Below are 169,723 nucleotides of genomic sequence, written 5' to 3' on the forward strand. Positions count from 1 at the left end.
TTAATCAGGTGCAATACCAGCGAGTGCTTAGCCATATCGCGGCGGCTATCAGTGACGGTGCGCAGCTGGTATGCGGCGGCGAAAGGCCTGCGAAATTGCCTCGCGGATATTTTTTGCGGCCGACGCTGTTCACGGGTGTGCCCTTGGACAGTGCATTGTGGCGCGAAGAGATTTTTGGCCCGGTGCTGTGCGTGCGTAGCTTCACTACCGAAACCGAGGCTATTGCGTTGGCCAACGACAGCGAATTTGGCTTGGTGGCCAGTGTCGTCAGCCGCAATATCGAGACTGCCAATCGAGTCGCAAACGCCCTGCAGGCGGGGCTGGTGTGGATAAACGCGCCCCAGGTAATCTTCCCCCAAACGGCGTGGGGCGGTTACAAACACAGCAGTATCGGACGTGAGCTGGGGCCATGGGGGTTGCACGCTTTCCAGGAAATAAAACACATCATCAGAAGCGTCTAGAAGCTCGATAACAGCAAACGCATGCCTTCTTTCGAGGCATGCGTTTGACACATGGCTTCGATGACAAACTTTCGATTGTTGCCTCTTTCTCGTCGCCTCAGGATGACCCCGTCAACTCAGCTAAACCCTCGATTTACGGGTGCTGTAGCTGATCGGGCGCGCGCACTCAGCCTGGGGCGAAGACGCGATCACCTCACTTAAGAAAGCAACGGAGTCCGTCATGGGCGAGCATGATCTGAACAGAAGGCAATTCATCAAGACGGTGGGTGTTGCATCGGTTGCCGCCGCAGCGATGTCCATGCCGTTTATCCGGGCGAGCGCCAGCGAAAACCAGTTTCAAGGCAAAACCTTGCGCTTACTGACGTGGTCCGATGACACCGGGTTGGCAGCGTTGCGCAACATAGCAGCGACCTTCGAAGCTAAAACCGGCGCCAAGGTCATCGCTGACCGAACCGGCAGCACCTCAGAGATGGTTGCCAAACTCAAAGCCGGTGGGGATCGCCCGCAATACGACATCATCACCTTGGCGGGCGTGGGCGCAGAAGGCTTGGCCGCCGCCGGTCTGCTGGAAAAACCAGACCTTAACCGTATTCCCAACATCGTCGACGTCCCGGAGAAATACCGCACCGGCGCCAATGGTCATGGCATCGGCTACTTGCTCTGGTGCAACAGCCTGATTTACAGCACCCGCACCGTGAAAGAAGCCCCCGATAGCTACGCTGCGCTGTGGGACAAGGATCTGGCACCAAGTATTTTTCTGCCGCCGCCCAACTGGACCGAGGCCATGGACCTGATCATCATCGCCGCCAAATTGGCCGGTGGTGACGAGCACAACGTTGAGCCGGGTTTCAAAAAGCTCGCCGAACTTAAAGACCGTGTAGTGACCCTTGGCGAGAACCCTAACCAGATCGCCGAATTGTTCCGCACCGGTTCGCTGGACATGGGTGGCTTGTATGCCCCTGCTTTTTTTCCGAAACAACTTCGCGATCCTGCCTACGGCTTGGGCGCTACGTTCGGCATGAAAGAAGGCTTTTACACTGACTTGATGCAGACCGTTATGCCGAAAAACCGTCCAGGCGATACTGACTTGGCATACGCCTTTATCAACCATTCTCTGGACCCAGTGGTGCAGGGCAAGATGACTGAAGACATCTACAATGGCCCGGTCAACGCCAAGGCCGTCATCTCGGCTGAAGCGCGCAAGAGCCCATACATCCTCACCCCGGAACAAATCGCCGACAAAGCGATCATGCACGACAACGCCTTTCTGGCGACGGTGCATGACCAGTGGATTCGTCGTTACACCGAGATTTTCTCTTCCTGATGTGCTCATCGCGAACAGGCGCAGGCTTGCTCGCGATGGCGGTATCGCTGCTGTAATCCATCTCACACGAGATTATTGCTATGCAAAACCACCCTTCGATCCGCGCGGTTACTACGCCTTCGCGGCACGGTGCCAAACCGATTTCTACCACGCTACGCGCTTGGCTTTTTCTCACGCCGTCGATGCTGTTCCTCGCCGTACTGATCGCAGCGAGCTTGTTAGTGTTGCGCATGAGCGTGGGAACCAAAGGCGCGGAATGGACCGGTTTCAGCCTTGCCAGCTACGCGCAATTGGCTGAGCCCTATTACTTGAAATCACTGCTGCTGACCTTGCGACTGGCGTTGTTCAGTGCCGCCATCGCGGTGGTGCTGGCGATTCCGGTGGGCTACACCATGTCGCGCCTGCAATCGCCGTTCTTGCGCCGAGTATTTCTGGCGGCTGTCCTGCTGCCGTTACTGGTCAACCTACTGCTGCAAAGTTATGGCTGGTTGGTGATTCTCGGGCCGGGCGGAATGCTCAACAAATCCTTGATCGGCCTCGGCGTCATTACCCGTCCGGTAATGCTGCTGTATAACCAAAACGGTGTGCTGATGGGCTTGGTGCAAACGGCTTTTCCACTCGCTGTACTGCCAATCGCCAGCGCCATGCGTGGCGTTTCTCGCAGCTATGAAGAGGCTGCCGCAACCCTAGGCGCCAGCCGCTTTCAAGTGTTTCGCCAAGTGATATTGCCGATGAGTTTGCCGGGAATTATCACTGGCGCCACTTTGGTTTTCGCCTACAACGCCAGTAGCTTTGTCGTACCGTTGTTGCTTGGCGGCAGGCGAGTACCGATGTTGGCGGTGATGGTCCACGACCAAATCGCACCGCTGATGAACTGGCCCGCCGCCTCGGCAGCAGGTGTGGTTTTGATCGTCACCACGCTGGCGATCATGACCCTTTCCGAATATTTTGCGGGTCGTCGCCGTCGTCTGTTGGAGGCCTCGCAATGAGCCGTTCTTCAAAAGCTCGTTTTCGCTTCCAGCCGGTATTGCCCGGTGATACCGGGCGCTTTGCGGGCTTGCTCTCTGGCTTGATTCTTTTGCTGGCGGTACTGCCGATCCTGACCATGATTGTCATGTCGTTCAGTGGCGCATCCAACCTCGATTTCCCGCCCAGCAGCTACAGCCTGCAATGGTACAAAGCGGCTTGGCAGACGTTCGTATCTCCCGATGCCAGTGATGTCCTGAGCCTCGGCAAAGCCATGGCCACGAGCCTATGGGTCGCTTGCTTGACCATGATTCTGGCTACCGCCGTGGCGGTGCCGGCTTCCTATGCACTGACCCGCTGCGAATTTCGTGGCAAAGGCATAGCGCTACAACTGATGTCGTTGCCATTGGTGTTCCCGATGGTGGTGCTGGGCTTGGCACTGCTGCTGATTTTCGACAGCTTGCCGTTCCAGATAAACACTTCGCGCCTGGTGATTGCTCACGTGATCCTGGCGCTGCCATTCGTGGTGAAAAACTGCACCGCGGCGATGATGTCGATTGGCAGCGAGGTGGAAGAGGCAGCGCAAATGCTCGGTGCTTCACCGTTGCGAGCTATCTTCGATGTAGTGGTTCCATTGATGAAATCCGGGATTCTTGCCGGAATGTTGCTGGCGTTTATCGTCTCCTTCAACGAATTCACTGTGACCTACTTTCTCTACAACATCGACGTCATGACCGTACCGATCTGGATGTACAGCCGTACGGTCTCATCGCTGGACCCCACCGTATTCTCGTTTGCCGTACTGATCGTGCTGATCGACTTCGTCCTGATTTGGGCGCTGGAGAAGCTGGTTGGTGAAGGTGGCGTTTCGTTTTAGTTTTTTTGAGGCTTACATAAATGACCGGATTGATTCTGGAAAACGTCGAGAAATATTACGGCTCGGCTTGCGCGGTGACCGACGTCAATCTGCACTTGCCAGAGGGCAAGTTGGTATGTTTTCTCGGCCCGTCTGGCTGTGGCAAAACCACTTTGCTGCGGATGATCGCCGGTCTGGAAACCTTAACCAGCGGCGAGATTCGTCTCGACGGCGAAGACGTCAGCCACACCCCAGCGCACCAACGCAATTTCGGCATGGTCTTCCAATCACTGGCGCTGTTTCCGCACATGACGGTCGGTGAAAACATCGCCTATCCGCTGAAACTGCGCGGTGTGAACAAAGCGGACCAACAGGGCCGGGTAAAGGAACTGCTGGAGCTGATTCAATTGCAGGCGATGATCGACCGCCCAGTCGCGAAGCTCTCCGGCGGACAGCGCCAGCGGGTAGCCATTGCTCGGGCGATTGCGTCGCACCCAAAGCTGCTGTTGCTCGATGAGCCTCTGTCGGCGCTCGACGCCAAGCTGCGCGAGTCGATGCAAGTAGAAATTCGGCAACTGCAACAACGGCTCAATATCACCACGATTCTGGTAACCCACGACCAACGCGAAGCCATGACCATGGCCGATATCGTGGTCGTGTTGGGGCAAAACCGGGTGCAGCAGGTAGGTACGCCGATTGAGATCTATCGCAACCCGGCCAATGAATTTGTCGCCGACTTTATAGGTTCTGGAAATATTTTTCCGGCCACTGTGTTGGGTGAAGGTCGGGTCGGCCTTCCTACTGGTGAGGCGCTGGACGTACCGATCAGCAGCAGCATCGCCGTCGGCGCCCAGATCAAAATGTTGGTGCGTCCTGAAGACCTGCAATTGTCACCGCCATTGCCAACAGCGGGTAACCGATTACTAGGCACTGTGACTTTTGTGCGCGACATCGGCGCGACTATCGAAACCACTGTCGAGTGCGCGGGTGTTTCGCTGACGGCCTTGAGCACCCCAAGCCAATGCTTCGGGCTCGCCATCGGTCACCCAGTCTCAGTCACCATTCCCGCTGAAGCGTGTCGCGTTCTGGCGGCTTGAAGGCAAGTGCGATCAAACGCTTTGGCGCTACCGCGCCAGGTCGCGGGAGGTCGGTGCACGGAATTGGCGGCTGTATTCTCGACTGAATTGCGATGGCCGCTTGGTTCGCAACTGCGGCGCTGAACGTTTTTGCCGAAGTGGTTCAGCAATTAATTGTCGGCATCCTGGACTTTCAGACCTTCAAGCACGTCTCTTCTAGTCAAAAAAAACTGAATATCAGGCACCCCTGCGGCAGTTGGCCAGTTGATTAGCGTTTCATTCATTGTTCGCAAAATTGTTTAGAATCGCCGCATTCGATAAATTGGGCAGGGTGATTTGCATGGCACGTAAAGAATTTAAAGACGTCGAGGCGGTGTCTGCCGTTATGCCGGGCGACGGTGGTTACAGCGCAGCGATTGCGGTGAAAGCTCGCCATGCCGGGGGTGCGCCACGTTTTCATCGTGTACTTGGTGATCAGAAGTTCAAAACCGCGCATGACGCCGACCATGCCGCTGCTGAAGAGTTGGCGCGATTGGTCGATGTCGATGCGGACGGCGAGCTGGTGTTTTAAATCGAATCAGCTTTTGGGGCGGTACATCTTGAACAGCGATGCGGGATCAATCTTGAAGTAATCCGCCGGTCCGCCTCCGCGCAAAATATGTTCTGCAGACGCCGTATCGTAAATGCCGTCTTTTAGCATCGACTTAGCAATGTGAACCGCGACTACTTCACCAAGCACCAGCCACGTGGGTATCAATTCCTTGTCGGCGCGTTGCAGCTGGATGATCTGCGTGACCTTGCACTCGAACGAAACCGGTGTCTCCAGCACACGCGGCGCTTTGACGATGCGCGATGCGACCGGAGTGAGGTTCGCCAACTTAAACTCATCAACCTCCGGCGGTACGGAGGCGCAGCTTTGGTTCATCGCCTCAGCCAACGACCACGTCGCCAAATTCCAGACGAACTCACCGGTCTGCTCAATATTATTCAGGCTGTCTTTACGACCGATGCTGCTGAAGCCAATGATCGGAGGTGTGTAATTGAAACCGTTAAAAAAACTATAAGGGGCGAGATTCAAGCGGCCTTGGGCATCCTGCGAAGAAATCCAGCCAATGGGTCTGGGTCCGATGATCGCATTGAACGGATCATGGGGTAGACCATGGCCGTTGGCAGGTTCGTAGAAGTGAATATCGTCTGACATAAAGGGCTCCCTAGTGACAGCAGTTGCTAAGATTAAGTCGCTCATATTGCAAGGCAATAGCCCTGTTTTCCAGACTTTCATACCGCCCAAAATTAAGCCCGGCAGAAGCCGGGCTGGGAGAAGTAATTGAGTCGATTAGCTTGTGCGGTTTGCGCCAACATGGTCAGCGCCGTCTGAAGCAAGACGGTTCGCACCAACGTGGTCAGCGCCGTCAGAACTTACACGGTTTGCGCCAACATGATCAGCGCCGTCTGAAGCAAGACGGTTTGCACCAACGTGGTCGGCACCATCAGAACTTACACGGTTCGCACCTACATGGTCAGCGCCGTCAGAAGCGAGGCGACTGGCGCCAACGTGGTCTGCACCGTCAGAAGTAACGCGGGCCGCGCTTGCATTGGTATGAGCCGAGCCGCCTTCTGCTAACGCCGGCAGAGCGAAGGTGGTGCTTGCCAGTACCGAGAAAGCGATGCCGAAAATCAGTTTTGAAGTTTTCATTATGGGTACTCCGAATCAGTGGGTGGTCTGCGTTGCGATGGAGTGAATGTTACGCCGCTGGGTTTGGTTAAGAAGCTAATAAGCATGCTATCGATTATCGTTAGAATTAATAGTAGGTAATTATTCTTATAAATCAGCTGGTTAACGGCCATTTAAGGGCCTGAAGAAACGTTTCAGCCGTTATCGTGAGTTTTGTAGTGAACTTTTCAGCAGGCAAAATAAAGCCCGATTGATCGTCGGGCCAGGTAGGGAGCGCAGAATAGATACGACGCTACAGTTACGCGGGCTAAGTCGTAATTTATCGTCGGTGCTAAGCCTTCAATGCCCACGTAAGCAGCGCAGTCAGCAACAGTCCGGTCAGCAGAAAAGTGGTAAGAACCATCAAAAGCAATGTGGTTTGCACTGATGTAATTAATGCCATTAGCAGCAACATGATATGCACCTATCGAGTCAGAGCCCTCAACAGGAATCTAGTCAGCACCCATCGAATTGGGTGTTCCAGGCTGCTGTTAACGGGTGAATGGGTAGGTGTGGATGCTACGCCGCCGGTTACTTTTAAAAACTCATTCCGGGTGTTACCAATTATTGCCAATATTAATAGTCATGGACTCGCCTTACACCAAAGGCGTCTGGGGAGGCAAAACGTAAAAGAGACGACCCCTTAACGGTAGTCGCCGCTTCTTAGCTCGATACCGACCAAGCGTTAGTCGGTTTCAATTCGCGAATGTGTGCGGGTGTCTTTCATGAAAACATACACCAGCAACGAAACGGCGATGCAGGCCGTGACGTACCAGTAGTAACCGGTCTCCATGCCAATGCTTTTGAACCACAGGGCGATGTATTCAGCGGTGCCGCCGAAGATCGAAACGGTCAGCGCATACGGCAGGCCTACACCCAGTGCGCGGATTTCAGTCGGGAACAGCTCGGCTTTCACTACGGCGTTGATCGAGGTGTAACCGCTGACGATGATCAGCGCGGCCATGATCAGGAAGAACGCACCCCACCAACTTTGTACGGTGTGCAACGTGGTCAGGATTGGCACGGTAAACAGCGTACCCAGCAGACCAAATGCGATCAGGATCGGACGTCGGCCGATTTTATCCGACAGCGCTCCAACCAGTGGCTGCAGGCACATGAACAAAAAGAGCGTGGCTGCCGAGATGGTGGTGGAGTCGGTGATGCTCATGCCAACCGTGTTTACCAGATACTTCTGCATATAGGTGGTGTAGGTATAAAACGCCAAGGTGCCACCCATGGTCAGGCCGACCACCGTCATCAATTCCTTCGGATGACGCATCAAGGTCCGCATCGCGCTTTCTTTTGGCTTTTTCTTCTTGGTGAATGATTCGGTTTCTTCCATGCCACGACGCAGGTACAGCGCAACCACGGCACACAGCGCGCCGATGACGAACGGAATACGCCAGCCCCATGCGTACAACTGCTCGGTAGTAAGGGTTTGCTGCAAGACGATCAACACGGCGAGTGCAATGAGCTGGCCGGAAATCAAAGTGACGTATTGAAAACTGGAGAAAAAGCCGCGCCGTTCTTTTGTGGCCATCTCGCTCAGGTAAGTAGCAGAGGTGCCGTACTCGCCACCCACCGACAAACCTTGCAACAGGCGGGCAAACACCAATAGCACCGGGGCGCCGACACCGATAACGGCATAGCTGGGGGTCAACGCGATGATCAATGAACCAAAGCACATCAACAACACTGATGCCATTAACGCAGCTTTACGGCCCTTGCGGTCGGCATACATGCCCATCAGCCAGCCGCCGATCGGACGCATCAGAAAGCCTACGGCGAAAATCGCAGCGGTGTTGAGCAACTGCGCGGTGGTATCGCCTTGCGGGAAGAATGATTTGGCGAAGTACAGCGAGAACGCGGCGTAAACGTACCAGTCGTACCACTCGACCATGTTGCCAACCGAGCCACTGAAAATTGATTTCAGACGACTGCCAGTGGTTCGTTCTTTGACCGGCGCAGCAGCCGACCCTTCAGACAGAGTGTTGGAGGTGTCCATTAAGAATCCTTGTAAGTCATTGTTTTTAGTGGGGCGCATGCGAGTGCAGCCTGACAGTCTCTTAGCAGGAGCTGTGCCAGGCCGTTGAGGGCCGGTCTAGAGGGGTTATTAATTATTTTTCGGCAAGAATCCGCTTGCTGGAAGGATGTTGGTAAGCGGAAAGTTGCCGATCAGGACGGCTAGTCGATGCTTGGTAGAAACATTTCCCGTTGCAGACCGTGGCGCTGCATTTTTTCGTTAAGGGTTCTGCGCGGCAACTGCAGTTCACCGAGCACAGCCCTAATGTCGCCTTTGTGCCGAACCAGAGCCGCCCGCAGGCAGTGGGCTTCGAAAGCCTCTTGCTGCGCCGCCAGCGATTGCCCCGACTCGACAGCGTTTGGTTGCCAATGGCTCAACCCCAGCACCTGACGTTCGGCTGCGTTACCCAGCTCGCGGACATTGCCTGGCCAGTCATGGCTGAGCAGGTGACTCAACTCGGCGCCGCTTAGCACCGGGACCTTGCGCCCTAAGCGCTCAGCGGCGGCTTGGGCAAAATGGTTGAATAGCAGGGGAATGTCTTCCCTGCGTTCACGCAGGGGTGGCAGGCGCAGTTCAGCGACGTTTAGTCGGTAAGCAAGATCCTCGCGAAAGCGCCCGGCCCGTGCCTCTTCAAGTAAATCCGGCTTGGTCGCGGCAATGATCCGAACATTAATGCTGATGCTTTGATTTGAACCCAGGCGTTCTAGCCGCTGCTCTTGTAGAACGCGCAATAGCTTGACCTGTTGCCCCAGCGGCATGCTTTCAATTTCGTCGAGAAACAATGTGCCGCCGTCGGCGTACTCCAGCTTGCCGATGCGCTTGCCTTGGGCGCCGGTGAAGGCTCCACTTTCGTGACCGAACAGCTCCGCCTCGAACAAGTGTTCGGGGATCGCCCCACAATTGAGGGCGACAAAAACCTTGTTGGCGCGAGGCCCGAAGTCATGCAAGCAGCGCGCAACGAGCTCTTTGCCGCTGCCGGTTTCGCCGCGAATTACTACGTTAACCGGCAGTAGCGCCAGTTCCAGCACCTGACGACGCAAGACCTGCAAACTTGGTGTAACACCGAGCAGGGTTTTGTCGATCCTGGCCTTCGCGTCGGCCTGCTCATGCAGTCGGCGATTTTCCAATACCAACTGACGCTTCTCCAGCGCCCGACGCAGAATCCTCAGCAATATTTCCGGGCTGAACGGCTTTTCCAAAAAATCGTAGGCGCCGTCACGCATGGCGTCCACCGCCATCGGCACGTCGCCGTGGCCCGTCAGCAAGATCACCGGCAAATCAGAGTCCAGAATCTGTAGCCGATCCAGAAACGCCAGACCGCCCATGCCCGGCATGCGCACGTCGCTGACGATTACTCCGGGAAAATGCTCCGGCAGCGCGGCGAGACACTCTTCTGCTCGGCTATACAGCTGTACGCTAAAACCGCTAAGCGTCAGCCATTGCTGGACGGCTTCACGGATGCTGGCCTCGTCGTCGACCACTATGACGCAATTCAACATAAGGGTCAGACCTCTGGTTCTGCAGGTAAAACAAGGCTAAAGCGTGCGCCATCACTGTAATTTTCCGCCGTCAGCGTGCCGCCGGATTCATGAACGATGGCATACGACACGGCCAAACCCAGCCCCAGGCCGTCGCCTACCGGTTTGGTGGTGAAAAACGGGTCGAAGATGTTTGTCATATGCTCTTGGGCAATACCTCCGCCGGTGTCGCCGACCGATAAGCGCCAAAGGGGTGGCGAGTTGGGTTCTGGTTCAAGGCTTACTTCCAGTCGTTTGAGCGGTGCGTCACGCATGGCGTCCAGCGCATTGCGCAACAAGTTGATCAGCACCTGTTCCAGGCGGATGGCATCACCGCGTACGAAGGCGGGGCGGATAAGGTGCAATACGCAGCTGACCTTCTCGTGACGTAAGCGAGGGTCAAGCAACAGGAGGGCTTGATCGACTACAGCAGCTAAATCCAAGCGTTCGCGCAATCCGCTGGGGCTTTTACGTGCGAAAGTCTTCAGGTGCCCCGTTAATGCGGCCATGCGTGTCAGTTGCTGATCCAATGGCCCCAAGGCTCTGTACGCATCATCGATTCGCCCGTGATCCAGCAGCAGGCGCAAGCTGGCCAACTGCATGCGTTGGGTGGTTAACGGTTGATTGATTTCATGGGCCAGCGCCGCCGACATTTGCCCCAGCGCCGCCAATTTGGCCGATTGCACGAGCCCGTCTTGTGCGGTGCGCAGATCACGGGTGCGCTCTTGGACCAACTGTTCCAGCTCTTCACGACTACGTCGATGCACCCGCGCCAGACGCCAGCGTTGGTAAAGAAACAGCCCTAGAAATACCAGTGTTAGCCAAGTGCCCGCTCCTGCCAATGCGGCATTGCGTGTGTCCTCGGCGAGGGCCTGAGGCTTGCGAAGCAAATGCAGCGTCCACCCTTCAGCGGCTAGTGGTAGCGATTCCCACAGATAATCGGCCGCGCCTTGCGGACCTTCGATGCGGGACAAATGGCTGGTCTTGCTGAATTCACGGATTGTTTGGCTCTTCAGTGGGGACAACGGTTGTTTATCGTATTGCCGGGTGGCGGCCAGTTCGGCGCGGTCAGCGGCGGATATCGGCAGCAATTCCCGGTAGCGCCAGCCCGGCTGATTGGCAATGAAGACGATGCCTTTGGCATCGCTAAGCAGCAGTAGATCATCGCCTTGACCCCAATCGCGCTCTAGGTCGGGGAACTCAAGTTTCACCACTATCGCGCCCAAAAAATCCCCGGCGTCGTTGGTTACTGCGTTGGACAGAAAGTAACCGGGGATGCCACTGGTAACGCCCACTGCGTAGAAGCGTCCGACGCCCTCGGCTTTGGTTTGTAGGAAATACGGTCGAAAGCCGTAGTTATGGCCGACGTAGCTGCTGGGCAGTCGCCAATTACTGGCGCCGACGGCCAAGCCGCTTCGGTCCAACAACTCCAGAGTCGAGGACTGTGCCGCGCTGTTGATTTTTTCCAGCTTGAAATTCAATGCGTCTTGGGTACTTAAGCTGACAGGGCCACTTAGCGCCGAGCGCAATTGGGGGTCCAGTGCTAAAACCGCTGGCAAGGCACGATAACGTTCGATCAGCGTGTGCAGGGTGTTGCCATACAGCATCAGTTGCCCCCCGGCGCGGGCGGCGTCATCGACCAAGGCATGCCGCTCGGCCTGACGAACCGCTATACCGGCCGCCAGCAATGCTCTTATAAGAATCAGCAACGCATAAATAGACAGGTGAGCAAGACGGGAAATTGAGGGCATGGCGACAAAGACAGGATGAACCGGTTCGCACCTTAACATGCGCAGGTACAGCGCAGTTCCGGGGCGGAACTGCGCATTCAGCCGAATGGTTACAGCAAATTAAATCTCTGCTGTTTCACGTCTGAAGAATCGAGACCGATCATCACGTCGAACGCGCCGGGCTCGTCGACATATTTCAGCGCCGCGTTGTAGAACTTCAGGTCGTCTTCACTGAGGGTGAAGCTGATGACTTTTTCCTCACCGGCTTTAAGCATGACTTTCTGGAAGTTTTTCAACTCTTTGACCGGGCGGGCAATAGAGGCAGTGACGTCATGCAGGTACAGTTGCACCACGGTCGCCCCATCGAGTTTGCCGGTATTTTTCAGCGTGACGCTGGCGGTCAACGTGCCGCCGCGTTTCATGTCCTTGGCGGACAGTGTCACGTCAGACAGGCTGAATTGGGTGTAGCTCAGACCATAACCGAACGGGAATAACGGGCCGTTAACTTCCTCAAAGTATTGCGAGGTGTAGTTGCCTGGTTTGCCGACCTGATAGGGCCGACCGGTGCCAAGGTGCGCGTAGTAGACCGGCAGTTGGCCAATCGAGCGCGGGAAAGACATGGCCAGCTTGCCGGACGGGTTGTAGTCGCCGAACAGTACGTCGGCCACGGCGTTACCGCCTTCCGTGCCGGGGAACCAGGTTTCCAGCATCGCGTCAGCCTGTTGCTCCTCAGTGACCAGGGTCAGCGGTCGGCCGTTCATCAATACCAGCACCAACGGTTTACCGGTGGCTTTAAGGGCGGCGATCAAGTCCCGCTGTCTGCCAGGAATGTTAAGGCTGGTGCGGCTCGCCGATTCGTGGGACATGCCACGCGACTCGCCGACCACGGCAACAATGACGTCCGATTGCTGCGCGACCTTGACCGCTTCGGCGATCATTTCTTCGGCAGGACGTGGGTCAACTTCAACTTCAGTGACCATGAAGTTCAGGTATTTAATGATCGACGGATCATCGGCAACGTCAGCGCCTCGGGCGTACAGCAGCTTGGCTTTATCGCCGACGGCATTGGCCAGACCGTCATAGACCGTCACCGATTGTTGCGGTACGCCGGCAGCTGACCAACTGCCCAGCATGTCGAGTTGGCTTTTCGCCAATGCACCAATGACCGCAATGGTGCCTTGTTTTTTTAGCGGCAGCGTTTCGTGGTCATTTTTCAGCAATACCAGAGTTTTGCGCGCAACGTCACGGGCTTCGGTACGATGCAGACGGCTTTCAGCGTTGGTGTCGGCCGGGTCGTGAGCCGCATCGCCAATGCGGCGAAACGGGTCAGCAAACAGCCCCATATCGTACTTGGCGCCCAGGACTTCACGAACGGCGCTGTCGATGTCGTTCTGGGAAATCTCGCCGTCTTTCAACAGTCCGGGGAGTTGCTCGCCGTACACCGAGTCGTTCATGCTCATATCAACACCGGCTTTGATTGCCAGTTTGGCGGCTTCACGGTCATCGCGGGCTACGCCATGGCGGATCAACTCTTTAATCGCGCCGTGGTCGCTGATGGTTACGCCTTTGAAGCCCCAATCCTTGCGCAACAGGTCTTTGAGCAACCAGGTGTTTGAGGTAGCCGGAATACCGTTGATCGAGTTCAGCGCGATCATGACGCCGCCAGCTCCCGCGTCGATAGCGGCGCGATAAGGCGGCAAGTAATCCTGGTACATACGCGTCAGGCTCATATCGACGGTGTTGTAGTCTTTGCCACCCTCTACCGCACCATACAGCGCAAAGTGCTTAACGCTGGCCATTAAGCTGTCGGCCCCGCCCGGATGCTCTCCGCGGTAAGCGTTGACCATGACCTTGGCGATGCGCGACACCAGATAAGTGTCTTCACCGAAGCCTTCGGAGCTACGGCCCCAACGCGGGTCGCGGGAAATATCAACCATGGGTGCGAAGGTCATGTCCACGCCATCAGCGGCCGCTTCGGTGGCCGATACTCGACCGCTCAAGGCGATAGCATCCATGTCCCAGCTGGCGGCCAGGGCGAGACTGATAGGGAATGCCGTGCGATGACCGTGGACAACGTCGTAGGCGAAAAACATCGGGATCTTCAGGCGGCTGTTAACCACTGCGGCCTGTTGCAACGGGCGGTTTTCTGAGCGAGTGATGGAGTTGAACGTGCCGCCAATTCTGCCAGCAGCAATTTCTTTGAGGATTTGTGGCTGAGGCATTTCAGGCCCGATGCTGATCAATCGCAATTGCCCGATTTTTTCTTCGAGGGTCATTTGCTTCATCAGATTAGAAATGAACGCGTTTTTGTTAGCCAGCACAGCAGTACTGGTCTCGGCCATAACCGAGTGACTGGCCAGGCCGACAATAAGGCCCAGCAAACACAGCTTATTCATGAATGATTTCTCAAGGCGTTCTTCAGCAACTCACGTAAGTACTGGTCAGCCAAAAATTTGGTAATTGAGTCTGTTGCGCATATTGTCGATCAGGGCGATGGGCCGCCGCTGAACTCTTTGTCGCGCAGAGCATCTTTAGCGCAGCAAGTTTTAGCGTATTGCGCGTCAGCAATCCAGTGTTGCTCGCGGATTATGCCGGGGATCGATGGTTTTAGCTAAAGTCACTCTGCAGGCCGCAATTAAAAGTATTTCAAGGGAGCAAAGAACATGCAAACACCACGGGGCTACGGCTTCAGTTGGTCCATGACGGCGCTGATGCTGCTGAGCACGTTGCTCGCCGGTTGCGGTATCAACAACATCCCAACCTATGACGAGCAGGTTAAGGCCGCGTGGGCTCAGGTGCAGAATCAATATCAGCGGCGTGCCGACCTGATTCCCAATCTGGTGGAAACCGTTAAGGGCTACGCCAAACAGGAGCAGACGACGTTAACCGCCGTGATTGAAGCGCGGGCCAAGGCCACGTCTATTCAGATTAACGCCAGCAGCTTGAACGACCCGGAAAAGCTAAAGCAATTCCAGCAGGCTCAAGGTCAACTGACCAGTGCGCTTAGTCGATTGATGGTGGTGTCGGAGCGTTACCCGGACCTTAAATCCAACCAGAACTTCCTGGCGCTACAGTCGCAACTGGAAGGTACTGAAAACAGAATAAGCGTAGCGCGCAAAGATTTTATTGCCTCGGTCGAGCGCTATAACACTGAAATTCGCACGTTCCCTGGCCGTCTTTGGCACAGCGTAATTTACAGTGATTTGCCGATTCGCCCCAACTTCGACGCCACTACCGAAGGCGCTGACAAATCCCCGGAAGTGAAATTCTGATGCGCGCCTTGCGGCTTATTGCGCTTGGGCTGCTATTGGCATGCACCACGGTTGCGTCCGCCGCACTGGTGTTTCCGTCTTTGACTGGACGAGTGGTCGACAGCGCTCAACTGATCGACGGGCAAACCAAAGCACAGCTGACGCAAATGCTCCAAGCCCATGAACAAACCACCGGTGAGCAGGTGGTGGTGGTTACATTGCCTAATCTGCAAGGCACCAGCATTGAGGATTACGGCTATCAGCTGGGGCGGGCATGGGGCGTGGGGCAAAAAGACAAAGACAATGGTGCGCTGCTGATTGTGGCCCGCGATGATCATAAGGTTCGGATCGAGGTTGGCTATGGACTTGAGGACCGTCTGACCGATGCTCAGTCTTCTGTGATCATCAATCAGATCATCACCCCGGCGTTCAAGGCCGGTAACTTCTCTGGCGGGATCAGCCAAGGGACTGAGGCGATGATTCAGGTGTTGGGCGGCAACCCGTTGGCGGAGCCTGCTGCAGATCTGGCCGGGGAGAACGACTCCAGCGACGTGCCCCGTGACTTTTTGTATGTGGGACTGTTTTTGGCTTTCATCTTTATCAATATGCGTTGGGGCGGTGGTGGGCGTTTTGGTGGCGGAGGTGGTTTTATCGGCGGTGCTGGCGGTTTCGGAGCAGGTGGTTCCCGATCAGGTGGCGGCGCAGGTTTCGGCGGTGGCGGCGGCAGCTTTGGCGGCGGAGGGGCCTCTGGCAGTTGGTAGTTAAGGTAAAGGACAATTTGTCATCCATGTATCAGCGAGTGATTCACCATGTCTTTACTGAGTAACGACGAACAACGACAAGTGGCCGAAGCGGTCAGCCGGGTGGAATTGAAGACCGATGCTGAACTGGTTACGGTGCTGGCGGCGAGGTCGGACGACTATGCTTACGTGCCGTTGATCTGGGCTGGGTTAGTGGCGCTGTTGGTGCCAGGTTTGTTGAGTTACGTCTCGGGTTGGCTCAGTGCGAATCAATTGTTACTGAGCCAATTCGCAACGTTTATCGTTGCGGCGTTGGTGATGCGCTTGCCGGTGATCACTACTCAATTAATTCCTGAGTCGGTTCGCCATTGGCGCGCAAGTAACCTGGCCCGTCGTCAGTTTCTTGAGCAGAATCTTCACCGTACGGTTGGCGCAACTGGGGTGTTGATTTTCGTTTCAGAAGCCGAGCGCTATGTGGAGATTCTGGTTGACCGGGGCATCAGCAGTCGGCTGGATGACGATGTCTGGAAAGCGCTGATTGATGTGTTTACCCAGCAGGTAAAAGACGGTGAGACGTTAAAAGGTTTTCTGGGCTGCATTGAAGCGTGTGGCGAGTTATTGGCCGATCATGTGCCCGTGACTCAAACACGTAACGAGCTGCCTAATCGGTTGGTGGTGCTGTGACAGGTGCCGCCTCATGGCCTGGAGCCAACTTGTTGGCGAAGATCCCCCGCGATTTGTCAGGCACACCGCCTCGCCAGCCAGTTGACTTCTACAGACACCGCCAATCGCCGTCCGCTAATTAAACCAACCCATCTTCCCCAACCCGCCTAAAATACTGGCCTTATTATTTTCAGCCCGCCCGAGGCGCTTACCGATGTCAGTTACTGCAACCTCCACCCAGCCTGCGCCGGATCACCGAGCACAGTTTTTGAGCCTGCTAGACACGAGTCTGTCGCAGAACTCGTTTATCAAGCTGGTGCTAGCTAAGTACGTCGGCGCTGAGGCGGAGTTGCAGCGGATTATCATCAAACTGACGACGATTAGAGAGCTGCCGCACTTGTCGTTCGTCTATCGCTATAAAACCCGCGACATCACCAAGAATTTCTTGCTGGCCGAGGGCGTCGACCTGGTCGCTGGGTTGCTGCCTGACGCGTTCAAGAACGCGCACTTGTTATCGCTCACCGATGAAGTGCAGTTGGAATACGGCAAAAAAGGTAAAAGCACCCTGTTCAAAAGCAAGGCGCAGCAAGAACGCGAAGCGCCGTCGGCTGAGCATGATCGGGAGAAAAAGCGCTACCTGGAATTAAGCCGACCGTTTCTGACGGACTTGGGCGTGACGAATAAACAGCATGAGCTGATCCCGGCCATGTCGCGTAAATGGAAGCAGATCAACAAATTTATCGAGGTGTTTTCCCACGCCTTGAGTTCATCACCGCTGGCGCTTGATCAGCCGATCACAGTCGCGGATTTCGGCTCGGGCAAAGGCTATTTAACCTTCGCTATCCACGATTACCTGCGCAACACCTTGCAAGCCGAGGGTCAGGTGACTGGCGTCGAGTTGCGCGAAGACATGGTGATGTTGTGCAACACCGCAGCCGAACGCCTGGAGCATCCCGGCCTGGTGTTCCAGCACGGTGATGTGCGCAGCGTGGCGCCTAGCGCGCTGGATGTGATGATTGCCTTGCACGCGTGTGACATTGCCACTGACTACGCGATCCACATGGGCATTCGCTCCGGGGCGTCGATCATCATGTGTTCGCCGTGCTGTCATAAGCAGATTCGTTTGCAGATCCAGAGCCCGACCCTGCTGCGGCCGATGCTGCAATACGGTTTGCACATGGGGCAGCAGGCGGAAATGGTCACTGACAGCTTGCGCGCTTTGCTCCTTGAGGCCTGTGGCTACGAGACCAAAGTGTTCGAGTTCATTTCGCTAGAGCACACCAACAAGAACAAAATGATCCTCGCGGTCAAGCGCGTCGAGCCGCTTAAGCAGCCCGAGTTGTTGGCGAAGATTCAGGAATTGAAAACGTTCTACGGCATTCAGGAGCACTGCCTGGAAACCTTGCTCCAGGCAGACGGCTACATCAACTGATCAGATGCGGATCGCTTTGGGCGCAATGACGGTAGTCTTGCGCCCGAGCATCACGGTGCCGATGACACCGGCCGCGAACAGCCAAGTAATGGGCTCAATATGTTCACCGAAAAACAGCGCCGAGAAGGCGATGGTGAAGAATATCTGCAACAACTGAACCTGACTCACTCGCGAAATACCGCCCTTGGCCAGACCGGCGTACCACGCAAAGAAACCGATGAATTGCGAGAAAATTGTTACGTACGCAAACGCCCACCACGTGCCAGTCGATATTGGCCCCTGATGTTGCAGCGCGAGGTAGATCACTGGTCCTGCCAGCAGTGGGGCGGACAACACCAGCGCCCAACAAATGACCTGCCAGCCACCCATTTCCTTGGCCAGTCGGCCACCTTCGGCATAACCCAACCCACCTACGGCAATCGCCGCCAGCATCCACAGATCGCCCGCCTGGATGGAACCGGCGCCACTGATCAACGCATAACTCAACACCAAGGCACTGCCCAGCGCTGCGCAGGCCCAGAAGGCTTTTGAAGGTCGTTCGTGTGATAACCATGCCGCGTAAATCGCCACGATCAGAGGTTGTAGGCCGTTTACCAGTGCGCCGTGGGAAGCCGGCAGGGTTTTCATAGCCCAAGCGGACAACACCGGGAAGCCGATGATGACCCCCAGACTCACCAGGCACAGACCTTTGACTTGCGCCCAGGTCGGCCAATGTTCGCGACGGATCAGCAGCAGAAGTGCGGCCGGTATCGCCGCCAACAGCGCTCGGCCCAAACCGTTGAGAAGGGGATTCACTTCCTGGACCACGATGCGGGTCATGGGCAGTGTCAGGCTAAAAATAATCACCCCGATCAGGCCCAGGGCCATGCCGGTGTTTTCGCGAGAGGACATGATAAAACGCGCCTTGTTATTGGATTTATAGACAGAGGCGATCATCTAGCCACAAACCCAAGGCGAACACCCTCACAGCTATCGAGAGATTTGTCCGTACAGTTTTGATCAGTGGAAAGCGACGATCAGTGCCTGGAGTGTGTTGGTTTCGGCGAAGGCAGGGGGGTGTTCAATCCCTTAATCGACACGGACAAGGCCGGGTCACCCAGTGGGTGGGTCTTGGCGTCATAGAACTTCAACGTTACCCCTTGCCCAGCAAAGAGGCTGCTGTAGTGGCGCTTCTGTTGCTGAATAAAGCCCTGGCTGCGCGGGGCTATGGAGAAAGCAATGGTCTTGGGATTCGCCAGCTTGATCGCATCAACAATGTGCGCGTCTTGCTTGCCCAGTGCGTGGCCAAAAACGCACAACGCATCTTTAGGGTTGGCCAGTTGCGCATGGCAGAAACCCAAGTAATCGGTATGCCGGATCATTTTCATTTTTTGTGCGCTGCTGTCTTCGCTGATGAAAATCGGTACATCGTCCAGCGCGTTGATGGCAAAACTGCCGAGCAGGGTGCTTTCCGATGACAGCAACTTGCGCACGCTGCCATCCAGGTTTTTTACTAAATGCAGCCCTCCGTGCAGGTACAGCATGCGCGTGGTGTCGGCGATGGATCGGGTGGGGTCGAAGATGGCGTCATCGTCGAACAGGTCGTTGAATTTTTCCGGAGACTGCATCACCGCCCAAAAGCACAACAAATCATAGTTGGTGGAAAACACGGTCCGGTATTGGCTGAGTTCCTGATTAATCCGCAGCAGCGATTTTTCATTCACCAAACGCCACGGAATGTGGACCGAACGCACGGCGTGGATCAACGCTTCTTTGATGGCGAAGTAGCGATTGCGGGGCGAAGACGAACTGATGGTTAGCGCCGCATTGACGCGCATGGCGCTTTTGAGTGCACTCAAGACTGGCTCGAAGTTACGAGTGTCCAAAGCGTTGAACACCGCAAGTTCGGTATGGCTCAGGGGTTTGTTGCGGGTGGTCTCGGACTCTTCGAAGAGCGAGTAGTAAGAAAAATTCTTCCAGACCGCCACGCTCGCGCCGTTGCCGACCAGCAAATCGGAAAACGGGGTGGTCGCTTGCAGCTCATTCCACTCTGCAAGCTCAGCGTCAAAATCCGTGAATTCCATAGTTTCTGTTCGTCGCCATCAAGTCGGGAAAGTTCAGGGGCGGGACTTTATCACGCCAACCGCTCAAGACCGGACGGCTATTGCGCCAGATCAATATCGACGCCTGGCAATCGGAAGATGCTGCAAGCATTCGCCCGGCCGGATGCGCCAGCAGGGTTTCTGTGCAAAGGATTTTCCATGAGCAGCACGTTCTTCATCCCCGCCGTGAACATCATGGGTATTGGCTGCATGACGGAAGCGATGACCGCCATTCACAACTTCGGTTTGCGCAAAGCATTGATCGTCACCGACGCCGGGCTGGCGAAGGCTGGCGTGGCAGACACCATCGTCGGGTTGTTGGCCGCGCAAGACATTGACGCGCTGGTTTTCGATGGCGCACAACCGAACCCTACGGTTGCTAACGTTGAAAAAGGCTTGGAGCTGTTAAACGGCGGGCCTCAAGGAGTTGGGGTTCAAGGAAAATGATATTCCGACCCTCGCCGCCAATGCCCTCAAAGATGCTTGCGGCTTTACCAACCCGCGCCCGGCGGACCAATTGCAGATCGAAGCCATCTTTCGCCACGCCCTTTAATTCTTTCAGAGGCCAACCATGAGCATCACTTCCAGCACCATTTGCGACGCCGCCGACCAGCTTAAAGGCTTCGTCGGCTATCACCACAAAGCGAACCGCTACATCGTCCGTTTCAGTGAAGACTCGTTTGGTATGGACGTCACGGATGACAGCATTACTCCTACCAACGAGTTTGTTTGGTGCAGCGGCGATGGACAGCTAATGACACTTAAGCGTGAGTCGGTGAGGTTGCTGCTGGAGCAGAACATCGACGACCGTTTGAACGTCACGGAGCCTTTACGGGTTTACGTGCGGCGGATGGATCTGCCAGAGATAACGGCAATGCGGCAATTAAAAGCGGGCTGAGTAGGCCGCGTTGGCGGTCTATAACGACGGAACTTACCGACAGGATGCCGCAAGTGAGCGAGTAAGCGGTACCAAAGCAGTCGGACGTTAGGTGACGGCGGACTCGCTAAAGGTACTGAGATGGAGCGGGTGAAGGGAATCGAACCCTCGTTATCAGCTTGGGAAGCTGGAGTAATGCCATTATACGACACCCGCTTTTCGCGGCTGACTTTGTACCAGAAGTCGCTTCTGAACAAAAGTGCTAATTTCTTGATGGGTGCATTTCAAGCAAATCTACATCTCCATATTCGCTTCACAAGCGCACAGTCCACGCCCATCCAAAACATTCCCTGCAGAGATCCCCTGCAACCTAGATGAGGCGATTCTCAAGGGGAATGGCACTTTGTTTTACAGTGCGAACGCATGGTGGTTCTGTTCCTGGTGGTACCTGAAACGCTTAGGCGCAGCTTCTGGTTTCAGAAAACTCAACAGGGCTTTTTGCGAATCGCTGCAGGCGGTTTTGTGTTCCATGTCCAGAAAGTGCCCGGTGCTTTGCAGGGTTGTGAACTGGCAATCCGAAACGTGTTGGCCGAAGAGCCTGGAGTCGGCCGCAGCGGTGTATTCATCCCACTCGCCATTGAGAAATAGCACCGGCACGTCGATGTTTTGCGCCGCTTTGAGGTAGCACAGTTGATCGATGCACAGCACTTGGCTGATGTGAAAATGCATTTGCACGTACTCGTGGATGTCGAGCGTGCTGACGTGGCGGTAATTGAAGCGTTTGAACAATGACGGCAGGTGCTTGCCAATGGTGTTATTCACCAAATGGCCGACCTCATGCCGGTCAAACGCGCCCAAGTGCCTGATGCAGCGTTCTAGGTAGTCGCGCATGTGTACATTGACCACGGGGGAGAACGAACTGATGACGGCTTTTTCGATCTGCCGTGGACGATGGGCGAGGGCAATCAGAGTGGCTGCACCGCCCCACGAAAATGACAGCACGTGTTCGGCGGCAAAATGGTCGATCAGCTCAAGAAGGATCTGGCCTTCCAGCTCTTTGGTCAGCGGTTTGCGGTGCATGTTGTGGGCTTTAGATTTGCCTGCATAGGGTTGGTCGTACAGAACCACGTTGAAATGCGGGTATAGGTTTCGGGTGGTTTGGGCAAAGGACGCAGTGGTGGCCATCGAGCCGTTGACCAGAATAATGGTCTTTTCTGCGGCATCTGCGCGGTAGAACTCCGTGTAGACCCGGAACTGACCTTGTAGATCAAGCACAGCGATTTCTGGCCTCATGACGACTCACTCCTGGCGTAGAACAGGTATGCGCGCAAACGAGCTTGCACGAGCTTCATGACAGGTAGGCATACGCCTGGAAAACCGGGGCCCATGTCAATCCGACAAGATCTGGTCGACAGGTATTTTTATTGGAGGGCTGTTTGCCGGGGCGGAACCAGAGGTTCTCGTCTCGTCAAAAGTTTCTTGGAATGGATTTGTGACTGCTCAGTCACATGCGGACTGACGTTTGGATTCAAGCAGGCTCGACGATACCTCGCAAGTGATGTTGGTAAATTGTTCGACACCTTCTGCTGAACGGTAGGCCAAGTTCATATCGCCTGTATTTCTGCAATGCTCAGAGGGCGGTACTCACCGGGCGCCAACTCAGGGTCCAGGCGCAACGGTCCCATGGACTCGCGATGCAGCCGCACCACTTTGTTGTCGAAGTGGCCGAACATACGTTTGACCTGATGATAGCGCCCTTCGACGATGCTCAAGCGTGCGCTGCACGGGCTGATTAGCGTCAGTTCGGCGGGCTGCGTGGTGAGGTTTTCGAAAGCGAAATAAAAGCCTTCGGCAAACTTCTGTACGTAGTCCTGGCTGATGAGGTGCTCAGTTTCGACGTAGTAGATTTTTGCGATTTTGGTCTGCGGTTGTGTCAGGCGCCGGGACCACACGCCGTCGTTGGTGATCACCATCAGCCCGGTGGTGTTGAAGTCCAACCGTCCGGCAATGTGCAGGTCGTGTTTGTCAGACTCATTGAGTAGGTCCAGCACGGTTGAATGTTGCGGATCAGTCGTCGCGCTGACGCACCCCGGTGGTTTGTGCAGCATGAAGTAACGAGCGGGCTTGCCGATCTGTAGAACCTCGTCATCGCACTCAACACGGCTGAATTCGCGAACTTCGTGAAGAGGATTGCTAACGGTTTGCCCGTCGACTTTGATTCGCTTGCCAACCAATGCAAAGCGCACGTCTTTGCGACTGAAGCGCGGCAGATTGCTGAGAAATCGATCCAGTCGCATGGTGACTTAGTGGTCTGATTTCGACGTTTCGTCGACATTGGCCAGCGCGCAGCGCGGGCATAAGCACGCTTGGTTGCGCAGCTGTGGCGGCAACGCTTCAAGTATTCCCGGTTCAATGGTTACGGAAAAACACCAGCATGGTTGCGCCGCCGTGCGTGGGTCGGCCAGGGTGCAACTGTTACTCAGACCGCACATGGGGCAGGTCGATCCGTCGATCCTGTCAGGACTATTCAACATGAGGAAGCGCCGTTTCTATGCACGCCTGACTTCGGTCGCTGTCGGTTGCCTTGAGCGGGAACTCTTCGCCGCCCCAGCGACAAATGATATCGGACCGACGCAGGCGGCTTTCCAGAACCACCAGCGTCATGACCGATGAGCGTTGTGAATTGAAGGTGATGTGACGAAACATGACAAATCCGTTGTTGAGCTAAATCCAATAGGAAGCGGCATGCTAGCGTGTCGCCGCCCTATAACGCTATCGAGTTCAAGGGCCAGGGCTAGGCGGAGCCGTGTTAATAGGGGCCGTATAAGTCGGTGACAGGCGCAACGCGGCGCTGATGGCGGAACAGCGACAGTGCAGCAGTAAAATTCGGTCGTAATGTATGCCGTGTTCGGACAGTGATTTGAACAAGTCTTGTAGGGTTGGGTGAGCCATGGCGAAGCGATTTCTGACTGTCAGTACATCCATCGGCACAGCAGGCAACTGCGCGCCACGCCAAGGGGACTGATTTGAATTGCGCACCACGTGGCTGATGTCCTGATAACTCTCGCCGTGGGAGCCCTGAAATTTTGCCAGGCTGTAATTCTTGATTCTTCCAGGTAGTGAGGTACCCGCCATGAGCCTATCGGTGATAGAAAACGGCGGCATCGAGCCAGCCGCTGGATGGTTGCCGGCTGCGTTCAGCGTTGAAAAAGGCCTGACTTGCTGTGCGACGACCCGATGAAGTGCTGGATCAACAAGCACTGAGCCATGGGGCGCGAAGGTTCTGAGTTCGGTGCCGTTGGGGATCGGTGTAGTCTTTGTCCAGGGTAAATAGTAGCCATGAGTGCTGACGACTAAGGTTCTGGCTTGTCTTTGGTCAGATGTCCATAGCAGAAACTTGCGATCAAGTTTCCAGACCTGGACCGCTGAGGTGCCGAAGATTTTATTCCCTGGAATTGCCCAGGTTTTCATCAGGCGGGTGGTATTGAAAAATGCTTGAAGCGTGGTTTTTCGCGGATTGACGCACCCCCTGAGTAATAAACTAAACCGTGGTAAATACGACGAGGTCAGAACTGCCCCGGCTCTCAATAACGTTCTCGGTCGCACGACTGCGCTCAGCGCACGAAGTAAGCCGTGAGCGAGCGGTGCTAGTTGAAACAGCCCAAGCGACAGCGTAGTAAGCACCGCCAGGCGTTTTTCGGTGTCTCGGTGTCCGGGTAAATTCGCTGTCTTAATGCTCAGATAAGCTGCGCCGGCATGCGCCAATACTGAAGCCACCCTCGCCGGAACCAACAGTAGCGATAGGGGTTCCAGCAGTAGCCGCAAATGGTTGATTTGCTGCATCCAGTAACGAAGCGTGATTTCTTCCGACGTTACAATGCAGTCGTTTGCGTCTGCCTGATGATTGCGCGCGAGTGTTTCCCGCATAAAAACAAACGGTGAAGAAGTGAGTGTCTGCTCACACAACGTTTTGGCTTTTGCTTTATGCAGATGATCGGCATAGATCACGTCGGTCCATGGGCGCAACAACGTAACTGGCGGTTCAGGGAAACGTTGGCCAGCCCAGATCTCCAGGACATAGATGAGCTTTTGATGCTGGTTCACCGGGACGTAGTTCAATAAAGTGGTTCGCCACAGTTCATTCCCCGCAGCTTTTACAATGTGTTGAATGAGTTCATCACGGCTGTCGAGTTCGACGAATGTCTGGGCCTGTCCGGCTTGATACAGCACTCTGCGCGGATTATTGGCCTTAAAGAACACCAACAAACCTGCGCAGCGTTGGCAGTGCTTACTTTCAGCCAGCGCTGGTTGTAGATAAAAGCCCAAGCTTTTGCAGCGGATATTCGAAGGGGCCGTTTGGCTTGGCGGATACTCCAAGGCCTCCACTAACATGTCAAACCCGACCCGCGATACATGGCCCATCTTGAGAGCGATCACAAGTTGCGTAATTAACGTGGTAGCGAGCGAGCGCTCGATAGTTGCCGCGTGTTTTTTCCAAAATCCGTTCAACCGGTTGGTCATCAAGGGCAGAAAGTCGATGTCTTTTATAAGGCTTTCAACGGCGTCAGGTGAGAGTGGTAGTTCAGTATCTTCAGCCTGTATACCTTTCCCTGAGGGGTCTGAATAGACCACGCTGCGTGCACCGTTATCGAGATAACCCACGGGACGGTCAACCCTATAGTTGCAGAGCAACGCACGGGTCAAACTGATTGGAGTTTCGTTAGGTACATGCACAAATGTAACTGGCGCATGGGCGCTGCCTAGTGGTGAGGTCGAGCTGCCACGGACGTAGCGAATGAACACGGTATCGGGGGAAAGGTCTAGCTGATGACGCTTGATCAGGGCGTTGCGCACCAGGCGGTGGGCAACTTTTTCCGGGTGGGGTATTCGCTTTGAAACGTCAGGCTGTTGCCACAGATCAATGACGCTGACCAAGGCCAGGCCGCGCTCGACATCCTTGAAAAGTGGTTCATCATCCGCGTCGTCTAATTCCGAAAATGTCCCGGAGCGCAGATCGGTAAGTGCTTCCAGCGAGAACGCCTTTTGGGCTGCCGTGAGCGCTGCAAACAAATCGCCGTCCACTAGGTTCGCGCTGAGGTTAGGGTTGTCCTGCAGCGGAACGCCATCCACCAATGGCGCAAGCCAGGCGCAGCCGTTTAGTGCTTCGAGCTGCTTGGCGGTGCTGTGATTCTGCTCATCGTCGATATATTCAATGGTCGTAGGAGCGTTTCCCAGGGTGTGGATAAAACAGTGTGAGGTGACCTTGGACTTCAGCTGAAAAATGCCCGGGATGGTCCGTCCGTTCAGTGAAAGTAGACTGATGGCTGCGCGTTCGCCGCTCGTCGGCTGTTCAAGTTCTGCAAGCGTTGTGGGAAACCGATCCAGGCCCAAGGCGCCGAGCGCCAGAGTGTAGCCCTCCAGCGTTATTTTCTTTTTTATGTATTGCCGGGATAGGCCATCGACGAACGAGAGCTTGGCAAGGGCGCAATACGTCGCTTCATGGTGGGCCCAGAACTGTTCGACGAGCTGGCAATAGTTGTGCTCCCACCGCGCCGTATAGATGAATTCGATCAGTGAACCAATGGTGAGCAGGGGGGTTGATCCGAAGAGTGGGCGATCCGCTTCGACACATTTGATCAGCGCGAGAAAACCGGCGGGTTCGAGCGACGCTAAGACGATCTCGGTAAGGGAGAGCTGCAATGCATAGTGTTCATGGCCATCAACCTGAATTTCAGGATCGGTCTCGGTGCTAAAGCGGACGTACAACTCATCGGGTGAGGGGAGTTTTTCGGCGTTGTCGATTGGCCCGTTGTCCGCTAGAAACCGCACCAATTGTTGTCGGATGTAAGCTTTGGGGGAGGGGGGCGAGTCCAAGTCCATTTGCCAGGTTTTCAGGCTCAGTACTGAACCCGAAAGCAGTTTGGCGGCCGGTGTTTTCCTGCGCAAGATGAGTCGTTGGATGTTCAGCGCTTCAGCGGGGGCCGCATCAGGAGCCTGCTCAGAGGATTGAGTCTGAAAGTCGTCGGTACGAACCGGCTCATCGGGCTCATCGAACGGCGACACAGAGAAGGCGCCAGACGAAGGAAGCGTGTCTTTGCGCTCATGAAGACGGTTCGGTAGTGCATCGGTCGCGTTCCACTGTTCATTCATGACGGTTGTTGATCCGGACGGAAAGGGCCTCACTGTGCCGGGGGAATTTCGTCCTGATCGGTATCTATGTAACGACCGGCAAAGGAGCGACCCCCTCACCGGTTTTTTCTAATTAAACTCTGGCGTTAGCACGCAGGTAAGCCCTCCATCCGCCTAAATGGCTGATGTCTGTGGCGCCTTCCAGACCATAGGGTTCGCAGATGAATCCACTCTCCCAGCGGCCATCTTCCAGCTGAACTTTTCCTAGCCCTAGCGGCGCCGAAATGCCGGTAAGGAACGAGCCCAATTCGAGACTTGGTAACTCCCAGACCTCCACTGCAATGGCTACGCCGCCTTCCTCGACCCGAAGCATGCCTGGGCGAAACGGAGGACCACCCGCTAACGCGTAAAGCTTATAGTCAGCTGAACTGTAAGTGACTTCCAGCAAGCGCGCGCCGCGTTGCCTGAGTTGCCCGTTCAGCACCAAACCCTCCATGTGTGCGCCACAGACCACCAGCCGCGACTTGTCGTTGCGTGCGGTTGTCGCGGGAGCAGAAAGGTTGAGTGAGTTATGGCCGATCACGCGTACATCTGTCTGCCGTTGCAGGGCATCGGCGAGGCTTAGCAAGTATTGATCGGTGAAGACTCGGCCAACCAACGTCACGCCCCACGGCAGGCCGCTCTTCATGAAGCCGCTGGGTACGGCGACGGCCGCGTAGTCCAGCAGGTTGACGAAATTGGCGTAGTAGCCCAGCTCCGAGTTTCGCAGCACCGGCTCCTCAGCCAGTTCGGCCAGCGTCACCGGACGAGGGATAGAAGGGGTCAGCACGCAGTCGAGATGTTCTAGCGCGTTGTCGCACAGCGCTTTGAGTGCTTGTAGCTGGTAGTGCGCACGGAACGTTTGCACGCCGTCGACGGTGGGTGCTTTGGCCAATACTGCCCGGATGATCGGCAATACAGCTTCGGGGTGGCTCTCTATCAATTGGCCCGCCACGCTGTAGCGTTCGGCTACCCACGGGCCGTTGTAGAGTAAAGCGCCCGCTTCCAGAAATGGCGATAGGTCAAGGGTCACGGCTTCCCCGCCCAGTGCGATCAGATGCATGACGGCGTCATCGAACAGTTGCGGACCTTCTGTGCAGCCGAAAAACTCCAGATCCTGCTGACGCGGCACGCCGAATTTGAACGGTCTTGGTACGCCAAACGCTGACGCATCGTTCCACGTTGGATTGCGGCGACTGTAGGCGTCGCGCGGGTCATGACGTGCGAGGAGGCCGAGCAATTGGCTGGCTTCGCGGGCGGTGGCGGTGAAGGTACTGACACAGTCCAGTGTGCGGCAGGCTGGAATCACGCCTGCTGTAGAGATCAAGCCTTTGCTGGGTTTCAAGCCCAGCAGGTTATTCAGCGCCGCGGGCACCCGGCCCGAGCCTGCGGTATCGGTGCCGAGGGCAAAGCTGGCAACGCCTAACGCCACCGCCAGCGACGAACCTGCGCTGGAGCCGCCTGATGGATAATCCATCGAAACACTGTTGGGGCAAGCTCCGTAAGGTGAGCGGCTGCCGTTCAATCCGGTGGCGAACTGGTCGAGGTTAGTCTTGCCCATGGGAATCGCACCGAGTGCGATCAGTTGCTCGACAATAGTCGCCGACGTATCCGGCGTATAGGCGAACGCCGGGCACGCAGCGGTGGTGGGGATACCGGCTAAATCGATGTTGTCTTTGATCGCGAATGGCACCCCGTACAGCGGCAGGTCTTTAAGGTTGCGACTTTCCAGCGCTGCCAGATACGGTTCCAGTTCCGCGATGCTTAGCAGATGAATGAACAGGTGATAGGTCGGGTTCAGCGCCGTAGCTTTTTCCCGAAGGGCGAAAACCAGTTGCCGAGGTGTCAGGGCTCCGGTTTGATACGCCGCACGGACTTTATCAAGACGTAAATCTATGAGTTGCTCAGCATTACCCATGGGACATTCCTCTTAAAATTAAAAAATTCAATCCGCTTTCAGAACCACGACCCTTTGCCCTGCACGCAGGGCCGATCCGGGTTGCACGCGCACTTCGCTAACGGTGCCTGCCAAGGTTGCCAGGAGTGGAATTTCCATCTTCATCGATTCCAGGATTACCAATACATCGCCGACTTCGACCCGCTGGCCGACCTTGACTTGCACCTGCCAGAGATTGCCCGCGATGTGGCTATCGATGCTGTATAGGCCTGCATCGAGGGGCTCATCGTCAGTGACCGTTGCAACGGCTTCATGGCTCTCAATATTCGCTTGGCCGCTGGCAATCCATCGTTCGCGTTCGGCGTTGAATGCGCCCTGTTGTTGCGCTCGAAATGCGGCGATGCCTTCAGCTTCACGATTGAGAAAATCTTGATAGTCCGCCAGGTTCAGGGTGCAGTGTTCGATGTCTAGCGAGTAACGGCCAAGTGGAAAGTCGCGGCGAATATGCAATAGCTCTTCAGCACTGACCGGGTAAAAGCGGATCTGATCGAAGAAGCGCAACAGCCAAGGTTTACCATTAAACGCGGCCACTTCCCGATAGCGGTTCCACATCTGCAAGGTGCGCCCCACGAATTGATATCCGCCGGGGCCTTCCATACCATAGACGCACATATACGCGCCGCCGATGCCGACAGAGTTTTCAGCGGTCCAAGTGCGAGCCGGGTTGTATTTGGTGGTAACCAAGCGATGACGCGGATCGAGTGGTGTTGCGACGGGGGCGCCGAGGTAAACGTCGCCCAAACCCATGACCAAATAGCTGGCGTCGAACACGGTGCGCTGCACTTCGTCGAGGTTGGGCAGGTCATTGATGCGGCGGATGAATTCCAGATTGCTCGGGCACCATGGCGCGTCTTTGCGCACGGTGGTCATGTATTTTTCAATGGCCAGTTGGCACGCCGGGTCATCCCAGGACAGCGGCAAATGAACGATCCGCGAGGGCACGTGCAGGTCTTTGCTGGCGCAGACGGTTTCCCATTGGTGGGCGAGGATGTTAAGCAGGTTGGCCAAAGGAAGTTGCTCGGGGTGATAGTGAACTTGCAGCGAACGAATCCCTGGGGTCAGGTCGATCACCCCTCGCAGAGCTTTGCCCTCCAGCGCTTGCATCAACGCATGGGCGCGAAACCGCAGCACCAGGTCCAGCTCGGCGGCGCCGATCTCCAGCAGCAGATGGGTGTCCCCGCAAAGGCGAGCTACCAGACGTGTGTCGTCCTGACCGATATCTAGCACAATCGGCGAAATCAACTCCGCCCCGGCCTCCTGCAGGAGCGCGCTTGTCCGCGATAGCGCCAAGTCAGACGCCGCGTCGCCTGCTTCGTCTAAAAGTGGGCCCACACAGAGATCTGTTTGGGCCAAGCTGCGGGCGGTTTGCAGGCTGATGGGATAAAACTGCACTTTATCCCCGGCCTTAAGCTGCCCCAATTGCCAAAGGTCGGCCTCGATAACGGTCACCGGGCAAACGAATCCACCCAGGCTTGGCCCGTCGGGGCCGAGGATCACGGGCATGTCGCCGGTGAAGTCCACGGCGCCAATGGCATACGGATTGTCATGAATATTCGATGGATGCAGTCCCGCCTCGCCACCGTCGGCACGGACCCATTCTGGCTTGGGCCCGATCAAGCGCACGCCGGTTCGGCTGGAGTTGAAATGCACTTCCCAATGGGTCGAAAAAAACGTCTGCATGTAGCACTCGGTGAAATACTCCGGCGCCGCATGCGGGCCATAAATGACGCGAATTTGCCGCACATCCAGCAAGTTGGCGAGCTGTTCAGGCAGCACGCTCAGCCCCACGCGGCGATCACTCAACGGTGGAATGTGCAGTACATCACCAGCGCGCAATGCTCGTCCGCCATGGCCGCCAAATTGACCGAGGGTGAAGGTGCTTTTACTCCCCAGATAATCCGGCAGCTCCAGGCCTGCGCGCACGCAGAGGTAACTGCGCGCCCCGGCACCGCCAATCGTCCCTAGCGCCAAGGTTGAACCCGACGTCACCAAAGTCGCGGTGTTCATTGCTTGCGTCTGCCCGTCGAGTGTCACCGGAATTTCCGCTCCAGTAATGGCTACCACCGCATCAGTGTTGAAACGCAGCAGCGGGCCGCTCATGGTAATTTCCAGCGCGGCGGCCCCTTCGTCGTTGCCCAACAACCGGTTGCCCAACCGTAAGGATCGACTGTCCATCGGCCCCGACGGTGGAACACCCACCGCCCAATAGCCCAGACGTCCCGGATAATCCTGGACGCTGGTCTGAGTGCCGCCGCTGAGCACTTCAAAGGTGTTGGCGCGGTATACCAACCCTTCCAGGCAGCGAGTCCATGGCTGGCCGCTGGCAAAAGGCGCGTCCACTAAAATCTGCCGCAGATAATCGCGATTGGTTTCCACCCCATATAAATGGCTGTCACGCAGCGCTTGCCCGAGTCCTGCAATGGCCTGCGCGCGAGTCGGCGCCCAACTGATCAACTTGGCAATCATCGGATCAAAGTACGGCGCAATCTCGCAACCAGCCTCAACCCAAGTATCAATGCGCAAGGCTTTACCGTCAGTTGCCGGGAAGTTCACTACCGTCAGCAAGCCAGGGCAAGGTTGGAAATCCCGGCCCGGATCTTCGGCATATAACCGCGCTTGTATTGCATGACCGCTGGCCTGCAACCCAGCCTTTAATTCAAGCAACGGCGGTAAATCACCGGCGGCCAGTTGCACCATCCAGCTGACCAGATCGACGCCCCAGACTTGCTCGGTCACGCCATGTTCAACCTGCAGCCGCGTGTTCACTTCAAGGAAGTAAAAGCGCTGATCTTCGCTGTCGAAAATAAATTCAACCGTCCCTGCGCTGCGGTAGTTGACCGCTTTCGCTAGCTTGATCGCTGCCGCACACAGTTCGTCGGCCATGCCCTCTGGCAGGTTCGGTGCGGGAGTTTCTTCAAGAACTTTTTGATTGCGGCGTTGCACTGAGCAATCGCGCACGCCCAGAGCGATGACGTCCCCATTGCCGTCCCCAAATACCTGCACTTCCAAATGTCGGGCGCGCTGGATGTACTTCTCGATGAATACGCCAGCGTCGCTGAAATTGTTCTGTCCCAAGCGCTTCACAGCTTCGAACGATTCAGTCAGTTCGTCGGCGCTGCGGCACACACGCATGCCGATTCCGCCGCCGCCCGCCGTGCTTTTCAGCATCACGGGATAGCCGATGGGTTCGACGGCGCTTAAGGCGTTTTCAAGGCTGTCGAGCAGCTCAGTGCCTTCGAGCATCGGTACGCCGTGTTGCTTGGCCAGCGCGCGGGCAGTGTGCTTGAGGCCGAACACGCGCAGCTGCTCTGGAGTCGGCCCGACGAAGGCAATGCCGTGGTCTTCGCAAGCTTGCGCGAAGGCGGCGTTTTCAGACAAAAAACCGTAACCGGGATGGATTGCCTTGGCACCGCTGGCTGTGGCGATGGCGAGGATTTTATCCACCGCCAGGTAGGTGTTGGCCGCGCCGCCGTCGCCGAGGCTATGGGCTTGGTCGGCTTGAAGAGTATGCAGGCTGGCGGCGTCGACTTCGGCATAGATCGCCACGCCGTTGACCTTAAGCTCGCGCAGAGTGCGCAGGATGCGACAGGCAATCGCGCCACGGTTGGCAATCAGCAGTGTGTCGAACATGGCATAACCCTGGAAACCGAGGGCAGCTCGGTTTCTTAATGGGAAGCGGGCCGTCCCGCTATTGAACGGTGTGCCTCGGAGTCGTCCCCGATGGCTAAACCTGGTACTTGACGCTGACGGTATCTACAGAGGCTGTTTCGATTTCAAGCATTGCCCCGAACGGCTTTGGCACAAGCTGAACAACCAGCGGCGTAGCGAAGAAAAGGTCAGTTCCATATCAGCACCTGCGCCGGCGTTGGGTTGTAGGCGTTGCACGGGTTGTTCAGTTGCGGGCAATTAGAAATCAGCACGATGACATCCATTTCCGCGCGCAGTTCGACATATTTTCCAGGTGCAGAAATGCCGTCTTCAAAGGTCAACCCGCCGTCAGCGGTCACCGGCACGTTCATGAAGAAGTTGATGTTTGGCCCGATGTCGCTTTTGCTCAGGCGGCCGTCATGGTCACACGCGCGCAGGTAGTTGTCGCGGCAGCTGTGCATGTGACGCTTTTCCATGGCGTAACGCACGGTGTTGCTCTCTTGGGCGCAGGCTCCGCCGAGGGTGTCGTGACGACCGCATGTGTCTTGGACGATGGTCAACATTGGCCTGCCGAGGTTGGAATACAGCACGCTGCCGACGCTCAGGTACACGTTGTTTTGACGGCGCAAAGTACGCTGCACGTCGTAACGTTCACGGGGATTGGCCAGGCTGTAAAACAAGGTGTCCACAGCCTGATTACCTTCCAGGTCGAGGATGCGCACAGTTTGCCCAGCGTTGACTTCGGTCAGCCACGGCTCGCCTGCGGGAACGGTCGCGCTGTAGATCGCGGTTTCAGGCTGTTTAGAGTAGGTCATGGTGGCGATCCTCAGGCGAACAGGCGATCAGTGTTGATAAAACCGCGCTCGTTTTCCGGGCGCGAGAAGCGGCAGTGCTCAGCAACGCGGGCGTCAGCTTTCATCCAGCTGAGTTTTATCGGCTTGGGGGCGTACTGCGGATTTGGGTCCATGGGATGTTGCAGCGCGGTCATTACCACCAAGGTGTCCATTGGCGCGTACAGCTCGATGGTGTCACCAGCTTTGGAATGGGCGGTGACGTAGTGCAACGCACCGCTGTCATCGACGTTCACCCGGCTGAACAGATTCAGGGTCATCAGCAAGTCAGACAACCCCAACCCCCATTTGCCCAGTTCGACCAATAAGTTGTCGGTGCCGTTACGGAAAAAGCCATTGCGCAATTCTTGATAGCGGCCTTGGCCGTATTTTTCTGCAACTTCTTCGGCGCATAAAATCCCGCCGATGCTGTCGCTCCCACCGCAGGTGTCGGCCACGATGGCCGCCAGCACTCGGCCCATGTCCGAGTACAGACAATGGCCGCTGGTAAGCTTGGCCGTGTGTTGGCATTTCAGGCTGTCCGGCAAATTCAGACGCTCGGTTTTTTCGTTGGCGTTGAGCAGCGTCAGGCTGACGTTGGCGCCACCCTGAATGTCGGTGAAACGCAGCAATTGGCCGCGCTTGAGGACGAACGAACGGTGGCCGCCTCCTGGGATCAGCTCTTCAGAGAACACCGGAAACAGCGTGGTGGAGTCAGTCATAGGGAAAAGTCCTCTAAACCGTTTGCAGCGATTCAATCGCAGCGCGTGCAACGCGGCGGTCGCTGTTCAAGGGAATGTCATAGGTGATTCTGGCGCCATAAGCACCGGGCGCTTGAGGGTCGTGGCGAACCTTGTCAAACACCAGCAAGCGCGTGCCGAGGCTGAAGCCTTCGGATAAATCGTGGGTGACCATGAACACGGTCAATTGGGTTTCCCGCCACAACTCCAGCAACAAACCGTGCATGTCTTTGCGAATGCCCGGATCAAGAGCGCCGAATGGCTCGTCCAGCAGTAAAACCCGAGGTTGCATGATGAGCGCTTGCGCAATGGCCAGTCGTTGTTGCATACCGCCCGAAAGCTGTGTCGGGTATTTGTCCAATGAATGCCCAAGACCTACCTTGTTCAGCAATTGGGCCGCCTGATCTCTGGCTTGGCGTTTGGCCTTGCCGAAAAGCCGACCCAGCAACGCCGAGCGCGGCAGTTCAAGGCCCAGCGCGACATTGTTGAGCACCGACAGGTGAGGGAAGACTGAATAGCGTTGGAACACCACGCCCCGGCTAGCATTTGGCTCGCCGACCAAGGGTTTACCGTCTAAAAGGATGTGCCCGCGACTTGGCACTTCCTGGCCCAACAACAGGCGCAGAAAGGTCGATTTGCCGCAGCCTGACGCGCCGACCAAGGTGCAGAACTCACCTTCATCAACGCTTAGGTTCAGGCGCTCCAGTACGGGTTGCTTGTCGTATTCCTGCCAAACGTTTTTCACCGAAATGAAGCTCATACGCGGGCTCCCTCGTACCAAGGAAAGGCCCGTCGGGTCAGGGCCTTGAGGGCCCAATCCATGAGCCAAGCCAGCAATGTGATCCAGACCACATAGGGCAGAATCACATCCATGGCCAAATAACGCCGCACCAGAAAAATCCGGTAACCAAGGCCGTCAATCGACGCAATGGCTTCGGCTGCGATCAGGAACAACCACGCTGAGCCTAATACCAACCGCAGTGAGATCAACAAACGCGGGAGCAGTTGCGGCAGGATCACCCGCAGGATCAAGGTCCAGGTAGAGGCGCCGAGGGTCTGTGCCTTGATCAGCAATTCCACCGGAATCTCCTGCGCGCGCTGCTCCAGATCGCGAGCCAGAATCGGCGTGATACCGATCACGATCAGCATGACTTTCGATAGCTCTCCTAGGCCGAACACGATGAACAGGATCGGTAAAATCGCCAGCGGCGGCACCATGGACAACACGGTTAGCACTGGTGATAAAGACGCGCCGAACAGCGGCACGATGCCCGACGCGATCCCCAGGCATAGACCGAGCAACGCACTGATGCCCAAGCCGATGGCCAACCGTTGCAAGCTGGAACCCGTGTCTTGCCATAGCAAATAACCTCCGGTGCGCGGGTCTTCAATGAAGGCCATGCGCTTGACCGATTCGGTCATTTGCACCGCGCTGGGCAGCAATTTGTCGTTGGGGTTTTCCGCCAACCGAGTCGCCGAACCCATGAAATAGGCAATCAGCACCAAAGCAAACGGCAGGATTACCAAAATCAGGCGACTGGCACGATCTGGGCGCAGGTTTATCAAGCGCATGGGCGATACCCTTTAGGCGGGATGCGTTAAAGCTTGCCGTCGGCAGCCATCTGCACGTAGCTGGGGTCAAAATGCAGCTTGAGGTTGGTTTTGTCGCCGAGAGTGACATTGTTGGCAAACGACATGCCTACTGCGCCAGTATCTTTGGCGCCTTGGCCGAGCAGCCCGTGTTGGAAAGAGAACTCCGCCACTTTGCGCATGGTCATCGGCAACTGAGTGCTGTTGGCGAACGCGAGGGCTTCCTTGGGCGTTGCGAACAATTTGGTGGTGTCCAGTTGCGACTGGAAACCGGCCAAATCAGTACCCGATGCTTTGGCCATGTGTTCCAACGCAGCGGTGCTGGCGGCAGATTTTGCGTTCATCAACGCCACCACTTCAAACCAGGCGCCGGTCAGTGCTCTGCCCAGTGCAGGGTTGTCTTTGAGGGTTTGGGAGTTGACCACCATCATGTCCATGATCTCGCCCGGAATCTTGCTGGAGTCGAACACTTCGGTTACACCGGGCTTGGCCTTTATGTCCGCTAACATGGGGTTCCAGGTGGTCACGGCCTTGACGTCGTCGGTGTTGAACGCGGCAGAAATGTCCGCGTCAGAGGTGTTGACCACAGTCAGGTCTTTTTCCGAGAGATCAACCGTGTCCAGCGCCCGGGCCAGCAGGTAGTGGGAAACCGACAACTCCACCAGGTTTACCCTCATGCCCTTGAGGTCGGTGACTTTCTTGCCGGTGCCCTTGATCACAATGCCGTCGTTGCCGTTGGAGAAGTCGCTGACGATCAGCGCCGTACTGGCGACACCGCCTGCGGCGGGAATCGTCAGGGCGTCCATGTTGGTCATGGTGCAGCCATCGAACTGGCCAGCAGTGTATTGATTAATGGATTCGACGTAATCGTTGATCTGAGTGACATCGATTTTGATGCCGTACTTTTTCGCCCACTTGTCGACGATGCCCTGAGCGCCAGCATATTCCCATGGCATCCAGCCGGCATAAATTGTCCAGCAGACGTTGAAGTGCTGTTTCGGGACGGCCTGAGCCGAGAAACTCAATACCGAGATCAGGCTGGCGGCAAGCAAGGAAAACAGACGGGGCTTTCGGATGGTGAGCTGCATAGTAGAGATCTCCAGTAGGAAAAAAGGCGAGCAAGAGTCACGTGACACCACTGGTGTCCCTGTCTCCCGGGCTTTTATCCCGCCGTGTAACCTCTACTGGAGGTCGCCAACTCTCGGACCAGCCACTCGCCAGAAGCGAGCCGGAACCCTAGTGGGCTATTGCAAATTGTGGTGCCGCGAACCTGTTTTGACTCCTGCACACAATTTGTTAAGCGAGAGCCGTGCCAAGTTGCGCCGAGCCTTCTGGCTCGACGCTTGGCGCATGGGTCGACGGCGAAGCACTGCCGGGTTTGCCTTAGAATGGTGCGGGGTTGCACCGAGCGGGGGCGCATCTTGTTACATATATAATTGCCGCGAGGACGCACTGAAATGTCTTTTTACAGTCTGATTTTATGTCCGTCAGAGGTTGACTGATGCCGACCAGCGTCGCTGTTTGGCTTATAGCGGTCCAGGAGGCCGCCATGTATCGACAAACTTTGCTTATTGCTTTGCTGGGTTTGACGCTGGCAGGTTGTTACGCGGGACCGGGTTATTACGAATCAGATGTGTACACCGCGCCCGTGCCGGTTTACGGAGGCTATTACTACGGTGCCGGGGGTTACGATCGTTACTATGGCTCGGGCTATGTTATCGGCCAACCTCGTTATTACGGTCCTCGTTCCGGTGTTTATTATCAAGGAGGCCATGGTTATGGCCGTCCAGGCTACGGGAATGGTCCTTGGCCCGGACGTGGTTACGCACCGGGTGCACCGGATTATCACGGTGGCTTTGGTTATCGCCAACACCCGGGTTGGGGCGGTCGTCGGCCAGATTCGGGAGACTTCCATGGCGGTTGGCATGGCGGACACGATGGTCATGGCCAGGGGGGCCGTCGATAGGTGATATCACCATGTACCGACTCGTATTACTGATTGTTTATATAAGTGTGGCGCTTGCCAGTGGTGAAGTCGACGCGGAAGGCTATGGCGCCGAGCACAATTACGGTCAGCCGGGCTCTGTGACGAAGCCCATTTACGCCGCCCCACGGCCCAGTTACGAAACCGCCCCTCCACGTATGGAATCGTCCCCGCCAACTGTTGATCCGCACCCTGCCGGCCAGGCTTGGGATCCTCGCTACCATGGTAACCCCGGCTATAAGCCCGGCCCGCCACAGCATTACGACCGACAGTAAGACTGTCGTAACGGTGCGGGCGGTGGGCGGGCCCTTGGGATAGACCGTAGGCATGGGGCGGACACAATCTCTATTAAGGCTGTCGGCGGTGCGATTTTTCTCACGCTATCGCAGCCCGCGTTGTCTGTGAGCCTAGTATTGCGAAAGATCCGCTAACGGGTGCCGGCCCTCCCATGCCTTGGCGAAGTGCGCATCAATCACTGTCACTGGAATCGTTGCCACGTCCTGCCAATGCCAATGGGGTTTTTGGTCCTTGTCGATCAAGCGCGCTCGGACGCCTTCGCTGAATTCAGGATGACGACAGCAGTTGAGGCTTAGGCTGTATTCCATCTGAAAGACTTCAGCCAACGACATATTCCGTGCGCGTTTGATCTGCTCCCATACCAGATGTGCAGTCAAGGGACAGCCTTCACTCAAATTTTTCGCTGCGCGATTGAGCAGTGCGTCATCATGAGGTTGCAACTGAGTTAAAGCGCGCCAAGCAGAAGGCAAGTCGCCGACATCCAGCAGTTCGTCTATCTGCTGACGACGCGGTAACCATTGCGCCTCAGGCATCTCTCGCACAGCTTCCTGTTGCAGGGCTTTAAGTAAGCTATTGAGTTGCACCGATGTTTGTTCCTGCCAGTTCAGTTGCAACAAACCTTCAACTAACTCCTCTTGCTGCTCATCCAACAAAAACCGGTCAGCTAAATCCAGGTCCAGCGCATCACGCGCGTTGATGTGCGAGCCCGTCAGCCCGAGGAATAGGCCTAATTTGCCGGGTAATCGGGACAAAAACCAACTTGCGCCGACGTCAGGAAATAGGCCGATGCTGATTTCCGGCATGGCCAAACGGCTGCTAGAGGTCACGATGCGGATATTTGCGCCCTGCAACAGGCCCATGCCGCCGCCCAGCACATAGCCGTGGCCCCAGCAGATCAGCGGTTTGGGGTACGTATGTAACTGATAGTCGAGACGGTATTCTGCCGCGAAAAACTGCGCGGCCAAAGGAGGCACTCCACCTGGATCGGCTAAACACGCCTCTACCAGACTGCGCACATCTCCTCCGGCACAAAAGGCTTTGCCGCCGTTACCGCGAAGCATCACGCAGACGATTTGCGGGTCATCGGCCCACGCTTCCAAACGCTCAGCCAGCGCCTTTATCATTGGCAAGGACAAGGCATTTAGAGATTTTTCCGCGTCCAGGCTGGCAATACCAATGCGCGCGCCGTCTTGGGCAGGAAGTTCTTCAAATTGCAGATTCATCGTGACCTCTCGGGGGACGGGGCAACTTTGCGTTAAGTCTGTGATACCCCGGCGCGCCTCTAGTTGCAAACGGCGATTTGAAAAGAAGTGGAGGAAGTGAGGCTTTATGCTTAGCGCATTGACATAAAGGGCCAGCTTTCCTAGTGTCCGCACATTGTCTTCTGCAGGTGTGACATGACAAACGACGATCGGATCAAACTTGAGCCTAGCTGGAAGCACGCATTGCGTGATGAATTCGAGCAGCCGTACATGAATGAACTGCGCGAATTTTTGCGCCATGAGCATGCGTCAGGCAAGGAAATCTATCCGCCAGGGCCGATGATTTTCAATGCGCTGAATTCCACGCCCCTGGATAAGGTCAAGGTGGTGATCCTTGGCCAAGACCCGTATCACGGCCCCGGTCAGGCCCACGGTTTGTGCTTTTCAGTGCAGCCCGGCGTTCCGACCCCGCCTTCGCTGGTCAATATCTATAAAGAGCTCAAACGTGATCTGAACATTGACATCGCTAACCATGGCTACCTGCAATCGTGGGCCGACCAAGGCGTATTGTTGCTCAACACCACGCTGACGGTCGAACGCGCCAACGCCGCTTCACACGCAAAAAAGGGTTGGCAGCACTTTACCGACAAGGTCATCGAGACGGCCAGTGCGCATCAGCCCCATCTGGTGTTCCTGCTGTGGGGCGCCCATGCGCAAAGCAAGCAGAAGCTGATCGACGCGAGCAAACACTTGGTATTGATCTCGGTACACCCGTCGCCGCTGTCGGCTTATAAAGGCTTTTTGGGGAATGGGCACTTTGGCCGGACCAATAAGTATCTGCAGCAAAATGGCTTGACCCCGATTGACTGGAAGTTGCCGGTCTAGAAGGCGCAGGCTTTACGATAATCGCTCAATTAGCCCGGAACCTGTTTAGAAATCGGTTGTTCAACTCCGTTACTTTCCGGGATCACTGATCAAACCAAACTCCTTGGCCAGGACTTTGTAGTCTGCCACTTGCTTCTTCACATAGACGTCCAATGCTTCACCGGTCATGGCAAAGGGAAACAGTTCGCGTTGATCACGCAATGTGGCGAAGTCATCTGAAGCCAGCAGTGTGTCGAAGGCGGCTTTCCACCATGCGTAGTCCTCTTCGCTGACTTTTGGCCCTAGGTAAAAACCGCGAACTACTGGCCAAACGATGTCGTAGCCCTGTTCCTTGGCAGTGGGAATGTCTTTCATTTCTGGCTCGTCAAGGCGCGCTTCGGAAAATACCGCGAGCAGTCGCATTTCGCCGCTAAGGACGTGCGGCATTGAGTCTGAAATGTCGGTACTGCCTACCTGAATATTGCCGGCGAGCAATGCAGTGGAAATTTCACCCCCGCCCTCGAGCGCGACATAACGCAGGTCACGCGGGTTGATACCGGCAGCTTTAGCGATCAACGCAGTCTGCATCCAGTCTTGGCCGCCGATGGTTCCGCTAGAACCGATAGCCACTTTGCTCGGGTCTTTTTTTAGCGCTTTAACCAGATCGTCAAGGTTCCGGTAAGGCGAATCGCTTTTCACCGCAATAGCGCCATAGGTGATACCGATCGCAGCCAGCCAACGCACTGCGTTCTCGTCGAAGCGGCCGAATTTACCTTGCGCCAGGTTCAACAGCGAGCCGCTGGACCAGGTAACCAAGGTGCCTCCATCGGCCGGGTGCTGAGCAACGACTGCGTTATAGGCCACCGCGCCAACGCCCCCCGGCATGTAGGTGATGCGCATGGGTGTGCTCAGAAATTTCTCACCCATCAGCGCGCTTTGCGCCAGTTTGCAGGTGAGGTCGAAAGCGCCTCCAGGCGAGGCTGGAGCTATGCATTCCGGGCGTTTGGGTTCAGCGGCGAATAACTGGCTGGCAACTAGTATGCAGCCGACAATAAAGGTGAAACGTCGCAAAAATAATGCCACGAAGTACTCCATTTTCTTGTTCTTATTAGAAAACGCGTCGAGGCGTTTTTCAGTTTTACCGCAGCGGTGGGCCAGTGTAACGGGAGGCTAAAAGGTGAAGCTTTCACCAACCTTTCATAGGGCTCAGAGTTGCGCTTGATTTGCTTTTGGTGCTTCACAGCAGACGACACGGCTGTAAACTTCGCGGCTTATAAGCCTAAGAAATGAGTGAAGTCGATGCGTGTACTTCTCGTCGAAGACCATCTGCAATTGGCCGAAAGTGTCACGTTGGCCCTAAAAAGCCAAGGCTTGACGGTCGATGTTCTGCACGACGGCGTGGCTGCTGATCTGGCATTGAGCAGCGAGCACTACGCTGTTGTGATTTTAGATGTGGGGTTGCCGCGAATGGACGGCTTTGAAGTGCTGGCTCGTTTGCGAGCAAGGGGCAAGAACCTTCCGGTGCTGATGTTGACCGCCCGTAGCGATGTCAAAGATCGGGTTCATGGCCTCAATCTCGGCGCCGACGATTACCTGGCTAAACCTTTCGAACTCTTCGAGCTGGAGGCGCGGGTCAAGGCGTTGCTGCGTCGTAGCGTGTTAGGCGGTGAGCGTCAGCAGCGTTGCGGTGCGTTGGTTTACGACCTCGATACGCGACGCTTCGCGTTGGGAGAAGCGTTACTAATCTTGACCTCCCGTGAGCAAGCGGTGCTTGAGGCACTGATTGCGCGGCCCGGACGCGTGATGAGCAAGGAGCAATTGGCGGCGCAAGTATTTGGCTTGGATGAAGAGGCCAGCCCCGACGCCATCGAAATCTATGTCCACCGCCTGCGCAAAAAAATCGGCGGGCATCCGATTGCTATCGTGACCTTTCGTGGACTCGGTTATTTATTGGAAAGCCGCGATGCATGATGCGTCAGGCAGCTTGCGCGGGCGGTTGCTGTGGAACCTTGGCCTGTTGCTCACAGCATTAATGCTGGCCAGTGGCTTAAGCGCTTATTGGAATGGTCGTGAAGCTGCCGATACGGCTTATGACCGCACGTTACTTGCCTCTGCTCGCACCATTGCCGCTGGAGTTTCTCAGCGCGATGGCAGCCTTAGCGCTGACGTGCCTTACGTGGCCCTGGACACCTTCGCCTACGACAGCGCCGGGCGGATTTATTACCAGGTCAACGACATTAATAAGCAGCTTATTTCGGGCTACGAAAACTTGCCTGCACCACCGCCGGGAACGTTGCGTACTGATGACTATCCTGCGTTGGCGAGCTTTTATAATGGCCGTTATAAGGGACAAAGCGTGCGTGTCGTTAGCTTGCTTAAGCCCGTCAGTGATCCAAACATGAATGGCATGGCGGAAATTCGGGTAGCCGAAACCGAAGAAGCTCGCGAGCGCATGGCGCGCAGTCTGATGGCCGACACATTGGTGCGTTTGGGCCTGTTGGGTGCGGGCGCGCTGGTGTTGGTATGGATCACCGTCAGCGCGGCACTCCGTCCGCTGGAGCGTCTGCGCAAGGCGGTCGAGGCGCGTCAGCCGGATGATTTACGGGCGCTGCCGCCGGTGGACGTTCAGCGCGAACTTCAGCCGTTGGTAGGCGCTTTCAACCATTTCACTGAGCGCCTGCGTATGCAATTCGAACGTCAGGCGCAGTTCATTGCCGACGCTGCGCATGAGTTGCGCACGCCACTGGCGGCGCTCAAAGCCCGGGTTGAACTTGGGTTGCGTGACACTAATCCGGCGAACTGGCGAATTACCCTGGAAGCTGCCGCACAGGGTACTGACAGGTTGACTCATCTGGCCAATCAGTTGCTGTCGCTGGCGCGCATCGAAAACGGTGCAAGATCCATTTCCGAAGGGCGGGCTCAGAGACTTGATCTGAGCCAACTGGCGCGTGAGTTGGGTATGGCGATGGCGCCGTTGGCCCATGCGCAGGGTGTTGCCTTGGCGCTGGAAGCTGATGAGGCAGTGTGGTTGCGAGGCGATCCTGTGTTGCTTAATGAGCTGTTGAGTAATTTGGTGGACAACGCGTTGGCGCACACTCCCTCGGGCGGCAATGTGATTTTGCGAGTCATCGCGCCGGGAGTGCTTGAGGTCGAAGACGACGGCCTTGGCATCCCAGAAGCGGAGCGCGGGCGGGTGTTCGAACGCTTTTATCGGCGTGATCAGCTTGGATCAGGATTGGGCTTGGCGATTGTTGGCGAAATCTGCCATGCACACCTTGCCAAAATCAGCCTCCATGATGGGGCTGAGCGGGGCTTGAAGGTAAGGGTGAGATTTGCGCTCGGCATAGAATCCGAAAATCAGACACGCTAAACAAGCATGTTCATTGATTCATTCATTTCGGCGACGAGAGCGCCATCTTTAAGGTCTAGACCGAGGCGGATGAAGGCAGGCAGATTGCCCAGTTCCAACGTAGCGAAGGGATGGTGGGTACCGTGATAACTGTGCACCGTCGCAACTTGCACCAGATCGACATAATCGGCCTGATCCACTTGGCGTTCAAAGTTCTGGAACTCACCCGGCACTTTGGCCAGCATTTCTGGAAACTCCCATGCGGTGAGCAATTTTTGACCGATGATTGGGTGAATGCGGTCAATCACATGGTTGAGGCTGACTGCATCCGAAAGCAGCTCGAAATGGTCTTCGGCGTACGTCAGGATTGGCAATACGCCAATCAGGTGCATCATCCCAGCCAGCGTGGCTTTGTCCGGCTTGAGCTTGGAATGATTGCGGCACAACGTGTAGCTGATACCGGCTACCTGAAGACTTTTTACCCATATGTCGTGCATTTTTCGCGCTACAACATCCGATTTTGCCTGGAACATCTGCTCCACGACTAGACCGATTGCAAGGTTGCAGCTGTAATTGATGCCCAGCCGGGTAATGGCGGTGTGCAGGTCACTCACTTCGATACTGCCGCGCATCAACGGACTATTGACCACTTTTATCAATCGCGCGGAAAGTGCCGTATCTCCGGCGATTACTTTACTCAATTGACTGACGCTGATGTCTTGATTTTCGGCGGCCGTACGAATTTTAAGCGCTACTTTCGGCAGAGTAGGTAGAAATAGCTCGTCGCTGTTTATCGCCCGAATCAGGTCCCTTTGCACTGTGTCCGACATCGTGTTCATGTCACATCTCTTAGGCGTAGCGTGGTTCCTGCTACCGAGCACTCGACGAGCGGCTCGGGGTTGACGTCGTTCGACCTGGAAATGGTAAAGAAGTGCCAATCATTTAACGCTGAGTTTCCAGTTTGGAGTCTAGCGTGTACGGAAGGTATTTCAATTGAAGTACCAAACCGTCTGGAGCACCAATATGAATGCTGCCATCCTGTGCAACATCGGCCTGCACTACAGCCAATAATTCAATGCAGTCGGGCGCCCGCGCGGCTATGACAACTTCACCCACGGCACTGGCGTGGACCGGCGAATATAACGCTGTACCTGGCTCAGGGAGGTCAGTGCCCGCAAGAGTAAGGCGGTAGAGCCGTCGCTTGAGCTTGCCCAGATATTGCATGCGCGCCACTATTTCCTGTCCGGTGTAGCAGCCTTTTTTGAAACTGACGCCACCTATGGCTTGCAGGTTCAACATTTGCGGGATGAACGTTTCGCGGGTATTGCCAGTTACTTGGCCAATGCCAGCAAGAATCTGCCCCAGCATCCAATCGTTTAGTGAGCCTTGAGCCAGTTGTGCGGCCAGGCGACGTTGCACGTCTTCTGCCTGGTCTGCGGCGACCCAGAGCTCGGCCCGAGCGGGCGATACTCGAATAGCGATCAATGCACCGGTGCGCACCACCGAATCCGAAGCGTGGGGCAAGTCCAACCCCAGCGAAACTAACGCGCCATCGCCTTCATTGAGGCCGAAACGAACCCATCCAGCGGTTTCGTCGGTCAATTTGGATTTAGAGAAAACCGCGTATTTTTTTAAATCAGCTAACTGCGGTTCGATCAATTCGGATGCCATCGCCAAAAGGTAGCCATCACCTTCAGGCAGGATGCGGAAGCTCGATTGCATTCGGCCTTTTTGAGTGCAGCGTGCGCCGAGGGTTGCCGTCGTGTCGTTCAGGTAATTGAGGTTGCAGGTCAACTGGCCCTGGAGAAACTTACTGGCGTCAGGGCCGCGGACGGCGAGTATGCCCTCGTGGGACAGCATGCAGAAGAAAGTTGAGTCGGCCATGGGTCATCGCAGGGTAAAAAGTATGGGCACCATAATAGTGCTGAGTTCGCCGAATGGGTACAGGCGTGATCACTGATCTGTTGAAAACCCCTGCGACCAAAGCGCAGTGCGTCTCGCTGACCTGCGCCTGTATACTTGCCGCCTAATTTGAGGAGCGCTCCATGGTCGATGACGTTGAACTCAACCGGCTCTACTGGCACAGCCGCCGTGGCATGCTGGAGCTGGATGTACTGTTGGTACCGTTTGTAAAAGAGGTATACGCCACGCTAAACGCGGAAGATCGCGATTTGTATCGTCGATTACTAACCTCCGAAGACCAAGACATGTTTGGTTGGTTCATGCAGCGCGCAGAGTCAGAAGACCCAGAGCTGCAGCGTATGGTCAGAATGATTCTGGATCGTGTCCAGCCGAAGTGAGCGCTTCGAATGTCGTTGGCGGCCGTCGCGGCTATTGCTGGCGGCATATTTAATAGCGCAGGTGCTGGCGCTGATTTCGTTGTTTTTTCTAGACGTGTTTTGGTGGGGCCGTGCACTCGGCGCTTTCGCGTGTTTGGCTCATGGGGCCTGGGCGCTGCCGCAGTTTATTTTGCTGAGCTCCCCGGCAGCGTTCACCGGTTTGCGCCGCGACGCTGACGGATGGCAGCTATGGAGCGATGCCAACGGCTGGCAGGCGGTGCAATTACGTCGTGACAGTCTGGCATTGCCACTACTGGTAGTGCTGCGCTTTCGCCTTGTCAACGAGCCGCGATTAATCGGGCGCAGGGTGCGGGGCCTTTGTATTGCGCGCGACGCACTGACGCCGGAGGTACACCGGCGTTTGCGCGTGCGTTTAAAATTCAGCCGACGTAGGTGGGCGGCACCAGAATAGTATCGAGTGCCACAGGCAGCATGTCTGGGTAATCCAGGGTGTAGTGCAATCCCCGAGATTCCTTTCGCTCCATGGCCGAACTGATCATCAATTCGGCGACTTGAGCCAGATTCCTTAGCTCTATCAAGTCACGGCTGACTTTATAGTTGCTGTAAAACTCATCAATCTCGTCGAGCAGCAGACGCACTCGGTGCTGTGCACGCTGCAGGCGCTTGTTAGTGCGCACAATGCCTACGTAGTCCCACATGAATCGACGCAATTCGTCCCAGTTGTGGGCGATGATCACGTCTTCATCGGAATCGGTTACTTGGCTGGCGTCCCAGGTCGGTAGTTCTTCGGGCATGGCGGCGTTCGGTAATTGTTCGAGGATGTCCGCGGCAGCAGATCGGGCGTAGACGAAGCACTCCAGCAACGAATTGCTTGCCATTCGGTTGGCGCCGTGAAGGCCGGTAAAGCTGGTTTCGCCAATGGCATATAGGCCTGGAACGTCGGTGCGACCTTGCTCGTTGACCATCACTCCACCGCAGGTGTAGTGCGCTGCGGGCACTACCGGTATTGGCTGTTTAGTTATGTCGATGGAGAATTCGAGGCAGCGTTCATAAACAGTTGGGAAGTGGGTCTTGATGAATGCCTCGGGCTTGTGGCTGATGTCCAGATAGACGCAGTCGATGCCCAGGCGCTTCATTTCATGGTCGATGGCACGGGCGACGATATCACGTGGCGCCAATTCGGCCCGGGGATCGAAGCGCTGCATGAAGCGTTCGCCATTGGGCAATTTGAGCAATGCGCCTTCGCCTCGGAGCGCTTCGGTTACCAGGAAGCTTTTGGCTTGCGGGTGATACAGGCAGGTAGGGTGAAACTGATTGAATTCCAGATTCGCAACCCGGCAACCGGAGCGCCAAGCCATGGCTATCCCATCACCACAAGCGCCATCGGGATTGCTGGTGTACAGGTAAACTTTCGCTGCGCCGCCCGATGCGAGAATAGTAAAACGAGCACCGTAGGTATCGACTTCGCCACTGGCGCGGTTGAGCACATAGGCGCCAAGGCAGCGCTGACCTTCTAGGCCTAAGCGGCGTTCGGTGATTAAATCCACTGCAACGCGCTGCTCAAGCAGTTCGATATTAGGCCGTAGTCTCGCTTGAGACAGCAGCGTCTTGAAGATCGCGGCGCCGGTAGCGTCGGCGGCATGAATGATGCGGCGATGGCTGTGGCCGCCCTCACGCGTCAAATGGAATTCAAATCCGCCGTCTTCCGTTGTCGATTGATCATCACGGGTGAACGGCACGCCTTGGTCAATGAGCCACTGAATGGCTTCTCGGCTGTGTTCGACGGTGAAGCGCACGGCGTCTTCATGGCATAAACCACCGCCAGCATTGAGGGTGTCCTCGACATGGGACTGTACGGTATCCGTGTTGTCCAGCACTGCGGCGACGCCGCCTTGCGCCCAGAATGTCGAGCCATTGGCCAGATCGCCTTTACTCAGAATGGCAATGCGCAAATGATTGGGTAGGGTCAGCGCAAGGCTCAGGCCTGCGGCGCCGCTACCAACGATCAAGACGTCGTGTTGAAAATGTTGGCTCATGTCAGAACTCCGCTCACAGCGGCCACTAGTATATAAAGGGGTGGGTCGGCACAATAGCCGAGCTTTTATGGCATTGTGAAACCACAGCGGGGCAGGAGTGTGCTCTAGTCTGAACAGATCTGCATACCGTTTTCCCTCTGGGTAGATGGAGCCATGACTGTTTCAGTCGTGAAGTATGTTTCCTGCTCGGATAGTGGCGATGTCTTACACCTGATAGCGAAATGCCGGGAACTTTACGTACCGCCCGAGCTCAATAGCAGGTTGCCTATAAAGGGACGCGTCGTTTGTGTGCGGGTCTAATTGACCGCGCCGATAGTGAACGGCGACAAGATTATTTGCGCAGCCCGGCCATGTCCGAGCTGCGTTTTTCGTGCGGGCTAATGACTGTCCGTAGGAAACTTGCTTGAAGGGGGAGAACTTTTGCGAAAAGCCCGAGTCTATGATTGCAGGCCAGCTCAGCGGCCGATGCAGCACTCTTTCAGGTCTACCGAGGAGTGTTCATGCTAACCCAGGAAGAGGATCAGCAGCTTGTCGAGCGCGTACAGCGCGGCGATAAACGAGCGTTTGATCTGCTCGTGCTGAAATACCAGCACAAAATTCTCGGGTTGATCGTGCGATTTGTGCACGACACCCATGAAGCCCAGGACGTTGCGCAAGAAGCGTTTATTAAAGCCTATCGCGCACTTGGTAATTTTCGCGGCGACAGCGCCTTTTATACTTGGCTGTACCGCATCGCCATTAATACGGCGAAAAACTATTTGGTGTCGAGAGGTCGGCGACCACCAGATAGCGATGTAAGGTCTGAAGACGCGGAGTTCTATGACGGTGATCATGGCCTCAAGGATATCGAGTCACCAGAGCGTGCATTGTTGAGGGATGAGATCGAGGGCACTGTCCATCGAACTATCCAGTTACTTCCGGAAGATTTACGTACGGCTCTAACTTTACGCGAATTCGACGGTCTGAGTTACGAGGACATTGCCAGTGTCATGCAGTGTCCGGTGGGTACCGTGCGATCTCGGATTTTCCGCGCTCGGGAAGCCATCGATAAAGCCCTGCAGCCGTTGTTGCAGGAGTCCTGAGACAGCGGCGATAGCCAAGAGAGGAACCGCCATGAGTCGTGAAGCCCTGCAGGAATCGCTGTCCGCAGTGATGGACAACGAAGCGGATGAGCTGGAAATACGTCGGGTGCTGAATGCCTTTGACGATGCTGATACACGTGCCACCTGGTCGCGTTACCAAGTTGCTCGTGCCGCAATGCACAAAGATTTGCTATTGCCTCATCTGGATATATCTGCTGCTGTTTCTGCCGCGATTGCCGATGAATTGAGCCCGCTCAAGGCGCCGCGCAAGCCTTGGCGTAGCTTAGGTCGCTTGGCGGTCGCTGCTTCAGTAACGGTTGCAGTGCTGGCCGGTGTGCGTTTGTACAATCAGGACGACATCGCAGGGTTGAAGCTTGCCCAGCAAGCTCCTCAGCCCGCAAATCTGGCAGTCCTGCAAGTGAAAGGTCCTGCAGTTCTGGCTGGTTACAAAGAAAGCTCTGATCTAGCCCCGGGCCCAATGGCTACTGGCGTGTTGCAAGGCCAGGCAGGCTGGCATGATCAGCGTCTGCCAGGTTATCTGCGCCAGCACGCTCAGCAAGCTGCTTTGAAAGGTACTGAAAGCGCATTGCCCTATGCCCGTGCAGCTAGCCTGGAAAACCGTTAAGGAGGACCATGCGCGCCATCCCTCTATTGCCCTTTATGCTCAGTGGGTGGCTGGTTCTTCCAGCGCATGCCGAGGACGCGCAAGACATTCTTAGACGTCTTGCGCAGGCCGAGCAACAGCAGAGCTTTCAAGGCACTTTTGTCTATGAGCGTAATGGCAGTTTCTCTACCCATCGAATCTGGCACCGTGTAGCTGGTGGCAGTGTTCGTGAGCGCATGCTTCAACTTGATGGTTCTGCACAAGAGGTGCTGCGCGTTGATGGGCTTACCCAGTGCGTAAGTGGCGCTTTTGTGACCGGTATGACCAATCAGCCGAGCTCTCCGGCACGTGCGTTTGATCCCAAAAAACTATCTGCCTTCTATGAAATGAACATAGTCGGGAAGTCTCGTGTGGCCGGTCGCAATGCAATTATCGTTGCACTAATGCCGCGTGATCAACATCGCTACGGAATTGAATTACACATCGATAGCGAAACAGCATTGCCCCTGAAGTCATTATTACTCAATGACAAAGGGCAACTGCTCGAGCGATTTCAGTTCACCGAACTGGATACCCGCGACATCCCAACCGATCAGATGCTGGAAACGACTGCCGATTGCAAACCTGTTCAAGTAGTTAACATTCGAGAAGGTGTACCCAAAATTCCGTCAACTTGGCGGTCGGACTGGGTTCCTGATGGATTTCAGTTGAGTAGCAGTTCTGTACGGCAGGATGCTGCGTCCAAAGCAACGCTCACCAGTTTGATGTATGACGATGGACTGGCTCGGTTCTCAGTATTTATTGAGCCGGTAAACACTGCGGATGTTGCTGACATTCGCACTCAGTTAGGTCCCACCGTTGCGGTTTCGCGTCGGGTAGCCACCGTCTCGGGCGATTCCATGGTAACGGTTGTGGGAGAGATTCCTATAGGGACTGCTGAGCGCATTGCGCTTTCAATGCGCAGTACAGATTCGCAGCCCAAACAGGTTGCTAAATAGGTATTGGGCAACGACGGAAAGCGTCAACGTGGTCAACGAGATTTTCTCATCCTCGACAGTATGATTGGCAAAACGAGTTCGAGCGTGTTTCGTAGTTGAGATGCTGAAATGTTTTGTGAAAGTTCAAAGTTGCAAAAAAAATCGATTGTTTCTATAGGTCATAGCTCACCAGCTCTGGCCTTAGTCGTTTCTGGGTCAAGAAAATTGGCTGACAGAATGCATTCGCAGTCGCATGCGATGTGCACCAGCTTTTTCGGGCCGGTCGGTCCGACAGCTTAACCATGCTCGTTGTGAACGGGAGACGTATGTTGATACCTCGCTTAAAGTCCTATTTGTCACTCGTTGCCGCTGTATTGATGTTCAGTCAAGTGGCCATTGCCCAGGCAGAGGCTTTACCTGACTTTACCGGTTTGGTCGAGCAAGCTTCGCCTGCTGTCGTAAACATCAGTACGCGGCAAAAAATGCCTGAACGGTCCGTTGCAAGTGGTCAAATGCCCGACCTGGATGGCCTCCCGCCACAACTTCGAGAGTTCTTCGAACGCAGTATTCCCAAAGGTCAACGCACCCCTAAAGGTGATCGTCAGCGCGAGGCTCAATCTCTGGGCTCTGGCTTCATCATCTCATCCGACGGATACGTGCTGACCAATAACCACGTAATTGAAGGCGCGGACGAAATTATCGTGCGTTTGTCTGATCGCAGCGAGCTCAAAGCAAAATTAGTCGGTACCGACCCACGCACCGACGTTGCGGTGCTGAAAATTGATGGCAAGGATCTGCCCATCGTCAAAATTGGTGATTCAGACAAACTTAAAGTCGGTGAGTGGGTGTTGGCGATAGGTTCGCCGTTCGGCTTCGATCACTCTGTAACCAAAGGCATTGTTAGCGCCAAGGGCCGCAGTCTGCCTAATGACACCTATGTGCCATTCATTCAGACCGACGTCGCCATCAATCCGGGTAACTCCGGTGGCCCGCTGTTCAACATGGCCGGCGAAGTGGTCGGAATCAACTCGCAGATTTTCACCCGCTCCGGTGGATTCATGGGCCTATCCTTCGCAATTCCAATCGATGTCGCCATGGACGTTGCCAATCAACTGAAATCGGGTGGTAAGGTCAATCGCGGCTGGTTAGGCGTGGTGATTCAGGAAGTCAACAAAGACCTCGCTGAGTCCTTCGGTCTGGACAAGCCTGCCGGTGCACTGGTGGCGCAGGTGCTGGACAACGGTCCTGCGGCCAAAGGTGGTGTTCAGGTTGGTGACGTGATTCTCAGTGCCAATGGTCAGCCCATTGTCATGTCCGCCGACCTTCCACATCTGGTCGGCAACATGAAGGATGGCAGTAAAGCCGATCTTGAAGTGATTCGCGACGGCAAGCGTCAAACCCTGAGCGTTACCATTGGCGCACTTCCGGACGAAGGCCAGGAAATGGGAGTTCCTGGGGACGGTGTCGAGCGCAGCAGTAATCGTCTCGGTGTTTCGGTGGTTGAATTGACCGCTGAACAGAAAAAGAATTTCGATCTGAAGGGCGGTGTGGTGATCAAAGAAGTGCAGGAAGGTCCTGCGTCTTTAATTGGTCTGCAGCCGGGCGATGTGATTACCCACTTGAACAATCAGGCGATCACGTCAGCCAAAAATTTCACTGAGGTTGCTAAAGACCTGCCGAAGAATCGTTCTGTGTCCATGCGTGTCTTGCGCCAGGGCCGTGCGAGCTTTATTACATTCAAACTGGCTGAATAACTGACACATGCTTAGTAAAGGGCGGTAATCACCGCCCTTTTTTGTTTCCGTCATTCAGGGAATGCGATTGTCAGGGCTGATACCGATCGTTGCTTGCCTTACGAACGTGACGCCCCAGCCTTCCATCAGGTACAATTCCCGGCTATTTTTCGGCGGGCAGTCTGCCTGCAACCTTTTTGAGTGTTGACCCGTGAGTGATTTGAGTCATATCCGCAATTTCTCCATCATCGCCCACATTGACCATGGCAAGTCGACGCTGGCAGACCGCTTCATTCAAATGTGTGGCGGCTTGTCCGAGCGCGAAATGGAAGCTCAGGTCCTCGATTCCATGGATTTGGAGCGCGAGCGCGGCATCACCATCAAGGCTCACAGCGTTACCCTTTACTACAAGGCGCTGGACGGCAAAACCTATCAGTTGAACTTCATCGATACCCCAGGCCACGTTGACTTCACCTATGAAGTCAGCCGTTCGCTGGCTGCCTGCGAAGGCGCGCTGCTGGTTGTCGATGCGGGTCAAGGGGTTGAAGCCCAGTCTGTCGCCAACTGCTACACCGCCATCGAGCAGGGCCTTGAGGTCATGCCGGTGTTGAACAAGATCGATTTACCGCAGGCTGACCCTGATCGCGTCAAGGAAGAAATCGAGAAAATTATCGGCATTGATGCCACTGACGCAGTTGCCTGCTCGGCCAAAACCGGTCTCGGCGTCGATGAAGTACTGGAGCGTCTGGTTCACACCATCCCTGCTCCGACCGGCGATATCGATGCGCCGCTGCAAGCGTTGATCATCGATTCATGGTTCGACAACTACCTTGGCGTTGTGTCGCTGGTGCGCGTGCGCAACGGACGTGTACGCAAGGGTGACAAGATTCTGGTCAAGTCCACCGGAAAAATGCACTTGGTGGACAGCGTGGGCGTGTTTTCGCCCAAGCATACACAGACCGTTGATCTGAAAGCTGGCGAAGTAGGTTTCATCATCGCCGGCATCAAAGACATTCACGGGGCTCCCGTTGGTGACACGCTGACCCTGAGCACCACGCCTGATGTTGATGTGTTGCCCGGCTTCAAGCGTGTCCAACCGCAGGTGTATGCGGGTCTGTTTCCGGTCAGCTCTGACGATTTCGAAGACTTCCGCGAAGCGCTGCAAAAGCTCACGCTGAACGACTCTTCCCTGCAGTACGCGCCGGAAGCCTCCGACGCGCTTGGTTTCGGATTTCGTTGCGGCTTCCTTGGCATGCTCCACATGGAGATCATCCAGGAGCGTCTTGAACGCGAATACGATTTGGACCTGATCACGACCGCGCCAACAGTAATTTTCGAATTGCTGTTGAAAACGGGGGAAACGATTCTTGTCGATAACCCGTCAAAGCTTCCGGATCAGTCCACAATTGAAGACATGCGCGAACCCATTGTGCGTGCCAACATTCTTGTGCCCCAAGAGCACCTAGGCAACGTCATTACGCTGTGCATCGAAAAACGTGGCGTGCAACACGACATGTTATTCCTGGGCACTCAAGTACAAGTGACCTACGACCTGCCAATGAACGAAGTGGTTCTGGACTTCTTCGACCGTCTCAAGTCTGTAAGCCGCGGTTATGCGTCTTTGGACTACCATTTCAACCGTTACCAATCTGCAAACCTGGTCAAGCTTGATGTGTTGATTAATGGTGAGAAAGTCGACGCGTTGGCATTGATCGTGCACCGCGATAACGCGAACTTCAAAGGTCGCGCGCTAACCGAAAAGATGAAAGAACTGATTCCGCGGCAGATGTTCGATGTTGCAATCCAGGCCGCCATTGGCGGGCAGGTTGTGGCGCGTACAACGGTCAAGGCGCTCAGAAAGAACGTACTGGCCAAATGTTACGGTGGCGACGTCAGCCGTAAGCGTAAACTGCTCGAGAAGCAGAAGGCCGGTAAAAAACGCATGAAGCAGGTCGGTAATGTGGAAATTCCACAGGAAGCCTTCCTTGCAGTGCTCAGGTTGGATAGTTAGGTCCTATGTCACTAAATTTCCCGCTGTTGTTGGTCATCGCCGTTTTCGTATGCGGTTTGCTCGCTTTGCTCGATCTGGCCATTTTGGCGCCACGTCGGCGTATCGCGATAACGACTTATCAGGGCAGCGTCAGCCAGCCGGATCTCGCCATCGTAGAGCGGCTAAACAAAGAACCGTTGTTGGTTGAATACGGCAAATCATTCTTTCCAGTTCTATTCATCGTGCTGATTTTGCGCTCCTTTCTGGTAGAGCCTTTTCAGATTCCTTCGGGGTCGATGAAGCCAACACTGGACGTGGGTGATTTCATCCTGGTGAATAAGTTTTCCTACGGCATTCGCTTGCCTGTACTGGATCAGAAAGTGATCCAGATAGGTAACCCGCAGCGCGGCGATGTCATGGTGTTTCGTTACCCTAGCGACCCGAGCGTTAATTACATCAAGCGGGTAGTGGGTTTGCCTGGTGATCGAATTCGCTATACCAACGACAAGCGCCTGTTCATCAATGGTGAGTTGGTCGCTAAACAGTTGATCGGCTCTGAACCGGGCACGTTAGGTAGCGCAGAGCTTTATCAAGAGAAACTGGGTGAAGTCGAGCATCAGATTCGCCAGGAAATGAGTCGTTACCGTGCGCCACCTGATCATGAGTGGACCGTGCCTGCGGCGCACTATTTCATGATGGGTGACAACCGTGACAACTCCAATGACAGCCGTTTTTGGGACGATCCCAATATTCCCAAGGATGAGTTGGGCATGGTTCCCGACAAGAATATTGTGGGTAAAGCCTTTGCTGTCTGGATGAGCTGGCCTGAGCCGAAACTTAGTCATTTCCCGAATATCTCTCGGGTCGGCTTGATCAAGTAAGTAAATACGGCGCTGTTTCACAACAGCGCCGTATGTCATTTGGGCTGGCCTGAAACGCCGGCAGCGGCATAACAACCTTGCTTGCAATTAGAGCAGCTACGCTTGAGGTCGAATATGACATCCGCCGTTTCGCAAAAGGGTTTGTCGTTCTTTGGTTGGTTGCTGACATTGGCGCTGGTCGCTTTTGTGGCGAGCACGGCGTTCAAGGTGATTCCGCATTACCTCGACTATATGTCATTGAAGAATATTATTAGCTCGGTCGATACCGACAAAACGCTGGAAATTACGACGATCAGCGATTTTTACAGCCATGTCAGAAAGGGCATGGAGGTCAACAGCATTCGGGATTTGGATTTGAACAAGGCGTTAAGTGTGACGGTGCAGAACAATCAGTTCCTCGCCCATTTAAAATATGAGAATCGCGAACCCCTGATCGAGAATATTGATCTGGTGATAAAGTTCGATCACGAATTCAGTGTGGCAAAACCGTGAGCGTATCCTTGAGTCGCTTGGAGCGTCAGCTCGGCTACACCTTCAAGGATCAGGAACTGATGATCCTTGCCCTGACACACCGGAGTTTTGCCGGCCGTAACAACGAGCGTCTGGAGTTCCTCGGTGACGCTATTTTGAACTTTGTCGCCGGGGAAGCTTTGTTCGACCGCTTCCCTCTGGCGCGAGAGGGCCAGTTATCGCGGCTTCGGGCGCGCTTGGTAAAGGGTGAAACCCTGGCATTGCTGGCCCGTGGTTTCGACTTGGGCGAGTATCTGCGCTTGGGTTCCGGCGAATTGAAAAGCGGGGGGTTCCGTCGCGAATCAATTTTGGCCGACGCCTTAGAAGCGTTGATCGGTGCAATCTATCTGGACGCGGGCATGGACATGGCGCGTGAGCGTGTACTGGCCTGGCTAACCACCGAGTTCGACAGCCTGACCCTGGTTGATACCAACAAAGATCCAAAAACCCGCCTACAAGAGTTTTTGCAATCGCGCGCCTGTGACCTCCCACGTTACGAAGTGGTGGATATTCAGGGCGAACCGCACTGCCGACTGTTTTTTGTCGAGTGTGAGATCAACTTATTGAATGAAAAAAGCCGGGGTCAGGGTGTTAGTCGTCGCATTGCCGAGCAGGTAGCCGCGGCCGCAGCACTCATTGCCCTTGGTGTGGAGAACGGCCATGACTGATTCAACCGCAACTCGCTGTGGCTATGTTGCCATTGTTGGCCGCCCCAACGTGGGCAAGTCCACGCTGCTGAACCACATTCTCGGCCAAAAGCTGGCGATTACTTCACGCAAGCCGCAGACCACCCGTCACAACATGCTCGGCATCAAGACCGAAGGCCCGATTCAAGCGGTCTACGTCGATACACCCGGCATGCACAAAAATGGCGAGAAAGCGCTAAACCGCTACATGAACAAAACCGCTTCGGCCGCCTTGAAAGACGTCGACGTGGTGATTTTCGTGGTCGACCGTACCCGTTGGACCGACGAAGACCAGATGGTCCTGGAACGCATTCAGTACGTACAAGGTCCGGTCATCCTGGCGATTAACAAAACGGATCGTCTCGAAGACAAAGCTGCGTTGATGCCGCATCTGGAATGGCTACAAGGCCAATTGCCTAACGCGCAGATCGTGCCGATTTCCGCGCAACAGGGCCACAACCTTGAAGCACTGGAAGGGTTGATCGCTTCTCACTTGCCGGAAAACGATCACTTTTTCCCGGAAGATCAAATTACCGACCGCAGCAGCCGTTTCCTGGCGGCTGAACTGGTCCGTGAAAAGATCATGCGTCAGCTGGGTGCCGAACTGCCGTATCAAATCACGGTGGAAATCGAGCAATTCAAGCAGCAAGGCAAAACCTTGCATATCCACGCTTTGATTCTGGTAGAGCGTGATGGGCAGAAAAAAATCATCATTGGTGATAAGGGCGAGCGGATCAAGCGTATCGGTACCGACGCCCGCCGTGACATGGAGCTGCTGTTCGACTCCAAAGTCATGCTCAATCTGTGGGTCAAGGTCAAAGGCGGCTGGTCCGACGACGAACGCGCCTTGCGTTCGTTGGGTTACGCCGACCTTTAAGCCGAACGGCGGGTGCGGGGTCGCCTTGTCGATCCGGCACCGGGCTTGGCTCAACCGGTTATCCGTTACGCTTCCCATTGCTGCGATCTGCGAGCCTGCCTGAACGATGAGCACGCCAACCGGCCAACTTGCTTATGTGCTGCACAGCCGGGCGTACCGCGAAAGCAGCGCATTGGTTGACTTCCTCACGCCTCAAGGCTTGTTGCGCGCCGTCTTGCGCAGTGCACGCGGTAAGGCGGGCACCTTGGCCCGGCCGTTCGTACCGCTCGAAGTCGAGTTCCGTGGTCGTGGTGAGCTCAAGAATGTCGGGCGCATGGAGAGCTCTGGCCTTTCGACCTGGCTTATTGGCGAGGCACTTTTCAGTGGCCTTTACCTGAACGAACTGCTAATTCGGCTATTACCCCCTGAAGTCCCACATCCGGCTGTTTTCAACCACTATGGCGCTACTTTATTGGCATTGGCTGAAGGTCGGCCGCTGGAACCCTTGTTGCGCTCTTTCGAATGGCGCTTGCTCGATGATCTCGGTTACGGCTTTGATCTACACGCTGACATCAACGGTGAGCCTGTGGCAGCAGATGGCATGTACCGCTTACAAGTGGATGCCGGGCTGGAGCGCGTTTGGTTGTTGCAGCCCGGCGTGTTTCAGGGAGTAGAGTTGTTGGCGATGGCTGAGGCGGACTGGAACGCACCGGGCGCGCTGGCCGCAGCCAAACGCCTGATGCGCCAGGCACTCGCTGTACATTTGGGTGGGCGGCCACTGGTTAGCCGTGAATTGTTTCGTAAGCCGTGAGCAGGCTTTATGCTGCCTTGTTTTTTTGATCAACCTGACAGGAGAGATCCGTGACCCAAAGCACTCGCATTCTTCTTGGCGTGAACATCGACCACGTAGCCACCCTGCGACAGGCCCGTGGCACGCGTTACCCCGATCCGGTAAAGGCCGCGCTGGATGCCGAAGAGGCAGGAGCTGATGGCATAACTGTACATTTGCGCGAAGATCGCCGTCACATCCAGGAGCGCGACGTGCTGTTGCTCAAAGATGTGCTGCAAACACGCATGAACTTCGAGATGGGCATCACCGAAGAGATGCTCGCGTTTGCCGAGCGCCTTCGTCCGGCAAATATTTGTCTAGTTCCAGAGACGCGCCAGGAGCTGACCACGGAAGGCGGTTTAGATGTCGCGGGGCAAGAAGCGCGAATCAAGTCTGCTGTCGATCGCCTGACGAAAGTCGGTTGCGAAGTGTCTTTATTCATTGACCCTGACGAGCGGCAGATAGCGGCGTCCAAACGCATTGGCGCACCGACTATTGAATTGCATACAGGCCGTTACGCTGATGCGCAGACCCCTAGCGACGTTGTAGACGAACTGCAGCGCATAGCAGATAGCGTAGCGTTCGGGCTGGCTCAAGGCCTGATCGTCAATGCCGGTCACGGTTTGCATTACCACAACGTTGAAGCAGTTGCGGCGATCAGAGGCATCAACGAGCTGAACATCGGCCATGCGCTGGTGGCTCACGCATTATTTGTGGGTTTCAAATCGGCGGTGGCGCAGATGAAAGCGCTGATAGTGGCAGCGGCTGCCAAGGGCTGATCAGCTAGACCACATGGGTCTTATTCGCGAAAAAAATTCGCTCCCACGCCACTTTCTGTCCGGGAGCGAATTCATTGGCGAAGGTTTATTCCGAACCCAGGCCTTACGGCTTACGCGCCACAATTACGGCCCGCATCGGCGCAGGCAAGCCTTCTACCGTGCGGCTGTGGTCACCCGGGTCCAGATAGTCGCTTAACGACTGAAAACGCATCCACTCAGTCCCGCGCTGCTCCTCGACAGTGGTTGTACTGACATCGACACAATGCACGTCAACAAACCCTGCGCGCCGCAACCATAATTCCAGCGCGGGCACCGATGGCAAAAACCAGACATTGCGCATTTGTGCGTAGCGGTCTTCAGGCACCAGTACTTTCTGAACGTCGCCTTCCACCACCAAGGTCTCCATTACCAACTCGCCGCCTTTGACCAAACAGTCTTTCAGCGCCAGCAGATGATCAATCGGCGATCGCCGGTGGTAGAGCACGCCCATGGAAAATACAGTGTCGAAGCCTTCCAGGTTGGCCGGCAGGTCTTCTAGGGTAAACGGCAGGTGCCAGGCAGGCAGGTCGGGTAAAAAACGCTGCATGGCCTGGAACTGGCAGAAAAACAGCCAATTTGGATCAATCCCGATCACGCTGTCAGCCCCGGCACCCAGCATGCGCCACTGGTAATAGCCGTTACCGCACCCAACGTCCAAAACCCGCTTGCCTTTCAAGTCCAGGTGCGGCGACACCCTCGACCACTTCCAGTCGGAGCGCCATTCGGTGTCGATGTGCACGCCGAATACATCGAACGGCCCTTTGCGCCACGGTGACAAGCCCATTAGCGCGGTGCGCAGTTGTGCGCGGGTGTCAGCATCGCAGTCGTCAGTCTTATCAAGAGCAAGCGTGAAACTTTCAGTCAGGTCGACGCGTGTCGGCTTCAGCGACGGCAAGGCATCCAGCGCGCCTTGCCAGCGCTCAAGATCGCCATGACTTTTAGTCATCTTGGTATCGAGTTGCGTTTGCAGGCCATTTGCCCACTCAGCCAAGGGAGTGCCTGCCAAACGGCGGACTAGTGGAGCGAGATCAATCATGGCAGGGCAATCAAAGAGGCAAAGTTAAGGCATTGGAACCACGGCACCACTTTGGAAAACCCGGCCGCCAGCAGGCGATCCCGGTGCTCTTCAAGACTGTCGGGCTTCATCACGTTTTCGATGGCGCTGCGCTTCTGCGCAATTTCCAGTTCGCTGTAGCCGTTGGCGCGTTTGAACGCGATGTGCAGATCGGTGAGTAGAGCGTGTTCTTGATCATCGTTAAACCGCAGTTTTTCCGAAAGGATCAGCGCGCCGCCTGGAACCAGTGATTGGCGGACCCGGCTGAGCAAGGCTTGGCGTTGCGCGGGGGCGACGAATTGCAACGTAAAATTCAATGCCACCACCGAAGCTGGTTGAAATTCCAAAGCAAGAATATCGCCTTCGATGACCTCAACCGGCAACAGCTCTTGAAACATCGAATCCTGTGCTTTGAGGTATTCACGGCATCGGTTGATCATGGCCGCCGAATTGTCCACAGCGATCACCCGACAACCTTCGCTGCGTACATGGCGGCGCAACGACTGAGTAACCGCGCCAAGGGAGCTGCCCAAGTCGTACAACACGCTGTTTGGCTGGGCGAACTGCGCTGCGAGCACACCGAGATTTTCGACAATCGTGGGATAACCGGGCACCGAACGCTTGATCATGTCAGGAAAAACACGCACCACGTCTTCGTTAAAGGCGAAGTCCTGCACCTGGGCCAGTGGCTGGGCGAAAATGCGGTCGGGTTCTTTACTCACGGCGATTCCAGCGAGGAGGTTAAAAAGGCCGGCATTTTAGCGAAGTTAGTCACAGGATGCGACGTCGCACTGTCGCCAAGCAAACTTGTGGCTTTTAGGAGCAAGCTGCCGAAGGCTGCCATGCTCTGCATGACTTCAGTGGTTTAAGAGCGCAACCGGTACTCAACCGAGTCGCAGGCCTCGGCAACTTTCAAAGAAATCAGGCTTATTGGAAGTTAATTAACTGTAATAGCGCACTCAAATGTCTTTACGGGTGCGACTTCAGGTGCCCAAGGCTGTTGATAAACCATCATCAAGCGCCCGGCTCCGGCATTGGCTGCTTGATAACGCCATGCCGACTGGCCCGCAGTACCCACCACTCCGGCATTTTCCGGGTTGCTGTAAACCTCTGGACCCAAGCTACGCAATACACCGGGTGCGGGGTTTTGCACCGCCCAGCGATAGCCGGTTTCGGGTGTGCTAGGCAGGGTTAGGAGTAAGGTTTGTCCTGATTTCAACTTCAGCGGACAATCACTTTGCTTATCAAGGCTAACGATTTGACGGGGTTGTTGCACGCAAGCAGCAAGCAGGGCGAGGCTCAGGGGGACGAGCAGGCGGGCAGTCATGGAGGCTCCAGTCGTATGCAACGAACACAAAGCATAGCCTTTCTCGCCAACAAGTTGGACTGGATCTGTAGGAGTCAACTTGTTGGCGAAGCGATTAACCCTTAAAACAATATCTTCGCCACATCGGCAAAGCGCTTGGCAAAGTGCACGGTAATACCTTCCTTAAGGTAGTCCGGCAGCTCGTCGAAGTTGCCACGATTGGGTTCCGGCAGGATTAATTCGTGGATCTTTTGCCGACGTGCGGCGATGACTTTCTCACGTACCCCGCCAATCGGCAGTACATGCCCAGTCAGCGTCAGTTCTCCCGTCATAGCCACCCCCCTTTTAGGCGCCTGGTTGCGCGCCAACGAAAGCAGCGCGCTGGCCATGGTTACGCCAGCGCTCGGGCCGTCTTTCGGTGTCGCGCCCTCGGGCACGTGTAAATGCACAAATGCCTCATCAAAGAATCGTGGATCACCGCCGAATTGCGCAAGGTTGGCGCTGACGTAGCTGTAAGCGATTTCCGCAGACTCTTTCATCACATCGCCCAACTGCCCGGTGAGTTTGAAACCGCGATTGAGCGTGTGGATACGGGTGGCTTCGATAGGCAAAGTTGCGCCGCCCATGCTGGTCCAGGCCAAGCCGGTGATGACGCCAGTACCGGATAGCACTTGTTCGTTACGGAAGACCACCGTCCCCAGCGATGCTTCGAGGTCTTTGGGTCCGAGTTTGATCACCAGGTTCGGGCTGTCGATCAGCTTGACCACCGCTTTGCGCACCAGTTTGCCAAGTTGTTTTTCCAACTGCCGAACGCCAGCTTCTCGTGCGTAGCCGTCGATGACCTGACGCAACGCGCTGTCGCTGATGCTCAGGCTGGTTTTCGACACGCCGGCTTTTGCCAATTGCTTTGGCCACAAGTGACGTTTGGCGATGGCGAGCTTTTCTTCAGTGATGTAGCCCGATAGGCGAATCACTTCCATCCGGTCCAATAGCGGGCCGGGAATCGAATCCAGGGTGTTGGCGGTGCAGACGAACAGCACCTTCGACAGGTCCAGACGCAAATCCAGGTAGTGATCGAGGAATTCGACGTTTTGTTCTGGATCGAGGGTTTCCAGCAGCGCTGAGGCCGGGTCGCCTTGGTAGCTTTGGCCCATTTTGTCGATCTCGTCGAGCATTATCACCGGGTTCATGACTTCGACTTCTTTCAGCGCTTGGACCAACTTGCCCGGCTGCGCGCCGATGTAAGTTCGACGGTGACCTTTGATTTCTGCTTCGTCGCGCATGCCGCCGACGCTGAAACGATAGAACGGGCGCCCCAGTGATTCTGCAATCGAGCGGCCGACGCTGGTTTTGCCGACCCCGGGGGGGCCAACCAGCAACACAATTGAGCCGCTGATCTCGCCTTTGTAAGCGCCTACCGCAAGGAATTCGAGAATGCGACTCTTGATGTCATCCAGCCCGGCATGGTGCTGGTCGAGTACCTTGCGCGCATGCTTGAGGTCCAGCTTGTCTTTACCGTAAACACCCCATGGCACCGAACTGGCCCAGTCAAGGTAATTGCGCGTGACCGCATATTCTGGTGAGCCGGTTTCGAGGATCGAGAGTTTGCTCATCTCTTCGTCGATGCGCTTGCGGGCCTGCGGCGGCAATGTTTTGCCTTCCAGTCGCTGTTCAAACTGTTCGATGTCGGCGCTGCGGTCGTCTTTGCTTAAGCCCAGCTCTTGCTGAATGACTTTTAGTTGTTCCTTAAGAAAGAACTCGCGTTGATGTTCGCCGATCTTACGATTCACTTCGGCGGAAATTTCTTTTTGCAGTCGCGCCACTTCGACTTCTTTGCGCAGCATTGGCAGGACTTTTTCCATGCGCTTGAGCATGGGCACGCAATCGAGCACTTGTTGTAACTCAACCCCGGTGGCCGAGGTCAGTGCGGCGGCGAAATCGGTGAGCGGCGAAGGGTCGTTGGGGCTGAAGCGGTTCAGGTAGTTTTTTAATTCTTCGCTGTATAGCGGGTTCAGCGGCAACAATTCCTTGATCGCATTGATCAGGGCCATGCCATACGCCTTAACTTCGTCAGTCGCTTCGACGGACGTCTGCGGGTATTCAACCTCAACCAGGTACGGTGGGCGATGGTGTTTGAGCCAGGTTCGGATGCGGACGCGGTTTAGCCCTTGAGCCACGAACTGCAACTTGCCATTCTCGCGACTGGCATGATGGACCTTCACCAGAGTCCCGTATTCGGGCAAGGCTTGGGTATCGAAATGGCGGGTATCGTCAGCTGGCGCGTCCATGAAAAACAGGGCCAGGGAATGATGGTCAGACTTGCTGACCAGCTCAAGGGTCTCGGCCCAAGGCTCTTCGTTGACTATCACCGGCAATACTTGGGCCGGAAAGAATGGTCGGTTGTGAATCGGAATGATGTATACCTTGTCAGGAAGACTTTGTCCCGGCAAAGCCAAACTGGTGCTGGTGGAGCCTGAAGCTACTTCGTGTTCTGCATTAACGTCATCTGACACAGTCGCTGAGTCGTTTTGCTGGTCGCTCATGGGGCACCTGCATTATTGGATATGCTGTTTAAATGGGGCACGCCATAGCAGGTTTCAATGGCCTGATAAAATTGATTCACTAGGCTTAGGTTGCTGTCTGAAATGCCGATACGATTAAGACGGCTCGACGACAGTAGTAGCTAAATGCCTTTTTAAAAGCGTGACCTTCTCAATGCATGTCACTAATCTGTCCTGCTAGTTCTTTCGTTGCCAATGCAGGCGTACAGTTAATCGGCTTTGTAGCTACGGAATGGATACAGGTATGCCTCGCGTTTTTTCTACAGTTGTCCTGGTGATGTATTCGGTCATTTTCACGATGGGCGCGTCCGCCGCCAATTTCGATGCAGATATCGTGGACCAGAGTGGCAAGCCGTTGCACTTTGCAGTGCTGACGCTGCAGGGTCCATCAGGCAACCTGGCGCTGGCACTTAAAGCCGATATGGACCAACGCGACCAGCAATTCGAACCGCATGTGCTAGCCGTCCATTCCGGCACGCAAGTCGCCTTTCCCAACAGCGATAACGTCCGCCATCAAGTGTATTCGTTCTCCCCTGCCAAACGTTTTGAACTAAGGCTATACGGAGGAACGCCCTCATTACCGGTGCTGTTCGACAAACCGGGTGTGGTGGTGCTGGGCTGCAATATTCACGACTCTATGCTGGGCTACATTTATGTCACTGACGATCCATGGTTTGCCGTGAGCGGTGGTGACGGTGCGATTAAATTCGACCAACTGCCTGCTGGGCATTACAAAGTAACGCTCTGGCATCCTGATTCGCCCGATATGCAATCAACATCGGGTGGCGAGATCGACGTCCCGGTCAAAGGGTTGCGCCAACGATTCACGCTGACGGTACAACCCAAAGACACGGGTACGGACCGCCCCCCGGCGTCGAGTGCCTTTGGCGACGCCTTTAATAAGGCCGCACATGAATGAACCTTCGCAGTAGTTTTCAGGCGCGCATCGCTTGCGTATTGATCCTGTTAATGCTGGTGGTGATTGGCGCCGTGTATTTTGCGGTCAAGGTGGCCACCGATAATGCGGTGCGGATTCAGGCCGAAGAACAGTTGGAAGTGGGTACCCGCGTATTCCAGAGTTTGCTGGATATACGTGGCCGACAATTGCGCGATGGCGTGCAATTGGTGGCAGCAGATTTCGGTTTTCGGGACGCTGTAGCCAGCGGCGATTCAGCGACCATCCGCTCGGTCCTGCTTAATCATGGCGCACGGATCAACGCCAGTGACATGTTCCTGCTGAGCATGGATGGCAAAGTCTTGGCTAGCACCGTGGATCAGATCCCTGAAGGCAGCCAGTTCCGTTTTGACGAGGCGTTGCGCCAAATTCGCAACAGTCCCTCGGCACTGATCGTGCCGCTAGATGGCAAGCCGCATCTCTTGGTGGAAAGTACTGTTCTAGCGCCGTTGCCCATTGGCCGGGTGGTGATGGGCTTTGCAATTGACATCGATTTTGCCCAAGAACTGCGCTCTCTAAGCGGTCTGGAAGTTTCGTTTCTTGCCGTTGATAGTCAGCAATCAGGGCAAATGGTCAGCACCCAGCCCGATTCACTTTATAGCAGCCTCAACAGCGTGATGCTCGACACGTCTCAAGGTCGGCAAATGCACCTGACCCAGCATATGAATCAACGCTTTCTCAGTCAGTCGCTGGCCTTGGTCAATTCAGGTAATCCTGAAGACGGACAAGTGATCGCCCTGCTGCAAAGTCCGGTGGATCGGGCCATGCAAGCGTTCGCTTCGCTAGACGAAAAAATTATCTGGATCGCCCTCGCTGCCCTATTGGCGTCGCTGGCCGGAGCTCTGCTACTGGCGCGCAACGTTTCATTACCGGTGCGTGCATTGGCGCAAGCGGCAGAACGCATTGGTGAAGGCGATTATCAAACGCCGCTGGTTCTCGAGCGCAGCGATGAATTAGGTCGACTCGCGAGTGCTTTTAACTTGATGCAAAGCGGCATCGCTGAGCGCGAACAGCAACTGGCACACAACGCCCTTCACGATACTCTCACCGGCTTGCCTAACCGAGCATTGGCCATGGAGCGTCTGGGCAGTTCGATTGCTGCTGAGCGGCCAGTGGCGTTGCTGTATCTAGATATTGTCAACTTCAGGGCGATCAATGAAAGCATCGGCGCTGAAGGTGTTGATCATATGCTGCAAGGAGTGAGTGCTCGGGTGCAGGCAGTTCTACGTCCTGGCGACACAGTGGCGAGACTCACTGCCAATGAGTTTTTGCTGTTGCTGGAAAATACCAGCAGTGATGGCGCCGTCGCTATGGCCGACAAATTGCAGCAACTCTTGCTTAAGCCCCAGCGGATAGGAAGTCATGACTTGTCGCTGGATTGCTGTGTGGGTATTGCGGTATATCCAGCCGACGGTGCCGCGCCGCAGGAGTTGCTCAGCCGAGCTGCCATTGCACGACAAGATGCCGCCCTTCTGCCGGGTCGTTTGCAAATCTATCAACAGGGGCGCGATGTGGCCCACCAACGCCAGATCAGCCTGATTCGCGATTTGCGTCATGCAGCGGCCAATAACGAGTTGGTTTTGCATTACCAGCCCAAGCTGGACATCCGTCAGGGGCGGGTGCGCCAGGCCGAAGCACTGTTACGTTGGCAGCATCCCCAATTCGGTTTGGTTTCTCCGCTGGAGTTTATCGTTCTTGCCGAGCGCACTGGCAGCATTCATTTGTTGACCCATTGGGTCATTGAAGAAGTCATGCGCCAGTGGGCTCAATGGAACCGCCGCGGCTTGCAGGTGCAGATATCCCTGAACATTTCAGCAGACGATTTGCTCAGCGACGAACTCGTCGGGCGTGTGTCGGCTTTGCTTCACCAGTACCAGGTTCCGGCCGATCAATTGATCTTTGAAATCACCGAAAGCGCCGTCATGCGCGAACCCGAACACGCATTGAAAGTGCTGCACCTTTTGCGTGAATGTGGCATCAGCCTGTCGGTAGATGACTTCGGCACGGGCTATTCGTCATTGGCGCACCTCAAGCGTCTACCGGTGCAGGAACTCAAAATAGATCAGTCGTTTGTCCGTGACCTGGACGAGACCAGTGAAGACGCGGTCATCGTCCGCTCGACCATTGAGATGAGTCATAACCTGGGGCTCAAAGTGGTGGCCGAAGGCGTCGAGTATGAACGCAGCCTGCGCCTCCTTGAACGTTGGCACTGCGACACTGCTCAGGGTTACCTGATCAGTCGTCCGCTGACCGCCGCGGCGTTTGAGGTGTGGATTGCACAGCCGTTAAGTCCACTAAGCCTGATGGTGCACTGATTTATGGGTTGTCGTCTGTGCTTGGTGTTAAGCGGTTTGGCCATTTTGTTCTGTACGAGCGCCGAAGGTGATCAAGGTCGGTTGATTGCCACCGGGGGTGCCAGCAGCATCGAGGGCGCCGCTGGCGGAGGGGTCACGCCGTGGGCGGTTTTGGCCGGGTACGGCGAGGCGGGCGAGTGGGGCAGTTCTGTGTTCGCCACCCATATTGACTTGCCGGACTACGCCCTGGATGTGGCAGGCATGGCTGTAGCGTTTGATAACCGCGTCGAGATGTCGTACGCGCACCAGCGGTTGGACATTGGGTCGCTGGCGGGCAAGTTGCATCTTCCCCGAGACAGCTTGAGCCAAGACATTTTTGGGCTAAAAGTGCGGTTGTTCGGGGACGTTATTTACGATGACCTGCCACAAGTCTCGTTGGGCCTGGAATACAAACATCAAGACGACTTTTTAGTTTCGCAACTGGCGGGCGCCAGACGTGCATCCGACGTCGAGGGTTATTTGACGGCGAGCCGTATGTTCATTGGTGCGGCGTTTGGTTACAACCTGCTGCTCAATGGTGGTGTGCGTTACAGTCGCGCTAACGAGTTGGGGTTGCTTGGTTTTGGCGGAGACCTTAATGACACCCGCAGCTTACTCAAGGAAGGCTCGGTCGCCGTGCTATTTAACCCACACTGGGCGATGGGCATGGAATACCGCGAGAAGCCGGACAACCTGTCGTTCTCCGGTGAGAGCGACTGGAAAGATTTGTTCGTTGGTTATTTTCCGAACAAGCACCTGTCGTTCGTGTTGGCCTATGCGCGGCTGGGCGAGATCGCCACCTTGAAGAGTCAGAACGGCACGTATTTGTCCGTGCAAGGAAGTTTTTAACATGCGTCTGCTGTTGGGGTTTTTGATTGCCGTGCTGGCTGGTTGTGCGCAAACGCCGTCGCACGATGACAGTCTTTACCTCGCCCTTGGTCAGCGTGCCGGGCTTCAACGCATCGTAGAAGGCATGTTGCTGAACATTGCTCGAGACCCGCGCATCGTCGAGCATTTCAAGCGAGTCGATGTGGTCCGTCTGCGCGATAAATTGGTTGAGAAGTTCTGCGAGGAAGCCGGCGGCCCTTGTCGCTACACCGGCGATAGCATGGCTGAAGTCCATAAAGGCCAGCACTTGACCCGCAGCGATTTCAACGCCTTGGTTGAAGATCTGATCGATGCCATGGACACTCAGCACATTCCGGTACCCACCCAAAATCGCTTAATCGCCAAGCTGGCGCCGTTGCGTGGCGAAGTTATTGAGAAGTGACACCGCAGGCGAATCTTTTTCGGCAGGCGCAGCAGACAGATTCCGGATCAACTTCCTATTTCGGCGAAAGTACAGCGGTCGAACTGAATTCGTCAAAAAAAGGCGGCTACCTGCTGGTAGTCGCCTTCTTATTGACCGCTAGAACGCATCAATTTGGCAGTTTGAACGCCAAAATGTAATCGCCTTGTTTAGTTCCTAACGAGCCATGACCACCGGCCATGACCAGCACGTATTGCTTGCCGTCCTTGCCGGTGTAGGTCATCGGTGTGGTCTGACCGCCGGCTGGTAGGCGACCTTCCCACAGTTGCTTGCCGTTACGAACGTCATACGCACGCAAGTACTGGTCAAGGGTTGCGCTAAGGAACGCTACGCCACTTTTGGTGATGAAGGTGCCGCCCAAACTGGGTACGCCCAAGGTCAGTGGAATCGGAATTGGCGAGCTATCACGCACGGTACCGTTCTTGTGTTTCCAGATTGTGGTGTGGTTGGTCAGGTCCACAGCAGCCACATAACCCCATGCTGGCGCTTGGCATGGCAAACCCAATGGCGACAGCATTGCTTGGAGGATCACGCCATACGGCGCGCCGGTGTTGGGCTGCACACCTTCGGTTTCACTTTTCCGGCCTGGCCCCCCCGCAATGTCCGCTGCCGGGACCAACCGTGATGTGAAGGCCATGTAGTCCGGATTGACAAAGGCTATCTGACGGACTGGGTCGACCGAAATACCGCCCCAGTCGAACACGCCAAAGTTACCCGGATAAACGATCGAGCCTTGCAGTGATGGCGGGGTGAAGGGGCCGTCATAGCGCATTGACTTAAAATCAATTCGGCACAGCATTTGGTCAAACGGTGTCACGCCCCACATGTCGCGCTCTTTCAGCGGTGGAGGCATGAAGTTCAGGTCCGACTTGGGTTGAGTCGGTGAAGTATGATCGCTAGCCACTGCGCCCTGTGGGACCGGAATTTCATTGATAGGCACGACTGGTTGACCGCTAGTCCGGTCAAGTACATAGATACTGCCTTGCTTGGTCGACGCGAGTACCGCTTGCTTCATGCCGCCAGCTGTCTTGATGTCCATCAGTGTTGGCTGGCCACCAACGTCCATGTCCCACAGATCGTGGTGCGTGAACTGGAAGGTCCAGCGAACATGACCGGTTTTGATATCCAGCGCGGTCAAGCCTGCGCTGAATATCTCTGATTCAGGGGTACGATTGCCGCCCCATTGGTCAGGCATCTGGTTGCCCATTGGCAGATAGAGCATGCCGAGCTTTTCATCGACTGCGAACATTGACCACATGTTGGGCGAGTTGCGGGTGTAGGTTTTGCCTGGTGCAATTGGGGTAGTGTCGTTCGGATTGCCGCTGTCCCAGTTCCACACCAGGCGACCGGTGTGGACGTCGAACGCACGAATAACGCCGGAAGGCTCGTCCGTGGAGACGTTGTCAGTCACGTGACCACCGATCACCACCAAGTTCTGCGTCACAGCGGGTGGCGATGTGGAGTAGTAACCCCCTGGGGCGAAGGTGCCAATGTTAGCGCCTAAGTCAATGGAGCCTTTGTCGCCGAAGTCTTCGCACAGTTTGCCGGTGTCGGCATTTAATGCAATCAGACGGGTGTCAGCCGTTGGCAAAAATAGACGACGAGGGCACGAACTTATAGTGGCGGCGACAGCTGCTGCTGCCTTCGGACTTTGTGCCGGAGCCGTTGCAGTCGTGTAAGCGGCGTCATCGTGATAGGCCACGCCACGGCAAGTCATGTGCGCCCAACCTTTGAAGTTGGCCGCTTTTTGCGTACTAATCTTCGGATCGAAACGCCACAACTCCTTGCCGGTATCCGGGTCAAGCGCGATTACCATGCTGTGCGGCGTGCAGACGTACAACATGCCGTTGACCTTCAGCGGGGTGTTCTCAGCGGTGGTCTCACCTGGATCGTTGGGCCCAGGAATATCCCCGGTCCGGTCAGTCCAGGCTGGTACCAGCTTGCTCGCGTTTTCCGGGGTGATTTGCGCCAGAGGTGAGTAGCGGTCACCGAACGCAGTGCGACCGTAGGACTGCCAGTCGCCGTCGGGCATGGCCGGCGCGGCGCTGGTAGTGCCTGCGGTTTCACGGTCCAGTTGACCTTTGATTTCACCTGGGTTGGTGAATTGGCTGGCCAGCGCGGCCAGGCCTGCAAGGATCACCGCCAGGCTCAGTGCCCGGGTGCCTGTCGCTGAAGGCTGCTGCCCACGCTCAAGCAATGGACGGCGAAACCAGGGCAACAGCAGCACAACACCCATAGCGAACCACAGTGCCAGGCGTGGGACCAATTGCCACCAATCCAGGCCCACTTCCCATAATGACCACAATGTACTGGCGAACAGTACCAGTGCGTACAAGCCCAATGCAGAGCGACGCCCCATCATCAGCAGCACGCCGGTAATGGCAATGCCGATACCTGCTATCAGGTAATACAGAGAACCGCCCAACTGGGTCAGTTTTATACCGCCCGCCAACATGGCCAAGCCCATTAGCAGGAACACCAGCCCTAGCAATGTCGGTAACAACCGGTTTCTGCTTAAAGCACCATCAGTGCTCATAGTGTGTTTCTCCATGAAAATTAAGGGTCGCCGCTGCATTTGATATTGCTTTGCTTACGAACTTGGCTCAGTCAGATTCGCTCTAGTAAAAACCGCCGATTTGAATCGCTCGGGAACACGGCACCTTGATCAGGATTCTCGGGGGGTTTGTTCATAGGCATCGCAAGGTGCGCAGAGTTCAGGTTGGCCCTGAATGGCAGCTCCTTGAAGCGTATTAATTGATTACTCACCGTTGATGAGTTAGAGATCTCATCTTGGGAGAAAAATCAGGGATGTGGTAACGGGCTGGTTCAGTGGCAGTGGTAAACGGCGCAGGGCACATTTGTCGCTTTGCGCAGCCTAAGCCCTCAGCTAAGGTGCGCACCTAAGGGACGCAGTCCCGTCCATATTAAAGGTCAGGTCGAAGGTTCCGCATGATGACATCCAACAGTAATCCCCTGCATGGCGTAACGCTTGAGCAGATTCTTACCGCGCTGGTTGCCCATTACGAATGGTCAGGATTGGCTGAAAAAATTGATATCCGCTGCTTTAAAAGTGACCCAAGCATTAAGTCGAGCCTGACATTTCTGCGCAAAACTCCTTGGGCGCGCGAAAAAGTCGAAGGTTTGTACCTAAAATTGCAACGCAGCAAGGGCTAAGTGCTCGTGCTTGGTGTTACCCGAATTCAAGGACAACCATGATACTCAGTCAACATACTCAGATGGCGCGAGGGCCGCGGCGTTACACCCTCATCGCCGCCATTCTGGGCTGGTCGGCGTTGGCCCTTCAGCTCTACTTGGTCTTGTTCGCTCGCTGGGTTGACCAAGCCAGCCTATCGGCCGGAGTGGTACGTTTTTTCAGTTTTTTCACCGTCACTACCAACACGTTGGTAGCGACCGTATTGACCTGCGCAATCACCTCCAGGGGCTCATGCGCTCATCGATTTTTTCGCACGCCTTGGGTCAGCAGCGGCGTCGCTGCGAACATCGTATTGGTAAGCATCGCGTATAACCTGTTGCTACGCCCTTTATGGCAACCCCACGGTTTGCAGCGGGTTGCCGATGAGTTACTGCACGACATCCTGCCGGTTCTGTTTCTGTTTTATTGGTGGGTTTACGTTCCAAAAGGGACACTGCGCATAAAGCATGTGCTGCTTTGGGTCATCTATCCGCTGGCGTATTTTGCCTATGCCTTGCTTCGCGGCTATTTGATCAGCGACTACATGTACCCGTTTATTGATGTCAGCAGCTTGGGTTATCCACAGACGTTTTTTAACGCGCTGGGGGTGTTGGTGGGCTTTCTGCTTATTTCAGGTGTGTTGCTGGCGGTTGATAGATTGAAAGGCCGAATGCAGACCCACCGGTAGAGCCAAAGTGTTGGGAGGGGGCGAACCTCTCGCCAACACGTAAATTTTTATCGTGCGTTCACTCATCCTCACCTTCCACCCGCCAGTACCCCGACGTCTTCACCAGCGCTTCACTGAGACCAAACTCGTTCAGCAACACCCGCCGGATTTTGCGGGACAAGGCCGCTTCGGTGGCGACCCAGGCGTACAGTTCGCCCTCTGGCATTTCCAGCCTGCGAACGACATCCACCAGGTTTTGCTCGCTGCGAACCACCCAAATCACGTCGACCTGCGCAACGCTGTTGAATGCCTGCTGTTCAGCCGGGTCTTCGATTTCCATGACGACCAACGCTGCACGGTTAGCCGGCAGGCTTTCTACGCGACGGGCGATGGCCGGCAGTGCGGTTTCATCGCCGATCAACAAGTAGCTGTCGAAGATATCCGGCACGATCATCGAGCCACGCGGGCCAGCGATGTGCAGAAACTGTCCTGGTGCCGCCTGGGTTGCCCAGGTAGCTGCAGGGCCTTCGCCGTGTAGCACAAAATCAATGTCCAGTTCGCCAGCCTTCGGGTCGTAACGGCGAGGCGTGTAATCGCGCATGGTGGGACGCGGGCCGTCATCGGACGCTCCGGGAACAAAGGTATCGAGCGTTGCCTGTTCCTCCGGGGTTTGGGCGAAGATTAATTTCACATGATCATCAGTGCCCAAGCTGATGAAACCCTCGAGTTGCGGACCGCTAAAGGTCACGCGGCGCATCCGGGGCGTCAGGTCAAAGACCCGGATGACTTCCAGTTTGCGCCGTTTGATGTCATGACTGACACGGTGAATACCTTGCGGCTGCGCGGCTTGTGAAGCAAGCGATGTTTGTGAATTCATTGAGACTTCTCCGAGGTGTCCAGCGGGCCATCGACAATGGCTTTGGCGGTGTTGTTCAGCAGGTCGCGTACCCGCAGGATTTCTTCCGCGCTCCAGCGTCCGTGATGCAGTTGCAGCGCGTGCCGAAGGTTATGCACAGCCTCGTGTATTTCCGGTGGCCGGTCATGACCACGCAGCGAGCGTTTGCTAACGTCGATGCGCATTCGCACGCCGTCCAGGGCAATGGCCTGATCAGCCAATGATTGGCGGCCTGCCTCGGTCACGGTGTAGTGCTTCTTGCCGGCAATGGCGTCCCCGAGGATTAACTCGCTTTCCTCAAGAAACGTTAGTGTCGGATAAATCACACCGGGGCTGGGGCTGTAGGCGCCGTCGAACATGCCTTCGATCTGACGGATCAGGTCGTAGCCATGGCACGGTTGCTCCGCGATCAATGCCAACAGCAATAATTTAAGGTCGCCAGGGGCGAAGACGCGAGGGCCACGGCCGCCGCGTTCGCGTCCTGGGCGTTTTTCGAAACCATCTCGGCCATCACCATGTTCGCGGTGCTGGAAATGGTGGTGGGGGTGATCACCTGGGTCTCTCATTTTTTCTGTCTCTTGCATCAGTTAGATGTAACTTAAGATATATCTTAAGAATTTTGCAAGAGGCAGAGACGAAATGGTTTTTATCGGGCGCTGGTTTGCAAAGGAGGGCTTGGCACTTGGCATTCGGTGCGGGTGCCGGGCGTCAGGTAAGGATTAAGAATCGGTGCCATACCCTTAAGCACCTGGACCGGCAGCGCGGAGGTGAATTTAAAGGCCTCCGCAGCTCGCCCCGGGACGAATGCGGTCAAAGTGCCGAAGTGGTTGTCGCCGATATAAAACACGAAGGTGGCGGTGCGGTTGATGGACTTCGAGCCCAAGATTCTACCGCGTGCGCCGATGCTTTCGAGTCGGTTATCGCCGGTGCCGGTTTTGCCGCCCATGGCTAGCGTGCTGCCGTCCGCGAGTTTGAAACTCCCTTGCACACGCTTCGCGGTTCCAGCGTCCACCACTTGCGACAGCGCTTCACGCATGGCCGTCGCCACTTCCGATGGCAGCACACGTTTACCTAGATCGGGATTGCTGATCAGTTGCGTTTCGTAAGGCGTTCCAGCAGCAAAGTGCAGGCTGTCAACGCGTAACACCGGCAGGCGCACGCCGTCGTTTTGAATGATCCCGATCAGTTCAGCCAAAGCTGCCGGGCGGTCGCCAGAGCTGCCAATGGCCGTCGCCAAAGATGGCACCAGGTGGTCGAATGGATACCCTACGCGCTGCCAGCGTTTGTGAATGTCGGTAAAGGCTTCGATCTCCAACATGGTCCTAATCCGGCTATCACGCGCGCTCTTGTGACGACTTTTAAATAGCCAGCTGTAAACCTCCTGACGCTCCATTTCGCTGGCAGCCACCACCTCTTTGAACTGCGCATCTGGATGTTTCAACAAGTAGCCCACTAACCATAGGTCCAGTGGGTGGACTTTGGCGATAAAACCCTGATCCGGCAGGTCATAAGCGCCGGGCCCGTAGCTTTTATACAGCGCGTCCAGGCGCGTATCGGTCAATTTGTCGATGGGGACTTTGCTCTCGGCCAAGTGCGCGCGGACGAAAGCGTTGAAGGTGTCCTGATGGGCTTCCGGTAACAGATAGCGATGTACCGCAGCCATTCGAATAGCGGTGGGATGAATGCTGTCCAGGAACGTTTCTAGACGCTCTTGAGTCGACTTGTTCTTGTAGCGTTTCCAGAAGCGCAGCAGGTACACCGTGCCTTCGCGGTCAGCGAATTGACTGAGGTATTCCTGGCGATGAGGATCGTCATCATCTTTAAGCAATTGCGCGCTGCTGTTAGGTGATTGATAGATGCTGTAACGCACCAGATCACGCATCAAACGAATGAACGGCAAGTTGATCGACTCGCGCAGTGCATCGCGCAAACTCGGGCTGCGGCCGTTATCTTCGTTACGGAAGTTATGGAAATGATGCATGCCGCCGCCAGTGAAAAAACCTTCGTTGGGACTGGCCGAATATTGCCGATCCAGCGCGGCTGAAAGCATTTTCGACAGGTCTTGGTCCTTGTTCTGTTTCAAGTAGTCGACAGACCAACGGGTCAGTCGATCAGGTTCCTCCACCGGGACTTTGTTCAATGCCGAAAGGCTTTGTCCGGCGTAGCGTTCGTGCAACTCGGAGATGATTTCCAAGTAAGTGGTGAGCACACGCATCTTGGCCGTAGAACCCAGTTCCAGCTTGCTGCCCTCGTTGATGTCGAACGGCTGGTCGGTGCTGTCGGTCTGCACCCGGACCCTTGAGCCGTCTGGGTCGCGCTCGAACAAGGTGAAGCTATAACGAACCTGCGCGGTGTTGGTCGGGGTCAGCAGGTGGTCGCCGATCAAACCTAGCGTTGCCGCCAACGCAGGGTCCGCCAAGTCTTGAAGGTACTGACTGACGCGGGTTTGCAGGCTGTTTTGCAACGTGCTGGTCGCCGCCAGGTCGAGTCGGTCGAGGTCGTACAGTGGGCGGTTTAGCAACGTCGACAATCGGCTACGGGCGACGCTGATGCCTTTGTCGGTTTCGATGAGCTGGATCGTCGGTTGCTGCGTCCAATCGCGGTAAGTCACCACGCTGTCCAATGCGGCCCCTGCCAGCGCTTGATCAATCACGCCATTGCGCGCCAGCAGGCGAATGTGGCTGTCGGTCAACTGGGCCAACTCCTCGCGGCCGCGGGACAGGTAATGCGACGGTCGGCGTTGCGCAATGACCAGCGACAACACTTGGCGCAAAGCGAGACCGCGCCTGGCAAGGTTTTTCGTATCCTGCGTGGTGGCACGTAGTTGCTGATTTATTTCATCAAAATCAGCCCCGTACCACACGCGTAAACCTTCAGCCAAGCCATGCACCTCACCATGCCCGGGCACCGCAGACAACGGCACGCTGTTGAGATAATCCCGGACTACCCGTTGCCGGGCATCCATCGTTTGCGTGCCGGCTTGATAGGCGCGGACACTCGCGGAAATCATTTGTCGAAGTTTCTCAGCGCCCGACTGGGTCAGGCCATCGGGGGAATGACGGTACTTTTCTAGCTGCGTGGCCAAGGTGCTGCCGCCTGCAGATTGGCCGCCCAAGGCGAACAGCTTGGCCACCTGCGAGGCCGCTGCTTTGGCAAATCGTGGCCAATCGACAGCGGGATTTGCCTGCGGTTGGTTTGGGTCAAGCAAGTCCCGGTTCTCGATAAACAACAAGCTGTTCACCACCAACGGCGGGATGCTCGAGAAATCAGGGTAAAGCTGCTGCGGATACACAAACTGATAGAGCGGCGATCCTTGGCAATCGGTAATCGATAAACCGGCCTGAATCTTCTCCTGATAGGGCGCGAAAAAGCCGCGCTGACTGTAGCCCAGAAGGTCGGATGAGAAGCGTACTTGCTGGGTGATCAGGTAGTCGCGCTTGAGCAGGCGCGGCAGAAACTCCCCCATCGCGGAATAACCCAGGCGTTTGTCGAAAGGGCCATCTCCAGGATAGGCGATAGCGTTGCTCGGACCTTTTTGCATGGAGTAGCCGAGTTCGCTGCCGAAACGGCTGAACTCTCGTGCTTGCAGCCTGGAGCTGTGGATTTCTGAAGAAACCGCGATACCCAGCGCGACCAAGCCAACCAGCAATAGCAGCCAAAACAGACGCCATCCGTACCGTTTAACACGAGGACGTTTTGGCAATGAAGCGTCATCAAGACTATCAGCGGCGACTGGAGTCTTCTTCGAATCGGAATGCCACAAAGCGCCCATATCGATTGGCCCGGTTAATCATGTTAATCGCACCTCATACAAGCGTAGACGCTGGCTGCCGCCGCCGAAAAATTTGTAGCGGCCGACTCTTGTAAAAACGTTTGATATCAATACGCTATTAGCGGTTTTGCACAAGGCAATGTGAGGAAAGCGGTGAATTTAAGCGTCCAAAACCAAGGCGCTGATATATCTGCCTGCTAAACCTGTCTACGTCATGAGTTATCGCTGAATAGAAATGTTTTTACAGTTAAAACAACTGGCTTCAGATTTTTATACTGCGCACCCAATGTCGTGAGTGTTAACCGCACCTGAATCGGCGTTGTTGTTGGTCGGGGCGTTCAGATGCATTGGTCGGGTTTGCCCGGCCATGCTTGAGCTGTTGACTGACTACATCCAATAACAATACGAGGTTGTAATTTATGCCAGTCGGCAAGCACGCTTTGCAGGCAGAAACTGTCCAGGACGGTCCGCTTAAACGAGACTTGGGTGAGCGGCATATCCGCCTTATGGCGTTAGGTGCCTGTATTGGGGTCGGGCTGTTTCTGGGGTCTGCCAAGGCGATTCAAATGGCGGGACCGGCGATCATGCTGTCCTACATTATTGGTGGTTTAGCAATTCTAGTGATCATGCGCGCCCTGGGCGAAATGGCCGTACACAATCCGGTCGCCGGTTCGTTCAGCCGTTACGCGCAAGATTACTTGGGTCCGCTGGCAGGCTTTCTCACGGGGTGGAACTACTGGTTTCTGTGGCTGGTGACCTGCATCGCGGAAATTACCGCCGTCGCTGTTTACATGGGCGTGTGGTTTCCCGACACGCCACGCTGGATCTGGGCGCTGGCCGCCTTGATGAGCATGGGCACCGTCAACTTGATCGCCGTCAAAGCCTTCGGGGAGTTTGAGTTCTGGTTCGCCCTGATCAAGATCGTCACTATTATTGCCATGGTCGTTGGCGGCATCGGCGTGATCGCGTTTGGCTTCGGCAATAATGGCGTTGCGCTGGGCATCTCCAACCTTTGGAGCCACGGTGGCTTCATGCCTCACGGCGTGCAGGGCATTTTTATGTCTCTGCAGATGGTCATGTTCGCTTACCTGGGCGTCGAAATGATTGGCCTCACCGCTGGCGAAGCCAAGAACCCCCAGAAAACTATTCCTAGCGCCATCGGCTCGGTGTTCTGGCGGATTTTGCTGTTCTACGTCGGTGCACTGTTCGTGATCTTGTCGATTTATCCGTGGAGCGATATCGGTACCCAAGGCAGTCCGTTCGTGATGACGTTCGAACGGCTAGGCATCAAGACTGCAGCAGGGATCATCAATTTCGTGGTGGTGACCGCCGCCTTGTCATCTTGCAATGGCGGGATTTTCAGCACTGGGCGCATGCTTTATAGCCTTGCGCAAAATGGCCAGGCCCCCCGTGGTTTTGCCCACACGGCCCCCAACGGCGTACCCCGGCGTGCGCTGCTGCTGTCGATTTTTGCGCTGCTGATCGGCGTGTTCCTAAATTACTTGGCACCAGAAAAAGTCTTCGTCTGGGTCACCGCCATCGCTACCTTTGGCGCCATCTGGACTTGGGCCATGATTCTGCTGGCGCAAATCAAATTCCGTCGCAGCCTGAGCAAAACCGAAGTCAGTCAGCTGAAATTTCGCATGTGGCTATGGCCACTTAGCTCCTACTTGGCGCTAGCGTTTCTGTTGTTTGTTGTGGGGTTGATGGCGTACTTCGAAGAAACCCGCATTGCCCTCTATTTCGGCCCCGCATTCCTCGTGGTGCTGACGGTGTTGTTCTACGTGTTCAAGCTGGCGCCGAAAGTTCCAGTGGCGGGTGCGGTGGGGGCTGCAGTTTAGGGCTTGATTGAAATAAGAGGCGACGTGATGCATCAGAAAAGCTGCGTCGCTTCATTCGCTAACCCTATAGGGGGCCGTCCCGTCTTCGGCCCGCGCTGTCGCGATGCAAGCACAGTGGCCCAATGCTGCGAGCTTGGTATTTGGCAGCGCGCTGGTTGCGCTTGATGGCTAACTGGACGCAAAAAAGGGTATTGGAGAATGTCCCACGGGCTGTTGGTCGGATGAATAGGAACTGGGCCAACAGTTTTCGATACTACTGCTTAGTAGGGTCTAACATTTCGCTCTGACAGATAATGAATTAACAAGATGTTCAAGTTAGCTGTTTTGGAATAGGCCCTCTTGGCCTGAAGTTGCGGGTCGAACATGAAACTACAAGAAAAACAGTTCGCGAGCTACGTAGTCATAGGGCTGATCAACACGCTAATTCATGGCGTTGTGTTTCTGACATTCCACGTAGGCATGGGCGTCAGTCAGGCATACAGCAACCTGTGTGGTTTTGCTGTCGCTGTGTCATTTTCGTTCTATGCCAACGCCCAATACACCTTCAACGCCCAGAAAACGTGGTCACGCTATCTGAGATTCGTCGCCTTCATGGGGCTGCTAAGCTTAGGTGTCGGTTATGTCGGCGACCTTTATCTGTTCCCTCCATTAGCTACCTGGATGCTGTTCTCGGCAATTAGCCTTGTGTGCGGCTTCCTCTATTCCAAGCGCGTTATCTTTCGAGAGAGCAGCCCTTGAAGATTTCATTGATCGTCCCGGTGTTCAACGAAGAGCAAGCGATTGCGCTGTTCTATCAAACGGTCCGGCAGGAGCCTCTTTTAGCTGGCTATACCGTTGAAATTGTTTTTGTGAATGATGGGAGCTCAGACCTCACAGGCGAGTTTGCTCAGGCGTTGGCGATGGCAGATGACAATGTTCTGTTGGTAGATTTTTCCCGTAATTTTGGCAAAGAGGCAGCACTATTTGCCGGTCTTGAATACGCCACTGGGGCGGCGATGATTCCCATGGACGTCGACCTTCAGGATCCGGTCAACGTGCTGCCGTTACTGATTCGAGAATGGGAAAACGGCGCCGATGTGGTGTTGGCGAAACGACACGATCGCTCTTCGGACAGCTACCTCAAACGCCACGCCGCTTCAATGTTTTATCAGGTACTTAACGTCATCGCCAGCACTAAGATCGAAGAAAACGTCGGTGACTTTCGCCTGATGGATCGCAAGGTGGTTGATGTTGTAAGAACGTTGCCGGAGCAACAGCTGTTCATGAAAGGCGTGCTGTCCTGGGCCGGATTCAAGACCGTTATTATTGAATACGACCGCGCCGCGCGAGCCACGGGCAGCACTAAGTTTAATGGCTGGAAGTTATGGAACCTGGCGTTGGATGGCATCACTTCGTTCAGCACCGTTCCCTTAAGAGTCTGGACCTATGTCGGTGGCGCCGTTTCGGTATTCTCGCTGTTATATGCCGCCTACCGAGTGCTGGATAAAATCGTTTTCGGTAATGACGTTCCAGGCTATACGTCGTTGATGACCGCGATTCTGTTATTGGGCGGCGTGCAATTAATCGGTATTGGCATCTTGGGGGAATACATCGGTCGGATTTACATGGAAGCCAAACACCGGCCAAGGTATGTGGTGAAGAATGTTGTGCGCCATCATGATGACCCCCACTAGTTTACTTGTCAGCCGCCGCTAGAGGGCTTGATGGAGCTACTTCTTCCACACAAGGCATTCAATACGCGACGCGTTACGGTGTTCGTCCGGGAGCATGGGTTGCTGCCCATATTGATGCTTGCCTTGCTGGCACGGCTCTACAATCTCACGTCGCCGACGGTGTGGTACGACGAGGCGTTTAGCGCATTAATCAGTGCTTATTCCCCGACGCTTATTTGGCATTACAGCGGACAAGATGTTCATCCGCCGCTTTACTACCTGCTGTTGCATGGTTGGATCGTGGCCTTTGGAAATGGGGTCTTTGCGATTCGAGCGATGAGCGTACTGGCGGGTGTGGTGTCGGTTGCATTGGCGCACTGGCTGGTCCGCTTGATCGCCACCCAACGAGCCGCCATTTGGGCGGGTCTGCTATTGGCATTGCTGCCAATTGCGGTGCGTTACAGCCAGGAAGTGCGAATGTACGCACTGATGGGTGTTTGGTTAATGGGCGCAACGATTGCCTTGGTTTACTGGGTTCAGAACCCGTTGCGGCAGCGGTATTCAGTGATCTACGTGGTACTGATGACTGCCGCGTTTTATACCCATTATTTTGCCGCGTTGTGTGTGTTGTCCCATTGGTTGTATGTGTCGGTAGGCTCAAAGCAGGGCCGCTTGGTACTGCGTTTGAATTGGTGGGTGGCGAACGCCGCCATCGTAGTCTGCTTCCTGCCATGGATTACGCGGTTGATTGGCCAGCTCTCGCACACGGCGGGCGTCGACTGGATCCCACCGCCTACCCTCAATACGTTGCCCTCGGTGATCTGGCAGTTTCTGACGCTAAACGACGGGCTGGGATTACCGTGGCCGTTGTTCTTAGGGTTGCCGTTGATGGTAGTGGTGGCGACATTAGGGATTGTCATAAAGGAAAACGGGCCGCTTAAGTTTCATTCGCTGATCGCACTTTATACCGTTGCACCGTTGTGTGCGGTGCTTCTGATTTCCTTCAAGCTACCGCTGTTTGCGACGCGCTATTTCGTTTTTTCGGCTCTAGGCTTACCGATCATTTTGGCGATTGCACTCGACCACTTGGCTCAACGTTACCGACGGATTGCGGTGGGGTGTTTGATGGCGCTTGTCGCGCTGGAAGGCGTCGGGCTTTATAACTGTTATACCCAGAACAACAAATTGAATGATTCCATCGGTGTGCTCAATAACCGCCTCGCGACGATGGTCGAGGAGCTAAATCTGCGATTTAGACCGGGAGACCAAGTTGTGGTGTACGGACTGTACTGGTATCTAAGCGTGCTCTATTACAACAAAAACCAGGTCCAGCCCCTGCTGTACACACCGCCGACCTTGGCTGGCCTTGCCGCACGCCCCGGTATGAATGGAGCAGGCACGTTGTTTTACCAACAGCAAAATACCTATTATCTGGACAGACTTTCGGACTTGGACAGTAGGGCGAAGCGAGTCTGGCTGTTGTACGGCAGCGCCGTAAAAGATTATGTGCCTGTTCCCTCGACGTGGCACGCAGTCAGCGTATACACCTTGGGCAATACGCAGTTGCGGCTTTATGCTGTTGGGCGAGACATCAAATGACGTCGCGAATTAAACGCAGACGAAGGAATGATGGATTTAAAAAACCTATCCCTGACGACCGGCGACTAGAGGGCAATCAACCGGTCCCTTAGAGCTACGGCCCGCCACTCTGCCACCAAGCGTACTCGCCGCATGCAGCATTAGATCTCGTTCGGCTCGAAGCTGTCGGCCCGCGCCATCTGCCACATGTTCGAGTAGAAGCTGCCGTCCACTTCGCCGGTGATCAGTTGACCCGCTTTGAGAAACACATGGGACTGAGAGAACAGCTTGATCTCGGTGGCAGACATGCGCCGTACCAGATGTTTGGCTTCCAGTTGGGAAGGGTGATCGAGACCGGCTGCCGCGAGCATTTCGGCAAGCGCGTGCAAGGTGCTGCGGTGAAAGTTGTAGACGCGTTGCGCTTTGTCCGGGACCACCAGCGCCCTTTGGCGCAGCGGGTCTTGGGTCGCGACGCCGGTGGGGCATCGGTTGGTGTGGCAGCTTTGCGACTGGATGCAACCGATGGCAAACATGAAGCCACGGGCTGAGTTGGCCCAATCGGCACCAATGGCCAATATGCTGGCGATGTCGAACGCACTGACGATCTTGCCGCTGGCACCCAATTTGATTTTGTCACGCAAGCCCAGACCGACCAGAGTGTTGTGCACAAACAACAAGCCTTCGCGCAATGGCACGCCAATGTGGTCGGTGAATTCTACTGGCGCCGCGCCAGTGCCACCTTCAGTACCATCAATGACAATGAAGTCCGGGTAGGTTTCAGTTTCCAGCATGGCCTTGGCGATGCCCATGAACTCCCAAGGGTGACCGAGGCAGAACTTGAAACCTACCGGTTTGCCACCCGACAACTCACGCAACTGCGCGACGAATTGCATGAGCTCGATCGGGGTCGAAAACGCGCTATGGCGGGATGGCGAGATACAGTCTTCACCCATCATGATGCCGCGGGTTTCAGCGATTTCCTTGGTGACTTTGCCCTTGGGCAGAATGCCGCCGTGGCCCGGTTTGGCGCCTTGACTCAACTTGATTTCGATCATCCGCACTTGCGGGTCCAGCGCCTGCACTTTGAAACGCTCAGGGTCGAAACGGCCGTCTGAGGTGCGGCAACCAAAGTAGCCACTGCCCAATTCCCACGTTAGATCGCCACCGTTTTCTCGGTGATACGAGCTGATACTGCCTTCCCCGGTGTCATGGGAGAAATTGCCGAGCTTGGCGCCCTGGTTCAACGCGCGAATCGCGTTGGCGCTTAGCGAGCCAAAGCTCATGGCCGAAATATTAAATACTGACGCTGAATAGGGTTGGCTGCAGTGCGGGCCGCCGATAATCACACGGAAGGCGGTTGGATCGCTCAATGGCGCCGGGCGCATGGAGTGGCTGATGAATTCAAATCCGGTCTGGTAGACGTCGATCAGCGTACCGAAGGGTTTTTCCGCCGACTCGTTTTTGGCTCGGGAATACACCAATGAGCGCTGAGAGCGGGAGAAGGGCAGGGCGTCGCTGTCGGATTCCAGCAAATACTGGCGAATCTCCGGGCGAATACGTTCAACCAGGTAGCGAATATTGCCCAGCACCGGGTAATTACGCCGTACGGCGTGGGGCGTTTGAATCAGGTCGCCGATGCCGATCAAACTGAGCAAACCGGTGACTAGGGTGAAGGGCCAAAGCCACTCGTGTTGCAAGAATGGAAGACTGATGAGGGTAAATAGCACGCAAAGTACAAAAAACGCATAACGGCTGAGTAGGGACAAGCTCATACGGAATCCTGGGGCTCAATGACGGTTAATGAGGCGAACACTGGCGCTGTTTCGCGCCTAGTAATTGGTGGTCGCATGCCTGTATTGGTAGGCTGCAACCGTCCCTCGGTTCAGGCACTTTGCGCCTGAAGAAAAATCGAAAACAGCTCGGACTGAGACTTGATGCCCAGCTTGCTGTACATGTGTTTTTTGTGCACCCGGACGGTCTCTACGGAGATTTCCAACTTGCGGGCGATCTCTTTGCCGGAGCAGCCGCTGAGCATCAATCGACCAACATCCAATTCTCGTGCGGTCAGTTGGGCACCTCTGCTCTGCTGCACCGAGGCTTCAAGTTGACTGCGCCAATCATTACCGGTTGGCGACGGTTGGGCCGGCACCTCGGCCCTTGGCTCCTGCAATTCGAACGGCATGCGCTGTCGAAGTAGCGCCACCACCCACGGCTGAATCAGTGACAACAACGCAATCTGTTCTGTGGTGAACCTTTGGGTCGAACCCAAGGACAAGCACACGGTATGTTCGGCACCCAGCGGACAATTGAACTGAATTTCGTCCGCCACTACGTTCAAGCGAAAGTAGCGTTGATAATACTCGGTCAGCTCAAAGTGTTCCGGGGCGACCTCAGCCAAGCGGAACAGTCCGGTATGGGAGTGTTCGCGACTGGCGATGTAGAACGGGTCAAGCAGGTACAGACCTTTGAGGTAATCCTGAAACAACTGATCGGGCGTGCCGTCTTCAGCGGGAGACTCGGCAAACACCAACGGCCGCTGCTGAGAACTGAATTGCAGCGCGACCCAACTATCGAAACTCACGTACTGATTCAGCAGGCGCACCAATTGTGCCCAGAAATTCGGCTTGTCCAAGGCTTCGATCAATTGCGCGACCGAGCGATGCCACGCGATGTCCTGCAGTGCGATTGTCATACTCCTACCCCTATTGGGTTACCACAGCTGCGTAATTCCCTGCACTCGTTGCTGATGCGCATACTGCCCGCACAGCCGACGACCATCCAGCACTTATTGTGCCGGGTCGGCCTCGACATCGAATAAGGAGAACCCATGAAGGTCGAACTTGCCCAACTGGCAGGCCAGGATAACGGCACCGCGTACAACCTGCAGCGTGCGTTGGCGGCCATTGCCGCGTGCGCCAGTGACACCCAGCTGATTGTTTTCCCGGAAACCCACCTGATGGGCTTTCCTTCGGCGCATACGGTAGCCGAGGTGGCTGAACCGCTGGACGGCCCCACCGTGCAAGCAGTGCAGCTGGCGGCCAAAGCGCATGATATTGCCGTCGTCATCGGCGTTGCCGAGAACGACAACGGTCGGTACTACAACACCACGTTGTTAATCACCCGATACGGCATTGCCCTGCGCTATCGCAAAACTCACTTGTGGGCTTCTGACCGTGGAGTGTTCAGCCCTGGCGACCGCTTTGCTACCTGTGAGTGGAACGGCCTACGCGTCGGCCTGTTGATTTGCTACGACATCGAATTCCCGGAAACCGCCCGCGCGGTTGCGCTCTTGGGAGCGGACCTGATCATTGTCACCAACGGCAACATGGACCCTTACGGCCCGACGCATCACACCGCGATCATGGCTCGCGCTCAAGAAAACCAGGCGTTCGCGCTGATGGTTAACCGGGTGGGCGAGGGCGATGGGGGTCTGCGATTCGCGGGGGGCAGCGCCGTGGTCGATCCGTTTGGCACGTTGTTGCACGAAGCAGGGCGCGAAGAGTGCCAGTTCAGCGTCGAGCTGGATCTGGCCCAACTGACCGCGGCCCGCAGTGATTACCGCTATTTGACTGACCTGCGCCTGCATTTGCCAGGCGAAGTGATTGAGCACGCTGACGGTCGGCGTGAGCTGTTGATTGCTTGATATAGACCTGGAACGGCGAGGTTTTCTGAGCGCTGGTTACACCGATTTTTATAACAAAAAACGATTGTGTTTTTTCCGAACTTTTCTCCTGCCATAAAACTAATAATCCCGGAGTAATCGCTCATGGCTCGTTTGCAACGTACCCTTTCACTAGGGTCGGTGGTGCTGTTTGGCATCGCTTATATGACACCGATTATCGTGCTTGGCACGTTTGGTATTCTCGCCCAGTCTACCAATGGCATGGTGCCAGCAGCTTACCTGGCGGCACTGGTTGCGATGATCTTCACCGCACTAAGTTATGGACGCATGGCCGCGGCCTACCCGGTTGCGGGCTCGGCTTATAGCTATGTGCGCAAGGCCATCAGCCCGAAACTTGGCTTCATTGCCGGTTGGGCGGTATTGCTTGATTACCTGTTCCTGCCTATGGCCATTTGGCTGATCGGCGCGGCGTACCTGGGCTCGGCTTTTCCTGCGATCCCTCAGCCAGTTTGGGTATTGGCGTTTATCGTGATCACCACCCTGATCAACATCGTCGGCCTGAAACTGGCCAACACCATTAACGCCGCGCTGATGCTGGTGCAGTTTCTGGTGCTGATCGCTTTTGTTGCGCTGAGTATTCACTACATTGGTGGCGATGCCAGCAAGCCGTTGTGGACCCTCTCGCCGTTCTTCAGTGGCGATATGCAGATGCCGCTGATCATGAGTGGCGCGGCGATTGCCTGCTATTCATTCCTCGGCTTTGATGCGGTCAGCACCTTGACCGAAGAAACCAAAGACCCGGTGCGTACCATTCCACGGGCAATCATGTTGATTACGCTGATTGGCGGCGTGATCTTCGTCGGCGTGTCTTATTTCGTGCAGTTGGCGCATCCGTCGTTCGTGTTTGATAACGCTGATTCTGCCGCGTATGAAATTGCCAAAAACATTGGCGGCGACTTGTTTGTCTCGATCTTCCTGATTGGTTTGATCGTGGGCCAGTTTGCCTCGGGTCTGGCGGCACAGGCCAGCGGTTCACGGTTGCTGTACGCCATGGGTCGTGATGGGGTGTTGTCGAATTCATTCTTCGGCCGTTTGAGTGAGCGCTTCGGTACCCCGATTAACAGCATTCTGCTCTGCGGTGTCGTAGCGTTGCTGGCATTGAAACTGGACGTCACCACGTCCACCTCGTTCATCAACTTCGGCGCGTTTCTGGCGTTCAGTCTGGTGAACTTGTCGGTGATCTTTCACTACTGGATCGGCGGCAAACAACGCGGACTTCGTGAGCTGGTGCTGTTCCTGGTGTTTCCGCTGATTGGCTTGGTTGCAGACCTGTGGCTGATGATCAGCCTCGACAAACTGGCAATCATTCTCGGCCTGAGCTGGTTGGCAGTAGGCTTGGTTTACCTGGCATGGCTGACCGGCGGCTTCCGTCGCCAACCACCTGAGATGGATTTTCAGGAAAGCTGATCAGTCCTCTGGCTCCTATCAAAACTACGGTGGGAGCTCTTACCAAACAACGCATAACCGCTTGAATGGTAGATATTGAAATGGTAAGAGCGGGCTTGCTCGACGGAGCGCGAAGCGGTCCCAACAGGCCGACTCGGTTCCAACTGCAAAACTGAGTTGCTGATTTTACGACTGCTTCGCAGCCGATCGCGAGCAAACCCGCCCTTATTGACTGGTGTTTGCTGCGCAACAGCGCGGCGTCGGAGACGGGGCGGCTCTCCCAAAGGGAGTCTGCCTTCTACCTAACCGCACTTACCCCATTGAGCGTCGAAAAAGACGTGTCTTTCGCGGTCAGCAGAAAATCGCGCATGTACGGCGCATCGAGCATGTCGGCGCGGATGCCTGCGTACAGCGTCGCAAATAAGCCTTTTTCCCCAAGTCGCTTGGCCTTCACGTAGCCGCGCGAGCTGTATTCATGCAGCGCCCAATGGGGCATGCCACAAACCCCGCGTCCGCTGGCAACTAACTGCATCATCATCACGGTCAGTTCCGAGGTGCGCACGTGCGCCGGTTCAACGTCGGCGGGCTCCAGGAATCGGGTGAAAATGTCCAGCCGGTCACGCTCTACCGGGTAGGTAATCAAGGTCTCCTTGAGCAAGTCTTCCGGGACCACGTAAGGCTTGTTAGCCAACAGGTGTTGGTTGGCGACCGCGAGCATGGCTTCGTAGGTGAACAGCGGCACGTAAGTGATGCCCACCAGCTCCAGCGGATCGGACGTCACCACTAAATCCAGGTCGCCACGGGCCAAGGCAGGAAGCGGAGCGAAAGCAAAGCCTGACGCAAGGTCCAGCTCGACCTCTGGCCAGGCATCGCGAAACTGGTCGATGGTCGGCATCAGCCACTGAAAGCAGCTGTGGCATTCGATGGCCATGTGCAGGCGTCCCGCAGTGCCGCCAGCCAGTCGTGCAATATCACGCTCGGCACTGCGCAGTTGCGGCAGCATCGAATCAGCCAATTGTAGGAGACGAAGCCCGGCGCTGGTAAAGCGCACCGGTTTGGTCTTACGCGCAAACAACGACAAGCCGACACGCTCTTCAAGTTCTTTGAACTGATGGGACAAGGCCGATTGTGTCAGGTGCAAGCGCTCGGCGGCTTCCACCAAGCTGTCAGCCTCGCGCAAGGCCTGAAGGGTCTTTAGATGGCGAATTTCTAGCACGAAATGCTCCATGAAATTATTTTGTCATCAACGCGAATACAATGAGTTTGTCTCATGTTGCTTGGGCTGTCGACAATAGCGTCATCTTTTATGGAGGACATTGATATGGCCGTGGCCCATACCCTAGGATTTCCGCGCAATAGTGGTGATCGTGAGTTAAAAAAAGCGTTGGACGCTTTTTGCAAAGGCGATCTCGACGAGGCGGGGCTACGCAAGACCGGCCGCAAGCTGCGTGCTACGCACTGGCAGGTGCAGAGAGACGCTGGTATCGATCTACTACCGGTAGGGGATTTTGCCTGGCACGATCGAGTACTTACCCACTCGCTTACGTTCGGTGTCATTGCGCAACGCTTCGCCTCAACCACTGACTACAGGGGCCTGCCCACCCTTGATACCCTGTTTGCCATGGCCAGTGATGCTAGTGAAGGCAGCTGCGATAATCATGCTCAAAACGAAGCGCAGTACGTCCATGAGTTGACCCAATGGTTCGATACCACTGGCCACTATCTGGTGCCAGAATTTACTGAAGACCAGCGTTTCCAACTGAGCTGGGAACAGCTGTTCGAAGAGGTCGAAGAAGCCAAAACCCTCGGCCATACCGTCAAACCGGTAGTGATTGGCCCACTGACTTACCTGTGGTTGGGCAAAGCCGAAGGTAACAGTTTCGACCGGCTCGATCTGCTGGAGCGGTTACTGCCGGTGTACGGCGAAATTCTCGGTCGTTTGGCGGCGAAGGGCGTGGAATGGGTACAGATTGACGAACCGATTCTGACCCTTGATCTGCCGCAGGAATGGAAAAACGCTTTTGAGCGTGCTTATCACATCCTGCAATTTTCGCCGTTGAAAAAGCTGGTAGCGACATACTCTGGCGGCCTGGAAAGCAACCTCGGGCTAGCGGCCTCGCTTCCGGTTGACGGTCTGCACGTCGACCTGATTAGTGCGCCAGAACAGCTTTCCAATGTGCTCAGTCGTGTGCCGCCCTATAAAGTGCTGTCGCTGAGTGTTGTCAATGGACGCGACGTTTGGCGCTGTGATTTGGATGAAGCATTGAAGCAACTGCAGAAAGCGCAACAGCGGTTTGGCGAAAACCTGTGGGTAGCCAGTTCATGCTCGTTGCTGCACGGCTCGGCGAATCTTCAGCGCGAAGGTCAGGTGGATGCCGAGTTAAAAAGCTGGCTAGCGTTTGCCGTACAAAAGTGCAAGGAAATTGCAGCGCTTAAGGCTGCGTTAAATCATCCGAAAGTGGCCGCCGTGCAGGCGGCCCTGGCTGAAAGTCGCGTCGTCCGTGGCAGTTATCCATAAACCTTAAATCCTAGCTCGATGGTCGCCATTTGGAGCCTGACATGTAGCACTGTTCGCTGTTTGTTGAGTTTTTTGCGTTGCCATTCGCGAGCAGGGCCGGTTGCTAAATCTACCACTCAGCTTCCTTCATCAAATTGTCACGTAACTGTGGCAGCGCGCTTTTGAAAATATCCTCACACTGATCAGCTATTGGGGATTTGTGGCTTGGTGTTTTCATGCGGGTGTTAATTTTTTTGGTCGCGCTGTTGTGCGGCCTGCCGACTTTTGCGGCGTCTCGGTGTGACGTAAACGTCCCTACTCAAATGGCCGACCTTAAAGAGGTTCACTTGGCTTACCAAAGCATCGGGCGCGATTCCGATCCTGCTTTGGTGTTGGTCATGGGCTTGGGTGGCCAGTTGATTCATTGGCCGGATGAGGTAGTGGTTGCGCTCTGCCAACAAGGTTTTCGGGTGATTCGCTACGACAACCGCGATGTAGGCTTATCGACATGGGCGCAAGTGCCTGCCAGCCCGAACCTGACCTTTGAGGTGCTGCGCTACAAACTAGGCCTAACGGTTTCGGCGCCTTATTCATTGACGGACATGGCCAATGACACTTTGGGGTTGATGGACGCGTTGCACGTCCATCAATTCCATGTGCTTGGGGCGAGTATGGGCGGCATGATTGCTCAGCATCTGGCTGATATCGCGCCTGATCGCGTCGAAAGCTTGACCCTGATCATGACGAGTTCCGGCGCCCCCGGCTTACCTATGCCTGCCCCGGCATTGCTGCAATTACTCAGTCGTCGCAGCGCGCCCAGCCGTGAAGTAGCCATCGAACAGCAAGCAGATCTGCTGGCCGCATTAGGCAGTCCGCAGGTGGTGGATGATCGCAAGATGCTGCTGCAACAGGCGGCAGTATCCTACGATCGAGCGTTTAACCCTGACGGCGTAAAGCGGCAGATTCTGGCCATACTAGCGGAGCCAAGTCGCGTCGAACTGCTAGACCGATTGCGAGTGCCGACGCTAGTGGTGCATGGCACCGCCGATCCATTACTGCCAGTGATGCACGGCATCCACGTTGCTGCCCATATCCAAGGTAGCCAGCTGCGCCTGATTCCCGGCTTGGCCCATCGTTTTCAAGAAGCTTTCAAGGCCCCGTTGCTAGGAGCAGTTTTACCCTATTTGAAAGCCCATCGGCTGGATGGCAGCCACATCGCGCAGTTGTAGTTCTGATGAAGGGGCGGCTACGAGGGTGTAAAGTGCTCACTTTGTCACTGCCAAGCGTGAGCGAGGGTTCCATGAGCACTACACTGAAAATCGATTTCGTTTCCGATGTCTCTTGCCCCTGGTGTGTTGTTGGCTTGCGGGCGCTGAATCAGGCATTGGCGGACTTGGGTGATGAGGTCAAGGCCGAGATCCATTTCCAACCGTTCGAGCTTAATCCGAAAATGCCCGCTGAAGGCCAAGACCTTAACGAGCACATCTTTGAGAAATATGGCTCTACGCCAGAACAATCAAAGCAGAATCGCGAAATGATTCGTCAGCGTGGCGCTGAGTTGGGTTTCACGTTTTCCCAAGGCGACCGACGCATCTACAACACCTTCGACGCACACCGTCTGTTGCATTGGGCAGGGTTGGAAGGCAAGCAGCAAGCGCTTAAAGAAGCCTTGTTCACGGCATATTTCACTGACCACGCCGACCCTTCGAATCATCAGGTATTGGCAAATGTGGCTGAGCAGGTTGGGCTAGATCGTCAGCGGGCCGAGTCGATTTTGACTACCGATCAATACAGCGCGCAAGTGCGTGAAATCGAGCAACTATGGATTTCGCGCGGTATTAGCTCAGTGCCAACCATCGTCTTCAATGATCGTTATGCGGTGTCGGGCGGGCAGCCAGTAGAAGCATTTGCCAGCGCTATTGGGCAGGTCATTAGCGAGTCTGTAACGACCGAATAAACCTGCGCGCTCGTACGGCGGCTCATTTATCGAACAATTTTGTCCACATGAATCTCAAGCTTTTTCAGTCGATACCATAAGCTGCGTTCAGATATGCCGATCAGTTGCGCGGCGGCGGCCTGAACGCCATTGGTTTCTTGAAGCGCGGCGAGGATGTAGGATTTTTCAACGTTGGCTAAAGCCGCCTCCAAGTCCTCGGGGATGCCTACACCGTCCGCCGGGAATTGGCTGATGCCGTTGTCGATGGGACGTGAGCCAAACAGGTAGGCTGGCAGATCGCTTTCTTCGATGGTATTGCTGGACGCAACGATAGTGGCGCGTTCAACACAATTCTGTAACTCCCGAATATTGCCAGGCCATGGGTAATTGGCCATGGCCTGCAAAGCTTCGGCGCTAAATCCAGTAATACGTTTGCCTGCGGTTGCGCCTAGCACATGGGCGAAATGTAGCGCCAGCGGAGCGATGTCTTCCGGTCGTTCACGCAAGGCTGGTAGCGGAATCGGGAATACATTCAGACGGTAATAAAGGTCTTCGCGAAATTCTTTATTCGCCACCGCTTCCAGCAAATTCTTGTTGGTGGCGGCAATCACCCGAACATCCACCTTGCGTTCGCGAGAGTCGCCCACTGGCTCAATCACGCGTTCTTGCAATGCGCGCAAAATCTTTGCTTGCAGCGCGAGGGGCATGTCACCCACCTCATCCAAAAATAACGTGCCCTTGTCCGCTTGCATAAAACGCCCGACGCGATCAGCTACGGCGCCAGTAAAAGCTCCTTTGCGATGGCCGAACATTTCGCTTTCGAGCAGGCCTTCGGGTATTGCTGCACAGTTGACCGCAACAAAAGGTTTGCCGACACGGTTGCCGTGCTTGTGAATCGCTCGGGCAACCATCTCTTTACCGGTGCCACTTTCACCGGTCAGCAGAATCGTGGCGTTGCTGTCGCGGACCGAGTCCACCGCTTGCAGTACGAGACGAAAGGCCGGGCTCTCGCCCACTAAACTGTCGATTTGCTGGTGTTGATCCAATTCGGCACGCAGGCGCGCGTTGTCACGCAGGATGTCGCGAAATTGCAGCGCTTTATTGACGGTGATATCCAGTTCGTCGATATCGAACGGTTTACTGATGTAATCAAAAGCCCCGTTACGCATCGACTGCACGGCATTTTTTACCGTGCTGTAGGCGGTCATGACGATAACCGGCAAGTCTGGATAGCGAACTTTGATTTCAGCCAATAACTGCGGGCCGTCCATGCCAGGCATTCGCCAATCGCTGATCACCAGATCGATTGCTTCGCGTTCGAGTACCGCCAGGGCATGCAAGCCATTGCCAGCGGTGAATACTTGAATCTCGCCTTGGCTCAGGGCTGAAGCTAACAAATCGCAGAGCTTAGGCTCATCGTCGACCACCAACACGTTATGACTCATGTCAGGCCTCTGTCATGGGCAGGCAAGTAAAGATTGAATGTTGCACCGGCTCCCACGCTACTGACGCATTCTACTCGACCGTCATGGTTCTCCATGATCGAGTAAACCTTTGCCAAACCCAAACCAGTACCAGATGCCTTGGTGGTGACGAAAGGATTGAAAATGCGTTCAATCATGTCGGGTTCAACGCCTTGACCGCTGTCGGAAATACTGATGATTGTAGTTTCCTGGTCGGAGGAGATATCAATCGTGAGGGTTCCGCCGCCTGGCATGGCATCAATCGCGTTGAGGATCAGATTTAGACATGCTTGAGTCAACTGGCGGGAGTCGGCATAAATCATTGAGTGAGGGTCGTGCTCAATAATTTCAGCGTCGACCTGATGAGTCGACAACTCCGGTGCACAGAACCCTAGCAGATCCTCCATCAGCGGCTTGGCCAGCTGGGTGGAGCGCAATGGAGCGCTAGGTTTGGCGAAATCAAGAAATTCGGTAATCAGGTCGTTGATACGGGTGACTTCCGAAATTACGTATTCCAGGTGGCGCATATCCGTTTCCGGCAACAGCGCGCGACGGTGCAGTAACTGGGTGGCTGTTTTGATTATCCCCAGCGGGTTACGGATTTCATGTGCCAAGCCCATTGCCACTTCGCCCAATGCATGCAGCCGGTCACGACGGCGCAGCTGGGCTTCAAGATGTTGAAGCTCTTTCAGACGTTCCGTCATGTGGTTGAAGGTTGCGCTTAGCTCGGCGATTTCGTCACTGCCTACTACTTCCACCCGCTGCCGGTAATCACCGGCCGTGACCGCTCTAACGCCTTCGGATAATTGGCGCAGAGGCCCGGTCAGGCGCCTGGATATTAACCAGCCGACGCTAAGGGATAGCAGCGACCCCAGTAGCAATATCGCCAAGAACAGGTTGGTCTGGTTGACTAGCCCTACCAGCGACGTATGTCGCAGCAAACCACTGAAAACGATGCCTTGCAGCTCGCCATTGTCATTGAATATAGGCGTATACAGACCGGAGTAGGCGCTGGTGGATTGTTCGCTTGGCTCTTTGGTGTCACGTAGGATCTGTTCGATTCGGCGGGGCACAACGGCCGGGTGATTCATGAAGCGCTGGGTCGAGAAGATCTCGCTGAAACCACCAGCGTCGTTCATGTACAAGCGCAGGTCGAGGGAGTGCACATCGGCCACACTGGTAAGAAAACTGCTGTCTAGATAAGTCCCTATCAGCAACTCATAATCGACGCCGTCCTGAGTGGACTGATAAGTGGAGACCACCACTCCGGTAAATACGCTGCCGTTGTGGATAGTTTGTAGCACTGCGTTGGGGGAGAGGCTGATTTGGTCGATGATATTGTCGGAAACAGTGGAAAACACCACTTTATGATCTTTGATGCGAATCAAGGCGACCACGTCGATGCCCATGGCACTGGCGAGGTCGGAGGTTAATTTGTTGTGCCGAGGTGACGAAGGTGCGGAGGGGCGGGTATTTTGCAGAAACAATTGCGAGACCCTGGCGTTGCCGCGCTGGATTTCGCGGATTTCGTCCTGGACGATCCTGGTTGATTCTTGCAGCCAAACCCGAAAGTTACCCTCGAAAATCTGTGACAGAGTGGTCGCTGCGAGTTCTGCCGCGATCATGGTTGGAATCACGCTGACCAGCCAGAATGCCAATACCAGCTTGCGCTGCCAGCTCCAACGCGACAGGGAAAAAGGTTGCTGGGGAGAGCGGAATTCTTCGGTCATTGGTTATTGATCATCAACGTTCGCTTATCGGAGCAGTCATGCCAGAGTGTGATCGTTGCGAAGAACGGCGAGCGTTGCCAGCGGTTTCCCAATCCTTCAGCGTGCCTGCTAAGCAGTCATCGTAATGACTGCCCGGGAAGCTGAAAAACACAGGGGCAATAAGCATGGAAAATTCAGGCTATTTGTCGCTGATTGTTCATAGGGATCGGTTCAGCAGGTAATTGTTCTATCACGCGGTCAATGAAGTCTGCGCTCAATGTAATTACTGTCCGATATTGCAGATCCACGGTGATCATGTGGTAGCAGTCATTGAGCAACACTTTTGTGACGGGGCCGCCTAAATGCTTCTCGCAATAATCTGCGTTCCAGCGACTGGTGATGTCGTCTTCGATTGAATGCAAGACCAGCGCAGGCGCTTTGACTGAACGCATGCCTTTCTTTACCACCGCCACGAGCCGATGAAGTTCGCGCACGTTAATACCCGACATGGTCAACAGCCCGGCATTGCTGCTTTCACCGGCTTTCATCTGACGTTCAACAATGGCCCGCAAACGTGCGTCTTTGATGCCATAGGGCGAGGTTTCGTTAAAACGGCACAAATGCACGCCAAAAGGAATGGCCATAAGTAACGGTGTCAGCACCGCTGCTTTTGGCATGTTCCAGCCGTCGTAGCGCAAAGTGGTCGAGTAGAGCAATAAACCGGCGACTTGTCCGGGATGCTCGGCCGCCATGTGCATGGACAATACTGCGCCCATCGACAACCCACCGACAAAAACCTGTTCGTGCCGTTGGCGAATGCCGACAAACGTTTTGCGTGCGCTTTCGTACCAGTCTTTCCAGCCAGTAGCTTGCAGGTCGGCGTTGTCGCCGCAGTGCCCGGCAAGCGTGGGCACATAGACGGTGTACCCCCGCTTGGCCAAGCCTTGGGCCACCCGACGGAGTTCCGTCGGAGTGCCGGTCAGGCCGTGGATTAACAACACCGCGACCGGGCCAGTGCCGAGAACGAAACTGGCGTCACCTTCGCCCATATCGATCTCGACATCCATCTGCGCCAGGTTCATCGCTGCATTGCCCGCCACAGCAGACGGTCGAGAAGGGCGATGCCCAGGTCGATTTCGGCGTAGCTGATTTCCAGCGACGGAGCCAGGGTAATAACGTTTTTGTAGTAACCGCCAACGTCGAGAATCAGGCCAAGTTTTTTACCGTCGATTTCGATGTCGCCCTTCATGCCTTCATCAACCATGAAGTCCAGGGTTGCTTTGTCCGGGGTGAAGCCATCCGGACCACAGATTTCTGCACGCAGTGCCAAGCCCAAGCCGTCAACGTCGCCGATGATTGGGTAGCGTTTTTGCAGATCTTGCAGGCCAGCCAGGAAATACTTGCCCTTTTCCATGACCATCGCGCCGTAATCGACTTCAGAGGTCATCTTGAACATTTCCAAACCTACCGCTGTACCCAGTGGGTTGGAGGCGAAGGTGGAGTGGGTCGAACCAGGTGGGAAGATCGTTGGGTTGATCAACTCTTCACGCGCCCAAATACCGCCCAGCGGGTTGAGGCCGTTGGTCAGCGCCTTACCGAAGACGATTACGTCTGGTTTGACGTCGAAGTGCTCAATGGACCATAGCTTACCGGTGCGGTAGAAACCCATTTGGATTTCGTCGACGACCATCAAGATGCCGTGCTGATCCAGGACTTGCTTCAGTTCTTTATAGAAGTTCATAGGCGGAATGACGTAGCCGCCGGTGCCCTGAATAGGCTCAACGTAAAATGCTGCGTATTCGCACTGATTGGTTTTAGGATCCCAAACGCCGTTGTATTCAGTTTCGAACAGGCGGGCGAACTGCTGAACGCAATAGCTGCCATATTCTTCTTTAGTCATGCCTTTCGGACCACGGAAATGGTACGGGAAAGGAACGAACTGCGCGCGCTCACCGAAATGGCCGTAACGGCGACGGTAGCGGTAGCTTGAGGTGATCGACGAAGCGCCCAGCGTGCGGCCGTGGTAGCCGCCTTCGAAAGCAAACATCAGGCTTTTGCCGTTGCTGGCGTTACGCACTACTTTTAACGAATCTTCGATGGACTGCGAACCACCAACGTTGAAGTGAACGCGGCCGTCCATGCCGAATTTTTTCTTGGCGTCGACAGCTATCATTTCAGACAGCTCAATTTTTCCGCGGTGCAGATATTGGCTGGCAATCTGCGGCATCGAATCGATCTGTGCCTTGAGAGCATTGTTCAAGCGTGGGTTGGCGTAACCGAAGTTAACGGCCGAGTACCACATTTGCAGGTCAAGGTAGGCCTGATCGCTGGTGTCGTAAACATACGAACCCTCACAGCGGTTAAAGATGCGTGGTGGATCAATGTAGTGAACGGTGTCGCCAAAGGAGCAATACTTCGCTTCTTTTTCCAGAAGAATCTGGTCTTCGGGAGTTGCGATACGGATTTCAGACATGGTGGAAGAGTTCCTGCTGTTCAATAGGGAGACTGTGCGTGCGGACCGGTTCGCTGTGAGGTAAGCGATCGAGCAGGGCCGGTAAATCGGCAAAGGAGTCGAAGCGGGCATATGGAATGCCATTGCGTTCGCAATGTTCGGCCAAGCGATCTTTGGCAAATACGAAATCAGCAGTCCCAGCAACGCACATATCGGATTGACCGTCGCCGATCACCAAAATGCGTTTACCATCGGGAGCGGATTTGCATTTGCAGTTGCCGGATGCTGCGCGGCAAGCGTCGCTGGAATAAGGAAACTCTATGCGCCAGCTGTCAGGACCGACCTGACGCAAGCGGTTGGAAATAATCGGCAGTAGCGGCGCGTTATTACGCGACAAAATTCGGGCGATGCCCTGCTCAATGCCGTCGCTAACGATGTCCAGCGTGGCGCCTAGGCCCATAACCAATTCAACAAAGTCGGGAAACGCCGGATCAATACCGATGGTATCGAAATATCCCAGAAGCTCATTGGGCGTGGCTTTAACCATCGCCAACTGACGGCTCAGGCATTCTCGAGAACCGATCTTGCCAGACAGCCATTCATCTTCAATGACCTCCCAACTCGGGTCGGCGAAAAGCTCTAGGATGTTATCTATCGCGTCAGTCCGGGTGACGGTCCCATCGAAATCACACACGATATGCCAATGCATCATCTGCAGGTGCCTACTTAAGTGAGAGCGCTCTTTGCGCTTGCACTGAGGTAGAGCATAGACTGTGCCAATATTTACAATAGTCGCCCAAGGCCTGCTTTATGAGGCTTAGCGACATGGATCTGAAATGCGTCGGTGGGCAAGCTACAATTTTTGTAGCTTGCTACAAACAACATAAGTGCTTGCGTGAAAGATTCGTGTAAGGATTGATTCGCGTATGCTCAATTAGTTCGAGATAGTTTATGGCCTTACTCCCCTTTAACCGCTTCACTCGCTCAGTGCTTACGGGTCTGGCAGTGTTTTCATGTGCTTTCAGCTTTAGTCCGCAGAGCTATGCCGAGGCCATTATCGGCGATTTAGGCATAGGGGTTGGCTATAGGGCAAGCGATCCAACGGGTGTCAACTATGATGTAGCGCCGTTTCCCTACCTGGATCTAAATTGGGGGGACGTCAGTTTAAGCTCCGATGAGGGGCTTAACTGGAAGGCAATAAAGTTTAATGGGTGGAGCGTTGGTCCGTTTGCCAATTATTTGCCCGGGCGTACCTCTAACGGTTCATTACGTGGGTTGCGTGATGTGTCTGATATGGGTGAGTTCGGTGGTTTCGTACAGTACAGCCCTGCTGATTTCTGGCGCGTGTTCGCTGAAATGGGCCGAGCCGTGGGCGGCAGCAATGGTCAGGGTGGCGTGTTGGGTCGTATTGGCGGCGAGCTCGGTTACCCGATGGGCTTTGGTGTTATTGGCGACACCGAGATCACCGCTCATTACTCAAATGGTCGCCAAGCGCAAACGTTTTTTGGCGTAAGCGCCCAAGAAGCTCAGGCTTCGGGATTTCAGGCGTATAACGCCAGCGGTGGCCTACAAAAAGTCGCGCTGACCCAAAGTCTAAGAATTCCGTTGGCAGACGGTTGGTCGCTGTTGACCAGTGCTACATGGACTCACCTGACTCAATCCGCTGCTGACAGCTCAATCGTCAAAGAAAAAGGTGATAGCAATCAAGGCGAGGTCAACATCGCCGTGGCGTATCACTTCAAAGGGCTGTGAACACAACCCGCACTACGCACGGGGCATGACTGTTATTCACGCGTCTTGTTTCCCCTCCGCCAGCAGCACTATCCCACCAATGATCACGCACACGCCCAGCCAATGCAGGGCGCTGATGCTTTCGCCCAGGCCTACCCAGGAACCTAGCAGCACCACCACAAAAACCAGCGAACTTAGCGGAAAGGCGAGCGAAAGCTTGCTGCTGCGTAAAATCAGCATCCAGGTTAAAAACGAGCCGATATAGCAGAAAATCGCCACCATCACCGCCAAGCTACTGATGGCTGTCAGAAGCCAGTTAAGGCCGAACGGAATGGAGGCAAGGCCATCGCCACCTAGCTTTAACGATAGTTGCGCGCCGCTTTCGAACGCAATCAGCAGCACCCAGAGCATCAGGCTCGCGCCGCGTCCTTCAATCCAGCTGTTTGTCATAACGACCTCATGCTCCTGTGCCGCAAACCAGCATGACGCCGGCAGTGATAACCAGCGTGCCCAGCCAGCGTCTTCGGCTGACAGCCTCGCCCAGCACTAGGCGACCGCCTAGCACCACGCCACAATAGCTAAGACTGAGGGCGGGAAATACCAAACTCAGGGGCGCCAGTGACAGCACGTCCAACCAGGCAACAAATAGCACCGCGTAGCAACTAACCCCGCACCACAGCAGCGGGGCTCCAGCGATTTGTCGCCAAAAAATACTCAAGCGAAAGCCGCCAACGTGTTCCGGTAAGCGATCAAGGCCAAGCTTAAAAGCAATTTGGCCAATGACATCAAGGGTAATGCACAGCGCGATCAGCAGCACCACAGAAGGGGTCAAGGGAACAGCTCCAGAAAGTTGGACGGAGGTGATGCAAGGGGTGGGCCAGTGCTTGCTTCTTCGAGAAGGAATACTCAGGAGGTTGTAGAAGCCGTCAAGGGCAGGTAAGCCGTTACGCCCCCCCGCGATTTTTAACGTTGAAGGGGTGAGTGTTTGAAATCCATCGTAACTTTCGGGTGCTCCGGCAAAGCCATTTGTGCCATTCGATAGGTTTTGCCTGGTTTGAAATTTTTCGGAGTTTCCCGTGATCAACTCAGTCCGTACTTTTTTACCTTATCGAACAGCGTGGTCTTAGCCATGCCCAGTTCTTGGCTCGCTTGGCTAAGGTTGCCACCGTTACGTTGCAAGGCCTCGGTGAGCAGATTTTTTTCGAAAGTCTCTACCGCTTCGGCAAAGTCCAGGCTGTTGCTGGAGGGATTGGCGCCCGATTTTTTGAACGCTGGAAGTCCCAGTGCATAACGTTCAGCGACATTGCGCAATTCCCTGACGTTGCCCGGCCATTCGTGGGTCATCAAGCTCGACAATGTCTGGCGATCCAGTTCCGGAGTTTGGCGGTCGAAGCGTAACGACGATAGCTGTAGAAAATGCTCGAACAACTCCAAGATATCTTCACGCCGCTCGCGCAAGGGTGGCAATTCAAGCGTCACCACATTCAGTCGGTAATAAAGGTCGCTTCGAAACTGGCTGGCCTTGCTCAGCTCATCCAAGTCGGATTTAGTTGCTGCAATGACCCGGCAATCCACCGCAACGCTTTGATTCGAGCCCAGACGCTCCAAGGTCCGTTCTTGCAGGACTCGCAGCAGTTTGATTTGCAGGTTCAGTGGCATGCTCTCTACTTCATCGAGAAACAGCGTGCCGTTGTGGGCGTGTTCGATCTTGCCAATCCGCCGTTTGCCAGCGCCGGTAAATGCGTTTGCTTCATGGCCAAAAATTTCGCTTTCGAAGAGGCTTTCTGGCAGACCTCCGCAATTGAGCGCGACGAACTGATGGGAATGGCGGCGACTGAAGTCATGTAAGCAGCGGGCAACCAGCTCCTTGCCAGTGCCGGTTTCGCCTTCAATCAGCACATTAGCCGACGTGTCGGCGACGTTGACGATTAGCGCCCGTAGATTCTGCATGGCGGGGGAGCGACCAATAATACGGCCCTCAAGCGAGCTACGCTCAGCCAGTTGCCGGCGCAGTGACGACACCTCGCGAGCCAGGCCGCGCTGCTCTAAAGCGCGTCGTGCCACTTCAACCAAACGTTCGGGAGAAAAGGGTTTTTCCATGAAGTCGTAAGCGCCATCGCGCATCGCGTTGACGGCCATGGAAATATCGCCGTGTCCGGTGATCAGCACCACCGGCAGGCTTCGATCGCGGGCTTTGAGGCGGGTTAATAACTCTAAGCCGTCGATGCCGGGCAAGCGAACATCGCTGATGACAATACCGGCAAAATTGTCGCCGATTCGCGCAAGCGCTTCCTCGGCACTGCCGACACCTTCGCTGAGGATATCTTCTAGGGCCAGTGCTTGCTGACAGCCCAGTAGCACGTGTGGGTCATCTTCGACGATCAGAACGGTCAGATCGCTATTCATACTTGCGGGCTCATTCATGTCGGTTCGGTTCCACGAGGCTTGGGCGCAGTCAGCAGTGGCAGGCTAAGGACAAAGGCCGTGCCACCTCCGGGTGGGTGCTCCGCGCTGAGGGTTCCCCCGGCGGCGGCGGCAAGGCTGGCGGAAAGGGTCAATCCCAGCCCGAGACCGTGCTCGCCCGGTTTGGTCGTAAAGAACGGTTCGAACAAATGTTTACGTGCTTCGGAGTCGATGCCGTGGCCATTGTCCCGCACGTACAAGCGGTAACGGCTGTCAGCCACTTCGCCTTCTAGCCACAATTCAGGCTGCGGTTTGTCATGCATGGCATCCAGCGCGTTGCCGATCAAGTTGACCAAAATTTGCTCCAGACGCGTTTGGTCGATTTTCAATGCCACGTTGTCGAAGTGTTCATGCAATTGCAGATGGAAGTTTTCCAGCCGGCCACTGAGGATTTGCAGCGCGGCGGCGACCGCCAGGCCGAGGGACGCTTGGCCCTGGTCATCGCCACGTCGAGCAAAGGCGCGCAGGCTAGCGGTTATTCGGCCCATGCGATCTACCAGATCGTTAATAGTCCGCAAATTGGTGCTGGCCGTGTCTAGCGCACCGCGCTCAATGAACCGGACGGTGTTGCCGGACAAGGTGCGCAGGGCAGCCAAGGGTTGATTGAGTTCATGGGCGATGCTGGTGGACATCTGGCCGATGGCCGCGAGCTTGCCTGCCTGAACCAGTTCGTCTTGAGCTCGGCGCAAGGTGTCTTCCGCTTGGCGTCGCTCTCGAATCTGACTTTTCAGGCGTTCGTTGCTGGCACGTAAATCCGCCGTGCGTTCAGCAATCTTGCGTTCAAGTTCGTCGTTGGCGGCTTGCAAGGCCTCGCGGGCGGCCAGTCGGGTTGAGAGCATTTTGCGCCGTTCGTTCCAGGCAATCAGCAGAAACGCTACAAGCGCACAGGCTACCGCCACCAGCATCCCTTGACGGGTTGCTTCGCTGCTCAGCTCTTCCAGCGGCGTCAGCAAGGTCAGGTGCCAAGGCGTATCGCTTAGTTGTGTGGTTTGCGCCAGGTAGCTGACCTGGCTGTGGTCGTGGTCGACGCTACTATTAGCAGGGAACGTCAGTTTCTCTGCACCTTCAGCCAGCGGCTCACGGGCCAATGGCACCAGTTCGTTGAGCGGCCACCAGTAATATTGCAGGCTGCGGGCGAGGCGCTCTTTGATTTCGGGCGTCAGCGGGCGAACCGATTTGAGCTTGCGCGCCGGGTCACTCGACAGAATAATGATGCCGTTTTCGTCGGTGACGTAAGCTTCCAGGCGTGCGCGCTGCCAACGTTCTTCTAGCGCCTCAAGGCGAACCTTGATGACGGCTACTCCAATGATTTTGCCTTGCTCTTCCAGTCCGTGGGCCAGGTAATATCCCGCTTCGCCAGTGGTGCTTCCGATCCCGTAAAAGCGCCCAGGCAGACCGCGTACGGCATCTTGAAAGTAGGCACGAAACGACAGATCTTCACCCAGATAACTGTCAGCGTCGCGCCAGTTACTGGTGGCCAGTACCCGGCCGGTGGTGTCGAGGACATAAATAGCCCGACTGCGGCTGCGTCGATTCAGCCCTTCAAGGTAGTTGTTGACGTTCTGTCTCAGCTCCGGCGTCGGGTCATTGAGCAAGCGCGAGACGTTGGCTTCAAGTTCAAGCACGCTCGGCAGGTAGGTGTAGCGGTTTATTTCGCTTTCGACCGTACGAGCGTGAAGTTCCAACTGACGCTGGCCATTTTCACTTAAAGCCTTTACGCCATTGCGCTCGCTGACCAAATAGCTGACGTAACCGAGCGCAATCATCAGCAGGATGATCAGCGGGGGAATGAACAGATGGCGTATCAGGCGGGGTTTCACGGCAAGTGATGGCGGGGGCGCGCGATAGGATTCGGGGTCGCATTTCATCACAGTCGTCCAGGACCGACCAGCGTCCGCGCCGCAATCTACGCGGGCGCGGACAGCCAGAATTGCTTAGTGCTGCAGAATTTTGGCGAGAAATTGCTGGGCGCGCTCGGAACGCGCGGTCACATCACCAAAGAATTCTTCTTTTTCACAGTCTTCAACGATTAATCCTTGGTCCATGAAGATCACCCGATTTGCCACTTTCCGGGCGAAGCCCATTTCGTGGGTCACGCACATCATAGTCATACCTTCTTGGGCCAGTTGCACCATGACGTCGAGCACTTCGTTGACCATTTCTGGATCAAGCGCCGAGGTGGGTTCGTCGAACAGCATTACCACCGGGTCCATCGCCAACGCCCGGGCAATTGCCACGCGCTGTTGTTGGCCGCCGGACAATTGTCCCGGATGCTTATTGGCGTGGGCAGACAGACCAACTCTTTCCAACAGCTTCAGGCCTTTGTCGGTAGCCTCTTCTTTACTGCGGCCAAGGACTTTGATCTGCGCGATGGTCAGGTTTTCAACGATGGACAAGTGCGGGAACAGCTCGAAATGCTGGAACACCATGCCGACCCGCGAACGCAGTTTTGGCAAATTGGTCTTAGGATCAGCGATGGAGGTACCGTCGACAATCACGTCACCCTTCTGGAACGGCTCAAGCGCGTTCACGCACTTGATCAGGGTCGATTTGCCGGAGCCCGAGGGGCCGCAAACCACCACCACTTCGCCCTTTTTGACTTCAGTGCTGCAATCGGTGAGCACTTGAAAGTCGCCATACCACTTGTTGATATTTTTGATTGAAATCATACGGCGAACCTTTTTTGCAGACGCTTCACCAATTGCGAGGCGGCAAAGCTGATCACGAAATACACCAGACCGGCGAAGATCAGGAATTCATTGGAGCGGCCAATGATGTCGCCACTGGAGCGCGAGGCGTTCAGGAAGTCGACCAGGCCGACGGTGTACACCAATGAGGTGTCCTGAAACAAAATGATGCTCTGCTGTAACAGTAGCGGGGTCATCTTGCGAAACGCCTGAGGCAGGATGATCAAACGCATCATTTGCCCGTAGTTCATGCCTAGCGCCTGGGCTGCACCCATTTGTCCCTTGGGAATGGCTTGAACCCCGGCGCGAACGATTTCGCAGAAGTACGCGGCCTCGAACATCATGAAAGCGATTAAGCATGAGGTGAACGCGCCGATGGGGGTGTCTTGGCCGGTGATCCAGCGCAGCACGAACGGCACGGCCAGATAAAACCAAGTGATCACCAACAGCAGCGGGATCGAGCGAAAGTAGTTCACGTAAGCGCCGGCGAATCGCGCCGCCAGTTTGCTTGACGATAACCGCATCAGCGCCAGAATCGTGCCCAGCGCAACACCACCTATAACCCCCAGCACCATCAGTTGCAGGGTCATGATCATGCCGTTCCACATGCCAGGCAGCGCGGGAATAATTCCACTGAAATCCATTATTTACCCCCCAGAGAGATCAGTCCGGGTACCGCGACTTTCTTCTCGATCAAGCGCATCAGCAGCATCAAGCTCATGTTCAAGGTGAAGTAGATCAGGGTCGCCAATGTGAACGCTTCAAACAAGTTGGCCGAAAATTCGGCAGTCTGTTTGGTCTGCGCGAGCAGCTCCATCAGTCCGATCAATGAAGCCACGGACGAGTTTTTGAACACGTTAAGGAATTCAGAGGTCAGCGGCGGAATAATGATCCGATAAGCCTGGGGTAGCAGCACATTCCAGTAGATCTGCGGCAGCTTGAAACCCATGGCCCGGGCGGCGGACTCCTGGCCGCGCGGCAGCGCTTGAATGCCGGTGCGTACTTGTTCGCAGACCCGTGCAGCGGTGAAAAGACCCAGACACACGACGACGCTTAGAAAGGCAGAGGTCGTTGGGTTCAGGTCCTGTTTGTACCATTCCTGCAGATTGGCGGGCAGCAGATCCGGGACTAGGAAGTACCAGATGAACAGCTGCACCAGCAGAGGAACGTTGCGAAATAGTTCCACGTAGACCGTGGCAATGCCCGATACCCAACGGTTCGGCACAGTTCGCATGACGCCGAGTACAGAGCCCAGCAGCAGCGCGATGATCCAGGCGACGACGGCGATTGCGATAGTCCAGCCTAGGCCAGTTAAGTACCAGTCCAGATAGATCTCGTTGCCGATGCCGGTGGACTTGAGGAAGACGCCCCAGTCCCAGTTGTAATTCATTCAGGTTTCCCCTCCGTTCGAACGATTCAATACCCGAGCGCGTTGGCGCCCTCGGGTATTGGATGAGCCAGTACTTAGATTTTTACGTCTGGCGCAGGCTTGTCGGTAGGGGCGGCGATTAGCGCTTTCAGTTGGTCGCTCATGGGGAACATCAGGTTCAAACCCTTCGGTGGAATAGGCTGAGTGAACCACTTGGCGTAGATGGTGTTGATTTCGCCAGAAGCGAAGGTGGCCTTGATAGCGTCATCCACGGCTTTCTTGAACGGGGCGTCTTCTTTGCGGACCATGCAGCCGTAGATTTCATAAGATTGTGGCGTGCCGGTTACCGCCCAATCCCCTGGTGTCCGGGCTTTGGCCATTTCGCCGGCCAGCAGCGCGTCGTCCATCATGAAAGCGACTGCACGACCCGACTCCAGCATCTGGAACGATTCGCCATGGTCTTTGGCGGAGATAACGTTCATGCCCATCTGCTTGTCGGCGTTCATCGCTTTGATAATGCGCTCGGACGTAGTGCCTGCAGTGGTTACTACGTTTTTGCCTTTCAGGTCAGCGAAGTCCTTATAAGCAGAGTCTTTTTTAGACAGCAGGCGCGTACCGATTTCGAAAATGCCTACCGAAAAGTCAACCTGCTGCCCACGTTCGGCGTTGTTGGTGGTGGAACCACATTCAATGTCTACCGTGCCGTTTTGCACAAGTGGGATACGGGTTTGCGACGTGACCAGGTTGTACTTGACCTTCAGATCCGGCATGTTCAGGTCTTTCTTAATGGCTTCAACAATCTTCAGTTGGATGTCGTGGGAGTAGCCAACCGGGACACCGGAAGCATCCGCCAAGTACGAAAAAGGAATTGAACTATCGCGGTGTCCGAGGGTGATGGTGCCGGACTCTTTGATTTTCTTCAGTGTGCCCGTTAGTTCGGCGGCGAAAACTGGAGTGCTAATCAGAGCGGCAGCGATTGCTGCGCCCAAAAGATGGGGAACGATGCGCATCAGTTAATCCTCGACTTTGTTTTTTTTGTGGGACCGACAGACAGGGGCGGTCCGCTTACAGAGCAAATACCTCAACGGTGGACCATCAGGCGCACGCGACGTTAATGTATTCAACATGAGGTTTAGAGCATGACTCATGCCAAATGCATGATTTTATTTATCTATATGATTTATAAGAATTTATTTTATTTTTTTGCAGGCGGGGGGTTGGCAGGTGTCCGGAAAACCGAACCAGTCTGTGTGGATTGTTCGGAAAACCGAATAGCACTGCGCAGAGGGGCGGATGCGGCCTTCCCCTGCAGGGCAAGGCCGTCAGCAGAGATTATGCGGCTTCTATATTGCTTTTATGGCTGGCAACCGTAGTGAGGTATTTCTTCACGCGCTGCTGTTCGTCCGGCGTCGTGAACAGGCCCAATTTGCTACGGCGCCAGAGGATGTCTTCGGCACTCAGCGCCCATTCCTCGCTGCACAGATAGTCCACTTCGCGGGTGTAAAGCCCGCCACCAAGGTGTTCACCCATATCGGCAAGGTTGCGTGCACCTTCGACCAAACGCCAGCTGCGGGTGCCATAGGTTCGAGCCCAGCGCCTTGCAACGTCGGTGGGTAGCCAGTCACATCGCGTTTTTAATTCGCTTGCCAACGCTTTGGGTGAGCTTAAGTCTTCTGCGCCTGGGAGGCTGGAAGTGGCTGTCCAGTTGGCCTTCATCTGCGGGAAAAACGGTGCAAGTTGCGCCATGGCCGACTCGGCTAGCTTGCGGTAGGTCGTCAACTTACCGCCAAACACCGAGAGGATGGGCGCTTCGTCTTTACTGCCCGACAATGACAGCGTGTAATCACGCGTGATTGCGGACGGATTGTCAGACTCATCGTTACACAGTGGGCGAACGCCGGAATACGTATGCAGGATATCGTTGCGGCTCAATTGTTTTTTGAAATGCTCATTGACCACGTTAAGGAGGTACTCAATTTCGCCTTCGGTGATGGAAACTGTACTTGGGTCTCCCTGATATTCACGGTCAGTAGTGCCAATGATCGTGAACCGTTCAAGATACGGAATCGCGAAGACGATACGTTGATCTTCGTTTTGCAGAATAAACGCGTTTTCACCTTCGTATAGGCGAGGGACGATCAAATGACTGCCCTGAATCAGGCGAATGCCATATGGGGAATCCAGTTTCAGGTCGTCTCGAATAAACTTGGCCACCCATGGCCCTGCCGCGTTAACCAGCGCTTTCGCCCGGATTGAAAACAGACCGCCATCGGCACGTTCCATGTTCAACTGCCAGACGCCATTGTCACGACGCGCATTGATGCACCGGGTTTGAGTGTGAACATGAGCGCCATTTTCCCGGGCGGCCATGGCGTTGAGCACGACAAGCCGCGCATCATCGACCCAGCAATCAGAATATTCAAAGCCCCGCGTGATGTTGGCTTTTAATGGGCTGTCTGCACCAAAGCGCAGGCTGCGGGAAGCTGGCAATTTTTCCCGCTTGCCCAAATGGTCATACAGAAACAGACCGGCACGAATCATCCATGCCGGGCGTAAATGAGGACGGTGTGGCAGTACGAAGCGCATTGCTTTGACGATGTGCGGGGCTTTAGTCAAAAGTACTTCGCGTTCGGCGAGAGATTCGCGTACCAAACGGAATTCGTAATGTTCCAGGTAGCGTAAACCACCATGGATCAGCTTGCTGCTGGCCGAAGACGTATGGCTGGCCAAGTCGTCTTTTTCGCAAAGGAACACGGATAGACCGCGACCGGCTGCGTCTGCTGCAATCCCGACGCCATTGATCCCACCACCAATCACGGCGATATCATAAACCTGGGAAAACGGTAGCACGGGCAATGAAGACTTGGGCATCTGGCGGCCTCTTTGTTCTGGATTTTAAAACGTGGCTAAACGGCGAATCCGAACATTTATGTTCGATTTCGAAAAATAGTAACGTAATAAATATGGGTCGGCCAGTCGTTATTTACTGAAAGTGACGATTGGAAGGGACGAGAAAGGAACAAAATCGAACATTTATGAGGCGGGGATGTTCCGAGCGCCCCACACACCTTCGCTGAAGGAGGCGGCGGTGGCGAGGGGCGTCAAATGACTGTGTGAGCGCTGGACCCTATTTGTTTGCGCCGAAAATTACGCGTTCAAACCACCTCAAGTCGAATCTTGTACTGGGTCAACAGTTGCATCAGCGCCGGGACTGGCGCGTGGTCTGTCACTAGGCAGTCAATCAGACTGATCGGCCCCAGGCGGACCATGGCATTGCGTCCGAATTTACTGGAGTCGGCGGCCAAGATTACTTGCCGAGCGTTGGCGATAATCGCTTGGGATACACGTACCTCCTGATAGTCGAAGTCGAGCAGGCTGCCGTCTTCATCAATGCCACTGATGCCTACCAAGGCGAAGTCGACCTTGAACTGGTTGATGAAATCGACACTTGCTTGGCCCACCACACCTCCGTCGCGACGTACGTTCCCGCCTGCCAACAGGACTTCAAAGTCGTCCTTGGCACTGAGGATTGAGGCAACGTGTAGGTTATTGGTGATGATTTTCAGATGGTTGTGACTCAACAGCGCTCTGGCGATGGATTCGGTGGTGGTACCGATATTGATAAACAGCGAGGCGTGGTCTGGTATTTGTGAGGCAATCGCTTCGGCGATCCGCTGTTTCTCGTCGCGCATCTGGTCTGCGCGCATTGCGTAGGCCGTATTCTCGATGCTTGAATCATAGGCCGCGCCGCCGTGGTAGCGGCGCAACAAGTTCATATCCGCCAATTGATTGATGTCACGGCGAATGGTTTGCGGGGTCACGACAAACAGTTGGGCCATTTCTTCGATGCTGACGTAGCCGCGCTCCCGAACCAATTCGAGGATTTGCCGCTGACGGGGAGGCAGATTCATTGTTTTGATTTTCCTGTCTGGCTGCCATACAAATGGCGCCCATGATGCCGCAGGCAACTACTGCCTGTCAGCCGGAAACTCAACCTGCTCCCCGCAAGGGTCTTAATCAGTCGGTGTTTTCTTCGTGAGGTTCCCAGTCGCGGGTACGGCTTACCGCTTTCTTCCAGCCCGCATAGAGTTTTTCTTTATCGGCATCCGGGAGTTGAGGTTCGAATTCGCGCTCAATGACGGCCTTGCTGCGTAACTCATCCAGGCTGCCCCAAAAGCCAATCGCCAGGCCCGCCAGGTACGCAGCGCCCAGCGCGGTGGTTTCGCGCATTTGCGGGCGTTCAACCATGGTGCCCAGGATGTCTGCCTGAAACTGCATGAGAAAGTTGTTGGCGACTGCGCCGCCGTCAACGCGCAGAGACTTGAGGCGTTCGCCAGAGTCTTGCTGCATGGCGTCGAGTACGTCGCGTGTCTGGTAGGCGATGGATTCCAAGGCAGCGCGAATGATGTGATCGACTTTTACCCCTCGGGTCAGGCCGAATAGTGCGCCCCGTGCATATGGGTCCCAGTACGGCGCGCCCAGCCCGGTAAAGGCAGGCACGAGATAAACACCATGACTGTCTTTGACCTTGCCGGCGAAATACTCGGTGTCGAGTGCATCATTGATCAATTTCAGTTCGTCACGCAGCCACTGAATGGTTGACCCACCATTGAACACGGCGCCTTCCAGCGCATAGGCAACTTCGCCGCGTGGGCCGCAGGCAATAGTGGTGAGCATGCCATGCGCCGATTGCACGGCTTTATTACCGGTATTCATTAGTAGAAAACAGCCGGTGCCGTAGGTGTTTTTGGCCTGACCTGGCTCCACGCACATTTGCCCAAACAAGGCAGCCTGCTGATCACCGGCGATACCGGCGATAGGGATGCCACTTTTGCTGTGGCCATAGACTTCCGACGACGAGCGGACTTCAGGCAGCATCTCGCGAGGAATATCCAACACCTGCAACATCTTTTCGTCCCATTCCAGGGTATGGATGTTGAAGAGCATGGTGCGTGAGGCGTTGGTGTAATCGGTGACATGGACCTTGCCACCCGTGAATTTCCAGATCAGCCAGCTATCGATGGTGCCGAACAGGAGCTCGCCTTTGCGTGCGCGTTCGCGGCTGCCTTCGACGTTATCGAGAATCCACTTCAGCTTTGTGCCGGAGAAGTAGGGGTCGGTGACCAAACCAGTGGTTGCACGAATGTAGTCTTCGTGTCCGTCGCGCTTGAGCTGCTGACAGATCTCAGTGCTGCGACGGCATTGCCAGACAATAGCGTTGTACACCGGGCGCCCAGTGTCGCGCTCCCAGACCACGGTAGTTTCACGTTGGTTGGTAATACCGATGGCGGCAATCTGATCATGGTGCAGATCGGCTTGGGCCAAGGCTTTGGTCATGCATGCGGTCTGGGTGGCGAAAATTTCCATGGGGTCGTGTTCAACCCAGCCCGGTTGCGGGTAATGCTGGGTGAACTCGCTTTGCGCGGTACTGACGACATTGGCGTCGCGGTCGAAAATCATCGCCCGTGAACTGGTCGTACCTTGATCAAGAGCAATGATGTAGTTCTTATTCTTTGAGTCAGTCATGTCGATTGCCTTGCACTAATGAATGAGGTTTCAAAAACTGGCTGGAACGTTGTCCACAACTGCCTTGGATGCCTTTGGTTTCAAAGCGACCGACTCGTGGGGAAGATAGCGAGCGATCAGGCCGCGATAACCCGCAGCGCCCAGGCAGGCACCCAGGATCGGCGCCACTATAGGAATCAGAAAGTATGGAATTTCACGGCCACCGGTAAATGCCATCTCGCCCCAGCCAGCGAAGAATGTCATCAATTTAGGCCCGAAATCCCGCGCCGGGTTCATCGCAAATCCGGTGAGCGGCCCCATGGAGCTGCCGATCACCGCAATCAATAGACCGATTAGCAAGGGCGCCATTGGGCCTTTGGGCAAGCCGTTATTGTCGTCGGTCAGCGACATGATCACGCACATCAGGATTGCGGTAATAACGAGCTCGACCAGAAACGCCTGTCCGGTGGAAATGGCAGGGTTAGGGTACGTTGAGAAAATCGAGGCTAGTTCGAGGCTAGCTTGACTGCCGCGAATCATGTGATGGGTGTGTTCGAAATCGAAAAAAAGGCTGACATATAGCCCATAGACCAACGCGGCAGCACAGAAGGCCCCTGCCACTTGGGCAAATATGTAAAACGGCAGTTTTCGCTTTTGAAAATCCCCAAAGATACACAGCGCAATGCTGACCGCAGGATTGAGATGGGCACCGGAAACACCAGCGGTCATATAGATCGCCAAGCTGACGCCCACTCCCCAGATGATGCTAATTTCCCACAGGCCGAAGGTTGCTCCCGCGACTTTGAGCGCCGCAACACAGCCTGTTCCGAAAAATATCAGGAGCGCAGTGCCCATAAATTCCGCGATGCATTGCCCTGTTAGCGTAGGTGCTTGAAGCGGTGGCTGATTGGCCGTAGTCATTGGAATCCCCTTATTTTTGTTTTTCTCGAACGTTGTCAGACGATCAGCAACATTCATTTTTATCCTGAAGGGAGAAACCCCGCTCCTCTCAAGTTACGAAGTTGGACCAGACTAAGTCTGATTTATTCGTTAACGAAAAAATATAGACAATAAAGAACCCTGTCAAAGGTCGGAAGTGAACCTTTCGTTGTTTTTTTCTTGGCCGTTTTGCCGGCATTGCTGTAAATCGAGTAGGAAATGTCTCGTCGTCACCGTTTAACCCGGCAGATTATTTGCGAAGTTATAAGGATATAGGCTGAAATTCGCCGTTGATGCAGTGTTTTAGCTGCATATGTCTTAAAGTGTGCACGACAACCTTAGCGCTTTGCCCCCTATGGAGAGCTGCATGACACCCGCATTAGATTTATTAAAAAAAGTTAGGGCTGATCACCATGTTCATAGTTACGAGCACGACCCCAAGGCGGCGTCTTACGGGCTAGAAGCGGCGGAAAAGCTTGGATTGGAGCCTGCTCGTGTATTCAAGACGCTTTTAGCCGCCACTGAAAAGGGCGAGCTACTGGTTGCCGTGGTGCCGGTGGCAGGTACGTTAGACCTCAAAGCACTGGCCCACGCTGCCGGTGCAAAAAAAACCGAAATGGCAGATCCGGCTTCAGCTCAACGTTCGACCGGCTATTTGTTAGGCGGCATCAGCCCGCTTGGGCAGAAAAAGCGTTTGCGTACGTTTATTGACCTATCTGCGCAGCTATTTACCACGGTATTTGTCAGTGCCGGTCGTCGTGGCCTTGAGGTGGAACTTTCATCTGCGGTGTTAGCCGAATTTACCCAAGCAGTTTTTGCCGAGATTGGTCGTGCGTAACGCGCCGCATCGTAGACGACCACACATTTGACGGGCTGGCGGCACACTCAGTTGAAGTGCATGCTTGGTGCCAACCAACGATTCGAATACATCATGGAAGGGGTCGGTATGCAGCTTGAATTTCATCAAGTCGACGCGTTTAGCGAGCACCCGTTCAGTGGTAACCCTGCGATGGTTTATCGGCTAGATAGCTGGCTGTCGGATGAGCTGATGCAAAAGATCGCTGCCGAACACAACCTCGCAGAAACCGCGTTTCTGGTTCGTGAAGGTCAGGGTTGGCACATTCGCTGGTTTACGCCATCCACGGAGGTGCCTTTGTGCGGCCATGCCACGTTGGCGGCGGCCCATGTGCTGTTCGAGGTTTACAGCGATCCCGCCGAGCGCATCGACTTTGTCGGCAGGGCTGGGGCGCTGAGCGTCACGCGGGAAAATAACCGCCTGGTATTGGATTTTCCCGCGATGGTCCCGACCAGCGCTGCGGTGACTGTCGAGCTTGAGCGGGCGCTGGGAGTGGACATCGTGGATGTCTACGGCTCAGTCGAATTGATGGTTGTGCTGGAGTCCGAGCAGGCGGTTCGTGAGTGTCAGCCGGACATGGCGGCTCTGGTCCGTCTGCCTTGGCCGGGAGTGATTGTTACCGCGAGGGGCGAAACCTATGATTTTGTTTCTCGCTATTTTGCGCCGGCCATTGGCGTTTCCGAAGATCCGGTGACCGGGTCAACGCACTGCTCGTTAATCCCGTATTGGTCGAACCGACTCGGCAAACTCAGCCTGATCGCCTACCAATGCTCAGCCCGTGGCGGCGAGCTGTTTTGCCGTCTGGATGGCGACCGGGTGAAGATTGCTGGGCATGCAAGATTGATCGCCAGCGGAAAACTGTTGCTGGGGTAATGTTCGCGACGTCTTTAACAAGCCAACTTGTTGTTGCCATGAGTAGCGCTGCGTTGTGCCAAGTAATCCATGTCTAGCAAATAGGACAGCTACAGGGGGTGGTGTTTCGCCTGGAAACACCACCAACGTCTGTTTCTTTACTCGAATCCCTACTTCTTGTCCCGGACAATAGTCACAGTGCCGTGGTCTTTCCGCAACCGTAAGCGCCAAGCAGTCATCCGATATCACCAGCGTTTAGGTGCAGGTTGAGCGCCTTCACCACGGACTGATCCTGATAGCCACAGGCCATGTTATTCAGGTTCAACAGTGCGAGCTGACTCATTCGTTGCGATAGGCTGGCTTGACCAAGAACTCAAGCAGCGCTTTTTGCGCGTGCAGGCGGTTTTCAGCCTGGTCCCACGGCACGGCTCGCGGGTCATCGAGTAGGTCAAGGCTGATCTCTTCCCCTCGATGCGCAGGCAAGCAATGCATAAACAACACGTCTTTGGCGGCGAGATCCAGTAATCCACGTGTGACTTGATAGGGCGCGAATAGGGCCAGGCGGTTGGCAGTCTCTTCTTCTTGACCCATGGAGGTCCAAACGTCGGTGCTTACCAGATGCGCACCTGCCACGGCTTGCCGAGGATCACGCATAACGCTGACCCGATCCCCGGCCAACGCCAGAAACTCAACGCCAGGTTCATAACCTGCGGGGCAGGCGATACGTAATTGGAAGTCAAACTTGATCGCGGCCTCTATATAGCTATTGCACATGTTATTGCCGTCGCCGATCCACGCAACGATCTTGCCTTGGATTGAACCTCGATGCTCCAGGAAGGTTTGCATGTCCGCCAGCAATTGGCAGGGGTGCAGGTCATCGGAAAGTCCGTTGATGACCGGGACGATGGAATGTGCGGCGAATTCGGTCAGGTTACTGTGGGCAAAGGTGCGAATCATGACGGCATCTACCATGCGAGACATGACCCGAGCACCATCGCCGATAGGCTCACCGCGACCCAATTGGGTGTCTCGCGGGGACAAAAAGATTGCCTGCCCACCTAGTTGGATCATGCCCGCTTCAAACGAAACGCGCGTCCGAGTCGAAGATTTCTCGAAGATCATTCCGAGAACCCGATTTTTTAACGGCTCGAAAAGTACGCCGCGATTTCGCAGGTCCTTCAGCTCTATGCCGCGACGAATAACACTGACCAGCTCTTGCTGCGTGTAATCCATCATCGAGAGAAAGTGCCTTGCGCTCATCATTAACTACCTTTTTGCAACAGACCGCAGATACTCAAAGCCGGGTTTTATCGGGAAAACGGGCGAGACCTGCGGCGAAAGCCGCACGGGGCGACGAATAGGGAAGGCGCGATGGTATAAGCAAATGTCGCGTATTGCCAATAGCGAGCTAACTTCAATATGTTGCGCGCATTTGTACACTGCCGGTTGGCGCTTTGGCAATTCATGCATATCTTGTAATAGTGACATTCCGTAACTCCGCTAAGTCTAGAGCGTTGCCCCGGTAGGTACCGTTTCCTAAACAGCCGTGCTGGGTTATAAAGGTTGCTTGCTCACAGGGGGCTATGGGAATGGATTCTAAAGAACAGCAACTAACGGAATTACTTGGGCACACAGCCCGCACTTTGACCCATCTCACCGCATCTATGACTTCGATGTCGTTTGAGTTGTTGCGCAGCAAGGACGAAGTCACCCGAACAGCCGGCAAACACATGATTGATCGCATGGCGACGATCAGCGCCGAGCTTGATGAGCATTGGCGTTTGATCGGCGAAATCACCGGTGTCCATATTGCTCAGGAGCAGATCGAAACCGTTCATGAGCTGCAAAATACGTTCAAGACTGTCGTGACGCTTGGCTGAATGCCAAGGGGCAGCATTGGCCCGCCTGATGCCGCCCGATTCACACGACAAACGTCTCTGGCGTAGTCCTCCTTCAAACGCCATAGTTTTGTTTCCGCGATCGTCGAGGTCGTTCAAAACAAAATGAGGCTGGCGATGACCAAGACTCTCCACCACCGTGCCTGCCATCTGTGTGAAGCCATTTGTGGCTTGACGATCGAAACCACCACCGATGAAGGCGTTGGTGCCCGGATTACGTCAATCAAGGGTGACCCCTTGGACAGTTTTAGTCGTGGTCACATTTGCCCCAAAGCGGTGGCCCTGCAAGACATACAAAATGACCCTGACCGCCTCCGGCAGCCCATGCTTCGTGTAGGCACGCAATGGCAGCCCATTGAGTGGCAGGCAGCATTCGAAATGGTGGCCGAGCGTCTGTTTTCCATACAGCAGCGTCATGGTCAAAACGCGGTGGCGGTGTATCAGGGCAACCCCAGCGTGCACAACTATGGACTGATGACCCACAGCAATTATTTTCTCGGGTTGTTGAAGACTCGAAACCGATTCTCTGCCACATCCATTGACCAGTTGCCGCATCACCTGAGCAGTCACTTGATGTACGGTCACGGCCTTTTGCTGCCGATTCCCGACATTGATCACACGAATTTCATGCTGATCCTTGGCGGTAATCCATTGGCCTCAAACGGCAGCATCATGACCGTCCCGGACGTCGAGAAGCGGTTGAAAGCAATTCAGGCGCGGGGCGGTAAGGTGGTAGTGGTCGACCCTCGTCGCAGCGAAACAGCAGCGATTGCCGATCAACACTTGTTTGTGCGTCCTGGAGGCGATGCGGCATTGTTGTTTGGCATGCTCAACACCTTGTTTGAAGAAAACCTGACCCGCACCAGCCACTTACCGGTAGATGGGCTGGACGTCGTGCGTCAGTCTGTCAGCCTTTTAAATGCTGAGGCAATGAGCCCGCGCTGCGGTGTACCCGCCGAGAAGATTCGCCAATTAGCGCGGGACTTCGCTGCCGCAGACAAAGCGGTATGTTATGGGCGAATGGGGATTTCCACACAAACGTTTGGCACGCTGTGTCATTGGTTGGTGCAACTGATCAACCTGGTGACGGGCAATCTCGACCGGGTGGGCGGCGCCCTGTGTACAGAGCCGGCGGTGGACCTCGTTGCGTCCACATCCGGCGGTCATTTCAATCGCTGGCAAAGCCGCGTGTCGGGGTTGCCTGAGTATGCCGGTGAGTTACCGGTGTCCGCGTTGGCCGAAGAAATGTTGAGCGAAGGGGAAGGGCAGGTCCGCGCACTGATCACCGTGGCCGGCAACCCTGTGCTGTCGACACCTAATGGGGGAAAACTGGAACAGGCACTCGATGGTTTGGAGTTTATGCTTAGCATTGACTTGTACATCAACGAAACCACGCGTTACGCCGATTTGATACTGCCGTCCACATCGGCATTGGAAAATGACCATTACGACACGACCTTTAATATGTTCGCCGTGCGTAATGTCACCCGTTTCAACCGCGCCATCTTGGCAAAGCCGGACGGCGCGCTTCATGACTGGGAGATTTTTGTCGGTTTGGCCAAGGCGTTCGCCGCTAAAGCCGCGCGTGAGCTGAAGCCTACAATATCGCCGTCACAGATGATTGACAGAGGCTTGCGTAGCGGATTGTACGGCGACGCCTCCGAACACAAACTTTCCTTGGAAACATTGCGCGGTCACCCCCACGGGTTGGATTTAGGGCCGCTTAAACCGAATTTGACGTTGCGTTTGAACACCGCCAACCAGCGTATTCAGGCGGCGCCAGACGTAATTCTTGCCGATCTGGCGAGGTTTGCTGCGGCCGAGGCACCACAGGCCTCAGAGTTACTGCTGATTGGGCGTCGGCACGTGCGCAGTAACAATTCCTGGATGCACAATTACCATCGCTTAGTGAAAGGTAAGCCGCGGCATCAACTGCTCATGCATCCTGATGATTTGAGCAGTCGTGGCTTAAGCGATGGGCAGTGGGTTCGAGTCAGCTCGCGGGTCGGAGCGGTTGAAGTGCAAGTTCTCGGCAGTGCAGAAATGATGCCGGGCGTAGTCAGCTTGCCCCACGGTTGGGGGCACGCTCGCCCTGGGGTACAGATGGCGATAGCCGGTAAACAGCCCGGCGTAAGCGCCAATGACTTGACCGACGAGCGTCAATTGGACACGCTGTCCGGCAACGCTGTGCTGAATGGTGTACCGGTTAAGGTTGCTGCAGCGTGAGCTTTATCAGTCGATGGTCGACAGGGAGAGGCCGAGCGTAGCGCTCGGGTTTCCGCTACAATGCGCGACCATGCCGACATCTGAGTCGGAAAGTTCAGCCGAGGTGTTCCATGGATATCATCGAAACGATTAAAGAGCAGATCAACGCCAACACCGTTCTGCTTTACATGAAAGGCTCTCCGAATGCGCCACAGTGTGGTTTTTCGGCAAAGGCTTCGCAGGCATTGATGGCGTGTGGCGAGAAGTTCGCTTACGTCGATATCCTGCAAAACCCGGAAATTCGCGCAAACCTGCCTAAATATGCCAACTGGCCAACCTTTCCACAGCTGTGGGTCGGTGGTGAATTGGTCGGCGGCAGCGACATCATTACTGAGCTGTTTGCCAGCGGTGATCTGCAGACGCAAATCAAGGATGCAACGGTCAAAGCGGCCGCTGAAAAAGCAGACGCTTGATAACCGGTTGTTAATAGCCTTCCCCGGTTCCGGGAAGGTTTGCTTGATTGGCCCGAAGGGGTGTAGTCGATACGTCAAGCTTAGTCAGCAAGAATGGAAAAGCCCTGCTCTCAGTATCGAGAGTGAACTGACCCCATTAAGTCGAAGGTTTATCACTCGCCCATCTGCGATTGCAGGTAGTTTTCAATACCGACTTTATCGATCAGGCCCAGTTGGGTTTCCAGCCAGTCGATGTGCTCTTCCTCGGACTCGAGAATGTCTTCGAGTAAATCTCGGCTGCCGAAATCGCCGACGACCTCAAAGTGTGCAATGGCGGTTTTAAGATCAATCAGGGCTTTCTGTTCGATTTTGAGATCGCACTCGATCATTTCTTTGGTGTTTTCACCAATCAATATTTTGCCTAAATCTTGCAGGTTTGGGAGGCCTTCAAGGAACAGAATGCGTTTGATCAATTTATCTGCGTGCTTCATTTCGTCGATAGATTCGTGATATTCGTGCTCGCCAAGTTTTTTCAGGCCCCAATCCTGGTACATGCGGGCATGCAGGAAGTACTGATTGATGGCGACCAGCTCGTTTCCGAGGATCTTATTGAGATGCTGGATGACTGTAATGTCGCCTTTCATGTGGGTGCCTGCCATTGCTAGATCTGAATAAGCAGCAAGCTTGGGCTGCACCGCAAATGGTGTCAAATCTAAGTTGTTGAATAATAAGTTGTTTAAATACAAATAAGAATGTTTGAGTTCCGCATCTTGATTGCAAGCAATTGAATTACAGACATAAAAAAACCGGACACAAGGTCCGGTTCTGAAAAATGCTGGAATTTCTAAGGGACTGAATGTTCCGCCGGATAGGCCATGACTACTTGGCTCGTTTGCAATGCGGTCAGCGTGTCACGCACAACTTCCTTGGCAAAAGATGCGCATTTTCCACATTTGCTGGCAACACCTAAAGTTTGACGAACATCGCGGTAGCTGCAACAGCCGTCCAGTATCGCGTCTCGGATTTGTCCATCAGTGACACCTTGGCAGAGGCATACATACATAAAGTGAGAACCGTCGTTGGTGGTGACTCAATTCGCAAGATACTAATCGTAATGAGAATGCTTGTCAAAGCACTTTAAATTGGAGGAGCTGTTTGTTTTAAGTCACCGACGAAAGGGGGGGATCGTCAATGGCCACTACAAAAAAACCGGCCACAGAGGCCGGTTAGTAAGTACTGGAACGGTATCAGTCGTTAAAGTCTTCCCAGCCACCCATCTGTTTCCAGCGATTGACGATTCCGCAGAATAGGTCAGCCGTCTTTTCAGTGTCGTAGCGCGCGGAGTGCGCTTCCCGACCGTCAAAGTCGATGTCGGCGGCCTGGCACGCTTTTGCTAATACGGTTTGGCCATATGCCAAGCCAGCAAGCGTCGCCGTGTCGAAGCTGGAAAACGGATGAAATGGGTTGCGTTTCATGTCTATACGCGTGACGGCCGCGTTCAAAAAGCCAAGGTCGAAGCTTGCGTTGTGACCAACCAAAATGGCGCGCTTGCAACCGTTCGCCTTTAACGCTTTACGCACGCCCCGGAAAATGTCGGTCAAGGCGACTTCTTCGCTAACGGCCATGCGCAGGGGGTGATCCAACTTGATGCCGGTGAACTCCAGCGCTGCCGCTTCGACATTTGCGCCTTTGAATGGCTCAACCCGGAAGAAGTAGGTGTGTTCAGGGAACACAAATCCTTTCTCATCCATGCCGATGGTAACAGCGGCTATTTCAAGCAGAGCGTCGGTCGCCGAATTGAATCCACCGGTTTCTACATCGATAACGACCGGCAGATAGCCGCGGAAGCGGGCCGCCATAGGATGCCTGGAATTGCTTCCGCCGCCGCCATGACCTTCCTGTTCGTCGTCGAAATGATCTTCGCTCACGCGTTTTCCTCCAGCAGGCGCCAGCGCAGCTTTTCACCGGCGCGCAGCGGAATTACGGACAGCTCGCCAAAGGGCAGGCTGGTGGGTGCGGTCCATTCATCACGGACCAGGGTTATGGTGTCGCGGTTGCTTGCCAAGCCGTAAAACGCCGGACCGTGAACACTGGCGAAACCTTCCAGCTTGTCTAGCGCATTGCGCATCTCAAATGCCTCGGCGTAAAGCTCAATTGCGGCATAAGCGGTGTAGCAACCGGCGCAGCCGCAAGCGGCTTCTTTAGCGTGCTGGGCATGTGGAGCAGAATCAGTACCCAGAAAAAACTTCGTGCTGCCGTGGGTAGCGGCGTCGAGCAATGCTTCCTGGTGGCTATTTCGCTTGAGAACCGGCAAGCAATAGAGATGAGGGCGAATACCACCGACCAACATGTGATTGCGGTTGTAAAGCAAGTGATGGGCCGTAATGGTTGCACCGACATTGGCCGGAGCTGCTTCAACGAACTGTACGGCTTCACGGGTAGTGATGTGCTCGAAGACGACTTTCAATGTAGGAAAGCGCTCCACAACACGACGCAAATGTTCATCAATGAAGATTTTTTCTCGGTCGAAAACGTCTATTTCAGCGCGCGTCACCTCGCCGTGGACCAAGAGAGGCAGACCGACCTCAGCCATGGCTTCCAGCGCTGGGAAAATTTTGTCGATGCTGGTGACGCCTGAATCGGAATTAGTGGTTGCACCGGCCGGATACAGCTTTGCAGCGTGAACAAAACCACTGGCTTTGGCGGCGTGTATTTCCTGCGGTTGAGTCAGGTCAGTTAGATAAAGCACCATCAATGGCTCAAAGCGGCTACCCGCTGGTCGCGCGGCAAGGATGCGCTGGCGATAGGCATCAGCTTCCTGAGCAGTGCGAACCGGGGGTACCAGGTTGGGCATAATGATGGCGCGGCCAAAAGTGCGCGCTACGTCAGCAACGGTGTGAGGCAAAACAGCTCCATCGCGGAGATGAATGTGCCAGTCGTCGGGACGCAGGAGGATCAGGCGATCAGACATTGGGATTCCAGGCGGGTCAAACTCGCAGGGAATGCTACCGGAAAACACTCATACAGGCACTCGCTATCAAGTTATTGGGGAACTAACCGATAGCTAGACGTATGCAGTTCTTCTAGTGGAGCCTCCTGTGCGCCAGCGATATTTAGCCTTCCTCAGCGTGTTTGCCAGTTTGCCGGCGGTGGCCATCACTTTCCAGACTCGCTTGGAAAGTATCGAATGGAAAGTCGAAGGCGATAAATTTGAGTGCCGCCTGACCCAACCTATCACTGACTTCGGTGCGGGCGAATTCGTCCGTCGTGCGGGAGAGCAAGCCACATTCCGCCTGAAAGCAAATAGCGCGTCGCTGGGTTCAGGTTCGGCAACCCTATTGGCTGCGGCAGCGCCGTGGCAGCCCGGCCGCGGAGACGTCAACCTCGGCGCGGTCAGAATGAACAACAGCGCGATTCCATTTAACTCCTCGCAGGGACAAGCGGGAGGCCTGATTGCAGGGCTATTGGAAGGTCGCAGTCCGTTAATCCGCCGTCAGGGGCAGGAGGGAAACGTACTGGAAATTCGCTTGTTGCCCGTCCGGTTCGCTAAAGCGTTCAGCGATTATCAAGCCTGTACCGCTAAGTTGCTTTCGAAGAATTATGAGCAGGTCAAGCAAGCGCAAGTCAATTTTCCGCGCAGTGATGCCGATCTTGACGTCCAGGCGCGAGCTAAGCTGCAAGTCATTGCTGACTTCCTCAAGGCCGATCCGACGGTAAATCACATTGAGCTCGACGGCCATTCTGACAACAGTGGCAATCGACTGACCAATCGAGATATGTCACGGCGCAGGGCGCTGGCCGTGATGGACTTTTTTAAAGCCCAAGGCATTCCTGAAAAGCAGATCACTATGCGATTTCATGGCGAACGCTATCCCTTGGCACCTAACACTAACGCAGCCAATCGTTCGCGCAATCGACGAGTTAATGTTCAGTTGGAGCGGCTGCCGCCGGATGACAAAGCTCCGGCCGTGGTTGCAGCAGGATCTGCTGGCTCCGCGACGTAATCAGCTTCAATTAATGCCCTGCTCGACTTTAACTGTCGCTTGGTCGTCACAAGCTGTCGCGCCCCTGTAAAACCATCGGCTTGAGCGGTAGAATCCCTCGCTTTCCGTACAACCCGGTGGAGTGATGGCATGGCGGACGTAAACAAGGTAGTTCTCGCGTATTCCGGTGGCCTGGATACTTCGGTAATCCTAAAGTGGCTTCAGGACACGTATAACTGCGAGGTAGTGACATTCACCGCTGACTTGGGTCAAGGTGAAGAAGTCGAGCCGGCACGCGCCAAGGCACAAGCCATGGGCGTCAAAGAAATTTATATCGATGACCTGCGCGAAGAGTTTGTGCGCGATTTCGTGTTTCCAATGTTCCGCGCGAACACTGTCTACGAAGGCGAATACCTGCTGGGGACATCCATTGCGCGACCGCTGATCGCCAAGCGTCTGATTGAAATCGCTAACGAAACCGGTGCGGATGCGATTTCCCACGGCGCCACGGGCAAAGGCAACGATCAAGTTCGTTTCGAATTGGGTGCTTATGCGCTTAAACCAGGCGTTAAAGTCATCGCCCCTTGGCGTGAGTGGGACCTGCTGTCGCGGGAAAAACTCATGGATTACGCGGAGAAACACAACATCCCGATTGAGCGCCATGGAAAGAAGAAGTCGCCCTACTCGATGGATGCTAACTTGCTGCACATCTCCTATGAAGGCGGCGTGTTGGAAGACACTTGGACCGAGCACGAAGATGACATGTGGCGTTGGACCAAGTCTCCTGAGGACGCGCCGAACGTCGCCACATACCTTGAGCTGACTTACCGCAACGGCGACATCGTGGCGCTCGATGACGTGGAAATGTCGCCTGCGACCGTTCTGGCGACTCTGAACCGCATTGGCGGCGAAAATGGTATCGGTCGTTTGGACATCGTTGAAAATCGCTATGTGGGCATGAAGTCCCGTGGTTGCTACGAGACTCCAGGTGGCACGATTATGCTGCGCGCTCACCGTGCTATTGAATCAATCACCTTGGATCGCGAAGTGGCTCACCTCAAGGACGAACTGATGCCCAAGTACGCCAGCCTGATCTACACCGGCTATTGGTGGAGCCCTGAGCGTCTGATGTTGCAACAGATGATCGACGCGTCTCAGGCGCATGTGAATGGTGTAGTTCGTCTGAAGCTCTATAAAGGCAACGTTATCGTGACGGGCCGCAAGTCCGAGGAGTCGTTGTTCGACGCAACTATTGCAACGTTTGAAGAAGACGGCGGTGCCTATAACCAGGCGGACGCAGCTGGGTTCATCAAGCTGAACGCTCTACGTATGCGTATCGCGGCCAACAAAGGTCGCAAGTTGTTTTAACACCTACGCGACCTCCCCTCAGGCGTCTCTAAGCACGTGAGGGGAGGGCGTTTCGAGTATTGACTCAAATAAATAGCACTTCATTTGTACTTATTGAAATAAGCACAAAGGTATGATCATGTTTGAGAGTCTTGGAAAATGACTCGCCAAGGCGAGCATATCTACATTGTTCGCGAACTTGCTTCTGTGGCTGTTACTCCAATTAACTGCACCGGTCTTACGTTATCCAGCCTGCGCGTGTTGTCAGTATGCAGCGCGTTCATCAAGTGGATAAGATCATCGTTGACTATTTTAAAAATTTTTTTCATTAGTAAAGTCTGAGGGGTTATACAAAACCCTATCGTTAAGATTCAATGTCAAAAAAATAAAAAGTTAGCACTGACGGAAAGCAATCAGGAACCAAGCGTAGATCCTTTAATTGCGTTCATCCAAAAAAGGCAGCGCAGTGGCTGCTGACGCCTCTGACAGTGCTGTAAACAACGCTATAACCTTGACAGGGCTCATGCCTATGATTGAGCGTTGATCATGTTGAATGCTCATTAGCGAATAGGTGAGGGGCTAGACTCCGTAAGCGTAAATGTAAAGACGCGATAAACAGTGAGTTAAAGGTGCGCTTTATTACACCGTTCATCACTTGTCCAATAGCTCGTCGGGCGCTGCCTGTTCTTTGATTTGCTTGAATTCAAAACGATAGTCTCGACCGATTTTCCAGACTTGGCGGACGCTCAAATTCAGTTTTTGTGCAATCTCCATTGCGTTGTACCCTAGGCTAGAGTAATGCATCGCGTGGCCGGCCACCCTGTCGTCCACCGCCTCTGGATCTTGGAGTTCTTCACTCCTGGTGCCGCGAATAGGCCGACTATGAGAGATTTTAATCCCTTGTTCCCCTGCCATTCTACGGACGTCTCTTCTAGTCATCCGCAGTGAGTATTGCAATGAGCTAACTCCTGCACCCTTGGCTGCCAGGTTTTTTAATAATTCGACTTTTTTATATATCTCTTCTTCTGACTCGATGTGTGTGTTTTTTTGCGCCAATGGTTCTGCTGAAAATTCAGCAGTTTCTCCCAGTGGCACTACATGGATAATACCTCCTTGATGAATGTACTGTTCCACCGCCGTGTCCAAATCAAGTGTAGGCTTGGATTTTGACGGCATCGAGGAACGTGAGTCTTTTTTATTAGTCATGAACATGTACCTGTTTAAGTTTAGGGATGAGCGAATTCACTGGATAAAGTGCACGCAGCATCGACCCGCTCAGAGGCGATAATAGTGAATCTCTCGACTGGTCAAATTAACTGGGCGAGGTCTATTGGCTCAATTAAACCCGAGCAGAAGGCGATTTTCTGTCAGCAAGCGGCAAGTCAATAACGTATCAGAGGTTCTGATCAGCACTTGAAATTAAGTTGTTGAAGAGGCTGTCGATAAAAAGTAACGAGTGGTAATAGGATTTGCAAGTAAAAAAGATGGATTAAGTAAATTGTAGTGCGGTTGTCTTGAGTTTCTTACATGAAGCTAGTAAGTCTTCTTCATGTGTCGTAGTCCATTTCCTTTTTGTTCAGTTTAGGCTAGCTAGAATGTAGCGAATAGCATTAACTCATCGCCGGACGAGCCTGCAGCAGCCCTATTCAGCATCATTACTATTCGCCAATAAATAGATTGACGCGAGCAAGCGGGCAGAGTTTTTGATTTTTTAGTATTCGGCGTGTACTTTCTATAGATGCTTGATTGATCTTTTTAGCAATTTTTCAGCGGGTGGATGGTCCGTTTTTATCGGCTCTTTAACCGGAATGCGTTGTTTACGATGTAGGAAAAGTCGTATTGATAGGTAGGGATTCTCTTGTAGTTACCGAAAAGATTAATATAGCCACGTTTAAATGTATAGTTTGCGCTCTGGATGCGCAGAGGCTCGGATGGAATTAGTAATAATTCTCTGAACGTTATTCTGTGGTATGTCGGACGATCCGACTTATTCTTCGTGCAAGAGAGCGATCAGACCCTGAGTGTCTAATCGTGCCGATGTAGCGTCGGTCAGTTTTGATTCGGATACGATAAAATTGAGGCTGGAGTACTAAAAAAATCGGCCAATGGCCATGCGCTTGCCGTGCCTATGTTCTCAAGAGGAATCGCGGCTAGTGCGGAATAGTCTAAAGGGAGTTGCGGATATGCTTGACGGAACGATAAAAATTCTATTGGTTGAATCAGGAGGCAATGGGTCATCAAAACGGGCTGCAATCATTTCTTACGTTGTTGGAGTAAGTGGCGTTGGAGTAAATCAGCCGTCAGAAAATCAAAAAAACGTCATGCATATAGGGGTTTTTGTAGGGTATGTCTGTCGTCTTTGTAGGAAAGGTCTCTGTCTGTTGGTCCTCGGAGGGGTGCGCTATGCAAAGCACTAAACGACTAGGCTATTGTGCGGGCTCTGAAAAATCGAACAGCGAAAATTGGACTTGCTCATGAATAAAGTGCTGATCGTGGATGATCACCCCGTCATTAGACTTGCTGTACGCATGCTAATGGAGCGTCACGGCTATGAAGTCGTCGCGGAAACGGATAATGGCGTGGACGCCTTGCAACTTGCTCGCGAACATTTACCCGATATCGTCATTCTTGACATTGGAATACCAAAACTGGACGGTTTGGAGGTTATAGCCCGACTATCAGCAATGACGCTCCCCTTCAGAGTTTTAATACTGACCTCTCAGGCCCCAGGTCATTTTTCCATGCGATGTATGCAAGCGGGGGCAGCGGGATATGTCTGCAAGCAGCAGGATTTAACTGAATTGCTGAGTGCGATAAAGGCAGTACTATCGGGATACAGTTATTTCCCTAACCAGGCATTGCATACCGTGCGCTCCAGCATGGGGAATGCCAGTGAGGCAGATATGGTTGATCGGCTTTCTGGCCGGGAGATGATGGTTCTTCAGCAGTTGGCGTGTGGGAAGACCAACAAGGAAATCGCTGATGGGATGTTTCTAAGTAATAAAACAGTCAGTACGTACAAAACGCGTCTGTTACTAAAACTCAACGCTCACTCATTGGTTGACTTGATTGAGCTTGCTCAGCGCAACGGCTTGGTCTGACCCATTTCGAATGGGGGCAAATGATGAATAGCAAATTCTGGTCCCCCGCCATGTAAAGCTTCTCGAGGATGAGAGGCTTACGTGGCGTTCGTCGTGAGGTCGCAGCCAGCGGGTAGCCCTTTGCCTTACAGATCGAAGTCGTAATCGGCCAATCGCCGCCGCAAGCGTCGTTCCTCCAGCATATTGTCGATCGTGCGACGTTTGCTCAAATTGGTTTTTGCGCTTTCCACAGGTGGAGGTGTGTCATCGTCCGCTTCAACTGCGACGAAATCGTCATCCTCGTCCAGCTGCTCTTTGCCAGTGCTCATAAAGTGACTCCAGGCTTAGGCTGTCATTGGCGGACCTTATAGCGATAATTGTCGGCTGGGTAAAAAGGTTTTTTTCAATCGATTACCCCTGAACTTCACTATTACTCAATCGTCAGACGTTTTTTCTTTAAAATCGCACAAGTCTTCGATCCTGCAACTGCCACAGCGGGGCTTGCGAGCCTGGCACACATAGCGTCCGTGGAGGATCAGCCAGTGGTGGGCGTCGAGCAGGAAATCTTTAGGCACAAATTTCATTAGCTGCCTCTCTACTTCGACCACATTTTTGCCTGGGGCTATGCCCGTACGATTGCTTACCCGATAAATATGCGTGTCCACAGCCATGGTCAGCTGGCGAAATGCAGTATTGAGCACAACGTTCGCTGTTTTACGGCCTACGCCCGGCAACGCCTCTAGGGCTTCGCGCGTTTGCGGTACTTGGCTGCCATGCCGTTCCATTAGGAGGCGACACGTCTCGACGACGTTTTTCGCCTTAGCGTTGTAGAGACCAATGGTTTTTATGTATTCGCAAAGCCCGGCTACCCCTAGGTCGTAAATAGCTTGTGGGGTGTTGGCCACTTGATAAAGGCGTGCTGTTGCCTTGTTGACGCTGACATCTGTCGCTTGGGCCGAGAGAATCACGGAAATCAGTAGTTCAAATGCCGAGTTATACGCTAGCTCGGTTTTGGGTTCCGGAGTGTCCTCACGCAGGCGACGGAAAATTTCCAGGCGTTTTGCGGCGTTCATGGATGCAGCATTTCCTTGACTGTGGAGTGTTGATGGGTGTTCTCGTTATGGGTCGGTCGGCGACCAGCCCGTCGATCAGTCCGATAGTTGTTCGCGGCAAGAAGCAACCCGAGCAGAATAAATCCACCGGGGGTTAACAGAGCAAGATGCGCTCCCCCTGGCGCCACTCGGATTTCCCAGTGCGCCGCGCGGTTGCCAAATAACCATTGAGCCTGGCTGAACAGCGTGCCATTGCCCAGTAGTTCACGCAGCAGTGCAAGAGTCAGCATCAGTGCACAGAATCGAGCAACGAGTGTGCAGCTACGTCGCAAGTCCATTGCCTTGTGTGAGTGGTTGCTCAGTACGCAATAAATACTTACCAGTGGCAGATATATCCCCAATCCCTGATAAAGCGCCAATGCGCGCGCTTGTATCGCCAACTCAATGCAGCTGACTAGCAAAGCAGCCAGCAACGCGCTGGCGAGGAGTTCGGCGGCTGGCGTCAATAGGCGGCGTATTGGTTGCATCAGCACGGCGTGCGCACCAGCAACGACCCACAGCACCGTTAATAGCCCAACTGCGCGGGTAAGCGAGTCCGTAACGCCCAAAATAGGCGTCAGACTTAGAGGGCCGAGCAGGGCGTTACAGCGAGGGCGGTCGAAGTGTTGCGTAGGGTTATTCATGGGTGCCTACCTGAGGGGAGCGCCATCAGTTGCGCCCGGTAAGCGTCGAAGAAACGTAATGTGGTGCGTATTGCGCCAACGGTTGCCCTTGAGGTGATGGTCGCGCCAGCGATTTGATCAAACTCGCCGTTGTCTTTCTTTACCGACCATGCGGATTCGGGTGGATCGCCGAGCGACCGGCCGATAAATCGCTTCAGCCAAGCCGGCTCAGTCATAAGGCGAGCACCAATGCCGGGCGTTTCGTTGTGTTTGAGGGCTTTGACACCGAGCAGTTGACCCTCTATCGACACCGCGATCAGCAACTCGATGGGGCCCGAATAACCTTGAGCCTGGCTACGAAACAGCACCGCACTGGGCTTGCCCCCTCGTGTTGCAAGATAACCGGCAATCACCGCCTGGGTGTCTGCGGTGCGCTCAGGCAACGACAGTGGGTGCTGCATAGGTTGATTGTCGTAACTGAATGGAGGCATGACCGATAAAAATGCTTGAGATTGAGCCGCCTCTTGCGCTGCGCTGATTTGCAACGCAGCTCCGTGCTGCAGCGCAATCGTCAACCCCACACCAAGGCATGCGAGTAAGACGATAACTGACGCACTCAGCAATCTTGCTCTTATGGTCATGGGACGGCTCCGGTTTTTTCGGTCTCGCCACCGGGTTTTATTCGTTCCAGACGCTCCAACGCGGGAACGGCCAGATTCATGAGCAGCACTGCGAACGCGACCCCGTCGGGATAGCCACCCCATGTGCGGATCACGTACGTAATCAAACCTACTCCGCTGCCAAACAACAGCCTTGCCTGCGGGCTTTTGGGTCCGGACACGGGTTCTGTGACGATAAAAAATGCCCCGAGCATGCTAGCGCCGGTCAGCAGGTGGAACAGTGGCGACCCATGAGAATCGGAGCCTGAACCGTTCCAACACAGCAGGCTGATAACAAACAAGCTGCCCAGCATTCCTACAGGCGCATGCCATGTAAATACGCGTTGCCATAGCAGGAAGGCGCCGCCTGCGAGAAACGCCAGATTAAACCATTCGGCACCCCGCCCCCCGAATCGGCCGAACGACGGGTTGCCGGCGAACAGCTCGTCGACAGTAAGGCTTTTGTTGATCCGCAACGCATCAAGTGCTGTGGCTTGGGCCCATGCGTCGGGTGGCGGTGTCGAGCCCAGGTTCAAACCGAACGTCTGTTGCAGGCCGCCCAGTAAGTTTAGTCCGTGGGAGGAGGGCCAGTGGCTCATGTGTTGGGGAAAAGATACCAGCGCCATCGCGTAACCGAGCATGGCCGGGTTAAACGGATTTTTCCCTATTCCACCAAACAGATGCTTTCCGCACAGCAGGGCAAAACTAGTGGCCAGTAGCGTCAACCACCAAGGTAAATAAGGCGGCAGAGCAAGCACCAGGAGGGTTGCGCTTACCAGCGCGCTGCCATCGCTCAGGCTCGGCGTGAGCGGCAGTTGACGAAGCTTAAGTACCGCTGCTTCTACGACCAGCGCTGTGCTTATTGCCAGCAGCCAGTTAATAACTATCCCCCAGCCGTAAAACCAGACTAGCGCCAGCGCTCCGGGTAATGTCGCAAGCAATACCAGTGTCATGGTTTTTTGCAGGTTCGTGCCGACCTTCTCGACGGTGTGGGGCAAAGTCTCAGGCGTTGGCATGCGCGCTAACCTGGGGGTGTGCCTGCGCCGATGTTTCCAGAAGGTTCAAGGCCTGCTCGGCGGCTTCGAATTCGCGCTGCAACACCACGAGTTGCTCTTGTTGTTCACGGGTGGGCGGATGGCCAAAGGCTTTCAATGATTTATTCAATTGCGCGCGGCTCATCGCCATCATGATCTTGGCTTTTTTCAGTGCTTGATCAGCGACCGCCGCTTTCTGTGCGCGAATACGTTCAATGGCGCACAGCACTGGGTTCAGTGCTGTTTCTGGGGCTGCACTGACCTGAACGGCGCGCTGCAGGCGGGCCATGCGTTCTGCTTGCCGATGCTCCTCTTCGCGGTGTAGTCGATCATTACGTGCTTCAAAGCGGTGGCGGGCGCGATTGCGCTTCGCAAGTCGAGCGTGCTGTTGTTCATTGCTAACCGCCAGACCGCCCACGATAGCGACGACGCCGGACAGCGGCAGGGGATGCATCTCGATGCAGTCCACCGGACATGGCGCCACGCACAAGTCGCAACCGGTGCATTCATCAATAATTACGGTGTGCATCAGCTTTGCCGCGCCGAGGATGGCGTCCACCGGGCAGGCCTGAATACATTTGGTACAGCCGATGCATTCCGCTTCGCGAATGAATGCGATCTGTGGCGGCGCTGGGCCACGTTCAAGGTCCAGTTGCAAGGCCGGAACCTTTAGCAGTCGGGCGAGCTCGGCGACGGTTTCGTCGCCCCCGGGAGGGCATTTGTTAATCGCTTCGCCGCGTGCGATGCCTTCGGCGTAGGGTTTGCAACCTGGGTGGCCGCACTTGCCGCATTGCGTCTGTGGAAGCAGCGCGTCAATGGTTGGGATTAGGTTCATAGGTTGGTCAGCCCACTGAATCCAATAAAGGCCACGCCCATCAAGCCCGCGCTGATTAGCTGTATCGGTAAACCACGAAAAGGCAGCGGCACGTCTTGGGTTTGAATCCGCTGTTGAAGATCATGAAACAGGCTCAAAACCAACCAAAATCCCAGCCCGGAGCCGAGACTCAATGCCAGCGCGAAGAAAATACCCCTGTCAGGCAGCGTGGCTAACAGCGCTAACCCAAGAATGCCGGAGTTGCTTAGCAGTAGCGGCAACAGTCCGTCGAACGACACCTTGGGCAGTAATCGCGACAGCACGGATACGCAGGGCTTGATGACCATTACACTGATCGGCAAGAACACGAACAACCGCAAATAAGTCAGCTCCAGCGGCACCAGTACAGCGTGGTACAGCAGGTAACTGAGAAGCGTACTGCAAAACATCACCCACACTGTCGCCATTCCCAGCGCATGAAGTTGCAACCTGGTAACTCGGGGTTTGCGGCTGGCATTGAGTACTGGATTGACGCCCAGCGGCCACTGCAATACGACGTTATTGATCAGGGCGGCGCTGATGAGCGTGAGAATGAAATCGGTCATGGGTGTGCCGGGGTCAACGAACAGGCCAGAGGGTCTTTAAAGAAGATAGTCGCCAGCAAACTAGCATGGATAATTCTTGCGCGAAAAAGCCCACGAACAGCTATGTTCGTGGGCTTTGCGTCAGGGTTACTTGATTCGCTGACCCGGCTTGGCTCCGCTGTCCGGGCTGAGCAGGTAGATCTCTTCGCCGCCGGGACCAGCTGCCATTACCATGCCTTCGGATATACCAAAGCGCATTTTCCGTGGTTTGAGGTTGGCAATCATCATCGTGAGGCGCCCTTCCAATTCCGCTGGATTCGGGTAGGCGCTCTTGATTCCGGAGAAGACATTGCGCTGTTCGTCACCAATGTCCAAGGTCAAACGCAGCAGTTTGTCAGCGCCTTCAACGTGTTCAGCCTTGAGAATCAGGGCTACTCGAAGGTCTACAGCAGCGAATGCATCAAAATCGATTTCGGCAGCCAGCGGGTCTTTTATCAACTCCCCGTTGCCTTGCGGAACAATCAGGATTTCGGTGGCAGTCAGGTCTTCTTTCGAGGCGTCGCTCATGGCTTGTACTTTTACCGGATCGATGCGGGTCATCAGCGGCAGGAACGGGTTGAGCTGATGATTACTCAGCAGCGTCAGGTGATCGTCCCAGGTCAGCGGCGCGACGTTGAGGAATTTCTCTGCATCGGCAGCCAGCAGCGGTAGCACCGGCTTGAGGAAAATCACCAGTTGGCGGAACAGATTGATGCCCAAGGCGCAAACGGCCTGGACTTCATCTTGTTTGCCTTCTTGCTTGGCCAGTGACCACGGCGCTTTGTCGGCGATATAGGCATTGGCGCGATCAGCCAGCCCCATGATTTCGCGCATGGCTCGGGCAAAGTCCCGCGCTTCATACGCTTCGGCAATCCCCGGCGCGGCCGCGAGGAACGCGTCGGTCAGTTCTGGCGCGGCATTTCCTGCGACCATCACTCCAGCGTTGCCTTTGTGGATGAAACCGGCACAGCGACTGGCGATATTGACCACTTTACCGATCAGGTCCGAGTTGACCTTCTGTACGAAGTCCTCAAGGTTTAGATCCAGGTCATCAACGCCACGGCTGAGCTTGGCCGCATAGTAGTAACGCAGGTATTCCGGCGTCAGGTTATCCAGATACGTTCGCGCTTTAATAAATGTTCCGCGCGATTTCGACATTTTCTGACCGTTGACGGTTAGGTACCCGTGAACGTTGATCGCTGTTGGCTTACGCAACCCCGCGCCTTCGAGCATGGCCGGCCAGAACAGGGCGTGGAAGTTGACGATGTCCTTACCGATGAAATGGTACAGCTCAGTCGTGGAGTCCTTGGCCCAATAGGCGTCGAAGTCCAGATCAGGACGGCGTGCGCAAAGATTCTTGAAGCTGGCCATATAACCAATCGGCGCATCCAGCCAAACATAGAAATATTTGCCCGGCTCACCTGGAATCTCGAAGCCGAAATAGGGTGCGTCGCGGGAAATGTCCCACTGTTGCAGGCCTGCATCCAGCCATTCGGAAATTTTGTTCGCAACCGCCTCTTGTAGTGTGCCACTGCGGGTCCAGCTTTTCAGCATGGCGTCGAAGTCGGGCAGTTTGAAGAAAAAATGCTGCGACTCTTTCAAGACCGGCGTAGCACCTGAAATCGCCGATTTTGGATTTTTCAGGTCCGTTGGCGCATAGGTCGCACCGCATTTTTCGCAGTTGTCACCGTATTGATCTTCGGTGCCGCACTTCGGGCAGGTGCCTTTAATGAACCGGTCTGCCAGGAACATCAGCTTTTCAGGGTCGAAATACTGGGTGATCGAGCGCGTGGCGATGTGCCCAGCATCACGTAGTCGGGTATAGATCATGCTCGACAGCTCGCGGTTTTCATCCGAGTGCGTCGAGTGGAAATTATCGAAGTCCACCAGGAAGTCGGCAAAGTCGGCGCTGTGTTCAGCCTTTACGTTGGCGATCAGTTGCTCTGGGGTGATACCTTCTTTTTCAGCACGCAGCATGATAGCCGAGCCGTGAGCATCGTCCGCGCAGACGTATATGCACTGATTGCCGCGGTGCTTCTGAAAACGCACCCACATATCGGTCTGGATGTACTCAAGCATATGGCCAAGGTGGATTGAGCCATTAGCATAGGGCAGGGCGCTGGTGACGAGTATCTTGCGTGGCTCGGACATGGGGCTCGGCTACTTGAAGTGGAACGGAGGTCGGCCACTATAAAGGGCTGGGCGATATTTTTCACCCAGCGGACACAAATTGCTCGTCTTTACCGGGCGGCTCAGCATGCGGCGAAAGCATGCCGAGGTGCAGCATAAAGCGTAGGATAGCCGCCTGTTTTACTCAGTCATTACTATCGGGAGTAGCCATGAGCGCTGTTAATCGCGCAACGGTGGAAGCCGTTCTTCGCCAATATACCGACCCATATTTGAATCAGGATCCTGTCAGCGCAGGTTGTGTCAGCGCTATCGACATTCAGGGTGATCGCGTCAGTGTAAAACTTGAGTTAGGTTACGCCGCCGCTTTATTCCAGAAGGGTTGGGCGCAAATGCTGCAAATTGCGCTTGAGGGTCTCGACGGCGTGTCGTCAGCCAAGGTCGATGTCCGCTGTGTGATTTCAGCACACAAGGCCCAAGAACAAATACCGGCCCTGGCCAATGTGAAAAACATTGTGGCCGTGGCATCGGGTAAGGGTGGTGTGGGCAAATCCACTACAGCTGCCAATCTGGCGCTGGCGTTGTCTCGGGAAGGCGCTCGCGTCGGTATGCTTGACGCTGATATCTATGGCCCGAGTCAGGGTGTGATGTTCGGCATTGCTGAAGGTACGCGGCCCAAGATCAAGGATCAGAAGTGGTTTGTGCCCATCGAATCCCACGGGATACAGGTGATGTCCATGGCGTTTCTGACGGACGACAACACGCCGATGGTCTGGCGTGGCCCGATGGTTTCCGGTGCTTTGTTGCAGTTGATTACTCAGACTGCATGGGATGATCTGGATTACTTGGTCATCGATATGCCGCCAGGCACCGGTGATATTCAGCTGACGCTGGCGCAAAAAGTTCCGGTAGCAGGTGCCGTGATTGTCACTACACCGCAGGATCTAGCATTGCTAGATGCGAAGAAAGGCGTGGAGATGTTCCGCAAGGTCAACATTCCGGTGTTGGGCGTGGTTGAAAACATGGCAATTCACATTTGCTCTAGCTGCGGCCACGCAGAGCACTTGTTCGGTGAGGGCGGCGGCGAAAAGCTGGCCGCGCAATACGATGTCGAGTTATTGGCGTCGTTGCCGTTGTCCATGTTGATTCGCGAGCAGGCGGACGGCGGCAAGCCCACGGTCATCGCCGAGCCTGAAAGTCAGATCGCGATGGTTTACCAGGAGCTTGCGCGGCACGTAGGTGCGCGGATCGTCTTGCAAGAGGCTCGGTCACAAGCAATGCCGAGCATTACCGTGAGCGAAGATTGACTTCGAACAATGGAAAAACCGGTAGAAGCTGCCGAAGGCTGCGCGTCTTGATGATGATCGCAGCCTTCGGCAGCTCCTACCGGTCTTTACACCCGAGTAAATTTCAGGCGTAAAAAAACCTCGCTTTTAAGGGCGAGGTTCTTTTTAAGCGAATAAGTACAAGTTAGATAACTTGAACTTCTTCAGCTTGCATGCCTTTCTGACCGCGGGTAGCGATGAAAGAGACCTGCTGACCTTCTTTCAGGCTTTTGAAGCCGTCAGATTGGATTGCTTTGAAGTGAACGAACAGGTCGTCACCGGACTGTGGAGTGATGAAGCCGAAGCCTTTTTCATCGTTGAACCACTTAACGGTACCAGTTTGGCGATTAGACATGGTGTATCTCCTTGGACAAAGTTGACTGCGACTCAGGAAAAGCCCTGGCCGAGACTGAGTGCAAAGAGCAGGAAAAATTCTTGGAGATGGTTGGATCGAAATTCAACATCGTGTAGAGATTCTCAGTGACACAAGCAACACAGTGGCGCCACCTTAACGTGTTTTTCGGAACGTGCCAATGGTCTGATCACGATTATTTACTTTCGTGACTAATGAGCTATGGGAGACAGGCGGTTCAACCGCCAGAGTCTTTGAACCCAACGGTCCAGCCCGGTAAGATGCCGGACAGATTTTTCTAGCTCGCTATTCAGGACACCGCCATGAGTATCAAATCGGATAAATGGATTCGCCGCATGGCGCAAGAGCACGGCATGATCGAGCCGTTCGTAGAGCGTCAAGTACGGGGCGAAGGCGCCAACCGACTGATCTCCTACGGTGTATCGAGCTACGGTTACGACGTGCGCTGCGCTGCTGAGTTTAAGGTATTCACCAACATTAACTCGGCGACTGTAGACCCCAAGAATTTCGATGAAAAGAGCTTTGTCGACGTGACCAGCGATGTCTGCATCATCCCGCCAAACTCTTTTGCACTTGCGCGCACCGTCGAATACTTTCGCATTCCTCGCAATGTACTGACCATTTGTCTGGGAAAAAGTACTTATGCCCGCTGCGGAATCATTGTCAATGTGACGCCACTTGAGCCTGAGTGGGAAGGTCACGTGACTCTGGAATTTTCGAATACCACGACCCTGCCAGCGAAAATCTACGCAAACGAGGGAGTGGCACAGATGCTTTTTTTGGAATCCGACGAAGAGTGCGAAATCTCCTACAAAGACCGCGGCGGCAAATATCAGGGCCAGCGCGGCGTGACCTTGCCACGTACCTGATCACCACTGATCCGGCAGCGAGGGAATTAGTCTCCCGATCGGCACTCTATTGACTGAACTGTTTGGACCCGACGCCAACGAGCCATACTACTTTCAGGAGTGCCTATGAAAACGTATTTGAAGCCCATTGTTCCTCCGACGGACTCACATGACAATCATGTAGGGCTTCTTGCCTGGTCGCTTCTCGCATCTCCACAGCTCAACATGGTTGGCGGAATTCCTGGTCAGCCTGGCCCAGACACACCTCAGCCTACAGAACCCGGCGAGCCAACACTCCCGGATCAGCCGCCACCTGCGCCAGTCGCTTGATCTGCGGGCAGCTTATTGCGCGCGCCACACGGTCCCGTCGCCGACGATAAAAATACGGCTTCCCACTTCGGGATATATTTCCATGCCGCCTGTAAAGGCCCCGAAGGCAGGCAATAGCGCGAGTCGTTCCTTCAAGTAAAAACACGGCAAACGCAGGCTCTGTCGACCAATGCCATTTAGTCGATAAACCGGGTGGACGTGGCCAGCGAGCACAGTGTGAGTTTCGTGCTCATGAGGCTCATGTTGTAACGCGAACGGACCGAGCAACAAGGGTTCCGACACCACTTCAAATTGCCAATCGATAGGTGGGTCTCCAGCACGCAAATCGTGGTTTCCGCGAATGAGAATAACGCGCAAATTCTCATGGCGCTGCCGCCATTCTCGTAACGCTGCCAGCGTGGTTACCGCTCGTGAACCTGGTGCATGGAAGAAGTCACCCAAGAAAATCAGGCATTCACACGGGTAACATTTTAGAAGTACATCAAGGCGTTGCAGGTTGCTGTGTGTCGTGCCATGGGGCACCGGCTGCCCAAGTTTTCGATACGCCGCGGCTTTGCCGAAATGCGCATCGGCAATCATCAACACCCGCAAGGCCGGGTAATAGATAGCCTTTTCCGCCAGCAGCCACAGCTGCGCACCTGCCAGTTCTATAGAGTAATGGGGGGTCATGGATTTAACTCAGCCCCAGCGGCTTTTTCCAGATCGCGCACCATTCGGGCGATACGGTCAGCGAGTTTTTCCGAGGTGAGACTTTCACGAAAACGCTCTACCAATAGCGGAAAAGCCAGCGGGGTCGGGCGTTTGATCTGATGCACGTCCAGTGTGCGGTGATTGATTTGCTCCAATGAGCGTTCAAGCCGGTCGACATCCAGTTCCTGGCGCAAGACTTCCTCTTGGGCTTGGGTCAGCAACAAATTACTCGAGTCGTATTGCTTGAAGACCTCAAAAAACAACCCGCTGGATGCTTGTAATTGGCGCGCGCTTTTAGGTGCACCGGGATAGCCGGAGAACACTAGTCCAGCTATCCGGGCGATTTCCCGGAAACGCCGAAGGGCCAGTTCTCCGGCATTCAAGCTGGCAAGTATGTCTTCCAGCAGGTGGTCTTGACTGAACAAATCGGCCTTCAGCTCTTCAGCCCAGTTCACTTGTGTTGCACTGAGCAGTTCGAAACCATAATCATTGACGGCAATTGAAAACGTCAGCGGTCGATGGCGGCTCAAGCGCCAAGCCAGCAAACTCGCCAATCCCAGATGCACGTGGCGTCCGGCGAAAGGGTAGAGAAAAAGATGCCACCCCTCCCGGGACTTAAGTATCTCCGCCAACAACGTGTTTTGTCGGGGTAGGCCGGACCACTTTTGCTGCACTTGCAATAGCGGGCGCACGGCTTGCATTTCCGGGCTGCCGAACTCGCCTTTGGACGCTTCGTCGAATTGAGTGACCACCGCATCTGCCAACTCGCTGGACAAGGGCATTCGACCCCCGTTCCAGCGCGGTACGGCGGCTTTTTTACTGGTGGCACGGCGTACATAGGCGGTCATATTTTCTACCCGCACGAGCTCCAGCAGTCGACCACCGAACAAAAAGCCGTCCCCCGATTTCAAGCGTGCAATAAAGCCTTCCTCGACGGTGCCCAAGGCGCGGCCACCGCCACCTTTGCTCCAATACTTCACATTAATACTGGCATCGCTGACGATGGTACCGATGCTCATGCGATGGCGCCGGGCCAGGCGTGCGTCAGGTACGCGCCAAACGCCATGCTCGTCCGGTTCAGCGCGGCGGTAATCGGGGTAGGCGGTCAGGGAGTGGCCGCCATGCCGAACGAAAGCCAGCGCCCATTGCCATTGGTCCTCGGTAAGTTCGCGGTAAGCCCAGGCACTGCGCACTTCAATCAGCAACTCATCAGGGCGAAAACCACCTCCGAGGGCCATGCTCACCAAATGTTGAACCAGAACGTCCAGTGGCTTGTGGGGTGATTCCCGAGGTTCGATTCGCCTCGCGGCTACGGCACTGCGAGCCGCAGCGGCCTCCACCAATTCCAAGCTGTGGGTCGGCACCAAGGTTACACGCGACGGGCGCCCAGGCGCATGGCCCGAACGTCCGGCACGCTGCATTAAGCGCGCAACACCTTTGGCCGAGCCGATCTGCAGAACCCGTTCCACCGGCAGAAAGTCCACCCCCAGATCCAGACTGGAGGTGCACACCACGGCTTTGAGGTGGCCTTCCTTGAGGCTCATCTCAACCCAGTCGCGCACTTCCCGAGCCAGAGATCCATGATGCAACGCGATCAGCCCCGCCCAATCAGGGCGAGCCTCAAGCAGCGCCTGATACCAGATCTCTGATTGCGCACGGGTGTTGGTAAACAACAGACAAGTTGCGCTGCTGTCTACTTCGGCAACCACCTGCGGCAGCATGCTTAATCCCATGTGTCCCGCCCAGGGAAAGCGTTCAATGGACAGCGGCAGTAACGTGTCAACGCGCAAGTCTTTGGCGACGTTGCCTTGCACGCTGATTCCGGTCTCGCCTAGCAACGCCTGCTGTGCATGAACTTGATTACCTAGTGTTGCCGAAACACCCCACACGATCAGTTGTGGATTCCAGCGCCGGAGTCGCGCCAGCGCCAGTTGCACTTGCACGCCGCGCTTGTTGCCAATCAGTTCGTGCCATTCATCTACTACCACCATGCGCAATGTGGACAGCGTAGCGCGGGCGTCTTCGCGGGTCAGCAGCAGGGTCAAGCTTTCTGGCGTCGTGATCAGTGCACTGGGCAGTCGACGCGCTTGCTTGGCGCGTTCACTGCCGCTGGTGTCACCGGTGCGCAGGCCGACACTCCAGGGAATGTTCAAATCCAGCAGCGGCGCTTGCAGGGCGCGGGCAGTGTCGGCGGCGAGGGCGCGCATCGGTGTGATCCACAGCACACTCAAGGGCGCCGCAGGCGGTTTGCGCTTGCTCGGCTTATCGGCAGTGAGTGGCATCGCGGCGTTTGCGAAGCGGTTCAGCGCAGCAAACCACACCGCATAGGTTTTACCCGCGCCGGTACTAGCATGCAGCAAACCCGATTCACCGCGTTTAACCGCTGCCCACACTTCTTTTTGAAACGCAAAAGGTGTCCAGCCGCGAGCAGAGAACCATCGTCGAGCGAAGTCGCTGGGAGTTTTGCTCATGCCGCGCTGAATGCTCTGAATGGCTTAATTCAGAGACAGCGAGGATTGGGGATTAGTTTTGTGCCTGGAAGGCCGATAAACCGCTTTGCGAATGAATTCGGTCTCACAGGGAATCGATATTTGCCTGTGGGACCGAATTCATTCGGGAATGTCGCGACGCGGTATCAGCTGCTGTTACTTCAAATTTCCACTCAAAAACTGGCGCAGTCGATCACTTTGCGGGTTGCCCAAGACTTCGTCCGGGTGTCCTTGTTCTTCCACCAAACCCTGGTGCAGGAACATCACCTGATTGGATACTTTGCGCGCAAAGCTCATTTCGTGGGTCACCATGATCATGGTTCGGCCTTCTTCAGCCAGGCCCTGAATCACTTTGAGCACTTCGCCCACCAGCTCCGGGTCCAGCGCCGAGGTGGGTTCGTCGAACAGCATCACCTCGGGTTCCATCGCCAATGCCCGTGCAATCGCGACGCGCTGTTGTTGGCCACCAGAAAGGAAAGCGGGGTATTGCTCGGCGACGCGAGCCGGCAGCCCCACTTTGTCGAGGTACTTGCGCGCACGTTCTTCAGCGTCGCGTTTGCTGACGCCCAGTACACGACGCGGGGCCATGGCGACGTTTTCCAATACGGTCATGTGGCTCCACAAATTAAAATGCTGGAACACCATCGCCAGCCGTGTGCGGATGCGCTGCAATTCAGCCGGGTCGGCGACGCGCATGCCATGCCGGTCGCAGACCATGCGAATTTGTTGGCCGTCCAGGCTCATGGCGCCATCGTTCGGCGTTTCGAGAAAGTTGATGCAGCGCAAGAACGTGCTTTTACCCGACCCGCTGGCGCCGATAAGGCTGATAACATCGCCGGTATTGGCCTTGAGGGATACGCCTTTGAGCACTTCGTTATCGCCGTAGCTTTTGTGCAGGCTATCAATGGTCAGTTTGTACATTGCCGTGCGGTCCTTAAGGAGAGAGCAGGTAACCGCTACGGTAGGCTTCGGTGCCTGCAACGTGAGCGATGACCATGCCGGCGGTTGCCATGCGGCGCACTGAGCGCGCATACAACAAACCGGGATTAAGAGTGTGGATCGGCGTTACCAGATCGGTGATCGGATCTATGATTTCAGCAATGAGCTGCCCGGCTACCAGGTATTCACCGGGCAACGCACAAAACACCAGCAAGCCGCCCACCGCCGTTTCCACCGGTTCAACGGCTGCTAGCGGCGTTGCCGGATACAGCAACTCCGGCAACGGTGTAGGTTCCCCGGCAATCACGCCCAAGTGCATGAGGTAATTGATCAGTGCCTGACAATCGCGACTGGCCAGCGCGTGACTGACATCACACTGACCACGAAGCTCTAGGGTCACCGAAAAACTGCCCATCGGAATTTCGAAGCGCCCATCGAAGCGCTGTTGCAACTGCCACCAGAGCAGCGTGAAACATTCATCGAACGACTGACCGCCAGAGTCGGTGGCCAACAGACTGGCCTGAGCGCCGAGATAGCGCGACAGCGGTTCGACCAGCGACCAGGCTTCGGGGGTGGTGTAAAGATGTTCCACGGCTTCGAAATCGCAATGCAGGTCCAGCACCATGTCAGCGTCACACGCCAGCGTTTGCAGGATCAGCCGCTGCGACTGCAACTGAGTGCCGGGCACCTGCGCGACCAATGCCGCGCGTAGGCTGGCGCGGATTAGTTCAAGATTTCGCTGTGGATTATCACCGAGCAGGGCTTCGACGTCGTCCCCGACCTGTTGACTAAGGTCGAGGAATCGACGGTTAAAATTGTGCCCACTTTCCAGTTCATAGCGGCCCAGCGGGATGTCCATTAGCACCTGTTCAAGGCCAATGGGATTAGCCACCGGGACCAAAACGATTTCGCCCAGCAGCCTTCCGGCCCTTTCCAGTTCGGCCAGTCGCTGTTTTAAATGCCAGGCCACCAACATGCCGGGCAATTCGTCCGCGTGCAGCGAGGCCTGAATATAGACTTTGCGACCCGCATTTTCTGGGCCGTAATAAAAGCTGTGAATCTGCCGCGCGGTTCCCGGCAGGGGGGCTAGCACATTGTGGGCTTGATGGCGCATAAAGTGTCCTAATGAGCCGGGCCGAGAAAGGCCAGCCAGCGGCGTTCAGCCAACCGGAACAGGCCAACCAAGGCAAAAGTAACCGTCAAATAGATCAGTGCGGCGATACCGAAAGATTGAAACGTCATGAATGTAGCTGAGTTGGCGTCTCTGGCGACCTTGAGAATATCCGGAACGGTGGCGGTAAATGCGACGGTGGTCGAATGCAGCATCAAGATCACTTCATTGCTGTAGAACGGCAGTGAGCGTCGCAGTGCCGACGGCATGATGACGTAGGCATAAAGCTTCCAGCCGGTGAGCCCGAACGCCTTGGCCGCTTCGACTTCGCCATGGGCCATGCTTCGGATCGACCCGGCAAAAATTTCGGTGGTGTAAGCACAGGTGTTTAACGCAAACGCGAGAATCGTACAGTTCATGGCGTCGCGGAAAAAGGCATCAAGCAACGGTTGTGCGCGAATCGCCGCAATGCTGTAGATGCCGGTGTAGCAAATTAGCAGTTGGATATAAAGCGGGGTTCCACGAAACAGGTAGGTGTAGAACTGTACTGGCAAGCGAATCCAGAACTTAGGCGAAACCCTGGCGATAGAGAGTGGGATCGACACTACAAAGCCAATGGCGATTGAGGCGCTAAGCAGCCACATGGTCATCGCCAGACCGGTGATGTGTTGACCATCGCTATAAAGGAAGGGCCGCCAATATTCTTGAAGAAGTTCAATCATCGTTGTGCCTCCCGGCTACCAGCGGCATAACGTCGTTCAGCCCAGCGCAAGACAATGTTGGAAACGCTGGTAATCAGTAAGTAGATCAACGCCGCCACCACCAGAAAGTAGAAAAGCTCGTAGGTGCTTTTGCCTGCGTCTTGGGAGGCCTTGACCAGGTCGGCCAGGCCGATGATTGAGACCAGGGCAGTGGCCTTGAGGATCACCATCCAATTGTTACCGATGCCCGGCAATGCGAAACGCATCATTTGCGGAAATACCACAAGGCGAAATCGCTGGGCACGGGTCAAGCCATACGCAGTGGCGGCTTCAATCTGGCCGCGAGGCACAGATAGAATGGCGCCGCGGAAGGTTTCGGTGAAATAAGCTCCGTAGATAAACCCCAGGGTGATTACCCCAGCGGCGAACGGATCGATTTCGATGTAGTCCCAGTCCATTATTTCAGTGAAGCTGGTCAGCCAGGTTTGCAGGCTGTAGAAAATCAGCAGCATCAGCACCAGGTCGGGCACGCCGCGGATCAAGGTGGTGTAAATCTGCGCTGGAATGCGCAGCGCACGCAAACTGGACAATTTGCAGCTGGCGCCGATCAAGCCGAGGATAACGGCGACCAACAGCGACAAAATTCCTAATTGGATGGTCATCCACGTCCCTTGAAGCAGCAGGGGCCCAAAGCCTTTCAAGCTGAGGGCAGATAAACCAAGGTATTGCAGCCATTCGTCGAGCATGAATCAAGCCTTTTACGGTCAAAAAAACGCCCATCGAAACGGGTGACGGTACTCACCTGAAGTCGATGGGCGTTGGGATGTTTATTTACCGCTATACAGGTTCAGATCGCCAAAGTGTTTTTTCTGGATTTCTTCGTATTTACCGTCAGCGTGTAACGCTTTGATACCTTTATCCAACAGTGCTTTGAGGTCTTTGTTACCTTTCGAGATACCAACTGCCGTTTTTGCTGGCAACAGTGGATCTGTGATTGGCTTGGAAACTTCAAAACCAGCACCTCCTGGCGATTTCAAAAAGCCCAGCTCGGCTTGCAGCATGTCTTGTACCGAAGCATCAAGACGACCCGAAGTCAGGTCAGCGTAAACCTGATCCTGGTTGGCGTAAGCCTTGGTGGTCACACCTGCTTTGTCCAAAACGGCTTTGGCATAGGCCTCCTGAATCGTGCCTTGCTCATAACCAACCGTTTTGCCTTTCAGGGTTGCCGGGTCGGAAGTGACGCCAGAACCTTTCTTGAAAACCAACGACGTTGGACCGGAAAACAGTTCGCTTGAGAAGTCGATAACCTTCTCACGAGCCTCTGTAACGGTCATCGACGAGATAACACCGTCGAATTTATTGGCTTTCAAGCCAGGGATCATGCCGTCGAAATCGCTTTCAACCCATTTGCATTTCACTTTCAGCTCGGCGCAAATCGCATTGCCCAGATCGATATCGAAGCCTACCAGGCTGCCATCGGCTGCTTTTGATTCGAAAGGTGCATAAGAAGGATCGACGCCGAAGCGCAATTCCTTGTATTCCTTGGCCATTGCACTGCCAGCGGCCAGACAAATAGCCAATGCGGAAAGGGTCAGCCATGCTTTTTTCATTGATCAGTCCTTAAAACCAAAATGAGCGTTGGGAACACGCGGATCTCTTGCTACCGGCAAGCGCCAGACGGTAAGAAGATAGCAATATTTGAACCAAAGAGACGAACGTGCGTTTTAAATGTACAGAGTTGTCGCAATGATGACTTTAGTGCTGAAACGCCCCGCTGGAGCAGGGAATGCCCCAAGGCTAAGCGCAAAACAATGCTGCAGGAGCTAACCTACTCGCCAAGCTATGCGTCAAGCATTTTGCATTAGCTAATTCGCGAATATGTTTGGTCCTATAGAAAGCCCCTCATGCACAGAAAAGGCCCGCTCGAAAATAAGCGCACAAAAATAGCGCATCACGTTCAGCTGAGCAAATCTTGCAGCGTCGATAAGCTGTCTGCCTCGGCTACCGGTTTGTCCTGGCGCCAGCGCAGCATTCTCGGGAAACGCACCGCAATTCCGCTTTTGTGCCGCTTGGACAGGGCGATGCCCTCAAAGCCAAGCTCGAACACCAAGCTTGGGGTGACGCTGCGTACCGGGCCGAATTTTTCCACTGTAGTTTTACGGACAATCGCATCGACCTTGCGCATCTCTTCGTCGGTCAACCCGGAATAGGCCTTGGCAAACGGCACCAAAGTTCGTTCGCTAGCGTCGGGTGGCCCGTCCCAGACTGCGAAAGTGTAATCGCTGTACAGGCTGGCGCGTCGACCGTGGCCGCGCTGGGCATAAATCAACACCGCGTCGACGCTGAATGGATCGACTTTCCATTTCCACCAAACGCCCATGTCTTTGGTGCGGCCTACGCTATAAAGCGCGTCGCGGGCTTTGAGCATCATGCCCTCGACGCCGAGGCTGCGGGACGCTTCGCGCTGTCGGCCGAGGTCTATCCAATCGGTTGCGCTTAGTATGGGCGACGGCAGCAAAACCGGACTTTGGCTGCAATGGAGCAATACTTCGAGCTGGGCGCGCCGTTCGTGCTGAGGACGGCTGCGCCAATCGCGACCTCGCCATTCCAGCAGGTCGTAGGCGAGTACCACCACCGGTACGTCGTTTAGAATTTTCTTACCCAACGTTTTGCGGCCGATACGCTGCTGCAGCAATGCGAAAGGCTGAACCGAAGGTTGAGCAGCGTTTGAGTCTTCTGATGTTGCCAGCGCGAAAACGTCGTCGTCTTTCGGCCCGACGACGGGGGGTTTCCAAACCACGATTTCGCCGTCGATCACCGTGCCGTCCGGTAAACACTGGCTCAGGCTGTGCAACTCAGGGAAACGATCAGTGACTAATTCTTCGCCACGTGACCAGATCCATAAACGACCTTCACGTTTGACCAATTGCGCCCGGATACCGTCCCACTTCCATTCCACTTGCCACTCTTCACACGGACCGAGCAGCGTTTCGAATTGATCCACGGGCTGCTGCAAAGCGTGTGCAAGGAAGAACGGATAAGGCTGGCCGCCGCGCTGGGCGTGTTCATCGTCGGACTCAGCCGCGATCAACTTGAGGTAACCCTCGGCGCTGGGCCGATGGGAAAGGTCGGTGTAGCCCACTAGACGTTGCGCCACGCGCTTGCTGTCGATGTCAGCCAGGGAGGCAAGTGCACGGGTAACCAGCAATTTAGAAACCCCCACTCTGAAACTGCCGGTAATCAACTTGATGCAGACCATCAGGCTAAGGCGGTCGAGCTGCGCCCAATAACTTTCCAGTCGTTCGGTCAATTCCTCTGGCGGCAGGCCGCGCAATGGCAACAAATAGTCTTCCATCCAAGTCGCCAGACCCGCATCGGAGCTTTGCTGAACCTCGGGAAGAATCAATGAAAGCGTCTCTGCCAAATCCCCCACGGCTTGATAACTTTCTTCGAACAGCCATTCTGGCAACCCGGAAAGCGCCATCGCCTGTTCGCGCAACAATCGGGTGGGGACCAATTGCCGAGGTCGTCCGCCGGACAAAAAATAAACGGCCCAGGCTGCATCCTCAGGTGCTGCAGCGATAAAGTAGTCGCGTAATGCGGCGAGCTTGGCGTTGCTCGACGTTGTGGCGTCTAAACGCGAATAAAGCGCGGCGAAGGCTCTCATGCTGGAACCTCGTGAGGTGGCGAGGTACCCAGCGCAAGATCTTCGTCGTCGCCGTATTCGGTGCTGAAGCCCTGAGCATCCAACCCTTTCTCGCGAAGATAGCGCACCAGTACGTTGACCGAACCATGGGTCACCATCACTCGCTCAGCGCCGGTTTGCTCAATAGCCCATAGCAGCCCTGGCCAGTCGGCATGATCCGAAAGTACAAAGCCGCGATCTACTCCGCGCCGGCGGCGAGTGCCGCGCAACATCATCCAGCCGCTGGCAAATGCATCGCTGAGGTCACCAAAACGTCGCATCCAGGTGCTGCCGCCCGCAGAAGGTGGGGCAAGAATCAACGCTTGGCGCAATAGTGGGTCGGTCTTTTTAAAGTCGCTTGCGTAATGGGTCTCGGGGATACGAACACCGGCTTCGCGGTACACCCGGTTCAGCGGTTCGATGGCGCCATGGACCAGAATTGGACCGATGTCGGGATCAATACCGTGGAGGATTCGCTGGGCTTTGCCGAAGGAATAGCAAAACAGCACACTGGCTTTGCCTTGCTCAATATTGCCTCGCCACCATTGATTAACGTCAGCGAAGATATCGGCCTGAGGTTGCCAGCGATAAATAGGCAGACCGAACGTGGATTCAGTGATGAAGGTATGGCAACGCACTGGCTCGAAAGGCGCACAGGTGCCGTCGGGTTCAACTTTGTAATCCCCTGAGGCTACCCATATTTTGCCTCGATATTCGAGCCGAACTTGCGCCGATCCGAGTACATGGCCGGCCGGGTGCAAGCTCAGCGTCACACCATGATGATTGATGTTTTCGCCGTAATTCAGGGTTTGCAGGTTTATGTCCTGCCCCAGTCGCGCCCGTAAAATGCCTTCGCCGGGAGCTGCCGCCAGGTAATGTTGATTGCCGGTACGCGCGTGATCGCCATGACCGTGGGTAATAACGGCCCGCTCAACCGGGCGCCATGGGTCGATATAAAAATCTCCCTGCGGGCAGTACAGCCCTTCGGGCCGTGCGATAACAAGATCCATAGGATGACCAGAAGGATGGGCTTGTTAGTTATGAGGCGGTGCGCGGGTGGAAGTTCGAAGTGGATGGCAGGCGCTCTATCACAGGCTCGTTATCCAGCGCAACCCGGTGTGACAAGCTCATTCATCGGGAAGCGACCAACACGGTCTGACGTGCGGACCGCGTTGCTCAGTTCTCGAATAAATCAGGTTCCACAGGGTTACGGGGTTGATATCAGACCATTACTTCCCTGGCGTCAGCGTCAGTCGTGCCTTGCCGTAGGCCCGTTCCAGGTTCTGCGGTTGCATCGGGATTGTCGTGTATTGCGCTTTTAGCCAAGGTTCAATGCCATCAGCGTAATGCGGGCTGACTGGATTGCCGGATTGGCCTGCATTGTTCTGACTCATCATTGGTTCAGGTTGACCGAAGTCGACGATTATCCGCATCGCAGGCGTCAGTGCAGTGTCGAAGTTTTCACCCCACGCGTAACCAGCCGCATTGAGGGTGCTGTGATCACCTCCGGCTGGAGTGGGGCTGCGATTAGCCATCTGGCCGTTTTTCGCGGTCCAGGTGTAGCGGTGCAGTTTGCCCCACTGCCAGGCTTTGTGATCGCCACCTAATTGGCTGTCGCCTGCAGTTATCGCGGCAGCCAGGCTGCGGGCGAGAATCGTCGGTTTGTCTTCTTTTTGCGGGGTTTTGATGTCATCCCAATACGGGCTGTCTTCGCGGCCAAGTAGGTGATCGGCTTGAGCGGAGTAGGTGAAGTTGGCGTTTTCAACTAGCGCTTTCCAGGCCGGGCTGGTTTCCGGCTCCAGTTCGTCAAGGAAGATCTGCTTAGCGCTTTCTTGCAGGAAAAGCTCATAAATCGCGGCGTCGGAGGAACTCGCGGACAACTTGCCGTCAAACGCTATCAGGCGTGCCAAGGCTTCTTGAGCCTTGCCACGATCCGCCGCAGGTAACGCATTAATAGCCAGATTCAGCGGTTGGGCCATACCGGGTGCTTGAAACATCTTCTTCAGCTTGGCAGCAAAGGTCGTGGTTTGATCGTATTGCATGGCGATCATGCTGCGGCTGTCCTGTTTATCGCCATTTAACAAAACGGCTATGCGTTCGGCGCGCTCCGGGTAGTTCCAGGAGTTAGACAGTTGCATGCCGTAACCTTTTTGCAGGGTGCGTTGGTTGGCGGTGCCGATCCAGCCTTGCCTTGGGTCTTGATCATATGGGTGCAGCATCGAATCGGCGTAACCGTCCCAGTCATAGTGGCTGTCCCAGCCCGGCGATGGGAGCAACCCTAGACCCTCGCGGCGGTTCGGGAAGCGTCCTGTGACCTGCCAGCCAACATGTTGGGAGTCGGCAAACACAATGTTCAGGGCCATGGCGCGAATTTCACGAACGGCGTCCGAGGCTTTCTCGACGTTTTGAGCGCGGGACAGGTTGAAGAACGCGTCCATGCTTTTGTCGTCTTTGAAGTCGGGTGTTTGCAGGGCCAGACCCAAGCCGTTACTGAGTTGGACGGGTTGCTCTGGGCTGCTGCGTTCGCCCAGCGCGCTGTTGAGGAGAGTGCCGTGGCGGGTTTCGTAAATGGTTTCGCGAACAGCACGCTCGCCTTTGATAAAGAACGTTTCGTTGCGCACCGAGGCCGGTTGCCACTTGCCATCGACCAAGTAGAGCAACTTATTGTTTTCACGCTTGAGTTTCTCGAGGAACAGGTCCTGATTGTCGCCCATGGCGGTGGTCATGCCCCACGCCAGCTTGCCATTAAAGCCGGACAATACTAGCGGTAGACCGGCGATGGACATCCCGGCTGCCTCAAATTTAGGTGCGCGGATCTGCACAAAGCTCCAAGCCGAAGGCAAGGTGGCGGGCAGGTGCATGTCGTTGGCCAGCAAACTTTTACCGCTGCGGCTGCGTTGGGGAGCGACCACCCAGTTGTTCGAGGCCGCGACACCAAGCATGTTCAGGTCGGACAGTTGCAGAGCCACTTTATTCAAATCGCCGAGACCTGGGATTTGGCTCAAATTCAGGCCTTTGAGTTTGTCGGCTTCGGCCATAGGCAGTTCTTCATCAGGGTAGGTCGGGATCAGCCAAGCGAGCTTCTCTGCACCGACTTTTTGCGCCAATACCAGAGAAGAAAGCTCTTGTTGCAGGTTCACCGACATGCCGAAGTTCAGCAGGCTGAAGATCAGCGCCGAGTCTTCCGGCTTCCAGTATTCAGGGTGGTAACCGGCCGCCGTCAAATCGGCTGGCAGCTTGTCGCGATAGCGGAACAGGTAAGCGTTGACGCCGCGTGCGTAGACTTCGAAGAAACGTTTAAGCCGTGGCGATGAACTGTTGTAAAGCTCGCTTGCGCTTTTCTTCAGATTGATCGAACGCATGAATCGGTCGATTTCCAAGGCGCTGGGGCCTTCCAGTTCGGCCAATCGGCCTTGGGCGAGCAAACGCATGCTGACCATTTGGCTGATGCGGTCGCTGGCGTGCACATAACCCAGGGTGAACAGCGCGTCATGAAACGTATTGCTCTCGATCAGCGGCATGCCGAGGCTGTTGCGGCGTACTGAAACGTTCTGCGCCAACCCTTTGATCGCAAACACACCGGTGGACGGTGGAAGCGTATCGCTACTGGCGCCTCCGAGCTGGCAACCGCTCAAACTCAGGACACTGACCACTGCTGCGGCAACGCCGAACCGGGGAAGAAAATCTAAAAAGGCTGGCGAGGCCATGGCAAAGCTCCTGCGGGGGTGACATTTTTTGATGGCGCTACGTTAGTGAGCAGACACGCCACACGCAAGCAGCAAGAGCTCTGTAGGCGCTAACTTGTTGGCGAGGCGTTATACCTGAAACGCGGCGTCAAGCTTCTCGGTAACAAGTTGGCATCTACGGGGATTAGGTAGATTAAGCGCCGTGGCACTTTTTGAATTTTTTCTCGCTGCCGCATGGGCAAGGATCGTTACGGCCTACGTCCTTCAAGGTGTTGCGCACGGGTTCTTGTGGCGCGTGGCCGCAGTCTGGACCGTGAACGTGAGCGTGCTGATGGTCGTGGTGCTGATGCTCGTGGTCATGAGCGCAGTCAGGGCCGTGAACGTGGTTTTCCTGGTTCATCTAGGTCTCTCCGGAATAAGTTGGCGCGAATTATCTCGCCAATACGTGTCTGGTGCACGCATTCAAACCACAATAATCAGCCATACTTGCGCCTCGTGCCGTTGGAGTTTGTCCGATGAACCTCTATGAAATCGTCTTTACTGGTCAGACAGTACCCGGGGCGTCGCGCGAGCGAGTCGAGGCAAATCTGACCAAATTGTTCCAGGCCGATGAGCAGCGCATCGCCATATTGTTTTCAGGGCGGCGTCTGGTGCTCAAAAACAATCTCGAGGAAGCCGCCGCCATGAAGTATCGCGCGACCCTGGAGCGCGCCGGGGCGTTGGTCGAGATGGTCGACATGCAACTCGACATGGAAGAGGTGGAGCTGGCGCCGCCGCCCGATGCGCCAGGATTTTATCGTCCTCCCAAGGCTAAAGGTCGACTGCAGATCGCCCCGCGCGACGCTTACATGGCCGCGTTCGTGGACGTGGATGCACCTGATTTTTCGGTGGCACAGGTGGGTAGCGCACTGCAAGAGCCAAAAACGCCCGCGCCCGCGCCCCGGCTGGACCTTTCGCAGCTTAGTTTGGCACCGGTAGGAAGCGATATGCATGAGCTCAAAAAGCCACCCGCGGGCCCGGCGCCCGACACGTCGCATTTAAAACTCAGTTGAGCCCATTGGCTTATGCGAGATAACCTGCACAGCATTTTTTGAATTTTTGCCCACTGCCACATGGGCACGCATCGTTACGGCCTACCTTGAGCGGTACCGTCGGGTCGATGAAATACCAGCGGCCTTGATTCTGGACGAATGCCGAGCGCTCGCGATGGCTGTGTTCGCCATCGCCGTCGTGCCAGCGAGCGATGAATGTGACGAAGGCGTGCTCAGGTTTGCCGCCAAACACTTCGACGTGCTCCACGCCCAACCCCAGCCAGGTGCTTCGCGCACTCCAATCACCGATGGATTGGCGGTCCAGGCTGACTTGTTGCGCAGGCAGCGTCGTATCCACCAAATAATCGATCAGCCCCAGTACGTAGGCGCTGTAACGCGAGCGCATCAGCGCTTCTGCGCAGGGGGCTGCCAGCCCGGCGTGATAGTGCCCGCAGCAGGCATCCAGGAAATTTCCGCTGCCGCAGGGGCAGATCGTACCTGTCATGGCTACCACCAGTATTTGCCGAAATTCTCCGGGTTGGCCCAAAATTTCGCGTTGAGCCAATCGGGGACTTGTTTATAGTCACGCAGGTCGTAGGTAAACAACGTCAGGACTTGCTCGTCTCGGGCAAAGCGTTCACTGGCTTGCAGTGCCAACGAATAGAAATCGGTGTCTTGCCAGCCACATGCGTGTAAATCCGCCAGCACGGCAATACGACTCGCGTTCAAATTACGAATCCCGCCCAGCAATTCAAGCCCGGTGCGTTTGGGCAAATGCTCCAGGCAATCCACCGCCAGTGCCAGGTCAAAACGTTGTGCGCCAAGCGCTGTAGGCAAAGGGCCGGGCATGGCATGGGCTAATTCGGTACCCGGATGAGCGGTCAGGAATGCCTCGAGCGCAGGGAAACTTGCGGCACCGATCAATAGCAGGCGTTTAGGGGCGTATCGATCCAGCAAGGCGGCCAGCGCCTGCTGCGGCGTGCGCGTAGAAAAGCCATCAGTCATCGAAATTCCTCAATTGAGTTGCAAGACTAGCTTGCCAAGACGCAATGGCCTAGCCCTTAGGGCGCTGCTTCAATTCGCAGCTTTTATGATGGCTAATTGGCGGACTGTGAAACTGACGTCTTTACTCCCATTGCATCGGTTTGGACCGATCCCATAGGAGATGAAGTCAATGAGTATGATTCGGGTGGCGTTACCTTTGATCCTGCTGACCAGCCTGTTGACGGGTTGTGCAGGTTTGCAAAAGACCGATTGGCCTAAATGTGCCGCAGTCGGCGGTTTGACGGGTGCGGGACTGGGGGCGATTCACAACGCCACCTATGCCGGTTGGGGTGTGTTGATCGGCGGCGGTGTAGCGGCAGCGTATTGCTGGGTACACGGCGACGGCGACGAAGATGGCGACGGCGTGCCGGACAGCCGCGACAAGTGTCCAGGTACGCCTAAAGGGGTAAGTGTAGATGCCAATGGTTGTCCACCGGTTGTGGCACCTGCCGCCGAACCCGCAGTGGTTGAAAAGGTGGTCATGGTCAAAGAAGAGACGATCGTGATCAACGACGTCTATTTCAAGTTTGATTCGGCGCAATTGACGGCGGCGGACAAACAAAAGCTTGACCTGATCAGTAGCCGTCTGAAACGCGAAGCTCCTAGCGCTCAGTTACGCGTCAGCGGACATACCGACAGTGTTGGTAGCGACAAGTACAACAAAAAGCTTTCGCAAAAGCGTGCAACGTCGGTGACCGACTATCTGGTCAGCTCTGGTATCCCGCGCAGCAGTTTTGTGGCAGTAGTTGGCGAAGGTGAAGGTCGTCCCGTCGCGGATAACAAAACGGCCGAAGGGCGTGCCTTGAATCGTCGTGTAGAGATCAAAATTAACCGATAAAGCCCGTGTTGCGTGGCTTGTGGAGTTAAGGTTGTGCGTCTTTACTCCTGAGTGCCGGCATGGGCCGGTAACTCAGGAGCATTGACTTATGAGCGTATGCGCAAGAGCGGTACTTCCTTTATTTTTGGTCAGCGGTGTCCTTTCAGGTTGTGCGACCACCAGCGATGGTACGGCGCCGCTCAATCAAAAGAACTGGCCCATCTGTAGCGTTATAGGTGGCTTGGTCGGTGGAGGACTGGGCGCCATTGAAAGTGGTGCCTGGGCCGGTGGTGGTGCGGCACTTGGCGTGATTGCCGGTGGCCTTATCTGTTTTGCCCAGGATGGTGACGAGGATGGGGATGGTGTGTTTGATCGTCGCGATACCTGTCCGAATACGCCCCCCAATACCCCCGTCGACAATAATGGTTGCCCCCTTCCTCAATACCCTGCGAGCGTCAAACCCGCAGAACCCGCACCCCCTACCGAGCAAATTATTACCCTTAGCGATGAGGGTGCCGTGCTGTTTGCGTATAACAAGGCCGACCTAACAAGCGAAGCGCGGGATAAGCTGATCGCAATAATGGATAGCCTGAAAAGCGCCGATGTAGTGAGCATTAAGGTGATAGGCCATACCGATAGCAGGGGTTCCGGTCCTTATAACCAGAAACTCTCCGAACGTCGAGCCGCCAGCGTGGCAACGTTTTTGATCAGTCAGGGGTTTGCGCCTGCCAAATTGTCCACCCAAGGCATGGGCAAAAGTCAGCCGGTGGCGGACAACGCGACTGATGAGGGGCGAGCGAAGAACCGCCGGGTGGAAATACACCTAAACCGCTGACATTGACACCACATTTGAGAAACCGGGCCATGGTTGAACGCCGCCCGGTTTCATGGTGTTGCGAGCAGCCCTCTAATCGGCGCACCCGAACATTTTTCAATGGTCGCTGGCAAAATTCGCGCTGTTGCCGTTACTGTGCGCAAAAGAATAACCGCCAGGGGTACGTATGAAGTTGTTTTGGGGATTGGGGAAAATGTTGACATCGGGTTTCTGGCTGGTGGTGCTGGTTAATATGGTTATTGCATTACCAAATCCTTTTGATTTATTGATCAACATGGTCGCAAGCCTGCTGGTGCTGATCCACTTGATGGAACTGGTTTTGTTCAACGGCAGCCTGCGTGGGCGAGCGCGGCCTTGGAGGGATCGTGGGCAGATCCTGCTGTTTGGTATTTTCCATCTGCAATCTTTTTCCCGCGTGTCGGTGGAGGTCGCTCATGCGTAACCTTCGGCTTCTGGCAGTGGCATGCAGCGTCGCAATGTTCACCCCGATGGTCTTGGCCCAAGTGGTAATGGTCGAGGCGCATTCACTAATGCGTCTGCCAACTCAAACCAGCGTCTTGCAGTTGGATCGCCTGGAAGTTGCTGATTACGGTACGTTGCTAATCCCCGCAGGTGTCGACGAAGTCAGAGTCGGTGAGTTGGTGCTGGGCCATGAAGCGCGTATCGCGATTATCCCCAGCGGACAGGTGTTTAACATGGTCATCGGCCGTGGCCAATTAGCATCCGGTAGTCAAATCACTGCGCGCGGTGCGCCCGGCACGTTTCTCAAGCCTGCGCTGCCTGGTCGTAATTTGACCTTGCGTCTGGAAAACCTGACCGCTGATGAGCTCTCAGTCGACGCCCGTGGCGGTTCTGGAGCCCCTGGCTTTTTCGGTTTAGATGGCGCCAATGGCGAAGACCCTGGTTGTCTATGGGGTGAAGCAAGTCGTGGTTACAACGGCGACAACGGCAGCAACGGTCACGATGGCGCGCCAGGTGCAGTGGTACATCTCGAGTTGCCCGCCGCATTCCCTGCCGAACGCATCAAAGTGCTGGTCAACGGCGGAGCTGGAGGGCTTGCCGGTGCTGCTGGATTGGCAGGCAAGGGCGGCGCTTCCAAAGGGTGCCTGGTCTACCGCGCAAGCGGCGCCAAATCAGGCACGCCAGGCCAACCGGGCCAGTCCGGCGCGCCGGGACGCGATGGTTCGTTAACGGTACAGCGGCTGTAGGTTTAATCCACGGTAGCCTGAAGTTGCTAAGGTGGCGAAAGCCTCCAGATCTCATCGCAGCCTTCGGCTGCGCCTACCGGTGTGGATCAAACATACCCCAGTCCTGGTGTAAGCGAACCTGTTGGCAAAGATGTTCATCTGGGCCATCAAAATCCTGGCCGACTGGCAGCTACGCCCACCAATACCAACCCGACAATTAAATTTATTCCCACCAGTCGGCGTATGCGTCCCAGCGTTGCGGCACCTTCCTGCCATTGTTCAGCCTCAACCGCACGACGCAGCTCGGGCAACTGCAGCGAGTGGATGCGGATAAACAGTGCCACCATCACCACGTACAACCCCATCATGATTTGCACGTAACGCGGTGCGGTTTCAAAACCTGAAAACCGTTGGCCGATCATGCCTACGCCAGTAATTGGCAGCACCACTACCGCCACCCAGACCCAGAAAAAGAACCGTGGAAAAACCTGGACCCACAATTTAAGGCGATTGGGACCCTCCAATGCCGCACCGACCGCTGGGCGCAGGACCATCCAAGCGAAGAACATGCCGCCGACCCAGACCAAGGCCGCCAGCACATGCAGCGTGTAAACAAGGGCAAAAGCTGTCATTCGGTACTCCGATCTGCGCGGGATGATTTAGCGAGGTATGATAGCCGCCTCTTAGAAACACTGAAAATTTATCCAGCACTTTTAACCCGATTCGTAGCGCCCTGAAGCCCATGATCAGTAACGAACTCAAATCCCAAATTCAGGGCGCTTATTCGCGTTTCCTCGAAGCCAAGAGCCTGAAGCCGCGTTATGGCCAGCGCTTGATGATCGCCGAGATCGCCAAAGTGCTCGGCGATATCGACACTGATGAAGAAGGTCGACGCTCGGGTGATCCCGCTGTGGTCGCGGTCGAAGCGGGCACCGGTACCGGTAAAACTGTTGCCTACGCGATTGCAGCAATCCCCACGGCGAAAGCGGCCGGCAAGCGTCTGGTTATTGCCACGGCCACCGTCGCGCTGCAAGAGCAGATCGTTTACAAGGATCTGCCAGACCTGATGCGCAACAGCGGGCTTAACTTCACGTTTGCCCTGGCCAAGGGGCGCGGCCGTTACATGTGCCTGTCCAAACTCGACGTGCTATTGCAAGAAGGTAACGCACAAACCGCCACCGCTCAGCTGTTCGAAGAAGAAGGCTTCAAGATCGAAGTTGACGAGGCCAGCCAGAAACTATTCACCAGCATGATCGAAAAGCTCGCTGGCAATAAGTGGGACGGTGACCGCGACAGCTGGCCTCAGGCGCTGGAAGATCAGGACTGGGCGCGAGTCACCACCGACCACAGTCAATGCACCAACCGGCATTGCCCGAACTTTCAGCAGTGCGCCTTTTACAAGGCACGTGAAGGCATGGGCAAGGTCGATGTCATCGTCACCAACCACGATATGGTTCTTGCTGACCTGGCGCTGGGTGGCGGGGCGGTATTGCCTGATCCGCGTGAAACGCTTTACGTGTTCGACGAAGGGCATCACCTGCCAGACAAGGCCATCGGCCATTTTGCCCATTACACACGTCTGCGCTCAACTTCGGATTGGCTGGAACAAACCGCTAAAAACCTGGCCAAGTTGTTGGCTCAACATCCTTTGCCGGGCGATCTGGGCAAACTGATCGAACAGGTCCCAGAGCTGGCGCGGGAGATTAAGACGCAACAACAGTTCATGTTCGCCGCCTGCGAACAGCTGGCCGACTTCAAACCCGGCGAAGACATGCAGGGCCGCGAGCGCCCGCGCCATCGTTTCATCGGTGGGTTGGTGCCCGAGCACATGCGAGAGATGGGCGCCGAGCTGAAAAAAGGATTTGCCCGACTTGATGATCTGTTTACGCGCCTGACCGAACTGCTCAAGACCGGTATGGACGGCGAAGTGAACATCGGCATCGCCAGTCATCAGGCCGAAGAGTGGTATCCGTTATTCGGCAGTCTGCTGGCCCGGGCCCACGGTAACTGGGAGTTGTGGACCGCATTTACAGTTGAAGACCCAGAAGACAGTCCACCCATGGCGCGCTGGCTGACCTTGGCTGACAGCGGCTCGTTGTTCGACATCGAGGTCAACGCCAGCCCCATTCTGGCCGCTGAAATGCTTCGGCGTAATCTGTGGAACATCGCCTATGGCGCGCTGGTGACCTCGGCGACTTTGACCGCGTTGGGCAAGTTCGACCGGTACCGTATGCGGGCCGGATTGCCCAAAGGCTCCGTCACAGCGGTTGTGCCGAGCCCGTTTCACCATGCCGACGCCGGCGTGCTGCGCGTGCCAGACCTCAAGGCTGATCCTCGCGACGCCGTGGCGCATACGGCCGCGATCATCCGTGAGCTGCCAAGGCTGGTAGAGGGTTCACGAGGTACGTTGGTCTTGTTTTCCTCGCGCAAACAGATGCAAGACGTCTTCGACGGCCTTGAGCGCGACTGGCGCAAACAAGTGTTCATTCAGGGCAATCTGTCCAAGCAGGAAACCTTGAACAAGCACAAGGCACGGGTTGACAGCGGTGAGTCCAGCGTACTGTTCGGCTTGGCCAGTTTTGCCGAGGGGGTCGATTTACCCGGCGCTTATTGTGAACACGTAGTGATCGCTAAAATCCCGTTTGCCGTGCCTGATGATCCTGTCGAAGCTGCGCTGGCGGAGTGGATCGAAGCTCGCGGCGGTAACCCGTTCATGGAAATTGCGGTACCGGATGCCTCGCTTCGTCTGGTCCAGGCATGCGGGCGATTGCTGCGCACAGAAGAAGATCGCGGCACCATCACACTGCTCGACCGACGGGTGGTCACCCAGCGTTACGGCAAAGCAATCCTTAACGCGCTACCACCGTTCCGTCGCGAAATTTCCTGAAGCCACGCGGGCATCATGAGCAGGCTTTCAGGCCCCAGTGCCAAGTGCTGATCACCCTGAGATCGAAGCCGACTTCAAATACTTTCAAAAGGCCCAATTTCTTGAAACAAGCTCTGGCTGAACCTTCGGTCGTCGGCGTGCACTGGTTCGAATACCTCGACCAGCCTGCCACGGGCGTTTACTTGATGGAGAAAATGGTCACGTCGGGCTTGTCAGCATCACTGATGTGCCATTTCAGGGGTTTGTTGAAGCGGTTCGCAAAAGCAACCTTCAAGTTCCTGACACGCTAAACAAAGAGGCGCGGGCGAATGACGCCAAGAAAACTAAACCGAAAGCGCTCCCCGGCACACCTGAAAACGGTAAGGGCGGCAAGCGGGATCGTGCGCCGGAAAGCGGCGATGTCAAAGGTGCGCAAGGTGCTGGTGGCGATACCGGTGGGACTCGTTAATCGTCGTAATCAGGCTTGAGTCTGTTCCCAAAGAGCGCAATCGCTGGAACAATGCACGTCAACAATTGAAACAGTCATTTTTGGGGGAGCGGGCGCGTGCAGATTCAGGGTCATTACGAACTTAAATTTGAAGCAGTGCGCGAAGCCTTCGCTGCGCTCTTCGATGACCCTCATGAGCGCGGTGGCGCAGTGTGCATCCAGATTGGCGGCGAAACTGTAGTCGACCTTTGGGCTGGGACGGCGGACAAGGACGGCACCGAGGTTTGGCACAGCGATACCATTGCCAATGTGTTTTCCTGCACGAAACCCTTTACTGCCGTCACTGCGTTGCAACTGGTGGGTGAAGGTAAGTTGCGCTTGGACGATCCGGTCGCCAACCTTTGGCCAGCGTTTGCTGCTGCCGGCAAAGATAAAATTACGTTACGTCAGTTGCTTTGCCATCAGGCGGGATTACCGGCGTTGCGACAGATGTTGCCTGCCGAAGCGCTATATAACTGGCAAACAATGACCGATGCGTTAGCCGCTGAAGAACCATGGTGGACGCCTGGCCAGGGTCACGGCTACGCCGCCATGACTTATGGCTGGTTGGTCGGGGAGATGCTGCGCCGCGCTGACGGACGAGGTCCGGGAGAATCAATCTCGGCCCGTATCGCACAACCCTTAGGTCTCGATTTTCACGTTGGGCTGGCGGATGAAGCGTTTTACCGTGTTGCGCATATCGCTCGCGGCAAGGGTAATCCGGGTGACGCAGCCGCACAGCGTCTGTTGCAAACGACAATGCGCGAACCGTCTTCCATGACCGCACGGGCGTTTACCAATCCGCCATCGATCATGACCAGCACCAACAAACCTGAGTGGCGGCGCATGCAACAACCTGCGGCCAATGGTCACGGCAACGCTCGTAGCCTCGCAGGCTTTTACACCGCGTTACTTGACGGTCGTTTGCTTGAAGCCGAGTTGCTAGGTGAGCTGACGCGCGAGCACAGCGTGGGGCCCGATAAAACCTTGCTGACCCCCACCCGGTTTGGGCTCGGCTGTATGCTCGATCAGCCGCAAGTGCCTAATGCGACCTACGGTCTTGGGCCTAAAGCTTTTGGCCATCCTGGCGCCGGCGGCTCTACAGGATTTGCTGATCCCGAGCGCGAGGTGGCATTTGGTTTTGTCACCAACACGCTAGGGCCTTACGTATTAATGGATCCACGCGCACAATCACTGGTGCGCGTATTGGCGAATTGTTTTTAGCCGATTGTCTGTTAACTTCGCGCCAAAGGAACCGAGTGGCGTATTTTGTTCTCGAAGTGTCGGTTTATACGAGCTTATTCAAAGCTTTATTTCTGCTTTTTCATGGTATGGATTAACGATGTCATCTAACAAAACTCTCGCGTTTGCGTTGTGTCTGGCTGTCACTGGTTGTGCCCAAACGCCGCAGAATGGCGTCGCCGAAGGTGGTATCAACTGGTGGCCCTTTGGCGCTCATCAAGCTTCGGACAAGGCGCCGGACCAGGCATCTGCGGCCAAGCCCGATGCGAAGGGCACCGCCCCGTCTGCGCCTACTGCTGTGAAAGCTGAGGCCGCTGCCGCTAAAGTTGACGTCAAGAACTCTGCCTCTATTCCGGCGCCTGCCGCAGTTGCGCCGGTAGTTGCCGCTGCCACGCCTGCTACTGAGACTCATTGGTGGTGGCCGTTCGAGACCAAACAACAAAAGGAAGCAGCCAGGCCGCTCCTCGCCGTCCGCGCAGAACCTGTGCCGATGCCAGACCCGAAAATCACCCAAGCGTGGCTCGATGATTACGAGCCGCGGTTGCGTTTAGCAATTAAAGACAGCCCGTTCGAGCTCGAGCGCCGCGAGAACCTACTGGTCATCACCGCCCCTGCGGACAGCTCGTTCAACCACGACCGCCCGACCATGCTATTGCCGGTCACTCTTGGTCCAATCTCCAGACTGGCAAAAATTGTCGAAGCTGATCCGAAAACCGCTGTGCTCGTGCTGGGTCATGCCGACACCACTGGCTTAATAACAGACAGTCAAAAGTTGACCCAGGAGCGGGCGTCTTCGGTCGCTGCTATTTTCCGCATGAGCGGCTTGGAACGTAACCGCTTGGGCATGCGTGGCATGGGTTCGATCATGCCGCGTGCGGCAAACGACAGCGCCGAGGGCCGCAAGTTGAACCGTCGGATTGAGATCGTGATGACGCCGCAGGTCACGATGGTCGCCTTGCTTAGCAAGTACAGCATGCCAGCGCCAGGCCCAGCGACGCTGGTCGCCATTCAGACGCCGGCGCCGGTTGCCGCCACGCCCGCACCTGGGGCTAAAACCGTCGCGAGCTCCAAAAAAACGGCTCCGGTGAAGAAAGCGGCCGCCAAAAAACCAGTTGCCAAAAAAGCTGCGCCAGCGAAGAAGGCGACTCCAGCCAAAACTGACGCACCAGCAAAGAAAGACATACCGGAAGATCAGGCCAAAGCCAACTAAGCCTGACCGAGCCAAGGACCTTTCTCAGGAATTGCAGCGAAGGAAGCACGTGATGACCCAAGTTTTGGCCGATATGCGTCGTGATTACACCCGAGATGGTTTGAACGAAACTCAGGCGCCGGACGAGCCTTTTGCCTTGTTTCATGAGTGGTTCGCGCAGGCGGTGAAAACCGAGCAAGCGCCGGTCGAAGCCAATGCCATGACCGTGGCAACCGTTGATGAAGAAGGCCGCCCTCATTGCCGGATTTTACTGCTAAAGGGGCTCGACGATCAGGGCTTCACGTTCTTCACAAACTACGAGAGCGCCAAAGGTCAGCAGTTGGCTGCGCGCCCTCATGCGGCCATGACGTTCTTCTGGCCCTCTCTGGAGCGTCAGGTACGGATTGAGGGGCGTGTGGTTAAAGTCAGCGCGCAAGAGTCGGACGCTTATTTTCAGGTTCGCCCCCTAGGTAGCCGTCTGGGCGCATGGGCGTCTCCGCAAAGCCGAGTGATTGCCGATCGTGCCGAACTTGAAGCGATGCTCAAGAATACCGAACAGCGGTTCAGCGACTCACAACCCCACTGCCCAGAGCATTGGGGCGGATATCGCCTGTTACCGGAACGAATCGAATTCTGGCAAGGGCGCCCAAGCCGTCTGCATGATCGCTTGAACTATCGCGTTGAAAACGAAGCGTGGGTCTGTGAGCGACTTGCCCCCTGATGGATGGTCAAGGTGTTTGATAGAAAACCTTTGAATTATTTTCCTGCCCCAACGTCTATGAGGTGAGGGCAAAGTTGTAGTTAATTTACCCGTTCAATGAAACAAGTTTTCAGTGGAGACCGTGACAGGTTTCTTGTCACGGAGTTTAATGGTTGTCTGTTCTTTTGGAGATTGATCTTATGCGTAAGTCTGTTCTGCTGGTTGCTTCGTTCACTGCGATGGCATTGACACTGGGCGGCTGTACCTCAAGTCTTACCGGGGACTCGTATTCCCGAGATGAGGCTCGGACAGTACAGACCGTACGCATGGGCACCATCGACTCTTTGCGTCCCGTTAAAATCGAAGGTACTAAAACGCCCATTGGCGCTGGCGCTGGTGCGGTAGTTGGTGGTGTGGCCGGGAGCGCTATTGGTGGCGGTCGCGGCAGCATCATCACTGCGGTGATTGGTGCGGTCGCGGGCGGTCTGTTGGGTTCGGCCACGGAAGAAGGTTTGACCCGTGCGCAGGGCGTAGAGATTACCGTGCGTGAAGACGATGGCACGATGCGCGCCTATGTCCAGCAAGTGCAGGAAAATGAAATTTTCCGTGTGGGCGAACGAGTTCGCATCATGACTGTGAACGGTACAAGCCGAGTTGCTCACTAAGCTTCACATCGTTATTTAATGATTTGAGAGTGATTGTAACAAGTTGTAATAAAAAAACCCGGTCCAATGAACCGGGTTTTTTATGAGTCGGTTTTTCGTTAAAAGCGATTATTCGCCAAGTTTCATGACTTCATGCGCGTAACAACTATGTCTCGCAGTGATTGTTTTGCGCTTTGGGAAAGTTCCTAAATTTGATTGAGAAGTGATGATGAGCGATACCAGGCAGTGGGCCCGTGAAGCGATTCGAATCATCGAAGCGGACTTCCAGCGTAGCGCCGATACCCATTTGATCCCCTTGGAACTACCCGGCTTGCCGGGCGTCGAGTTGTACTTCAAGGATGAGTCCAGTCACCCCACTGGCAGCCTCAAGCATCGCTTGGCGCGGTCGCTGTTTCTCTATGCGTTGTGCAATGGCTGGCTTAGGGCAGGCGCGCCAGTGATTGAGGCGTCTAGCGGTTCGACAGCGATATCCGAAGCTTATTTCGCCCGTTTGTTGGGTTTGCAGTTTGTCGCGGTAATGCCCTCCACAACCTCTCAGGAGAAAATCGCGCAAATCGCGTTTTACGGGGGCAAAAGCCATCTGGTTCAAGACCCAACTCAGATCTACGCTGAGTCCGAGCGTCTCGCCCGAGAAAGCGGTGGTCATTTCATGGACCAGTTCACTTATGCCGAGCGCGCGACTGATTGGCGAGCCAATAACAACATCGCTGAATCGATCTTCCAACAACTGCGTTTCGAGCGTTATCCGGAGCCGAGTTGGCTGGTTTCAAGCCCTGGCACCGGCGGGACGACGGCGACGCTAGGTCGCTACGTGCGCTATCGCCAACACAGCACGCGGGTGTTGTGCGCTGATGCTGAGCGTTCAGTGTTTTTTGACTATTACCAGAGCGGCGACGCGAGTTTGCGCCTGGACTGTGGTTCACGCATTGAAGGTATCGGTCGGCCCAGGGTAGAGGCCTCGTTTTTGCCGAAAGTGATCGATGCGATGGTCAAGGTGCCCGACGCATTGTCGCTGGCCGCCATGCATTACTTGGCGCAGCGCTTGGGTCGCCGAGTGGGCGGCTCTAGCGGAACCAATTTGATCGGCGCGCTATTGGTCGCGAGCGAGATGGTTGCCGCAGGTGAGTCGGGGTCCATCGTGGCGATTTTGTGTGACGGCGGCGAACGATACGCGACCACCTATTACGATCAAGCGTGGCTGACGACGCAGGGGTATGAACTGAGCGGGCTAATCGACAGCATCGCCGATTGTGCTGAAAAAGGTGAGGCACTGCCAGAAGGCGTGTTGCGCGCCGGTATTTGAAGCGATGAAAACCTTGTAGGAGACAACTTGTTGGCTAGGCTGATTATCTGACACACCGCCTCGGCAACGAGTTGTCTCCTCTAGATCGTCTCTGGATTAACCCTCAATCCCCAACATATCCCGAGCTAACGCCTCGGCCACCCGAATGCCGTCGACGCCGGCAGACAAGATTCCGCCTGCGTATCCGGCGCCTTCACCGGCCGGAAACAGGCCTTTGACGTTCAGGCTTTGCAGGGTGTTATCGCGGGTGATGCGCAGCGGCGACGAGGTGCGGGTTTCGATGCCCGTCAGAATCGCATCGTGCTGGGCGAAACCTTTGATCTGTTTATCGAACGCTGGCAACGCTTCTCTGATCGCCTCAATCGCGTACGCGGGCAGGGCGTCCGCCAGATCTACCAGTTTCACCCCAGGTTTGTACGACGGCTCGACGCTGCCCAGTGCGCTCGACGCCTTGCCAGCAATAAAGTCACCCACCAGCTGCGCGGGCGCTTCATAGTTGCTGCCGCCCAGCACGTAGGCCAGCGACTCCAGCCGTTCCTGCAATTCGATACCGGCCAATGGGCCACCCGGATAATCCTCAGGCGTGATGCCGACGACGATGCCGGAGTTGGCATTGCGCTCGTTACGCGAGTATTGGCTCATGCCGTTGGTAACCACCCGGTGAAGTTCGGATGTCGCGGCCACCACTGTGCCGCCGGGGCACATACAAAAGCTGTATACCGATCGACCGTTTTTCGCGTGGTATACCAGTTTGTAATCAGCCGAGCCCAATTTGGGGTGGCCGGCATATTTACCCAAGCGTGCGCGGTCGATCAGCGATTGCGGGTGTTCTATACGAAAGCCCACGGAGAACGGTTTGGCTTCCATGTATACGCCCCGCCCATGGAGCATGCGAAAGGTGTCGCGAGCGCTGTGGCCCAACGCGAGAATTACGTGCTTCGATTCGATCTGCTCACCGCTGCTCAAGACAACACCCTGCAACTGGCCGTTATCGATCAACACGTCAGTAACGCGCTGCTGGAAGCGGACTTCGCCACCCAACGCTTCTATCTGATGACGCATGTTCTCCACTACACCGGTTAGGCGAAACGTACCGATGTGCGGTTTGCTGACGTAAAGAATCTCTTCTGGCGCACCCGCTTTGACGAACTCATGCAGCACTTTGCGCCCGTGAAATTTCGGATCTTTGATCTGGCTATAAAGCTTGCCGTCGGAAAATGTTCCGGCGCCGCCTTCGCCAAACTGCACGTTGGACTCTGGATTCAACACGTTTTTGCGCCACAACCCCCAAGTGTCCTTGGTACGCTGGCGAACTTCAGTGCCGCGTTCGAGGATGATCGGTTTAAAGCCCATTTGTGCCAAGAGTAAACCGGCGAAAATCCCACATGGACCAAAGCCGACCACTATCGGGCGCTCCGTCAACCCTTCAGGTGCGTGCCCGACAACGTTGTAGCTGATATCGGGCGCCACGCCGATATGGCGATCATCGGCGAACTTGCGCAATAGCTCGGCTTCATCCCGCACCTCAAAATCGACGGTGTAGATGAAACACAGTTCCGATGATTTTTTCCGTGCGTCGTAGCTACGTTTGAATAGCGTGAAGTCGAGCAGCTCATCACTGTCGATCCCCAGACGCAGCAGCAGGGCAGGGCGCAGGTCGTCTTCCGGGTGATCGATTGGCAGCTTGAGTTCGGTGATTCGTAACATGACAGGGTCCAGTATCCGGGCCAGCTTTACGCGAACCGGCAATTATATGCCGCTTCGGTCCCGTTCGCTTCAGGCATTTAAATCCGTAAGCCAGAAAAGGCTGTATGTGAACTCAGTCGTTACGGGCGCCGCCGTAATAGCCGCAGCCCCGCTGCACCTGATCATTGACGCGCAATTCGGCCGTCAAGTGCTGGACGGCACCGCTGACCGGGTCTACGCAGCGCTGGGGTGCGACCCACAATTCAATGCGCTGGCCATTGGCTTCGGTGCTCAGATTGAGGCGGCCACCAGGCAGTTGTTCTTCAACATATGGCAGAGCAACGGGGTCTTTGCCGTCACGGTTAAGGATCAGGCCTTTGCCGTTGACATTGATGCTCCAAGCAGGGCTATTGCCGCTGGCTTGCACGATCAACTGCTTGAAGTTGGCGTCGTTGCAGGCGTTGGCGGACCGTTCAACCCGGTAAAGCTGCTGCAAGTTGACTACCCCATCGGTGCCCGACGTTTTGCTGGCATCGAAATTGCCACGTAAGTCAGCGAACAGTTTGCCTTTTTTGGCGGCAAGCGCTGCGGCCTCTTGCAGCACGCTGGTGTTGCCGCTGTCCTGAATCATAAACCGGCGTTGTTCGTTGCAAGGCTGAAACCAAAGCTGGCCGCCTTCACCGGTGAGGTCGCCTTGCATGCGAGTCAGGCCCGCCGTGGACGAAGCAGGTTTAGCGTTAAACATCTGACATCCGGCAATCACAGGCAGCAGGGCAATCATCAACAGGGTGCGGGCAGCGAACATGGTGGTCGGTCTCCAAACAAGTGGCGCCACGTTACTCAGGCTGCTGTCCGATCACAAGGGCTCAGCCGACGTGATACGTCTGACCGGTTTGTAAACCTTCGACGCTTTTCGCGTATGCCAGCGCTGCTTCTGACGCAAGCAGCGGCTTGAAGCCTCGGAAATAGGACGCATAGGCGCCCATGGACTCTACCAAAACATTTGGACTCACCGAGTTCACTCGCAAACCGCGAGGCAACTCGATGGCGGCCGCACGAACAAACGCATCGATGGCTGCGTTCACCAGGCTGGCCGAGGCTCCGGTTCGAATCGGGTCATGGCTGGTGATGCCGGTGGTGAACGTGAACGAGGCGCCGTCATTGGCAAATTCACGCCCTATCAGTAGCAAGTTAACCTGGCCCATGAGTTTGTCCTGGAGGCCCAACGCAAAGTCGAGTTCAGTCATGTCGGCCAATGGCGCAAAATTCACGTTGCCTGCCGCGCACACCAACGCATCGAACATGCCTACCCGTTCGAACAGTTTTCTGATGGACGCGCTGTCACTAATATCCACTTGGAAGTCACCACTCTTGCGGCCAATGCGGACAATCTCATGGCGGGGAGCCAACTCCTTTTCGATGGCCGATCCTAAAGTCCCAGTGGCGCCAATCAGAAGAATTTTCATTGCGTTTCCTTGAAATGAATTAACAGGGACTCAGTGTAAAGTGCCGCGTTGCGGTCGATAAACATGCTAATTGGCAATCTTTGGTTTTCAGCAGGAAACAATCGGATGAGCGAAATGGATGACTTGGTCGCCTTTGCGATCCTGGTCGAGGCCGGGAGCTTTACCTTGGCCTCCCAGCGACTGGGGTGCAGCAAGGGCCAGTTGTCCAAGCGCATCAAATTTTTGGAAACCAGCTATTCGGTGACGCTACTGCACCGCAGTACTCGTCGCTTAAGCCTGACGGCGGCGGGCGCAGCAATATTGCCCCAAGCGAGGGCACTGATTAATCAAGCCGAGCGCGCCAAGCAAGCATTAGCCCGATTACATGATGAGATATCCGGCTCGGTGCGGATCACCGTTCCAGTGTCCATGGGCGAGACATTTTTCGACGGTTTGCTGATGGAGTTTTCGAAAGAATATCCGTTGGTCCAGATTGAACTGGACTTGAATAATGGTTTTCGTGACCTGCACCGGGACGGGTATGACCTGGCAATACGCAGTCACGTCGCAAGCGATGAGCGATTGGTGTCCAAGCCGCTGCTCAATATGCAAGAGCTGACCTGTGCCAGCCCTGGTTATCTGGAACGCCACGGCGAACCGACTCGGCCGCTGTCGTTGAGTGACCATCAATGCTTGCTCAACAGTCACTACAGCGGCCGCGAGGAGTGGATTTACCACCAAAACCATCAACTGATACGCGTGCGGGTTGCGGGTCCGTTTGCCAGTAACCATTACAGCTTGTTGAAAAAAGCCGCGCTGGTGGGTGCAGGCATCGCCCGGTTACCGTCCTATATGGTTCACGCCGAAATCATCGACGGTCGTCTTCGCTGGCTAATGCGTGACTATCAAACGCCCAGTTTGCCGCTGTTCCTGGTCCACCCCTACGAAGCCGGCTTGCCACTACGCACGCAGGTGTTAGCCGACTACCTGTTGAGTTGGTTCGCTCGCAGTAGTACGGCGTTTGAGAGGCTTTGAGCTGACCGAGCAAGACCGGATTCCTGCCAACTTGTTGGCTACAGAAGCGCGGACCGGCGCACACGTTCAACCGAATAAAAATCAACCGTGGGGGAGTTGCCTTGCCAACGCAAAGCGCCAAGGCAGCCAGCACAAGTTCTACGGCCTGAAACGGATGATCAATCCACATACTCCACATACCGCGTCATCAGGTTCGGGCGTTGGAAGGTGTCGATTTGATCGATCTTGCCGCGCATGTCGTAGAGTTCTTGGTCGAAGGTAGCGTCGTCCATATCGATCCAGAACCTTGGATTGCGGCCAATCTTGCGGTCGTATTCAGCCGTTGTTGGGTCGAGATGTCGGTATTGTTCGTAGCGCGGCAAGTCTGGCAGTGGGCGGCTGGTGTCCATGTAGTTTTGTATGAAGTCCCACAGCGCGCAGCACAGCTGACCTTCGCCGGGAGCGAATAAGGGCCGGAAGTTGATGACGATGTCGCGGTAGCGGTGGGCGATGTACAACACGTTCGTCACTAAGCCCTGACGATCCGGGATGGTGGCGATGTAGGCATCGAACTCGTAAAACGGCGCAGTGAGTTCACCGATGGTGCCGTTCTTTTTGTATTCGCCGTTGTTGTCGTAATCGAAGAGTGTGACCAGGCCGGTGCGGCGGTTGATTTCCCAGATGGGGCCTCGGGAGGGTTTGACCCAGAGGTGGGGGAGGTAGCGGATGACTAAAGCACCTAATGCCCAGCAAAAGAGAGGCAAAAATATCCATGTGGCGAGTATAGGGAGTAACTCAACTGTTGTAGTTAGCCACGGATCATCTAATGCAAAGAGCATAAGAAAGTACGTCATCATTGACACTACAAACGCTATATAGAATAGCCCCCGTCCTCCTCCCGTCAATCCAAAACTGTGAACGTTTGGACCATAAGGAGAATCTGAAACTTTCATGATCGTGCCGATCGTGAAAGTCTACATGCTCATATGGAGCCGGAATGTAAGTGCCTAACTTTTGCTTTTCTTCACGCTCTTTGTTCATTTCCTCCTGAAATCGCAAGCTGCTGGGTTTGCGCCGAATTAAAAAGTCATCGGGCGCGACTTCTTGCGCGCTCCCCCATGGCAAACGCGTTTTCGCGAAGCGCCGTATCCACGAGCGTTCTGCCGAAGGTGGTTGTTTGGGAATACGGTCAGAGCGGTATGCGGTGCTGGCGTAATAGGACGAATTTATTGCAGTCATTGGTCGCCCTGCGCTTTATGGGTGGTTTCATCTGCCCAGAACGGTTGTTCAATTTCTTTGAAGTTCGGTGTGGCGTGGGCCGCGCCAAAAAGGGTTGGGTCTTTGGGCCTTGGTGCGGGAAATACCCAGGATGAACTGCCATCGCTTAGTGTCAGTTGGGCACGGACTTGCCATGCTGTGTGGACCGACACGATGTCGTTTGAGCGTGAAACTTCAACCAGCGTTTCCCAAGGTGTTTGCAAGAATATTTCCATCCCATCGGCCTCCGGCCGGTACGCCATAGGCTTGGCCTCGGGAAATAGATGGGTTTCTTCCCACACGGTATTCAAGGGACTCAATCCACATACTCCACATACCGCGCCATCAGGTTCGGGCGTTGGAAGGTGTCGATTTGATCGATCTTGCCGCGCATGGCGTAGAGTTCTTGCTCGAAGGTAGCATCGTCCATATCGATCCAAAACCTTGGATTGCGGCGGGTTTTGCGGTCGTATTCAGCCGTTGTCGGGTCGAGATGTCGGTATTGTTCGTAGCGCGGCAAGTCCGGCAGCGGGCGGCTGGTGTCCATGTAGTTCTGCAGAAAATCCCACAACGCGCAGCACAGCTGACCTTCGCCGGGAGCGAATAAGGGCCGGAAGTTGATGACGATATCGCGGTAGCGGTGGGCGATGTACAGCACGTTCGTCACTAAACCCTGACGATCCGGGATGGTGGCGATGTAGGCATCGAACTCGTAAAACGGTGCGGTGAGTTCACCGATGGTGCCGTTCTTTTTGTACTCGCCGTTGTTGTCGTAATCGAAAAGGGTGATAAGGCCGGTGCGGCGGTTGATTTCCCAGATCGGGCCTCGGGAGGGTTTGACCCAGAGCTTAGGAATGTAATTGATTACGACCGAACTTACCCCCCAGGCAATGCTAAGGGGGACTACGCTTATATACGCCATATCCCATATCCCGCTGAAAAAGCTTATGAGCGAGGCAGAATTCGATTTGGTTTCGGCAAAAATACACACCAAAACAATAAGCGGCGATAGCATTATCGCCCCCCACTTTCCGAACAGTAGCGTGTATATCCAAAATTGTGATTGTTTTGACCATAACGAAAACCTGAAACGTTCGTGATCATGCCAATCATGAAAGTCCACATGTTCGTAAGGCGCAGGCACATAAGTACCAAGGGATAATTTTTCCTTTTTTACCTGCTCGGCTTTTTCCACTCGCCGTAACTTTGTCGGCGCTGCTTCGCTCAAGAAGTCGTCCAGCGCAACCTCTTGGGTTAGCCCCCAAGGGAGGCGAAATTTAGCGAAGCGCCGTATCCACGAGCGCTCTGCTGAAGGTGGTTGGTTGGGGATACGGTCAGAGCAGTATGCGGTGCTGGCGTAATAAGACGAATTAATTGCAGTCATTGGTCGTCCTGCGCTTTATGGGTGGTTTCATCTGCCCAGAACGGTTGTTCAATTTCTTTGAAGTTGGGTGTGGCGTGGGCCGCGCCAAAAAGGGTCGGGTCTTTGGGCCTTGGTGCGGGAAATACCCACGATGAACTGCCATCGCTTAGTGTCAGTTGGGCGCGGACTTGCCA

General features: G+C 55.2%; 155 protein-coding genes, 1 tRNA gene, 4 pseudogenes and 1 riboswitch (1 of these 161 running past the window's edge). Of the genes and pseudogenes, 70 read left to right on the plus strand and 90 right to left on the minus strand.

All coding sequences use genetic code 11. From position 1 onward, the window contains the following. The 6 genes from QN378_RS11685 to QN378_RS11710 form a co-directional block, all read left to right on the plus strand. Positions 1-461: the final stretch of an aldehyde dehydrogenase family protein gene (locus tag QN378_RS11685; protein ID WP_323550814.1), read on the plus strand. Its footprint begins 982 nt before the window's first position; the window shows 461 of its 1,443 coding nt (coding positions 983-1,443); its start codon lies off the left edge, out of view; its stop codon occupies positions 459-461. 220 nt (positions 462-681) lie between these two features. After that, the gene (locus QN378_RS11690; protein WP_322205254.1) at positions 682-1,785 is read left to right on the plus strand and encodes an ABC transporter substrate-binding protein; all 1,104 of its coding nucleotides are present in this window, start codon (positions 682-684) and stop codon (positions 1,783-1,785) included. Between the two features lie 182 nt (positions 1,786-1,967). Further along, positions 1,968-2,774 carry an ABC transporter permease gene (locus QN378_RS11695; protein WP_407074064.1) on the plus strand — a complete coding sequence of 269 codons (807 nt, stop codon included), beginning with the start codon at positions 1,968-1,970 and terminating at the stop codon, positions 2,772-2,774. Continuing rightward, positions 2,771-3,628: an ABC transporter permease gene (locus QN378_RS11700; RefSeq protein WP_322205252.1), complete on the plus strand. Its 858-nt coding sequence runs from the start codon at positions 2,771-2,773 to the stop codon at positions 3,626-3,628. The genes QN378_RS11695 and QN378_RS11700 overlap by 4 nt, the downstream gene beginning before the upstream one ends. Positions 3,629-3,648: 20 nt before the next feature. Beyond that, positions 3,649-4,704 carry an ABC transporter ATP-binding protein gene (locus tag QN378_RS11705; RefSeq protein WP_323550815.1) on the plus strand — a complete coding sequence of 352 codons (1,056 nt, stop codon included), beginning with the start codon at positions 3,649-3,651 and terminating at the stop codon, positions 4,702-4,704. A 319-nt stretch (positions 4,705-5,023) separates the two neighbouring features. Then, positions 5,024-5,254 carry a hypothetical protein gene (locus QN378_RS11710; protein ID WP_322205250.1) on the plus strand — a complete coding sequence of 77 codons (231 nt, stop codon included), beginning with the start codon at positions 5,024-5,026 and terminating at the stop codon, positions 5,252-5,254. A gap of 6 nt (positions 5,255-5,260) precedes the next feature. On the opposite strand, the gene QN378_RS11715 is transcribed toward QN378_RS11710, so the two are convergent. The 6 genes from QN378_RS11715 to bglX all read right to left on the minus strand — a co-directional run bounded on the left by QN378_RS11715 (position 5,261) and on the right by bglX (position 14,063). Beyond that, positions 5,261-5,884 (minus strand): flavin reductase family protein, encoded by a 624-nt coding sequence (locus QN378_RS11715; RefSeq protein WP_322205249.1) that lies wholly within the window; start codon positions 5,882-5,884, stop codon positions 5,261-5,263. Positions 5,885-6,019: 135 nt separating this feature from the next. After that, complete coding sequence (locus QN378_RS11720) at positions 6,020-6,379, minus strand: hypothetical protein (RefSeq protein ID WP_322205248.1); 360 nt, start codon at positions 6,377-6,379, stop codon at positions 6,020-6,022. A gap of 703 nt (positions 6,380-7,082) precedes the next feature. Next, on the minus strand, positions 7,083-8,402 hold the full coding sequence (locus QN378_RS11725) for an MFS transporter (protein WP_323550816.1): 1,320 nt from the start codon (positions 8,400-8,402) through the stop codon (positions 7,083-7,085). 179 nt (positions 8,403-8,581) lie between these two features. Further along, the gene (locus QN378_RS11730; protein ID WP_323550817.1) at positions 8,582-9,919 is read right to left on the minus strand and encodes a sigma-54 dependent transcriptional regulator; all 1,338 of its coding nucleotides are present in this window, start codon (positions 9,917-9,919) and stop codon (positions 8,582-8,584) included. 5 nt (positions 9,920-9,924) lie between these two features. Next, positions 9,925-11,727: an ATP-binding protein gene (locus QN378_RS11735; protein WP_416350633.1), complete on the minus strand. Its 1,803-nt coding sequence runs from the start codon at positions 11,725-11,727 to the stop codon at positions 9,925-9,927. A 50-nt stretch (positions 11,728-11,777) separates the two neighbouring features. Continuing rightward, positions 11,778-14,063 (minus strand): beta-glucosidase BglX, encoded by a 2,286-nt coding sequence (gene bglX / locus QN378_RS11740; protein WP_322205244.1) that lies wholly within the window; start codon positions 14,061-14,063, stop codon positions 11,778-11,780. A 267-nt stretch (positions 14,064-14,330) separates the two neighbouring features. Here bglX and QN378_RS11745 point away from each other — a divergent pair, with 267 nt between their 5' ends. From QN378_RS11745 to QN378_RS11760, 4 genes are all read left to right on the plus strand, one after another. Next, the gene (locus QN378_RS11745) at positions 14,331-14,939 is read left to right on the plus strand and encodes a LemA family protein (protein ID WP_322205243.1); all 609 of its coding nucleotides are present in this window, start codon (positions 14,331-14,333) and stop codon (positions 14,937-14,939) included. Beyond that, positions 14,939-15,679 carry a TPM domain-containing protein gene (locus tag QN378_RS11750; protein WP_323550819.1) on the plus strand — a complete coding sequence of 247 codons (741 nt, stop codon included), beginning with the start codon at positions 14,939-14,941 and terminating at the stop codon, positions 15,677-15,679. The genes QN378_RS11745 and QN378_RS11750 overlap by 1 nt, the downstream gene beginning before the upstream one ends. Before the next feature lie 48 nt (positions 15,680-15,727). Further along, positions 15,728-16,342: a TPM domain-containing protein gene (locus QN378_RS11755; RefSeq protein ID WP_323550820.1), complete on the plus strand. Its 615-nt coding sequence runs from the start codon at positions 15,728-15,730 to the stop codon at positions 16,340-16,342. Positions 16,343-16,535: 193 nt separating this feature from the next. After that, on the plus strand, positions 16,536-17,753 hold the full coding sequence (locus QN378_RS11760; protein WP_322205239.1) for an SAM-dependent methyltransferase: 1,218 nt from the start codon (positions 16,536-16,538) through the stop codon (positions 17,751-17,753). Here QN378_RS11760 and QN378_RS11765 read toward each other — a convergent pair whose 3' ends face one another. Beyond that, entirely contained in the window at positions 17,754-18,644 is an 891-nt protein-coding gene (locus QN378_RS11765; RefSeq protein WP_322205238.1) for a DMT family transporter, read from the minus strand. 125 nt (positions 18,645-18,769) lie between these two features. Continuing rightward, positions 18,770-19,816 carry a DUF4917 family protein gene (locus QN378_RS11770; RefSeq protein ID WP_322205237.1) on the minus strand — a complete coding sequence of 349 codons (1,047 nt, stop codon included), beginning with the start codon at positions 19,814-19,816 and terminating at the stop codon, positions 18,770-18,772. A 177-nt stretch (positions 19,817-19,993) separates the two neighbouring features. Here QN378_RS11770 and QN378_RS11775 point away from each other — a divergent pair. Together QN378_RS11775 and QN378_RS11780 are read left to right on the plus strand one after the other, a co-directional pair. Beyond that, positions 19,994-20,242: pseudogene (locus QN378_RS11775) on the plus strand (iron-containing alcohol dehydrogenase); the annotation flags it as partial. 163 nt (positions 20,243-20,405) lie between these two features. Then, positions 20,406-20,732: a DUF2025 family protein gene (locus tag QN378_RS11780; protein WP_322205235.1), complete on the plus strand. Its 327-nt coding sequence runs from the start codon at positions 20,406-20,408 to the stop codon at positions 20,730-20,732. A gap of 121 nt (positions 20,733-20,853) precedes the next feature. Here QN378_RS11780 and QN378_RS11785 read toward each other — a convergent pair. From QN378_RS11785 to QN378_RS11845, 13 genes are all read right to left on the minus strand, one after another. Next, positions 20,854-20,927: transfer RNA gene (locus QN378_RS11785), tRNA-Gly, on the minus strand. A gap of 192 nt (positions 20,928-21,119) precedes the next feature. Then, positions 21,120-22,004 carry an alpha/beta hydrolase gene (locus QN378_RS11790; protein WP_322205234.1) on the minus strand — a complete coding sequence of 295 codons (885 nt, stop codon included), beginning with the start codon at positions 22,002-22,004 and terminating at the stop codon, positions 21,120-21,122. A gap of 311 nt (positions 22,005-22,315) precedes the next feature. After that, positions 22,316-23,008, minus strand: coding sequence for a pseudouridine synthase (locus QN378_RS11795; RefSeq protein ID WP_323550821.1), 693 nt, complete (start codon positions 23,006-23,008; stop codon positions 22,316-22,318). Positions 23,009-23,014: 6 nt separating this feature from the next. Beyond that, complete coding sequence (locus tag QN378_RS11800) at positions 23,015-23,245, minus strand: cysteine-rich CWC family protein (protein ID WP_322205232.1); 231 nt, start codon at positions 23,243-23,245, stop codon at positions 23,015-23,017. Then, entirely contained in the window at positions 23,235-23,417 is a 183-nt protein-coding gene (locus QN378_RS11805) for a hypothetical protein (RefSeq protein ID WP_322205231.1), read from the minus strand. The genes QN378_RS11800 and QN378_RS11805 overlap by 11 nt, the downstream gene beginning before the upstream one ends. 75 nt (positions 23,418-23,492) lie before the next feature. After that, on the minus strand, positions 23,493-26,861 hold the full coding sequence (locus tag QN378_RS11810) for a dermonecrotic toxin domain-containing protein (RefSeq protein ID WP_323550822.1): 3,369 nt from the start codon (positions 26,859-26,861) through the stop codon (positions 23,493-23,495). A 112-nt stretch (positions 26,862-26,973) separates the two neighbouring features. Further along, positions 26,974-28,797, minus strand: coding sequence for an allophanate hydrolase (gene atzF / locus QN378_RS11815; RefSeq protein WP_323550823.1), 1,824 nt, complete (start codon positions 28,795-28,797; stop codon positions 26,974-26,976). A 27-nt stretch (positions 28,798-28,824) separates the two neighbouring features. Further along, positions 28,825-32,466 (minus strand): urea carboxylase, encoded by a 3,642-nt coding sequence (gene uca, locus QN378_RS11820; RefSeq protein WP_323550824.1) that lies wholly within the window; start codon positions 32,464-32,466, stop codon positions 28,825-28,827. Between the two features lie 206 nt (positions 32,467-32,672). Continuing rightward, on the minus strand, positions 32,673-33,299 hold the full coding sequence (locus tag QN378_RS11825) for an urea amidolyase associated protein UAAP2 (protein ID WP_323550825.1): 627 nt from the start codon (positions 33,297-33,299) through the stop codon (positions 32,673-32,675). A gap of 11 nt (positions 33,300-33,310) precedes the next feature. Further along, on the minus strand, positions 33,311-34,036 hold the full coding sequence (locus tag QN378_RS11830) for an urea amidolyase associated protein UAAP1 (RefSeq protein ID WP_322205226.1): 726 nt from the start codon (positions 34,034-34,036) through the stop codon (positions 33,311-33,313). Between the two features lie 13 nt (positions 34,037-34,049). Further along, the gene (locus QN378_RS11835; RefSeq protein WP_322205225.1) at positions 34,050-34,814 is read right to left on the minus strand and encodes an ABC transporter ATP-binding protein; all 765 of its coding nucleotides are present in this window, start codon (positions 34,812-34,814) and stop codon (positions 34,050-34,052) included. Continuing rightward, positions 34,811-35,626 carry an ABC transporter permease gene (locus QN378_RS11840; RefSeq protein ID WP_322205224.1) on the minus strand — a complete coding sequence of 272 codons (816 nt, stop codon included), beginning with the start codon at positions 35,624-35,626 and terminating at the stop codon, positions 34,811-34,813. The genes QN378_RS11835 and QN378_RS11840 overlap by 4 nt, the downstream gene beginning before the upstream one ends. 26 nt (positions 35,627-35,652) lie before the next feature. Then, positions 35,653-36,732 carry a putative urea ABC transporter substrate-binding protein gene (locus tag QN378_RS11845; protein ID WP_416350630.1) on the minus strand — a complete coding sequence of 360 codons (1,080 nt, stop codon included), beginning with the start codon at positions 36,730-36,732 and terminating at the stop codon, positions 35,653-35,655. A 61-nt stretch (positions 36,733-36,793) separates the two neighbouring features. Next, positions 36,794-36,895, minus strand: a riboswitch (guanidine-I (ykkC/yxkD leader). A 298-nt stretch (positions 36,896-37,193) separates the two neighbouring features. Here QN378_RS11845 and QN378_RS11850 point away from each other — a divergent pair. Together QN378_RS11850 and QN378_RS11855 are read left to right on the plus strand one after the other, a co-directional pair. Then, positions 37,194-37,610: a hypothetical protein gene (locus QN378_RS11850; RefSeq protein ID WP_322205223.1), complete on the plus strand. Its 417-nt coding sequence runs from the start codon at positions 37,194-37,196 to the stop codon at positions 37,608-37,610. Positions 37,611-37,621: 11 nt separating this feature from the next. Next, complete coding sequence (locus QN378_RS11855) at positions 37,622-37,903, plus strand: hypothetical protein (protein ID WP_322205222.1); 282 nt, start codon at positions 37,622-37,624, stop codon at positions 37,901-37,903. 132 nt (positions 37,904-38,035) lie between these two features. Here the strand turns inward: QN378_RS11855 and QN378_RS11860 are convergent, their stop codons facing one another. Continuing rightward, a complete protein-coding gene (locus QN378_RS11860) occupies positions 38,036-39,148 on the minus strand; it encodes an enoyl-CoA hydratase/isomerase family protein (RefSeq protein ID WP_323549537.1) in 1,113 nt (370 codons plus the stop codon). Between the two features lie 174 nt (positions 39,149-39,322). Between QN378_RS11860 and ung the strand changes: the two genes are divergently transcribed. Next, positions 39,323-40,012: a uracil-DNA glycosylase gene (ung, locus tag QN378_RS11865; RefSeq protein ID WP_322205220.1), complete on the plus strand. Its 690-nt coding sequence runs from the start codon at positions 39,323-39,325 to the stop codon at positions 40,010-40,012. Positions 40,013-40,081: 69 nt separating this feature from the next. Here the strand turns inward: ung and QN378_RS11870 are convergent, their stop codons facing one another. After that, a complete protein-coding gene (locus QN378_RS11870) occupies positions 40,082-41,062 on the minus strand; it encodes a tripartite tricarboxylate transporter substrate binding protein (RefSeq protein ID WP_323549570.1) in 981 nt (326 codons plus the stop codon). A 228-nt stretch (positions 41,063-41,290) separates the two neighbouring features. On the opposite strand from QN378_RS11870, the gene QN378_RS11875 reads away from it, so the two are divergent. Then, positions 41,291-41,962 (plus strand): response regulator, encoded by a 672-nt coding sequence (locus tag QN378_RS11875; protein WP_323549539.1) that lies wholly within the window; start codon positions 41,291-41,293, stop codon positions 41,960-41,962. Then, positions 41,955-43,361, plus strand: coding sequence for a sensor histidine kinase (locus tag QN378_RS11880; RefSeq protein WP_322205218.1), 1,407 nt, complete (start codon positions 41,955-41,957; stop codon positions 43,359-43,361). The genes QN378_RS11875 and QN378_RS11880 overlap by 8 nt, the downstream gene beginning before the upstream one ends. On the opposite strand, the gene QN378_RS11885 is transcribed toward QN378_RS11880, so the two are convergent. Together QN378_RS11885 and QN378_RS11890 are read right to left on the minus strand one after the other, a co-directional pair. Continuing rightward, the gene (locus QN378_RS11885; protein WP_322205217.1) at positions 43,358-44,179 is read right to left on the minus strand and encodes an HDOD domain-containing protein; all 822 of its coding nucleotides are present in this window, start codon (positions 44,177-44,179) and stop codon (positions 43,358-43,360) included. The genes QN378_RS11880 and QN378_RS11885 overlap by 4 nt on opposite strands. Before the next feature lie 103 nt (positions 44,180-44,282). Beyond that, a complete protein-coding gene (locus QN378_RS11890; protein ID WP_322205216.1) occupies positions 44,283-45,224 on the minus strand; it encodes a folate-binding protein YgfZ in 942 nt (313 codons plus the stop codon). Positions 45,225-45,385: 161 nt separating this feature from the next. Here QN378_RS11890 and QN378_RS11895 point away from each other — a divergent pair, with 161 nt between their 5' ends. Together QN378_RS11895 and QN378_RS11900 are read left to right on the plus strand one after the other, a co-directional pair. After that, positions 45,386-45,640: a succinate dehydrogenase assembly factor 2 gene (locus QN378_RS11895; protein ID WP_297845813.1), complete on the plus strand. Its 255-nt coding sequence runs from the start codon at positions 45,386-45,388 to the stop codon at positions 45,638-45,640. Then, positions 45,624-46,091, plus strand: coding sequence for a protein YgfX (locus QN378_RS11900; RefSeq protein ID WP_322205215.1), 468 nt, complete (start codon positions 45,624-45,626; stop codon positions 46,089-46,091). The genes QN378_RS11895 and QN378_RS11900 overlap by 17 nt, the downstream gene beginning before the upstream one ends. Here QN378_RS11900 and nadB read toward each other — a convergent pair. Then, on the minus strand, positions 46,060-47,676 hold the full coding sequence (nadB, locus tag QN378_RS11905; RefSeq protein ID WP_322205214.1) for an L-aspartate oxidase: 1,617 nt from the start codon (positions 47,674-47,676) through the stop codon (positions 46,060-46,062). The genes QN378_RS11900 and nadB overlap by 32 nt on opposite strands. 500 nt (positions 47,677-48,176) lie before the next feature. Here nadB and rpoE point away from each other — a divergent pair, with 500 nt between their 5' ends. From rpoE to pdxJ, 11 genes are all read left to right on the plus strand, one after another. Next, positions 48,177-48,758, plus strand: coding sequence for an RNA polymerase sigma factor RpoE (rpoE, locus tag QN378_RS11910; protein WP_020288878.1), 582 nt, complete (start codon positions 48,177-48,179; stop codon positions 48,756-48,758). Positions 48,759-48,789: 31 nt separating this feature from the next. Beyond that, complete coding sequence (locus tag QN378_RS11915) at positions 48,790-49,383, plus strand: RseA family anti-sigma factor (protein WP_322205213.1); 594 nt, start codon at positions 48,790-48,792, stop codon at positions 49,381-49,383. 8 nt (positions 49,384-49,391) lie between these two features. Continuing rightward, the gene (locus QN378_RS11920; RefSeq protein WP_323549547.1) at positions 49,392-50,360 is read left to right on the plus strand and encodes a MucB/RseB C-terminal domain-containing protein; all 969 of its coding nucleotides are present in this window, start codon (positions 49,392-49,394) and stop codon (positions 50,358-50,360) included. A 356-nt stretch (positions 50,361-50,716) separates the two neighbouring features. After that, on the plus strand, positions 50,717-52,093 hold the full coding sequence (locus QN378_RS11925) for a DegQ family serine endoprotease (RefSeq protein WP_322206920.1): 1,377 nt from the start codon (positions 50,717-50,719) through the stop codon (positions 52,091-52,093). A gap of 190 nt (positions 52,094-52,283) precedes the next feature. Further along, positions 52,284-54,083, plus strand: coding sequence for a translation elongation factor 4 (lepA, locus tag QN378_RS11930; protein ID WP_322205211.1), 1,800 nt, complete (start codon positions 52,284-52,286; stop codon positions 54,081-54,083). A 5-nt stretch (positions 54,084-54,088) separates the two neighbouring features. Beyond that, positions 54,089-54,943, plus strand: a complete 855-nt coding sequence (gene lepB / locus QN378_RS11935) for a signal peptidase I (protein WP_322205210.1) — start codon at positions 54,089-54,091, stop codon at positions 54,941-54,943. 114 nt (positions 54,944-55,057) lie between these two features. Beyond that, on the plus strand, positions 55,058-55,435 hold the full coding sequence (locus QN378_RS11940; RefSeq protein ID WP_322205209.1) for a DUF4845 domain-containing protein: 378 nt from the start codon (positions 55,058-55,060) through the stop codon (positions 55,433-55,435). Continuing rightward, on the plus strand, positions 55,432-56,121 hold the full coding sequence (gene rnc / locus QN378_RS11945; protein WP_322205208.1) for a ribonuclease III: 690 nt from the start codon (positions 55,432-55,434) through the stop codon (positions 56,119-56,121). Before QN378_RS11940 ends, rnc begins: the two co-directional genes overlap by 4 nt. Then, positions 56,114-57,016, plus strand: a complete 903-nt coding sequence (gene era / locus QN378_RS11950; protein WP_322165866.1) for a GTPase Era — start codon at positions 56,114-56,116, stop codon at positions 57,014-57,016. Before rnc ends, era begins: the two co-directional genes overlap by 8 nt. A gap of 106 nt (positions 57,017-57,122) precedes the next feature. Beyond that, positions 57,123-57,806, plus strand: coding sequence for a DNA repair protein RecO (gene recO, locus QN378_RS11955; RefSeq protein ID WP_322205207.1), 684 nt, complete (start codon positions 57,123-57,125; stop codon positions 57,804-57,806). 50 nt (positions 57,807-57,856) lie between these two features. Next, entirely contained in the window at positions 57,857-58,603 is a 747-nt protein-coding gene (gene pdxJ, locus QN378_RS11960; protein ID WP_322205206.1) for a pyridoxine 5'-phosphate synthase, read from the plus strand. A 103-nt stretch (positions 58,604-58,706) separates the two neighbouring features. Here the strand turns inward: pdxJ and cmoB are convergent, their stop codons facing one another. The 4 genes from cmoB to lon all read right to left on the minus strand — a co-directional run bounded on the left by cmoB (position 58,707) and on the right by lon (position 63,515). Then, positions 58,707-59,678 (minus strand): tRNA 5-methoxyuridine(34)/uridine 5-oxyacetic acid(34) synthase CmoB, encoded by a 972-nt coding sequence (gene cmoB / locus QN378_RS11965; protein WP_322205205.1) that lies wholly within the window; start codon positions 59,676-59,678, stop codon positions 58,707-58,709. Next, on the minus strand, positions 59,675-60,418 hold the full coding sequence (gene cmoA / locus QN378_RS11970) for a carboxy-S-adenosyl-L-methionine synthase CmoA (protein WP_322205204.1): 744 nt from the start codon (positions 60,416-60,418) through the stop codon (positions 59,675-59,677). The genes cmoB and cmoA overlap by 4 nt, the downstream gene beginning before the upstream one ends. 215 nt (positions 60,419-60,633) lie before the next feature. Next, positions 60,634-61,023, minus strand: coding sequence for a protease inhibitor I42 family protein (locus QN378_RS11975; RefSeq protein ID WP_322205203.1), 390 nt, complete (start codon positions 61,021-61,023; stop codon positions 60,634-60,636). 101 nt (positions 61,024-61,124) lie between these two features. Further along, a complete protein-coding gene (gene lon, locus QN378_RS11980) occupies positions 61,125-63,515 on the minus strand; it encodes an endopeptidase La (protein ID WP_407074063.1) in 2,391 nt (796 codons plus the stop codon). Positions 63,516-63,807: 292 nt separating this feature from the next. Here lon and QN378_RS11985 point away from each other — a divergent pair, with 292 nt between their 5' ends. From QN378_RS11985 to QN378_RS12000, 4 genes are read left to right on the plus strand one after another with little or no spacing between them, the layout of a single operon-like run. Beyond that, positions 63,808-64,482 carry a methylamine utilization protein gene (locus tag QN378_RS11985; protein WP_322205201.1) on the plus strand — a complete coding sequence of 225 codons (675 nt, stop codon included), beginning with the start codon at positions 63,808-63,810 and terminating at the stop codon, positions 64,480-64,482. Further along, positions 64,479-66,833, plus strand: coding sequence for a putative bifunctional diguanylate cyclase/phosphodiesterase (locus QN378_RS11990; RefSeq protein WP_322205200.1), 2,355 nt, complete (start codon positions 64,479-64,481; stop codon positions 66,831-66,833). The genes QN378_RS11985 and QN378_RS11990 overlap by 4 nt, the downstream gene beginning before the upstream one ends. A gap of 3 nt (positions 66,834-66,836) precedes the next feature. Then, positions 66,837-67,700, plus strand: coding sequence for a DUF3034 family protein (locus tag QN378_RS11995; protein ID WP_322205199.1), 864 nt, complete (start codon positions 66,837-66,839; stop codon positions 67,698-67,700). A 1-nt stretch (position 67,701) separates the two neighbouring features. Next, positions 67,702-68,121 carry a group 1 truncated hemoglobin gene (locus tag QN378_RS12000; protein ID WP_322205198.1) on the plus strand — a complete coding sequence of 140 codons (420 nt, stop codon included), beginning with the start codon at positions 67,702-67,704 and terminating at the stop codon, positions 68,119-68,121. Positions 68,122-68,269: 148 nt separating this feature from the next. Here QN378_RS12000 and QN378_RS12005 read toward each other — a convergent pair whose 3' ends face one another. Continuing rightward, complete coding sequence (locus tag QN378_RS12005) at positions 68,270-70,696, minus strand: glucose/quinate/shikimate family membrane-bound PQQ-dependent dehydrogenase (RefSeq protein WP_323549552.1); 2,427 nt, start codon at positions 70,694-70,696, stop codon at positions 68,270-68,272. 413 nt (positions 70,697-71,109) lie between these two features. Between QN378_RS12005 and QN378_RS12010 the strand changes: the two genes are divergently transcribed. Together QN378_RS12010 and QN378_RS12015 are read left to right on the plus strand one after the other, a co-directional pair. Then, complete coding sequence (locus QN378_RS12010) at positions 71,110-71,334, plus strand: VF530 family protein (RefSeq protein ID WP_322205196.1); 225 nt, start codon at positions 71,110-71,112, stop codon at positions 71,332-71,334. Positions 71,335-71,375: 41 nt separating this feature from the next. Further along, a complete protein-coding gene (locus QN378_RS12015; RefSeq protein ID WP_322206919.1) occupies positions 71,376-72,041 on the plus strand; it encodes a Pr6Pr family membrane protein in 666 nt (221 codons plus the stop codon). A 58-nt stretch (positions 72,042-72,099) separates the two neighbouring features. Here QN378_RS12015 and QN378_RS12020 read toward each other — a convergent pair whose 3' ends face one another. From QN378_RS12020 to QN378_RS12030, 3 genes are all read right to left on the minus strand, one after another. Continuing rightward, positions 72,100-72,897, minus strand: coding sequence for a siderophore-interacting protein (locus QN378_RS12020; protein WP_322205195.1), 798 nt, complete (start codon positions 72,895-72,897; stop codon positions 72,100-72,102). Continuing rightward, positions 72,894-73,481, minus strand: a complete 588-nt coding sequence (locus QN378_RS12025; RefSeq protein WP_323549555.1) for a PadR family transcriptional regulator — start codon at positions 73,479-73,481, stop codon at positions 72,894-72,896. The genes QN378_RS12020 and QN378_RS12025 overlap by 4 nt, the downstream gene beginning before the upstream one ends. Before the next feature lie 80 nt (positions 73,482-73,561). After that, entirely contained in the window at positions 73,562-76,687 is a 3,126-nt protein-coding gene (locus QN378_RS12030) for a transglycosylase domain-containing protein (RefSeq protein WP_323549556.1), read from the minus strand. Positions 76,688-77,106: 419 nt separating this feature from the next. Here QN378_RS12030 and QN378_RS12035 point away from each other — a divergent pair, with 419 nt between their 5' ends. From QN378_RS12035 to QN378_RS12050, 4 genes are all read left to right on the plus strand, one after another. Continuing rightward, on the plus strand, positions 77,107-78,528 hold the full coding sequence (locus QN378_RS12035; protein ID WP_322205192.1) for an amino acid permease: 1,422 nt from the start codon (positions 77,107-77,109) through the stop codon (positions 78,526-78,528). Positions 78,529-78,891: 363 nt separating this feature from the next. Next, a complete protein-coding gene (locus tag QN378_RS12040; RefSeq protein ID WP_323549558.1) occupies positions 78,892-79,266 on the plus strand; it encodes a GtrA family protein in 375 nt (124 codons plus the stop codon). Beyond that, positions 79,263-80,201 carry a glycosyltransferase family 2 protein gene (locus QN378_RS12045; protein ID WP_323549559.1) on the plus strand — a complete coding sequence of 313 codons (939 nt, stop codon included), beginning with the start codon at positions 79,263-79,265 and terminating at the stop codon, positions 80,199-80,201. Before QN378_RS12040 ends, QN378_RS12045 begins: the two co-directional genes overlap by 4 nt. A gap of 30 nt (positions 80,202-80,231) precedes the next feature. After that, on the plus strand, positions 80,232-81,779 hold the full coding sequence (locus QN378_RS12050) for a glycosyltransferase family 39 protein (protein ID WP_322205190.1): 1,548 nt from the start codon (positions 80,232-80,234) through the stop codon (positions 81,777-81,779). A 140-nt stretch (positions 81,780-81,919) separates the two neighbouring features. On the opposite strand, the gene QN378_RS12055 is transcribed toward QN378_RS12050, so the two are convergent. Continuing rightward, complete coding sequence (locus QN378_RS12055; RefSeq protein WP_323549561.1) at positions 81,920-83,530, minus strand: FMN-binding glutamate synthase family protein; 1,611 nt, start codon at positions 83,528-83,530, stop codon at positions 81,920-81,922. Positions 83,531-83,640: 110 nt separating this feature from the next. After that, entirely contained in the window at positions 83,641-84,450 is an 810-nt protein-coding gene (locus tag QN378_RS12060; protein WP_322205188.1) for a helix-turn-helix transcriptional regulator, read from the minus strand. A 135-nt stretch (positions 84,451-84,585) separates the two neighbouring features. On the opposite strand from QN378_RS12060, the gene QN378_RS12065 reads away from it, so the two are divergent. Together QN378_RS12065 and QN378_RS12070 are read left to right on the plus strand one after the other, a co-directional pair. Further along, complete coding sequence (locus QN378_RS12065; RefSeq protein ID WP_322205187.1) at positions 84,586-85,401, plus strand: carbon-nitrogen hydrolase family protein; 816 nt, start codon at positions 84,586-84,588, stop codon at positions 85,399-85,401. 123 nt (positions 85,402-85,524) lie between these two features. Beyond that, positions 85,525-86,847 (plus strand): APC family permease, encoded by a 1,323-nt coding sequence (locus tag QN378_RS12070; RefSeq protein WP_322205186.1) that lies wholly within the window; start codon positions 85,525-85,527, stop codon positions 86,845-86,847. A gap of 277 nt (positions 86,848-87,124) precedes the next feature. On the opposite strand, the gene metR is transcribed toward QN378_RS12070, so the two are convergent. Continuing rightward, on the minus strand, positions 87,125-88,042 hold the full coding sequence (metR, locus tag QN378_RS12075) for a transcriptional regulator MetR (RefSeq protein ID WP_323549563.1): 918 nt from the start codon (positions 88,040-88,042) through the stop codon (positions 87,125-87,127). 105 nt (positions 88,043-88,147) lie between these two features. Between metR and QN378_RS12080 the strand changes: the two are divergent. The 3 genes and pseudogenes from QN378_RS12080 to QN378_RS12090 form a co-directional block, all read left to right on the plus strand. Beyond that, positions 88,148-89,335: pseudogene (locus QN378_RS12080) on the plus strand (5-methyltetrahydropteroyltriglutamate--homocysteine S-methyltransferase); the annotation flags it as partial. 224 nt (positions 89,336-89,559) lie between these two features. Next, positions 89,560-90,552, plus strand: a complete 993-nt coding sequence (locus QN378_RS12085; RefSeq protein ID WP_322205184.1) for an alpha/beta hydrolase — start codon at positions 89,560-89,562, stop codon at positions 90,550-90,552. 71 nt (positions 90,553-90,623) lie between these two features. Next, complete coding sequence (locus tag QN378_RS12090) at positions 90,624-91,280, plus strand: DsbA family oxidoreductase (RefSeq protein WP_322205183.1); 657 nt, start codon at positions 90,624-90,626, stop codon at positions 91,278-91,280. A 26-nt stretch (positions 91,281-91,306) separates the two neighbouring features. Here QN378_RS12090 and QN378_RS12095 read toward each other — a convergent pair whose 3' ends face one another. From QN378_RS12095 to QN378_RS12115, 5 genes are all read right to left on the minus strand, one after another. Then, entirely contained in the window at positions 91,307-92,704 is a 1,398-nt protein-coding gene (locus QN378_RS12095; RefSeq protein ID WP_322205182.1) for a sigma-54 dependent transcriptional regulator, read from the minus strand. Beyond that, positions 92,701-94,452, minus strand: a complete 1,752-nt coding sequence (locus QN378_RS12100; RefSeq protein ID WP_322205181.1) for a sensor histidine kinase — start codon at positions 94,450-94,452, stop codon at positions 92,701-92,703. Before QN378_RS12100 ends, QN378_RS12095 begins: the two co-directional genes overlap by 4 nt. A 173-nt stretch (positions 94,453-94,625) precedes the next feature. Next, positions 94,626-95,513: an alpha/beta hydrolase gene (locus tag QN378_RS12105; protein ID WP_323551127.1), complete on the minus strand. Its 888-nt coding sequence runs from the start codon at positions 95,511-95,513 to the stop codon at positions 94,626-94,628. After that, on the minus strand, positions 95,510-96,904 hold the full coding sequence (locus QN378_RS12110; RefSeq protein WP_322205180.1) for an aspartate aminotransferase family protein: 1,395 nt from the start codon (positions 96,902-96,904) through the stop codon (positions 95,510-95,512). Before QN378_RS12110 ends, QN378_RS12105 begins: the two co-directional genes overlap by 4 nt. After that, positions 96,897-97,595, minus strand: coding sequence for a haloacid dehalogenase-like hydrolase (locus QN378_RS12115; RefSeq protein ID WP_323551128.1), 699 nt, complete (start codon positions 97,593-97,595; stop codon positions 96,897-96,899). The genes QN378_RS12110 and QN378_RS12115 overlap by 8 nt, the downstream gene beginning before the upstream one ends. Positions 97,596-97,834: 239 nt before the next feature. Here QN378_RS12115 and QN378_RS12120 point away from each other — a divergent pair, with 239 nt between their 5' ends. Next, positions 97,835-98,635: a MipA/OmpV family protein gene (locus QN378_RS12120; RefSeq protein ID WP_322205178.1), complete on the plus strand. Its 801-nt coding sequence runs from the start codon at positions 97,835-97,837 to the stop codon at positions 98,633-98,635. 36 nt (positions 98,636-98,671) lie between these two features. Here the strand turns inward: QN378_RS12120 and QN378_RS12125 are convergent, their stop codons facing one another. The 12 genes from QN378_RS12125 to QN378_RS12180 form a co-directional block, all read right to left on the minus strand. After that, positions 98,672-99,064 carry a transporter gene (locus QN378_RS12125; RefSeq protein WP_322205177.1) on the minus strand — a complete coding sequence of 131 codons (393 nt, stop codon included), beginning with the start codon at positions 99,062-99,064 and terminating at the stop codon, positions 98,672-98,674. Between the two features lie 7 nt (positions 99,065-99,071). Next, on the minus strand, positions 99,072-99,446 hold the full coding sequence (locus QN378_RS12130; protein ID WP_322205176.1) for a transporter: 375 nt from the start codon (positions 99,444-99,446) through the stop codon (positions 99,072-99,074). A 248-nt stretch (positions 99,447-99,694) separates the two neighbouring features. Next, entirely contained in the window at positions 99,695-101,020 is a 1,326-nt protein-coding gene (locus QN378_RS12135; protein WP_323551036.1) for a sigma-54 dependent transcriptional regulator, read from the minus strand. A gap of 14 nt (positions 101,021-101,034) precedes the next feature. Next, entirely contained in the window at positions 101,035-102,945 is a 1,911-nt protein-coding gene (locus QN378_RS12140; RefSeq protein ID WP_322205174.1) for a sensor histidine kinase, read from the minus strand. Positions 102,946-103,011: 66 nt separating this feature from the next. Beyond that, on the minus strand, positions 103,012-103,746 hold the full coding sequence (locus tag QN378_RS12145) for an amino acid ABC transporter ATP-binding protein (protein ID WP_322205173.1): 735 nt from the start codon (positions 103,744-103,746) through the stop codon (positions 103,012-103,014). Beyond that, positions 103,743-104,411: an amino acid ABC transporter permease gene (locus QN378_RS12150; protein ID WP_322185320.1), complete on the minus strand. Its 669-nt coding sequence runs from the start codon at positions 104,409-104,411 to the stop codon at positions 103,743-103,745. The genes QN378_RS12145 and QN378_RS12150 overlap by 4 nt, the downstream gene beginning before the upstream one ends. Next, positions 104,408-105,154 carry an amino acid ABC transporter permease gene (locus QN378_RS12155; RefSeq protein WP_322205172.1) on the minus strand — a complete coding sequence of 249 codons (747 nt, stop codon included), beginning with the start codon at positions 105,152-105,154 and terminating at the stop codon, positions 104,408-104,410. Before QN378_RS12155 ends, QN378_RS12150 begins: the two co-directional genes overlap by 4 nt. Before the next feature lie 74 nt (positions 105,155-105,228). Continuing rightward, positions 105,229-106,143: a glutamate/aspartate ABC transporter substrate-binding protein gene (locus QN378_RS12160; protein ID WP_322205171.1), complete on the minus strand. Its 915-nt coding sequence runs from the start codon at positions 106,141-106,143 to the stop codon at positions 105,229-105,231. A gap of 322 nt (positions 106,144-106,465) precedes the next feature. Beyond that, entirely contained in the window at positions 106,466-108,004 is a 1,539-nt protein-coding gene (gene glpD / locus QN378_RS12165; protein ID WP_323551038.1) for a glycerol-3-phosphate dehydrogenase, read from the minus strand. A 284-nt stretch (positions 108,005-108,288) separates the two neighbouring features. Next, complete coding sequence (locus QN378_RS12170; RefSeq protein ID WP_322205169.1) at positions 108,289-109,044, minus strand: DeoR/GlpR family transcriptional regulator; 756 nt, start codon at positions 109,042-109,044, stop codon at positions 108,289-108,291. A 106-nt stretch (positions 109,045-109,150) separates the two neighbouring features. Further along, a complete protein-coding gene (gene glpK, locus QN378_RS12175; RefSeq protein ID WP_322205168.1) occupies positions 109,151-110,659 on the minus strand; it encodes a glycerol kinase GlpK in 1,509 nt (502 codons plus the stop codon). Between the two features lie 30 nt (positions 110,660-110,689). Then, positions 110,690-111,559, minus strand: a complete 870-nt coding sequence (locus QN378_RS12180; RefSeq protein WP_322205167.1) for an MIP/aquaporin family protein — start codon at positions 111,557-111,559, stop codon at positions 110,690-110,692. Positions 111,560-111,944: 385 nt separating this feature from the next. Here QN378_RS12180 and ybaK point away from each other — a divergent pair, with 385 nt between their 5' ends. Beyond that, positions 111,945-112,415: a Cys-tRNA(Pro) deacylase gene (gene ybaK / locus QN378_RS12185; RefSeq protein WP_322205166.1), complete on the plus strand. Its 471-nt coding sequence runs from the start codon at positions 111,945-111,947 to the stop codon at positions 112,413-112,415. A 108-nt stretch (positions 112,416-112,523) separates the two neighbouring features. After that, positions 112,524-113,306: a PhzF family phenazine biosynthesis protein gene (locus QN378_RS12190; protein ID WP_322206917.1), complete on the plus strand. Its 783-nt coding sequence runs from the start codon at positions 112,524-112,526 to the stop codon at positions 113,304-113,306. Positions 113,307-113,523: 217 nt separating this feature from the next. Here QN378_RS12190 and QN378_RS12195 read toward each other — a convergent pair. Both QN378_RS12195 and argF read right to left on the minus strand, forming a co-directional pair. Continuing rightward, a pseudogene (locus tag QN378_RS12195) lies at positions 113,524-113,628 on the minus strand (iron ABC transporter ATP-binding protein); the annotation flags it as partial. Continuing rightward, positions 113,625-114,545: an ornithine carbamoyltransferase gene (gene argF, locus QN378_RS12200; protein WP_322205165.1), complete on the minus strand. Its 921-nt coding sequence runs from the start codon at positions 114,543-114,545 to the stop codon at positions 113,625-113,627. The pseudogene QN378_RS12195 and the gene argF, both read right to left, overlap by 4 nt. Before the next feature lie 329 nt (positions 114,546-114,874). Between argF and QN378_RS12205 the strand changes: the two genes are divergently transcribed. The 3 genes from QN378_RS12205 (at position 114,875) to grxD (ending at position 117,861) form a co-directional block, all read left to right on the plus strand. Further along, complete coding sequence (locus QN378_RS12205; protein WP_322205164.1) at positions 114,875-115,165, plus strand: hypothetical protein; 291 nt, start codon at positions 114,875-114,877, stop codon at positions 115,163-115,165. A gap of 135 nt (positions 115,166-115,300) precedes the next feature. Next, positions 115,301-117,409: a molybdopterin oxidoreductase family protein gene (locus tag QN378_RS12210; RefSeq protein ID WP_323550522.1), complete on the plus strand. Its 2,109-nt coding sequence runs from the start codon at positions 115,301-115,303 to the stop codon at positions 117,407-117,409. 110 nt (positions 117,410-117,519) lie between these two features. Continuing rightward, positions 117,520-117,861 (plus strand): Grx4 family monothiol glutaredoxin, encoded by a 342-nt coding sequence (gene grxD / locus QN378_RS12215; protein WP_322165812.1) that lies wholly within the window; start codon positions 117,520-117,522, stop codon positions 117,859-117,861. A gap of 152 nt (positions 117,862-118,013) precedes the next feature. On the opposite strand, the gene bfr is transcribed toward grxD, so the two are convergent. The 4 genes from bfr to pyrC all read right to left on the minus strand — a co-directional run bounded on the left by bfr (position 118,014) and on the right by pyrC (position 120,811). Then, positions 118,014-118,484: a bacterioferritin gene (gene bfr / locus QN378_RS12220; protein ID WP_322205162.1), complete on the minus strand. Its 471-nt coding sequence runs from the start codon at positions 118,482-118,484 to the stop codon at positions 118,014-118,016. A 200-nt stretch (positions 118,485-118,684) separates the two neighbouring features. After that, a complete protein-coding gene (locus QN378_RS12225; protein ID WP_322205161.1) occupies positions 118,685-118,903 on the minus strand; it encodes a bacterioferritin-associated ferredoxin in 219 nt (72 codons plus the stop codon). A 184-nt stretch (positions 118,904-119,087) separates the two neighbouring features. Further along, positions 119,088-119,768 carry a ribonuclease T gene (gene rnt / locus QN378_RS12230; protein WP_322205160.1) on the minus strand — a complete coding sequence of 227 codons (681 nt, stop codon included), beginning with the start codon at positions 119,766-119,768 and terminating at the stop codon, positions 119,088-119,090. Further along, positions 119,765-120,811 (minus strand): dihydroorotase, encoded by a 1,047-nt coding sequence (pyrC, locus tag QN378_RS12235; protein ID WP_322205159.1) that lies wholly within the window; start codon positions 120,809-120,811, stop codon positions 119,765-119,767. The genes rnt and pyrC overlap by 4 nt, the downstream gene beginning before the upstream one ends. A 127-nt stretch (positions 120,812-120,938) precedes the next feature. Between pyrC and QN378_RS12240 the strand changes: the two genes are divergently transcribed. Both QN378_RS12240 and QN378_RS12245 read left to right on the plus strand, forming a co-directional pair. Further along, positions 120,939-121,844: a flagellar protein MotY gene (locus QN378_RS12240; RefSeq protein ID WP_322205158.1), complete on the plus strand. Its 906-nt coding sequence runs from the start codon at positions 120,939-120,941 to the stop codon at positions 121,842-121,844. Positions 121,845-121,973: 129 nt separating this feature from the next. Further along, positions 121,974-123,191 carry an argininosuccinate synthase gene (locus tag QN378_RS12245; protein WP_322205157.1) on the plus strand — a complete coding sequence of 406 codons (1,218 nt, stop codon included), beginning with the start codon at positions 121,974-121,976 and terminating at the stop codon, positions 123,189-123,191. 630 nt (positions 123,192-123,821) lie between these two features. Here the strand turns inward: QN378_RS12245 and QN378_RS12250 are convergent. Next, positions 123,822-124,376, minus strand: coding sequence for a hypothetical protein (locus QN378_RS12250; protein ID WP_323550523.1), 555 nt, complete (start codon positions 124,374-124,376; stop codon positions 123,822-123,824). A 1,268-nt stretch (positions 124,377-125,644) separates the two neighbouring features. Here QN378_RS12250 and QN378_RS12255 point away from each other — a divergent pair. Further along, complete coding sequence (locus QN378_RS12255) at positions 125,645-126,271, plus strand: response regulator transcription factor (RefSeq protein ID WP_322205155.1); 627 nt, start codon at positions 125,645-125,647, stop codon at positions 126,269-126,271. A gap of 125 nt (positions 126,272-126,396) precedes the next feature. On the opposite strand, the gene QN378_RS12260 is transcribed toward QN378_RS12255, so the two are convergent. The 8 genes from QN378_RS12260 to metG all read right to left on the minus strand — a co-directional run bounded on the left by QN378_RS12260 (position 126,397) and on the right by metG (position 133,245). Continuing rightward, positions 126,397-126,579 (minus strand): PA3496 family putative envelope integrity protein, encoded by a 183-nt coding sequence (locus tag QN378_RS12260; RefSeq protein ID WP_322205154.1) that lies wholly within the window; start codon positions 126,577-126,579, stop codon positions 126,397-126,399. A 105-nt stretch (positions 126,580-126,684) separates the two neighbouring features. After that, positions 126,685-127,323, minus strand: coding sequence for an endonuclease III (gene nth / locus QN378_RS12265; protein ID WP_322205153.1), 639 nt, complete (start codon positions 127,321-127,323; stop codon positions 126,685-126,687). Beyond that, on the minus strand, positions 127,320-127,985 hold the full coding sequence (locus tag QN378_RS12270; RefSeq protein WP_322205152.1) for an Rnf-Nqr domain containing protein: 666 nt from the start codon (positions 127,983-127,985) through the stop codon (positions 127,320-127,322). The genes nth and QN378_RS12270 overlap by 4 nt, the downstream gene beginning before the upstream one ends. Beyond that, on the minus strand, positions 127,982-128,605 hold the full coding sequence (locus QN378_RS12275; RefSeq protein WP_322205151.1) for an RnfABCDGE type electron transport complex subunit G: 624 nt from the start codon (positions 128,603-128,605) through the stop codon (positions 127,982-127,984). The genes QN378_RS12270 and QN378_RS12275 overlap by 4 nt, the downstream gene beginning before the upstream one ends. After that, a complete protein-coding gene (locus tag QN378_RS12280; RefSeq protein ID WP_322205150.1) occupies positions 128,602-129,639 on the minus strand; it encodes an RnfABCDGE type electron transport complex subunit D in 1,038 nt (345 codons plus the stop codon). Before QN378_RS12280 ends, QN378_RS12275 begins: the two co-directional genes overlap by 4 nt. Next, the gene (rsxB, locus tag QN378_RS12285) at positions 129,626-130,492 is read right to left on the minus strand and encodes an electron transport complex subunit RsxB (RefSeq protein WP_323550524.1); all 867 of its coding nucleotides are present in this window, start codon (positions 130,490-130,492) and stop codon (positions 129,626-129,628) included. The genes QN378_RS12280 and rsxB overlap by 14 nt, the downstream gene beginning before the upstream one ends. Continuing rightward, positions 130,489-131,076 carry an electron transport complex protein RnfA gene (locus QN378_RS12290; protein WP_323550525.1) on the minus strand — a complete coding sequence of 196 codons (588 nt, stop codon included), beginning with the start codon at positions 131,074-131,076 and terminating at the stop codon, positions 130,489-130,491. The genes rsxB and QN378_RS12290 overlap by 4 nt, the downstream gene beginning before the upstream one ends. A gap of 126 nt (positions 131,077-131,202) precedes the next feature. After that, on the minus strand, positions 131,203-133,245 hold the full coding sequence (gene metG, locus QN378_RS12295) for a methionine--tRNA ligase (RefSeq protein WP_322205147.1): 2,043 nt from the start codon (positions 133,243-133,245) through the stop codon (positions 131,203-131,205). A 188-nt stretch (positions 133,246-133,433) separates the two neighbouring features. On the opposite strand from metG, the gene apbC reads away from it, so the two are divergent. Beyond that, a complete protein-coding gene (gene apbC, locus QN378_RS12300) occupies positions 133,434-134,528 on the plus strand; it encodes an iron-sulfur cluster carrier protein ApbC (protein WP_322205146.1) in 1,095 nt (364 codons plus the stop codon). A 163-nt stretch (positions 134,529-134,691) separates the two neighbouring features. Here the strand turns inward: apbC and QN378_RS12305 are convergent, their stop codons facing one another. Further along, positions 134,692-134,901, minus strand: coding sequence for a cold-shock protein (locus QN378_RS12305; protein ID WP_002554837.1), 210 nt, complete (start codon positions 134,899-134,901; stop codon positions 134,692-134,694). Positions 134,902-135,221: 320 nt separating this feature from the next. Here QN378_RS12305 and dcd point away from each other — a divergent pair, with 320 nt between their 5' ends. Then, positions 135,222-135,788 (plus strand): dCTP deaminase, encoded by a 567-nt coding sequence (gene dcd / locus QN378_RS12310; protein WP_322205145.1) that lies wholly within the window; start codon positions 135,222-135,224, stop codon positions 135,786-135,788. Positions 135,789-135,893: 105 nt separating this feature from the next. After that, positions 135,894-136,097 (plus strand): hypothetical protein, encoded by a 204-nt coding sequence (locus QN378_RS12315; RefSeq protein ID WP_322205144.1) that lies wholly within the window; start codon positions 135,894-135,896, stop codon positions 136,095-136,097. 12 nt (positions 136,098-136,109) lie between these two features. On the opposite strand, the gene pdeM is transcribed toward QN378_RS12315, so the two are convergent. The 11 genes from pdeM to QN378_RS12370 form a co-directional block, all read right to left on the minus strand. After that, positions 136,110-136,766: a ligase-associated DNA damage response endonuclease PdeM gene (gene pdeM, locus QN378_RS12320; protein WP_323550546.1), complete on the minus strand. Its 657-nt coding sequence runs from the start codon at positions 136,764-136,766 to the stop codon at positions 136,110-136,112. Next, positions 136,763-139,258, minus strand: coding sequence for a ligase-associated DNA damage response DEXH box helicase (locus tag QN378_RS12325; protein WP_323550547.1), 2,496 nt, complete (start codon positions 139,256-139,258; stop codon positions 136,763-136,765). The genes pdeM and QN378_RS12325 overlap by 4 nt, the downstream gene beginning before the upstream one ends. 174 nt (positions 139,259-139,432) lie before the next feature. Further along, positions 139,433-140,197 carry an ABC transporter ATP-binding protein gene (locus QN378_RS12330; RefSeq protein WP_322205141.1) on the minus strand — a complete coding sequence of 255 codons (765 nt, stop codon included), beginning with the start codon at positions 140,195-140,197 and terminating at the stop codon, positions 139,433-139,435. A gap of 13 nt (positions 140,198-140,210) precedes the next feature. Beyond that, positions 140,211-141,329: a succinylglutamate desuccinylase/aspartoacylase family protein gene (locus tag QN378_RS12335; RefSeq protein WP_322205140.1), complete on the minus strand. Its 1,119-nt coding sequence runs from the start codon at positions 141,327-141,329 to the stop codon at positions 140,211-140,213. 8 nt (positions 141,330-141,337) lie between these two features. After that, positions 141,338-142,048 carry an ABC transporter permease gene (locus QN378_RS12340; RefSeq protein WP_322205139.1) on the minus strand — a complete coding sequence of 237 codons (711 nt, stop codon included), beginning with the start codon at positions 142,046-142,048 and terminating at the stop codon, positions 141,338-141,340. Continuing rightward, positions 142,045-142,773 (minus strand): ABC transporter permease, encoded by a 729-nt coding sequence (locus QN378_RS12345; RefSeq protein WP_322205138.1) that lies wholly within the window; start codon positions 142,771-142,773, stop codon positions 142,045-142,047. Before QN378_RS12345 ends, QN378_RS12340 begins: the two co-directional genes overlap by 4 nt. Before the next feature lie 81 nt (positions 142,774-142,854). Continuing rightward, positions 142,855-143,637 (minus strand): transporter substrate-binding domain-containing protein, encoded by a 783-nt coding sequence (locus QN378_RS12350; protein WP_322205137.1) that lies wholly within the window; start codon positions 143,635-143,637, stop codon positions 142,855-142,857. A gap of 347 nt (positions 143,638-143,984) precedes the next feature. Further along, on the minus strand, positions 143,985-145,694 hold the full coding sequence (locus tag QN378_RS12355) for an ATP-dependent DNA ligase (RefSeq protein WP_323550549.1): 1,710 nt from the start codon (positions 145,692-145,694) through the stop codon (positions 143,985-143,987). After that, positions 145,691-146,722 carry a ligase-associated DNA damage response exonuclease gene (locus QN378_RS12360; RefSeq protein WP_323550550.1) on the minus strand — a complete coding sequence of 344 codons (1,032 nt, stop codon included), beginning with the start codon at positions 146,720-146,722 and terminating at the stop codon, positions 145,691-145,693. The genes QN378_RS12355 and QN378_RS12360 overlap by 4 nt, the downstream gene beginning before the upstream one ends. Positions 146,723-146,941: 219 nt before the next feature. Beyond that, entirely contained in the window at positions 146,942-149,419 is a 2,478-nt protein-coding gene (locus QN378_RS12365) for a penicillin acylase family protein (protein ID WP_323550551.1), read from the minus strand. A 172-nt stretch (positions 149,420-149,591) separates the two neighbouring features. After that, positions 149,592-149,798 carry an SEC-C metal-binding domain-containing protein gene (locus tag QN378_RS12370; RefSeq protein ID WP_322205133.1) on the minus strand — a complete coding sequence of 69 codons (207 nt, stop codon included), beginning with the start codon at positions 149,796-149,798 and terminating at the stop codon, positions 149,592-149,594. A gap of 115 nt (positions 149,799-149,913) precedes the next feature. Here QN378_RS12370 and QN378_RS12375 point away from each other — a divergent pair, with 115 nt between their 5' ends. Then, positions 149,914-150,450, plus strand: coding sequence for a hypothetical protein (locus QN378_RS12375; protein WP_323550552.1), 537 nt, complete (start codon positions 149,914-149,916; stop codon positions 150,448-150,450). 10 nt (positions 150,451-150,460) lie between these two features. On the opposite strand, the gene QN378_RS12380 is transcribed toward QN378_RS12375, so the two are convergent. Together QN378_RS12380 and QN378_RS12385 are read right to left on the minus strand one after the other, a co-directional pair. Next, positions 150,461-150,934, minus strand: a complete 474-nt coding sequence (locus QN378_RS12380) for a YchJ family protein (RefSeq protein ID WP_322205131.1) — start codon at positions 150,932-150,934, stop codon at positions 150,461-150,463. A 2-nt stretch (positions 150,935-150,936) separates the two neighbouring features. Continuing rightward, entirely contained in the window at positions 150,937-151,434 is a 498-nt protein-coding gene (locus QN378_RS12385) for a DUF6231 family protein (protein ID WP_322205130.1), read from the minus strand. Positions 151,435-151,603: 169 nt separating this feature from the next. Between QN378_RS12385 and QN378_RS12390 the strand changes: the two genes are divergently transcribed. The 4 genes from QN378_RS12390 (at position 151,604) to QN378_RS12405 (ending at position 154,333) form a co-directional block, all read left to right on the plus strand. Beyond that, positions 151,604-152,311, plus strand: a complete 708-nt coding sequence (locus tag QN378_RS12390; RefSeq protein ID WP_322205129.1) for an OmpA family protein — start codon at positions 151,604-151,606, stop codon at positions 152,309-152,311. Between the two features lie 88 nt (positions 152,312-152,399). After that, positions 152,400-153,125 (plus strand): OmpA family protein, encoded by a 726-nt coding sequence (locus tag QN378_RS12395; protein WP_323550554.1) that lies wholly within the window; start codon positions 152,400-152,402, stop codon positions 153,123-153,125. Between the two features lie 166 nt (positions 153,126-153,291). Continuing rightward, a complete protein-coding gene (locus tag QN378_RS12400) occupies positions 153,292-153,567 on the plus strand; it encodes a DUF1145 domain-containing protein (RefSeq protein WP_323550555.1) in 276 nt (91 codons plus the stop codon). Next, positions 153,560-154,333 (plus strand): collagen-like protein, encoded by a 774-nt coding sequence (locus QN378_RS12405; RefSeq protein WP_322205126.1) that lies wholly within the window; start codon positions 153,560-153,562, stop codon positions 154,331-154,333. Before QN378_RS12400 ends, QN378_RS12405 begins: the two co-directional genes overlap by 8 nt. Positions 154,334-154,479: 146 nt before the next feature. On the opposite strand, the gene QN378_RS12410 is transcribed toward QN378_RS12405, so the two are convergent. Beyond that, positions 154,480-154,944: a CopD family protein gene (locus QN378_RS12410; RefSeq protein ID WP_322205125.1), complete on the minus strand. Its 465-nt coding sequence runs from the start codon at positions 154,942-154,944 to the stop codon at positions 154,480-154,482. 110 nt (positions 154,945-155,054) lie between these two features. On the opposite strand from QN378_RS12410, the gene dinG reads away from it, so the two are divergent. From dinG to QN378_RS12445, 7 genes and pseudogenes are all read left to right on the plus strand, one after another. Beyond that, the gene (gene dinG / locus QN378_RS12415) at positions 155,055-157,199 is read left to right on the plus strand and encodes an ATP-dependent DNA helicase DinG (RefSeq protein ID WP_322205124.1); all 2,145 of its coding nucleotides are present in this window, start codon (positions 155,055-155,057) and stop codon (positions 157,197-157,199) included. Positions 157,200-157,294: 95 nt separating this feature from the next. Beyond that, positions 157,295-157,647, plus strand: a pseudogene (locus tag QN378_RS12420) (beta-agarase); the annotation flags it as partial. Between the two features lie 96 nt (positions 157,648-157,743). After that, a complete protein-coding gene (locus QN378_RS12425; protein ID WP_323550556.1) occupies positions 157,744-158,889 on the plus strand; it encodes a serine hydrolase domain-containing protein in 1,146 nt (381 codons plus the stop codon). Positions 158,890-159,007: 118 nt separating this feature from the next. Further along, positions 159,008-160,117, plus strand: coding sequence for an OmpA family protein (locus QN378_RS12430; protein ID WP_322205122.1), 1,110 nt, complete (start codon positions 159,008-159,010; stop codon positions 160,115-160,117). Between the two features lie 52 nt (positions 160,118-160,169). Then, positions 160,170-160,817: a pyridoxamine 5'-phosphate oxidase gene (pdxH, locus tag QN378_RS12435; protein WP_322205121.1), complete on the plus strand. Its 648-nt coding sequence runs from the start codon at positions 160,170-160,172 to the stop codon at positions 160,815-160,817. Between the two features lie 179 nt (positions 160,818-160,996). Next, positions 160,997-161,461: a glycine zipper 2TM domain-containing protein gene (locus QN378_RS12440; protein ID WP_322205120.1), complete on the plus strand. Its 465-nt coding sequence runs from the start codon at positions 160,997-160,999 to the stop codon at positions 161,459-161,461. A 205-nt stretch (positions 161,462-161,666) separates the two neighbouring features. Then, positions 161,667-162,764, plus strand: coding sequence for a PLP-dependent cysteine synthase family protein (locus tag QN378_RS12445; protein ID WP_323550558.1), 1,098 nt, complete (start codon positions 161,667-161,669; stop codon positions 162,762-162,764). 96 nt (positions 162,765-162,860) lie between these two features. On the opposite strand, the gene QN378_RS12450 is transcribed toward QN378_RS12445, so the two are convergent. The 3 genes from QN378_RS12450 to QN378_RS12460 all read right to left on the minus strand — a co-directional run bounded on the left by QN378_RS12450 (position 162,861) and on the right by QN378_RS12460 (position 165,916). Next, positions 162,861-164,471: an NAD(P)/FAD-dependent oxidoreductase gene (locus QN378_RS12450; protein WP_323550559.1), complete on the minus strand. Its 1,611-nt coding sequence runs from the start codon at positions 164,469-164,471 to the stop codon at positions 162,861-162,863. Positions 164,472-164,583: 112 nt separating this feature from the next. Then, complete coding sequence (locus QN378_RS12455; protein WP_322205117.1) at positions 164,584-165,255, minus strand: hypothetical protein; 672 nt, start codon at positions 165,253-165,255, stop codon at positions 164,584-164,586. A 61-nt stretch (positions 165,256-165,316) separates the two neighbouring features. Continuing rightward, positions 165,317-165,916 (minus strand): short chain dehydrogenase, encoded by a 600-nt coding sequence (locus QN378_RS12460; RefSeq protein ID WP_322205116.1) that lies wholly within the window; start codon positions 165,914-165,916, stop codon positions 165,317-165,319. 105 nt (positions 165,917-166,021) lie between these two features. Between QN378_RS12460 and QN378_RS12465 the strand changes: the two genes are divergently transcribed. Further along, complete coding sequence (locus tag QN378_RS12465) at positions 166,022-166,930, plus strand: LysR family transcriptional regulator (protein ID WP_323550560.1); 909 nt, start codon at positions 166,022-166,024, stop codon at positions 166,928-166,930. 158 nt (positions 166,931-167,088) lie between these two features. On the opposite strand, the gene QN378_RS12470 is transcribed toward QN378_RS12465, so the two are convergent. The 3 genes from QN378_RS12470 to QN378_RS12480 all read right to left on the minus strand — a co-directional run bounded on the left by QN378_RS12470 (position 167,089) and on the right by QN378_RS12480 (position 169,088). Beyond that, complete coding sequence (locus tag QN378_RS12470; protein WP_323550561.1) at positions 167,089-167,673, minus strand: hypothetical protein; 585 nt, start codon at positions 167,671-167,673, stop codon at positions 167,089-167,091. Between the two features lie 471 nt (positions 167,674-168,144). Further along, positions 168,145-168,477 carry a hypothetical protein gene (locus QN378_RS12475; protein WP_323550562.1) on the minus strand — a complete coding sequence of 111 codons (333 nt, stop codon included), beginning with the start codon at positions 168,475-168,477 and terminating at the stop codon, positions 168,145-168,147. 5 nt (positions 168,478-168,482) lie between these two features. Further along, the gene (locus QN378_RS12480; RefSeq protein WP_323550563.1) at positions 168,483-169,088 is read right to left on the minus strand and encodes a hypothetical protein; all 606 of its coding nucleotides are present in this window, start codon (positions 169,086-169,088) and stop codon (positions 168,483-168,485) included. Positions 169,089-169,723 lie beyond the last annotated feature (635 nt).

Origin of the sequence: Pseudomonas sp. 10S5 (assembly GCF_035019745.1) — a bacterium.
Classification (GTDB): Bacteria; Pseudomonadota; Gammaproteobacteria; order Pseudomonadales; family Pseudomonadaceae; genus Aquipseudomonas.

Excerpts from the sequence above, each read along its gene's own strand:
- QN378_RS11690 (WP_322205254.1), top strand. The coding sequence starts at position 682 with ATGGGCGAGCATGATCTGAACAGAAGGCAATTCATCAAGACGGTGGGT.
- QN378_RS11695 (WP_407074064.1), top strand. The coding sequence starts at position 1,968 with ATGCTGTTCCTCGCCGTACTGATCGCAGCGAGCTTGTTAGTGTTGCGC.
- QN378_RS11700 (WP_322205252.1), top strand. The coding sequence starts at position 2,771 with ATGAGCCGTTCTTCAAAAGCTCGTTTTCGCTTCCAGCCGGTATTGCCC.
- QN378_RS11705 (WP_323550815.1), top strand. The coding sequence starts at position 3,649 with ATGACCGGATTGATTCTGGAAAACGTCGAGAAATATTACGGCTCGGCT.
- QN378_RS11710 (WP_322205250.1), top strand. The coding sequence starts at position 5,024 with ATGGCACGTAAAGAATTTAAAGACGTCGAGGCGGTGTCTGCCGTTATG.
- QN378_RS11715 (WP_322205249.1), bottom strand. The coding sequence starts at position 5,884 with ATGTCAGACGATATTCACTTCTACGAACCTGCCAACGGCCATGGTCTA.
- QN378_RS11720 (WP_322205248.1), bottom strand. The coding sequence starts at position 6,379 with ATGAAAACTTCAAAACTGATTTTCGGCATCGCTTTCTCGGTACTGGCA.
- QN378_RS11725 (WP_323550816.1), bottom strand. The coding sequence starts at position 8,402 with ATGGACACCTCCAACACTCTGTCTGAAGGGTCGGCTGCTGCGCCGGTC.
- QN378_RS11730 (WP_323550817.1), bottom strand. The coding sequence starts at position 9,919 with ATGTTGAATTGCGTCATAGTGGTCGACGACGAGGCCAGCATCCGTGAA.
- QN378_RS11735 (WP_416350633.1), bottom strand. The coding sequence starts at position 11,727 with ATGTTAAGGTGCGAACCGGTTCATCCTGTCTTTGTCGCCATGCCCTCA.
- bglX (WP_322205244.1), bottom strand. The coding sequence starts at position 14,063 with ATGAATAAGCTGTGTTTGCTGGGCCTTATTGTCGGCCTGGCCAGTCAC.
- QN378_RS11745 (WP_322205243.1), top strand. The coding sequence starts at position 14,331 with ATGCAAACACCACGGGGCTACGGCTTCAGTTGGTCCATGACGGCGCTG.
- QN378_RS11750 (WP_323550819.1), top strand. The coding sequence starts at position 14,939 with ATGCGCGCCTTGCGGCTTATTGCGCTTGGGCTGCTATTGGCATGCACC.
- QN378_RS11755 (WP_323550820.1), top strand. The coding sequence starts at position 15,728 with ATGTCTTTACTGAGTAACGACGAACAACGACAAGTGGCCGAAGCGGTC.
- QN378_RS11760 (WP_322205239.1), top strand. The coding sequence starts at position 16,536 with ATGTCAGTTACTGCAACCTCCACCCAGCCTGCGCCGGATCACCGAGCA.
- QN378_RS11765 (WP_322205238.1), bottom strand. The coding sequence starts at position 18,644 with ATGTCCTCTCGCGAAAACACCGGCATGGCCCTGGGCCTGATCGGGGTG.
- QN378_RS11770 (WP_322205237.1), bottom strand. The coding sequence starts at position 19,816 with ATGGAATTCACGGATTTTGACGCTGAGCTTGCAGAGTGGAATGAGCTG.
- QN378_RS11780 (WP_322205235.1), top strand. The coding sequence starts at position 20,406 with ATGAGCATCACTTCCAGCACCATTTGCGACGCCGCCGACCAGCTTAAA.
- QN378_RS11790 (WP_322205234.1), bottom strand. The coding sequence starts at position 22,004 with ATGAGGCCAGAAATCGCTGTGCTTGATCTACAAGGTCAGTTCCGGGTC.
- QN378_RS11795 (WP_323550821.1), bottom strand. The coding sequence starts at position 23,008 with ATGCGACTGGATCGATTTCTCAGCAATCTGCCGCGCTTCAGTCGCAAA.
- QN378_RS11800 (WP_322205232.1), bottom strand. The coding sequence starts at position 23,245 with ATGTTGAATAGTCCTGACAGGATCGACGGATCGACCTGCCCCATGTGC.
- QN378_RS11805 (WP_322205231.1), bottom strand. The coding sequence starts at position 23,417 with ATGTTTCGTCACATCACCTTCAATTCACAACGCTCATCGGTCATGACG.
- QN378_RS11810 (WP_323550822.1), bottom strand. The coding sequence starts at position 26,861 with ATGAATGAACAGTGGAACGCGACCGATGCACTACCGAACCGTCTTCAT.
- atzF (WP_323550823.1), bottom strand. The coding sequence starts at position 28,797 with ATGGGTAATGCTGAGCAACTCATAGATTTACGTCTTGATAAAGTCCGT.
- uca (WP_323550824.1), bottom strand. The coding sequence starts at position 32,466 with ATGTTCGACACACTGCTGATTGCCAACCGTGGCGCGATTGCCTGTCGC.
- QN378_RS11825 (WP_323550825.1), bottom strand. The coding sequence starts at position 33,299 with ATGACCTACTCTAAACAGCCTGAAACCGCGATCTACAGCGCGACCGTT.
- QN378_RS11830 (WP_322205226.1), bottom strand. The coding sequence starts at position 34,036 with ATGACTGACTCCACCACGCTGTTTCCGGTGTTCTCTGAAGAGCTGATC.
- QN378_RS11835 (WP_322205225.1), bottom strand. The coding sequence starts at position 34,814 with ATGAGCTTCATTTCGGTGAAAAACGTTTGGCAGGAATACGACAAGCAA.
- QN378_RS11840 (WP_322205224.1), bottom strand. The coding sequence starts at position 35,626 with ATGCGCTTGATAAACCTGCGCCCAGATCGTGCCAGTCGCCTGATTTTG.
- QN378_RS11845 (WP_416350630.1), bottom strand. The coding sequence starts at position 36,732 with ATGCAGCTCACCATCCGAAAGCCCCGTCTGTTTTCCTTGCTTGCCGCC.
- QN378_RS11850 (WP_322205223.1), top strand. The coding sequence starts at position 37,194 with ATGTATCGACAAACTTTGCTTATTGCTTTGCTGGGTTTGACGCTGGCA.
- QN378_RS11855 (WP_322205222.1), top strand. The coding sequence starts at position 37,622 with ATGTACCGACTCGTATTACTGATTGTTTATATAAGTGTGGCGCTTGCC.
- QN378_RS11860 (WP_323549537.1), bottom strand. The coding sequence starts at position 39,148 with ATGAATCTGCAATTTGAAGAACTTCCTGCCCAAGACGGCGCGCGCATT.
- ung (WP_322205220.1), top strand. The coding sequence starts at position 39,323 with ATGACAAACGACGATCGGATCAAACTTGAGCCTAGCTGGAAGCACGCA.
- QN378_RS11875 (WP_323549539.1), top strand. The coding sequence starts at position 41,291 with ATGCGTGTACTTCTCGTCGAAGACCATCTGCAATTGGCCGAAAGTGTC.
- QN378_RS11880 (WP_322205218.1), top strand. The coding sequence starts at position 41,955 with ATGCATGATGCGTCAGGCAGCTTGCGCGGGCGGTTGCTGTGGAACCTT.
- QN378_RS11885 (WP_322205217.1), bottom strand. The coding sequence starts at position 44,179 with ATGAACACGATGTCGGACACAGTGCAAAGGGACCTGATTCGGGCGATA.
- QN378_RS11890 (WP_322205216.1), bottom strand. The coding sequence starts at position 45,224 with ATGGCCGACTCAACTTTCTTCTGCATGCTGTCCCACGAGGGCATACTC.
- QN378_RS11895 (WP_297845813.1), top strand. The coding sequence starts at position 45,386 with ATGGTCGATGACGTTGAACTCAACCGGCTCTACTGGCACAGCCGCCGT.
- nadB (WP_322205214.1), bottom strand. The coding sequence starts at position 47,676 with ATGAGCCAACATTTTCAACACGACGTCTTGATCGTTGGTAGCGGCGCC.
- rpoE (WP_020288878.1), top strand. The coding sequence starts at position 48,177 with ATGCTAACCCAGGAAGAGGATCAGCAGCTTGTCGAGCGCGTACAGCGC.
- QN378_RS11915 (WP_322205213.1), top strand. The coding sequence starts at position 48,790 with ATGAGTCGTGAAGCCCTGCAGGAATCGCTGTCCGCAGTGATGGACAAC.
- QN378_RS11920 (WP_323549547.1), top strand. The coding sequence starts at position 49,392 with ATGCGCGCCATCCCTCTATTGCCCTTTATGCTCAGTGGGTGGCTGGTT.
- QN378_RS11925 (WP_322206920.1), top strand. The coding sequence starts at position 50,717 with ATGTTCAGTCAAGTGGCCATTGCCCAGGCAGAGGCTTTACCTGACTTT.
- lepB (WP_322205210.1), top strand. The coding sequence starts at position 54,089 with ATGTCACTAAATTTCCCGCTGTTGTTGGTCATCGCCGTTTTCGTATGC.
- QN378_RS11940 (WP_322205209.1), top strand. The coding sequence starts at position 55,058 with ATGACATCCGCCGTTTCGCAAAAGGGTTTGTCGTTCTTTGGTTGGTTG.
- era (WP_322165866.1), top strand. The coding sequence starts at position 56,114 with ATGACTGATTCAACCGCAACTCGCTGTGGCTATGTTGCCATTGTTGGC.
- recO (WP_322205207.1), top strand. The coding sequence starts at position 57,123 with ATGAGCACGCCAACCGGCCAACTTGCTTATGTGCTGCACAGCCGGGCG.
- cmoB (WP_322205205.1), bottom strand. The coding sequence starts at position 59,678 with ATGATTGATCTCGCTCCACTAGTCCGCCGTTTGGCAGGCACTCCCTTG.
- QN378_RS11975 (WP_322205203.1), bottom strand. The coding sequence starts at position 61,023 with ATGACTGCCCGCCTGCTCGTCCCCCTGAGCCTCGCCCTGCTTGCTGCT.
- QN378_RS11985 (WP_322205201.1), top strand. The coding sequence starts at position 63,808 with ATGCCTCGCGTTTTTTCTACAGTTGTCCTGGTGATGTATTCGGTCATT.
- QN378_RS11990 (WP_322205200.1), top strand. The coding sequence starts at position 64,479 with ATGAACCTTCGCAGTAGTTTTCAGGCGCGCATCGCTTGCGTATTGATC.
- QN378_RS11995 (WP_322205199.1), top strand. The coding sequence starts at position 66,837 with ATGGGTTGTCGTCTGTGCTTGGTGTTAAGCGGTTTGGCCATTTTGTTC.
- QN378_RS12000 (WP_322205198.1), top strand. The coding sequence starts at position 67,702 with ATGCGTCTGCTGTTGGGGTTTTTGATTGCCGTGCTGGCTGGTTGTGCG.
- QN378_RS12005 (WP_323549552.1), bottom strand. The coding sequence starts at position 70,696 with ATGAGCACTGATGGTGCTTTAAGCAGAAACCGGTTGTTACCGACATTG.
- QN378_RS12010 (WP_322205196.1), top strand. The coding sequence starts at position 71,110 with ATGATGACATCCAACAGTAATCCCCTGCATGGCGTAACGCTTGAGCAG.
- QN378_RS12020 (WP_322205195.1), bottom strand. The coding sequence starts at position 72,897 with ATGAATTCACAAACATCGCTTGCTTCACAAGCCGCGCAGCCGCAAGGT.
- QN378_RS12025 (WP_323549555.1), bottom strand. The coding sequence starts at position 73,481 with ATGAGAGACCCAGGTGATCACCCCCACCACCATTTCCAGCACCGCGAA.
- QN378_RS12030 (WP_323549556.1), bottom strand. The coding sequence starts at position 76,687 with ATGGGCGCTTTGTGGCATTCCGATTCGAAGAAGACTCCAGTCGCCGCT.
- QN378_RS12035 (WP_322205192.1), top strand. The coding sequence starts at position 77,107 with ATGCCAGTCGGCAAGCACGCTTTGCAGGCAGAAACTGTCCAGGACGGT.
- QN378_RS12040 (WP_323549558.1), top strand. The coding sequence starts at position 78,892 with ATGAAACTACAAGAAAAACAGTTCGCGAGCTACGTAGTCATAGGGCTG.
- QN378_RS12050 (WP_322205190.1), top strand. The coding sequence starts at position 80,232 with ATGGAGCTACTTCTTCCACACAAGGCATTCAATACGCGACGCGTTACG.
- QN378_RS12055 (WP_323549561.1), bottom strand. The coding sequence starts at position 83,530 with ATGAGCTTGTCCCTACTCAGCCGTTATGCGTTTTTTGTACTTTGCGTG.
- QN378_RS12060 (WP_322205188.1), bottom strand. The coding sequence starts at position 84,450 with ATGACAATCGCACTGCAGGACATCGCGTGGCATCGCTCGGTCGCGCAA.
- QN378_RS12065 (WP_322205187.1), top strand. The coding sequence starts at position 84,586 with ATGAAGGTCGAACTTGCCCAACTGGCAGGCCAGGATAACGGCACCGCG.
- QN378_RS12070 (WP_322205186.1), top strand. The coding sequence starts at position 85,525 with ATGGCTCGTTTGCAACGTACCCTTTCACTAGGGTCGGTGGTGCTGTTT.
- QN378_RS12085 (WP_322205184.1), top strand. The coding sequence starts at position 89,560 with ATGCGGGTGTTAATTTTTTTGGTCGCGCTGTTGTGCGGCCTGCCGACT.
- QN378_RS12090 (WP_322205183.1), top strand. The coding sequence starts at position 90,624 with ATGAGCACTACACTGAAAATCGATTTCGTTTCCGATGTCTCTTGCCCC.
- QN378_RS12095 (WP_322205182.1), bottom strand. The coding sequence starts at position 92,704 with ATGAGTCATAACGTGTTGGTGGTCGACGATGAGCCTAAGCTCTGCGAT.
- QN378_RS12100 (WP_322205181.1), bottom strand. The coding sequence starts at position 94,452 with ATGACCGAAGAATTCCGCTCTCCCCAGCAACCTTTTTCCCTGTCGCGT.
- QN378_RS12105 (WP_323551127.1), bottom strand. The coding sequence starts at position 95,513 with ATGAACCTGGCGCAGATGGATGTCGAGATCGATATGGGCGAAGGTGAC.
- QN378_RS12110 (WP_322205180.1), bottom strand. The coding sequence starts at position 96,904 with ATGTCTGAAATCCGTATCGCAACTCCCGAAGACCAGATTCTTCTGGAA.
- QN378_RS12115 (WP_323551128.1), bottom strand. The coding sequence starts at position 97,595 with ATGATGCATTGGCATATCGTGTGTGATTTCGATGGGACCGTCACCCGG.
- QN378_RS12120 (WP_322205178.1), top strand. The coding sequence starts at position 97,835 with ATGGCCTTACTCCCCTTTAACCGCTTCACTCGCTCAGTGCTTACGGGT.
- QN378_RS12125 (WP_322205177.1), bottom strand. The coding sequence starts at position 99,064 with ATGACAAACAGCTGGATTGAAGGACGCGGCGCGAGCCTGATGCTCTGG.
- QN378_RS12135 (WP_323551036.1), bottom strand. The coding sequence starts at position 101,020 with ATGAATAGCGATCTGACCGTTCTGATCGTCGAAGATGACCCACACGTG.
- QN378_RS12140 (WP_322205174.1), bottom strand. The coding sequence starts at position 102,945 with ATGAAATGCGACCCCGAATCCTATCGCGCGCCCCCGCCATCACTTGCC.
- QN378_RS12145 (WP_322205173.1), bottom strand. The coding sequence starts at position 103,746 with ATGATTTCAATCAAAAATATCAACAAGTGGTATGGCGACTTTCAAGTG.
- QN378_RS12155 (WP_322205172.1), bottom strand. The coding sequence starts at position 105,154 with ATGAATTACAACTGGGACTGGGGCGTCTTCCTCAAGTCCACCGGCATC.
- QN378_RS12160 (WP_322205171.1), bottom strand. The coding sequence starts at position 106,143 with ATGCGCATCGTTCCCCATCTTTTGGGCGCAGCAATCGCTGCCGCTCTG.
- glpD (WP_323551038.1), bottom strand. The coding sequence starts at position 108,004 with ATGCCCAAGTCTTCATTGCCCGTGCTACCGTTTTCCCAGGTTTATGAT.
- QN378_RS12170 (WP_322205169.1), bottom strand. The coding sequence starts at position 109,044 with ATGAATCTGCCTCCCCGTCAGCGGCAAATCCTCGAATTGGTTCGGGAG.
- glpK (WP_322205168.1), bottom strand. The coding sequence starts at position 110,659 with ATGACTGACTCAAAGAATAAGAACTACATCATTGCTCTTGATCAAGGT.
- QN378_RS12180 (WP_322205167.1), bottom strand. The coding sequence starts at position 111,559 with ATGACTACGGCCAATCAGCCACCGCTTCAAGCACCTACGCTAACAGGG.
- ybaK (WP_322205166.1), top strand. The coding sequence starts at position 111,945 with ATGACACCCGCATTAGATTTATTAAAAAAAGTTAGGGCTGATCACCAT.
- QN378_RS12190 (WP_322206917.1), top strand. The coding sequence starts at position 112,524 with ATGCAGCTTGAATTTCATCAAGTCGACGCGTTTAGCGAGCACCCGTTC.
- argF (WP_322205165.1), bottom strand. The coding sequence starts at position 114,545 with ATGAGCGCAAGGCACTTTCTCTCGATGATGGATTACACGCAGCAAGAG.
- QN378_RS12205 (WP_322205164.1), top strand. The coding sequence starts at position 114,875 with ATGGATTCTAAAGAACAGCAACTAACGGAATTACTTGGGCACACAGCC.
- QN378_RS12210 (WP_323550522.1), top strand. The coding sequence starts at position 115,301 with ATGACCAAGACTCTCCACCACCGTGCCTGCCATCTGTGTGAAGCCATT.
- grxD (WP_322165812.1), top strand. The coding sequence starts at position 117,520 with ATGGATATCATCGAAACGATTAAAGAGCAGATCAACGCCAACACCGTT.
- bfr (WP_322205162.1), bottom strand. The coding sequence starts at position 118,484 with ATGAAAGGCGACATTACAGTCATCCAGCATCTCAATAAGATCCTCGGA.
- QN378_RS12225 (WP_322205161.1), bottom strand. The coding sequence starts at position 118,903 with ATGTATGTATGCCTCTGCCAAGGTGTCACTGATGGACAAATCCGAGAC.
- pyrC (WP_322205159.1), bottom strand. The coding sequence starts at position 120,811 with ATGTCTGATCGCCTGATCCTCCTGCGTCCCGACGACTGGCACATTCAT.
- QN378_RS12245 (WP_322205157.1), top strand. The coding sequence starts at position 121,974 with ATGGCGGACGTAAACAAGGTAGTTCTCGCGTATTCCGGTGGCCTGGAT.
- QN378_RS12250 (WP_323550523.1), bottom strand. The coding sequence starts at position 124,376 with ATGACTAATAAAAAAGACTCACGTTCCTCGATGCCGTCAAAATCCAAG.
- QN378_RS12255 (WP_322205155.1), top strand. The coding sequence starts at position 125,645 with ATGAATAAAGTGCTGATCGTGGATGATCACCCCGTCATTAGACTTGCT.
- QN378_RS12260 (WP_322205154.1), bottom strand. The coding sequence starts at position 126,579 with ATGAGCACTGGCAAAGAGCAGCTGGACGAGGATGACGATTTCGTCGCA.
- nth (WP_322205153.1), bottom strand. The coding sequence starts at position 127,323 with ATGAACGCCGCAAAACGCCTGGAAATTTTCCGTCGCCTGCGTGAGGAC.
- QN378_RS12270 (WP_322205152.1), bottom strand. The coding sequence starts at position 127,985 with ATGAATAACCCTACGCAACACTTCGACCGCCCTCGCTGTAACGCCCTG.
- QN378_RS12275 (WP_322205151.1), bottom strand. The coding sequence starts at position 128,605 with ATGACCATAAGAGCAAGATTGCTGAGTGCGTCAGTTATCGTCTTACTC.
- QN378_RS12280 (WP_322205150.1), bottom strand. The coding sequence starts at position 129,639 with ATGCCAACGCCTGAGACTTTGCCCCACACCGTCGAGAAGGTCGGCACG.
- rsxB (WP_323550524.1), bottom strand. The coding sequence starts at position 130,492 with ATGAACCTAATCCCAACCATTGACGCGCTGCTTCCACAGACGCAATGC.
- QN378_RS12290 (WP_323550525.1), bottom strand. The coding sequence starts at position 131,076 with ATGACCGATTTCATTCTCACGCTCATCAGCGCCGCCCTGATCAATAAC.
- metG (WP_322205147.1), bottom strand. The coding sequence starts at position 133,245 with ATGTCCGAGCCACGCAAGATACTCGTCACCAGCGCCCTGCCCTATGCT.
- apbC (WP_322205146.1), top strand. The coding sequence starts at position 133,434 with ATGAGCGCTGTTAATCGCGCAACGGTGGAAGCCGTTCTTCGCCAATAT.
- QN378_RS12305 (WP_002554837.1), bottom strand. The coding sequence starts at position 134,901 with ATGTCTAATCGCCAAACTGGTACCGTTAAGTGGTTCAACGATGAAAAA.
- dcd (WP_322205145.1), top strand. The coding sequence starts at position 135,222 with ATGAGTATCAAATCGGATAAATGGATTCGCCGCATGGCGCAAGAGCAC.
- QN378_RS12315 (WP_322205144.1), top strand. The coding sequence starts at position 135,894 with ATGAAAACGTATTTGAAGCCCATTGTTCCTCCGACGGACTCACATGAC.
- pdeM (WP_323550546.1), bottom strand. The coding sequence starts at position 136,766 with ATGACCCCCCATTACTCTATAGAACTGGCAGGTGCGCAGCTGTGGCTG.
- QN378_RS12325 (WP_323550547.1), bottom strand. The coding sequence starts at position 139,258 with ATGAGCAAAACTCCCAGCGACTTCGCTCGACGATGGTTCTCTGCTCGC.
- QN378_RS12330 (WP_322205141.1), bottom strand. The coding sequence starts at position 140,197 with ATGTACAAACTGACCATTGATAGCCTGCACAAAAGCTACGGCGATAAC.
- QN378_RS12335 (WP_322205140.1), bottom strand. The coding sequence starts at position 141,329 with ATGCGCCATCAAGCCCACAATGTGCTAGCCCCCCTGCCGGGAACCGCG.
- QN378_RS12340 (WP_322205139.1), bottom strand. The coding sequence starts at position 142,048 with ATGATTGAACTTCTTCAAGAATATTGGCGGCCCTTCCTTTATAGCGAT.
- QN378_RS12345 (WP_322205138.1), bottom strand. The coding sequence starts at position 142,773 with ATGCTCGACGAATGGCTGCAATACCTTGGTTTATCTGCCCTCAGCTTG.
- QN378_RS12350 (WP_322205137.1), bottom strand. The coding sequence starts at position 143,637 with ATGAAAAAAGCATGGCTGACCCTTTCCGCATTGGCTATTTGTCTGGCC.
- QN378_RS12355 (WP_323550549.1), bottom strand. The coding sequence starts at position 145,694 with ATGAGAGCCTTCGCCGCGCTTTATTCGCGTTTAGACGCCACAACGTCG.
- QN378_RS12360 (WP_323550550.1), bottom strand. The coding sequence starts at position 146,722 with ATGGATCTTGTTATCGCACGGCCCGAAGGGCTGTACTGCCCGCAGGGA.
- QN378_RS12365 (WP_323550551.1), bottom strand. The coding sequence starts at position 149,419 with ATGGCCTCGCCAGCCTTTTTAGATTTTCTTCCCCGGTTCGGCGTTGCC.
- QN378_RS12370 (WP_322205133.1), bottom strand. The coding sequence starts at position 149,798 with ATGAACCAGGAAAACCACGTTCACGGCCCTGACTGCGCTCATGACCAC.
- QN378_RS12375 (WP_323550552.1), top strand. The coding sequence starts at position 149,914 with ATGAACCTCTATGAAATCGTCTTTACTGGTCAGACAGTACCCGGGGCG.
- QN378_RS12380 (WP_322205131.1), bottom strand. The coding sequence starts at position 150,934 with ATGACAGGTACGATCTGCCCCTGCGGCAGCGGAAATTTCCTGGATGCC.
- QN378_RS12385 (WP_322205130.1), bottom strand. The coding sequence starts at position 151,434 with ATGACTGATGGCTTTTCTACGCGCACGCCGCAGCAGGCGCTGGCCGCC.
- QN378_RS12390 (WP_322205129.1), top strand. The coding sequence starts at position 151,604 with ATGAGTATGATTCGGGTGGCGTTACCTTTGATCCTGCTGACCAGCCTG.
- QN378_RS12395 (WP_323550554.1), top strand. The coding sequence starts at position 152,400 with ATGAGCGTATGCGCAAGAGCGGTACTTCCTTTATTTTTGGTCAGCGGT.
- QN378_RS12400 (WP_323550555.1), top strand. The coding sequence starts at position 153,292 with ATGAAGTTGTTTTGGGGATTGGGGAAAATGTTGACATCGGGTTTCTGG.
- QN378_RS12405 (WP_322205126.1), top strand. The coding sequence starts at position 153,560 with ATGCGTAACCTTCGGCTTCTGGCAGTGGCATGCAGCGTCGCAATGTTC.
- QN378_RS12410 (WP_322205125.1), bottom strand. The coding sequence starts at position 154,944 with ATGACAGCTTTTGCCCTTGTTTACACGCTGCATGTGCTGGCGGCCTTG.
- dinG (WP_322205124.1), top strand. The coding sequence starts at position 155,055 with ATGATCAGTAACGAACTCAAATCCCAAATTCAGGGCGCTTATTCGCGT.
- QN378_RS12430 (WP_322205122.1), top strand. The coding sequence starts at position 159,008 with ATGTCATCTAACAAAACTCTCGCGTTTGCGTTGTGTCTGGCTGTCACT.
- pdxH (WP_322205121.1), top strand. The coding sequence starts at position 160,170 with ATGACCCAAGTTTTGGCCGATATGCGTCGTGATTACACCCGAGATGGT.
- QN378_RS12440 (WP_322205120.1), top strand. The coding sequence starts at position 160,997 with ATGCGTAAGTCTGTTCTGCTGGTTGCTTCGTTCACTGCGATGGCATTG.
- QN378_RS12445 (WP_323550558.1), top strand. The coding sequence starts at position 161,667 with ATGATGAGCGATACCAGGCAGTGGGCCCGTGAAGCGATTCGAATCATC.
- QN378_RS12450 (WP_323550559.1), bottom strand. The coding sequence starts at position 164,471 with ATGTTACGAATCACCGAACTCAAGCTGCCAATCGATCACCCGGAAGAC.
- QN378_RS12455 (WP_322205117.1), bottom strand. The coding sequence starts at position 165,255 with ATGTTCGCTGCCCGCACCCTGTTGATGATTGCCCTGCTGCCTGTGATT.
- QN378_RS12460 (WP_322205116.1), bottom strand. The coding sequence starts at position 165,916 with ATGAAAATTCTTCTGATTGGCGCCACTGGGACTTTAGGATCGGCCATC.
- QN378_RS12465 (WP_323550560.1), top strand. The coding sequence starts at position 166,022 with ATGAGCGAAATGGATGACTTGGTCGCCTTTGCGATCCTGGTCGAGGCC.
- QN378_RS12480 (WP_323550563.1), bottom strand. The coding sequence starts at position 169,088 with ATGGCGTATATAAGCGTAGTCCCCCTTAGCATTGCCTGGGGGGTAAGT.